The organism is Nitrospirillum iridis, from assembly GCF_014205765.1.
Lineage (GTDB): Bacteria > Pseudomonadota > Alphaproteobacteria > Azospirillales > Azospirillaceae > Nitrospirillum > Nitrospirillum iridis.
Genome location: NZ_JACIIZ010000017.1, coordinates 1 through 190,127, shown reverse-complemented (window position 1 = coordinate 190,127; position 190,127 = coordinate 1). Strand labels below are relative to the sequence as shown.

At 66.3% G+C, this 190,127-nt stretch carries 169 protein-coding genes and 3 pseudogenes; 106 read left to right on the top strand and 66 right to left on the bottom strand.

Annotation, left to right across the window (positions count from 1 at the left end; genetic code table 11):
• Positions 1-93: 93 nt before the first annotated feature.
• Together FHS74_RS30635 and FHS74_RS25375 are read left to right on the top strand one after the other, a co-directional pair.
• Positions 94-373, top strand: a pseudogene (locus FHS74_RS30635) (integrase core domain-containing protein); the annotation flags it as partial.
• A gap of 45 nt (positions 374-418) precedes the next feature.
• Positions 419-625: pseudogene (locus FHS74_RS25375) on the top strand (transposase); the annotation flags it as partial.
• Between the two features lie 43 nt (positions 626-668).
• On the opposite strand, the gene FHS74_RS25370 reads toward FHS74_RS25375, so the two are convergent.
• The 6 genes from FHS74_RS25370 to FHS74_RS25345 form a co-directional block, all read right to left on the bottom strand.
• On the bottom strand, positions 669-2,501 hold the full coding sequence (locus tag FHS74_RS25370) for a hypothetical protein (protein ID WP_184807001.1): 1,833 nt from the start codon (positions 2,499-2,501) through the stop codon (positions 669-671).
• Positions 2,502-2,551: 50 nt separating this feature from the next.
• Positions 2,552-4,006 (bottom strand): M20/M25/M40 family metallo-hydrolase, encoded by a 1,455-nt coding sequence (locus FHS74_RS25365; protein WP_184806999.1) that lies wholly within the window; start codon positions 4,004-4,006, stop codon positions 2,552-2,554.
• Positions 4,007-4,085: 79 nt separating this feature from the next.
• On the bottom strand, positions 4,086-5,204 hold the full coding sequence (locus FHS74_RS25360) for a phosphatidylinositol-specific phospholipase C1-like protein (protein WP_184806997.1): 1,119 nt from the start codon (positions 5,202-5,204) through the stop codon (positions 4,086-4,088).
• An 88-nt stretch (positions 5,205-5,292) separates the two neighbouring features.
• A complete protein-coding gene (locus tag FHS74_RS25355; RefSeq protein WP_211106539.1) occupies positions 5,293-7,560 on the bottom strand; it encodes a GH92 family glycosyl hydrolase in 2,268 nt (755 codons plus the stop codon).
• 41 nt (positions 7,561-7,601) lie between these two features.
• Positions 7,602-9,770 carry a TonB-dependent receptor gene (locus FHS74_RS25350; RefSeq protein ID WP_184806993.1) on the bottom strand — a complete coding sequence of 723 codons (2,169 nt, stop codon included), beginning with the start codon at positions 9,768-9,770 and terminating at the stop codon, positions 7,602-7,604.
• A 631-nt stretch (positions 9,771-10,401) separates the two neighbouring features.
• Complete coding sequence (locus FHS74_RS25345) at positions 10,402-11,091, bottom strand: TetR/AcrR family transcriptional regulator (RefSeq protein ID WP_184806991.1); 690 nt, start codon at positions 11,089-11,091, stop codon at positions 10,402-10,404.
• A 325-nt stretch (positions 11,092-11,416) separates the two neighbouring features.
• Between FHS74_RS25345 and FHS74_RS25340 the strand changes: the two genes are divergently transcribed.
• Complete coding sequence (locus FHS74_RS25340; protein WP_184806989.1) at positions 11,417-13,243, top strand: DUF885 domain-containing protein; 1,827 nt, start codon at positions 11,417-11,419, stop codon at positions 13,241-13,243.
• A 58-nt stretch (positions 13,244-13,301) separates the two neighbouring features.
• Here FHS74_RS25340 and FHS74_RS25335 read toward each other — a convergent pair whose 3' ends face one another.
• Positions 13,302-13,742, bottom strand: a complete 441-nt coding sequence (locus tag FHS74_RS25335) for a TM2 domain-containing protein (protein ID WP_184806987.1) — start codon at positions 13,740-13,742, stop codon at positions 13,302-13,304.
• 138 nt (positions 13,743-13,880) lie between these two features.
• Between FHS74_RS25335 and FHS74_RS25330 the strand changes: the two genes are divergently transcribed.
• Positions 13,881-14,579, top strand: coding sequence for a phosphotransferase (locus FHS74_RS25330; protein ID WP_184806985.1), 699 nt, complete (start codon positions 13,881-13,883; stop codon positions 14,577-14,579).
• Between the two features lie 16 nt (positions 14,580-14,595).
• On the opposite strand, the gene FHS74_RS25325 is transcribed toward FHS74_RS25330, so the two are convergent.
• Genes FHS74_RS25325 through FHS74_RS25310 form a run of 4 tightly spaced genes read right to left on the bottom strand, consistent with a single transcriptional unit; the run spans position 14,596 to position 20,863 of the window.
• Positions 14,596-15,015 (bottom strand): VOC family protein, encoded by a 420-nt coding sequence (locus FHS74_RS25325; RefSeq protein ID WP_184806983.1) that lies wholly within the window; start codon positions 15,013-15,015, stop codon positions 14,596-14,598.
• A gap of 58 nt (positions 15,016-15,073) precedes the next feature.
• Positions 15,074-16,519, bottom strand: coding sequence for an efflux transporter outer membrane subunit (locus tag FHS74_RS25320; protein WP_184806981.1), 1,446 nt, complete (start codon positions 16,517-16,519; stop codon positions 15,074-15,076).
• On the bottom strand, positions 16,519-19,665 hold the full coding sequence (locus FHS74_RS25315) for an efflux RND transporter permease subunit (protein ID WP_184806979.1): 3,147 nt from the start codon (positions 19,663-19,665) through the stop codon (positions 16,519-16,521). The genes FHS74_RS25320 and FHS74_RS25315 overlap by 1 nt, the downstream gene beginning before the upstream one ends.
• A gap of 13 nt (positions 19,666-19,678) precedes the next feature.
• Positions 19,679-20,863, bottom strand: coding sequence for an efflux RND transporter periplasmic adaptor subunit (locus FHS74_RS25310; RefSeq protein WP_184806977.1), 1,185 nt, complete (start codon positions 20,861-20,863; stop codon positions 19,679-19,681).
• Between the two features lie 221 nt (positions 20,864-21,084).
• Here FHS74_RS25310 and FHS74_RS25305 point away from each other — a divergent pair, with 221 nt between their 5' ends.
• Positions 21,085-21,771, top strand: coding sequence for a TetR/AcrR family transcriptional regulator (locus FHS74_RS25305; protein WP_184806976.1), 687 nt, complete (start codon positions 21,085-21,087; stop codon positions 21,769-21,771).
• Positions 21,772-21,808: 37 nt separating this feature from the next.
• Here the strand turns inward: FHS74_RS25305 and FHS74_RS25300 are convergent, their stop codons facing one another.
• Positions 21,809-22,090 (bottom strand): hypothetical protein, encoded by a 282-nt coding sequence (locus tag FHS74_RS25300; protein ID WP_184806974.1) that lies wholly within the window; start codon positions 22,088-22,090, stop codon positions 21,809-21,811.
• A gap of 209 nt (positions 22,091-22,299) precedes the next feature.
• Between FHS74_RS25300 and FHS74_RS25295 the strand changes: the two genes are divergently transcribed.
• The 3 genes from FHS74_RS25295 to dcp all read left to right on the top strand — a co-directional run bounded on the left by FHS74_RS25295 (position 22,300) and on the right by dcp (position 25,912).
• On the top strand, positions 22,300-22,980 hold the full coding sequence (locus tag FHS74_RS25295; protein ID WP_184806972.1) for a TetR/AcrR family transcriptional regulator: 681 nt from the start codon (positions 22,300-22,302) through the stop codon (positions 22,978-22,980).
• The gene (locus FHS74_RS25290) at positions 22,970-23,566 is read left to right on the top strand and encodes a 3'-5' exonuclease (RefSeq protein ID WP_184806970.1); all 597 of its coding nucleotides are present in this window, start codon (positions 22,970-22,972) and stop codon (positions 23,564-23,566) included. Before FHS74_RS25295 ends, FHS74_RS25290 begins: the two co-directional genes overlap by 11 nt.
• A gap of 204 nt (positions 23,567-23,770) precedes the next feature.
• On the top strand, positions 23,771-25,912 hold the full coding sequence (gene dcp / locus FHS74_RS25285; RefSeq protein ID WP_211106538.1) for a peptidyl-dipeptidase Dcp: 2,142 nt from the start codon (positions 23,771-23,773) through the stop codon (positions 25,910-25,912).
• An 88-nt stretch (positions 25,913-26,000) separates the two neighbouring features.
• On the opposite strand, the gene FHS74_RS25280 is transcribed toward dcp, so the two are convergent.
• Genes FHS74_RS25280 through FHS74_RS25270 form a run of 3 tightly spaced genes read right to left on the bottom strand, consistent with a single transcriptional unit; the run spans position 26,001 to position 27,822 of the window.
• Positions 26,001-26,864: a xanthine dehydrogenase gene (locus FHS74_RS25280; protein WP_184806968.1), complete on the bottom strand. Its 864-nt coding sequence runs from the start codon at positions 26,862-26,864 to the stop codon at positions 26,001-26,003.
• The gene (locus FHS74_RS25275; RefSeq protein WP_184806966.1) at positions 26,861-27,292 is read right to left on the bottom strand and encodes an ArsC/Spx/MgsR family protein; all 432 of its coding nucleotides are present in this window, start codon (positions 27,290-27,292) and stop codon (positions 26,861-26,863) included. Before FHS74_RS25275 ends, FHS74_RS25280 begins: the two co-directional genes overlap by 4 nt.
• Complete coding sequence (locus FHS74_RS25270) at positions 27,289-27,822, bottom strand: response regulator (protein WP_343067033.1); 534 nt, start codon at positions 27,820-27,822, stop codon at positions 27,289-27,291. The genes FHS74_RS25275 and FHS74_RS25270 overlap by 4 nt, the downstream gene beginning before the upstream one ends.
• A 413-nt stretch (positions 27,823-28,235) precedes the next feature.
• Between FHS74_RS25270 and nifH the strand changes: the two genes are divergently transcribed.
• The 10 genes from nifH (at position 28,236) to FHS74_RS25220 (ending at position 37,631) form a co-directional block, all read left to right on the top strand.
• A complete protein-coding gene (gene nifH / locus FHS74_RS25265) occupies positions 28,236-29,120 on the top strand; it encodes a nitrogenase iron protein (protein ID WP_184806964.1) in 885 nt (294 codons plus the stop codon).
• An 88-nt stretch (positions 29,121-29,208) separates the two neighbouring features.
• Complete coding sequence (gene nifD / locus FHS74_RS25260) at positions 29,209-30,711, top strand: nitrogenase molybdenum-iron protein alpha chain (protein ID WP_184806962.1); 1,503 nt, start codon at positions 29,209-29,211, stop codon at positions 30,709-30,711.
• Between the two features lie 113 nt (positions 30,712-30,824).
• Positions 30,825-32,384 (top strand): nitrogenase molybdenum-iron protein subunit beta, encoded by a 1,560-nt coding sequence (gene nifK, locus FHS74_RS25255; protein ID WP_184806960.1) that lies wholly within the window; start codon positions 30,825-30,827, stop codon positions 32,382-32,384.
• Positions 32,385-32,515: 131 nt separating this feature from the next.
• Entirely contained in the window at positions 32,516-34,177 is a 1,662-nt protein-coding gene (gene nifE, locus FHS74_RS25250; RefSeq protein ID WP_184806958.1) for a nitrogenase iron-molybdenum cofactor biosynthesis protein NifE, read from the top strand.
• A 5-nt stretch (positions 34,178-34,182) separates the two neighbouring features.
• Complete coding sequence (gene nifN, locus FHS74_RS25245) at positions 34,183-35,577, top strand: nitrogenase iron-molybdenum cofactor biosynthesis protein NifN (protein ID WP_184806956.1); 1,395 nt, start codon at positions 34,183-34,185, stop codon at positions 35,575-35,577.
• Entirely contained in the window at positions 35,574-35,969 is a 396-nt protein-coding gene (gene nifX / locus FHS74_RS25240; RefSeq protein ID WP_184806954.1) for a nitrogen fixation protein NifX, read from the top strand. Before nifN ends, nifX begins: the two co-directional genes overlap by 4 nt.
• A gap of 8 nt (positions 35,970-35,977) precedes the next feature.
• Entirely contained in the window at positions 35,978-36,448 is a 471-nt protein-coding gene (locus tag FHS74_RS25235; protein WP_184806952.1) for a NifX-associated nitrogen fixation protein, read from the top strand.
• Positions 36,449-36,461: 13 nt separating this feature from the next.
• Positions 36,462-36,662 (top strand): CCE_0567 family metalloprotein, encoded by a 201-nt coding sequence (locus FHS74_RS25230; RefSeq protein ID WP_184806950.1) that lies wholly within the window; start codon positions 36,462-36,464, stop codon positions 36,660-36,662.
• Positions 36,663-36,708: 46 nt separating this feature from the next.
• Complete coding sequence (fdxB, locus tag FHS74_RS25225; RefSeq protein ID WP_184806948.1) at positions 36,709-37,011, top strand: ferredoxin III, nif-specific; 303 nt, start codon at positions 36,709-36,711, stop codon at positions 37,009-37,011.
• 5 nt (positions 37,012-37,016) lie between these two features.
• Positions 37,017-37,631 (top strand): nitrogen fixation protein NifQ, encoded by a 615-nt coding sequence (locus FHS74_RS25220; RefSeq protein ID WP_184807034.1) that lies wholly within the window; start codon positions 37,017-37,019, stop codon positions 37,629-37,631.
• A 23-nt stretch (positions 37,632-37,654) separates the two neighbouring features.
• Here FHS74_RS25220 and FHS74_RS25215 read toward each other — a convergent pair whose 3' ends face one another.
• Together FHS74_RS25215 and FHS74_RS25210 are read right to left on the bottom strand one after the other, a co-directional pair.
• Complete coding sequence (locus FHS74_RS25215; RefSeq protein ID WP_184806946.1) at positions 37,655-37,969, bottom strand: hypothetical protein; 315 nt, start codon at positions 37,967-37,969, stop codon at positions 37,655-37,657.
• Positions 37,970-38,043: 74 nt separating this feature from the next.
• Entirely contained in the window at positions 38,044-38,502 is a 459-nt protein-coding gene (locus FHS74_RS25210) for a hypothetical protein (protein WP_184806944.1), read from the bottom strand.
• Between the two features lie 135 nt (positions 38,503-38,637).
• On the opposite strand from FHS74_RS25210, the gene FHS74_RS25205 reads away from it, so the two are divergent.
• Positions 38,638-39,078, top strand: a complete 441-nt coding sequence (locus FHS74_RS25205) for a Rieske (2Fe-2S) protein (RefSeq protein WP_184806942.1) — start codon at positions 38,638-38,640, stop codon at positions 39,076-39,078.
• Between the two features lie 6 nt (positions 39,079-39,084).
• Here FHS74_RS25205 and FHS74_RS25200 read toward each other — a convergent pair whose 3' ends face one another.
• Entirely contained in the window at positions 39,085-39,675 is a 591-nt protein-coding gene (locus FHS74_RS25200) for a hypothetical protein (protein WP_184806935.1), read from the bottom strand.
• A gap of 281 nt (positions 39,676-39,956) precedes the next feature.
• Here FHS74_RS25200 and FHS74_RS25195 point away from each other — a divergent pair, with 281 nt between their 5' ends.
• The 13 genes from FHS74_RS25195 to FHS74_RS25135 all read left to right on the top strand — a co-directional run bounded on the left by FHS74_RS25195 (position 39,957) and on the right by FHS74_RS25135 (position 51,144).
• Complete coding sequence (locus FHS74_RS25195; protein ID WP_184806933.1) at positions 39,957-40,277, top strand: iron-sulfur cluster assembly accessory protein; 321 nt, start codon at positions 39,957-39,959, stop codon at positions 40,275-40,277.
• A 41-nt stretch (positions 40,278-40,318) separates the two neighbouring features.
• Positions 40,319-40,618, top strand: coding sequence for a NifU family protein (locus FHS74_RS25190; protein ID WP_184806931.1), 300 nt, complete (start codon positions 40,319-40,321; stop codon positions 40,616-40,618).
• 48 nt (positions 40,619-40,666) lie between these two features.
• A complete protein-coding gene (gene nifS, locus FHS74_RS25185; RefSeq protein WP_184806929.1) occupies positions 40,667-41,875 on the top strand; it encodes a cysteine desulfurase NifS in 1,209 nt (402 codons plus the stop codon).
• A gap of 41 nt (positions 41,876-41,916) precedes the next feature.
• Positions 41,917-43,047, top strand: coding sequence for a homocitrate synthase (gene nifV / locus FHS74_RS25180; protein WP_246463354.1), 1,131 nt, complete (start codon positions 41,917-41,919; stop codon positions 43,045-43,047).
• 12 nt (positions 43,048-43,059) lie between these two features.
• The gene (cysE, locus tag FHS74_RS25175; RefSeq protein WP_184806927.1) at positions 43,060-43,812 is read left to right on the top strand and encodes a serine O-acetyltransferase; all 753 of its coding nucleotides are present in this window, start codon (positions 43,060-43,062) and stop codon (positions 43,810-43,812) included.
• Positions 43,813-43,834: 22 nt separating this feature from the next.
• Positions 43,835-44,191, top strand: coding sequence for a nitrogenase stabilizing/protective protein NifW (gene nifW / locus FHS74_RS25170; RefSeq protein ID WP_184806925.1), 357 nt, complete (start codon positions 43,835-43,837; stop codon positions 44,189-44,191).
• A 165-nt stretch (positions 44,192-44,356) separates the two neighbouring features.
• The gene (locus FHS74_RS25165) at positions 44,357-45,211 is read left to right on the top strand and encodes an electron transfer flavoprotein subunit beta/FixA family protein (RefSeq protein ID WP_184806923.1); all 855 of its coding nucleotides are present in this window, start codon (positions 44,357-44,359) and stop codon (positions 45,209-45,211) included.
• Between the two features lie 46 nt (positions 45,212-45,257).
• Positions 45,258-46,349, top strand: a complete 1,092-nt coding sequence (locus tag FHS74_RS25160; protein WP_184806921.1) for an electron transfer flavoprotein subunit alpha/FixB family protein — start codon at positions 45,258-45,260, stop codon at positions 46,347-46,349.
• A gap of 25 nt (positions 46,350-46,374) precedes the next feature.
• A complete protein-coding gene (locus FHS74_RS25155; protein WP_184806919.1) occupies positions 46,375-47,679 on the top strand; it encodes an FAD-dependent oxidoreductase in 1,305 nt (434 codons plus the stop codon).
• Positions 47,676-47,990, top strand: a complete 315-nt coding sequence (locus FHS74_RS25150) for a ferredoxin family protein (RefSeq protein WP_184806917.1) — start codon at positions 47,676-47,678, stop codon at positions 47,988-47,990. The genes FHS74_RS25155 and FHS74_RS25150 overlap by 4 nt, the downstream gene beginning before the upstream one ends.
• Entirely contained in the window at positions 47,990-48,889 is a 900-nt protein-coding gene (gene modD / locus FHS74_RS25145; protein WP_343067031.1) for a ModD protein, read from the top strand. Before FHS74_RS25150 ends, modD begins: the two co-directional genes overlap by 1 nt.
• Positions 48,890-49,068: 179 nt before the next feature.
• Positions 49,069-50,847: a nif-specific transcriptional activator NifA gene (gene nifA / locus FHS74_RS25140; RefSeq protein WP_184806915.1), complete on the top strand. Its 1,779-nt coding sequence runs from the start codon at positions 49,069-49,071 to the stop codon at positions 50,845-50,847.
• Between the two features lie 90 nt (positions 50,848-50,937).
• A complete protein-coding gene (locus FHS74_RS25135) occupies positions 50,938-51,144 on the top strand; it encodes a TOBE domain-containing protein (RefSeq protein ID WP_184806914.1) in 207 nt (68 codons plus the stop codon).
• A gap of 46 nt (positions 51,145-51,190) precedes the next feature.
• On the opposite strand, the gene FHS74_RS25130 is transcribed toward FHS74_RS25135, so the two are convergent.
• A complete protein-coding gene (locus FHS74_RS25130; RefSeq protein ID WP_184806912.1) occupies positions 51,191-51,742 on the bottom strand; it encodes a DUF2478 domain-containing protein in 552 nt (183 codons plus the stop codon).
• A 285-nt stretch (positions 51,743-52,027) separates the two neighbouring features.
• Here FHS74_RS25130 and nifT point away from each other — a divergent pair, with 285 nt between their 5' ends.
• The 14 genes from nifT (at position 52,028) to FHS74_RS25060 (ending at position 59,934) form a co-directional block, all read left to right on the top strand.
• The gene (gene nifT, locus FHS74_RS25125; protein WP_184806910.1) at positions 52,028-52,246 is read left to right on the top strand and encodes a putative nitrogen fixation protein NifT; all 219 of its coding nucleotides are present in this window, start codon (positions 52,028-52,030) and stop codon (positions 52,244-52,246) included.
• Between the two features lie 2 nt (positions 52,247-52,248).
• Positions 52,249-53,130 carry an SIR2 family NAD-dependent protein deacylase gene (locus FHS74_RS25120; protein ID WP_184806908.1) on the top strand — a complete coding sequence of 294 codons (882 nt, stop codon included), beginning with the start codon at positions 52,249-52,251 and terminating at the stop codon, positions 53,128-53,130.
• 209 nt (positions 53,131-53,339) lie between these two features.
• Entirely contained in the window at positions 53,340-54,902 is a 1,563-nt protein-coding gene (gene nifB / locus FHS74_RS25115) for a nitrogenase cofactor biosynthesis protein NifB (RefSeq protein WP_184806906.1), read from the top strand.
• An 87-nt stretch (positions 54,903-54,989) separates the two neighbouring features.
• A complete protein-coding gene (locus FHS74_RS25110; protein WP_184806904.1) occupies positions 54,990-55,214 on the top strand; it encodes a 4Fe-4S binding protein in 225 nt (74 codons plus the stop codon).
• Between the two features lie 14 nt (positions 55,215-55,228).
• Positions 55,229-55,561 (top strand): HesB/IscA family protein, encoded by a 333-nt coding sequence (locus tag FHS74_RS25105; protein ID WP_184806902.1) that lies wholly within the window; start codon positions 55,229-55,231, stop codon positions 55,559-55,561.
• A 26-nt stretch (positions 55,562-55,587) separates the two neighbouring features.
• Positions 55,588-56,130: a tetratricopeptide repeat protein gene (locus FHS74_RS25100; protein ID WP_184806900.1), complete on the top strand. Its 543-nt coding sequence runs from the start codon at positions 55,588-55,590 to the stop codon at positions 56,128-56,130.
• Positions 56,123-56,896 (top strand): 4Fe4S-binding leucine-rich repeat protein, encoded by a 774-nt coding sequence (locus FHS74_RS25095; RefSeq protein WP_211106535.1) that lies wholly within the window; start codon positions 56,123-56,125, stop codon positions 56,894-56,896. The genes FHS74_RS25100 and FHS74_RS25095 overlap by 8 nt, the downstream gene beginning before the upstream one ends.
• Positions 56,893-57,219: a nitrogen fixation protein NifZ gene (locus FHS74_RS25090; RefSeq protein WP_184806898.1), complete on the top strand. Its 327-nt coding sequence runs from the start codon at positions 56,893-56,895 to the stop codon at positions 57,217-57,219. Before FHS74_RS25095 ends, FHS74_RS25090 begins: the two co-directional genes overlap by 4 nt.
• Positions 57,216-57,455 carry a nitrogen fixation protein NifZ gene (locus FHS74_RS25085; protein ID WP_184806896.1) on the top strand — a complete coding sequence of 80 codons (240 nt, stop codon included), beginning with the start codon at positions 57,216-57,218 and terminating at the stop codon, positions 57,453-57,455. The genes FHS74_RS25090 and FHS74_RS25085 overlap by 4 nt, the downstream gene beginning before the upstream one ends.
• A gap of 27 nt (positions 57,456-57,482) precedes the next feature.
• Positions 57,483-57,839, top strand: coding sequence for a DUF3024 domain-containing protein (locus FHS74_RS25080; protein ID WP_184806894.1), 357 nt, complete (start codon positions 57,483-57,485; stop codon positions 57,837-57,839).
• A 16-nt stretch (positions 57,840-57,855) separates the two neighbouring features.
• Entirely contained in the window at positions 57,856-58,125 is a 270-nt protein-coding gene (locus tag FHS74_RS25075) for a hypothetical protein (RefSeq protein ID WP_184806892.1), read from the top strand.
• Complete coding sequence (locus FHS74_RS25070) at positions 58,122-59,351, top strand: DegT/DnrJ/EryC1/StrS family aminotransferase (protein WP_184806890.1); 1,230 nt, start codon at positions 58,122-58,124, stop codon at positions 59,349-59,351. The genes FHS74_RS25075 and FHS74_RS25070 overlap by 4 nt, the downstream gene beginning before the upstream one ends.
• 46 nt (positions 59,352-59,397) lie before the next feature.
• Positions 59,398-59,706 carry a 2Fe-2S iron-sulfur cluster-binding protein gene (locus FHS74_RS25065; RefSeq protein ID WP_184806888.1) on the top strand — a complete coding sequence of 103 codons (309 nt, stop codon included), beginning with the start codon at positions 59,398-59,400 and terminating at the stop codon, positions 59,704-59,706.
• Positions 59,707-59,718: 12 nt separating this feature from the next.
• Complete coding sequence (locus tag FHS74_RS25060; RefSeq protein ID WP_184806886.1) at positions 59,719-59,934, top strand: hypothetical protein; 216 nt, start codon at positions 59,719-59,721, stop codon at positions 59,932-59,934.
• Between the two features lie 74 nt (positions 59,935-60,008).
• Here the strand turns inward: FHS74_RS25060 and FHS74_RS25055 are convergent, their stop codons facing one another.
• Complete coding sequence (locus FHS74_RS25055) at positions 60,009-60,419, bottom strand: group II truncated hemoglobin (protein ID WP_184806884.1); 411 nt, start codon at positions 60,417-60,419, stop codon at positions 60,009-60,011.
• A gap of 294 nt (positions 60,420-60,713) precedes the next feature.
• Here FHS74_RS25055 and sufB point away from each other — a divergent pair, with 294 nt between their 5' ends.
• Genes sufB through FHS74_RS25025 form a run of 6 tightly spaced genes read left to right on the top strand, consistent with a single transcriptional unit; the run spans position 60,714 to position 66,489 of the window.
• Entirely contained in the window at positions 60,714-62,180 is a 1,467-nt protein-coding gene (gene sufB, locus FHS74_RS25050; protein WP_184807026.1) for a Fe-S cluster assembly protein SufB, read from the top strand.
• Positions 62,181-62,235: 55 nt separating this feature from the next.
• Positions 62,236-62,994 (top strand): Fe-S cluster assembly ATPase SufC, encoded by a 759-nt coding sequence (gene sufC / locus FHS74_RS25045; protein WP_184806882.1) that lies wholly within the window; start codon positions 62,236-62,238, stop codon positions 62,992-62,994.
• 10 nt (positions 62,995-63,004) lie between these two features.
• Complete coding sequence (gene sufD, locus FHS74_RS25040) at positions 63,005-64,297, top strand: Fe-S cluster assembly protein SufD (RefSeq protein ID WP_184806880.1); 1,293 nt, start codon at positions 63,005-63,007, stop codon at positions 64,295-64,297.
• The gene (locus tag FHS74_RS25035; protein WP_184806878.1) at positions 64,294-65,568 is read left to right on the top strand and encodes an aminotransferase class V-fold PLP-dependent enzyme; all 1,275 of its coding nucleotides are present in this window, start codon (positions 64,294-64,296) and stop codon (positions 65,566-65,568) included. Before sufD ends, FHS74_RS25035 begins: the two co-directional genes overlap by 4 nt.
• A gap of 11 nt (positions 65,569-65,579) precedes the next feature.
• Entirely contained in the window at positions 65,580-66,062 is a 483-nt protein-coding gene (sufU, locus tag FHS74_RS25030) for a Fe-S cluster assembly sulfur transfer protein SufU (protein WP_184806876.1), read from the top strand.
• Between the two features lie 22 nt (positions 66,063-66,084).
• Entirely contained in the window at positions 66,085-66,489 is a 405-nt protein-coding gene (locus tag FHS74_RS25025) for an iron-sulfur cluster assembly protein (RefSeq protein ID WP_184807024.1), read from the top strand.
• 313 nt (positions 66,490-66,802) lie between these two features.
• Here the strand turns inward: FHS74_RS25025 and FHS74_RS25020 are convergent, their stop codons facing one another.
• Entirely contained in the window at positions 66,803-67,540 is a 738-nt protein-coding gene (locus FHS74_RS25020; RefSeq protein WP_184806875.1) for a class I SAM-dependent methyltransferase, read from the bottom strand.
• Positions 67,541-68,353: 813 nt separating this feature from the next.
• Here FHS74_RS25020 and FHS74_RS25015 point away from each other — a divergent pair.
• The 7 genes from FHS74_RS25015 to FHS74_RS24985 all read left to right on the top strand — a co-directional run bounded on the left by FHS74_RS25015 (position 68,354) and on the right by FHS74_RS24985 (position 77,649).
• On the top strand, positions 68,354-68,716 hold the full coding sequence (locus FHS74_RS25015) for a c-type cytochrome (RefSeq protein ID WP_211106534.1): 363 nt from the start codon (positions 68,354-68,356) through the stop codon (positions 68,714-68,716).
• 31 nt (positions 68,717-68,747) lie between these two features.
• Positions 68,748-70,148 carry a D-arabinono-1,4-lactone oxidase gene (locus tag FHS74_RS25010; RefSeq protein WP_184806871.1) on the top strand — a complete coding sequence of 467 codons (1,401 nt, stop codon included), beginning with the start codon at positions 68,748-68,750 and terminating at the stop codon, positions 70,146-70,148.
• On the top strand, positions 70,141-71,439 hold the full coding sequence (locus tag FHS74_RS25005; RefSeq protein WP_184806869.1) for an alanine racemase: 1,299 nt from the start codon (positions 70,141-70,143) through the stop codon (positions 71,437-71,439). Before FHS74_RS25010 ends, FHS74_RS25005 begins: the two co-directional genes overlap by 8 nt.
• A 99-nt stretch (positions 71,440-71,538) precedes the next feature.
• Positions 71,539-73,833, top strand: a complete 2,295-nt coding sequence (locus FHS74_RS25000) for a TonB-dependent receptor (protein WP_211106533.1) — start codon at positions 71,539-71,541, stop codon at positions 73,831-73,833.
• 72 nt (positions 73,834-73,905) lie between these two features.
• The gene (locus FHS74_RS24995) at positions 73,906-75,327 is read left to right on the top strand and encodes a coniferyl aldehyde dehydrogenase (RefSeq protein ID WP_184806867.1); all 1,422 of its coding nucleotides are present in this window, start codon (positions 73,906-73,908) and stop codon (positions 75,325-75,327) included.
• 179 nt (positions 75,328-75,506) lie between these two features.
• The gene (locus tag FHS74_RS24990; RefSeq protein ID WP_184806865.1) at positions 75,507-76,520 is read left to right on the top strand and encodes an NAD-dependent epimerase/dehydratase family protein; all 1,014 of its coding nucleotides are present in this window, start codon (positions 75,507-75,509) and stop codon (positions 76,518-76,520) included.
• A 25-nt stretch (positions 76,521-76,545) separates the two neighbouring features.
• On the top strand, positions 76,546-77,649 hold the full coding sequence (locus FHS74_RS24985) for a DegT/DnrJ/EryC1/StrS family aminotransferase (protein WP_184806863.1): 1,104 nt from the start codon (positions 76,546-76,548) through the stop codon (positions 77,647-77,649).
• Here FHS74_RS24985 and FHS74_RS24980 read toward each other — a convergent pair.
• From FHS74_RS24980 to FHS74_RS31360, 6 genes are all read right to left on the bottom strand, one after another.
• Positions 77,646-79,223 carry a glycosyltransferase family 39 protein gene (locus FHS74_RS24980; protein ID WP_184806861.1) on the bottom strand — a complete coding sequence of 526 codons (1,578 nt, stop codon included), beginning with the start codon at positions 79,221-79,223 and terminating at the stop codon, positions 77,646-77,648. The genes FHS74_RS24985 and FHS74_RS24980 overlap by 4 nt on opposite strands.
• A 7-nt stretch (positions 79,224-79,230) precedes the next feature.
• On the bottom strand, positions 79,231-80,229 hold the full coding sequence (locus tag FHS74_RS24975) for a glycosyltransferase family 2 protein (protein ID WP_343067030.1): 999 nt from the start codon (positions 80,227-80,229) through the stop codon (positions 79,231-79,233).
• Positions 80,226-80,960, bottom strand: a complete 735-nt coding sequence (locus FHS74_RS24970) for a class I SAM-dependent methyltransferase (protein WP_184806857.1) — start codon at positions 80,958-80,960, stop codon at positions 80,226-80,228. Before FHS74_RS24970 ends, FHS74_RS24975 begins: the two co-directional genes overlap by 4 nt.
• Positions 80,961-81,188: 228 nt before the next feature.
• The gene (locus FHS74_RS24965; protein ID WP_184806855.1) at positions 81,189-82,757 is read right to left on the bottom strand and encodes a hypothetical protein; all 1,569 of its coding nucleotides are present in this window, start codon (positions 82,755-82,757) and stop codon (positions 81,189-81,191) included.
• A gap of 147 nt (positions 82,758-82,904) precedes the next feature.
• Positions 82,905-83,165, bottom strand: coding sequence for a glycosyltransferase family protein (locus tag FHS74_RS24960; RefSeq protein WP_184806854.1), 261 nt, complete (start codon positions 83,163-83,165; stop codon positions 82,905-82,907).
• Positions 83,162-83,329, bottom strand: coding sequence for a hypothetical protein (locus FHS74_RS31360; RefSeq protein WP_184806852.1), 168 nt, complete (start codon positions 83,327-83,329; stop codon positions 83,162-83,164). Before FHS74_RS31360 ends, FHS74_RS24960 begins: the two co-directional genes overlap by 4 nt.
• A gap of 287 nt (positions 83,330-83,616) precedes the next feature.
• Between FHS74_RS31360 and FHS74_RS24950 the strand changes: the two genes are divergently transcribed.
• Entirely contained in the window at positions 83,617-83,979 is a 363-nt protein-coding gene (locus FHS74_RS24950) for a hypothetical protein (protein WP_184806850.1), read from the top strand.
• 229 nt (positions 83,980-84,208) lie between these two features.
• Positions 84,209-84,904, top strand: coding sequence for a hypothetical protein (locus tag FHS74_RS24945; RefSeq protein ID WP_184806848.1), 696 nt, complete (start codon positions 84,209-84,211; stop codon positions 84,902-84,904).
• A gap of 160 nt (positions 84,905-85,064) precedes the next feature.
• Here FHS74_RS24945 and FHS74_RS24940 read toward each other — a convergent pair whose 3' ends face one another.
• The 4 genes from FHS74_RS24940 to pcaF all read right to left on the bottom strand — a co-directional run bounded on the left by FHS74_RS24940 (position 85,065) and on the right by pcaF (position 89,169).
• Complete coding sequence (locus FHS74_RS24940) at positions 85,065-86,273, bottom strand: diguanylate cyclase (protein WP_184806846.1); 1,209 nt, start codon at positions 86,271-86,273, stop codon at positions 85,065-85,067.
• A 310-nt stretch (positions 86,274-86,583) separates the two neighbouring features.
• Positions 86,584-87,243, bottom strand: a complete 660-nt coding sequence (locus tag FHS74_RS24935; RefSeq protein WP_184806844.1) for a 3-oxoacid CoA-transferase subunit B — start codon at positions 87,241-87,243, stop codon at positions 86,584-86,586.
• Positions 87,244-87,259: 16 nt separating this feature from the next.
• Positions 87,260-87,946 carry a 3-oxoacid CoA-transferase subunit A gene (locus tag FHS74_RS24930; RefSeq protein ID WP_184806842.1) on the bottom strand — a complete coding sequence of 229 codons (687 nt, stop codon included), beginning with the start codon at positions 87,944-87,946 and terminating at the stop codon, positions 87,260-87,262.
• A gap of 17 nt (positions 87,947-87,963) precedes the next feature.
• A complete protein-coding gene (pcaF, locus tag FHS74_RS24925; RefSeq protein WP_184806841.1) occupies positions 87,964-89,169 on the bottom strand; it encodes a 3-oxoadipyl-CoA thiolase in 1,206 nt (401 codons plus the stop codon).
• 241 nt (positions 89,170-89,410) lie between these two features.
• Here pcaF and FHS74_RS24920 point away from each other — a divergent pair, with 241 nt between their 5' ends.
• A complete protein-coding gene (locus FHS74_RS24920) occupies positions 89,411-90,178 on the top strand; it encodes an IclR family transcriptional regulator domain-containing protein (RefSeq protein WP_246463352.1) in 768 nt (255 codons plus the stop codon).
• Positions 90,179-90,185: 7 nt separating this feature from the next.
• On the opposite strand, the gene FHS74_RS24915 is transcribed toward FHS74_RS24920, so the two are convergent.
• Together FHS74_RS24915 and FHS74_RS24910 are read right to left on the bottom strand one after the other, a co-directional pair.
• Positions 90,186-92,429: a helicase-related protein gene (locus FHS74_RS24915; RefSeq protein ID WP_184806839.1), complete on the bottom strand. Its 2,244-nt coding sequence runs from the start codon at positions 92,427-92,429 to the stop codon at positions 90,186-90,188.
• A gap of 100 nt (positions 92,430-92,529) precedes the next feature.
• On the bottom strand, positions 92,530-93,297 hold the full coding sequence (locus FHS74_RS24910) for a transporter substrate-binding domain-containing protein (protein WP_184806837.1): 768 nt from the start codon (positions 93,295-93,297) through the stop codon (positions 92,530-92,532).
• Between the two features lie 280 nt (positions 93,298-93,577).
• Between FHS74_RS24910 and FHS74_RS31030 the strand changes: the two genes are divergently transcribed.
• Entirely contained in the window at positions 93,578-93,712 is a 135-nt protein-coding gene (locus FHS74_RS31030) for a hypothetical protein (RefSeq protein ID WP_281384695.1), read from the top strand.
• Between the two features lie 222 nt (positions 93,713-93,934).
• Here the strand turns inward: FHS74_RS31030 and FHS74_RS24905 are convergent, their stop codons facing one another.
• The 3 genes from FHS74_RS24905 to FHS74_RS24895 all read right to left on the bottom strand — a co-directional run bounded on the left by FHS74_RS24905 (position 93,935) and on the right by FHS74_RS24895 (position 99,744).
• On the bottom strand, positions 93,935-95,068 hold the full coding sequence (locus FHS74_RS24905; protein ID WP_184806835.1) for an efflux RND transporter periplasmic adaptor subunit: 1,134 nt from the start codon (positions 95,066-95,068) through the stop codon (positions 93,935-93,937).
• Positions 95,069-95,086: 18 nt separating this feature from the next.
• Positions 95,087-98,302: an efflux RND transporter permease subunit gene (locus FHS74_RS24900; protein WP_184806833.1), complete on the bottom strand. Its 3,216-nt coding sequence runs from the start codon at positions 98,300-98,302 to the stop codon at positions 95,087-95,089.
• A gap of 230 nt (positions 98,303-98,532) precedes the next feature.
• On the bottom strand, positions 98,533-99,744 hold the full coding sequence (locus tag FHS74_RS24895) for a glycosyltransferase 87 family protein (RefSeq protein ID WP_184806831.1): 1,212 nt from the start codon (positions 99,742-99,744) through the stop codon (positions 98,533-98,535).
• Between the two features lie 259 nt (positions 99,745-100,003).
• On the opposite strand from FHS74_RS24895, the gene cobU reads away from it, so the two are divergent.
• From cobU to bluB, 4 genes are read left to right on the top strand one after another with little or no spacing between them, the layout of a single operon-like run.
• The gene (gene cobU / locus FHS74_RS24890) at positions 100,004-100,528 is read left to right on the top strand and encodes a bifunctional adenosylcobinamide kinase/adenosylcobinamide-phosphate guanylyltransferase (RefSeq protein WP_184807013.1); all 525 of its coding nucleotides are present in this window, start codon (positions 100,004-100,006) and stop codon (positions 100,526-100,528) included.
• A gap of 39 nt (positions 100,529-100,567) precedes the next feature.
• A complete protein-coding gene (gene cobO / locus FHS74_RS24885) occupies positions 100,568-101,194 on the top strand; it encodes a cob(I)yrinic acid a,c-diamide adenosyltransferase (protein ID WP_184806829.1) in 627 nt (208 codons plus the stop codon).
• Positions 101,194-102,681, top strand: coding sequence for a cobyric acid synthase (locus FHS74_RS24880; protein WP_184806827.1), 1,488 nt, complete (start codon positions 101,194-101,196; stop codon positions 102,679-102,681). The genes cobO and FHS74_RS24880 overlap by 1 nt, the downstream gene beginning before the upstream one ends.
• Positions 102,678-103,328 (top strand): 5,6-dimethylbenzimidazole synthase, encoded by a 651-nt coding sequence (gene bluB / locus FHS74_RS24875; RefSeq protein WP_184806825.1) that lies wholly within the window; start codon positions 102,678-102,680, stop codon positions 103,326-103,328. The genes FHS74_RS24880 and bluB overlap by 4 nt, the downstream gene beginning before the upstream one ends.
• 5 nt (positions 103,329-103,333) lie before the next feature.
• On the opposite strand, the gene cbiB is transcribed toward bluB, so the two are convergent.
• Complete coding sequence (gene cbiB, locus FHS74_RS24870) at positions 103,334-104,323, bottom strand: adenosylcobinamide-phosphate synthase CbiB (RefSeq protein WP_184806817.1); 990 nt, start codon at positions 104,321-104,323, stop codon at positions 103,334-103,336.
• Between the two features lie 16 nt (positions 104,324-104,339).
• Between cbiB and cobD the strand changes: the two genes are divergently transcribed.
• On the top strand, positions 104,340-105,389 hold the full coding sequence (gene cobD / locus FHS74_RS24865; protein WP_184806815.1) for a threonine-phosphate decarboxylase CobD: 1,050 nt from the start codon (positions 104,340-104,342) through the stop codon (positions 105,387-105,389).
• Here cobD and FHS74_RS24860 read toward each other — a convergent pair.
• The 5 genes from FHS74_RS24860 to FHS74_RS24840 form a co-directional block, all read right to left on the bottom strand.
• Complete coding sequence (locus FHS74_RS24860) at positions 105,362-106,294, bottom strand: substrate-binding periplasmic protein (RefSeq protein ID WP_184806812.1); 933 nt, start codon at positions 106,292-106,294, stop codon at positions 105,362-105,364. The genes cobD and FHS74_RS24860 overlap by 28 nt on opposite strands.
• Before the next feature lie 165 nt (positions 106,295-106,459).
• Positions 106,460-107,566: an alpha/beta hydrolase fold domain-containing protein gene (locus tag FHS74_RS24855; RefSeq protein ID WP_184806810.1), complete on the bottom strand. Its 1,107-nt coding sequence runs from the start codon at positions 107,564-107,566 to the stop codon at positions 106,460-106,462.
• Positions 107,567-107,696: 130 nt separating this feature from the next.
• Positions 107,697-108,182, bottom strand: coding sequence for a Cys-tRNA(Pro) deacylase (gene ybaK / locus FHS74_RS24850; RefSeq protein ID WP_184806808.1), 486 nt, complete (start codon positions 108,180-108,182; stop codon positions 107,697-107,699).
• 40 nt (positions 108,183-108,222) lie between these two features.
• Positions 108,223-109,233 carry an alpha/beta hydrolase gene (locus tag FHS74_RS24845; RefSeq protein WP_184806800.1) on the bottom strand — a complete coding sequence of 337 codons (1,011 nt, stop codon included), beginning with the start codon at positions 109,231-109,233 and terminating at the stop codon, positions 108,223-108,225.
• A 105-nt stretch (positions 109,234-109,338) separates the two neighbouring features.
• Complete coding sequence (locus FHS74_RS24840) at positions 109,339-110,607, bottom strand: MFS transporter (RefSeq protein ID WP_184806798.1); 1,269 nt, start codon at positions 110,605-110,607, stop codon at positions 109,339-109,341.
• 395 nt (positions 110,608-111,002) lie between these two features.
• On the opposite strand from FHS74_RS24840, the gene FHS74_RS24835 reads away from it, so the two are divergent.
• From FHS74_RS24835 to FHS74_RS24805, 7 genes are all read left to right on the top strand, one after another.
• Positions 111,003-113,048, top strand: coding sequence for a TonB-dependent receptor plug domain-containing protein (locus tag FHS74_RS24835; protein ID WP_184806796.1), 2,046 nt, complete (start codon positions 111,003-111,005; stop codon positions 113,046-113,048).
• 11 nt (positions 113,049-113,059) lie between these two features.
• The gene (locus FHS74_RS24830) at positions 113,060-113,515 is read left to right on the top strand and encodes a hypothetical protein (protein WP_184806794.1); all 456 of its coding nucleotides are present in this window, start codon (positions 113,060-113,062) and stop codon (positions 113,513-113,515) included.
• A gap of 140 nt (positions 113,516-113,655) precedes the next feature.
• Positions 113,656-115,350 (top strand): methyl-accepting chemotaxis protein, encoded by a 1,695-nt coding sequence (locus FHS74_RS24825; protein WP_184806792.1) that lies wholly within the window; start codon positions 113,656-113,658, stop codon positions 115,348-115,350.
• A gap of 100 nt (positions 115,351-115,450) precedes the next feature.
• On the top strand, positions 115,451-117,361 hold the full coding sequence (gene asnB, locus FHS74_RS24820) for an asparagine synthase (glutamine-hydrolyzing) (protein ID WP_184806790.1): 1,911 nt from the start codon (positions 115,451-115,453) through the stop codon (positions 117,359-117,361).
• 308 nt (positions 117,362-117,669) lie between these two features.
• Complete coding sequence (locus FHS74_RS24815; RefSeq protein WP_184806788.1) at positions 117,670-117,894, top strand: hypothetical protein; 225 nt, start codon at positions 117,670-117,672, stop codon at positions 117,892-117,894.
• 9 nt (positions 117,895-117,903) lie between these two features.
• Positions 117,904-118,887 (top strand): DUF6976 family protein, encoded by a 984-nt coding sequence (locus FHS74_RS24810; protein ID WP_184806786.1) that lies wholly within the window; start codon positions 117,904-117,906, stop codon positions 118,885-118,887.
• Positions 118,888-119,189: 302 nt separating this feature from the next.
• Positions 119,190-121,298 carry a methyl-accepting chemotaxis protein gene (locus FHS74_RS24805; protein WP_246463350.1) on the top strand — a complete coding sequence of 703 codons (2,109 nt, stop codon included), beginning with the start codon at positions 119,190-119,192 and terminating at the stop codon, positions 121,296-121,298.
• Between the two features lie 31 nt (positions 121,299-121,329).
• Here FHS74_RS24805 and FHS74_RS24800 read toward each other — a convergent pair whose 3' ends face one another.
• Positions 121,330-122,355, bottom strand: a complete 1,026-nt coding sequence (locus tag FHS74_RS24800) for an NAD-dependent epimerase (RefSeq protein WP_184806782.1) — start codon at positions 122,353-122,355, stop codon at positions 121,330-121,332.
• A 172-nt stretch (positions 122,356-122,527) separates the two neighbouring features.
• On the opposite strand from FHS74_RS24800, the gene FHS74_RS24795 reads away from it, so the two are divergent.
• Positions 122,528-122,764, top strand: coding sequence for a hypothetical protein (locus FHS74_RS24795; RefSeq protein WP_184806780.1), 237 nt, complete (start codon positions 122,528-122,530; stop codon positions 122,762-122,764).
• A 69-nt stretch (positions 122,765-122,833) separates the two neighbouring features.
• Here FHS74_RS24795 and FHS74_RS24790 read toward each other — a convergent pair whose 3' ends face one another.
• Positions 122,834-123,709: an alpha/beta fold hydrolase gene (locus FHS74_RS24790; protein WP_184806778.1), complete on the bottom strand. Its 876-nt coding sequence runs from the start codon at positions 123,707-123,709 to the stop codon at positions 122,834-122,836.
• A gap of 346 nt (positions 123,710-124,055) precedes the next feature.
• Between FHS74_RS24790 and FHS74_RS24785 the strand changes: the two genes are divergently transcribed.
• Together FHS74_RS24785 and FHS74_RS24780 are read left to right on the top strand one after the other, a co-directional pair.
• Positions 124,056-124,238, top strand: a complete 183-nt coding sequence (locus FHS74_RS24785; RefSeq protein ID WP_184806776.1) for a hypothetical protein — start codon at positions 124,056-124,058, stop codon at positions 124,236-124,238.
• 78 nt (positions 124,239-124,316) lie between these two features.
• Positions 124,317-125,303 carry an alpha/beta fold hydrolase gene (locus tag FHS74_RS24780; protein ID WP_184806774.1) on the top strand — a complete coding sequence of 329 codons (987 nt, stop codon included), beginning with the start codon at positions 124,317-124,319 and terminating at the stop codon, positions 125,301-125,303.
• A gap of 129 nt (positions 125,304-125,432) precedes the next feature.
• Here the strand turns inward: FHS74_RS24780 and FHS74_RS30625 are convergent.
• Both FHS74_RS30625 and FHS74_RS24775 read right to left on the bottom strand, forming a co-directional pair.
• Positions 125,433-125,637 (bottom strand): annotated as a pseudogene (locus tag FHS74_RS30625) (transposase); the annotation flags it as partial.
• Positions 125,638-125,703: 66 nt separating this feature from the next.
• Positions 125,704-126,297, bottom strand: a complete 594-nt coding sequence (locus FHS74_RS24775; RefSeq protein ID WP_184806772.1) for a winged helix-turn-helix domain-containing protein — start codon at positions 126,295-126,297, stop codon at positions 125,704-125,706.
• 610 nt (positions 126,298-126,907) lie between these two features.
• On the opposite strand from FHS74_RS24775, the gene FHS74_RS24770 reads away from it, so the two are divergent.
• Together FHS74_RS24770 and FHS74_RS24765 are read left to right on the top strand one after the other, a co-directional pair.
• Entirely contained in the window at positions 126,908-128,404 is a 1,497-nt protein-coding gene (locus tag FHS74_RS24770; protein WP_184806770.1) for a PAS domain-containing sensor histidine kinase, read from the top strand.
• The gene (locus FHS74_RS24765) at positions 128,379-129,032 is read left to right on the top strand and encodes a response regulator transcription factor (RefSeq protein WP_246463349.1); all 654 of its coding nucleotides are present in this window, start codon (positions 128,379-128,381) and stop codon (positions 129,030-129,032) included. The genes FHS74_RS24770 and FHS74_RS24765 overlap by 26 nt, the downstream gene beginning before the upstream one ends.
• A gap of 161 nt (positions 129,033-129,193) precedes the next feature.
• On the opposite strand, the gene FHS74_RS24760 is transcribed toward FHS74_RS24765, so the two are convergent.
• From FHS74_RS24760 to FHS74_RS24740, 5 genes are all read right to left on the bottom strand, one after another.
• Positions 129,194-132,268: a multidrug efflux RND transporter permease subunit gene (locus FHS74_RS24760; RefSeq protein ID WP_184806760.1), complete on the bottom strand. Its 3,075-nt coding sequence runs from the start codon at positions 132,266-132,268 to the stop codon at positions 129,194-129,196.
• A 23-nt stretch (positions 132,269-132,291) separates the two neighbouring features.
• Positions 132,292-133,506: an efflux RND transporter periplasmic adaptor subunit gene (locus tag FHS74_RS24755; protein ID WP_343067028.1), complete on the bottom strand. Its 1,215-nt coding sequence runs from the start codon at positions 133,504-133,506 to the stop codon at positions 132,292-132,294.
• 458 nt (positions 133,507-133,964) lie between these two features.
• The gene (locus tag FHS74_RS24750) at positions 133,965-134,534 is read right to left on the bottom strand and encodes an arsenate reductase/protein-tyrosine-phosphatase family protein (protein WP_184806756.1); all 570 of its coding nucleotides are present in this window, start codon (positions 134,532-134,534) and stop codon (positions 133,965-133,967) included.
• A gap of 85 nt (positions 134,535-134,619) precedes the next feature.
• A complete protein-coding gene (locus tag FHS74_RS24745; RefSeq protein ID WP_184806754.1) occupies positions 134,620-135,135 on the bottom strand; it encodes an arsenate reductase ArsC in 516 nt (171 codons plus the stop codon).
• Between the two features lie 197 nt (positions 135,136-135,332).
• Positions 135,333-136,745, bottom strand: coding sequence for a methyl-accepting chemotaxis protein (locus tag FHS74_RS24740; protein WP_184806752.1), 1,413 nt, complete (start codon positions 136,743-136,745; stop codon positions 135,333-135,335).
• Between the two features lie 327 nt (positions 136,746-137,072).
• On the opposite strand from FHS74_RS24740, the gene FHS74_RS24735 reads away from it, so the two are divergent.
• A complete protein-coding gene (locus FHS74_RS24735) occupies positions 137,073-137,846 on the top strand; it encodes a ferredoxin--NADP reductase (RefSeq protein WP_184806750.1) in 774 nt (257 codons plus the stop codon).
• A gap of 81 nt (positions 137,847-137,927) precedes the next feature.
• On the opposite strand, the gene FHS74_RS24730 is transcribed toward FHS74_RS24735, so the two are convergent.
• The 4 genes from FHS74_RS24730 to FHS74_RS24715 form a co-directional block, all read right to left on the bottom strand.
• Positions 137,928-139,322: a serine hydrolase domain-containing protein gene (locus FHS74_RS24730; protein WP_184806748.1), complete on the bottom strand. Its 1,395-nt coding sequence runs from the start codon at positions 139,320-139,322 to the stop codon at positions 137,928-137,930.
• 61 nt (positions 139,323-139,383) lie between these two features.
• Positions 139,384-140,526 (bottom strand): AraC family transcriptional regulator, encoded by a 1,143-nt coding sequence (locus FHS74_RS24725; protein WP_184806746.1) that lies wholly within the window; start codon positions 140,524-140,526, stop codon positions 139,384-139,386.
• 15 nt (positions 140,527-140,541) lie between these two features.
• Positions 140,542-141,717: a formate-dependent phosphoribosylglycinamide formyltransferase gene (gene purT / locus FHS74_RS24720; protein WP_184806744.1), complete on the bottom strand. Its 1,176-nt coding sequence runs from the start codon at positions 141,715-141,717 to the stop codon at positions 140,542-140,544.
• A 15-nt stretch (positions 141,718-141,732) separates the two neighbouring features.
• Positions 141,733-142,704: a phosphoribosylaminoimidazolesuccinocarboxamide synthase gene (locus FHS74_RS24715; RefSeq protein WP_184806741.1), complete on the bottom strand. Its 972-nt coding sequence runs from the start codon at positions 142,702-142,704 to the stop codon at positions 141,733-141,735.
• Positions 142,705-142,944: 240 nt separating this feature from the next.
• On the opposite strand from FHS74_RS24715, the gene FHS74_RS24710 reads away from it, so the two are divergent.
• From FHS74_RS24710 to FHS74_RS24695, 4 genes are all read left to right on the top strand, one after another.
• A complete protein-coding gene (locus FHS74_RS24710) occupies positions 142,945-145,863 on the top strand; it encodes a hybrid sensor histidine kinase/response regulator (protein WP_184806740.1) in 2,919 nt (972 codons plus the stop codon).
• 395 nt (positions 145,864-146,258) lie between these two features.
• A complete protein-coding gene (locus FHS74_RS24705; RefSeq protein ID WP_246463348.1) occupies positions 146,259-148,403 on the top strand; it encodes a TonB-dependent receptor in 2,145 nt (714 codons plus the stop codon).
• 89 nt (positions 148,404-148,492) lie between these two features.
• Positions 148,493-149,173: a cysteine hydrolase family protein gene (locus FHS74_RS24700; protein ID WP_184806738.1), complete on the top strand. Its 681-nt coding sequence runs from the start codon at positions 148,493-148,495 to the stop codon at positions 149,171-149,173.
• Between the two features lie 137 nt (positions 149,174-149,310).
• Positions 149,311-150,702, top strand: coding sequence for an L-serine ammonia-lyase (locus FHS74_RS24695; protein ID WP_184806736.1), 1,392 nt, complete (start codon positions 149,311-149,313; stop codon positions 150,700-150,702).
• Between the two features lie 56 nt (positions 150,703-150,758).
• Here FHS74_RS24695 and FHS74_RS24690 read toward each other — a convergent pair whose 3' ends face one another.
• Positions 150,759-151,916 (bottom strand): alginate O-acetyltransferase AlgX-related protein, encoded by a 1,158-nt coding sequence (locus FHS74_RS24690; protein ID WP_184806734.1) that lies wholly within the window; start codon positions 151,914-151,916, stop codon positions 150,759-150,761.
• Positions 151,917-151,927: 11 nt separating this feature from the next.
• Positions 151,928-153,496, bottom strand: coding sequence for an MBOAT family O-acyltransferase (locus tag FHS74_RS24685; protein ID WP_184806732.1), 1,569 nt, complete (start codon positions 153,494-153,496; stop codon positions 151,928-151,930).
• 444 nt (positions 153,497-153,940) lie between these two features.
• Here FHS74_RS24685 and FHS74_RS24680 point away from each other — a divergent pair, with 444 nt between their 5' ends.
• The 3 genes from FHS74_RS24680 to FHS74_RS24670 all read left to right on the top strand — a co-directional run bounded on the left by FHS74_RS24680 (position 153,941) and on the right by FHS74_RS24670 (position 157,014).
• Positions 153,941-154,858, top strand: a complete 918-nt coding sequence (locus FHS74_RS24680) for a SphA family protein (RefSeq protein WP_184806730.1) — start codon at positions 153,941-153,943, stop codon at positions 154,856-154,858.
• A gap of 122 nt (positions 154,859-154,980) precedes the next feature.
• The gene (locus FHS74_RS24675) at positions 154,981-156,120 is read left to right on the top strand and encodes an MFS transporter (RefSeq protein WP_184806728.1); all 1,140 of its coding nucleotides are present in this window, start codon (positions 154,981-154,983) and stop codon (positions 156,118-156,120) included.
• A gap of 135 nt (positions 156,121-156,255) precedes the next feature.
• Positions 156,256-157,014: a helix-turn-helix domain-containing protein gene (locus tag FHS74_RS24670; protein WP_184806726.1), complete on the top strand. Its 759-nt coding sequence runs from the start codon at positions 156,256-156,258 to the stop codon at positions 157,012-157,014.
• A gap of 62 nt (positions 157,015-157,076) precedes the next feature.
• Here FHS74_RS24670 and FHS74_RS24665 read toward each other — a convergent pair whose 3' ends face one another.
• Both FHS74_RS24665 and FHS74_RS24660 read right to left on the bottom strand, forming a co-directional pair.
• Positions 157,077-158,552, bottom strand: a complete 1,476-nt coding sequence (locus FHS74_RS24665) for an aldehyde dehydrogenase family protein (protein WP_184806724.1) — start codon at positions 158,550-158,552, stop codon at positions 157,077-157,079.
• 58 nt (positions 158,553-158,610) lie between these two features.
• Positions 158,611-160,068 (bottom strand): carotenoid oxygenase family protein, encoded by a 1,458-nt coding sequence (locus tag FHS74_RS24660; RefSeq protein ID WP_184806722.1) that lies wholly within the window; start codon positions 160,066-160,068, stop codon positions 158,611-158,613.
• A gap of 167 nt (positions 160,069-160,235) precedes the next feature.
• On the opposite strand from FHS74_RS24660, the gene FHS74_RS24655 reads away from it, so the two are divergent.
• Genes FHS74_RS24655 through FHS74_RS24645 form a run of 3 tightly spaced genes read left to right on the top strand, consistent with a single transcriptional unit; the run spans position 160,236 to position 163,713 of the window.
• Positions 160,236-161,132, top strand: a complete 897-nt coding sequence (locus tag FHS74_RS24655) for a VOC family protein (RefSeq protein ID WP_184806720.1) — start codon at positions 160,236-160,238, stop codon at positions 161,130-161,132.
• A gap of 29 nt (positions 161,133-161,161) precedes the next feature.
• Positions 161,162-162,016, top strand: a complete 855-nt coding sequence (locus FHS74_RS24650; RefSeq protein ID WP_184806718.1) for a fumarylacetoacetate hydrolase family protein — start codon at positions 161,162-161,164, stop codon at positions 162,014-162,016.
• On the top strand, positions 162,013-163,713 hold the full coding sequence (locus FHS74_RS24645; protein ID WP_184806716.1) for a bifunctional 3-(3-hydroxy-phenyl)propionate/3-hydroxycinnamic acid hydroxylase: 1,701 nt from the start codon (positions 162,013-162,015) through the stop codon (positions 163,711-163,713). Before FHS74_RS24650 ends, FHS74_RS24645 begins: the two co-directional genes overlap by 4 nt.
• 62 nt (positions 163,714-163,775) lie before the next feature.
• On the opposite strand, the gene FHS74_RS24640 is transcribed toward FHS74_RS24645, so the two are convergent.
• Both FHS74_RS24640 and FHS74_RS24635 read right to left on the bottom strand, forming a co-directional pair.
• Positions 163,776-164,849, bottom strand: coding sequence for a DMT family transporter (locus FHS74_RS24640; RefSeq protein WP_184806714.1), 1,074 nt, complete (start codon positions 164,847-164,849; stop codon positions 163,776-163,778).
• Positions 164,850-165,273: 424 nt separating this feature from the next.
• Positions 165,274-166,872 carry a carboxylesterase/lipase family protein gene (locus FHS74_RS24635; protein ID WP_246463347.1) on the bottom strand — a complete coding sequence of 533 codons (1,599 nt, stop codon included), beginning with the start codon at positions 166,870-166,872 and terminating at the stop codon, positions 165,274-165,276.
• Between the two features lie 456 nt (positions 166,873-167,328).
• Here FHS74_RS24635 and FHS74_RS24630 point away from each other — a divergent pair, with 456 nt between their 5' ends.
• The 6 genes from FHS74_RS24630 (at position 167,329) to FHS74_RS24605 (ending at position 173,113) form a co-directional block, all read left to right on the top strand.
• Positions 167,329-167,682, top strand: a complete 354-nt coding sequence (locus tag FHS74_RS24630; RefSeq protein ID WP_184806712.1) for a nuclear transport factor 2 family protein — start codon at positions 167,329-167,331, stop codon at positions 167,680-167,682.
• Between the two features lie 29 nt (positions 167,683-167,711).
• The gene (locus tag FHS74_RS24625; protein ID WP_184806710.1) at positions 167,712-169,145 is read left to right on the top strand and encodes an MFS transporter; all 1,434 of its coding nucleotides are present in this window, start codon (positions 167,712-167,714) and stop codon (positions 169,143-169,145) included.
• A gap of 17 nt (positions 169,146-169,162) precedes the next feature.
• Positions 169,163-170,314 (top strand): Gfo/Idh/MocA family protein, encoded by a 1,152-nt coding sequence (locus FHS74_RS24620; RefSeq protein WP_184806708.1) that lies wholly within the window; start codon positions 169,163-169,165, stop codon positions 170,312-170,314.
• Positions 170,315-170,357: 43 nt separating this feature from the next.
• Positions 170,358-171,410 (top strand): sugar phosphate isomerase/epimerase family protein, encoded by a 1,053-nt coding sequence (locus FHS74_RS24615; protein ID WP_184806706.1) that lies wholly within the window; start codon positions 170,358-170,360, stop codon positions 171,408-171,410.
• Positions 171,411-171,695: 285 nt separating this feature from the next.
• Positions 171,696-172,706 carry a sugar phosphate isomerase/epimerase family protein gene (locus FHS74_RS24610; RefSeq protein ID WP_184806704.1) on the top strand — a complete coding sequence of 337 codons (1,011 nt, stop codon included), beginning with the start codon at positions 171,696-171,698 and terminating at the stop codon, positions 172,704-172,706.
• Positions 172,707-172,720: 14 nt separating this feature from the next.
• Positions 172,721-173,113 (top strand): C-glycoside deglycosidase beta subunit domain-containing protein, encoded by a 393-nt coding sequence (locus tag FHS74_RS24605; protein ID WP_184806702.1) that lies wholly within the window; start codon positions 172,721-172,723, stop codon positions 173,111-173,113.
• Positions 173,114-173,181: 68 nt separating this feature from the next.
• On the opposite strand, the gene FHS74_RS24600 is transcribed toward FHS74_RS24605, so the two are convergent.
• The 3 genes from FHS74_RS24600 to FHS74_RS24590 all read right to left on the bottom strand — a co-directional run bounded on the left by FHS74_RS24600 (position 173,182) and on the right by FHS74_RS24590 (position 176,710).
• Positions 173,182-174,585 carry an MFS transporter gene (locus FHS74_RS24600; RefSeq protein WP_184806700.1) on the bottom strand — a complete coding sequence of 468 codons (1,404 nt, stop codon included), beginning with the start codon at positions 174,583-174,585 and terminating at the stop codon, positions 173,182-173,184.
• Between the two features lie 22 nt (positions 174,586-174,607).
• Entirely contained in the window at positions 174,608-175,375 is a 768-nt protein-coding gene (locus tag FHS74_RS24595; protein ID WP_184806698.1) for a hydroxypyruvate isomerase family protein, read from the bottom strand.
• 84 nt (positions 175,376-175,459) lie between these two features.
• Positions 175,460-176,710, bottom strand: coding sequence for an MFS transporter (locus tag FHS74_RS24590; protein ID WP_211106530.1), 1,251 nt, complete (start codon positions 176,708-176,710; stop codon positions 175,460-175,462).
• A gap of 295 nt (positions 176,711-177,005) precedes the next feature.
• Here FHS74_RS24590 and FHS74_RS24585 point away from each other — a divergent pair, with 295 nt between their 5' ends.
• From FHS74_RS24585 to FHS74_RS24575, 3 genes are read left to right on the top strand one after another with little or no spacing between them, the layout of a single operon-like run.
• A complete protein-coding gene (locus FHS74_RS24585) occupies positions 177,006-178,115 on the top strand; it encodes an LLM class flavin-dependent oxidoreductase (protein WP_184806696.1) in 1,110 nt (369 codons plus the stop codon).
• Entirely contained in the window at positions 178,112-178,672 is a 561-nt protein-coding gene (locus tag FHS74_RS24580) for an NADPH-dependent FMN reductase (protein ID WP_184806694.1), read from the top strand. The genes FHS74_RS24585 and FHS74_RS24580 overlap by 4 nt, the downstream gene beginning before the upstream one ends.
• A 28-nt stretch (positions 178,673-178,700) precedes the next feature.
• Positions 178,701-181,106 carry a beta-glucosidase family protein gene (locus FHS74_RS24575; RefSeq protein WP_184806691.1) on the top strand — a complete coding sequence of 802 codons (2,406 nt, stop codon included), beginning with the start codon at positions 178,701-178,703 and terminating at the stop codon, positions 181,104-181,106.
• Here the strand turns inward: FHS74_RS24575 and FHS74_RS24570 are convergent.
• On the bottom strand, positions 181,103-181,960 hold the full coding sequence (locus FHS74_RS24570) for a TetR/AcrR family transcriptional regulator (RefSeq protein WP_184806690.1): 858 nt from the start codon (positions 181,958-181,960) through the stop codon (positions 181,103-181,105). The two genes, FHS74_RS24575 and FHS74_RS24570, sit on opposite strands and share 4 nt — an antisense overlap.
• Positions 181,961-182,614: 654 nt before the next feature.
• Between FHS74_RS24570 and FHS74_RS24565 the strand changes: the two genes are divergently transcribed.
• From FHS74_RS24565 to FHS74_RS24550, 4 genes are all read left to right on the top strand, one after another.
• Positions 182,615-184,915, top strand: coding sequence for a TonB-dependent receptor (locus FHS74_RS24565; protein WP_184806688.1), 2,301 nt, complete (start codon positions 182,615-182,617; stop codon positions 184,913-184,915).
• 86 nt (positions 184,916-185,001) lie between these two features.
• Positions 185,002-185,646, top strand: a complete 645-nt coding sequence (locus tag FHS74_RS24560) for a gluconate 2-dehydrogenase subunit 3 family protein (RefSeq protein ID WP_184806686.1) — start codon at positions 185,002-185,004, stop codon at positions 185,644-185,646.
• Positions 185,643-187,325, top strand: a complete 1,683-nt coding sequence (locus tag FHS74_RS24555; RefSeq protein ID WP_184806684.1) for an FAD-dependent oxidoreductase — start codon at positions 185,643-185,645, stop codon at positions 187,323-187,325. Before FHS74_RS24560 ends, FHS74_RS24555 begins: the two co-directional genes overlap by 4 nt.
• A gap of 16 nt (positions 187,326-187,341) precedes the next feature.
• A complete protein-coding gene (locus tag FHS74_RS24550) occupies positions 187,342-187,527 on the top strand; it encodes a hypothetical protein (protein ID WP_184806682.1) in 186 nt (61 codons plus the stop codon).
• A gap of 285 nt (positions 187,528-187,812) precedes the next feature.
• Here FHS74_RS24550 and FHS74_RS24545 read toward each other — a convergent pair whose 3' ends face one another.
• The gene (locus FHS74_RS24545) at positions 187,813-188,709 is read right to left on the bottom strand and encodes a LysR family transcriptional regulator (protein ID WP_184806680.1); all 897 of its coding nucleotides are present in this window, start codon (positions 188,707-188,709) and stop codon (positions 187,813-187,815) included.
• Between the two features lie 285 nt (positions 188,710-188,994).
• On the opposite strand from FHS74_RS24545, the gene FHS74_RS24540 reads away from it, so the two are divergent.
• Together FHS74_RS24540 and FHS74_RS24535 are read left to right on the top strand one after the other, a co-directional pair.
• Positions 188,995-189,729: an SDR family NAD(P)-dependent oxidoreductase gene (locus FHS74_RS24540; protein ID WP_184806678.1), complete on the top strand. Its 735-nt coding sequence runs from the start codon at positions 188,995-188,997 to the stop codon at positions 189,727-189,729.
• A gap of 51 nt (positions 189,730-189,780) precedes the next feature.
• Complete coding sequence (locus FHS74_RS24535; RefSeq protein WP_211106529.1) at positions 189,781-190,083, top strand: SDR family NAD(P)-dependent oxidoreductase; 303 nt, start codon at positions 189,781-189,783, stop codon at positions 190,081-190,083.
• Positions 190,084-190,127 lie beyond the last annotated feature (44 nt).

Below are 190,127 nucleotides of genomic sequence, written 5' to 3'. Positions count from 1 at the left end.
CCTCCTATGCGCTACCGGGACAACCCGATTGCCAGCACATCACTGGGGTCCCTATTGGGCGCCGATACGGGGTCCCGTTACGCTGCCGATTGACAATCCAACGGCATCGTCGAGCGCCTGCACCGCACACTGCTGGACGAGCACTTCCGCGTCGAAGGCCGACGCACCTGGTTCGATACCATCGAGGACCCGAAGGGCAGCGCGGAGCAGCAAGATGCAGATCGTGCTCGACCAGTACCTGGTCGTCTACAATACCAAGCGGCCCCATCAGGGACGTGGCATGAAGGGGCGCACGCCCCTCCAGGCCTTCCGCGACGGTATCCCCAAACCACAGAAGGAGGCACCCGAAACCAACCTCAAACCCGCCGCCTGATAACCTCACATGAGGGGGCGACTGTCAGGGGATAACCATCTCTGTACACTCATGCCTTTGCCGCCCCGTTGCCCGGAACTTAACCCCGTCGAAAACCTCTGGCAGTTCATGCGCGACAACTGGCTCTCAAATCGCATCTTCCAGAACTATGACGCCATCGTCGACCACTGCTGCCACGCATGGAACAAACTCGTCGAACAGCCTTACCGCATCATGTCCATTGGACTGCGGCAGTGGGCACATGGGTCATAGTCAGCGCTCTTTGGTATAACTACTTTCGCCAGCCCCCGAGAAATTACCTGTTGTCTCCGTCATTCATTTCGCGAACGTCAGTGATGATGACGGATAAATGTCGTCGATCGGATGATGATGAAGGATCGATTTCCGCCGGAATAATGTACCCATCGGGCTTTAAATCGAATGTCACGATTTGATCACGTGGGGCATTGACGACAAACGTAAATCGCTTCCCTTTAATAATGTCATAGTTGCCAAGAAGTGTGCCGTTACCAAGTATTTGAATACTGGTTGTTGCGGTTTGGGGCGGGGCGAATCCAGAAATCTTCACTAATCCTGAAACTGGTGTGCGCAATGCCAATCGGGCGTTGGTGCCAATCCACCCGTCATTGTACCATTGTCCTATTTTTTCGGCGGTACTCAGATCTGTCCCAATATTTTGAAACATACTTAATTTATATTTTCGCAAAGTCTGATACGCCAGGAGGGTATTTTTCGGACTTTCCTGAAACATATTTAGCGTATCTGGCGTAACGTAATCAATCTGGAGGCCAACTTGCTTGGCTTGATTATAATTCGCGTAACGATAAGGTGATATTTTCCATTCGATCATGGTTGTATAAAGATGGCTCCCGCAAAGGCCGATGAGAGATACCAACCCAACAGACCGTATGGCATTTGGTATTTTGCGACTTTGCACTTTATTAGCCGTTTCCTTTGAGAAGCCGGCGACAAGGAATGCTAAAATAATGCCAACGTGACCAACGCCGGTGAAGGTTGTGTAGCGGCTCGACATGGCGACATCATAGCCGGAATTGAGGCGGCCAATTGTAATCATTGCCGATATTGTCAGTGAGAATACCATTAGAAGCAGGGGCAAATACGTACTCTTATAGATGCCTCTGTAAAAGAAAATAAAGATCGCAACTGCATACAGGGCAAAAAAAGCAATGCCATATAGAAATAAAGGGGCGTTAATGGCATTCCCAGATGCATCGCAGCCCAGCGCGCTAGATGCTAACGTAATCAGAAAGAATCCAAATATATGGCCAAATGAATTCTGAGACAGCACATTGAAAATTCCGCCATTAACAGCGCCGCTTCCACTAACCGCGATAAGGGCACCAATAAACACGCTAAGAAAAATTGGACATTGAGTGTAAATTGTTTCCTTTGTGCTGCTTTGGCTGTTATTTTTTCTTGAAAATATTATAAATGTAACCATGCAGAAGCACACGGCTGCAACAAATCCTAGATAATATTGCAAGAGGGGGGCCTGAATAAAAATAGATATTATGGGGAACATTATGCTAAATGAGAGTTTACGGTTTTGAGATCTGATGTTTTTGTCAAAATAAACAAAGCTGGCATATAACGGCAATATGCCCAACATATGAAGACTTCCGCCATTAAAAACTATGTTTTCCCATTGCGTAAGGCTGGTTGCCACAATCAAGGGCGCCACCACACCGAACAAGAATAAATAATATTTATTTGTCGTGCTGCGGTATTTCCCCCACACATAACGCGTTATTATGTAACATCCGCTCACTTGACCGATAATGCCAAGAGCCATGAAAAAGTGGGTGTTGAGCCGGAACAATGAGAGATCGAGAATAAATAGAAGGCTGCCGAAACCATGCCAGCTTCCATTATAGATTTTTAGGAAATCACTAAGATGAATATTTCCATTCTCGTAATTTTCAATTAAATCAACGAAGTATTTATTCATATAGTCTTGGTAAAGAATATTAATTGTTGTTCTGCTAATGTAATGAACAAGATAAATCAGCGCGGCAACATGTAATGCAGCGGCAATCATCTCAATTTTAATGATTCCGCCGAGAAATTTATTCGACGTTCGCGAACGTATTTTTTTTGATTTTTCCATTATCGCAATTCTCTCTGCATTTACAATTACGTCAAATGCCTGCTTGGCATTTACTTATTGAGGTAAGTTTTTACCACGCTGTACAAAAACTCCCGCCCCTCGAACAGCGAGCGCACGCGGATGCGTTCGTTCAGGCCGTGGACGCCGCTGCCGTCGGGGTCGCGGAACATGCCGCTGAGGCCGTAGGTGGCGATGCCGGCGGCGTTCAGGAAGCGGCCGTCGGTGGCGCCGGTGGATTGGGTGGGCACCACCGGCACGCCCGGCCACATCTGGGCAGCGACCTCCTTCACCGGGTTCAGCACCAGGGGTGTCAGGGCCGGCGGCGGGGAGACGGGGCTGGGGGCGCCCACCGCCGTCACCGTGATGGCCGGGTCGCCCAGCACCTTGACCAGGGTCTGACGCACCTCTTCCAGGGGCTGGCCGGGCAGGATGCGGCAGTTGACGTTGGCCTGGGCATGCTGGGGCAGGGCGTTGGGCGCGTGGCCGGCGTTGGCCATGGTGGCGACGCAGGTGGTGCGCAGCGTGCTGTTCCAGCCCGGATCCTGGCTGATGCGCGCGATCGCCGCTGGGTCGGGATTATCCTTGGTGATGGCCAGCATATCGGCGCCGATGGCGCCACCGATCACCGGCGCCATGGCGGTGAAGTAGGCCTTGGTCACCGGGTTCAGCGCCAGGGGGAAATCGAAGGCTGCCAGCCGGTTGAGGCCCGCTGCCAGGTGATAGATGGCGTTGTCCTTGGAGGGGCGCGAGCTGTGGCCGCCGGGGTTGGTCGTCTCCAGCGTGAAGTCCTGGTAGACCTTCTCCCCCGCCTGGATTTCCAGCGCCAGGTACTTTCCGTCCTTGTCCAGACGGCCGCCGGCCCCCTCGTTCAGGGCGAATTCCGCCTCCACCGCGTCGCGGTCATGGGCCAGCAGGTACTGCACGCCGTCGAAGGTGTCCGACGTCTCCTCGCCGCAGGTCAGCGCCAGCTTGAGGTCGCGCTTGGGCCGGAAGCCCTCCTGGCGCAGGCGGATCAGCAGATCGGCGAAGACGGCGGCCATGGCCTTGTCGTCGCTGCTGCCGCGCCCATAGAAATAGCCGTTCTCCTCCACCAGGGTGAAGGGATCGCGCTGCCAGTCCTCGCGCTTGGCCTCCACCACGTCGATATGGGCCAGCAGCAGGATGGGCTTGGCCGACTTGTCCGTGCCGGGCAGCACGGCCGCCAGCGCGCCATCCTTGGGCCGCCCTTCCGGCACCAGCACGCGCACGTCGGTCTTCTTCAGGCCGATGGCCGTCAGCTTGGCCGCGATGTTCTGCGCCGCCGCCGTGCAGCTGCCCACCGACAGGGTGGTGTTTGTCTGCACCAGCTGTTGGTACAGGTTGCGGAAGGCGACCCAGTCGGGGCGGGTCAGGTCGACCTTGACGCCCTCGGTCTTGGCCCCCTCCGCCGCCCGGGCGGTCCCGCCCAGGGTGAGGCTGATCGCCGTGCCGAGGGCGAGCGCCGCCGCCAGTGTCGTCTTCTTCATCACCCTGCCGCTTCCATGCTTGTTGCGTGCGGCAAAGAATAGATATTGGTTCCAGGCGCTTGGCAAGCGCCGCCGTGGCCTACCGGTCCAAACCGGTCGCCGGGCAGGTGGCGGGGGCCGTCACCGGATTGCAGCGCGCGGCCACCGTGCCCGGCAGGCTGACGACAAAGCCGCTGGCCGCCGGCTCGGAGGCCGGATAGTCGGTGCTGATGATCTGGGCCCCGCTGGCCAGCGCCATTTCCCGCCGGCGGGTGTCATTGGTCCGCGCCTCCTTGGTGTCGGCATCCGAGCGGGTGCGCACCAGATAGCCTTGGCGCACCAGGGCGGTGATGGCGTCACCGGGACCGTCATTCATTTCGATGAAGGCGGCGTCGTCGGTTCCGGTCTCGGCATTGGTGAAGGCGACGCGGCCCTTCAGGCTGGGATGCCCCTCCAGGTAGCGGGCGCTGATCTTCTTCTGATCCAGCAGGAAGACGACCTTGCCGCGCGCCTCATCCAGGCTGGGCCAGCCCTGCGCCCGCACGGCGGCGTTCAGGGTGGTGGCCGTGCCCCGGACCTGGTCGGGGGTGATGACCTCATCCGCCTTGAACACCGACAGGATTTCGCGGTCCAGCGCGTCCAGGCTGGCGGGGGTCAGCGCTTCCGGCTGGACCGTGGGGAAGGGCAGCGACAGGATCTCCTCCTTCGTTTCCAGCAGGATGAAAACGGGAACGTGGCCGGGGTGGGCCTGCGACCAGGCGCGGATTTCGGCCAGGCAGGCGGTGAAGGGCTGGCAGGTGCTGCGATAGTCGACATCCTGGACATGCATGACCTTGAAGCCGGGCTTGTCCATGACATGGTTGGGGTCGAAGGGCGGGTCGGCCGGCAGGCCCGCCCGCGCCACCAGGCCGGGGCCGGCGGGATGGGCGTACAGGCCACCCCGGGTGTCGGCATAGATGTCCAGCTCCACCTGGCGCACACCGGCCGACAGCTGCGCCGTCAGGGGCTGATGGTGATACTCCAGGGCCGCGTACTGCTCCGGGTTGGTCTTCTTCCACAGCGTCGATTCATTGGCGGCGATGCCGGCGTGATAGCTGTTGTGGGTGCCGATGACCTGGATCTGGTTCATCGCCACGGTGCTCGCGGGCGGCTTGGCGGCACAGGCGGCGAGGCCGAGGGTGGCGGCGCCGGCCAGCAGCAGGGAACGGGGGAAAGGCATGGGGGGAGCGTCTTCCGGAAATGGGGATGGGCGAAGGCTTAGCCGGTAATGGTTTCAGGCCTGTGACGGTGTCAGGCCCGGGACGGTGTCAGGGCTGCGGCGGTGGGACGCAGAGCATGGGCCGCTCGCCGGCTGGATCGGACAGGGACGGCGGCGGCGTGCCGGTGCCCCAGCGGGTGGGCTCCGGCCCCATGACGAGGTCCAGCACGCCGCCGTCCTTGATCTGGCCATGGCGGAACCAGTTGGTCTCCAGCGGCTGGCCGTTCAGGGTGGCGGACTGGACATAACGATTGAACCGCTCCCCATCCAGATTGTGGGCGATGATCCTGAAGTGCTTGCCGTTGCCCAGATCCAGGTCGGCCTCGGGAAAGCTGGGCGTGCTGATCAGGTAGATGTCCTGGCCGGCGTTGGGGAAGAAGCCCAGCATCTGGAAGATCAGCCAGCTGGACATGGCGCCGCTATCGTCGTTGCCGGGAATGCCGCCGTGGCTGCTCAGGAACTCCCGCTCCAGGGCGTAGACATTCATGTCGGCGGTGCGGTCCGGCCGGCCAATCCAGTTGTAGTAGAGCGGCAGCAGGAAGCCCGGCTCGTTCGACATGTCGAAATGCCGCTTCAGGAACAGGGTGTCCAGCCGGCGCAGGAAGCCGGCCTTGCCGCCGGACAGCGCCACCAGGCGGGCCACGTCATGGGGCGCGTACAGGGAATAGGTCCACTCATCCGCCTCATAGAAGAAGTCGGGCCAGGTGCCGCGCTTCAGGGTGTTGGGCTCCGCCCAGCTGCCATCGGGGTTCTTGGGCCGCAGGAAGCCCTTCACCCCCTCCTTGGTCAGGGTCGGGTCCCACAGATTGGCCCAGTTGCCGGACCGCTGGGCGTATAGCGTGGCGTCCTCCGTCCGGCCCAGGCCGCAGGCGACCTCGGCGATGGCGAAGTCGTCATAGGCGTATTCCACGGTGCGGGAGCCGGAGCGTTCGTTGGCCAGGCTCAGATAGCCCTTGGCGTTGTACTCCATCAGGCCGCCGCGACCCCATTTGCGCGGGTCCTGCGGCGGCACCTCCGCGTCCTTGCGCATGCCGGCGTAGGCGGTCTTGTAGTCGATGCCGGTCAGGCCCTTCACATAGGCGTCGGCGATGACCACCTCGGCGTTGCTGCCACCTTGCGTGCGGCCGGTGTCGTTGCCGCTGCGCCCATCGGGCAGGTAGCCCTCATGCCGGTAGATGTCGACCAGCGACCGCACCAGGTCGCGTTGCCGCTGTGGTGCGATCAGCGTGAACAGGGGGCCGGAGGTGCGGAAGGTGTCCCACAGGGTGTAGTAGTCGTCGTAGTAGGGTTCCGCCGAGGTCCAGCCGGGATTCTCACCCGTGCGGTCCGACGGCATCAGCATGGTGTGGTAGAGGGCGGTGTACAGCTGGCGGCGCTGGTCATCGCTGGCGCCCGACACGGTGATGGGCGACAGCGCCCGGTCCCAGGTGGTGGTCGCCCGGGCGCGGACGGCGTCGAAGTCCCAGCCGGGGGCCTCCTTCTCCACAGTGCGGCGGGCCTGGGTGGTGCTGACGAAGGACAGCCCCACCTTCACCTGCACCACGTCGTCGGGCTGGGTGGTGAAGTCGAAGCTGGCGCCGATGGGTTGGTCGCCCTCCACCTTGGCCGCCTTGTCCTCCGATGGTGTTCCACCCGCCCAGGTGCGCACCCGGGCGGGGGTGTGGTCGACCACCATATGGAAATACACCTTGTACTCACCGCCCTCGTTCCAGCCGCCGGTGTAGCGGCCGACGCCCTCGACGACCGTGGGCGAAACCACCGTCAGGTCGGCGCCCAGGAACTTCTGGGATTCGGCGCCCGGCCCCTTGCCCAGGATGGCCGCCAGGTTGACGGTGACGTGCGCGTCGCCCCCGGCCAGGAAGGTATAGCGGTGCAGGCCCACACGGGGGGTGGCCGTCAGCTCCGCCCGCGTCTGATAGCGGGTCAGGGTGGCGGCGTAGTAGCCGACCTTGGCCACCTCATCCACCCGCACCGACTTGATGTCGGCGGGGTTCATGTCGCCAGTGACGGGGGCCACCAGGATGTTGCCGTACTTGCCGGCGGCGCCGCTCAGGTGCAGGTGGCTGAACCCCAGCACCCGCCCCGTGCCGGCATAGCCGGAGCCGATGTGGAAACCGTCGAAGGTCTCCATGTCCGGGCCGACCTTGACCATGCCGAACGGCAGGGCGGCACCCACGAAAACCTCTCCGCCCCAGTCGATGCCGAGATAGGGGTAGACGGACTGGCTGGGCCCGGCCGGGCCTCCATCAGCCGCCTGTGCGGGGGCGCTGGCGACGGCCAAAAGGACGGTGGAGGCCAGCAGGATCTTCTTCAACATCGGCATCGCTCCGGCGGATGGTGGATTGGGGGTGCGGCTTGTCAAAATCCGACGGTGACGGTGCCCATGTAATTGCGGCCCGGCAGGTAGTAGAAGGTTGGGTTGGTCAGGTTGCCGCTGCCCTCGGTGGCGGTGCGGTTATTGAACAGGTTGTTGACCATGAAGCTGACCTTCAGCCGGTCGCCCATCTTGTAGCCCACCACCACGTCGCTGAACTGATAGTCCGGCAGCTTGACGTTGGGGTTGCCGTCCGCGCGCTGGCCAGTGCCGGCGTAGCGGGTGCCGACATACTTGGTCAGGAAGGATCCGAACCATTCGTCCTTGTCGTACATCAGGCCATAGGCCAGCGTGCTGCTGGGGGCGTTGGCGATCTGCAGGCCGGTGGCCTTGACCGCGGCGCTGTTCAGGCTGCCGTTGGCGGTGACGGCCAGGCCGTCGATCAGGGTGTAGGTCACCTCCGCCTCGATGCCCTTATAGATGACGCCGCCCTGGTTGAAATAGACGGTGGTGTTGGCGATGCCGTTCACCGTTTCCAGGTCGCTGCCGATCTTGTTGCGGAAGTTGATGTAATAGCCGTCGAGGTCGGCCACCAACCGGTCGGTCTTGTAGACGATGCCGGTCTGGTAATTGATGGTCTGCTGCGGGCTGACGCGATTGGCGCTGGACCCGGTGCTTTCCAGCACGCTGACCTGCGGCGCCTGGAAGCCCATGGCCCACTGGCCATACACCGCGATCTGGTCGTTGACGCGGTAGTTGACCATGGTGGAGCCCAGGTCGGCGCTGTAGTCGCCCCGGTTGTTGTAGGGAAGGAAGTTCAGCGTGCCCTGGAAGGTGCGCGAGAAATCGATGTGCTTGAAACCGGGGATGATGGTCAGGTCGGGAAGCGGGTGCCATTCCAGCTCCACGAAGGGCTGGGTCGTGTCGCTTTCGGTGACGTAGTTGTTGATGACGCTGCCATATTTCTTATAGGGCGTCAGGGCGCTGATGACCCCGGTCGACAGATTGTATGACTGTTGGAATTGGGTGTCGCGGGCATGTTCCGCCCAGACACCGGCCCGGACCGTGGTGGTGAGGAAGCCTTCCCCCACGTCCTTTTCCAGCTTGGCGATGTCACCCCACGCCCGATAATACCCCTGGTTATGGACACCGGGCACGCCAGTGGACAGCAGGGCCGCGTTGGGGGTGGCGCCGGTCTGGTCGGCGCCGGCGATGGCCTTGTCATCCAGGGCGTAGGTGTAGGCCTTGTTGTCGACGCGCAGGAAGCCCAGGTCGCTCTGCACGCCGATGTACTCGAAGTCCGCCTTGCGGTGGTCGACGTTGTCGTCCTTGAACTGCTGCGAGTTTGGGTCATCGGTGAGGTTGGCGAAGGACTTGCCGTACTTGGCCGTGGCCGCCCGCGTCTGCTGGGTGAAGTTGTTCCAGGTCAGGTCGCTGTAATCGGCGAACAGGGTGACGGTGGTGGCGGCGCCCACCGGCTGCTGCACCTTGACCAGGGCGTTATCGCGGTTCAGGCCGGCATAGTTCAGCAACCCGTCCGACTGGGTGTGGTCATAGTCCAGCAGGACGCGGGTGCCCTGGGTGTCGGTGATGGCGCCACTGTTCACGGCGCCGTTGCCTTCAAAGCCGGCGCCGCTGCCGAAGCCCACCATGGCCTTGCCGCCGAAGCTGTCCGTCGGGGTGGCGGAGGACAGGGCCATGGTGCCGCCGAAGGTGGCGTTGCCCACCGTGCTGGCGGTGCCGGGGCCGCGGTCCACCACCACATGGTCCAGGGTGGGGGCCGGGAAGAACGAGGTGGTGGCGTGGCCGAAGGCGTTGGGGTCGCCGAACGGGATGCCGTCGAAGGTGACGTTGTACTCACCATCCTGGAAACCGCGCACGGTGGCGTTCTTGCTGGACAGGCCCATGCCATTGGGGCTGGAACTGCTGGCGCTGGGCGCGAACTGGGCGATGGCCAGATAATCGGATATGGGCGAGGCCACGTCCTGGATGAAATGGCTGTTCAGCAGGGACTGTGGTTGCACTGCCGACAGCGAGGCCTGGCCGATCGCCAGGTTGGCCGCTGTGCCGCGTTCCCGATCCGCATTCACCACCACCTCGGGAAGAGGGGTATCCGCATCGGCTGTGGCGGCGGGGGCGTCGGCCGCTCGGCTGGTGGCGAGGGGGATGCCCAGCGTCAGGAGGGAGGTGCTGAGAAGAAGGAGGCGGCGCATGAAAGGGGGCTCCATTGAGGCCATGCAAGGCCATTCACCCGTCCGCATGCGGGACGGGTGGGCCGGTTGTCGTGAGAACGGCGATCCGCGCCCGGGGGGTGGACCGGGGGGTGGATCGGCCGCCTAAAGAATAGGCAAATTGAAAAATTAAATCGGATGCGACGGTCGCGATTTCGCTGGCGAAATCGCGTGCCTTCATAAAACTTTGAATTCAAATACTGATTATATCGTGTAATACGGAATCAGATTGATGAAGAGAATTCGGATGTGTCCAGTATCATCCAATTCCACCTTAGGGTGTCGGCCAGATTTTCTGGTTGTTACTGCATTCGGTAGCGAAAGCTATCGAATAAGTTTTGCGGATTTATGTCAGAGCCGTTTATTTTTCTTGAGCCCTCGACCGGACGCGCTGAAGGTGTGACTTCGCCATCACGCGGCTCCGAAGCGTTCGCGACGTGCGTGGGGGAATTGGGAAAAAGGGGTTAAAGTCCTTAGGGTGCGGTCCGATCACCTGTGATCGCGGCCCGCTCTATAGCCGGCTGCGTTTAATCGGAACCACAGCCGGCTATAGCTGAGTCTGTCCGCGAGCAGCTTCACGCCCAAAGGCGATGCCGCCTTTGGGCGATCTGTTCTAATCGGCCGGAAGCAGCGCCGCTTCACGCTCAGCGAATTTCCCGAAATAGCGGACCACCATCTCCGCGATTTCCCGGTTGATCAGGTTGTCGTCAATTCCGGGTTCATCGAACACCATTTCGGTGGCGCCATACATGACCTCCACCGTCAGCCGGGTGGCGAGGCGCAGTTCGGCCTCGCTGGTGTGGGGGTAATGGCCGCGGACCTCCTGGAAGGACCGCTCGGCCACGAAATTGTGTGATTCCAGGCGCACCTGCTGCAACACCGGCACGGCGCGCAGCGCCCGCAGGACCCAGACGCCGCCGGGGAATTCCCGCGTGGTGGCGTTGATGATCTCCTGGATCTGGCGCAGGCGCTCGGCCTGTTGCTGCGGCGTGTGGTGCGTGGGCACGGGGTGGTTGGCCCGTACCCAGGTCAGATACGCCTCGTTCATCAGCTCCATCAGCCGCACGCCCAATTCCTTCAGCACGGCGTACTTGTTGGGAAAATAACGGTACAGTGCCGGCGGGGTCAGGCCGGCGCGGGCGCAGATCAGATTGGTGGACAGTCGCTCTATCCCCACCTCGCCCAACAAGGCGGCGGTGACCGCCAGAATGGTTTCCAGTGTATCGATGGACCGCTTTTGAACCGGTGTCTGCTTTTTGCTCAGATCTGGCACAGGCACCACATCGATATCGCGGGACGGCATTGCTTGTCCTAGCCTGCGGCCTTGAACGCCGGATTTTCATTGGGGAATGTCGCGGCCGCACTCTAGGCGGCGGCGGGGTCACATTCAAGCCCCGGCGCCAATCGGCGCGGCGGTTTCGTTTTCCGGCCTTCCCCGTCCGATTCGGCGCGCCGTGGCGGGGGACGCCGGCGCCACCGGCGGTGCGGGATTGGTGGCCGGACAATTTATGATGGATTGCGATCCCCCGACGCCCGGTGAATGGGCCGGCCGGATGTTTGATGACGGGCCACTCTTTCAAGCATCAAAATTTTGCGCATACTCTGCCCCAAACAGTTGGGAGAGCTTCATGTTCAATCGTCGCCATTTCCTGGCCGGCAGTTCCGCCGTGGCCATGACGGCCGCCATGCCCGCCTGGGCGCAGGGTCCGGCATCTCCGGGCGCCGGCGCCGCGCTGACGGCGCTGTTGGAGACCTTCTTTCAAGAGGATTTGCGCCGCCGGCCGGAGGCCGCCACCAACCTGGGCCTGGATACCGGCGATCTGGCGGTCTTGCGCGGCCGTCTGGGCGACCGTTCCGCCGCCGGTCAGGCGGCGGAACGGGAAGCAGCCGCCAGCCAGATGCGCCGCCTGGCGGGCATCGACCGCCGAAGCTTGAGCGGCATCGACGCCGTCAACTACGACTGCGTCGCCTACGTCCTGTCCAACCGGCTGGAAACCTACAAGCGCTTCGATTTCGGCCGGCCGGGGGAGCGCTCGCCCTACGCCATCAGCCAGCTCACCGGCTGCTATCAATCCACACCCACCTTCCTGGACACCAAGCATCCCATCAACACCCAGGACGACGCCGAGGCCTATCTGTCCCGGCTGGAGGCTTTCGCCACCGCCCTGGACCAGGATACCGACCGGCTGGACCATGACCGCGACGCCGGCGTGATCGCGCCGGACTTCCTTCTGGATACGACGCTGGCCCAATTGCGCGCCCTGCGCGTGGACGCCGACAAGTCCGACCTGGTGTCCTCCGTCGCCCGCCGGGCCAAGGCCAAGGGGATCGAGGGTGACTGGGCGGCGCGGGCCGCCGGCATCTATACCGCGACGGTGCTGCCGGCCCTGGACCGCCAGGTCGCGGCGGTGGAGACGGCGCGCAGGCGGGCGACCCATGATGCCGGCGTCTGGCATGTCAAGGACGGTGACGCCTGGTACGCCGATGGCCTGCGCGCCAACACCACCACCAACCTGTCGCCGAAAGAGGTGCACCAGATCGGCCTGGACCAAGGGCGCGAGATCAGCGCCCGCCTTGACGCCGTGCTGAAGGCGCAAGGGCTGACCAAGGGCACGGTGGGGCAGCGTATCAAGGCGCTGTATCAGGATCCCGCCTCCTTCTATCCGAAGACGGAGGAGGGCAAGGCCCAGCTGATCGCCGACTTGGGCACGCGCCTGGCCGACGTGGTCGGCCATCTGCCCCGGTATTTCTCCACCCTGCCCAAGGCCAAGGCCGAGGTGAAGCCGGTGCCGTCCCAGATCGACGCGGGCGCGCCGCTGGCCTATTACCAATCACCGTCGCTGGACGGCAGGCGGCCGGCCACCATTTACTTCAACCTGCATGACACGGGCGAATGGCCCAAATGGGCGCTGCCCTCCACCCTTTACCATGAGGGCATCCCCGGCCATCACTTGCAGGTGGCGCTTGCGCAGGAGACGCCGGGCATCCCCCGCTATCGCTCCAACATGTTCTTCTCGGGATATGGCGAGGGTTGGGCCCTCTATGCCGAGCAGCTGGCCGACGAGATGGGCCTCTATGACAAGGAGCCCATGGGCCGCATCGGCTATCTGAAGTTCCTGCTGTTCCGGGCCGGCCGCTGCGTCATCGACACCGGGATGCACCATGAGCGATGGACCCGCGAGCAGGCGGTCAAATACATGGTGGACCTGATCGGTGACACGGAAAGCGCCATGACGCGCGAGACCGACCGCTATTGCGCCTGGCCTGGCCAGGCCTGCAGCTACAAGATCGGCCACACCATGTGGGTCCGACTGCGTGACCAGGCGCGGAAGGAACTGGGGCCGAAGTTCGATATCCGCGAATTCCACCACGCCGGCCTGGCCTCGGGCAGCATGCCGCTGGACGTGCTGTCCCTGGTCATCCGTGATTACATCACGGCGCGCAAGGCGGTGTGATGCCGCTGATGGGCATCAGGAAATGGGGGCCCGGTTCCTACCGGGCCCCCATTTCATCTCAGAACCAGGCGCGCTTGCCGCGCACATACACGGCCTCGAACTCTTCGTCCGATTTCACAATGTAGAGGATGCCCTCGATCAGGGCGATCAGGCCGATAACGACCGAGGGGATACCCAGGGCGATGAAGCCGAACAGGAACACCAGCAGCATGATGAGGCCGGCGGCGTTGTAGCCCAGATAGAATTTGTGGATGCCGAAGGTGCCCAGGAAGAAGGCCAGCAGGCAGGCGACCAGCTTGTTCTTCTCCATGGGTGCCGCCGCCACGGCGTAGACCTGCTGGGCTATGCCGTCGGTGCCGATGAAATCGACTTTCCGGCCGCTCAGCGGCTCCACCTCCGACCGCCAGTCGGCGCTGCGGAAGGCATAGCGCTGACCATCGGCGCCACTGATGATACCGTCGCCGGTCTGGGCGGAATAGGAAAGTATGGTTCCTAGCATTGTTCTTCCAACCTATGCCTGCATGGCCGACGCCCCCCCGGTGCCGGCATCCGCAGGTAGAGTAAACGCACGGCGAGAGCCGGGGAAGGGTTGCGCTTCGTTACTGTGGGCTGAAGAGCGATGCGGGGTGGGGGAAGGATGGGCATGAAAGCGGCAACAGGCGAGGAGGTGGCGCTGCGCGGTGGCAGGACGACCCCTGGAATCGTTCGCGTCGGGGACACGGTACGTCGTCCCCGGCAAGCCAATCACCGATTCGTCCGCCACCTTCTGGAACATCTCGCGGCCTCGGGGTTCGATGGCGTGCCCAGGCATCTCGGCCAGGACGAAGCGGGGCGCGAAATCTTTTCCTTCATCGAGGGAGATGTTCCGGACGAATTGGGATTTATCAGCGACGACGCCCTTCACGACGCAGCGACCCTTATCCGGCGATTCCACGACCTGGGCGCCGATCTGGCGGCGGCCTCTCAAGTGGGAGCCGAGGTCATCTGTCACAACGATCTTTCACCCTGCAACTTCGTGTTCCGGGCGGAGATTCCGGTGGCCATGATCGATTTCGACGCCACGGCGCCGGGAACCAGGGCCTGGGATCTGGGCTATGCCGCCTGGCTATGGCTGGATCTTGGATCGACGGACGTGGCGCCGGCGGCGCAGCGGCGGCGCCTTGATCTGTTCGCGGATGCCTATGGTGACATCGCGACTCCGACGATCCTGGGCGCGACAATGGAACGGCAGGAGACGTTGGCCATGGAAGCGCGGCGGCAGGGCAAGCGCGATATGGCGGACTGGGCGATGCACTGCCTGCACTGGACGCGGCGCCACGCGGTCGACCTGGAGTGATCCCTCCCCGCCGGGCCTATCCCCTCAGGGCCCAAGGGTCGTAGCTGCCCACGTGCCACAGGTGCCCCTCCGGATCGCGGCAGCTGAAGCCACGACCGCCATAGGGCTTGTCCTCGATGTCGGAGACGATGGTGGCGCCGGCAGCCTTGGCACGCTCACAGGCGGCGTCGGGGTCGGCCACCACCAGGTTGACGCTCTGGGTGCAGTAGCCGCCCACCTCGTCCGGCATGCGGATCAGGTCACCATAGAAGGTGCCGCGTGGGGGCAGGGTGCCGATCATGATCATGCCGGTGCCCAGCGTCAGCTCGGCATGCAGGATGGTGTCGCCGGGGCCGGGATAGACGGCGTGCTCGGCGAAGCCGAAAACCGTCACCAGCCAGTCGAGGGCGGCGCGGGCGTGGCGGTAGCTGATGGAAACGGTGACGGTGGGGGACATCTTGTGCGCCTCCTCATGCGGCCGATGCGCCGGCCGCATGAGGATAGCATCACGGGGTTTACTCGGTAACCGGTGCGGTTTCCGACCCGCCCAGCACCTTGAACAGGGTGACCCGGTTTTCCAGCAGCGACAGCTGCACGGCGATACGGTTCTGCTGGGCGCTGTACAGGCTGCGCTGGGCGTCCAGCAGGGTCAGGAAGCTGTCGATGCCGCGGTCATAGCGCTTGGTCGACAGGTCGTAGGTCAGCTGCGTGGACTTGACCAGCGAGGTCTGGGCCGCCAGTTGCCGGTCCAGCGTGCCCCGTGCGGCCAGCGCGTCCGACACTTCCTTGAACGCGGTCTGCACGGCCTTCTCATAGTTGGCCACGTCGATGTCGCGCGTGGCCTTGGCCGAATCCAGGTTGGCCTGGTTCTTCCCGTTGTCGAAGATGGGCACGCTGACGCTGGGGCCGAAGCTCCATGAACTGCTGCCCGGTGCGAACAGGTCGGTCAGGCCGGTGCTGGCGGTGCCGGCGCTGCCCGTCAGGCTGATGGTGGGGAAGAAGGCGGCGCGGGCGGCGCCGATGTTGGCGTTGGCCGCCTTCAGCGTGTGCTCCGCCTCGCGGATGTCCGGCCGGCGGAGCATCAGGTCGGCCGGCAGGCCGGCGGGCAAATCGCCCAGCACGTCCTGATCGTCCAGGCTGGCACCTTCGATCTCGGCGTCGGTCAGGGGCGCCCCCACCAGCAGCTCCAGGGCGTTGCGATCCTGCGCCACCTGGCGGCTGTACTGCTCCAGATTGGCGCGGGCGGTATCCACCGCCGTTTGCGACTGCGCCAGGTCCAGGGCGGAACTGCTGCCCCGGTCGAACATGCGCTGGTTGCGTTCCAATGTCGCCAGCTGGGTCTTCAGCGTCTCCTGCGTCAGGGCCAGCAACTGCCGGTCCGACACCAGGGTCTGATAGGCGTTGGCCACCTCGGCGATCAGGGACAGGCGGGTGCTGGCCGTCGCCTCCGTCGTTGCCAGGTATTGCTCCAGCGCCTGTTGCGACAGGCTGTGAACCCGGCCGAACAGGTCCAGCTCATACGAGGTCACGCTGACATTCGCGGAGGAGCTGTTGCCGGTTATGGGCCGCCCCGTGCCGCTGACGGAGGCAGGGGTGCGCGACCGGGTGGTGGAGCCCCCCGCGTTCAGCGTGGGCAGGGTCGCCGCGTCCTGGACACGATAGGTCGCGCGCGCCACCTCGATGTTCAGCAGTGCCACGCGCAGGTCGCGGCTGTTTTCCAGGGTCTTGGTGATCAGGGCCTGCAGGCGGGGACCGCGGAACACCGCCTTCCAGCTGTCAGCGCCCTGCAAGGGCGAGGTGGCCGCCGGCGTGGCGGCCCCCTCATACGCCTGGCCGGTGGGCCAGGCGTTGGGCACGGGATTGGCGGGCCGGGTGTAGTCCGGCGCCAGGGAGCAGGCGGAGATCAACATCAGGGCGGTCAACGCCGTGATGCGATGGGATAGGGTCGTTTTCACGGGCATCACGGATGTCCTGCGGTGTCGGGGGCCGGGGAGGCTGCGGCGGGCCGCTTGCCAAAACGCCGGAGGACCGAGACGAAGAAGACGGGGACGAAGAAGACGGCCAGGACGGTGGCGGAGATCATGCCACCCATCACGCCCGTGCCGATGGCGTTCTGCCCGCCCGAACCGGCGCCGTTGGAAATGGCCAGCGGCAACACGCCCAGGATGAAGGCGAAGGACGTCATCAGGATGGGACGCAGGCGTTGTTTGCTGGCCGTCACGACCGAGGTGACCAGGTCGTGGCCGGCCTCATACTGTTCCTTGGCGAACTCCACGATCAGGATGGCGTTCTTGGCGGACAGGCCGATGGTGGTCAACAGGCCCACCTGGAAGTAGACGTCGTTGGACAAGCCGCGCAGCGTGGCCGCCGCCACCGCGCCGATGACGCCCAGGGGTACCACCAGGATCACGGAGACGGGAATGGCCCAGCTTTCATAAAGGGCCGCGAGGCAGAGGAAGACCACGATCAGGGAGATGGCGTACAGGGCGGGGGCCTGCGATCCGGCCAGGCGCTCCTCATACGACAGGCCCGTCCATTCAAAGCCAACACCCGGGGGCAGCTTGGACGCCAACTGCTCCATGGTGGTCATGGCCTCACCGGTGGTGTGGCCAGGCGCCGGCACACCCTGGATGTCGCGGGACGACACGCCGTTATACCGTTCCAACTGGGGCGAACCATATTCCCAGTACGCGCTGCTGAAGGACGAGAAGGGCACCATCTGGTTGTTGGATCCGCGTACGTACCAGCGGCTGATGTCGCTGGGCAGCATGCGGAACTGGGCGTCGGACTGGGCGTAGACCTTCTTCACGCGGCCGTTGTCGATGAAGTCGTTTACGTAGGCCGATCCCCAGGCGGTCGACAGCGTGGTGTTGATGTCGCTGATCGACAGGCCCAGGGCTTCCGCCTTGGTTTGATCCACTTTGATGCGGAGCTGGGGCACGTCTTCCAGCCCGTTGGGGTGGACCTGCATCAGCACGGGGCTCTGCGCCGCCATGCCCAGCAACTGATTGCGCGCGGCCATCAGCTTGTCATGGCCCAGGCCGACCCGGTCAACCAGTTCGAAGTCGAAGCCCGACGCGTTGCCCAGTTCGATCACGGCGGGGGGCAGGATGGTGTAGATGGACGCGTCGCGGAAGGCCATCAGCTTCATCATCGCCCGTTGGGCGATGGCCGCCGCCTTCTGATCCGGCCGCTTGCGTTCCGACCAGTCACGCAAGTTGACGAAACCCAGGGCGGAGTTCTGGCCGCGGCCGGCGAAGTTGAAGCCGACGACCGTGAACAGGCCCCTCACATTGTCCTTTTCGTCGACCAGGAAGTGCTTTTCCATGGCCTTGGCCGCTTCCAGCGTGCGCTCGGCGGTGGCGCCGGGCGGCGTGGCGGCCTGGACGAACAGGAACCCCTGGTCCTCGTCAGGGAGGAAGGCGGAAGGCAGGCGGGAGAACAGCAGTCCCATGCCGACGACGATGAGGCCGTAGACCAACAGATACCGAACCGTACGCCGGCTGACATGGCCAACGGCGCCGCCGTAGCCCTCGGACATGCGGTTGAAGCCGCGGTTGAACCAGCCGAACACGCCGGTCTGGATGCCGCCTTCGCCATGATGGGCCGCCGGCTTCAGCAAGGTGGCGCACAGGGCGGGGGTCAGCACCAGGGCCACCAGCACCGACAGGGCCATGGCCGAAACGATGGTCAGTGAGAACTGGCGGTAGATCGCGCCGGTGGACCCGGCGAAGAAGGCCATGGGCACGAACACGGCTGACAACACCATGGCGATGCCGACCAGGGCGCCGGTGATCTGGGTCATGGACTTGCGCGTGGCCTCGCGGGGGGACAATCCCTCCTCGCTCATCACGCGTTCGACGTTTTCAACCACCACGATGGCGTCATCGACCAGCAGGCCGATGGCCAACACCATGGCGAACATCGTCAAGGTGTTGATGCTGAACCCAAAAGCCGACAGCACACCGAAGGTGCCCAGCAGCACCACCGGGACGGCGATGGTCGGGATTATGGTGGCCCGCCAGCTTTGCAGGAAGACGTACATGACGATGAAGACCAGGACGACGGCTTCCGCCAGCGTCTCCACCACGTCATGGATGGACAGGCGCACGAAGGGGGTGGTGTCGTAGGGGTAGGCCACTTCCAGCCCTTCGGGGAAGAAGGGTTTCATCTCCTCAATCTTGGCGAGGATGGCCTTTTCCGCCTGCAGGGCGTTGGCGCCGGTGGTCAGCTTGATGGCCAGGCCAGCACCGGGGTGGCCGTTGTACCGCGCCATGGTTTCATAGTTGTTGCTGCCCAGTTCGACGCGCGCCACGTCCTTCAGGCGTACCCGCGACCCGTCGGCGTTCACGCGCAGCACGATCTCGGCGAACTGCTCAGGCTTTTCCATGCGCGTCTGCGCGATGATGGTGGCGTTCAGCTGCTGGCCCTTGGTCGCGGGCAAGCCACCCACCTGGCCGGCGGAAACGGCCTTGTTCTGCACGCTGATGGCGCTGGTGACATCGGCCGCGGTCATCTGCACGGCCGCCAGCTTGGTCGGGTCCAGCCAGATGCGCATAGCGTGCTGCGGTCCGAACAGGGTGATGTCGCCCACGCCGTCGATGCGGCTGATGGGGTCCTGCAGGTTGGACGCGACATAGTCGCCGACGTCCGTGTCCGTCAACTGCCCGGTGGGGGAGTAGAAGGCCAGGATCATCAGGAAGTTCTTGGCGGCCTTGCTGACCTGCACGCCCTGCTGCTGCACTTCGGTCGGCAGCAAGGGGGTGGCCAGGCTCAGCTTGTTCTGGACCTGGACCTGGGCGATGTCGGGGTCGGCCTCGGCGTTGAACGTCAGCGTGATGGTGACGTTGCCGGAGCTGTCGCTGGTGGAACTCATATAGCGAAGATGATCGATGCCGTTCATCTTCTGCTCGATCACCTGGGTGACCGTGTCTTCCAAGGTCTTGGCCGAGGCGCCGGGATAGCTGGTGGTGATCGCCACCGAAGGCGGGGCGATACGCGGGAACTGTTCGATGGGCAGGGTGTTGATTGCCAGGGCGCCGGCCAACATGATGACGATGGCGATAACCCAGGCGAACACCGGCCTGTCTATGAAGAATCTTGACATGATCGGCGGGGCCTCAGAGCGGCTGTTGCGCGGCGGGGGCCGCGGGCTTCGGCTCGGCGGCGGCGTCGGGCTTCACTTCCGCGCCTGGGCGCAGGCGCTGGACGCCGACCACGACGACGCGGTCGCCGGCGCTCAGGCCGCCGGTCACCACCCACTTGTCACCCTGGGCCTGGGTCGTGGTCACCGGGCGCACGGAAACCTTGTTGTCGGCGCCGACCACCCAAACGGTGGCGCTGCCGTCACCGCCACGGACCACGGCCTGCTGGGGTACCAGGAAGGCGTCGTTGCGCACGCCCTCTTCCACCCGGGCGCGCACGAACAGCCCCGGCAGCAGGTCGGCCTTGGGGTTGGGCACGATGGCGCGCAGGGTGACCATGCCAGTGGTCTGGTCCACCGTGACGTCGGCGAATTGCAGCCGGCCCGGCTGCTCATAAGGGGCGTCGCCCATGCCGTCGATGAACAGGCTGATGGGCGCCTCGCCGGCAGCGGCACCCTGGACGTGACCGGCGGTGATCTCACGACGCATCAGCATCAGGTCGATGCTGGATTGGGTGATGTCGACGTATAGTGGGTCCAGCTGCTGCACCGTGGCCAGCGCCGTGGTCTGGTCGGACGTGACCAGCGCCCCCTCCGTGACGGAGGAGCGGCCGATGCGGCCGGAGATGGGGGAGTAGACCTTGGTGTAGTCCAGGTTGATCTGGGCGGTCTTGACCGACGCCTTGGCGGAGTCCACGGCGGCCTGATCAGTGGCCAGCGAGGCGATGGCGTCGTCGTAGTCCTGCTTGGAAATCGCGTTGACCGTGACCAGATCGGCATAGCGCTCGGCCTTGGCCTTCACCGATTTCACCGTCGCTTCGGCCTGGGCCAGGGTGGCCTTGGCGCTCGCCAAGGTCGCCTCATAGGGGGCGGGGTCGATCTGGTACAGCTGCTGACCCGCCTTGACGTCGCCGCCTTCGGTGAACAGCCGCTTGAGGATCACGCCGCTGACCTGCGGGCGCACGTCCGCCACGCGGAAGGCGGACGTGCGGCCCGTCAACTCCGTGGACAGGGTGACCGGCTGTGGGTTGACGGTGACGACCCCGACGGACAGGGGGCCGGGTGGTGGTGGCGCTTGCTTCTTCTCGCCGCATCCGACAAGCGCAACCGCCGCCGCCGACAGCGTCGCCACCAGGGCCACCCTAGGAATATTGAGCGTCATCAATGCCTCATCGACCGAAAATGCACCACCGACCAGTGTCCGGCCCAATGCGTAAAGGCCAGGAAAACAACCTGGGGATGGAAAGGGGACAGGGAAGAAGATAGTGGAGGGTGCGACTTGCGGAAGCCCCCGCCGTGCTGTACATGGAATACGTACTGTATCATACAGTACAGTCCTGTGATGTTCGTCACCAGACGATTGATTAAGCTATGAAAAATTTAATGACCCCATCTGAGCAAGCCGATGAAGGCGATGCGGACCTAACCTCTTGCGTCGATCCGACCGTCGATGTGCCGCCTAAACTGGGGCGCCGGGCGGAGGCGCGCCGTACCGCCATGTTGGACGCAGCACAGAAGGTCTTCCTGGAAAAGGGCTTCGAGCGGGCGACCTTGGGCGACATCGTGGCGCTGTCCGGCGGCTCCCGCGCCACCTTGTATGAGCTGTTCGGGGGCAAGGAAGGCCTGTTCCTGGCGGTCCTGCAGGGGGTGACCGCCCATATCGGCCAGCTGATGACCGATCTCGCGGAAAGCTGCGGGCCGCCGGAGGAGGTGCTGCTGCGGTTCGGCACCTCGCTGCTGGAGGCCTTGATCCAGCCCCAGGTCATGGCCGTGCACCGCATCCTGTTGGCGGAGGGGCGGCTGTTCCCTGATCAACTGGAAGGCTTCTTCCGCACCGGTCCCGACCAATCGCGCCTCAAGGTGGCCAACTATCTGCGCCGCGCGGCCGACCAGGGGCTGATCGTGGTGGATGATCCGGTGGTCGCCGCCCGCGTCTTCTTCGGCATGGTGACGGCGGGATATTCCTTCGAGGGTCAGGTCAATCCGGCTCGGCTGGGTGACGCCGCCGACCGGGATGCCTATGTCCAGCAGGTGGTGCATGTGTTCCTGAACGGCCTGCGCCCGCGCTGACCGCCTGCCTGCCGGGGACCGGGGGCTAAAGCTGCCGTCAGCGCCGCCGGCCCTGTGTCTGCTGGTTGAGCTGGAAGAACAGGGTGACCAGGGCGGCGAGGGCGGCGGCGAAGGGCGCGCCGATGAACCACACCATCAGGAACGTGTACTGAGACACGCCCAGCAGCATCAGGACGATGGCCAGCAGGATGATGGCGCCCAGGGCCGCGATGGCCATGGACCAACTGACGATGGACAGGCAAGCGACCGTGGGGTCGCTGGCGTCGACGCTGACACCCTCCCCGTCTTCATGGCCCCGACTGTCACTGGCGCCGGTCATGGCTGCATCCAGCTGTTCATCTCCCATTTTTTAACAGTAACACTCCGCCGTCCGGATTCCACTGTCCACCCGGCTATCCCTGCGTATGGGGGGACCCGCGGCCCAATCCCAGGGCTTCTCCAGGGTGGCGTTCCGGGGCCGGACGCTGTAGTCATGGCGCAGTAGGCGCCGCGCCGCTTTCCGGCCCGTGGCCCCCCAGGTACAACCCCATGCCCCGTGCCATTCCCCCCGTGACCGCCGTCGACCCCGCCTCCACCGACCTTCCTGGGGCCTCCGCCCCCATCCCCACCACCGGCAGGGCCGCGGCCATGCGTCTCCGCCTGATGCAGGCGGGCGCCGAGTTGCTGGGTGAGGTCGGGATCGAGCGCATCTCCACCAATCAGGTGGCCAGCCGCGCCGGGGTGACGCCACCCGTGTTCTACCGCCATTTCAAGGACAAGTACGACCTGCTGGCGGCTTTGGGCGACGCCCTGATGTCATCCCAGAACGACATTCTCTATGAGTGGCTGGAGCGGAGCGCGCCCGTCGGCTTTGATGAGCTGATGCAGAACCACTATCAGTTCCTGCTGTCCACCATCCAGGCGACGGCCGCCGTGCCGGGGGCGGTGTGGATCATGCGGGCCCTGCGCGCCGTGCCGTCGCTGACCGCCATCCGTCTGTCCTCCCATGACGTGGTGACCGACCGCATCTGCCGCGCCATGGCCCCGCTGGTGCCCGAGATCGACGGGACGGAGTTGCGGCTGCGCACCCGCATCGCGGTGGAGGCGGGCTACGCCGCCGTGGAAATGGCGCTGGACGACCCCGATATATGTCCGGAGGATGTGTGCCGCGCCCTGACCCAGATGTGGATGGGCGGCCTGCGCCACGGGGGTGGGTCAGATGGTCGATAAGGCGCGGATCGCTTCCGCCCGCCGCTGGGTGGCCATGGATATCGAGATGACCGGCTTCCGCGCGGTGGAGGGGCGCAGCATCATTGAGGTGTCCTGCGTCGCCGTCTCGCCCTCCGCCACCGGAGCGCTGGTGCGTGAGGCGTGCAGTTGGCGGATCAATCCATCATGCCCGCTCAACCCCATCGCCATCGGCGTCCACGGCGTCCGGGCCGAGGATATCGCCGATAGCCCCAGCTTTGTCGAGGTGGTGGGCGAAATCCTCGACTTCATCGGCGACGACCCGCTGGTGTTCCACGGGGCCGCCGGCGACATCGCCGTGCTGAACCAGGAACTGGCGGCGGCCGGGCTGCCCCGCCTGTCCAATCCGGTGGTATGCACCGAAAAGCTCGCCCGCCAGCGCTGGCCGGAAGAGCGCTCCCGTCTCCCCCTGGTGGCGGAACGTCTGGGCGGCACGGTCTGGCAACGCCACAAGAGGCGGCGGCAACGGGACGGCAGTGTCATCGTGACCGGCGACTATCGGCACAAGTCCCGGGCCGATGCCGAAATGACGGCGGATGTCTGGCTGGCCCTGGGGGGGCCCGGCTGAACGGTGGCGGCCGGTGGACCGTCCATCACCCCCGTCACATGGCCCTGGAAACCATCGCCGCCGTCGGCGATGATCCCGCCATCACCGTCACGGCTCACGCATGCCGGCGACGGCCATGGCTGGGTGCCTGTCACAACGCGTTCAGGGGCATGATCCGTCCGTTGATGAACAGGAAATCGAAACAGAGACTCTCAGGGAATCCCGATGACACGTACCGCTCTGCTTGGAACTGTGGGCGCGTTGGCACTCGCGGCGCTCACCGCCGCGCCCGCGCTGGCGGCGAAGCCCGCCACGACCGGCGCCAACCCCTTCGCCAGTCCCAGCACCCTGCCGTTTGAGGCCCCCCGTTTCGACGTCATCAAGGACGCCGACTACCTGCCCGCTTTCCGGCAGGGCATGAAGATCCAGCTGGCCGAGATCAAGAAGATCGCCGACAACCCGGCGGCGCCCACCTTCGACAACACCCTGGTGGCGATGGAGAAGTCCGGCCGCATGTTGGACCGGGTGAGCCTGGCCTTCTTCGGTGTGGTCCAGGCCAACACCAACGACGCCCTGGACAAGGTGCAGACCGAGGTGTCGCCCCTGCTGTCCCAGCACCAGGATGCCATCTACCTCAATGCCAAGCTGTTCCAGCGGGTCAAGGCGCTGTACGACAAGCGCGACAGCCTGAAGCTGGCCCCCGAGCAGGCCCAGTTGCTGAAGGTCTATCACGAGCAGTTCATCCGCGCCGGCGCCCAGCTGAACGACGCCGACAAGGCCAAGCTGCGTGATCTCAACACCCAGCTGTCATCGCTGGAGACGGCCTTCCAGCAGAAGCTGGTGGCGGCGGCCAAGGCCGGCGGCCTGGTGGTGGACGACAAGGCCAAGCTGGCCGGTCTGGGTGATGGCGCCATCGCCGCCGCCGCCGAGGCCGCCAAGGAACGCAAGCTGGACGGCAAATACCTGGTGCCGCTGCAAAACACCACGCAGCAGCCGGCCCTGTCCTCCCTTGATGACCGGGCGACGCGTCAAGCCTTGTTCGAGCGCGGCTGGACCCGCGCCGAGATGGGCGACGCCAACGACACCCGCGCCACCATCTCCGACCTGGCCAGCCTGCGGGCGCAGAAGGCCAAGCTGCTGGGCTTCCCCAACTACGCGGCCTACGTGCTGGCCGACCAGATGGCGGTGACGCCGGAGGCGGCGCAGGGCTTCATGCAGCGGATGGTTCCGGCATTGGCGGCGGAGCAGAAGCGCGAGGCGGCTGAAATCCAGGCCCAGATCAAGAAGGACGGCCAGGATTTCGCCCTCCAGCCCTGGGACTGGGCCAAGTACGCCGAAGAGGTGCGCAAGGCCAAGTACGACCTGGATGACGGCGCGCTGAAGCCCTATTTCGAAGTGCGCACCGTGCTGGAGGAGGGCGTGTTCTACGCCGCCAACCAGCTGTACGGCCTGACCTTCAAGCGCCGCACCGACATCCCCGTCTACCAGCCCGACGTGCTGGTCTATGAGGTGATCGACAAGGACGGCTCCGCCCTGGGGCTGATGTACTTCGACTATTTCAAGCGCGACAACAAGTCGGGCGGGGCCTGGATGTCCAACTTCGTCCAGCAGTCCACGCTGCTGGGCACCAAGCCCGTGGTCTACAACGTCTGCAACTTCACCAAGCCCGCTCCGGGCCAGCCGGCGCTGATCAGCTTCAGCGACGTCACCACCATGTTCCACGAATTCGGCCACGCCCTGCACGGCCTGTTCGCCAAGCAGACCTATGAGACCCTGTCGGGCACCAACGTGGCGCGCGACTTCGTCGAGTTCCCGTCGCAGTTCAACGAGCACTGGGCCCTCGATCCCAAGGTCCTGGCCCATTACGCCAAGAACCACCAGACGGGCGAGACCATGCCGGCCGACCTGGTGGAGAAGATCAAGAAGGCCGCCACCTTCAACCAGGGCTACAGCCTGGGCGAGGTGGTCGCCGCCGCCATGCTGGATCTGGAATGGCACGCCCTGCCGGCCGACGCGCCCAAGCAGGACGTCGACGCCTTCGAAAAGGCGGCCCTGGCCAAGACCGGCCTGGATGTGGACGACGTGCCCCCCCGCTACCGCTCCAGCTATTTCCTGCACATCTGGGGTAACGGCTACGCCGCCGGCTACTACGCCTATCTGTGGACGGAGATGCTGGATGACGACAGCTATGCTTGGTTCAAGGCCCATGGCGGCCTGACGCGGGAGAACGGCGACCGCTTCCGGGAGATGATCCTGTCCAAGGGCCACACCGAGGAGTACGGCCCCATGTTCCGCGCCTTCTATGGCAAGGATCCGGACATCGGCCCCATGCTGGAAAACCGCGGCCTGGCGCCGGAAGGCAAGTAAGCCCTGATCCAGGCGCGCCTGGAGGCGATGGCGGACCGGCGGCGCATGCCGCCGGTCCCGTCGCTCCCCAGGGGGCTTGGGGACGTGATCATTTCACCAGGCGGAATTTGTGGGCGCCCGCAATGGGTGTCTCCCGCGCCCGGGCGGTCATGGCGGTGATCAGGGCGTCGGCGATTGTTTGCGCCCGATCGTCCAATCCCGCCCAAACGGCGTCGCGGACCCGGGGGTCGACCTCCAGCAGCTTCACGCCCGCCGGAACCTCCGTGCCATCCCGGACAACGCCGCGCAGCGTCCCGTCGAAGGGGGCGGCGATAGCCATTTCGCCCAGATGGCCGATGACGTAGTCCTTGAACACCCGTGACCCGATTTCCATCGCCGTGTGCCAACGCGCCGGCACGGTGGCGTAGACGAAGCGCTCGCGGCCCCGGCCACCCAGCGATCGGGAAATCCCGTCGGCGTCGTCGGTACGGCCGTCACGGACGATGCGGCCCGTCTTCGCGGGTTTGGTCTCGATGGCGATGTCACAGTTTTCGCCGATCTCAAATCCCGGGCCCAGGCCGATGGTGGTTCGGGCCAGCCGGCGCAGGTCCGGCGTGACCTGGTATTTCTGCATCCGCGCGTCGACCAGCAGGTCGATGTTGCGCACGACGATCAGGTCCAGCAAACCCAGCTCCGTGATGATCACGCTGTCCCGCCGGGTCAAAGCCGCCGGTATCGCGGCACCGGTGTCCACGCGCTCCGCCCGCACCCCCGCCAGCGTGACGGGGTCGTCGAACAGCGCGTCATGGAACGCCATTTTCCGGCGGATCACCGGCGGCAGGGGGTCGTGGGACAGGACGGTGCCGTATCCCCGGCGGTGAAGGCGCACCGCCACGGCCGACGCGATCTCATTGGTGCCCAGGATCACGGCGTAGCCGGGACGGGCCCCGGCGGGGGTGTGCGCGCGGCTCATGCTTGCTCTCTCGCGGTCGTCGGGTCCGGATCGGGGTGATGGGCGCAGCCCTTGAAGGCGGGATCGTCCGCCGTCGCGGTCGGCCCCAGCCAGGGGGCCAGCTCGGACGGGGTGAATCCCAGATGGCGACGCCCCTCGATCTCCAGCAGCGGCCGTCGGATCAGCAGGGGGTTGGCCAGCATCAGCGCCAGCGCCGCCCCCTGGTCCAGCGCCGCCGGAACCACGGCTCCGGATTTCACGGCGGGGGCCGCGGCGTTGAACCACTCGACCACCGGCGCGTCCCCGAAAAACGCCATCAGCCGCGGCGCCGTCCATTTCTCGGCCAGAAGGTCGCGGGGCACCACGGTGTGCCCGGCCTCCTCCAGCAGGCGTCGCTGGCGGGCGTTGGTTCGGCAGCCGGTCTTCTCGTAAAAGACGATCACGCTCACGCCGACCTCCCTGGTCCGGTCACCGCACCGCCCAGCTGGATCAGGGCGGCACCGCCGCCCCGGCCCAGCACCGTGTCGACCTTGCGGCGCACGCCCTCCAGGGTCAGCGGCTTGACCAGGGCGCCGTGGGCGCCGGCCTTCATCGCCTGGATCGCCAGCGCCTCCTCCGCCCGGGAGCAGACGACCAGGATGCGCACGCCCGGGAACGCCGTCAGGATGGCCGGTACCAGATCGGTCCCGCGCTCCGCCAGGAACGACACCCCCAGCAGCACCACGTCGGGCTTCAGCCAGCCCGTCCCCTTTTCATAGGCGGCTTCGGGAGTGGGCAGTTCATGGGTTTCGATCTCGTCATGCAGCATGAACTGCAAGGCCGCGCGCGTGATCTCGTCCTGGTCCACCACGAACACCCGCCGCTGGTCGACCGCCTTTGATGTCTCAACCCCGATCTGCATGTCACCCTCGCCGCCACCGTCCGCCCGCTCTTCGCCCCGTTCCAGGCGCGCCGCGAACCTCTCGCGGGATAGGTCCACGCAAGTTCCGTTCCGCGTGCGGCCAGGGACATTCAGGGGGCGCCCCGTCGGGCTCCTGGGCGCGGTTTCGCTGGGCTTTCGCCGCCGCTGGCGGATGGGCGGTCGGGCGGCGGCGTCCCCCGCCTTGTTCCTTTTGCGACAGCGGCCGTCGCGGGCTGTCGGGTTCAAAACATCTTTGTCGCGGCTGGGTGTCGGAAAAATATATCAAATAAAACAATAAGATAATGTGTCTTTCGCGATTGGCACGGCCGTTGCTCATAGACGCCACGGCTAGTGAGGGCTGAGTGCACGCCGACGCGCTGACGAGCGATGTACTCCTTCCCGAAATCCGCGAGCCCGCTTCTGAGATGAGGTACCGCCCCGGGGCGATCGGCACGGGGAAGGTCATTGGCAATCGGTTCAAGGAGATCCCAATGTCGGCTCTACGACAAATCGCGTTTTACGGTAAGGGTGGTATCGGCAAGTCCACCACCTCACAGAACACCCTGGCGGCCCTGGCCGAGATGGGGCACCGCATCCTGATCGTCGGCTGCGACCCCAAGGCGGACTCCACCCGCCTGATCCTGCACGCCAAGGCGCAGGACACCATCCTCAGCCTGGCCGCCGCCGCCGGCAGCGTCGAAGACCTCGAGCTGGAAGAGGTCATGAAGGTCGGCTACCGCGACATCCGCTGCGTTGAATCCGGCGGCCCGGAACCGGGGGTCGGCTGCGCCGGCCGCGGCGTCATCACCTCCATCAACTTCCTGGAGGAGAACGGGGCCTACGAGGACATCGACTATGTCTCGTACGACGTGCTGGGTGACGTGGTGTGCGGCGGTTTCGCCATGCCCATCCGCGAGAACAAGGCCCAGGAAATCTACATCGTCATGTCCGGCGAGATGATGGCCATGTACGCGGCCAACAACATCTCCAAGGGCATCTTGAAGTACGCCATGTCCGGCGGCGTCCGTCTGGGCGGCCTGGTCTGTAACGAGCGCCAGACCGACAAGGAACTGGAACTGGCGGAAGCCCTGGCCAAGAAGCTGGGCACCCAGCTCATCTACTTCGTGCCGCGCGACAACATCGTGCAGCACGCGGAACTGCGTCGCATGACCGTCCTGGAATACGCGCCGGACAGCGCGCAGGCCGACCATTACCGCAAGCTGGCCCACCGCGTTCACAACAACGCCGGCAAGGGCATCATCCCCACCCCCATCACCATGGACGAGCTGGAGGACATGCTGATGGAGCACGGGATCATGAAGAAGGTCGACGAAGCCATCGTCGGCAAGTCCGCGGCCGAACTGGCGATCGCCTGACCGGTCACCGCTCCAGTCCCTGTGCCCGGCCGCCGCATCCAGGCCGGGCACAGGGACTGGCCATCCCGGGTAAAACGAGGGCAGCGAAATGAGTGTTTCGGAAACCGAGAGCGTTGCGGAAATCAAGGCCCGCAACAAGGAACTGATCAACGAGGTCTTGCAGGTTTACCCGGAGAAGACCGCGAAGCGGCGCGCCAAGCACCTGAACGTGCATGAGGCCGGCAAGTCCGATTGCGGTGTGAAATCCAACCTGAAGTCCATTCCGGGCGTCATGACCATCCGTGGCTGCGCCTACGCCGGATCCAAGGGCGTGGTCTGGGGCCCGATCAAGGACATGATCCATATCAGCCACGGCCCTGTCGGCTGCGGCCAATATTCCTGGGCCGCCCGGCGCAACTATTACATCGGCACGACGGGCATCGACACCTTCGTGACCATGCAGTTCACGTCCGATTTCCAGGAAAAGGACATCGTCTTCGGCGGCGACAAGAAGCTGGCCAAGATCATGGACGAAATCCAGGTGCTGTTTCCGCTGAACAACGGCATCAGCGTCCAGTCGGAATGCCCCATCGGCCTGATCGGCGACGACATCGAGGCCGTGTCCAAGGCCAAGTCCAAGGAATATGGCGGCAAGACGATCGTGCCGGTGCGCTGTGAGGGCTTCCGCGGCGTGTCCCAGTCGCTGGGCCACCACGTCGCCAACGACGCCATCCGCGACTGGGTCTTCGACAAGGTCGACCCCAACGCCGTCGCGAAGTTCCAGGACACGCCCTACGATGTCGCCATCATCGGCGATTACAACATCGGCGGCGACGCCTGGTCATCCCGCATCCTGCTGGAAGAGATGGGCCTGCGGGTCATCGCCCAGTGGTCGGGTGACGGCACGCTGGCGGAACTTGAGGCGACGCCCAAGGCCAAGCTGAACGTCCTGCACTGCTACCGCTCGATGAACTACATCTCGCGCCACATGGAAGAGAAGTACGGCATTCCGTGGTGCGAATACAATTTCTTCGGACCCAGCAAGATCGCGGAATCCCTGCGCCGCATCGCCAGCTACTTCGATGACAAGATCAAGGAAGGGGCGGAGCGGGTCATCGCCAAGTACCAGGCGCTGATGGATGCCGTCATCGCCAAGTACCGGCCGCGCCTGGAAGGCAAGACGGTGATGCTGTTCGTGGGCGGCCTGCGCCCCCGCCACGTCATCGGCGCCTATGAGGATCTGGGCATGGAGGTTGTCGGCACGGGCTACGAGTTCGGCCACAACGACGACTACCAGCGCACGGCCCAGCACTACGTCAAGGACGGCACGCTGATCTACGACGACGTCACCGGCTATGAGTTCGAGAAGTTCGTGGAACGCATCCAGCCGGACCTTGTCGGCTCCGGCATCAAGGAAAAGTACGTGTTCCAGAAGATGGGCGTGCCGTTCCGCCAGATGCACTCCTGGGATTATTCCGGGCCCTATCATGGCTATGACGGGTTCGCCATCTTCGCCCGCGACATGGACATGGCCATCAACGCGCCGGTCTGGAAAATGGCCCACACGCCTTGGAAAACAGCGTCCAAGCCCACCTTGCTGGCCGCTGAATAAAGCCGCCGGGCGGGCCTTTCCTAAAGAGGGAAGGGCCCGCGTCCGGGATCGAACACGCGCTCATCGAGACGCACCGAGGGCCCTGAGAGGCCCTATTTGGAAGGGCTTCCATCATGACACAGAATGCCGAAAACGTGCTTGACCACCTTGAGCTTTTCCGCGGCCCTGAATACCAGCAGATGCTGGCGAACAAGCGCGCGCTGTTCGAGGATCCGCGCGACCCGGCGGAGGTGGAGCGGGTGCGCGAATGGGCCAAGACCCCCGAATATCGCGAGAAGAACTTCGCCCGTGAGGCGCTGACCGTCAATCCGGCCAAGGCCTGCCAGCCGCTGGGCGCCGTGTTCGCCGCCGTGGGTTTTGAGGGCACCATCCCCTTCGTCCACGGCAGCCAGGGCTGCGTCGCCTACTACCGCAGCCATTTCTCGCGCCATTTCAAGGAACCCAGTTCCTGCGTCTCGTCCTCCATGACCGAGGACGCGGCGGTGTTCGGCGGCCTCAACAACATGATAGACGGCTTGGCCAACACCTACAGCATGTACAAGCCGAAAATGATCGCCGTTTCCACCACCTGCATGGCGGAAGTGATCGGCGACGACCTGAACGCCTTCATCAAGACGGCCAAGGAAAAGGGCTCGGTGCCCGCCGACTACGACGTGCCCTTCGCCCACACGCCCGCCTTCGTCGGCAGCCATGTGACCGGCTATGACAACGTGATGAAGGGCATCCTGGAGCATTTCTGGGACGGCAAGGCCGGCACGGCGCCCAAGCTGGAACGCCAGCCCAACGGCAAGATCAACTTCATCGGCGGCTTCGACGGCTACACCGTCGGCAACCTGCGGGAGATCAAGCGCCTGTTCGGCCTGATGGGGATCGACTACACCATCCTGGGCGACAACAGCGATGTCTGGGACACGCCGACGGACGGTGAGTTCCGCATGTACGACGGCGGCACCACCCTGACGGACGCGGCCGAGGCCGTGCATGCCAAGGCCACCATCTCCATGCAGGAATACTGCACGGAAAAGACGCTGCCCCTGATCGCGGCGCACGGGCAGGAGGTCGCGGCCTTCAACCACCCCATCGGCGTGGCGGGCACCGACAAGTTCCTGATGACGCTGGCCCGTATCGCCGGGGTGGAAATCCCGGAAGCCCTGGCGCTGGAGCGTGGCCGGCTGGTCGACGCCATCGCTGACAGCAGCGCCCATATCCATGGCAAGAAGTTCGCCATCTACGGCGACCCGGACCTGTGCCTGGGCCTGGCGGCCTTCCTGCTGGAACTGGGGGCCGAGCCCACCCACGTGCTGGCCACCAACGGCAACAAGGCCTGGGCGGAAAAGGTGCAGGCCCTGTTCGACAGCTCGCCGTTTGGCAAGAACTGCCACGTCTATCCGGGCAAGGATCTGTGGCACATGCGCTCCCTGCTGTTCACGGAGCCGGTGGATTTCCTGATCGGCAACACCTACGGCAAGTACCTGGAGCGTGACACGGGCACGCCGCTGATCCGCATCGGCTTTCCCATCTTCGACCGCCACCATCACCATCGCTATCCCGTGTGGGGCTATCAGGGCGGACTGAACGTGCTGGTCTGGATCCTCGACAAGATCTTCGACGAGATCGACAAGAGCACCAACGTCCCGTCCAAGACGGACTACAGCTTTGACATCATCCGCTGACCCCTCCCCGTGAGCGCTTCCCCCAAAAGCGCTGCCTCCTGGCCGCGCCGTCCGGCTTCCCCGGAAGCCCCGGCGGCGCGGCACTTCTTGGGCCCATCCAGGTGAGGCCGTCCAGGTGAAGGAGAGACGCCATGAGTTCGCTGTCGGCCACCATACAAGCGGTTTTTGACGAGCCCGGTTGCGGCAAGAACGCCAACAAGTCGGCGGCCGAGCGCAAGAAGGGTTGCACCAAGCAGCTGCAGCCCGGCGGGGCGGCGGGGGGCTGCGCCTTCGACGGCGCCAAGATCGCCTTGCAGCCGCTGACCGATGTCGCCCATCTGGTGCATGGCCCCATCGCCTGCGAAGGCAATTCCTGGGACAACCGGGGCGCCAAATCCTCCGGCTCCGCCCTGTGGCGCACCGGCTTCACCACCGACATCAATGAGACCGACATCGTCTTCGGTGGCGAAAAGCGCCTGTACAAGGCCATCCGCGAAATCATCGAGAAGTATGACCCGCCGGCGGTCTTCGTCTATCAGACCTGCCTGCCGGCCATGACCGGCGACGACATCAACGCCGTCTGCAAGGCGGCCGCCGCGAAGTTCGGCAAGCCCGTCATCCCCATCAACTCCCCGGGCTTCGTCGGGCCGAAGAACCTGGGCAACAAGCTGGCGGGCGAGGCCCTGCTGGACCACGTCATCGGGACGGAGGAGCCGGCGTACACCACCCCCTACGACATCAACATCATCGGCGAATACAACCTGTCGGGCGAACTGTGGCAGGTGAAGCCGCTGCTGGATGAACTGGGCATCCGCATCCTGTCCTGCATTTCCGGCGACGGGAAATACCACGAGGTGGCGTCGTCCCACCGGGCGCGGGCCGCCATGATGGTGTGCTCCAAAGCCATGATCAACGTCGCCCGCAAGATGGAGGAGCGCTACGGCATCCCCTTCTTCGAAGGGTCGTTCTACGGCATCGGCGACACCAGCGACAGCCTGCGCGAGATCGCGCGCCTGCTGGTGGAACGCGGCGCGCCCGATGATCTTCTGGCCCGCACGGAAACCGTGATCGCGCGGGAAGAGGCGCGGGCCTGGGCCGCCATCGCCCCCTACAAGCCCCGTTTCCAGGGCAAGAAGGTGCTGCTGATCACCGGTGGGGTGAAGTCCTGGTCGGTGGTGGCGGCCTTGCAGGAGGCGGGCCTGGAACTGGTCGGGACCAGCGTCAAGAAGTCCACCAAGGAGGACAAGGAACGCATCAAGGAACTGATGGGCCAGGACGCCCACATGATCGAGGATATGACCCCGCGCGAGATGTACAAGATGCTGAAGGACGCGCGGGCCGACATCATGCTGTCGGGCGGCCGGTCGCAGTTCATCGCGCTGAAGGCGGCGATGCCCTGGCTGGACATCAACCAGGAACGCCACCACGCCTACATGGGCTATGTCGGCATGGTCCGGCTGGTGGAGGAGATATCCAAGACCCTGTTCAACCCGGTGTGGGAACAGGTGCGCCGCCCGGCCCCCTGGAACGTGCCGGGCGACAGCTGGCAGGACAAGGCCATCGCCCAGATGGATGCGGAGGCCGCGGCGCTGGCCGCCGATCCGGTACGGGCGGAGGTGGCCCGGCGGTCGCGCCCGGTCTGTGTCTGCAAGAACGTGAACCTGGGCACCATCGAGGATGCCGTCCGGTCGCATGCCCTGGCGACGGTGGCGGAGGTGAAGAGCCATACCAACGCCACGGGCGGCTGCGGCGCCTGCGCCGTGCGGGTGGAGGAAATCCTGGCGGCCGGCCCGGCCCTGGTCGCGGCGGAGTGACGGCCATGGCGACGATCACCCACCTGAAGAAGGCCTGCACGGTCAACCCGCTGAAGATGAGCCAGCCGATCGGTGGCGCGCTCGCCTTCATGGGCTTGCGCGGATCCATGCCGCTGCTTCACGGGTCGCAGGGTTGCACCTCCTTCGGGCTGGTGCTGTTCGTGCGCCATTTCAAGGAGGCCATCCCCCTGCAGACCACCGCCATGAGCGAGGTGGCGACGGTGCTGGGTGGCTACGACAATGTCGAACAGGCCATCCTGAACATCCATAAGCGCACCAAGCCCGAGATCATCGGCATCTGCTCCACCGGGGTGACGGAAACCAAGGGCGACGATGTCGAGGGCTATATCCGCATGGTGCGGGAGCGCAATCCCGAGGTGGCCGACCTGCCCATCGTCTATGTCTCGACCCCCGATTTCAAGGATGCCTTCCAGGATGGCTGGGCCAAGGCGGTCACGCGGATGGTGGAGGCGCTGGTGCACCGCCCGCCGCCTGGGGCCGTTCGCGACCGCGCCCGCGTCAACGTGCTGCCGGGATGCCACCTGACCCCCGGCGACCTGGACGAATTGCGCACCATCATTGAGGATTTCGGCCTGCGCCCCAGTTTCCTGCCAGATCTGGCGGGGTCGCTGGACGGCCACATCCCCGATGAATTCACGCCCACCACCATCGGCGGCATCGGCGTGGACGAGGTGGCGGCCATGGGCACGGCGGCCTGGACCCTGGCGCTGGGTGAACAGATGCGCCCGGCGGCCCAGGCGTTGCACGACAAGGCGGGCGTGCCCTTCCATCTGTTCCAACGCCTATGCGGCCTGGGGCCCACCGACGACCTGATGATGTTCCTGGCGGAGATCAGCGGCCGGCCGGTGCCGACCAAGTACCGCCGGCAACGGGGGCAGCTGGTGGATGCCATGCTGGATGGCCACTTCCACATTGGTGGCCGCACCCTGGCCATCGGTGCCGAACCCGACCTGCTGGCCGATGTCGGCGGCATGCTGCATGGCATGGGCGCCCGGATCGCGGTCGCCGTCACCACCACCCATTCCCCCGTGCTGGCCGACGTCGATACGGGTGAGGTGCTGATCGGCGACCTGGAGGATTTGGAACGGCTGGCGGCGGAGCGCGGCTGCGACCTTCTGATCACCCATTCCCATGGGCGCCAGGCCGCGGCGCGGCTGGGCATTCCCTTCTTTCGCATGGGCATCCCCATGTTCGACCGCCTCGGCGCCGGCCACCTGACCATGGTGGGCTATCGCGGCGCCCGCGACCTGATCTTCGCCATCAGCAACCTGGTGATGGCCGATCATGAGGCCAATCACGAACCGACGCCGGACACCTGGCGGACACCGCATGAGCCCGGCGCCGTCGCCGGCGCCTGGACCGAAGGGGAAATCGCATGAAAATCGCGTTCGCGACGCAGGATCTGAAGCGTGTCGATGCCCATTTCGGCTGGGCGCGGAACATCGCGATCTATGAACTGAGCCCCGAGGGCCACCACTTCCTGAAGGCGGTCGAGTTCGCCGGCGACCTGCAGGAGGACGGTAACGAGGACAAGCTGGCGCCCAAGATCGAGGCCATCAAGGACTGTGCCATCCTCTATGTCGCCGCCATTGGCGGGTCGGGGGCCGCCCGGGTGGTGGCCAACAACATCCATCCCATGAAGGTCAACCAGCCCGAGGCCATCGAGGATCTGTTGGGCCGGCTGAAGGATGTCCTGAACGGCACGCCGCCGCCCTGGCTGCGCAAGGCGCTGGCCAAGGACGCGAACCGCACCCTTGATTTTGAGGATTGAGACCCAGCATGTCCAACATCGCGGAAATCGTGCCGCCCGAGGCGGCGGCCCAGTCCCCCTTCATCAAGGAACTGGTCAAGGTGTGGCGGGCCCAGGACACCCACGGCACCTGGGATTCCAAGTCAGACCTGGATCTGCTGGAACCCTATATCCTGGATAAGGAAAAGCGCCGGGCGCTGCCGATCATGGGCGATCCCGATCCCGAGACGATCTGGCGGCTTGAGCTGTTCTTCAACGCCATCGCCTTGTCGATTGAACGGGCCACCGGCGTCATGGTCACGCCCATGCTGAAGATGAGCCATGAGGGCTTCGGCCGCATGGTCCTGCTGGGCGGGCGCCTGGTGGTGGTGAACAAGCAACTGCGCGACGTCCACCGCTTCGGCTTCGACAGCCTGTCCAAGCTGGCGGAGGAGGGGGCGAAGTATGTCCAGGCGGGCGTCGAGATGATCGAGCGCTTCCCCGACGTGGCGCGCTACTGACGGGGGGCGGGTGATGAGCGAATTGGAAACCCTGAAGGCCGAGATCAAGAAGCTGTCGGCCAAGGCCATGCAGGCCAAGATGGACCTGCATGATTTGTCGGAGGAGTTGCCGGTGAACTGGCCCTCCATCCTTGAGGTCGCGCAACGGGCCCACGACGCCTTCGCCATCCTGGAAAGCAAGCGCGCCGCCCTGAAGACGCTGGAAAACGCCTGATACCCCATCGCCGGTCCTTTGTCCTTTGCTAGGGAGTGTCCATCCCATGTCCGCCTCCACCCGTGACGGTCGCGCCTGGCAGCCCGATTTCCTGATCGCCATCGATGCCAGGCGCTGCATCGGCTGCGGCCGCTGTTTCAAGGTGTGTGGCCGCAACGTGATGATCTTGAAAGGCCTCAATGAGGACGGGGATCTGATCGACCTCGACAACGACGATGATGATGACGAGATCGAGAAGAAGGTCATGGTCATGGCCGACCAGGGGGCATGCATCGGTTGCGGCGCCTGCGCCCGGGTGTGCCCGGCCAACTGCCAGACCCACGGGCCCCAGACGATGGAGGCCGCGTGACGCGGATGGGCGCGCCAGACATCTATGCCCGGCTGATGGCGGGAGCGGACGGTGGCCACGACGCCTTTGATCGGCATGTGGTGGCGTCCATCCTGTCGCTCGCCTGGGTGGAGGCCGCGCGGGATGGAAGCCCGCTGCCCGCCTGGGTTGGCCTGGCACCTAGCGCTTTGGAAGGGATGGTCGCGGGTCTGTTTCCGGCGGCATCGGCGATCCTCGAGCCCGCTTCCGTCCCGCTGGCTGTCCTGGGCGACGATGAGGCCGCCGTGCGGGACCTGCTGTGGATGTACGCCAGCGAGGGCAGCCCCCTGCAGCGCGACCTGTCGGCGATGATCGCCCGGCGCTGCACCCGCCCCAACCATTTGTGGCAGGACCTGGGCTTGCGCGACCGGGGTGAACTGTCGCGCCTGATGCGCCGGCACTTCAAACCGCTGGCGGAGCGCAACAGCCAGGACATGAAGTGGAAGAAGTTCCTGTATCGCATGATCTGCCGGTCCGAAGGGTTCTCCCTCTGCTCGGCCCCGGTCTGTTCCGATTGCGATGACTTCGACATCTGCTTCGGCGCGGAGGATGGCGAGGCCATCCTGGCCCATATCCGCTCCGGCCGGTCGCTCGCGGTCTGATCCCCTGACGCTATTTGACCACGCTATTCGATCCCCTGTTCGCGTGCCTTCCATAGGGCCGCGATGCGAAAACGCTCATGGATGGCCTGGGGGCTGGCCAGCAGGTCCGCCTCGGCCTCCTGCAGCGCGGCCAGGGCGGCTGCCGCCTCCGCCGCCGTCAGGGCGACGCGGCCCGCCATGTGGGTGGCGTCGGGTACGGCGCGCAGGATGGCCAGGCGGTGGGGGTGGCGCGCCACCTCCACCAGCTCCACCGCTTCCAGCGCGCCATCCAGGCGCAGCGCCAGCCCCACGACCTCCAGCCGCCGGCCATCCTGGGTGACCTTCACCAATGTCGCCATTCTTCCAATCCTTTGGTTCCACGCGCCAGCAGGCGCCCCTGTCGCAAACCTGACACCCGTCGACAAGCCGACAATCAGGGCGTCGCGGGCAGCGGGAAGCCGGGGCGGGGTTTGGTGTTGTAATAGTCCGGCCGTTCCGGCCAGCCGCCTTCCGCGATCACCTTGAAGGCGGTCAGGCGAACCGGCGCCTTCTCCGAACAGGACACTTCGGCGAACTTGATCTCCCGGTCACCCGGTCCTGCCGAGAAGTCGGCGACGACGGTGCCGTCCGCCGTGCGCGCCCGGGCGAAGCCGGGAACGCCGCCGTCCAGTGCCGGCACGGGATTGGCCAGGAACAGCGGCTTTTCCAGGCCGTCCTCCGCCGGGGCGAAGGCGGGATTGGCGAAGGTGAACACGGCGAGCACGCCGCTGCGGTCCACCGGCTGATCGGCGGAGGGGGGCCGGGCGACGGAATGCACGGTCAAGGTGCCACCCGCGAGCAGGGCCTTGATCTCATCCAGGGTAAGGTCGGCGTAGGCCGTGGCGATGTTCATGTCGTGTTTCCTCGGGTTGACGGGGCTTCCGATCGCTTAAATCCAAATTCCGTGCCAAGGCGCCGGTGTGAGGGGCCGGGGCCTCGCGCGCTTCTTGCATGGGTGGGATGGTTCCCCTTTCCAGAGAGGCCAGAGATGGACAGCACTTCCACCCCCAGCGTTCCCGACGGCGCCGTCGCCTACGCCATTTGCGCCCTGGACGACATCCCCAGCCGCAAGGCCCGTGGTTTCCATCTGCTGCGCCAGGGTGAGGACGGCGCGCCCCGGCCCTGGTCCATCATCGTCGTGCGCTGGGGGCGCCAGGTGTTCGGCTACGTCAACACCTGCCCCCACGACGGCGTGCACCTGGATTGGGAACGCAATCAGTTCCTGGATCCCAACGGCACCCGGCTGATGTGCGGCAAGCACGGTGCCCTGTTCGATCTCGGCACCGGCCGCTGCGTCGAGGGGCCCTGCCAAGGGGCGGGGCTGCAGCCGGTGGCGCTGGCCGTCCTGGATGGCGACATCTGCGTCACCGGCGTGTCCCTGGTCGAGGACGCCGACGATATGCCGTGCGAGGCGGAAGGGGTTGGATGAGGGCGGTTACACCGGGCGGTTCTCATTGCGGTTCTTGACGGGATACATGCCGGCGACCCCCTGCTCGAAGCTGACCGTCTCGTACCGGCCATCAAATTTCAGGGCGATATCCAGCAGCACGTCCAACTTGCCGGCGGTGTCCAGCTTCTTGATGTCGTTCTTGTCGATGCCCATCAGGTCCATCATCTCCTTCCACACCGTGGATTCATCCAGAGGCAGGACGATGAAGGGGATGCCGTCCAGCACGACCTGATAGCTGGCCAGCAGGTCGATGTTGTTACAGAAGACGAAGTACTTGCCGGTAGGCCGCAGCAGGCCGGACAGCACCTCCGACACGTCCTTCAGATAGGCGAAGGAGTGCAGGTAACCCGCCAGCACCGGCAGCGTCGCTTCCCCCTCCACGGCATAGGTCAGCACCTGTTCCATGCAATAGTCGGGCGGGCGTTTCTCATCGGCGATCTGCGGCTGGAACTTCAGCGCGACATCGCCGCGAAAGCCGAAGCGTCCAGGCTTGGTGGTCGGTCCCTTCAGCACCGCGTTGAAAAGACGGCCCTCGTGGTCCAGGCGGCCCAGGGCCGTTTTCTCTATCGTCGTCATCGCAATCCCCATGGCTGGTGTTTGAAAACCGTCCCCTCCCTGGGGCGGCGGTCCCCCTATGCAAGGCGTCTGCCGGACAGGCCGGGCATGGTCCCGCCCCAGCGATGGCGCGGCGCGCGGGCTTCATCAGCCCCGGCGGCACCCTGTCGCAAACCCGACACAGGGTAGCAAACGCAACAGGGCTTGTTCGAAATATTGGCTCTTTTCAACGAATTATCGGGTGGCACGTCTTTTGCGGCTGGGGAGGGTGACCCATCCCCAAACCCATGAAGGGTGTCGCCATGATCACACTCACCCCCAGCGCCTTGAACGCCGTCCGCAGCGCCATCGCCGGCGCGGCCGACCCCGCCGGTGGCCTGCGCATCACCGTCGATGCCGGTGGATGCGCGGGATACAAATACATGATGGGCCTGGCGGGCGAGGCGGGGCCTGAAGACACCATCATCGACCAGGATGGCGTGAAGGTGTTCATCGACAGCAAGAGCCAGGACCTGCTGACGGGCACCACCATCGACTTCGTCGTGGCGCTGGAAGGGTCGGGTTTCACCTTCGACAACCCGAACGCCAAGTCGAGCTGCGGCTGCGGCAAATCCTTCGGCTGACCGGCCATCCAGCCATCCCCTTGCTTGAGGACCGCCCCGCCATGCTTGTCCCCGTTTCCGTTTCCGAACCGTCCGAGGTCATCGCCCCCGCCGAGGACCCGCGCGTGCGCATTATCCAGGACGCCATCGCCGAAATCCGCCCGGCCTTGCGGCGCGATGGCGGCGACTGCGAATTCCTGGGCATCGAGGGCGACACGGTCAGGGTTCGCCTGGCCGGCGCCTGCGTCATGTGCCGGTTGAGCAGCGCCACGCTGGAGGGCATCCAGGCCCGCGTGGTGGAAAAGCTGGGGGCTTTCGTGCGGCTGGTGCCGGTGATCGGACCGCCGGGCCCCAGCCACTGACGCCGGGCCGCCGTCCACCACTTCATGGCGACAAGGGAGGCTTTGGTCGTGCAACCGGTCTACCTGGACAACAACGCGACGACGCGCACCCACCCCGCCGTGGTCGCGGCCATGCTGCCCTATTTCACGGAGCGGTTCGGCAACGCCTCGTCGGGCCATGCCTTCGGGATGGCCGCCGCCGACGGGGTGCGGGCCGCGCGGCGGCAGCTGCAGGCCTTACTGGGGGCGGCCCATGACCATGAGATCGTCTTCACGTCGGGCGGGACGGAGGCCAATTCCACCGCCTTGCTGTCGGCCCTGGAAACCCAGGCCGGGCGGGATGAGATCGTGACCACGGCGGTCGAACATCCGGCCATCCTGTCGCTGGCGACACACCTGGAAAAGACCGGCAGGGCGAAGATCCACATCATCGGCGTGGATGCCGCCGGCCGGCTGGACATGGCCGACTTCGACCGCGCCCTGGGCCCGCGCACGGCCCTGGTCAGCGTCATGTGGGCCAACAATGAGACCGGGGTGGTCTTCCCCGTGGCGAAGCTGGCCCAACGGGCCCATCAGGCGGGCGCCCTGTTCCATACCGACGCCGTTCAGGCCGTGGGCAAGCATCCCATCGACCTCGGGACCACCGATATCGACATGCTGTCGCTGTCCGGACACAAGCTGCACGGGCCCAAGGGCATCGGGGCGCTGTACCTGCGCAAGGGCACGCCTTTCCGGCCGCTGATCCGTGGCGGCCGCCAGGAACGCGGCCGGCGGGGCGGTACCGAGAACGTGCCCGCCATTGTCGGGCTGGGGGTCGCCGCCGAACGGGCGGCCGGGGCGCTGGCCGACGGCCATCATCTCCGGATGCGCGCCCTGCGCGACCGTCTGGAGCAGGGGCTGCTGCGGCGCGTGGGCCACTGCGCCGTCCTGGGCGGGGAGGGCGAACGGCTGCCCAACACCGCCAACATCGTCTTCGAGTATGTCGATGGTGAGGCCCTGTTGCTGCTGCTGGACCGGGCCGGCATCGCCGCGTCGTCAGGGTCGGCTTGCGCCACGGGCGGCATGGAACCGTCTCACGTCCTGCGCGCCATGCGGGTGCCGTCCAATGCCGTGCGTGGCGCCATCCGCTTTTCCCTGTCGGTCGAGACCAGTGCGGCGGATGTGGACCACGTCCTGACGGTTCTGCCGGATTTGGTCGCCCGCCTGCGGACGACGTCGCCGCCGTGGCGTGACCGCGCGGCCGTCGCCCAGCTCAGTCAATCCGCCGTCTGCCCTTGAGTCGATCGCCCTTGAGCCGTCTGCCCCTGAGGAGTTCCATCATGATGTTGAACGCCCCGCCCATCATCATCAATGACACCACGCTGCGCGACGGTGAACAGGCGCCCGGCGTCGCCTTCACCACGGAGGAGAAGGTGACCATCGCCCGCCGGCTGGAGGCCGCTGGCGTGGATGAGATCGAGGCCGGCGTGCCCGCCATGGGGCCGGCGGAGGTGGAGGCCATCGCCGCCGTGGGGCAGGCGATCAGCACCTCCGCAGTCATCGCCTGGTGCCGGATGACGGAGGCGGACGTCGACGCGGCGGTGCGCACCGGCCTGACGCGCGTGAACCTGTCGGTGCCGGTGTCCGACCGCCAGATCCGGGTGAAATTCCAGACGGGCCGGCAAGAGATCATTCCCCGCATCCGGCGGGTGGTGTCCTACGCCCGGGATCGTGGCCTGGCTGTGGCCGTGGGCGGCGAGGATTCCAGCCGCGCCGATCTGGATTTTCTGATGCGGGTGGTGACGGCGGCGGAGGATGCCGGCGCCCACCGCTTCCGCTTCGCCGATACAGTTGGCGTGCTGGATCCCTTCCGCACGCATGAAATCTTCCGGCAACTCTGCGCGGAAACCGATCTGGAGCTTGAGTTCCACGGCCATGACGATCTGGGCCTGGCCACCGCCAACACCCTGGCCGCCGTCCGGGGGGGCGCCACCCATGCCAGCGTCTGTGTTCTGGGTCTCGGGGAACGGGCCGGCAACGCCGCCCTGGAGGAGGTGGTGGCGGCCCTGGGCCCCATCGCCGGCCGCCGCACGGGCGTGGATATGACCCAGCTTCCCGCTCTGGCCGACCTGGTGGCGGCGGCCGCCGGCCGGCCCATCGGTGCGGCCAAGTCCATCGTCGGGTCGGCGGTCTTCACCCATGAATCCGGCATCCACGTATCCGGCCTGCTGCGTGACCCGGAAACGTACGAGGCGCTCAACCCCGCCTGGTTCGGCCGCGTGCGGTCCATCGTTCTGGGAAAGCACTCGGGCATGGCGGCCATCAACAACGCCTTGGCGGCGCTGGGCCTGTCACCGGATGAGGGCCGCGCCCGCCGGGTGTTAGAGGAGGTGCGGAACTGCGCCATCGCCTGGAAGCGGCCGATCAACGAGGGCGAGCTGCTGAAGTTCTATGAGGCCACCGGGGATTGAAGGGAAACCGCCATGCCGACGCCGGATCGTGAGGCCAGCTTGTGGACCCTGGTGCGTGAGGATATCGCTTGTGTGAAGGGCCGTGACCCGGCGGCGCGCTACGCGTTGGAAATTGCGCTGACCTATCCCGGCGTGCACGCGGTCCTGCATCACCGGATGGCCCATCGGCTCTGGCGGCGGGGTTGGCGCTTTCCGGCGCGGCTGCTCGCCTGGTTCGCGCGGCTGGTGACCAACGTCGATATCCATCCCGGCGCCCGCATCGGCCGTCGCTTTTTCATCGACCACGGCGCCGGCGTGGTGATCGGCGAGACGGCGGAGATCGGCGACGATGTCACCCTCTATCACGGTGTCACCCTGGGCGGGACCAGTTGGTCCCCCGGCAAGCGCCATCCCACCATCGGTGACGGCGTGCTGATCGGCGCCGGCGCCAAGGTGCTGGGCCCCATCACCGTCGCGGCGGGGGCCCGTGTGGGCGCCAATTCCGTGGTGGTGGAGGATGTGCCGCCGGCCATGACGGTGGTGGGTATTCCCGGCCGCGTCGTGCGTGACCCGCGCGACCGGCGGGCCGCTGGCGATCAGACCTACGGGCGCATCAATCTGGAACACCACCTGATCCCCGATCCGGTGGGCGATGCCCTGGCCCTGATGATCGACCGGATCGCTTTCCTGGAGGCGCGGGTCGGCCACCTGCAAGGCCGTGTGGCGTCGTTGCAGGCGCAGGTGGCGGCGCTGGACCCGGCGGCGGCCGATTCGGTTTGCGCGTAATCCAACGACAAGAGGTGACGTGATGGGTGTGTTGGCGGACCTGGGACGGCTATCGGCGGCGGAGGAGTTCTTCGACTTCCTGGCGGTGCCCTATGAGGCGTCGGTGGTCCGGGTGGCCCGGCTGCACATCCTGCGTCGCATGGGCCAGTACCTGCGGGGCAGTGAGGCTGAGGGGGCGTTCGACGGGCTGGACGACGCGGCGATCCGTGACCTCTGCCGTGCCCACCTGGAACAGGCCTACCAGGATTTCGTCGCCTCCTCCCCTATCGCCGAGCGGCTGTTCAAGGTTCACCAGGACGCGGTGGCCCCCAAGGCGCCGCCGGCCAAACCTTTCGTGCCGTTGGCGTCCCTCGGCCCGGCGAAGCCGTCGGTGGGATAGAGGCGACATCGCTGTCGCCTATCCGACAAACCGGTCGGTTTCCGGGCCATCCTGCGGATGTGTACTTCAAGCGTTTCCAAGGGGTTGCCACATGGCATGGCACTTGCGTTAAGCCACCATGTGACCCGCTTCCAACAGGCTCCGCGCGGGCGAGAGAGAGGACCGATGCACATCGTCGTTTGCATGAAACAGGTTCCCGACAGCGCGCAGATCCGGGTGCATCCGGTGACCAACACCATCATGCGCCAGGGGGTGCCGACCATCATCAACCCCTACGACCTGTTCGCGCTGGAGGAGGCGTTGCGCCTGCGCGACCGATTGGGCGGGGAGGTGACCGTCCTGACCATGGGGCCGCCCATGGCCGAAGAATCCTTGCGCAAGGCGCTGACCTTCGGGGCGGATCGCGCCGTGTTGCTGACTGACCGGTTCTTCGCCGGGTCCGATACCTTGGCCACCAGCTTCGCTCTGGCGGCGGCGCTGGCCAAGATCGGCCAGGAATTCGGCGTGCCGCCCATCGTTTTCACCGGCAAACAGACCATCGACGGCGACACGGCCCAGGTTGGGCCCGGCATCGCCAAGCGCCTGGGCCTGAACCAGTTGACCTATGTGGCGAAGATCGCCGACCTGGATCCCACCGCCGGCACCATCACCGTGGAACGGCGGGCCGAGGGCGGGGTGCAGGTGCTGTCGACCCGCCTGCCGGTGCTGGTCACCATGCTGGAAGGCGTGAATGAAATCCGCCGGGGCAGCCTGGATGACGCCTACCGCGCGGCCCGGGCCACCATCGTGAAATGGACGGCCGCCGACGCCGGCATCACCGACCTGGGCAAATGCGGCCTGCGCGGCTCACCCACCATCGTCAAGAAGGTCTTCGCCCCCCAGGCGCGGGCGGAGAAGGTGCGCCAGGTGCCGACCGCCGATGTGTCGACCGAGGCCTTGGCGGCCTCGGTGATGGCCGAAATCTTCAAGTGCCAGCCGGCGCTTGAGGGGGAGTTGATGCGCTTTTCCGCCGGGCCGTGAGCCGGCGCCATTTTCACAGCCGATCAGACAGACAGGGGGCTGCACCATGACCGACGCACCGAAACCGGCGCCGGCCGGCCGGGCCGGCACGAAGCGGGAATTGCCGGAGCACTTCAAGGCTTACAAGCACGTCTGGGTGGTCGTGGAGTGTGAGCATGGCGTGGTCCACCCCGTGGCCCTGGAGTTGCTGGGCGAAGGGCGCAAGCTGGCGGACAAGCGCGGGGTGGAACTGGCCGGGGTCGTCCTTTGCGGCGATGACCTGACCGCGGCGTTGGTGGCCGCGGCCTGTTTCGAGCATGGGGCCGACCTGGTCTATACCGTCACCGATCCGGTCCTGGCCCACTATCGCAATGAGCCCTACACCCGGGCCATGACCGATCTGGTCAACACCCACAAGCCGGAGATCCTGCTGCTGGGGGCGACCAACCTGGGGCGGGATCTGGCGGGGTCGGTCGCCACCACCCTGCTGACCGGCCTGACGGCGGACTGCACGGAACTGGCCATCGATGACGAAGGGTCGTTGGCGGCCACGCGGCCCACCTTCGGCGGATCGCTGTTGTGCACCATCATGACCCTGAACTACCGGCCGCAGATGGCGACGGTACGGCCCCGGGTGCTGGCCATGCCCGCCCGCCAGATCGGCCGCTGGGGCCGCGTCGTGGTCCATCCCCTGAACCTGGCGGAAGACGACATCATCACCAAGGTGCTGCGCTTTGTCGCCGACCGGGAATCCGACAAGGCGCAGCTGGCCTACGCCGACATCGTCGTCGCCGGCGGCCTGGGCCTGCGGTCGGCAGAGAACTTCCAGCTGGTGCGGGCCCTGGCCGAGGTGCTGGGCGGTGACTATGGGGGTTCGCGCCCCCTGGTGCAGAAGGGCTGGATCAGCGCCGACCGGCAGATCGGCCAGACCGGCAAGACCATACGGCCCAAGCTGTACATCGCCGCCGGCATTTCCGGCGCCATCCAGCATCGGGTGGGGGTCGAGGGCGCGGACACCATCGTCGCCATCAACACCGACCCCAACGCCCAGATATTCGACTTCGCCCATCTGGGCGTGGTGGCCGACGCCATCGAACTGCTGCCGGCCCTGACCGAGGCCTTTCGCGCCCACCTGTCGGTCAATCGTCTCGCTGGCTGAGGAACGCCGGCAGAAGGAGGAAGGCATGATCGGAGAACGCTTTGACGCCATCGTCGTCGGCGCCGGCCCCTCCGGCAACGCGGCGGCCTACACCATGGCCAAGGAGGGGCTGAAGGTCCTTCAACTGGAACGGGGCGAGTATCCGGGATCGAAGAACGTGCAGGGCGCCATCCTGTACGCCGACGCCCTGGAGAAGATCATCCCTGATTTCCGCGAGGACGCGCCGCTGGAACGCCATGTGATCGAGCAGCGCCTGTGGACCATGGACGACACGTCCTATGTCGGCATGCACTACCGGTCCGAGGACTTCAATGAGGAAAAGCCCAACCGCTACACCATCATCCGCGCCCAGTTCGACAAGTGGTTCAGCGGCAAGGTGAGGGAAGCCGGGGCCGTCCTGCTGTGCGAGACCACGGTGACCGAATTGCTGCGCGACACGCAGGGCCGGGTCATCGGGGTGCGCACCGACCGTGACGGCGGCACGGCCTTCGCCGACGTGGTCATCCTGGGCGAGGGGGTGAATGGCCTGGTGGGCCAACGCTCGGGCCTGCGGCCGGAGCTGAAGCCGGACAGCGTGGCGCTGGCGGTCAAGGAGATGCACTTCCTGCCCCGCGAGGTCATCGAAAGCCGCTTCAATCTGAAGGGCAACGAGGGCGTGGTGATCGAGGCCATGGGCACCATCACCGACGGCATGACCGGCACCGCCTTCCTCTACACCAACCAGGAATCCATCTCCGTCGGCATCGGCTGTATCGTTTCCGATCTGGTGGACAGCGACCGCACCCCCTATGGCCTGCTGGAGGCGTTCAAGCGCCATCCCAGCGTGCGGCCCTTGCTGGAAAACTCCGAATGCAAGGAGTACGCGGCCCACCTGATCCCCGAGGGTGGCTTCAACGCCATGCCGGACTTGTACGGCGACGGATGGATCGTGGTGGGCGACGCCGGACAGTTCGTCAACGCCGTGCACCGCGAAGGCTCCAACCTGGCCATGACGACCGGGCGCATCGCGGGGGAAACGGTGGTCTGGCTGAAGCGCCGCCGCGAGGAATTGTCCAAGGCCAACCTGGCCGAGTACCAACGGCGGCTGGAAGACACCTTCGTCATGAAGGACCTGAAGAAGTACCGGAAAATCCCGGCCTTCCTGCACAACAACAAGCACGTGTTCGGCCTGTATCCCAAGCTGATCAGTGCCGCGGCGCAAACCTGGTTCCGGGTGGATGGCGTTGATAAACGCACCAAGGAAAAGCAGATCTTCAAGGCGCTTCGCCAGGGCCGGACGCTGCCCGGCCTGATCGGCGACGCCGTCAAACTGGCGAGGTCGTGGCGATGAACACGGTGGACGTAAGCGCGGCCGGGCCGGCCGTCAAGGTGGAGGAACGGCTGTTCCAGAACCGTTATCTGGTGGATGCCGGGCGACCGCACATCAAGATCAGGCCGCACGAGGCGCCGTCCAAGGCGCTGCTGGCGCTGACCCATCTCTGCCCCGCCGGCTGCTACAGCCGGAACGACAAGGGGCAGGTGGAGGCGGTGGTGGACGGCTGCGTCGAATGCGGCACCTGCCGTGTCGTCACCGCCAAGACGGGCGAGGTGGAATGGAACTACCCGCGCGGTGGCTTTGGCGTCCTGTTCAAGTTCGGCTGATGCCCATGGACATAGGGGGCGGCATCCCGGCCTGGCGGCTGGCGGACGCCGAGATCGAACGCCTGGTGGACGAGGATTTGCGCTTTGGCGACCTGACCACCCGCGCCCTCGGCATCGGGGGGCGGCCAGGCCGCATGAGCTTCGCCGCCCGCCCGGCCGGCCAGTCGACTGTCGCCCCGCCGACCATGGTGCTGTCGGGCGTGGACGAGGCGGCGCGCCTGCTGGCCCGGATGGGGGCGACCGTGACATTCGCGGCGCCATCCGGCGGTCGCTACCCGGTCGGCGCGCCGCTGCTGACGGCGGAGGGACCGGCCGCCGCGCTGCACGGCGGCTGGAAGGTGGCGCAGACGGTGATGGAATGGGCGTCCGGCGTGGCCACGGCGACCTGCGAGATCGTCCAGGCCGCCCGCGCGGTCAGGTCCGACATCGCCGTGCTGTGCACCCGCAAATCGATACCCTTCACGCGCCAATTGTCCTTGAAGGCGGTGATCGATGGCGGCGGCGAGGTCCACCGCCTGGGGCTGTCGGATACCCTGCTGGTCTTTCCCGAACATCGGGTCTTCCTGGGCGGCGACCTGGGGGCGGCGATCGCCGCCCTGAAACGGCGGGTGCCGGAACGGGCCGTCATGGTTGAGGTGACGTCGGAGGCGGAGGCCCTGGCCGCGCTCGATGCCCAGGCCGACGTCATCCAACTGGAAAAGTTCTCGCCGAACGCGGTGGCCGACTTGGCGCGTCGTATCACCAGGCGCGGAGATGGCCGCCCGATCATCGCGGCCGCCGGTGGCATCAACGCCGGCAATTCGGCGGCCTACGCGGCGGCGGGCGCCGATACGTTGGTCACCTCCGCCCCCTTTTATGCGAAACCTGTCGACATCCAGGTTCACATCGTCGCCACGTGAATACTGGGTTAGTATTTATGTTTTCCGGCAAAACCAATAATCGGGCGAGCGAATCGGAACATGAATTCTCTTGCGCCTGCGTTTCGCACCTGCGAGACTAACTATAGACAGTTGGTTCTTCGGTCCGTGACCGATGCCGGATGTCGGATAAGTTGCCCTCATGCAAGAGGAGACGTCCGATGCCTGTGACTGGTGCCGCCTCATCGCTGTTCGTCCCGCCGTTGGCGACCCCGGGCCCTTCCGCCCGCGCTGCGGAATTCTCCACCCGGGCGGAAATCGCGCTGCACGGCGTCTATGAGATTTCCAAGATCCTCGCCGTGCCGGCGCGGCTTGAGACCACGCTTTCCAACGTCCTGGCCCTGCTATCCAGTTTCCTGGAGATGCACCACGGCATCATCGCCTTGCTGGGCGATGACGGCGCGCCGGAGGTTGTGGTGGGCCTGGGTTGGACGGAAAGGAACGCCAAGAGCTATTTTGACCGCCTACCCGAACGGGCGATCGGCCAGATCGTCACCACCCAGATGCCGGTGGTCGTGGAAAGCGTGGCGGACAGCCCGCTGTTCGCCGACTGGTCACCGGTGGAATGGTCCACGGATGCCCGCGTCTCCTTCGTCGGTGTGCCGATCAAGGAACGGGACCGTGTCATCGGCACCTTGACCCTGGACCGGACCTGGGATGGAAAGACCATGGTCCGCCTGGATGAGGACGTCCGTTTCCTGGTGATGATCGCCAACCTGGTGGGTCAGACCGTCCGCCTGCACGACGTCATCGGCCGCGACCGCGAACGGCTGATGAGTGCGCAGCGCCGGCTGGAAAAGGAACTGTCGGAAACCGTCCGTCCTGACCGCGACGCCGGGGTGCCGGCGGGTGGGGCGCCGGGCGGCGGGGTGCAGGGCATCGTCGGCACCAGTCCGGCCATCCGCGCCGTGATCGATAAGATCAAGATCGTCGCCCGCAGCAATTCCACCGTGTTGTTGCGGGGGGAATCCGGTACGGGCAAGGAGCTGTTCGCCCGTGCCACCCATGATCTGTCGCCGCGCAAAAAGGGCCCCTTCGTCAAGCTGAACTGCGCCGCCCTGCCGGAATCCATGCTGGAGTCCGAACTGTTCGGCCATGAGAAGGGGGCGTTCACCGGCGCGCTGGCGCAACGCAAGGGGCGCTTCGAACTGGCCCATGGCGGCACGCTGTTCCTGGATGAGATCGGGGAAATCTCCCCCTCCTTCCAGGCCAAACTGCTACGCGTCCTGCAGGAAGGGGAGTTCGAGCGGGTGGGCGGCACACGCACGCTTCAGGTCGATGTCCGGCTGGTGACGGCGACGAACAAGAACCTGGAGGACGCGGTGGCGAAGGGGGAGTTCCGCGCCGATCTCTACTACCGCATCAATGTGGTGTCGATCTCCCTGCCGGCGCTCCGTGAGCGGCGGGAAGACGTGAAGCTGCTGGCGGGGGAATTCCTGCGCCGCTTCAATCAGGAACACGGCACCCAGATGGCCTTGACCCCCTCGGCCAAGGACGTGCTGGAAGGGTGCTACTTCCCCGGCAATGTCCGTGAGCTTGAGAACTGCGTCCGGCGGACGGCCACCCTGGCCAAAGATCCCCGGATCATGGCCGACGATTTCGCCTGCCATCATGACGAATGCCTGTCCTCCACCCTGTGGAAGGGCGCGATCGGCACGGGGGCATCGTTCAAGATCATTCCCCGCGTGGCGCCCGCGCCGCGTCCGGTGCCGGAAGCCCCGGCGGGCGGCGACACTGCCGTGGCACCGCCCGCCGGCTGCCCGCAATCCGGAACCTGCAGCGTGGCGCAGGGCGAGGGCCCGTCGGAACGTGAGCGTCTGCTGCAGGCCATGGAAACGGCGGGGTGGGTGCAGGCCAAGGCCGCGCGCCTGCTGAACCTGACGCCGCGTCAGGTCGGCTACGCCCTGACCAAGCATAACATTTCGGTGAAGAAATTCTGATTCCCGCAACCGTCGCGATCTATCTCCGGACGGTGCGGGTCATCCCGGGCCCCTGAGGCCCCTACACCAGGAAAAGATGGGTAACTGACTATGAAACTCAGCGCGCGGAATGTTATCGAGGGCAAAGTCGTCGCGGTCACCAAGGGCGTCACCACCGCCCACGTGAAGATCGAGATCGCCAACGGCTGCCTGATCACCTCCTCCATCACCAATGAATCCGTGGACGATCTGGGCCTCGCGATCGGGGATACCGTGTCCGCCATCATCAAATCGTCCGACGTGATCATCGGCAAATAACGTCCCGTCCGGATGGGAAGGGGGCCGCCTGTTGGCGGCCCCTTTTTTATCGGGCCGCCACCCACCGGGACGTCTCGTTCCACCAGTCATTGATGATGGCGCGGTCGCAGGCCAAGGTCGTGCCGTAGCCGCCGGTGAAGGCCCGCCAGGCGTCCTGGAAACGCCTCGGCACGGCGGTCAGCACGGGCAGGCCCGCGGCCACCGCCGCCGCGATTTCGCTGCGCAGGCCGCCGCCCTCCACTTCGGTCTTGCCGAATTTGTTGACGATGACCAGTTCAACCCCGTCATCGATGGCCCGGGTGACGGCCTGGGCCGCGTCGGCCAAGCCGGCCTGGTTCAGCCGGCAGGCCGTCGATCCTGGCCCCAGGTTCTGGCAGATGGGGATGGCGTGGCCCGTCCGCAGATCCACCACCTCCATCAGCTTCCCCAGCCCGCCCTCATCATGCTGGTTGCGTTGGACGATCCCCCCGATCCGCCGGCCCTGGGCACGTAGCTGGCCGGCGAAGGCCGCCAGCAGCTGATCGACGTCGTCCGCCGGGTGATAAATCACGGCGGCCAAATTCAACAGGTTCTGGGTGAAGGTGGCGCTGTCAGGCATGGGGCCTCCTGTCGGCTGGATCTGCTCCCGGCGATCACGATCCGGATTATCCGATGGTTGCAGCCGGCGTGCCAGCCCCAGTGTGGCCTGAGCGGGCCGGTTGACGCCGATCCGGCCCAATCCGGTCGGGGATGCGACAGGGGCTGTCGGGTTCCCGACGTGGGCGAATGGCGCGAAATGGCAGGCATTCCGCCGTTCGCGGGGGCGGGGTCGTCTGGCACGCCCCTTGCTGAATTCCATGGGGGTGGGGCGTCCCATCCCCCGAAGTCGCAAGGAAGCCCGTCAATGAAGGTGATGATCCGCCGCTCGCCCGAGAGCGGGCTGTCGATTTACGTGCCCAAGAAAGACCTGGAGGAACCCGTGGTCGAGGCGGAGCACGAGACGCTGTGGGGCGGGTGGGTCCGCATCGCCAATGGCTGGGTGCTGGACTTGCCTGAAATGGCGGCGGACACCCGCCTGCCCATCACGGTCAATGCGCGCAAGCGCGGCGGGGAGGAGGACTGACGATGACGGCGGCATGCGCGATCTTGGACGCCGGGGTGGAGCCCGAGGCGCTGTTGGCCGATCTGGCCAGCGGCCTGCGGCAGGGCAGCGTCGTCCCCTATCTGGGGCCCGGACTGGCGCAACAGATGGATGCCGATGCCGCGCCGTCCCCGGTTCCGGCCACGCCGGAAGCGCTGGCGGAATTCTTCGCCGGCAAGGTGGCCCTGCCGCGCCGCGCCAAAGGCAACGCCTGGGCGTCGGCGCAGCACATCGAGAGCTATAAGCACCGCGCCACGCTGTCGGCGTGGATGGCGGAGGCGTTCCAGCCGCCGGTGGCGCCCACGGCCCTGCATGCCCATCTGGCCGCCCTGGATCTGCCGTTGATCGTGGACAGCTGGTACGACGGGGCCATGCGGACGGCATTGGCGGCCCATGGCGACACGTGGGGGGAGGTGCAGGGCATCACCCGTGCCGGTATCGGCGAGGATCGCTGGTACCGCTTCTATGATGCCGGCGGGGCGGAGGTCCACCGGGCGCAAGCGGCCGACTGGACCACCCTGTTGTACAAGCCCCACGGCGGCGCGCTGCCGGCGCGGAATTTCCTGATCTCGGATGCGGACTATGTCGAGGTTCTGACGGAGATCGACATCCAGACCCCCATCCCCGAGGTGGTGAAGGACAGGCGCCGGGATCGCGCCTTCCTGTTCATCGGCTGTCGTTTCCACGACCAGTTGCTGCGCACCTACGCCCGCCAGGTGACCAAGCGGTCAGGGGCCCGGCACTACGCCATCGTGGATCCGGCTGCCCTGACCCGCAATGAGGTGAAGTTCCTGTCGGCCCAGGGGCTGACGCCCATCGCGCTGCCCTTGGCGCGGGCGGTTGAAATTCTGCGCGACGCGGCGTGAGCCCTGTCGCGTTTCCGCCAGACGTACCAGCGCCTGTCGGTAAGCCGACATCGGCGTTTCTCAACAAGTAACTGATATAAAACAGAATATTGCGATCCTGATAGTGGCATGCCGGTTGCTGAACCGGTGGGTGACCAGTCCCGGCCTTGACGTCCGACCGCCGGCCTTTTGCCCCGAGAGCGAGGGCGGCTCAAAAGCGAGGAACGAATATGCACGCATCGACGCAGCAAGACGGGGCCTCCGCAGGCGCCCTTCCCACCATCGACGCCGTGATGCAGCAGGTGGCGGAGCACAAGGGCTGCGGCACCCAGGGCGGCAGCGGCAAGGCCAGTTGCGGATCGGCCGCAGGCCAGGGCGACCTGCCCACCGAGATTTGGGAGAAGGTGAAGAACCATCCCTGTTACAGTGAGGAGGCGCACCACCACTATGCCCGCATGCATGTGGCGGTGGCGCCAGCCTGCAACATCCAATGCAATTACTGTAATCGCAAATACGACTGCGCCAATGAATCCCGCCCCGGGGTGGTCAGCGAACGGCTGACCCCGGAGCAGGCCGCCAAGAAGGTGTTGGCCGTCGCCTCCACCATTCCGCAGATGACCGTGCTGGGCATCGCCGGGCCGGGCGATCCCCTGGCCAACCCGGCCAAGACCTTCAAGACGTTCGAGCTGATTTCCCAGACAGCACCCGACATCAAGCTGTGCCTGTCGACCAACGGCCTGGCGTTGCCCGACCATGTCGACACCATCGCCCGCTACAACGTCGACCATGTGACCATCACCATCAACATGGTCGACCCCGAAATCGGCGCCATGATCTATCCGTGGATCTTCTGGAAGCACAAGCGCTACACCGGCGTCGAGGCCGCCAAGATCCTGACGGACCGCCAGCTTCAGGGCCTGGAGATGCTGACCGAGCGGGGCATCCTGTGCAAGGTCAACTCGGTCATGATCCCGGGCGTCAACGACCGGCACTTGGTGGAGGTCAACCGGGCGGTGAAGTCCCGCGGCGCCTTCCTGCACAACATCATGCCCCTGATTTCCGCCCCCGAGCACGGCACCGTGTTCGGCCTGACGGGTCAGCGCGGTCCCACCGCGCAGGAGTTGAAGGCTCTGCAGGACAGCTGCGAGGGCGAGATGAACATGATGCGCCATTGCCGCCAGTGCCGGGCCGATGCCGTCGGCTTGCTGGGCGAGGACCGCAGCGCGGAGTTCACCACCGACAAGATCATGGAGATGGAGGTCGCCTACGACCTGGACGGCCGTAAGGCCTACCAGGCCAAGGTGGAGGAGGAGCGGGTGGCCAAGGTGGCGGCCAAGCAGGAGGAGTTGGCGACGCTGGCGGGCGAAAGCAGCGACATCACCCTGCTGGTGGCCGTGGCGACCAAGGGGTCGGGCCTGATCAACGAACATTTCGGCCATGCCAAGGAATTCCAGGTCTATGAGTTGTCGACCGCCGGCGCCAAGTTCGTCGGCCACCGCCGGGTGGACCTGTACTGCCAGGGCGGCTATGGCGATGAGGGCAGCCTGGAAACGGTCATCCGCGCCATCAACGACTGCCATGCCGTCTTTGTCGCCAAGATCGGCGGCTGCCCCAAGGATGACCTGACCAAGGCCGGCATCGAGCCCGTGGACGGTTACGCCCACGAGTTCATTGAGAAATCAGCCATCGCCTGGTTCAAGGGCTATCTGGAAAAGGTGACCAGCGGTGCGCTGGAACACCACCCGCGCGGCGACGCCGCCATCCGCCAGGGCGCGCTGATCGTCGCCGCCTGAGGCGCGCCGATCCTTGTCGCCCGAGGCGCCTGGCGGGGTGGGCCGCATCCCCCCCGCCAGGACATCCCCCACGAGGAGCATACCGTCATGGCCTTGAAGATCATCGCGTCCCAGTGCACCAGTTGTTCGGCTTGCGAGGCCGAATGCCCCAACGTGGCAATCTCCGAAAAGAACGGCACCTTCGTCATCAACCCGAAGAAGTGCACGGAATGCCTGGGGCATTTCGATGCGCCGCAGTGCGCCGCCGTCTGTCCGGTCGACAACACCTGCGTCATCGACACCTCATATCCGCGCTACCAGATTCCGGCGTAAAGGAGCCTTTCCTCATGAGCTTCACCATCACCCCCGCCGCCGAGCGGTTCATTCGCTTCATGCTGCGCGCCGACGGCGGCCCGGACAGCGGCTTTCGCCTGGTGCTCAGCCCCGGCGGCTGTTCCGGCCTGTCGGCGGACATCAGCGTCAAGGACGCGGCCCAACCGGGCGACGCCGTCATTGAACGCGACGGCCTGCGCCTGTTCCTGCCGGCGGAAAGCCGCATTCTCCTGGAAGGCGTGACCATCGACTTCACCGACGGCGCGTCGCAGACCGGCCTGGTCTTCCGCGATCCCAAGGCGACGTCGTGCGGGTCGGCCGTCAGCGCGCCGGTTCGGCTTCAGTAGGCGGCGGTCGGGGAGGGGCCAGGGGCATGATGGGACCGCTGGGACATGGTGATCGACGGTCGGCCATCGCGGAGGACGCCTTGCTGGCGGATGCCCTGCTGGGCGGCGGCCTGCCGGCGGCGGCCGAGTACCATCTGGGCGCCGCCGGCCAGGCCTATCACCTGGACGAGGTGGCCTTGCGCCATCTGCGGCATGCCCGGACGGCGGCGCCCGGCCATGCCGCCGTCCTGATCGCCTTCTACCGGTTCTATTTCTACAAGGGGCGGCTGGCCGACGCCTTGGACGTCGCCCGGTTGTGCCTGGCCAAGGCGGCGCAGGACAATCACCTGTCCCCCGACTGGCGGCAGGTCACCGCCGTCGACGCCGATTTCGGCAGCTATGACAGCCAGTTGCCCCGCTTCTTCCTGTTCACGCTCAAGGGCTACGCCTATCTGCAGATGCGCCTGGGCAACCTGGATGAGGGGTTGGCCGCCGTGCTGAAGCTTCTGGAACTGGACCCCACCGACAAGGTCGGCGCCGAGGTCCTGCTGAATGTCATACAGCGCATGGGGCAGGACGATCATGACTGACATCGATGAGGCGGTGGATTGGCTGGGGGCGCCGGTGTCCTGCGACACCTGTGGGCACGGCGCCCTGCGGGATGTGGGTCGCTGTCGGCTGAGGCAGGCGTGCGTCAATGACCGTTACGCCCGGCGGATCGACCGGTTCTTCACCTGGAATCCGGATCTCGCCAACGACTACCTGCGGCATCCGTATTTCGAGGTGCGGGCCATCGCCGCCAAGCATGCGGACATCTTTCTGCTGCCGCCGCTGCTGAATGACGAGGAAGAGACGGTGCGATGGAACGCCGTCCGTCGCCTGCCCAGGCGCTATGCCCTGCGGTTGCGCGCCGATCCCCATCGCGAGGTGCGCATCCGCGTCGCCACCTTGCTGGCGGATGCGGAGCTGATCCCCATGATGGCCGACCCCGATTACTACGTGCGCCTGGTCGTGGCGCGCCGGGTGGCGCCCCCCCTGTTGGCGCGCATGATGGCGGACAAGGAGCCGGAGGTGCGCCGCGTGGTCGCCTGCCGCCTGCCCGCCGATTGGGTCCTGCCCATGGCGGCCGACGCCGACGCCACCGTCCGGCTTGAGGTGGCGAAACGCCTGCCGGCCGACTTGCTGGCCCGGCTGGGCCGGGACCCCGACTGGCGGGTGCGGTTCGAGGTGGCGGGGCGCGTGCCGCTGCCCCAGGTGGTCACGCTGGCCAAGGATGAGGACATCCTGGTGCGCGAGATGGTGTTGTCCCGCCTATCCAGCACCGGGACCGATGGTTGGAAGGATATCGCGCCATGAGCAATATCGTCCGCGACAGTGACGTGGTGGAAATCGTGGAGCCGCCGGCCTTCACCTTTGGCGACAAGGTGCGGTCCCGGCGGACCATCCGCAACGACGGCACCTACGCCGGCAAGGAGATCGGCGACATCCTGGCCCGCAAGGGGGAGGAGGGCTATGTGGTCAGCATCGGCACCTTCCTGCAGCAGTTCTACATCTACGGTGTGGAATTCGTCGGCAGTGGCCATCGCGTCGGCATGAAGCGCAAGGAGCTGGAGCCGGTGGCCGTGGCCGACGACGATGCCGATCTGCCGCTGCCCACCGTCGCCGGGGGACGGCCATGATCGAACCCAGGACGCCCAAGTACCAATGGGGCCAGCGTGTGCAGGTGCTCACCGACCTGCACAACGACGGTTCCTACCCGGAGGCGGTGGCCGACGCCCTGCTGGTCACCGCCGGCACCGCCGGCGAGATCGTGCAGGTGGGAACCCACACTGAAACCAACACCCCGATCTACCTCATCGAATTCGCCGATCTTCGGGTCATCGGATGCCTGGAGGAGGAGATCGCGCCGCTTTGATCTGAATGGGTTTGGACCAGGATGTGCATGATGGCAGCACCCCAGCAGGATACCGCGACGTTGGGACGGGGTCCCCATCCCAACGATGTCGACCGCAAGCGCATCGAACGCGCCCTGGCGGCGCGGCAGCGCTATCTCTACGTCCAGCCCAGCGTGCTGCCGGCGGCCCATGGCTATCGCATCGAAAGCCCCTGCTGCTCCCGCAACATCGACGCCACCGGCGGGGTCATCGACGTCGCCTTGATCGAATACCGCCAGGACGGCTGGCGCCTGTATCGCCGGGACCATGGCCGTGCCGCCTGGGAACTGCATGGCAGTTACGGCCGGCTGCGCGACCTGCTGGACCTGTTGAACACCGATGCCGACCGGCTGTTCTGGCAATGAGGGAGGAGAGGGCGACATGGTCGTAAGCACGGAGGATTTGGGGCTGATCGATGGCCTCCTGGCGCGGCCGGTTGCGGATGAGGGCGTGTTCGCCGATCTGCGCGTCCTGCTGCCGCACCTGTCGTGGACGCGCTGTGACGCCTCCGACGTGGTGGAGGCGCCGTTCCGCAGTTATCCAAGCTTCGACCTGCATCTGCTGGATGGCCGCGACCACTGCGTTCATCTGACGCCGGATCCGGCCTGCGCCACGGGCGTGGTGCTGGCGCGCCGCGCGGTGCCGTCATGATCGCCGCCCAGGGGGAGGCCCAGCGGGAGGCCCAGACGGAGGTGGCCCAGACGGAAGTGGTGGATGATGGCGATGTCCTGGACGTGGGCACCATTCCGCTCAGCGATCCGGACATCACCACCGCCGAACTGGCCGCGGTGGAGGCGGTGCTGCGCTCCCCCCGGGTATCCGGCGGTGCCGTGGTTGAGGCGTTTGAGGCGGCGTTCGCCCATTACCTCGGGCGCGACTACGCGATCGCGGTGCCCAGCGGCACGCTGGGCCTGCTGATGGCGCTGGAGGCGCACGGCATCGGCCCGGGGGATGAGGTTGTCGCCGCGCCCTATTCCTTTCGCGAGACGGCCCATGCCATCAGCCTGGCGGGCGCGCGGCCGGTGTTCGCCGACATCGACTATTGGGCGGGCACGCTGTCCCCGGAAAAGGCGGCAGCGCGCATCACGCCCAAGACCCGCGCCCTCATTGGCGGCAACAGCAACGGCCACCCCGCCGATTGGGCCGCGCTGCGCGCGCTGGCGACCCAACATGGTTTGATCCTGATCGAGGATTCCACCGAGGCCATCGGCTCGCGCTACCAGGGTGCCCTGGTCGGCACCTTCGGGGATACGGCCGTGTTTGATTTCTCCCAACCCCTGCCGCTCACCTGCGGCGAAGGCGGCATGGTGGTGACCAACGACGTTGACATCGCCATGGCCCTGCGACGCCGCCGGACGCACCGCCCCCATGAGCGCACGTCGGTGGTGGTCAGCGGCACGCCGCCCTATCAGGCGGGAATGAGTGACCTGGCGGCGGCCCTGGGTCTGGCCCAGTTGCGGCGCCTGGATGAGATCCTGGAGCGGCGGCGGCTGGTCCAGCACCTGTATTTCAAGCACGTCCAATCCTTCGAGGGCATCAAGGACCCCTATGTCGGGCCGGATGCCACTGAGGTGAACTGGCTGTTCTATCTGGTTCAACTGGGGACCCGGTTCTCTCGATCCAGCCGCGACGCCATCATCGAGGATCTGCGGGTGGAGCAGGTGGAGGCGGTGGCCTACAGCCACCCCTTGCATCTGCAACGCCACTATTTCGACCTGGGTTACCGCCGGGGCGACTTCTTCGTGACGGAGAAGGTGGCCGACCGGGCCGTGGCGCTGCCCTTCCATACCCATCTCAGCGAAGACCAGATCGCTTTCATTGTCGGCACCATGAAGGATGCCTCGATCAACGTCGGGGCGGGTGCCGCGATTTACTGATGACACACGAGAACAATCGCCATTTTAAAATAAAGGAGCTTCCGTTATGTCCCTGCTGACCATCATGCCGTCCGGCAAGACCATCACCGCCGGTGAAGGCATGACGCTGCTGGCGGCCATCCTGGCCGCGGATGAGGCGCTGACCCACAAGTGCAACGGCAACGCCGCCTGCGGCACCTGCCACGTTTACGTCCAGGAGGGGCGCAAGGGCCTGTCGCGGATCGCCAAGGAAGAGAACGAGAAACTGGATGCCATCGTCGGCGTCGGCTCCAAGTCACGGCTGGCCTGCCAGGCCAAGATCCTGGGCACCGAGGATATCAAGGTCGAACTGCTGGGCTTCGGCTCCGGCTTTTGAAGGAGGGAAGGGATGCAAACCGAAACCGTCATGATCCACGTGCGCTTCGCCCCCAATGGCACGGTGGTGGAAATCGGGGAACGCCCGCCGGCCCTGGCCCCGCAGGACTGGTTCAACCATCTGAGCCTGCGGGCCGGCATGCATTATCAGACCTTCGTCGGCGGCCGGGGTCTGTTCCGGTTGCCGCGACCCGAGGTCGAGAGCTTGAAGGCGGACGTCGCCGCCTAGGCGTCCGCTTTCCGGAAGGCGCCGCGCTGTCACGACGGGCGCGGCGCCGTTCGGCTTGGGCTCAGTCCTGGGGATCAGTCCTGGCCTTCCGGCTGGTTGCGCATCCAGTCGGCCAGGGGGGCGAGCGCCGCCAGGATGGCGTGGCGCGCGTCGGCTTGGGGCACCGTCTCGTCCAACGCCCGCTTCATGCACAGCAACCAGGCGTCACGCTCCGCCGTGCCGACTTTGAAGCCCATGTGCCGCGCCCGCAGGCGGGGGTGGCCGCGCTCCGCCGAATAATCGCCGGGTCCGCCCATCCACTGCGCCAGATACAGCTTCAGCACGCGCTTGGTCTCGGTCAGGTCCGGGGCGTGGATGGCGCGCAATTCCCGCGCCTCCGGCAGCGTGTCCATATTTCGGTAGAACGCCTCAACCAGACGGCCAATGGGTTCCGCCCCGCCGATCCGCTCATAGATCGTGACCGTCCCGGCCTCTTGCGTCGTCATTCGCCCCAACTCCCTTCCTGAAAACACCCCGCCCCGGCGGTGCAGGAAACATGCCGCGCCCGCGGCGCCCGCGCCAATGCCGGCCGCAGGCCCCACCAGCGCGTTGAATGAGGGTTGCGCGGATACCCTTGGTGCCGAACCCCCCTGTCGCAATCGTGACAAACGTCGTGATCCGAACGCGGCCGTTCCAGCTAATCCCTTACGAAACAGGGGTTTCCGGTCTGGCACGACAGTTGCTGAACCCAGGGGCACGCAAGCTGAAACGGGATGCCGCACGCCATGTCCGATCTCGCGATGACCGAAAGGGCCGACGCACCGCCCGACACTCTGGATGGCCTGATCAAGGGCACCGGCGATGGCTACAAATATGGTTTCGTCACCGATATCGAGGCTGACGAGGCGCCCCCCGGCCTGGACGAGGGCACGGTGCGCTTCATCTCCGCCAAGAAGGGGGAGCCGGCGTGGCTGTTGGAATGGCGGCTGAAGGCCTTCCACCGCTGGCAGCGGATGGCGCCGCCGGATTGGGCCAAGCTGAACATCGCGCCCATCGACTACCAGGCCTCCACCTACTATTCCGCGCCCAAGGCGAACAGCGGGCCCAAGTCCCTGGACGAGGTCGATCCCGAACTGCTGAAGACCTATGAGAAGTTGGGGATCCCGCTGGGCGAGCGCGCGGCCCTGGCCGGCGTCGCCGTCGACGCCGTGTTCGACAGCGTGTCGGTCGCCACCACCTACAAGGACAAGCTGGCCGACCTGGGCATCATCTTCTGTTCCTTCGGTGAGGCGGTGCGCGAACATCCCGACCTGGTGCGCCGCTACCTGGGATCGGTCGTGCCCCAGGGGGACAATTTCTTCGCCGCCCTGAACTCCGCCGTGTTCAGCGACGGGTCCTTCGTCTATGTGCCGCCCGGCGTGCGCTGCCCGATGGAGCTGTCCACCTATTTCCGCATCAACGCCGCCAAGAGCGGGCAGTTCGAGCGCACCCTGCTGATCGCCGACAAGGGCGCCTATGTCAGCTATCTGGAAGGCTGCACCGCGCCCCAGCGCGACGAGAACCAACTGCACGCCGCCGTGGTGGAACTGGTGGCGCTGGAGGATGCGGAGATCAAATACGCCACGGTGCAGAACTGGTACCCGGGCGACGAGAACGGCAAGGGCGGCATCTATAACTTCGTCACCAAACGCGGCGCCTGCCGGGGCGACCGGGCCAAAATCTCCTGGGCGCAGGTGGAGACGGGCTCCGCCATCACCTGGAAGTATCCCAGCTGCCTGCTGGAGGGCGACGGCTCGGTGGGGGCGTTCTATTCGGTCGCCATCACCAACAACCTGCAGCAGGCCGATACCGGCACCAAGATGATCCACATCGGGCGCGATACCAGCTCGACCATCATTTCCAAGGGCATTTCGGCCGGCCGGGGCCAGAACACCTATCGCGGCCAGGTGAAGGTGATGCCCAGGGCGGAGGGGGCCCGCAACTACACCCAGTGCGACAGCCTGCTGATCGGCAAGAAATGCGGCGCCCATACCGTGCCCTACATCGAGGTGCGCCACCCCAGCGCCAAGGTGGAGCATGAGGCCACGACCTCGAAGATCAGCGAGGACCAGATGTTCTATTGCCAGCAGCGCGGCCTGACGCAGGAGGACGCGCTGTCCCTGATCGTCAACGGCTTCTGCAAGGAAGTGCTGAAGGAACTGCCCATGGAATTCGCGGTCGAGGCCCAGAAGCTGCTGGCCGTCAGCCTGGAGGGCAGCGTGGGTTAGCAGGGCCGGGCAGCGTCACGACACATCCGCAAGCGACCGACAAAGGGACCCCACCATGACCAATCTCCTGGAAATCCGCGATCTGCGGGCCCGCATCGTCGGCGGCCGCGACATCCTGAAGGGCATCGACCTGGACGTGGCGCCGGGGGAGGTGCACGCCATCATGGGCCCCAACGGCGCGGGCAAGAGCACACTGTCCAGCGTGCTGGCGGGCAAGCCGGGGTATGAGGTCACCGGCGGTTCCATCCTGTACCAGGGGCGCGACCTGCTGGCCCTGCCGGCGGACGAGCGGGCGCGGGAGGGCGTCTTCCTGGCGTTCCAGTACCCGGTCGAAATTCCGGGCGTGAACAACATGTACTTCCTGCGCGCCGCGCTGAACGCCGGGCGGCGTCAGCGCGGCGTCCCGGAACTGGATGCCGCGCAGTTCCTGAAGGCGGTGCGCGACAAGCTGAAGCTGCTGGACATCAGCGACGACCTGTTGCGCCGTGCGGTGAACGTCGGCTTTTCCGGCGGCGAGAAGAAGCGCAACGAGATCTTCCAGATGGCGATGCTGGAACCCAAGCTGGCCATCCTGGATGAGACGGACAGCGGCCTGGACATCGACGCCCTGCGGGTGGTGTCGGACGGCGTCAACCGCCTGCGCGATCCCAACCGGGCCATCGTCCTGATCACCCACTACCAACGCCTGCTGGACTACATCGTCCCGGACCACGTGCATGTGCTGAGCGACGGCCGCATCGTGGCGTCGGGCGACAAGACCTTCGCGGCGGAGCTGGAACGTACCGGCTACGCCCATCTCGGCAGCGCGGCTTGAGGGGGATGGAATGCTGATCACCCAAGAGAGCGCTTCCTACCAGGATGCCGTGCCCCCAGGGGGCCAGCCACCTTGGCTGGCCCGGCACCGGGCCGCCGGCATGGCTCGTTTCGCCGCCGAAGGCTACCCCAAGCGCAGCCAGGAGGCATGGCGGTTCACCGACCTGCGGCCCCTGACCGCGTCCGTGTTTCCCCCGGCGCCGCCCGACCCGGTCGCGGTCGACGCGGCGACCGTGGCGCCCCACCGGCTGCCGTGCCCCAGCCATCGCCTGGTGCTGGTCAACGGCCGTTTCGCGCCGGCCCTGTCCGATATCGGTGTGCTGCCGGAGGGCGTCTGGCTGGGATCGGTGACGGACGCGCTCCGCGAGCGCCCCGATCTGGTGGCCGCGTCCCTGGCGGAGGGCGAAGCGTCCCTTGCCGCCCTGAACGCCGCCTTGTTCGCCGACGGCTTCGTGCTGGCGGTGGAGGCGGGCGTGACCTTGGAAGCCCCGGTTGAGGTCATCCACTATGCCGACATGGGCGCCCCGGCGGCGGCCCATGTGCGCAACCGGATGGTCGTCGGGGCGGGCGGCCGGGCGACGGTGATCGAGACATCGACGGGCGTGGGTGCTGGCTGGCTCAACACGGTGACGGTGGTGACGGTGGCGACGGGCGGTGCCTTGCGCCATGTGCAGCTTCAGCGCGATGCCGCCGAGGCGATCCATACCAGCGTCGTGCGGGGCGACCTGGCGGGCGACGCCCGCTACGAGAGCTTCAGCCTGATGGCCGGCGGGCGTCTGTCGCGCCGGGACATCCAGGTCAATCTGGGCGGCCCCGGCGCCAGCGTGGCGCTGAATGGCGCCTATCTGCTGCGGGGCAGCCAGGAGGCCACCTTCGCCCCGGTGGTGACGCACGCGGCCCCCCATTGCCGGACGGATGAGGTGGTGAAGGGAGTGATGCAGGACCGCGCCCACGGCGTTTTCCTGGGCACGGTGCGGGTTCATCCCGGCGCCGACGGCACCGATGCCCGGCAGTTGAACCGCAATCTGCTGCTGAGCCCGACGGCCTGGGTCGACACCAAGCCCGAGTTGGAAATCCTGGCCGACGACGTGAAGTGCAGCCACGGCGCCACGGTCGGCAGCCTGGACGAGGCGTCGCTGTTCTACCTGCAGGCCCGGGGCATCGACCCCGCCACCGCCCGCCTGATGCTGGTGGAGGCGTTCGCCGCCGACGTCATCGACGGCGCCGGGCTGGATGAGCCCATTCGCGACCATGTGCACGGCCATCTGCGGTCATGGCTGGATGGTTTGGAGGGCGGGCGATGAGCGTGTTGATCCAGGAGCGGCCCATGGTCGCCCGCGCCGATGGCGGGGCCTTCGACCCCGTCGTGATCCGGCGCCAATTTCCCGTTTTCGAGCGCAATCCCGGGCTGGTGTTCCTGGATACGGCGGCCAGCGCGCAGAAGCCGGCGGCGGTGATCGACGGCCTGGCCGAATACTACCGCACCGACTACGCCAACGTGCATCGCGGCGTCTATGGCCTCAGCGCCCGCTCCACCGCCCGGTTCGAGGCGGCGCGGGAACGGGTGGCGCGGTTCCTCAACGCCGCCGATGCCAGCGAGATCGTCTTCGTGCGCGGTGCGACGGAGGGCATCAACCTGGTGGCCCAGGCCTGGGGATTGGCCTTCCTGAAGCCGGGGGACCAGGTCCTGGTCTCGGAACTGGAGCACCATTCCAACATCGTGCCCTGGCAGATGCTGCGCGACCGCCTGGGTATCGAGCTGGTGGTGGCGCCTATCGACGCCGGTGGCGGCCTGGACCTTGAGGCGTTCGCCCACTTGCTGACGCCCCGCACCAAACTGGTGGCCATGACCCATGTCGCCAACGTCACCGGCGGCCTCGTCCCGGTGGAGAGGGTGGTCGACCTCGCCCATGCCTGTGGGGCCAAGGTCCTGCTGGACGGTTGCCAGGCGGTGCCGCGGCTGCCGGTCGACGTGCGGGCCCTGGATTGCGACTTCTACGTCTTCTCCGGCCACAAATGTTATGGGCCCACGGGCATAGGCGTGCTGTACGCCAAGCGGGCCGTGCTGGATGCCATGCCGCCCTGGCAGGGCGGCGGCGACATGATCCGCACGGTGACCTTCGCCAAGACCACCTATCAGGACGCCCCCCAGCGGTTCGAGGCGGGCACGCCCGACATCGCCGGCGCCATCGGCCTGGGCCTGGCGTTGGACTTCATGGACGGTCTGGGGATGGCGGCCATCCGTGACCATGAGGCGGCCCTGACCGACCACGCCCGGGACGCCCTGTTGGCCGTGCCCGGCGTCACTCTCATCGGCGCCGACGGCCCCGGGCTGGGCGTGGTGTCGTTCCAGGTCGACGGCATTCATCCCCATGACCTGGCCACCATCTTCGACCGGCATGACGTGGCCATCCGCGCCGGCCACCACTGCGCCCAGCCGCTGATGGACCGCCTGGGCGTGGTGGCGACGGCGCGGGCTTCCTTCGGGGTCTATAGCGACGAAGACGACGTCGCGGCCCTGGTCGCCGCCGTGCGCGCGGCTCAGCGCCTGTTCGGCCTGACGTCGGCGCGATAGGAGAAACCGCCATGATGGATTTGCGTGACCTTTACCAGGACATCATCCTGGACCATGGGCGTCATCCCCGGAATTTTGGTCCGTTGCCGGATCCCAGCCATCTGGCCCATGGCCATAACCCGCTGTGTGGCGACACGGTGACCATCTTCGTGCGCCTGCGGGACGACCGCATCGCCGAGGTGAGTTTCGAGGGCAAGGGCTGCGCCATCTCCACCGCCTCCGCCTCGCTGATGACCGAGGTGATGCTGAACAAGACCCTGGCCGAGGCCCAGGCCCTGTTCGCGCATTTCCACACCCTGGCCACCGGCGGGGCCACCGGCGGGCTCACCGGGGGCGCCCCCGGATTGCCGCCGGGCCTGGAGGAGGAGGGCGATCGGCTGGAGCCGCTGGCCGGCGTCAAAGCCTACCCCGCCCGGGTCAAATGCGCAACGTTGGCCTGGCATACGCTGGAAGCGGCGGTGCGAGGTGGCGGCACGGTCGTGAAGACGGAGTAGAGGCGATGAAGGCCGCACCGTGATGAGGACCCCACAGACGGACACCGGGCTGGCGGACGTGACGTCCGACCCGCCGGCGGCGGCCCCCCGGGCCGCAGTGCGCCCCCAGCCCGATGGCGGCAACCCCGCGCTGGAGCGGGAGGTGGTGGAGGCGTTGAAGACCGTCCGCGACCCTGAAATTCCCGTCAACCTGGTCGATCTTGGCCTGATCTATGAGGTCATGGTGCGACAGGACGGCCTGGTCTATGTCGAGATGACGCTGACGACGCCGGCGTGTCCCGTCGCCACCTCCCTGCCGGGACAGGTTCAACATCTCATCTCCCTGGTCCCCGGGGTGAGTGTCGTCCTGGTGGAACTGGTGTGGGACCCGCCCTGGACCCGGGATCGCATGAGCGAGGAGGCCCGGCTGGAACTGGGCCTCCTTTGATGCCTGTCCCGCTGCGCCGCGGGCCCCGTCCCACCGCTTTGCCCCGCTAAACTATGCCGTCCCTGACACAATGTGTCACGACACTCATAGTTTGCGTCACATGCTTTCTTAACTAACTGATAATGTGGATAGGTTTTCAGATCTCAATCACAACTTTTTCAGAAAACGAACCAAAGAATGCCGCCTATCGATTGGCCTTTTGGGGGCGGGTACCGATTCCCACTTAATCCTTTCCGATCCAAATCCTATCGATGGACGCCGAAAGCGCCCGACGCGGGGGAACAACGAGGGGTCGGTTTCCGATGTGGCTGCGTCATCCCGGTCCTTTACGTCCTAGCACCAGCCCCGGAGCCAGAAAGCCGAAGCTGCCGAAGCGCCAGATCTGATCCCCGATGCCGCGCGAAATGACGGTTGTGATACCGGCTTCGCGCGCGCATAGCGCATAGTCGGACAAATGGCGGATATCGCTAATCACCAGGCGACCGTCCGGCGCGAGGACGCGGGCGATTTCGCGGATCGCGCGGGCGCGATCCGCAGGATCATAGAGATTGTGGATCGCTGCTGACGAGATAACGACATCGAAGCTGTCGTCCGGGAAGGGGATGTTCCGCATGTCGGCGCTGCGGCACTCGACGCGGCCGCTGACTCCTTCGCGCGCGGCATTCGCAATGACGGCGCCGGGGCCATTGCCGGAAAGGTCCTCCGTCTGCCAGATATCGATACCAATAACATGGCCGCGCGGCACGCGGCGCGCCGCCGCGATGGTAAAAAGGCCGCGCCCGCAGCCTATATCGATCACCCGCTCGTCACCGCGCCAGTCGATGCGGTCGAGGATGATCTCGCGAGCTCTGATCTTGCCGCGGGCGCTCGACCAGATCATGGCGACCGCGCCAGCGCCCATCGACAGGGCCGGCCAGATGAGGCCATTGAAGTGGATCGGCAGAATGTCGACGAGATCCAGCGCGAAAAGCGCTCCACAAATAAACGAGCCTAGCAATAGATTGCGGACAACGGGCGGCGCGTCGAGACCATAGGGAAAAAGGCGATCCATGCTTTTCTCTGCCGTTGTCTGGCGGGTATCTCGAATTGACAATTCCCGCGCAATATAGCGTAAGTTGGATGTCCGTGCAGCACCCACCGCTGTCACATCTGAGCTGATGGTGTGGACATCTCTTTTCCCGGCATTGGCGGATGACAGATTATGATGTCTGATGGACATCGTTATGGAAGGCACCATGACCACGGCGTACTTGGTGGCGATAGACCTGACCAAGCGGCATTTCAAGGTCTGCGCGATGGACTTCTATTGATCATTGGCGCCATGAGCCGCCTCCGGTGGATACGCCAACCCTGATGAGTTCTTCAGGCTAGCCGACCGGACCAATGACCACCTCTCGCCCCACGCCGGACGATCATCGATTTTCCACCACGCTCTCAGACGATAACATGGGCAGTCTTCCACAACTGCCAAGAACACTACCGCAATGACGGCGAGCCGACGACGCTCGCGCTGGTCGACCTGGAGGGGATTCCTCCTACAGTTCTGATGGGTATTTTGCGTTCCATCGCCTTGCGGAGAGCACCGGGCGACTTCGGGGAATCTCGCGAATTTGTAGCCACTTATGAAGCGACAACGGATGGCCTGCCGCTGAGCAAACCATGGTGTCATTTGGGGCAAGCTATACCCCCAATTGGCCAAACTATGGGTGCCGTGACAAAAGCCCGCAGAAGCCCCTTGCCGGCCGGCGCTGATTTAGCTATCACTAACGAAGTTAGCGATGACTAACGGCGTGCCTGCGACAGACGGGTGCCGACGGGGAACTTCATGGGCTTGGGACGCGGATATTTTCCGAAACGGGCACGCTTGCCCGCGCTGATCCTGCTGGCGGCCCTGGCGGGGCCGACAGCCTGCGACAAGGCGCCCGAGGCGCCGCCATCGGCCGAGGCGCTGGCCGCGCGCCGCCCGGCGGACGGGCGGCTGGCCGGTCTGTATGAAACCAGCTGCAAGGCCTGCCACGCCAATCCGGATTCCGGCGCCCCGCTGGTGGGATTCAATGCGGCTTGGGGCCCCCGCTGGGCCAAGGGCCAGCCGCTTTTGCTGAAACACACGCTGGAAGGCTTCAACGGCATGCCGGCGGGCGGGCAGTGCTTCTCCTGCACCGCCGATGATTACCAGGCGCTGATCCGCTTCATGGCCGGTCAGGCGCCGGGCGCCAAACCGCAATGACGCGATCACCAAGGGGGAACCGGACCAAACCATGCTGACACGGCGCACCCTGTTTCTGTTGATGGGCGGCACGGCGCTGGCCGCCGGCGGTGTCGCCGCCACGCGCGTGGGCGTGCAGCCGGAACCGCCGGCCCCGCCCGCCACCGATGCCGCCAACCATCTGCTGTGGCGCAACTGGTCCGGCATCCAGCATGCCTATCCGGCCAATCGCGCGGCGCCGGCCGATGAGGGCGAACTGGCGGATCTGGTGCGCACGGCGCCCGGGCCCATCCGCGCCGTGGGCTCGGGGCATTCCTTCATGCCCCTGGTGCCCACGCCCGGCACCCTGGTGACCCTGGACCGCATCGCCGGTCTGGACGGCCATGATATGGGCGCGCTCACCGCCAACGTCCGCGCCGGCACCCGTCTGGCCGACCTGGGGCCGGCCCTGGCGGCCGTCGGCCAGGAAATGCCCAACCTGCCCGACATCAACAAGCAGTCGCTGGCCGGCGCCCTGTCCACCGCCACCCACGGCACGGGCGTCACCCTGATGGCGCTGCACGGCAACGTCCAGGCCTTCCGCCTGGCGACGGCGGACGGCCAGATTCTGGACTGCGACGCCACGCGCAACGCCGATTTGTTCGCCGCCGCCAAGGTGGGGCTGGGCGCCTTCGGCGTCCTGACCCGTGTCACGCTCAAGAACACGCCCCTGCGCCGGGTGGAACGGCGGGTGTGGCTGCAGCCGGTGGAACAGACGCTGGCCGAATGGCCCGTCCTGCAGGCCCAGCATCGCAATGTGGAGTTCTACTACCTGCCCTTCACCGGCATGACGGCCGTCATCACCCATGATGAGACGGACGCCCCCGCCACCCCCCGGCCGCCCACCCAGGACAATGACGCGGTCATGAGCCTGAAGGGCTTGCGCGACTGGCTGGGCTGGTCGCCCGCCCTGCGCCGCCGTGTCGCCAAGCATGTGCTGTCATCGCTGGAGCCCGAGCGGGTGGTGGCCGAAAGCTGGCAGCTGCTGTCAAACGAGCGCCCCATCCGCTTCAACGAGATGGAATTCCATCTGCCGCGCGATGCCCAGATCCCGGCGTTACAGGAAGTCATCGAGGCGATCGAGACGCGGCGGCACGACGTCTTCTTCCCCATCGAGGCGCGGGTGATCGCGCCGGACGACGCCTGGCTGTCGCCCTTCCACGACCGGCCCTCCGGCTCCATCGCCGTCCACGCCTATTACAAGGATGACTACCAGTTCCTGTTCGAGGTGGTGGAACCCATCCTGCGCCGCCATGGCGGCCGGCCGCACTGGGGCAAGCTGAACAGCCTGAAGGCCGCCGATTTCACCGCCCTCTATCCCCGCTTCCGCGACGCGATGGACATCCACCGCCAGGTCGATCCGGAGGGGCGCTTCCTCAACGACTATCTGCGCGGGGTGTTGGCCGATGCCTAGACATGACGGGCGGCCGACGCGCCGCCGGGTGCTGACAGGGGGCATCGCCGCCGGTGCTGTGGCGGGGGTGGGGGCGCTGGCCTGGCCGGAACCGGACCGGGGCGGCGGGCACGACGCCTATTTCACCGGCCTGTCGGCGGCGCTGACCCTGGCGGGCGTGGCCCAGCCGGTGATGGTGGTCGACACCGGGCGCCTGTCCGCCAACATCAAGGCCGTGGGCGACACGCTGGGCAAGGCCGGCGACCGGGCCAAGGCCCTGCGCATCGTCGTCAAGTCGCTGCCCAGCCATGAACTGATGCACCGCGCGGCCACCGGACTGAAAACCAACCGCTTCATGGTCTTCAACCAGGCCATGCTGGTGGAGATGGGAACCCGCGTGCCGGACGCCGATTTCCTGATGGGCAAGCCGCTGCCGGTGGCCGCCGCCGCCGCCTACTATGACCGGTTGGGCGCCCAGGCCCCGGGGCCGCAATGGCTGATCGACACGCCTGAGCGCTTGGGCCAGTACACGGCCATGGCCAAGGCGCGGGGTGTGGCGCTGAAGGTGAATTTCGAGATCGACGTGGGCCTGCACCGGGGCGGCCTGACCGACCCGGCGGCGCTGGCCGCCATGCTGGCGGGCCTGGACCCGGCCGTCACCGCCTGCGGCCTCATGGGCTATGACCCGCACGTGGCGAAGATGCCGGGCGTCTTCGACATGCGGGGCAAGGCACTGGCGCGCGCCAAGGACATCTATGCGCGGATGGCCGGCGTGCTGAAGGAAAAGGCGCCGCTGAAGGACGGGCAGTCGCCCTACACCTTCAACACGGCGGGCAGTCCCACCTATGCCCTGCACACCGATGACCCGGTGGCGACGGAGGTGGCGGTGGGCTCCGCCTTCGTGAAGCCCACGGATTTCGACATCGACACGCTGGCCCATCACCAGCCCGCCTGCTTCATCGCGACACCGGTGCTGAAGGTGGCGGAGCCGGGGCTGATTCCCGGGCTGGAGAGCCTGGCCGGCATCGCCGCCTTCTTCGATCCCAACACGGCCCGCGCCTTCTTCGTCCAGGGCGGCCACTGGCTGGCCAACCCGGTGTCGCCGCCGGGCCTGCAACTGAGCGGGCTGTACGGCCGGTCCAGCAACCAGGAACGCTGGTCCGGGTCGCGCCGGGTGCCGCTGAGGCCCGATGACTGGGTGTTCCTGCGGCCGACGCAAAGCGAGGCGGTGCTGCTGCAATTCGGGCCGCTGCTGGCCTATGACGGCGGCGCCATCACGGGCACCTGGCCGGTGTTCGAGATGTCGGCCTGAGCGGCCGGGCGTACCCTCTGGCGGGCACTAGAGGTTAATAAAAACAGGGCGTTATCAGGGCGGTTGCGCAACGACGGAACCAAACACAGGGAGCCAACCATGACGCGAACGGGCATGAAGGGTATGGGCCGCAGGGGCGTTGGACTGCTGCTGCTGTCGGGGGTGGCGCTGTGCGCGCTGCACGGGATCGCCACGGCGCAACAGGCGCCGACAGTCGACGGGCCGTTGCAGGAAATCCTGGTCACGGCGCAGAAGCGGTCGGAAAACCTGCAGGACGTGCCGGTGGCCATCACCGCGCTGACCGCCGAGACGCTGGAGAAGATGGACGTGCGCGACGTCCAGGATCTGCCCAGCCTGACGCCGGGCTTGCAGATCAAGACGTCCGACGCCAGCGCCAATCCGAAGATCTTCATCCGCGGCGTGGGCCTGAACGACTTCAACGCCAACGCCGCTGGCGCCGTTGGCATCTACATGGACGGCGTCTTCGTCGCCTCCCCCCTGGCGCAACTGGGCCAGTTCTTCGATCTGGAACGGGTGGAGGTGCTGAAGGGTCCCCAGGGCACGCTCTACGGCCGCAACACCACTGGCGGCGCCATCAACATCACCGCCCGCCAGCCGACGTTCGAGACCACCAGCGACGGCAGCCTGGAATATGGCCGCTACAACGCGGTGAAGGCGGAGGCGGGCGCGGGCGGCGCCATCGTCCCGGACAAGCTGGCGATGCGCATCGCCGGTGTCTATGAGCGCGACGATGGCGATACCTTCAACCGCGTGACCAACAGCACCGTCAACGCCGTCAACCGCTGGGGCGGCCGCGCCAGCCTGCTGTTTACGCCCAATGAAGACCTCAGCGTCACGGTGCAATTGCATGGTGGTCAGAACCGGGGCGATAGCCGCTATACCCAGGCCCGCGCCCTGATCCCCCAGGATCCATCGGTCGCGGGCGCCAATGGCCTCTGCGCCGCCGGGCAATACGCCTCGGGCCTGTGCACCGACGCCTTGGGCTATGCCGACACCGACAACAACCCCTATGCCGGCGACTACAACCTCAAGGGCAAGGACAAGGTCGACACCTGGGGCGCCTCGGTCAATGTGCGCTGGGATTTGGGCAAGGCCACGCTCTATTCCATCACCGGCTTTGACAGTGCCGAGCGTGACGATGTCGAGGACACCGACGCCAGCCCCAACAGCCTGATCCAAAGCGCCTACAAGGCGACGCAGCACGACATCTCGCAGGAACTGCGGGTGGAGGCGCCGTTGACCGACAAGCTGCGCGGCGTGGCCGGCGCCTACTTCCTGCACGACTACCTGAACACCTCCAGCCAGTACGACATCCTGCGCGACCTGCGCCCGCTGTTCGTCACCGACGACAATCCCACCGGCTTCTCGCTGGAAAACAACGTGGCCACGGTGGGCTATCCCTACACCCAGACCGGCAACAGCTATGCCGTCTTCGGCCAGGTGGATTACCAGTTGACCGACAGGGTCACCCTGACCGGTGGGCTGCGCTATTCCCAGGACGACAAGGACTTCCGCTACCGCAGCACGGTGGAGGACGTGGTCGAGGTGTTCAGCTACGCCAATTCCAAATCCTTCGACAGTGTCTCCGGCCGCGCGTCCATCCAGGTCAGGCCCGCCGACGACGTCATGGTCTACGCCAGCTATAACCGCGGCTACAAAAGCGGGGGCTTCTTCGGTGGCTACACCCGCGACCCCGCCGACCTGAAGCCCTATGCCGACGAGACGCTGGACGCCTATGAGGTGGGCGCCAAGACCGAGCTGTGGGACAAGCATCTGCGTCTCAACGCCGCGAGCTTCTATTATGACTACAGCAATCTGCAGGTCTTCCAGATCGTCACGCGCGATGGCATCCCGACGCAGACCTTCAACAACGCGGCCAACGCCCGCCTCTATGGCGTCGACGCCGACATCACGCTGGCCCCCATGAAGGGGCTGGAGATCAGCCTGGGCGGCGAATACCTCAACAGCGAATATCTGAACTATGTGTCAGAGGGGGAGAGCTTGAGCGGCAACCGCCTGCCGTCCGCCCCCCGGTGGACCCTGACCGGCCTGGTCAGCTACGATCAGCCGCTGGACGGGATCGGCGGCAAGGACATGGGCACGCTGAACGCCAGCCTGAACGTCTCCTATCGCTCGCTGGTCTACTTCGACAGCCACAACCTCGCCCGCCTCAGCCAGGGGGGATATTGGCTGACCGATGCCCGCCTGGGCTGGACGGCACCCAACGGCACCATCAGCCTCGGGCTGTGGGTGCGCAACCTGTTCGACCGGACCTACATCATGGACATCAACAATCTGGACAGCTTCGGCCTCGACGCGCTCAGCATGGGATCGCCCCGTCGCTTCGGCGGCTATCTGAATTGGCATTTCTAGGGTTCCTCGGGCGCCGGTGGTCGCTGGCCCGGTTCAGGGCGGCGCGTTTGATGGTTGAAGGAGGCGGTGGTGATGGCGGTGGAGCAGGGAACGGACGGTGACTTGGCGGCGGTGTCCCAGGCCTTCGACCGTCTGGCGGCGGCCGCGCGACGGGATCCCTATCCGTCGGCTGGCCAGCGTCAGGAACAGCTGGCGGCGCTGGAACGGGCGCTGGTCCACCGCCGGGACACCTTGGTCCAGGCGGTGGATGCCGATTTCGGCGGGCGGCTGGCGCATGAGACGCTGTTCGCCGAGATCTTCGTGTCGCTGGAGGGCCTGCGCCATGCCCGCCGGCGCCTGGCCGGCTGGATGCGGCCCCGCCGCCGGTCGGTGCCCTTGACGCTGGGCCCCGGCCGCGCCTGGGTGCAGCCCCAGCCGCTGGGCGTGGTGGGCATCATCGCCCCCTGGAATTACCCGCTGTTCCTGGCGCTGGGTCCGCTGGCGGGGGCCCTGGCCGCCGGCAACCGGGTGCTGCTCAAGCCATCGGAACTGACCCCCCGCACCACCGCGCTGATCAGCGACATGGTGGCGGAGGCGGTGGGCGGCGACACCGCTATCGTCGTTTCCGGCGGGGCGGAGGTGGGTGCCCAGTTCGGCCGCCTGCCCTTCGACCACATCCTGTTCACCGGCTCCACGCGGGTGGGGCGCCTGGTGATGAAGGCGGCGGCGGAGAACCTGACCCCCGTCACCCTGGAACTGGGTGGCAAGTCGCCGGCCCTGGTCCTGCCCGACGCCGATCTCAAATCCGCCGCCACCGACATCGCCTACGGCAAATTCACCAATGCCGGCCAAACGTGTGTCGCGCCGGACTATGCCCTGGTGCCCCGCGCGCGGGGGGAGGATTTCGTGGCCGCCCTGGCCGCCGCCGTGCCCACCTATTTCCCGCCGGAGGGGGGCGCCAGCGCCATGTCCGCCGTCTTTGGCGAGGCCGGCCGCCGCCGCATCGCCACCATGGTGGCGGAGGCCAAATCCCGCGGGGCCGTGGTGCGCGAACTGGGCCCGCCGGCGCCGGGCCTGGACATCGGTCCCGCCGTGGTGCTGGATCCGCCGGAGGACACCGCCCTGCAGCGGGAGGAGATCTTCGGCCCCATCCTGCCCGTCGTGCCGTATGACGATGTCGACCAGGCGCTGGACTATGTGCGCGACCGTCCCCGGCCCTTGGCCCTCTACCTGTTCGGCCGCGACCGCGCGGTCATCGACCGGGCGCTGAAAACCACGGCCGCCGGCGGGGTGGTGATCAACGACACCCTGATCCATGTGGCGGTGGAGGATCTGCCCTTTGGCGGCGTCGGCCCCAGCGGCATGGGGCGCTATCACGGTCGCGACGGTTTCGACACCTTCAGCCATCTCAAGGCGGTATTCGATCGCGCGGGGCCGCGCCTGGACCGCTTGGTGCGGCCACCGATGAAGCCTTTGCACCGCTGGGTCCTCCGGCTGCTGGTGGGGGGCGGTTGACGCCGCCGCCGGCCTTCACCCACCCTCTCGAATTCTTATAAAATCTGTTCCCTGACAGCCTCCGGCGTTCTTTGCTTCCTCCAGAAACGCGTTCTGCGCTATCTATGCGAAGGTGTTGGGTTGGGTTTGCACCTTTGGGCAGGGGTGCGTGGGTTGGGATTACACAGGTGCCGGGATCGATGATCAGGGCCGCCGACGAGGCGGCGACCGCTATTTCCTGGGCGGGCGCCAGGGTGCTGGTGGCGGGGGGCCTGGGGTTCATCGGCGCCCGTCTGGCCTGCCGGCTGGTCACGCTGGGCGCTGTGGTCACGGTGGTGGACGCCCTTGAGCCGCAGGCCGGGGGCAACATTGCCAACGTCGCGGACATCCGCGACCAGGCCACCATCCGCATCGCCGATTTGGGTGATCCGGCGCTGTTGCGCGACCTGCTGCCCGGCTGTGACGTCGTCTTCAACCTCGCCGGCCAGACGGGGCATCTGGCGTCCATGGTGGCGCCCCTTCAGGACCTGGACGCCAATTGCCGGGCCCCCCTGGCCTTGCTGGAGGCCTGCCGCACCCTGGCCCCCCAGGTCACCGTGGTCTATGCCAGCACGCGCCAGGTTTATGGCCGTCCCATCGTCCTGCCGGTGGATGAGCGGCACCCTTTGGCGCCCGTCGATATCAATGGTGTGCACAAGGCGGCGGCGGAGGCTTATCACGGCCTTTATTGGCGGGTGCATGGGCTGGATACGCGGGTGCTGCGCCTGACCAACACCTACGGTCCGGGCATGCGGGTCAAGGATGCCAAGCAGAATTTCCTGGGCTTGTGGCTGCGCCAGGTGCTGGAAGGCCGCCCTATTGAACTTTGGGGCGGGCACCAGCGCCGGGATTTCAGCTATGTCGACGACACCGTGCGGGCGCTGTTGGAGGCGGCGCGCGTGCCGATGGGGCAGGGGCGCATCCTCAACGTGGGTGGCTGTCCGCCCGTCAGCCTGCGGGAACTGGCCGAACAACTGCTGGCCCAAGGGGGCGGGGACGGCGGACTTGTCGTCAGCCCCTTTCCAAGCGATCGGGAGCGTATCGACATCGGTGATTACTACACCGATGATAGCCTCTTCCGGGGGTTGACGGGCTGGGCGCCCGAGACCTCTTTGGCCGAGGGGTTGAGGGCGACATTGGACTATTACCGGGCGGCCCTGCCCCTGTATCTGTGATGATCCCGCAAACGCAGGGCGCGACATGCGTGTGCCACTGAATGACCTGCAGCGGGCCTGTCACCGGGACGGCGATGCCATCGCCGCCGCCATGGCCCGCGTCGTGGCGCGGGGACGCGTGCTGTTCGGGCCGGAGACGGCGGCCTTCGAGGCCGCCTTCGCCGCCTATTGCGGAACCAGCCATTGCCTTGGGGTGGGCAACGGCACCGACGCGCTGGAACTGGCCCTTCGGGCCCTGGGCGTGGGGCCGGGTGACGAGGTCGTCACTGTGGCCAACGGCGGCTTCTATGCCACGACCGCCATCCTGGCGGTCGGTGCCCGGCCCCGGTTCGCTGACATCGATCCCGGAACGCTGACCTTATCGCCGGTGGCGCTGGCCGGCGCGCTGACGCCCCGGACCCGGGCGATCATCGTCACCCATCTCTATGGCCGTCTGGCCGACATGGATGGCGTCCTAGACGCGGCGGGCACCATCCCGGTGATCGAGGATTGCGCCCAGGCTCACGGCGCGCAGCGGCGGGGGCGGCGGGCGGGCGCGTTCGGCGCCATCGGTTGTTTCAGCTTCTATCCGACCAAGAACCTGGGCGCGTTGGGGGATGCCGGCGCCGTGGTGACCAGCGACGCGGCCCTGGCCGACCGGCTGGGGGCGCTGCGCCAGTACGGCTGGGGCGACAAGTACGTGGTGGCGCGGGCCGGAGGCCGCAACAGCCGTATGGATGAGATCCAGGCGGCCGTGCTGACCCTGCGCTTGCCGGCCTTGGACGACGCCAACGCGCGGCGGCGCGCCATTATCGCCCGCTATCACGCCGCCGTCCCGGCGCCCGTTCCCGACTGGGCATCCCCGGTGGGACTGGATGATGTGGCGCATTTGGCCGTGGTCCGCAGCCCCGATCGCGCGCGCCTGGCCGCGGCGCTGGCCCGTGCCGGGGTCGATACCGCCATACACTATCCCGTGCCGGACCATCACCAGCCGGCCTTGCGCCCCTTGCTGGCCGGCCCCGTCAGCCTGCCGGTGACCGAGCAAGCGACAGCCCAGATCCTGACGCTGCCCTGCTTTCCGGAGATGACGGAGGATGAGGTCGTCCACGTGGCGGCGGCGCTGGCCGACGTCTGGGTCCACCCCGCCTAAGGTTCGTCCCGTTCCGGGCCACAGGTCCACACATCCAGGTTCGGGTTGTGCGCCGCCCTATGGTACAGAGCCAGGAAAGCGGCCGAGACCGTGGGTGGGGTATGCTTGCCGGCAATAAAGGGCGCTTTGTCCATGGCCAGCCAGTATCGTCCGTCGCACCGGGTGAGGTAGCGGTCGATGAACTGCTGGATGGCCATTGGGGTACCCAGGTCGAGCCAGCCATTGCGGGTCAGGATCAGCGGCTGCCCCTGGCCCACCAGCCAGGCCACCTGACGGTGCAACTGGGTGTCGGGGGGCAGGGGGTCCTGTGTATTGGTGGGGGCGATGGCGACCTGGGCGCCCGGATGCTCGGTCAGGAAGTCGGTGATGGCCCGACGCACAGCCTCGGCCTTTGGGGCGGCCGCCAGGGTGTCGGCGGCCTCTTGCAAAGCGTAGCGCGCGCCGCTGGCCATGACCAACAGGATCACGGCCGTCTGCCCCAGGGCGTACGGGCTCCATCCCGCTTGCGCGTTCGCGGCGCGAGCGAGCAACAGGGCGGCATAGGGAATGAACGGCACCAGATGCCAGACCCCGGCACCATCCACGGCACCCAGCACGCAGCCAATGGGTAGACACAGCGCCAGCCCCGTCAGGAGTTGCGCGCGCGCCCGCCATTCGGCCAGCGGCAGCAGCCATAGCGGCGGGAGCACGAGCAACAGCGCCATCAGGCCATTGCCCAGCAGTCGGGGGCCATGCAGACCCATGGGCCTCAGCGCCGCCAGGTAGCGCAGATAGCCCGCGGGTGTGGTTCCGGTACCGATGAAGGGCAGCAGGGCGCCGGCAAGGCCGGTCACACTCACCAGCAGAATGACACGGGCCGCCGCCCGGGAATCGCGCAGCGGCAGCGCCGCGAGGAGCGCCGGGCCCACATACAGGGCGCCTGACGGTTTCAGGGCGGTGGCAAGCCCGGCGTACAATCCCAACGCCAGGGTTTGGCCCATGCCGGCTGGTCCAGTGGTGGCCCAGAGCGCCAGGGCGGCCAGCAACAAGAGGAACGGGTCGGTTCGGAACCCGACGTCGGGATAGGTGTGCAGCACGAAGCCGGCCATGGTGGCCGTTGCGAACAAGGCCGCACCTCCGCCGACGCCCGCGCGTCGCGCGGCATGCCAGGTGACGGCCAGGGCCGCCGCCTCCGCCACCATTCCCGGCAGGGCCGCCAGCGGTGTCCCAATGCCGAACAGGTCCTGCATCATGGCCAGGACGCGATAGATCAGCGGGCCATACAGCAGGCCGTAGTAGAAGCCGTCGGTGGGCAGGGGATAGAGCGGCTGTCCCTGAAGCCAGGCGGCGGCGATGGCCGCCAGGCCCTGGTTCCAGGGGTCCAAGGGACCATGGCGCAACACCACCGCGTGCTCGACCAGGCGGCTGGCGACGACGATCGCCGTGGCGCTGGCGAACAGCAGGGTCGCCACCTTCGCCAGGCGCGGCTCCAGGGGCCGCCGGGACAGGCGGCCGGCGAGCGCCAGCCCCAGCAGGGCCACCAGCGCCACTTTGCCCAGGAAGGTGGAACTGTTGATCAGGTGATCGATGGACAATGGCGCCTCAACCTGTTTGGCCGGGGTCCGGGGACCCCGCCCCGGGCTGCGCGGTGCGGCCCCTGACCAGGGTGTGTATGGCGTACTGGGGTCGGCCGCTGACGGTTTGGAAGGTGCGGCCGACATATTCGCCCACCACGCCGACCATCACCAGCATGATGCCGGACAGCAGCAGTAGCGCCACCAACAGCCCGGCACCCGTTCCCACCGGCGCGTCCAGCAGTATCCAACGCGACAGCAAGGCCACGCCCAGGATCGTCCCCGCCGCCGCCGTGCCCAAGCCGAGCAGCGCGCTGAGGCGCAGGGGCAGGGTGGAGAAATTGAGGGCGATGTTCAGCCAAAGGCGCACCAGCCGCCGCAGGGTGTAGTTGCTGCGGCCTTCCGCGCGGGGCAGGTGCTCCACCTGCAGCCGTCCGATGGAGCGCGTGACCTGCAGGATCAGGCCGTCGACGAAGGGGAAGGGACCAGTGTAGCGGCACACCTCCCGCGCCACGAAGGCCGATACGCAGCGGAAGCTTGACAGGTAAAGCCCCGGTGGCAGGCCCAGCAGCAGGGAGGCGGTGCGATTGGCGAAGGCGCTGCCCAGGTTGCGGAACACGTTGTGCCGCTTTTCGGCGTAATAGGTGTAGGTGACGTCGTGGCCGCCGTCGCGCGCCCGCTCGAACAGGCGGACAACTTCCGCCGGCGGGTTCTGCAGATCGTCGTCCATGGTGATGATGAGCGCGCCCCGTGCCAGGCTCAAGCCGGCCATGACCGCGTTGTGTTCGCCGAAATTGCGGGCCAGGCGGACGAACGTGACCGGCACGCGGGCTTCCGCCCGCGCCAGCGCCTCGCACACCGCCCGGCTGTCGTCCGCGCTGCCGTCATCCACCAGGATGATTTCATGACCACCCGGGATGGCGAGGTCGGAGAGCGCCACCACCAAGGCGCCCACCGTTCGGGCCCCGTTGTAAACCGGCACGACCACGCTGAGTGCGTAAGCGGCGTTTTCCCGCGCCGCCGTCACGGCTTCACCGCCAACGCTAGGGCGGACCCGCCGAAAGGCAACGCGATCCCACGGCGCAGGAACACGCGTTCCAGGCCGCATAGGACGGTGAAGGCCTGGTTCACCGGGCCGCGGAAGGCGCCGACGTCGGAGGTCGCGCGCCCGCTGGACAGCAGCTTGCGACGAAGCACCATCAGTGGGAATAGAATGGTGTTCCAGTAGGTGGTGAATAGGGGCCTCAGGCCCGCGGTCTCCATCTGGCGACGCAGCCGCCCGGTGGTGGTCCGCCGCACGGTGTGAACCCGCCGGTCATGATCGGCCATCAGCCAGTCATACGCGGGCAGGTTCACCAGGCACACCCCTCCCGGCTTCAGGCAGCGGAAGACTTCCGCCAAGGCCTGGGCCTCGATCACCCCGGCATGGCACAGGATGTCGGTTGAAATGATGACATCCAGACTGTTGTCGGCGAAGGGCAGGTGGTTGACGCTCGCGACGGCGACCGAGTCCGCCCCCTTGCGTCGCGTCCGTTCGCAGGCCTGAAACGACAGATCAACGCCGTATAGGGTCGCCTGGGGCCAGGCCTGACGCAGCCGAACCATCAGGCCGCCCGTGCCGCAGCCGGCGTCAAGGAGGACCGGCGCGGCGGTTGTCAGATGGCGGCCCAGGAACAAGGTCACCCACTCATGCAGGCAACGATACCACCACATCGTACCGTCCGCCCCGTCCATCAAGGCGTACTCGATCGCATCCATACGGGCCCCATCCCCATGTCGATCCCCGCACCAGCGCGGACGGCATGGCAAGCGCTTGCGTAGACGTTCACCCCGGGGACGGGGCGCATGCTAGCGGGGATTGTCGCAGGTTGCTATCTTTTGGGGTATGCGCATGGCGACCACCTTTCCCCATCCCTTGTGCTAGCACCCTCCCGGGCGGGTCTCATTGTCTTGTCCCCTGACATGACCGAGGATGAGATCGCGCCGTCACGTCGGCGGTTCGTCCGGCGCCGGCACGCAGGACCAGACTTCCAGCCCTTCACCCCAGGACTGGGGCTGATACATCGCCATGAAGGCGGCCGAAACGGTGGCCGGTGTTTCCCGGCCTGGAAAGAACGGCGGGTTGCCCATCCCCAGCCAGTACAGGCCATTGCACCGGGAAAGATAGCGGTCGATGAACAACTGGATGGCCTCAGGTTTGCCCAGGTCGATCCAGCTGCCGCGGGTCAGGATCAGGGGTTTGCCCTGGCCGACCAGCCAGGCCACCTCCCGGTTCAATTGCCCGCTGCGGGGCGCGATCGCGACGGCCGCATCCGGGTGGTGCGACAGAAAGTCCACGACGGCCTGGTGCAGCCTTTCAGCCTGCGGCGCCCTGGCCACGCTCTCGGCCGCCTCCCGCGCGGCATGGCGCGCGCCATCGGCCATGATCAGCAGGATGACCATGGTCTGCCCCAGGGTCCGGGGGCTCCAGCCCGCCTGGGCGGTCGCGGCGATGGCCACCAACAGGGATGTGTAAGGAATGAAGGGCAACAGGTGCCAGACGCCGGCTCCATCCAAGGCCCCCAAAACGCAAGCCACGGGCACGCACAGGCACAGACCCGCCATCATCGCCCCGCGCGCGCGCCTTTCCGCCGGTGGGATGAACAAGGCGGGGGCCGACATGAGCAGGGTCATGAGGCCGTTTTCCATCAACTCTTTGCCATGCATACCCTTGGGCTTCAGGGCCGCCAGATAGGCCAAGTAGCCTGCGGGCGAGGTGTCGGTGCCGACAAAGGGAAGCAGGGCGCCCGCCAAGCAGGCGATACCGGTCAACAACAAGTAGCGGCCGGCCGCTACGGGGGGGCGCGCCGGCAGGGCCGCCAGCAGCGCTGGTCCCAGGTACAGGCCGCCCGATGGCTTCAACGCGGTGGCGAGGCCGGCGCACAGGCCCAGGGCCATGGCCTGGCCCATGCTGGGTGCCCAGGTCGTGGCCAGCAGCCCCAGGGAAGACAGCAGCAGCAGAAAGGGATCGGTGCGGAAGCCCACACTGGGATACATCCGCAGCAACAGCCCGGCCGTGGCCACCGTGGCGAACAGGGCGGCACCTGGACTGGCGCCGCCGCGTCTCGTCGCATGCCAGGTGATGACCAAGCTGGCCGCCTCGGCCACCATGCCCGGCACCGCCGCCAGCGGCGTGCCGATGCCGAACAAGTCCTGCATCGCGGCCAGGATGCGATAGATCAGCGGCCCGTACAGCAGGCCGTAGTAAAGGCCGTCCACCGGCAGGGGATACAGGGGCTGTCCGTGGAGCCAGGCTGCGGCGACTGCGGCGATGTTGTGGTTCCATGGGGTCAAAGGCCCGTCGCGCAGGATGATGGCGTATTCGACTAGGCGGCTGACGATGATAATGATGGCGGCCGCCCCGACCACCAGGGTGGCCGCCCTGCCCCAGCGCGGGGCCAGGGGGTGCCCGGACAGGCGGGTTGCGAGGGCCAAGCCCAGCAGGGCCGCACCCAGCAAGGCCAGCAGCGCAGCCTTTCTCATGAGCGGGTTGTTGATCAGATCGGTCAGGACCATGGGGCGTCGCTTCAGGGGGCGGGATCGGCCGGTTCATCCCGGCTGCTCACCAGGACGCGGACGGCGCATTGTAGATGGGTGCTGACGGTCTGGAAGGTCCGGCCCGCATACTTCCCCACCACGCCCAGCATAGCCAGCAACAGCCCGTCAACAAAGGGGAAGGGGCCGGTATGGCGGCAAACCTCCCGCGCGGCGAAAGCGGACAGGCAACGAAAGCTGGACAGGTGGAGGGTTGGCGGAATGCCCAGCATTGGGGGCGGGGCGGCTGGCGAAGGCGCTGCCCACATTGCCGAACGCGCTATGCCGCTTGCGTTCGTAATACGCGTGGACCACGTCGTGGCCGCCGTCACGCGCGTGCCGGAACAGGTGGACGACCTCCTCCGGCGGGTTTTGCAGGTCGTCGTTCATGGCGATGATGTAGGCGCCCGCGCCAGCCGCTCGCATACCGCCCGACTGTCCTCCCCGCTGCCGTCATCCATCGGAATGATCTCATGGCCGCCCGGGATGGCGAGGTCCGACAGCGCGGCCACAAGGGCCCCCACCGTTCGCGCACCATTGTAGCCCGGGATCACGGCGCTGAGCGTTCATGCCGGGGTATCCGCCGCGAGGGTAGAGATACCACCACATCGTACCGTCCGCCCTGTCCATCAAGGCGTACTCGATCGCATCCATCTGGGCCCCATTCCCCATGTCGATCCCCGCAACCGCGCACGGCACGGCAAGCCCTTGCGCAGGCGTTCACCCCCGGGGAGGCGGCGCATGCTAGCGGGGATTGTCGCCGGTTGCTATCTTTTGGGGTATGCGCATGGCGACCGCCTTTCACCGTCCCTTGTCCCGGTACCCTTCCGGGCGCCTCCCCTTGCCCTGGGCGGTCGGGCTGGCCTTGGCGGTGGTGATGGCGGCCGGACCGATGCGGGCGGACGTCTGGGACTATGCCCGATCCGCTGGCCCCATCGTCGGCCAGGCCAAGGCCTGTGGCGCGGCGGCGGCGCGCACGGACAAGGCATCGGACCAGGTGCGGGACCTGATGCGTCTGACGGCCCACGACGCGGATGAACTTCACAAGGTGGGCGACATGTTCGACTTTCTGGTCAACACCGCCTTCACCATGCAGAACCAGGCGCCCAACCGGGACGACTGTCCAGAGGCGTTGGTGACCTTCGCCGATCTGGAACGTCGCCTGCCGCTGTGGCGGGACATGGTGTCGCCGCGCAAGCCCTAGCAGTATCGGCTGGCGGAATATCGATCGCATGGATGCTTTGCAATTATGCGATCAATGGGCGCGAAATCATTCTAAACGGGTTAGACGGCGATCTTCAGGCAAGTAGGCGCATTTTTTTCGAAAAAAATGCGACGGACTCCGCAATCGATCGCGTGCAACGGGGACCGGGGGGTCTGAACGGGGCCGATCCTCCGGATTTTCCCGCAACACCCCGGCGACGGAGGATCTCATGTCGATCTCTTCTTTGTCGTCGTCTACCGCCACGGCGTATACGACGAGTACCGCCACCGCGCAGTCCGCGAAATCGTCCATCAAGAACGACTTCAAGGCGTTGAATGACGCGCTGTCTTCGGGTGACCTGGATACGGCCAAGTCGGCCTATTCCACGTTGACCAAGGATTTGCAGGCCAACGCGCCCACCAGTTCCTCGTCGTCCAGCAGCGGTTCCAATCCGCTGAAGGATGCGCTGGACAAGGTGGGAACGGCGCTGGACAACGGCGACGTGTCCGGGGCGCAGAGCGCGCTCGCCGATATCCAGTCCCATGGGGGCGACCGCAACGGTCCGCCGCCGGGCCCGCCGCCCGGGGGTGACGCCGGGGGTTCCGGTGGCGGCAACGGCCAAGCCTCTTCCGTGCGTTCCGCCTTCTCCAGCCTGTCGGACGCCTTGTCCTCCGGCGATCTGTCCAGCGCCACGTCGGCCTACAGCAGCCTGTCCCAGCTTCTGGGCGGCAGCACGTCCGACAGCACGGACACCGGCACCTCGTCCACCAGCACCACGTCCAGCGACACCAGCAACCCGCTGAAGAGCCTGCTTAGCCAGATCGGCAGCTCTCTCAACAACGGTGATGTGTCATCGGCCGCCAGCCTGCTGTCTTCGTTCACCCAGCAGACGGGGGCGGGGCAGTCGGTGAATGTGACGGCCTGATCAAGACGTTTGGGGACCCATAAGGGCGGAAAATCGCCCCTTGGTCACACCTCGGTTTCACGGCCCTCCGCCGGGTGACTTCGGTATCGTGACAGTTCGAACCGGTGGGCGCCGGGGTCGCTTGCAGGCGGCCTCGACCTCCCGCTTCGGTTCACCCGTTTCAGGCACCGTATTGGCCCCAGCCATTTTGCGCCAGGGGTTGGCTGGCGCCCACGCTCACGCTCTCCGTGCGATTGCGGCCCGTGTCCTTGGCGCGATAGAGCGCCTGGTCCGCCGCCGTCACCAGATCCTCCCACACATGACCATCGGCACCCAGCGTGGCGATGCCAATGCTGACGGTGCAGCGCACGGCGCCCTGCGGCCGCTCCAGGCTGACGGTCGCCACCCGCTTGCGGACCCGTTCGGCCACCGCCCAGCCAGCCTCCAGCCCGGTTTCGGGCAACAAGGCCATGAACTCCTCCCCACCCACGCGGGCCAGGATGTCACTGCGCCGCAGTTCGCCGGTCAGGGTTTCGGCCACGGCGACCAGCAGGGCGTCACCCGTGCCGTGGCCCCATCGGTCGTTGACCGCTTTGAAATTGTCGATGTCGATCATCAGCAGCGACAGGGACCGGTGGTGGCGCAAGGCGCGGGCCACCTCCATCTCGCCCGCCGCCCATATCACCCGGCGGTTGGATACGCCGGTCAGCGGGTCCTCACGGGCCTGCTGCATCAGTTCGGAATCCAGGCGTCGGCTGATCATCCACAGATAGCCGTTGGTGACGGTGGTGGTGACGCAGATGACAACCAGACGGGTCAGCGCCTGCATCGCCTGCGGTTCCGTCGCGGTGCCTTCCCAGTCGATGACCAGGGCCCAACCGGCACGCACCAGGGCCAATATCGCCCACGCCATATAAATGCCGGCGGTCACGGTGGCGGCCGGGCACAGGTCGCGCTCCGCATGGCGCAGCAGATGCCAGGCCATGGCCAGCGACAGGACGGCGAAGAACAGGCTGCTGACCAGGATGCGGCCCCGGCTTTCCGGCGCCCCGACGGTGAACCACAGGAACAGCGCCGCCAGCAGCGCCCCCACCGCCAGGGCGGCCCAGGTCTCGTGCACCGGACGCCCCAGGAAGCGGACGACGCCGACATAGGCCAGGCCATAGCCGGCGAAGATCAGCGCGTGGCTGGACAGCAGGGCCAGCCATTCCGGCAGCCATCCGCTCTGGTTGGTCACCACCAGGCCCGCGGCCTGGGAGAAGCCGGACGCCGCCCAATAGGCCAGTCCCGCCTGACGGGGCAGGGAGAGGGCCGCCAGCAGCAGGCACAGGCCGCCCACCGCCTGCAGCAGCGTGTTGACGACCAACAGGCTCGGGATATCCAGGTCCACCAACCGCGCTCCCATCACCACGATCGCACCGGCCAGCCGCAACGTGAGGGCGGCTGAACCCGTGGATCAGGATAGGGGACGGGCTGTCAACCTACAATGGTACGAAGGTTCCGGGATGGGCAATCTTCCGGTCAGGTCAAGTGCTTAAGGGTAGGTTTATTGACAGGCGGTTCATCTCTGACGTGTGCCACGACGCTGCGGCGATATGAAGTCCGGGTGGTGTCCGAGGAAGAACAACAAAATGAGGGTGGCACCTTTACGGCACCGGCGGCGCGCCTGTCGGTCGCGTCGCCGGTGCCGTGCCCGCCCCTCACGCGGCTTTCAGCGTCAGGCCGGACAGGTCTTGCAGCGTCGCCAGATCCAATCCTTCGCACAGCTCGCGTACCGCGAAGCCGTCCCCGGTCACGTCCAGGACGGCCAGGTCGGTATAAACGCGGGTGACGCAACCCAGCCCGGTCAGGGGATAGCTGCAGCGATGCACCAGCTTGGACTGGCCGTCCTTGGTCAGGTGTTCCATCATGACGAACACTTGGCGGGCGCCGACGGCCAGATCCATGGCGCCGCCCACGGCCGGGATGGCGCCGGGCTTGCCGGTGGACCAGTTGGCGATATCGCCGTTCTCCGCCACCTGGAAGGCGCCCAGGATGGCGATGTCCAGATGCCCGCCCCGCATCATGGCGAAGGACAGGCTGTGATCGAAGAAGGCGCCCCCGTCCAGCAGGGTCACCGGCTGCTTGCCGGCGTTGATCAGGTCCGGATCCACGGCGTCGGCGGCGGGCTTGGGGCCCATGCCCAGGATGCCGTTCTCGCTGTGCAGCAGGATTTCCTTGTTGGGTGACAGGTGGTTGGCCACCAATTCGGGCATGCCGATGCCGATATTGACGACGGCGCCGTCCTCGATGTCGTTGGCGATGCGGGCGGCCATCTGGTCGCGGGTCCACGCAACGTACTTGGGGGGGGTGTGGGTCATTGGTCCAACTCCTGGCTCAGGCGGCGGAACGGGCGGCGGGCTTGCCCACGGCCACCACGCGACTGACGAAAATGCCCGGCAGGGCGATGCTTTCCGGGTCCAAGGCGCCCAGTTCCACGACCTCCTCCACCTGCGCCACCGACACCTTGGCGGCGGACGCCATGATGGGGCCGAAGTTGCGGGCGGTCTTGCGGAAGACCATGTTGCCCCAGCGGTCGGCCAGGCGGCCCTTGATCAGGGCGACATCGGCATGGATGGGATATTCCAGGACATAGCCGCGCCCGTCGATCACCCGGCTCTCCTTGCCTTCCGCCAGCGGCGTGCCGTAGCCGGTCGGGGTGAAGAAGCCGCCGATGCCCGCACCGGCGGCGCGGATGCGCTCCACCAAATTGCCCTGGGGCACCAGTTCCAGTTCCACCTTGCCGGCGCGGTACAGCTCATCGAAGACGAAGCTGTCGGTCTGGCGGGGGAAGGAGCAGATGACCTTGCGTACCCGTCCCGCCGCCAACAGGGCCGCCAGGCCCGTGGTGCCGTTGCCGGCGTTGTTGCTGACGACGGTCAGGTCCCGGGCCCCCTGTTCGATCAGGGCGTCCACCAGTTCCATGGGCATGCCGGCATTGCCGAAGCCGCCCACCATGACGGTGGCGCCGTCCGTGACGTCGCTGAGGGCCTCCAGGGCCGAGGCTTTGATCTTGGAAAGCATGGTGTGAGGTCCCCTTATCAAACCCGTTCGATGACGCTGGCGATGCCCTGGCCCACGCCGATGCACATGGTGCACAGGGCGCGGCGGGCGTCCCCGGCCGCCAGTTCATGGGCGGCGGTGGCCACCAGGCGGGCGCCGGACATGCCCAGGGGATGGCCCAGCGCGATGGCGCCGCCGTTGGGGTTCACCCGCGCGTCGTCGTCGGCGATGCCCAACTGGCGCAGCACGGCCAGGCCCTGGCTGGCGAAGGCCTCGTTCAGTTCGATGACGTCCAGGTCGCCGACGGTCAGACCCAGGCGGGCCAGCAGCTTTTGCGTGGCCGGCGCCGGGCCGATGCCCATGACGCGCGGCGGCACGCCGGCGGTGGCGGCACCGACGAAGCGGGCCAGCGGCGTCAGCCCGTATTTGCGCACGCCCTCGGCCGATGCCAGCAGCAGGGCGGCGGCGCCATCGTTCACGCCGGACGCGTTGCCGGCGGTGACGGTGCCCTCCGGCTTCACCACGCCTTTCAGCTTGGCCAGCGCCTCCAGCGTCGTCTCGGGCCGGGGGTGTTCGTCGGCCGACACCACCTTGGGGTCACCCTTGCGCTGGGGGATGGTGACGGGGACGATCTCCCGCGCGAAGCGCCCCCGCGACTGGGCGGCGGCGGCCTTCCGCTGGCTGGCGATGGCGAAGGCGTCCTGGTCGGCGCGGGAGATGCCGAAATCCTCCGCCACGTTCTCCCCCGTCTCCGGCATGCTGTCGACGCCGTAGGCCGCCTTCATCGCCTTGTTGACGAAGCGCCAGCCGATGGTGGTGTCGAAAATCTCCGCCTTGCGGGAGAAGGCCTCCTCCGCCTTGCCCATGACGAAGGGGGCGCGGGACATGCTTTCGACGCCACCGGCGATCATCAGGTCCGCTTCGCCCAATGCCACCACGCGGGCGGCCATGGCCACCGCGTCCATGCCGGAGCCGCACAGGCGGTTGACGGTGGTGCCACCCAGGCCCACCGGCAGGCCGGCCAGCAGCAGCGCCATGCGGGCCACGTTGCGATTATCCTCACCCGCCTGGTTGGCGCAGCCGAAGACGACATCGCCCACCGCGTCCCAGTCCACGCCGGTATTGCGCGCCATCAGCGCCCTTAGCGGCACCGCGCCCAGGTCGTCGGCCCGCACCGGGGACAGACCGCCGCCGTAGCGTCCGATGGGTGTGCGGATGGCATCGCAAATGAAGACTTCAGTCATGGATACGCACTCCTTCGTCGTCACGAAGGAAGGGGGCCTCAAGGCGCGGGCGTACGGGCGTCTTCGGCGGTCCCCTCCCCGGGGAAATCGCGCGGCCGGCTATTTTTCCTCGGCCGCATCTTTTTTGTTCGTCTAGCGTACAAATGTCCGTATAATGAACATCACAATGACTCCGACCCCGCCGCCTGTCAACGGCGGCCGGGAGGAATGGGTATGCGGGATTGAGGGGAGTGACCGGGCGATGATGGCGGACATGGAGGGCGAGGGCGGGGAAGACAGCGGTGAGTTCGTGCGCGCGCTGGCCCGCGGCCTGTCGGTGATCGAGGCTTTCGGGGCCACCCACACGCCCATGACCCTGTCCCAGGTCGCCAAGCGCGCCGAGGTGACGCGGGCCACCGCCCGCCGCTTGCTGCACACCCTGTGCGCGCTGGGCTACGTCGCCTTCGATGGCAAGCTGTTCAGCCTCCGGCCCAAGGTGCTGAACCTGGGCCTGGCCTACCTGTCGTCCCTCACGCTGACGGGCGTGGCTCAGCCCTTCATGCAGGAACTGGTGGGACGGGTGCAGGAATCCTGCTCCATCTCCGTCCTGGATGGAACGGACATCGTCTATGTCGTGCGCGTGCCAATGAAGCGCATCATGTCCATCGAGATCAGTGTCGGCACGCGCTTGCCGGCGGCCCGCACGTCCATGGGCCGGGTGCTGCTCTCGGCCCTGGCCGATGCGGAGCTGGACGCCGTGTTGGCCGCCACGCCCGACGTCAAGGCCGATTCCGTCAAGGCGGCCGTGCGCCAGGCGGGCCAGCAGGGTTGGGCCGTGGTGAACCAGGAACTGGAGGAGGGCTTGCGCTCCATCGCCGTGCCCATCCGCGGCCGGGGCGGCGCCGTGATCGCCGCCATGAACCTCAGCACCCACGCTTCCCGGGTGAGCGAGGCGCAGTTGCGGGACGAATTCCTGCCGGCGCTGCAAAGCACCGCCAGCCAGATTTCGCACGCGCTAAGCTTCGCGTGAGCGGCGTTTACTTCCGCTTGGGCCCATAGCGCTTGCGCGCCGCCCCTCTGAAGCCGGGCTTGGGCTTGTTGGGGTTCTCGCCGGCGGCCCGCGCCCGGCTGCGCAGGGCCAGCACCTGGGCCAGGCGCTCGGCCACGGCGGCGCGGCGCTCGGTGACGGCCTCGCGGTCGGGGAACATGGCGGAGAACTTGCGGGTCGCCCAGTAATACAGGTCGCAGATGCGCGACTGCGCCTCCAGCCCCAGATCGTCCAGGCTATCGATGCGCTTGCCCGCCACATTGTCCAGCAGCAGGGGCTGGTCCCGTTCCAGGGCGCGGCAGATGCCATAGACCAGGTCGGCATCGGTCTCACGGTCCAGGTCGGCCGGCATGAACAGCAGGGTCAGGCGGCGCGCGAAATCCAGGCGGCGGGCGTCCAGCGCCACCGCCATCTTGCGCACCGGCGTCAGGTTCGCCAGCGCGTAGGGGGAGCCCCGGGTGTCGGCGGCGGCGAAGCAGTCAACCAGGGGTACCAGGCGGTCAGTGTCAATATAGGTCGCCAGCCGCTCCAGCATCGTGCGGGTGGGGCGCAGGGTCAGGGCCATGCCGGCGTGCACCGCCTCGTCCGCGGCCTTGTACATATGGCGCAGGGCGTTGGGGCTGCCGCGCCCGACCACGCCGTACTCCCCCACCTCGAATTTGCCGTAGCGACCGGCGCGGCCGGCGATCTGCCGCACTTCGGACCCCTTCAGGGGGCGCACCTCGTGTCCGTCGAACTTCTCCAGGTTGGTGAACAGCACGCGGCGCACCGGCAGGTTCAGGCCCATGCCGATAGCGTCCGTCGCCACCACCACGTCGGCCTCGCCGGTGGTGAAGCGCTCCGCCTCCCGCCGGCGCACTTCGGGCGCCAGGGCGCCATAGATGACGGCCGCGCTCAGGCCCTTGGCGCGGATCGTTTCGCGGACGGAATGAACTTCGCGCCGGGAAAAGGCGATCAGGGCGTCGCCCGCCTGCACGTCGCTCCACTCCAGCCGGCGGTCGATCAGCTTCAGCGGCGTCTTGCGTTCCAGCTCCACCACCTCCAGCGGCTCGCCCAAATACTCCGCCATGCGCTCGATGACGGGCCGGATGTCGGGGGACCCCAGCAGGTACACGGTCTCGGCCGGCACCCCGACCAGGGCGGCGGACCAGGCCCAGCCGCGCTCCGGATCGGCCAGCATCTGGACCTCGTCGATGACGGCGACCTCCAAGCGGTTTTCCGGGTCCAGCATCTCCACGGTCGACGCGGTGATGCGGGCGCCGGGCACGCGGATCTCCTCTTCGCCCGTCACCAGGCTGGCGGCCACGCCCTCCTTGTTCAGGCGGTCCATGATCTCCAGCGCCAGCAGGCGCAGGGGGGCGAGATAGGCGCCGGAGCGCGCGTCCTTCAGCGCCTGCATGGCGCGATGGGTCTTGCCCGAATTGGTCGGCCCCACCACCAGCACCAGGCGGCGCGGCATGCTGCGCGCCTGGGGGAACAGATCCTCATACCGCTTCAGGTCGAAATGGCTGTCGACGAAGCTACGGCCGCGGGCGTGGATGCGGTCCTGCGCCCAGGCCGCCACCTCCCGTTCCCAGCGCCGCAGGACGGAAGGGGCGTCGGTCAGATGATGGGTCCCGCGCCACAGCCGGTCACGGATTTCGGCCTGGGCTTCCGCATCGCTGGCCACCTCCGCCTCGATCTCGGCCAGGCGTCGCGCCAGGCTGCTTTCCGCGTCGCGCCGCCGCCCCTGCAGTTTGCCGTCGGTGCCGACCAGGTTCACCAGGGCGTCGCCGTCCAGTCCCGACAGCTCCCCGACTGAGAAGGTGCGGTCGACATTCAGGCGGTAGGGGTGGGGGAAACTGGGCAGCCGCACCTCCAGCCGCTGGCTGACGCGCACGCGGTCCGGCACCACGGCGGGGGTGATCTCATATCCGCCTTCGCGCAGAAGCGGGCGGGCGGACGTCAACAGCGCGGGGCGCGCCACCGCTTCCGCCGCGCGGCGTTGGACGATGGCCAGCAATTCCTCTTGCCGCGCCGCCTCCACCCAAACTTGTTCCTTGTCGGGAAGGACCAGGGGAAGGGGCACCAGGCCCATGGCCGCGGCTTGCCGGGGGCGCACCAGGCCCAACTGGGCCAGCGTGGCGCAGCCCTCCTCCGTCGTGGCGACAGCCAGCAGCAGGTCGGGGTCCCAGCCGTGGGTCCCGGTATCGGAAGCGGGCGTGTCAGAAACGGGGGGGGTATCGGGCGTCATGGCGCAGGAAAGACCGGAAACAGCAGGAGATGCGGTCCTTTATGGGCCGCCCGGCCGCCCGCGTCCACCCTCCCGGCGGGGCAGGGCGTGCGGCGGGGCGCTACTTCCCGTCGGCGAGCGCGCGGTCGAAGGCCGCGATCAGGTCGTCGCTCACCGTGCGGGCGCACATGATGTGCCCGGCGCCCACGGCGGTCAGTTCAGGAAAATGGACGGCGGTGATGTCCTGCGGGTCGATACCGGCCGAAATCGCCGCCGCCTTGGCATCCTCCGATCCGGAGACGATGGTGTAATCCACGTGCCCGGCGGTGATCATCTTCACCAGGTCCGACGGTGTGCCGCGAATTGGGCGCACATGGCTCGATTCCTCGGCCGCCAGGGCGTCAATCACCGGCCCCTTGGAGGCGCCCAGCATGCTCCCGTAAACGCGGGTTTTGTCCCGCAGAAGCGCCTCGACGGAGGAATAGGCGTTGATCCAGTCCGCCCCGCGCCGGGTCAGCACCACCCAGTCGATGCGCGGGAAGATGGGGGCCGTGAACTTGAAGCGCGCCTCACGATCGGGCGTCTTGATGACATTGGGGGTACAGGCCACCCGGCCGTCCTGCAGGTCGGCCAGGATGCGGTTGCGGGGAATGGGCCCCAACCAGCTGATCTCATACCCCGCCTTGGCGGCCAGCGCCTCCACCCGGGTGGCGATGGGCCCCCGGACGGCCTCCCCATCCGCGACGCCCTGCAGGAAAGGGCCGACATCGGGATACAGAAATTGAATGACTGGTCTACCGCTAGGCGCATCGGTTGCGCTGGACAGTCCGGTGCCGGTCGCTATAACGCTAAGGAGCAAACTGGCAATGAAACCGGTGGTGGCACCCACGGGTCAGGCCCCCAAATAACGGAAATCAGCGATAGGATGGGTCATTTCTGCCTACCCGCCAAGAGACGTTATTGCCTATGGGCAATAATATTATTACCGGCGACCGCCGCGCCACTTTCCTAATAGCTTAAATCTTAATGAATTAACAATGGCTTGCCATTCCAGGACCTGAAAACTGTCCTGATGGGGGATGCCGTAAAAATTGGCCCGCTCTTTGCTTTCATCCCGTTCCGCATGCCGACGGGGTTGGCCCGATCGGCGCTGGATGGGGGAAAAACACATGTCTTTCAAGAAGATCGCTATGGCTTGCCTGGTTCTCGCCGGTGTTGGCGTCTATGCCAGCGGCCACTTCACCGCCGAACGCAAGGTGGCCATGGCTAGCCCGATCGAGTGCCAGGGTTGCGAGCCCTGGTAAGCATGGACCATCGATCCACCCGTGGCTTTGGTCTTGGGGACGGCCATGGGTGGACCGATGCCGGGGGCGGTTCGCCCCCGCGGGGCAAAAGGCCCCATGCCCGAAGGCCCGGCTCCGCCGGCCTAGAGGAAAACGGCCGCCCCCAGGCGGCCGTTTCTATTTGGGGCGGAACCAAACGCCGCCCTTATATCAGCGGCACGAGTCAAAACCTCAGCCGCTGTATTACTCCGCCACCGTCACGGCATCGCCATCGTTCAGCATGGTGTTGGGGTTCAGCACCACGCGGTCCTTGTCGCTGACACCGGCCACCACCTCGATGGTGGTGTTGAATTCCCGGCCCAGGGTGACGGGATGGAAGCGGATTTTGCCCTCGCCATCGATGACGGCGACGCGCTTGCCCTCCGGCCGGGTGACGATGGTGTTGACCGGCAAGGACAGCACCTGGGCGCCCGCCTCGGGGAAGTGGGCGTTGCCCCTCATGCCGGCCGGCAGCGTCAGGTCGGGATTGGGCAGGTCGGCTTCCACCCGCATGGTGCCGCTGGTGCTGTCCACCGCGTGGGAGATGCGGACCACCTTGGCCGGGAAGCTGCGTCCCGGGTATTCCACGAAGGTCGCGTCCACCGGGGTACCCACGGCCACCGCCGGCACCTGGCCCTGCGGCACGTCGATGACCAGGCGCAGATGGTCCTGGCGCGACACTTGGTACAGGGCCTTGCCGCTGGAGGCGTCGGCGACCACCAGGTCGCCGCGTTCCACCAGGCGCTGGGTGATGATGCCGTCGATGGCCGTCGTCACCGTCTTGTAGGCGGTCAGCTGCTCCAGCCGCTTCACGTTGGCGACGGCGGATTCCAGGTCGGCCTTCGCGGCGTTCAGCGTGGATTCCCGCGTGTCGTAGGTTTCGCGCGTCACCCAGCCGTCACCCAGCAGGGCCTTGGACCGGCCGTAGTTGGACTTGGCCAGGGCCAGGTTGGCCTCCGCCTGGTGCTGCGAGGCGCGGGCCTGCATCAGCTGCTGGTCCTGGTCGGGCGCCTCGATGACGGCCAGGGTCTGGCCCGCCTTCACCACGTCGCCGATGTCGACCAGGCGCTGGCCGATGTAGCCGGAGACGCGGGCGTAGACGGTATATTCGGTCAACGCCTGGGTCTGTGCCGGCAGCAGCAGGCCATCGGACGATTTCACCGGCTTGGGATTGGTGGTCTTGACCTGCAGCGGGGCCTGCGGCCGCGTTTCCGGCGGGGCCTTGGTGCCGCTGGCCAGGTGGGGGGCCGACACCAGGCCGATGCCGGCCAGGGCCGCGACGGCGGTGCCCAGCATCCAGGACCGGCGGCGGTGGGTGGTCTTAGGGGCGGCGCTCATATCATCAGACTCCTAAAATCACTCGGCGGCCGAGCCGGCGGGAACGGTGGTGGCGGCGACCACGGCGTGGCGCCGGCGATGGATCAGGACATAGAGGGCGGGGACCGCCAGCAGGGTCATGGGCGTGGAGAACAGCAGGCCACCCATCACGGCGCGGGCCAGGGGGGCGTTCTGTTCGCCACCCTCGCTCAGCGCGAGGGCCATCGGGATCATGCCCAGCACCATGGCCAGCGCCGTCATCATGACCGGGCGCAGGCGGGCGCCGCCGGCTTCCGCCATGGCGTCCAGCGGCGTCAGGCCCTGCTCGCGCCGCTGGTTGGCGAAGGACACCATCAGCACGCTGTTGGCCGTGGCCACGCCGATCACCATGATCATGCCCATCAAGGCGGGTTCGCTGAAGGTGGTGCCGGTCAGCAGCAGCATGACGGCGCCCCCCAGGATGGCGGCGGGCGTGGCGCCCAGCACGATCAGTGGATCCAGCCACGACTGGAAGTTCACCACCATCAGCATGTAGACGAAGACCACGGCCAGGGCCATCCCGGCGGCGATGTCGCCGTAGGCCTGGGTCATGGTCTTGATCTGGCCGCCGACCTCGATGCGGTTGCCGGGCTTCAACTGCGGCCGCACCTCGGCCACGGCCGCGTTGATGTCGCGGGCGACCGAGCCCAGGTCGCGGCCCGAGACGTTGGCGATGACGTCGTAGCGGGGGGAGAAGGAGGTGCGGCTGATGTCCGCCGCCACCTTGGTCGGCACCAGCTTGGCCACGTTGCGCAGCAGCACCGGCGTCGTCACCCGGGTGGAATGGATGGGCGTGTTCAGCAGCTCCTCGGGCGAGGAGATCAGCCGCTGCGGCGACTGCACCACCACCGGGTAGATGACCAGCGAGTTGGTGTCCATCCAGTAGCTGGGGTTTACCACGCCGCTGGACGCCAGCGACACCAGCACCTCCTGCGCCACGTCGTTCTGGGTCAGGCCCAGTTCGGCGGCCCGCGCCCGGTCGACCTCGATGCGATAGCCGGGCGTGGAGGTGACCTGGCGCAGCGTCACGTCCACCAGGCCGGGGATGTTCTTGAAGCGCTGCCGCAGATCGTCGGCGATGATGGCGTTGGGCCCGCGGGCCGTGCCGATGATGCGGACGTCGATGGGCGTGGGGACGGCGCCGTTCAGGATCTGGCTGGTGATATCGCCGGGCTTCTGGAAGATCTCCACCCCGGGATAGTCCTTGGCCACCATCTCACGGATGGCGTTGACATACTCCTGGGTGGGCCGCGACCGCTTCTCCGTCAGGGCGCCCAGGATCTCACCGTCGGCGGAACTGACGGTGACGCTGTCGGTCAGGCCCAGGTTCACCGGGTCGGGCAGGCCGATATTGTCGATGATCAGGCCCAGTTCCTCCGCCGGGATGATCTTGCGGATGGACCGCTCGATGGCGCCGAACTGCCGTGACGCCTCCTCCAGCCGGGTGCCGGCGGGGGTGCGGACGTGCAGGCGGAACTGGCCGGCGTCCACTTCGGGGAAGAAGTTCATGCCGACGAAGGGGATGGTCAGGCCGGCGGCGACCAACAGCATCAGGGCGACACCGGTTACCCGCCACGGCCGGGACAGGCCGCCGCCCAGGACGCGCAGATAACGCTGGCGCAATCCCTCGAAGCCGCGCTCGAACCCGCCGTGGAAGCGGGACCAGGCGCCGGCGAGGCCGGTTTGGGGGACGGGGTGGCCGTGGCCGCCGTCCTCGTCATGGCCGTGGCCCTTGAGTTCGGCCGGCAGCATCCAGGCGGCCATGGCCGGGACCAGGGTCCGCGACAGCACGTAGCTCATCAGCATGGAGGAGATGACGGCCAGCGCCAGGGGCGAGAACAGGTACTTGGCGATGCCGTGGAGGAAGAAGATGGGCACGAACACGATGCAGATGCACAGCGTGGAGACCAGGGCCGGGAAGGCGACCTCGTCGGAACCTTCCAGGATGGCCTGGCGCAGCGGCTTGCCCATGCCGATGTGGCGATGGATGTTCTCGATGGCCACGGTGCCGTCGTCCACCAGGATGCCGATGGCCAGCGCCAGGCCGCCCAGGGTCATCACGTTCAGCGTGTGCCCGGCTGAGGACAGCACGGTGACGGCGGTCAGGATGGAGAGCGGGATGGAGGTCAGCACGATGGCCGTGCTGCGCCAGCCGCCCAGGAACAGCAGGATGAGGATGGCGACCAGGGCGCCGACGATCAGGCCCTCATGCTGGATGCCTTCCATGGCGTGCTTGATGAAGGTGGTCTGGTCGAACAATGGCTCGATGCGCATGCCGGCCGGGGCCGCCTTGCGGATGTCCGGCAGGCGGCGCATGACCTCGTCCACCACCGCCAGGGTGGAGGCGCCCCCCAGCTTCATGATGGTCAGCAGCACGGCCGGCTGGCCGTCGGCGTGCACCACGTTGGTCTGCACGGCGGCACCGTCGCGGACATGGGCGACGTCGCGCATGAAGATGGTGCGGCCGTTGACGTCGCGCAGGGGAATGTCGTTGAAGGTGTCGACGGCGATGGGGGAGCTGTTCAGGCCCACCTGATATTCCGTGTCGCCGATCTTGGCCGTGCCCGAGGGCAGGTTCAGGTTCTGCGCCGACAGGGCCTTGTTCACGTCATTGGGGGTCAGGCCATAGCTGCGCAGCTTGTCCGGGTCGATGTCGACCATGATCTGGCGGGCGTTGCCGCCATAGGGCAGGGGCAGGCGCATGCCCGGGATGTCGCTGATCTGCGAGCGGATGGTGATGCGGCCGTAATCGTACAGCTGCGCCTCGCTCATCGTGTCCGACGACAGCGCCAGCTGCAGGATGGGCACGCTGGACCGGCTGTATTGCACGATCAGCGGCGGCTGCGTGCCGGTGGGCATGCGCTTCAGGATGGTCTGGCTGATGGCGGAAATCTGCGAGATGGCCAGGTCGATGTTCACGCCCGGCTGGAACGTGGTGCGGATGATGCCCACGCCGTTGGACGTCTCCGACTCCACTTCCGCCACGTTGTCGGCGGTGTTGATGATGGCCAGCTCACCGAAGGCGGTGATCTTGCCCGTCATCTCCTGGGCATCCAGGCCGGAATAGCTCCACACCACGGTGACCGTGGGGATCTCCACCTCGGGGAAGATGTCGGTGGGCATCCTGAACAGGCTGAGCACGCCCAGCAGGGTGATCAGGCCCGCCAGCACGGCGAAACTATAGGGGCGCCTCAGGGCGTAGGCGACAATCCACATGGGGGCGGGGCTCCGGCAATGCGATGCGCGACAGTGCAACGCTACGCCCATGGACCGGGGTCGCCCCCCGCCCGGCACAGCACCGAATAATTAACGCGCTTACGGATGCAGGGGAACCTACTTCGATACGCAGCGGTTCGAATTTAGGCATGCCGCGACCAATCGCCACCATGTTGCCCATCAGTGGCGGGCGTCACTGCATCCGATGATGGAGGGAGGAAGTACGGTCGTCAGCCCTGGATTGCCAAGCTCTCCTCAGGCGTGTCCATCAGGCGGTTGCGCACGTCGGGCGTCCGGTTGGCCCGCAGCGACGGGACCCAGCGGAGCACCACGTACAGGCCGAACGCGCAGGCCAGCAGCGGTTTGAACCAGGTGGCGGTGGCCTGGTGCAGGGCGCGCGTCCACACGTGGGTGGTCAACGCGAAACACAGCAGCACCAGCACCCAGCCCAGCACGCGGTTGCGCCGGACATGGAATTCCCAGCCCGCCAACGCACCGGCCACCAGCGCCATGTCACCGAAATGGCCCAGGACGGTGCGTGGGTTGAACAGCAGCAGATAGGTCACCATCAGGGCTGCCACGGTGGCCGCGGCCTTGGCCGTCGGCAATTGGCTGACCGTCCCCCGGGCCAGGATCAGCACGCACACGCCGGCCAACGCCCGGATGAGGGTCTGCACCGCCAGGTCCAGCGGCAGGCCCAAGGTGGCCAAGCCATTGGCGAAATCGTGCCAGACACCGCCGCCGGGGTTGGCGCTGCTCATGGTCTTGCGGACCAGCGCGCCATATTCCCCCAGGGCGTACGCGGGATCGCCGTGCAGCAGGGGCAGGGCCAGCGCCGCCGCCAGCCACACCGCCAGATGGAGGCGCAGCCGGGGCCACAGGGCGAAGGCCAGCAGCACCAGCGCCAGGGCCTGGGGCTTGAAGGCGCCGGCCAGGACCAGCAGGAAGGCGGCGCGGCGGAAGCGGCCTTCCGCCACATCCGCCAGGCCCGCCAGCATCAGGCCCAGCATCAGGAATTCCGTCTGGGCGCCGCGCAGATCCACCACGCCGATGGGCAGGGCCGCCAGCAGGGCGACGCCGAACAGGCGCTGCCAGTCCTTGGGCGCCAGCATGCGGCAGAGCCGGGCCACGCCCCACCAGCTCACCGCCAGCACGCTCAGGCGCCACAGCGCGTCGCCCATCAGGGGCGGCAGATAGGCCCAGGGGGTGAAAAGCACGGCGCTGGACGGCAGGTAGAGGAAGCCGTTGATCCCGTCCTCGTAAATCTCCGCACCCTGCCACCAGGCCCAGGTGGCCTCGGCATAGATGTGGAATTCCGAAACGAACCGTCCACTAATAACCTGGGCTTCGATCGCCACCAGAGCGAATGCCCAAAGGGCCACGCCAACCACCAGGGGGCGGGCGAGCGATCGGTCGGGCGGCGGAAGGGGCAGGCGCACCATGTCTCGGGCAGACCTATCTCATAGGTAATAGGCTATGCGGCCTATTCCTACCATCGGTGCGCCAACTTTCAAGCCGAAAGAACTGTCTGCGTCCAATGGGCGCGCGCTACCCCGTGCCCCACTCTCTCCTGTCGCCTTTGACCTTTCTTCGATGGCACACAGGAAATGAGGCTGTAAGCGTCTGATGATGGCGCTATGACCGCCCTGGCACCGCCCTGGTGGTGGGTTTGCGCGAGTCCAAGGGGGATGGGGGTGGATGATGACAGGTGACCACGTGGCCGTGCCGGGGGTGACCCTGGTCCTGGGCGGCGCCCGGTCCGGCAAGAGCCGGTTCGCCGAGGGGCTGGTGACGGCCCTGCCGGGCCCCTGGACCTATATCGCCACCGCCCAGGCCTGGGATGATGAGATGCGCGATCGCATCCGCCAGCACCAGGCGGACCGCGTGCCCGGCTGGTCGACCGTGGAGGCGCCGCTTGATCTGGCCGCCGCGCTGGTCCGCCACGGCCAGGGCCCGGTGCTGGTCGACTGCCTGACCCTATGGCTGACCAACATCATGCTGGCCGACCAGGATGTGCCGACGGCGCTGGCGGGGCTGGAGGCGGCATTGGCGGCCCGCGCCGGCCCCATCGTGCTGGTGGGCAATGAGGTGGGCATGGGCATCGTGCCGGAGAACGCGCTGGCCCGGCGCTTCCGTGACCATGCCGGCCGCCTGCACCAGCGGCTGGCGGTCCTGGCGGCCCAGGTGTTCCTGACGGTGGCGGGTCTGCCGTTGAAAGTGAAATAGGCCGCCAAAAGTGAAATAAGAAGGGCGAGGAGGATCCCCATGACCGACACTGACAGCCCGCCACCGGATGACGAGGCCGCCCGCCACCGCGAGAAGATGCGGAAGCGCAAGGCGGTGCAGGATGCCCGCGTGGCCCAGGCGACACAGGAAAAGGGCCTGCTGATGGTCCATACCGGTCCTGGCAAGGGCAAGACCACGGCGGCCCTGGGCGTGATGCTGCGCACCGCGGGCTACGGCCTGCGGGTCGGCTTTGTCCAGTTCGTGAAGGGCAACTGGGCGACGGGGGAGCAGGAGGCGCTGAAGCGCTTCGCCGACCTGATCGACCACCGGGTGATGGGTGAAGGCTTCACCTGGGACACCCAGGACCGCGACCGCGACGTGGCGGCGGCCACCCGCGCCTGGATCGTGGCGCAAGAAATGATGGCCGACCCCCGCTATCACCTCGTGGTGCTGGATGAGATCAACATCGTGCTGCGCTATGGCTATCTGGATGTCGCGGACGTGCTGGCGGGCCTGGACGCCCGGCGGCCCAACCTGCACGTGCTGGTCACCGGCCGCAACGCCAAGGCGGAAATCATCGAGGCCGCCGACCTGGTGACGGAGTTCCAGGCGGTGAAGCACCCCTTCCAGGCCGGCATCAAGGCGCAGCGCGGGATCGATTTCTGATGGCGGACAAGACGGGCGCCCGCGCCCTGATGATACAAGGCACGGGCTCGGACGTGGGCAAGTCGCTGATCGTGGCGGCGCTGGCCCGGGCCTATACCCGCCGGGGCCTGCGCGTCCGGCCGTTCAAGCCGCAGAACATGTCCAATAACGCCGCCGTGACGCCCGATGGGGGGGAGATCGGGCGGGCCCAGGCGCTGCAGGCCCGCGCCTGCGGCGTGGCGCCGTCGGTGGACATGAACCCCGTGCTGCTGAAGCCGCAGACCGACATCGGCGCCCAACTGGTGCTGCGCGGCCGGGTGGTTGGCACCGCGGAGGCCGCCGGCTATCAGCGCCGCAAGGGGGAGCTGCTGCCGGCCGTGCTGGAAAGCTTCCACCGTCTGCGGGCGGCGTGCGACCTGGTGGTGGTGGAGGGGGCGGGCAGCCCGGCGGAGACCAATCTGAGGGCAGGTGACATCGCCAACATGGGCTTCGCCCGGGCCGCCGGCGTGCCGGTGGTGCTGGCCGGCGACATCGACCGGGGGGGGGTCATCGCCAGCCTGGTGGGCACCCACCGTGTGCTGGATGCCGAAGACCGCGCCCAGATCCGGGGCTTCCTCATCAACAAGTTCCGGGGCGACCTCCGCCTGTTCGACCGGGGCGTGACGGAGATCGAGGCCCGCACCCGCTGGCCCTGCTTCGGCGTGCTGCCGTACCAGAAGGCGGCGGCCCGCCTGCCGGCGGAGGACGGCATGGATTTGGCGCACTGGGCGCGCCGCATGCAAGGCGGCGCCGTGCGCATCGCCGTGCCCATGCTGTCGCGCATCGCCAATTTCGATGACCTCGACCCGCTGCGGCTGGAGCCGGGCGTGACGGTGGAGATGGTGCCCCCTGGCCGTCCCCTGCCGGGTGACGCCCAGGGCGTCATCCTGCCTGGATCCAAGGCCACCCTGGCCGACCTGGCGTTCTTTCGCGCCCAGGGCTGGGATATCGATCTGGCAGGCCATGTCCGCCGGGGGGGCTGGGTCCTGGGTCTGTGCGGCGGTTATCAGATGCTGGGCCGCGCCGTCGCCGACCCCGATGGCATCGAGGGGCCGCCCGGCACCGCCCCCGGCCTGGACTATCTGGACGTGGAGACGGTGCTGGCCCCGGCCAAGACCCTGCGGGCGGTGACGGGCCGGGACGTGGCCACAGGTGCCGCGCTCACCGGCTATGAGATGCATCTGGGTGTTACGCACGGCGCCGACCGCGCCCGGCCGCTGTTGCACCTCGACGACGGCGCCGGTGGCCAGGTGCCCGAAGGCGCGGTCAGCCTGGACGGGCGCATCGCCGGCACCTACGTCCACGGCCTGTTCGGCTATGACGCCCAGCGGGCGGCCTGGCTGGCGCGCTGGAACGTCGCGCCGGGGCTGGCCAGTTACGATGGCACGGTGGAGGCGGCGTTGGACGAATTGGCCGAGGCCGCCGAACGCCACCTGGACCTGGACGCGCTATGGGCCATCAGCCGATGAACCGTTTGGAGTCCGGCCCCGACTTCGATGCCGACTTCCGGGCTCATTTCCGCGACCTGCTGGCGTGGCGGCGCGACGTGCGGCGCTTCCGCACCGATCCCCTGCCGCACGGCTTGCTGGAACGCCTGCTGGATTTGGCCTGCCTGGCGCCGTCCGTGGGCCTCAGCCAGCCCTGGCGCTTCGTCCGAGTGGACGACCCGCACCGGCGTGAGGCCGTGCGGGTGGAGTTCGAGCGCTGCAACGCCGAGGCGCTGGCGGCGCAAGCGGCTGACCGTGCCGGCCTCTACGCCAGCCTGAAACTGGCGGGCCTGCGGGAGGCACCCTGCCACCTGGCAGTGTTTGTCGATCCCGACCCGGCCCAGGGCGCGGGCCTGGGCCGCCGCACCATGCCGGAGACCCTGGCCTATTCCGCCGTGGCCGCCATCCAGACCCTGTGGCTGGCCGCGCGGACGGAGGGTGTCGGCCTGGGCTGGGTCTCCATCCTGCGGCCCGAAATGCTGAACGGCCTGCTGGACATCCCTGCCCACTGGCGGCTGGTGGGTTACCTCTGCATCGGCTATCCCGCCGAGATGGACGACGTGCCGGAACTGGAACGCGCCCACTGGGAACACCGCCGCCCCTTGTCGGACGTGCTGTTTGAGAGATGACGGGCTTAAATCGTCCACGCCAGGATCAGCGCCAGGCCCCACAGCAGGGCCAGGCTGCGGCGGTAAAGGCTGAGGCCGGCCTCGATGTCGGCGGCGGTGGCCTCGGCCCGGCCGTCGCCCATCCAGTGATCCTCCACCCGCGTCTCGCCATAGGTGCGGGGGCCCGCCAGACGCAGGCCCAGGGCGCCCGCCATCGCGGCCTCCGGCCAGCCGGCGTTGGGGCTGCGGTGGCGGCCCGCGTCGCGGCGCACGGCGGCCAGTGCCGCCTTGGCCTGACGGCCGTCGCGCGTCCAGGCCGCCAGGACCAGCAGCCCGGCTGTGAGGCGGGAGGCCGGCAGGTTCACCACGTCGTCCAGCCGCGCCGCCGCCCAGCCATAGGCCTCATGCCGGGGCGTGCGATGGCCCACCATGCTGTCGGCGGTGTTGATGGCCTTGTAGGCCAACAGGCCGGGCAATCCCCCCACCGCCAGCCAGAAGGCCGGCGCCACGATCCCGTCGGAGAAGTTCTCCGCCAGGCTTTCCAGGGCGGCGCGGGCCACGCCGGCCTCATCCAGGCTGGCGGGGTTGCGGCCGACGATGTGGGATACCGCCTCCCGCCCACCTTCCAGCCCACGCTGGCGCAGGCCCCGGGGCACGGCGCTGACGAAGCGGTGCAGGCTACGCTGCGCCAGCAGGCTGCTGGCCAACAGGCCGGTGGCCAGCGTTCCCCAGAAGCCGCCCAGCCGGGCCAGCAGGTCCTGGATAAGGATGCCGGCGGCCAGCGCCGCGACCACCAGCACGCATTCCGCCGCCACGCCGGCGGCCTTGCGCGCCGCCGCCGGCCGTTCCGCCCGGTTCCAGGCGCGGTCCAGCCGGCCGATCAGGGCGCCGATCCACACCACCGGATGGCGGATGCGGGCATACACGGCGTCGGGGTAGCCCAGCAGGGCCTCCAGCGCCAGGGCCACCAGGGCCAGCCAGGGCAATGCGGGATAAAGAGCGGGAAAGAGCGTCATGGGCCAGGGGTTTAGCATGAACGACGGCGACGCGCCGCAGGACCGTGAGGGGATTCGCCATGGCGGTGACCTGACCCAGGCGGCCGGCCTGTTCCCGGACGCGCCAGCACCCTGGATCGACCTCAGCACCGGCATCAACCCCTGGCCCTATCCCCTGCCGCCCATCCCGGACGCCGCCTGGACGGCCTTGCCCACGCGCGGTGCCCTGGACGCCCTGCTGACGGCGGCGGCCGGCGCCTATGGCGCGCCGGGGCCGGACGGCCTGATGGCGGCGCCCGGCTCCGAGCTGCTGATCCAGACGTTGCCGCGCCTGCGTGCGGTGGGTGATGTGGCCATTGTCAGCCCCACCTATGGCGACCATGCGCGCGCCTGGGCGGCGGCGGGTCACCGGGTGCGGCATGTGGCGAGTCCGGAACAGGTGGAAGGGGCCGCCGTGGTGGTGGTGTGCAACCCCAACAACCCCGACGGCCGGGCCTGGGAGCCCATGGTTCTTCTGGATTTGGCGGCCGACCTGGCCGCGCGCGGCGGTTGGCTGGTGGTGGATGAGGCCTACGCCGACCTCGACCCCGCGCGCAGTGTGTGTCCCCATGCGGGGACGCCGGGGGTGGTCATCCTGCGCTCCTTCGGCAAGTTCTTCGGCCTGGGCGGCCTGCGCCTCGGCTTCTTGTTGGCGCCGGCGCCACTGCTGGATGCCGTGCGTGCCGACCTCGGCTCCTGGGCCGTCAGCGGCCCGGCGCTGGCGGTTGGGGCGGTCGCCCTGGCGGACCAGGGCTGGCAGGCGGCCACCCGGCGGCGGCTGGCGGCGGCGGCGGACGCGCTGGACGGGGTGTTGCGGGCGGGCGGCTTGCGCGTCCTGGGCGGCACGGCGCTCTATCGCCTGGCGGACGCCGGTGATGCGGCCGCCCTGTGGCGGCATCTGGCCGGGGCGGGCCTGTGGACACGGCCCTTCCCGGAACATCTTGGCCGTCAAGGCTGGTTGCGCCTGGGGCTGCCGGCGGATGCGCCGGCGTTGGACCGGTTGGCCGCCGCGCTGCAATCTTACGGGGGCAGTCCCGCCAGCCAATAGCGGTCGGGCAGCGCCGCCGTTTCCATCGATTGCAGGGGATTGGGGATGGTGATGTGGCGCCGCCCCTCCAAATCCATGGTGGTCATCAAGTCGCGGATGTAGGGGGCTTTGTTGAAGTAGTCGAGGAAGGACCCGTCCTGAAGCGCCAAGCTCAGCCCCTGTTCCACCAGTCTCGCCAGTTCCAGGTCGTCCTGGCGCGTGAAGAAATACATGTCGAAGGGATAGACCAGGACCAAGGTCTTCTCCACCGTCAGGTCGGGAAAGATGGCCTGCCTGGTTTCCAGCTCACCATAAATCTCAAAGGCGCTGCGGGGCAGGTAGTCGATGCGGCCATGCTGAACCAGGGCATACAGCAGGTCATACCGGAAGGCTTCCACTTGCAGGCCGGCGGCCCGCATGATCTCCACGTCCGGCCACCCCACGCCCTGGGCGGCGGTCAACTGGCGTAAATCCTCCAGCGTTCGCACGGCGGAAAAGCGGGCCTGATCCTCCTTGCGGATGATGAACAGCCGATGGCCCAGCAATCCCCGGGTCAGCGGGATGCGGATGGGGCGCAATTCCCGCTCCAATTCCGCCGTCGTTCCCGCCCAGATAAGGTTCACCTCGGCCCCGGCGCGAAGGGCGGCGATGGCGCGGGAATGCCCCATGACCTTGTCGCTGGGTCGCAACACGTAACGCGCGCCGACCTTGTCCAGGGCCAGGCGCAGCAGGCCCAAGGGATAACGGCTGCGGCTGTCCTCGCCGTTCTCGCTATAGCGGGGATACACGATGGTCAGGGGCGCCCCCGCCGCCGCCGGCGCGTCCAAGGCCAGGGCGCGCCCGGCGAAAAGAAGGGTGGCCAGGCAAAGCATGCAGCCCATCAAGAGCGGGCGCAGCACCTGGGTGACGCGGCGGGGTGTGGGCATAACTCCCTCTCCGACGGCGATTTCATCCCGCGCCGTCCGGATGGCTTCATTTTCAGACCCAGCATGGCACCCGTACCATGACTGATTATTCTGAATGGGGACGTACTATGCCCTGAAATGGTTACTAAACCGTAATGGCCGCCTGGGGCGGATGAGTGAGGGCCCCTACTTGGCCAGATGCCGGTCGAAGAAGCGCCAAATGACATCATAGGCCTGGGCCGCTTCCGCGCTGCCGACCAGGGTGGCGAACTCCCCATGGCCCAGGCCTTCCTGCACGAACAGTTGCGTCTCGGCGCCAACCGCCAGCAGGCGGGCGTTCGTGACGATGGCGTTGCTCATGGCGCTGTCGCGTGTGCCGGTGATGATCAGGGTGGGCGGGAACTTGGCCAAGACCTCAGGAAACAGGCCGGGCGTGACCAACGGGTCGTTGCCGTCCACCCCGGCCAGGTACAGGGTGCCCGCGCCGTCCCGCATCTGTTCCGGTGTCGCCTGCAGGCGCGCGTTCATCATCTGCGTGACGGCGAAGGAATCGCCGCCGTACCAGAAGGTCGGCATGGCGCCGGAGCAGAAGATGCCAATGGCCCCGGGTGGGGGCAGGCGGCGCTTCTGAAACCATGCGACGGACTGCGCTACCAAGGTGCCGCCGGCCGAGCAGCCGTAGATGCCGATCTGCTCCGGCCTATGGTGGGCCAGCAGGGCGCGGTAGACCTGTTCCACGTCCTCGCTGGCCGCCGGGAAGCGGTTTTCCGGCGCCAGGCGATAGTCAACCGCCACCACCTTGATGCGGCCCCGCCCGGCGACAGGCAGGGATTCCGCGCGCCCACCGGCCCCGCCGCCGCCCGCGAAAAAGCCCCCGCCGTGCAGGTTGATCAGTACGCGGTTCTGGTTTTCCGGGGCGATGCCGGCCTCGGGGGTTATCACCTCCGTCTTCACGCCGTTCATCATCGTCGGCTCGATCCGGGCGGGATAAACGGCCCGCCAGCGGTCGGCGACCGACTGTTGAAAGGCGTCGGTGCCGGCACGGGCGTCCTTCACCCCCGCCTCCGTCACCACCGGGGCCGGCGGCCGGATCAGCCGGGCGCTCTGCTGCGCGCGGGCGGGTGCGCTCAGGAAATCGGATACGGGCACGGCCAAGCCGTCGACGTGGATGGTGCCGTCGGCATCCACATGAATGGCCTCCGCGCCGGCTCCATCGGTGGCGGCGCTTGCGGCCGTCAGTGACACCATCGCCGCCAGGGCCACGGCCCAGACCAATCCCCTGATGCCGCCCATTCCCGTTTCCCCGCGCCTGACATGAAGGGGGGATTCAATCATGGCCCGATCGGCAGCATGGGTCACGGTGGTGCGGGTGACCACCTGGTGGATCGCGTGGCGGGCGAGGGCGATGGACCCGCGCGGAGGTTCAGGCGGTGATGGCGGCCCAGCGGGCGCCGGACGCCCTCACCAGGTCGGCCGGCGCCAGGGCCAGTTGCAGGCCCCGCCGGCCGCCGTTAACGATGATCTCCGCCAGCGCTTCCGCCGACTGGTCCAGGAAGGTGGGCAGGGCGCGCCGCTGGCCCAGGGGGCTGATGCCACCCACGACATAGCCGCTGCTGCGCTCCGCCACCGGCTGGGGGGCCAGATCCGCCTTCTTCGCCTTGGCGGCGGCGGCGAAGGCCTTCAGGTCCAGCCGCGCCCCGGCGGGAATGATGGCGCAGGCAAGTCCCCCCGTGCCGCCTTCCAGCTGGCAGACCAGGGTCTTGTAGACCAGCGCCGGATCCAGGCCCAGGGCCTCCGCCGCGGCCAGGCCGATGGCGTGGGCGTTGGGGTCATAGTCGTATTCCAGCAGGCGATAGGCCACGCCCGCCGCCTCCACCGCGCGCACCGCCGGCGTTCCCTTGGTCGCCATCGTCGTTCAACGCTCCCCCTCTATGGCGGGGGCAAGCCTATCAGATGCCGGCGCCGTCGCTGAAATTGTAAATGTCGAAGGATGCCAGGCCTTTGGCGATGTCGCCGACCGCCTTCTGCGCCTGGGGCAAGCGGCCGCCCAGGGTGATGAAGCCGTGCACCATGTCTGGGTAGACGGTGTGCAACACCGGCACGCCGGCCCCTGCCAGGCGGGCGGCATAGTCCCGGCCCTCATCCTGCAGAACGTCAAGGCCGGCGGTCAGGATGACGGCGGGCGGCAGGCCGGCCAGGCTGTCGGCCAACAGCGGCGACAGGCGCCAGTCGCCGCGGTCGGCGGCGCCGGTGTAGTTGTCCACGTACCACAGATATTGCTCCCGGCTCATGAGATAGCCCTGGGCGCGGCGGTGGTGGGAGGGGCGGTCGGCGTTCAGGTCGGTGCAGGGGTAGATCAGCACCTGGGTCTTCAGGTGCGGCCCGCCCTCGTCCCTGGCCTTCAGGGCCAGCACGGCGGCCAGGTTGCCACCGGCGCTGTCACCGGCCACGCCGATGGCCAGGGGGTCGATGGCCAGCCGTTCCGCGCTGTCGGCCAGCCAGTTGAGGGCCGCCCAGGCGTCGTCCAGGGCGGCGGGGAAGGGGTGTTCCGGCGCCAGGCGGTAGTCCACCGCCACCACCGTGTGGCCGGACGCCGCCGCCAGTTGGCGGCACAGGGTGTCGTGGCTTTCCAGGTTGCCGATGGTCCAGCCGCCGCCATGCAGGAATAACAGCGCCGGCACGGGCCGCCAGCCGAAATTGGCGCGATAGACCCGCACCCGCAGGGGGCCGGCCGGGCCGCCGATGATCTGGTCCATGACCGAGGCCACGGCCGGCGCCTCCGGCGCCAGGTGCCGGCGGCTTTCGACATAGCCGGCGCGCAGGCTGTCCAGCGCCACGTCGCGGAATCGGGGTGGCCCCATTTCCCGCAGCAGGGCCGCCAGCGCCGGCATCACGTCGGCCGGCACGAAGAAGGTTTCGTCGGCTGTCGGATCGGGCGTCGGGTCAGGGCTGGCGGCCATGGCATCCTCTCAGGGCACAGAAATTCCGTATTGGGTGCCAGTATGGGGCGGCCATATACGTGCGTCAATGTGTAATATGCCATATACAACATATAATGATGTGTATTATTTGACTCGACGAGCCGCCAGGCCCAGGGCGTTGAGGATCAGCGCGACCAACAGCCCGCCGACGAACAGGGTGACGCCGGTCCAGGCTCCTTCGTGCCAGAAAAAGCCGCCGGCGGTGCCGGCCAGGGTGGAGCCCATATAATAAGCGAACAGGTATAGCGACGATGCCTGACCCCGGTGTTGGCGCGCCCGCAGGCCGATCCAGCCGGACGCCACCGAATGCACGCCGAAAAAGGCGAAGGTGAACAGGCCCAGGCCCATGGCCAGCGTATCCAAGCGGGGGAACCCCATGACACCCAGGCCCAGCGCCATCAGCAGGCTGGACGCCACCAGCACGCGGCCGGGGCCGAAGCGGCTGGACAATCCGCCGAACAGGGGCGAACTGATGATGCCGAACACATAGACCAGGAACAGAGCGGCCACCGTGGCCGGTGCCAGGTTGAAGGGCGGCGCCTGCAGGCGGAATCCCACATAGTTGAAGACGGCAACGAAGGCGCCCATGGCCAGGAAGCCGGTGGCGAACAGGGCCACCAGGCCGCCGTCGGAAAGATGCAGGCGCCAGGCGGCGATCAGGCCGCCCAATAGTCCTACACCCTGCTGGCCGCCGTCGCGCGGGCGGAAATGGCGCGATGGCGGCAGGGCCAACGCCACGATGATGGCGGCCGCGATGCCCATCGCCCCGACCAGGCCCACCGCCACCCGCCAGTTGGAAACATCGGTGATCAGCACGGTCAGCACCCGGCCGCCCATGCCGCCCATGGCGGTGCCGCCGATATACAGGCCCATGGTCAGGCCGGCGGACTTGGGGTTCACCTCCTCCGCCACATAGGCCATGGCCACCGCCGGCAAGCCCCCCAGCGCCAAGCCCGCCAGCGTCCGCAGCACCAGGAACAGGGTCCAGCTGGGCGCCAGCGCGCTGGCCAGGCCCAGGCCGCCTGACAGTGCCAGCGAGGCCACCATGATGCCCTTGCGCCCGGACCGGTCGGAAATGGCACCCGCAACCAACAGGGCGAAGGCGAGGGCCGCCGTGGTCACCGACAGCGACAGGCTGGCCCCCGGCGGGCTGATGCCATAGGCGCGCACGAAGTCCGGCAGCAGCGGCTGCACGCAATAGAGTGTGGCGAAGGTGGAAAAGCCCGCCACGAACAAAATGGCGGTCACCCGGCGATAGGCGGGGGTGCCGACCTCCAGGTAAGGCGCGTCTTTACCAATCGGGGGCGCCGGCGGGGCCGCCACCGGGGGGGCCGAGGAGGGGGCGTTGGGCATACCGGATCCTTTTGGGGACTGGTTCGGACTGGCCCCTTCGTCATTGCCGGGAAATCGTGTTGCAGGGCAGCGCGCCTGCCGGGCCCGTCCAAGCCCCTGCTTTTTCGCAAGAAGCCGCATCGGCCGGAAGCTTCAATGCTGCATGGCACCATTCTGGTCATGGCCAGGGCCGACAAGGAATGGAACACAGCGTCGGATCAAGAGCATAGGATTTTATATGTTAAGTATCGTTAAGGAAATAGTAAGTAAGTATGGTTAACCATGCTTTAACAGGCGCTGATCGATTTGACTTTAGCCATGAATATATACGAAAGCGCATGTTGCTCAACTTTTGTACTGGACCAGTTAACACATGCAAATCCGTTTCTGTCTGAAAGTTTGAGTTGGGGTGCAAAATGAAAAACACGGGAACCTTTAAGTCCGTTCTGTCGCGCACGCCGTCCCGCCTGGTGCTGGGGCTGGCGGGCGCGCTGGCCGCCGCGTCGGGCGCTCAGGCGCAATCGATGAACTACGGGTCGCTGGAGGATCTGTTTGGCGAGGCGGTGACGACCTCGGCCACGGGCAAGCCGCAGCGGGCCAGTGAGGCGCCGGCACCCATGACCATCATCAGCGCCGATGAGATCGCCCATTCCGGCGCCCGCACCATCCCCGACGTCCTGAACCGGGTGGCCGGTGTGGATGTGGAATCGTGGGGCGTCAGCGGCGCCGACGTCGGCGTCGATGGCTACAACCAGGGCAACAATCCTCGCCTGCTGGTGCTGGTGAACGGCCGTCAGGTGTACCTGGACCATTACGGTGTCACGATCTGGTCGGCGATTCCGGTGCAACTGGCGGAAATCCGCCAGATCGAGGTGGTGAAGGGCCCGCAAGCCGCGCTGTTCGGTTTCAACGCCGTTTCCGGCGTGGTCAACATCATTACCTTCAACCCGCTCTACGACAGCGTCGGCAGCGCCCAGGTGACGGTTGGCACCCAGGGCCAGAAGGAAATCAGCGTCGTCAAAAGCGTGAAGCTGGCGGACAATCTGGGCGTGCGGCTATCGGCCGGTGGCTGGAACATGGATGAGTACGGTACCAACTCCGGCAATTCCATTGTCGCCGGCCAGCGGAGCAACGGCTCGCTGCGCCGAACCGCGTCGTTGGACAGCCTGGCCCAGATCAGCCCGACGATTCAGGCGGGGTTTGAAGGTACCTGGAGCCGAGCCGACCAATTCGAGGTGGGCGCCATTCAGGAACCCCACCAGGGCATCTACCAGACCCATTCCTTCAAGGGGACGGTCAAGGCGGACACCGACTGGGGCCTGATCGACGCCACCGCCTACAGCAACCATCTGGATTTCAGGCTGCGGTTTCTGAACGCTGGCACGACGGGTGAGGTTGGCACGTCAACCGATACCACGGTTGTGCAATTACAAGACCTCTTGAAGCTGACGCCGTCGCTGACCACCCGGGTTGGCCTGGAATACCGCAACAACAGCATCGACAGCTATCCGCTATCCGGTTCGACCACCGGCTATCAGGATTTCGGCTTGTCCAACATGTACGATTGGGCCATCGCCGACACCGTCAGCCTGACGGTGGCCGGCCGCTGGGATCACACATGGCTCAATCACGGCGGCTTCACGCCGGTACCCTTCACCCAGGCCGACTACGACAACCGCGCCTTCGACAGCTTTTCCTACAATGTCGGCGTGGTCTGGCGGGCGACCGCCGATGACACCGTAACGGTCACCGCCGGTCGCGGTATCCAGTCGCCCACGCTACTGGAACTTAACAATAATACGGTTAGCCAGCCGGCGCCCAATTCTCTCATCATCACCGGCAACCCCAATGTCAATCCAACGGTGGTCACGAACTACGAACTGGGATATCAGCGGGCGTTGGCGTTCCTGAACGGTTCGGCCAAGGTTTCGGTCTTCTATCAGAAGACACAGGACTTCAAGACCATCAGCCTGTCCACCATCCATGTCGTGGCGGGCTACCCCTCCCTATTCGTGGGCGACAACTTTGGCGAGAGCACCGAATGGGGAGCCGAAACGGAGCTGCGTGGCAAGGTTGGTGGCGTGCGATGGAGCGCTTCCTGGACGTGGCTGAACCCATCCGACCATTTCACCTTCCCCGCTGGGGCCGCGCCGGTCGACTATCAGAAGTCCACGCCCAAGAACACGGTCAAAGGCAATGTCGGCTATGATTTCGGCCGCTGGTCCACCGACTTGTTCTTGGTGTGGAAGTCGGACTATCAGGCCTATTACCAGACCATGGCAGGCGTGTCCCTGCTGTCGGTCAGCCCCGGCCTGACGGCGCAGGCCGCCATCTCCTACAAGGTCAGCGATGATTTTTCCCTGACGCTCGCGGGTAGCAACCTGCTGCGAGACCAGACCCAGTTGTCCGTCGCGCCCAAGGCGGAACGGCGCGTCTGGGGCACGGCCACCTATCAGTTCTAAGGGGAAAGACCATGAACAAGAACAAGATCGTCCTGGTCTTCACGACCCTTGGCCTGTGGGCCGGCGCCGCCTCGGCGGCGGAGATGGACGCCAAGCAGGTGACCATCGCCGCCAAGGCGTTGGGCTTCCTGACCGTCAAGGCCCCGGCGGGCGCCAAGGTGGTGGTGACCGCCGGCGCCGCCCCGGTGGCGGCGGTGCAGGCGGCCTTGCCCGCCGCGGCCGTCGCCGCCGGTGACGCCGCCCCCGGCGCCTACGCCGTGTTCGTGTCGTCGGCGGCGGAGGGCAAGAAGGCCCTGGCCAAGGGCACGGTGACGGTGGGCAACGAGGTCGCCTGCGTCGATGCCGGCGCCTGCGTCATCGCCGTGGAGACCACGCCTAAGGTGACCATCTACGTCAGCAAGGCGGCGGCGGCCGCCGCCGGCGTCGAGTTCGACCCGAACTTCAAGATGATGGTCACGGAAAAGTAGGCGTCGTGGCGATCCCCGGGGGATGGGGTGGGCGGAAGGGTTGGGCCGTCCATCCCACCCGTCCCCCGGGGACCTCCCGACCCGACGTGCAGAACGATGGGCGGCCAAGCCTGATGGATACTGGTGGAAGGATAATGGTGATGCGGTTCGATGATCTGCCCATGGCGCTGAAGCTGTTCGCGGCCCCCGCCCTGGGGCTGGTGGCCCTGGTGGTGATGGCCGTCGCGTCCCATCAGGTGGTGGGTGGCATCACCGCCACGGCCCGCGAGGTGGGCGAGGTGCGGTTCGTGGCCACGGCCGAACTGTTGAGCGCGTCCAGTGAGCTGAACGGCGCCACCAAGGACCTGTACTACGCCCTGGCGGCCGCCACGGCCGGGGGCGACGCCAAGACGTCCGTCGCCATGCTGGACGGCGTGGTCAAGCGCATGGGCAGCGCCAAGGAGGCGGTGGACCGTGCGCGGGAGCGCCTGTCCGATGGCAAGACCAAGGCGGAATTGGCGTCCGTCGGCCAAGACATCGACAAGCTGGGCCAGCCGGTGGGCTTCGTTAAGGACATGCTGGGCATCGACGCCCAATCCGCCGTCTCATTCCTGGAACCGTTGCGCGCCAGCCTGCAGGGCGTGCAGGATCGCTTGAGCGCGGCCGCCGCGCGTGAACGCGCCACCGCCGCCACGGCCATCAAGGACATGGACGCCAGCGCCACCGCCACCCAGACCATGACCACCATCATCGTCTTGCTGGTGGTGTTGGGCGTGGCCGCCGTCACCTTCGTCATCGTCCGGGCGCTGAAGGGATCCATCGATCGCATCTCCGCCGCCACGGAGGCGCTGGCCGGTGGCAACACCACCGTGAATATCGAGGCCCTGGCGCGCAAGGATGAACTGGGCGCCATCGTCGGCGCCTTGGCGGTGTTTCGTTCCAACCTCGCCGACCGCGACCGCCTGGCCGTCGAGCAGGCCGAGGCCGAGAGGCGGGCCGAAGCGGATAAGCGCGCGGCCTCTCGCCGCATCGCCGACAGCCTTGAGACCTCCGTCCACAGCCTGGTGGAACGCCTGAACGCCGCCGTGCAGCAGTTGGCCGGCAACGCCCGGGGGCTCAGCGACCAGGCCCAGGTGGGCCAGGAGCGCACCAGCGTGGTCGACCGCGCCGTGACGGAGGCCAATGTCAACGTCCAGGCGGTGGCCAGCGCCGCCGAGGAACTGTCGGTCTCCTTTGGTGAGATCAGTGGCCAGGTCACCCGCGCGGCGACGATGGCCAGCGATGCCCGTGCCCGGGTGGAGGAAAGCACCCAGCAGATGGAACGGCTGCAGAGCCAGGGTGACCGCATCGGTTCCGTGGTCCGGCTGATCAGCGAGATCGCCAGCCAGACCAACCTGCTGGCGCTGAACGCCACCATCGAGGCGGCGCGGGCGGGTGAGGCCGGCAAGGGCTTCGCCGTGGTCGCGTCGGAGGTGAAGACCCTGGCGACCCAGACCGCCAAGGCGACCGAGGAGATCAGCGGCCAGATCGCCGGGATGCAGGGCGCCACCCGTGAGGCGGTGGCCGCGATCAGCGCCATCCAGCGCACGGTCCAGGAGATCTCGACCATCTCCGCCGCGATCGCCTCGGCGGTGGAGGAGCAGGACGCCGCCACGCGTGAAATCGCCCGGAACGTCCAGATGGCGTCCCAGGGCACCGCCGTGGTGGCGGAGAACGTGGCCGGACTGCAGGCCATCGCCGACGGCACCCACCGTTCCAGCGATGAGGTCCTGGCCTCGTCACAGATCCTGGGCAATGAGACGACGGCGCTCAATGAAAGCGTGTCGCGCGCCATCGCCTCCCTGCGCGCCGCGTGAAGCGACCCCGCCCGCGCTCAAAATCGCTGGCGGTTGACGGGTACCGCCCTGTATTCCTGGGTCTCCTCCTCACGGAGGCCTGGGATTGCAGGGCGGAGCCATGTGCGGTATTGCGGGTCTTTGGGTTTTCGGCGGTGCCGATGGCATGCGCCTGGCGCGGCAAGCCGGGGGGATGATCGACCGGCTGGCCCACCGGGGGCCGGATGATCGCGGCGTCTGGCAGGATGACGCCGCCGGCATCGCCTTGGCCAACCGGCGTCTGGCCATCATCGACCTGTCGCCGCTGGGCCATCAGCCCATGATCTCGGCCGATGGCCGGGTCACCGTCGCCTTCAACGGCGAAATCTACAATTACCAGGATCTGCGCCGGCAATTGACGGGCGAGGGGGTGGCCTTCCGCGGCCATTCCGATACCGAGGTGCTGGTCGAGGCGATCGCCCGGTGGGGGGCGGACCGGGCGCTGGCGGCCTGCAACGGCATGTTCGGCCTGGCGGTGTGGCTGGCCGACGAACGCCGCCTGCTGCTGGTGCGCGACCGGTTGGGGGAAAAGCCGCTCTACTGGTCCATCAGCAACGGCGTGCTTTACTTCGCCTCCGAACTGAAAGCCATCCGCGCGGAACTGGGCTATCACGCCGTGCCGGACGAGGCGGCGTTGGCCGACTATTTCCGCCACGGCTTCATCCCGGCGCCCCGTACGGCGTTCACCGGCGTGCATCAGCTGCCGCCCGGCACCTGCCTGTCGGTGTCGGCGCAGGGGGGCGTGGAGACGCGGGCCTACTGGTCCGTGACCGACGCCGCCCGCCGGGCGTTGGCGGAACCGCTGATCCACGATGATGATGAAATCCTTCGCCTGACGCGCGACCTGCTGACCGACGCCGTGCGCCGGCGCATGGTGTCGGACGTGCCGCTGGGCGTGTTCCTCTCCGGCGGCATCGACAGCGCCCTGGTGGCGGCCCTGATGCAGGGGCAGAGCGCCACGGCCATCCGCAGCTTCACCATCGGCTTCGACCAGGCGGAATTCGACGAGTCCGCGGCGGCCGAGGCCACGGCCCGGGCTCTGGGCACCGACCATCACACCCTGCGCGTGGGCGCGGCCGACACGCGTGATCTCGTGCCCCATCTGGCGGGGATGTATGACGAGCCCTTCGCCGACGCGTCCTCCATCCCCACCGCCCTGCTCTGCCATCTGGCGCGGCGCCAGGGCCGGGTGACGGTGGCTTTGTCCGGCGACGGCGGGGACGAGGCTTTCGCGGGTTACTCCCGCCATGTGTGGGCGGATTCCGTCCACCGCTGGCGGCAGCGGCCGCGCTGGGTGCGCCAGGGCCTGGCGGCGCTGGACGCCACCCTGCCGGATTCCTGGATTGATGGCGCCGCCCACCTGCTGAAGCCGGGCTTGCGCCAGCCCGCGGACAAGGTGGGCAAGTTTCTCGGCGCCGTGGCCGCGGCGGATGAGGACCAGGCCTACGTCGCCATGCTGGGTATGAGGGCCGACACCATCCTGCGGCCGGACCTGGCGTTGGCAGCGGCGGCCCCGGTGGCCTTGCCTGAAGGGGGCGATCCCGCCTTGCGCCTGCAGGTGCGTGACCTCGCCCGCTACCTGCCGGACGGCGTGCTGGTGAAGGTGGATCGCGCCAGCATGGCGGCGGGGCTGGAGGCGCGGGCGCCGCTGCTGGACCCGCGCGTGGTGGAATGGGGCCTGCGCCTGCCCCCGCGCCAGCGCGTGCGCGATGGCCGGGGAAAATGGTTGCTGCGTCGCCTGCTGGCCGACCATGTGCCCGCCGGTGTGGTGGTGGCCCCCAAGACAGGCTTCGGCGCGCCCCTGGGAACCTGGCTGCGCGGTCCCCTGCGCGATTGGGCGGCGACCCTGCTGGACACGGCGGCGGACGACGGGTTGATCCAGGCGCCGGTGGCGACGGCCCTGTGGCGCGATCACCTGTCCGGGCGCCATGACCATGCCGGCCGGCTATGGACGGTGCTCTCCTACCTGTCATGGAAGGCGACGGTGGCGTGATGGGGCCCGCAACCCAACCGGCGGCCCCTCACGAAATCTAATCGTGGTGAAGATGGGGGCAATGGTTCCTGAGCCCGATAAAGACCGTGCGACGATCCCGATTTCTAGAGAATTCATCAAAGGCTGGGCGATTCCATATCGTTATGAGAAGATACATTCATTGTGCAGCGCACAAATTTTAAATTTGAAGTCTGAAAGTTTTGGTGAATTTAATAATAATTGGCGCGATCCATTAATCAGATCTTAAGCTCGATCTCTTAAAAACCGCTCTACCTTCTGGATGCAAACCCATCGGATGGAGCAAAAAAATGGTACCGGATAGGACCAACCCTCGCTGGAAGAGCCTTGTTTCCGGCGAGCTCAGTATTCCCTACACCTTGCTGGCGACAAAATTCCTGATGGCGCGGTTGACGCGTGCCGCGAAAGCGGACCCGTCCGCCGGCAATCTTTCCAAGCTGGTCGACGAAGCTTACACCTTCTTCCAAACAAACGAGAAAATTGCCGCAAAGGACCTGCAGGCGATCTTCGGCTAGGAGGCCATCATGCCATCGATTTTGACCGTCGCGCATACGGCCGACCTGATCCGCCAAGACCGCAAGTTGCTGCTGGCGGGTGACGAGGCCCTACTCAAGCAATTGCCGCAGGGAAAATGGATAGGCGGCACCATTCCTTATTTCATGGCCGACACAGGCGGCCTGATGACCCAGGACAAGGTGTTCGTCACCGTTCTGCCGGATGACGTCACCGAAATCACCACCCGGTTTTATGACGCCGAGAGCTTGCCCGGAATCGCCGCGGATGAGCCGGAGAACGGGTTTTCCTTCATAATCATTCCGGCGTTTTCGACGCTGCACCTGTCCTTCGCCGAGAATGTCTATGATTACGAAAACATCTTCAACCGCCCCTTGATGGGGTGGGTGTCCGGGGTGGCCCTGGGCGATTTGGGCAAGGTGAAACCAAAGGTCGTCGATGGTCAAACCGGGCGGTGGTCGGAAGGCGAGGCCGTCGTCCTGCACGCCCATTTGCGGGCCGGGGTTAGCGCTGAAGTCGGCATCGTCAACCTGTTCACCCAAGGCGATGGTGACGTCATCACGTTCGACACCGCCGGGTTCGCGGCGGGCGAGGCCAAGGTTAACGGCGCGCCAGTGAATTTCGCCCGCTATGTGGAAACCAAGGGCATCTCCACCCAGCTACCGCTGGTTGCCGATTATGCGGGCGCCATGGTCAATGTCTCCATTCAAGGGGTCGACGTGAACGCCGGCTCGGTCACCTTCTACGCGCCGGTATTTCCCAATGTCGAATACAAGTTCGCCACACCGGTGGCCGATTACGCCGCGGACTTTGGCGACAAGATCGCCCATATTGGAACCCACCCCACCGTCGCCGTGAACTGCATTTTGAACTATCTGTACGGCGAACTGGAAGGGAAGCGTACGGGGGACGTCCATGGCCCCATGACGTTTGGTGAGATCGCATATGGCTTGTTGAATCAAACCCTCGTTCACTTGGATCTGAAGCACCTGTAATTACAATGGCGGCGACAGTTATGGTCTGTCGCCGCCTTTTTTGAAAAATTAACAAATGATTATCCATAAAAAATTTGGTGTGATAGTGATCAGAAATTCTATTCTATCCTTAAGAGTTCCAAGATAAGGCTATGGGTATTGATCTATGTCAGCAGTAATTTGAATGCTGGCGTTAGGGTCCTTCAGATTTTGCCGGAATCACTGGCATTGATGTGAACCTGGAGGACGTCGTGCGTTTTAAATCTTTGCAGACGAAAATCGCTTTATTATCTGCCCTTTGTGTCCTCGGGGCCACCGGCGCCTTGGTCGGCTATGGTCTGATCGCGTCGGGCAACACCAAAGACTTCGTGAGTGAACATGTCGGGCAACTAACCGATACCAAGACGCGGGAAAGCCTGCAGACGCTCGCGGCGACGCAGGCGGGGATCATCCGCTCCACGCTGGATAGCGCGTTCGATAGCGCCCGCAACATGGCCCGGTCCTTTGAGGTGCTGGCGGGCGCGCAGGACAAGACGGGCACGGCCGCGGCCCAGCGGCGGGCCCAGTTCAACGCCCTCCTGCTCGGCGTGTTGAAGGACAATCCCCGCTTCAATGGAACCTACAGCGCGTGGGAGCCCGACGCCCTGGATGGACAGGACGCCGTCTTCAAGGATCGCCACGACATGGGGTCGGATGCCACCGGCCGTTTCCTGCCCTATTGGACGCGCGACGCCGCGGGCCATATCGCCCTTCAGCCCCTGGTGGAGTACGATAGCCATGCCCTGCATCCCAACGGGGTGATGAAAGGCGGCTGGTACATAGGTCCCCAGGGCGGTGGCGGCGAAAGCATTCTTGACCCGCTGCCCTATGTCGTACAGGGCAAGAGCGTCTACCTGGCCACCCTGTCGGTGCCCATCATGATCGACGGCAAGTTCCGGGGGGTCGCCGGCGCCGACTTCGACCTTTCGTTCGTCCAGCAGCTGGCTGAACAGGTGAAGAAATCGGTGTTCGAAGGTAGGGCCTCGGTCACCATCATCAGCAATATGGGCCTGATCGTCGCGTCCAGCGAGCATCCTGACGCCATCGGCGGTTCATTTGAACGTTTCGACAGCAATTGGAAGGCGGATTTGGCGGTGATCCAGGCCGGCCAACAGCAAGTGACGATGGACACGGCCTCCAACTCGATCAAAGCGTTCGCCCCCATCGTCCTGGGCCGGACCAAGACGCCGTGGTCCGTGCTGATCGATGTGCCCCAAACGGTCGCGATGGAGGCGGCCACGACGCTCGATAGCGCCCTGCGGCAGCGTAACAACCGTGACGCGCTGTTGCAGGTGATTGTGGCGCTGGTGATCGCGGGCAGCGGTGTCGCCGGCATGTGGGTCGTCGCCCGCGGCATCGCCCGCCCCATACGGGCAAGCGCCCACTTCGCCGAGGATGTGGCGGCGGGCAAGGTTGACCAGGAATTGGTCGTGGGGCAGATCGATGAAACCGGAACCTTGGCGGAAGCCCTGAACAAGATGGCCGCTGATCTGAAGCGTGCCGAGCGGGAGCGCGTCGCCTTGCAGGCCGCCAGTGAGGCTGAACGTCGGGCGACGCTGGGCCGGATGGCCAGCGACTTGGAGGCCAGCGTCAAGGCGGTCGTGGCCAGTCTCAGCAGCGCTGCGGCGCTCATGGGCAACGCCGCGACGGGCATGACGGTGACCGCCGACCAGACCAGCACCCAGGCGGCGACCGTCGCCGAAGGGGCCCGCGAGGCCAGCGCCAATGTCCAGACGGTCGCCGCGGCCACCGAAGAACTGTCCATCTCGATCACGGAAATCGCCAGCCAGGTCGCCAAGTCGACCACCATCGCCACCGACGCGGTCCGCACCGCGGATGAGGCCAACGCGCAGATCCTGGGCCTCACCACGGCGGCGGAGAAGATTGGCACGGTGGTTGAGCTGATCTCGTCCATCGCCGGGCAAACCAACCTGTTGGCGCTCAACGCCACGATCGAGGCGGCACGGGCCGGTGACGCCGGCAAGGGCTTCGCCGTTGTGGCGTCCGAGGTGAAAAGCCTGGCAACCCAGACGGCGAAAGCGACCGATGAAATCGCGCAGCGGATCGCCAACATGCAGCAGGCGGCCCGCGAGTCCGCGACGAGCATCCAGGGCGTCAGCCGGGTGATCGAGCAGATGCGCAGCATCACCACCGGCATCGCGTCGGCGGTGGAGGAACAGAACGCGGCGACGGGTGAGATCGCCCGCAACGTCCAGCAGGCGGCTGATGGCACCCAGGATGTGACCACCACCATTCAAGGCGTGACCCAGGCGGCGTCCGAAACCCGGGAGGCGGCCACCCAGGTCCTGCAGGTTTCCGGCGAAATCACGCAGGAGACGGATCGTCTCGGGCAGGCTGTGGACGATTTCCTCGCCAAGGTCCGGGCGGCCTGATCAGCGGGCGACAGCGGCCAGACCAGCCGGCTCACGCCGGCTGGCGGCCCGCCTGATAGGTCCGGAACCAGTCCACGAACCGTTCCACCCCGACCTCCACCGGCGTCGCCGGGGCATAACCGACGTCGCGGGCCAAATCGTCGATGTCGGCCCACGTGGCGGGCACGTCGCCAGGCTGGATCGGCAGCAGGCGGATGTCCGCCGTGAGACCCAGCTTTTCCTCCAGCAGGCGGACATAGCGCATCAGGTCCACCGGCCGGTCGCTGCCCACATTGTACAGGCGGTAGGGGGCCACGCCGCTGCTGGCGGGATCAGGCCGGTCGCCGCTCCAGGCGGCATCGGGGACCGGCGGGCGGTCCAGCAGTCCCAGGATGGCCGTCACCACATCATCGACATAGGTGAAGTCGCGTTGCATGCGCCCCTCGCCATAGACGTCGATGGGCCGGCCCTGCACGATGGCCTCGGCGAACTTGAACAGCGCCATGTCCGGCCGGCCCCAGGGGCCGTAGACCGTGAACAGCCGCACGCCCGTCACCGGAATGCGGAACAGATGGCTATAGGAATGGGCCATCAGCTCGTTGGCGCGCTTGGTGGCGGCATACAGGGTCAGGGGATGGTCGGCCCCGGCATGCGGGCTGAAGGGCATGTTGGTATTGGCGCCGTAGACCGAACTGGTGGAGGCGTAGACCAGGTGCCCGGTGGCCGCCGCCCGGCATCCCTCCAGCAGGTTGGCGAAGCCCACCAGATTGCTGTCGATGTAGGCGGCCGGATGCTCCAGGCTATAGCGAACGCCGGCCTGGGCCGCCAGGTGCACCACCCGGGTGAAGCGGTGCGCCCCGAACAGGGCCGCCACCGCCTCGCGGTTGGCAAGGTCGATGCGCGCCTCGGTGAAGCCGGGGAAGGCCCGCAGCCGCGCCAGCCGCGCCTCCTTCAGGGCGACATCGTAATAGGGGGTCAGGTTGTCCAGTCCCACCACGGGCACGCCCTGGCGCAACAGGGCCAGGGCCACATGGTTGCCGATGAACCCGGCGCTGCCGGTGACCAGGACAGGGGACATCGTGAGGGAATTCCTGTGGGCGGGATCTTGGAAGCCTTGGCGCGGACGGGACCTTGCCTACCACGTCCGGCGACGCGGCGCGACTGTGGCTTGAGGCCCCACCCTTGGTATAGGCGGCACGCGGCACGGCGTTTGCGTTAACGGCATGTGTACAGGACCTGCAGGTGCCGCCATGGAAGTGATTAGTTACTACGATGCCGAGGAAATCCGCCGCAAACTTGAGCGCGCCGCCGCCGAGTTGGATGCCGCCGGTGATCCCATTTTGGCTCGCAGATTGCGAGAAATCGTCGATTTGGATCGCGCGGGCGACGGGATCCCGGCGGTGCGCTTGCGCGAAGGTGCGGCCGCCAACCGCGCCCGGGGCTGGACGCCCACGGTGGTGATGGGCGGCGGTGGCAACCGCGGGTAGGGTGACGCGCATGCCCTCCGGCACCTGGCGCGGCCGGGCTTCATCTCAGATATCGCCGTGTCGCGATGGTCAGGTTGACGTTTGCCCCAGGAAATCCCGGATGTGGTCGGCGACTTCGCGCCCGTGGGTTTCAAGGGCGAAGTGTCCCGTTGCAAGGAAATGCACCTCAGCCTTCGGCAAGTCCCGACGGAACGCCTCGGCCCCAGCCGGCACGAAGAAGGGATCGTTGGCACCCCAGACCGCCAGAAGCGGCGGCTGTCGGTCGCGGAAGTACTGGTGGAAACGCGGATAGAGCGCGACGTTGCTGACGTAGTCGGCGATCAGTCCCAGCTGGATGTCGACGTTGCCCGGCCGCGACATGAGGGTGTAGTCCAGCCAATAGGCCTCCGGCGCCACCTGGGTCTCGTCGGGCACGCCGTGCGTGTACTGCCAGCGCGTGGTCTCCAGTGTGAACATGCCCCGCATCGCCTCGCGATTGGCCGGCGACGGATCGGCCCAGAACGCCTTCGTTTGCGCCCAGCCATCGCTGAGGCCCTCTTCGTAGGCATTGCCGTTCTGCGAGATAATCGCCGTGATCGCGCCGGGCCGGGCAAGCGCCAGGCGCAAGCCCACCGGCGCGCCGTAGTCGAAGATGTAGACCGCGTAGCGCTTGAGGCCGATGGCGTCCGTGAAGGATTCCATGACCTTGGCCAAGCGCGCGAAACTGTAATCGAACCCCTCGGGCGCGATGGTGAAGCCAAAGCCGGGTAAATCCGGCGCCACCAGATGGTAACGGTTGGCCAGGCGCGGGATCAGGTCCCGGAACTGATGCGACGAGCTTGGAAAGCCGTGCAGCAGCAGGATGGTTGGACGTTCGGGATCTCCAGCCTCGCGATAGAAGATCGAGACATCCCCGACTTCGGCGCGATGCAGGGCGATCACGGGTCGGACGGGTTCTAGCGACATGGGAGCCTCATGCTCTGGAAGTGCAGACGATGACCGGCCCGCGAGGTCACTGGCGGCGGGGCGCTATCGACTGTGTTGAGTGTCGTCGTAAATCGACACTCCATCCCAAACGCGCACGTGAACCAGTAAAGTTCTGTAAAATTTGGCGTTGATCCCAATTTCCAAAAAGCAACTCGAGAGATGCTTCCTTCAAACTCACTGAAAAAAGAACTCATTCCACCATCTACACATCAACAAACCTGACATTGACCGCGATTTACAACGCCTAACACCACATCTGTCCGATTGGGGACTAATCCTATCGACCAACGCCCATCCCGGGCTCGGTCACCCCACGGAGAACACGATGAAGCGCGCCCTAGTCGGAATGATCGCGGCCTTGGCCGCCGTTTCCCCCGCCAACGCGACCTTCGCCATCGATGTCGGGCCGGCCGGGAAGCCCAAGCCCAGCGACCACCTTCTGGCGACGCAGGACCGGATGATCCCGCCTGCGGCCCAGCGCGTGATGGCGGCCGACAGGACCAAGTAGTCGGCCCGCCAGACGATCTCGCCATGCATTGAGGCGTGGCGAGGCCCTTCCTCCCCCCAGAAAACCAAGGAGATACCTATGACTCGACTGCTCACATCCATGGTGTTCGCGGCCGTCACCCTGGCCACCGTGCCCCACGCCTTGGCTGCTCCGGCTCCCGTCCTGGCCTCGACGGCCGCGATAGCACGCCCCGCGCCCCCGGTCATCCACTACCAAACCGCCACCGTCGACGGCGTGAAGGTGTTCTATCGCGAGGCCGGTCCGGCGGACGGTCCGGTGCTGTTGCTGCTGCACGGCTTCCCAACCTCGTCGCACATGTTTCGCAACCTGATCCCGCTGCTGGCCGACAAGTACCGGGTCATCGCGCCGGACTATCCGGGCTATGGTCAGAGCGACGCGCCGGACCACACCCAGTTCTCCTACACCTTCGCCAATCAGGCTGACATCGTCGACAAGCTGGTGAGCCAGTTGGGCCTCAAGCGCTACACCATGTACGTCATGGATTACGGCGCCCCGATCGGCTACCGACTGGCGCTGAAGCATCCTGAGCGCGTCAGCGGCCTGATCGTCCAGAACGGCAACGCCTACACGGAAGGCCTGCAGTCGCCGTTCTGGGACCCGATCAAGGTCTACTGGGCCGATCGTGCGCAGAAGAACCGCGATGCGCTGAACGGCCTGGTCACGCTGGACATCACCAAATTCCAGTACACTGACGGCATGGGTGATGTGGGCCGCATCAGCCCGGACAATTGGGTCCACGACCAGGCTCTGCTCGACCGTCCGGGCAACCGCGACATTCAACTGGACATGCTCGGTGACTATGGCTCCAACGTACCGTTCTACCCGGCATTCCAGAAGTTCTTCCGTGACTACCAGCCCCCGATGCTGATCGTCTGGGGCAAGAACGACAAGATCTTCCCCGAAGCCGGCGCCCATCCCTATCTGCGGGACCTGCCCAAGGCCGAAATCCACATCCTCGACAGCGGCCACTTCGCGCTGGAAGACCGTCTCGACGTCATGGCGCCGATGATCCACGACTTCCTCGACCGCAAGGTCACGAAGTAGGCCTTTAAGCTGACGATGTCCGTGACGCTTACCGCGTCGCGGACATCTCAGGTTACCGACAACCCCGTCGACTTCCGGCGGGGTTTTGTTTTGGGCCGTTTTCAGGCGGGGCTTGGTGTCTTGTGCTTGGCCATTGAACGGTGTTTTGAACAGAACCACGGCGTCCAGTCGCCGTACGGCCGTTATCGGCACAGTAAAGGTACGATACCCGGTCTTAGATGAACGTGATGGCCGACGCCGCGTCGATCTTCCGCAGCAGGTGATCTGATGGAACCAGCGACGTGATCGTCGCCATCTCAAGTCCCATCTGGGGCGGCATCGAGGGCTTCAACATAGCCCCATTGAAAAAGCCCCCGCCAAAGGCGAGGGCTTCGTCAGCAATCTGCGATGTCCGTGACGCTTACCGTGTCATGGACATCGCGCGTTGAGGCTGGGCGAACACGCCCTCGATCCAGGCCTCGTCACACGCGGTCAGTTCAATGCACAGAACCCGGCGTGAAACCGTCGGCGCCATGCCCGCGCCGGACTCGCCGGGCAGGTCGATGACCACCGAACGCATCGCCTGCGTCAATAAGGCGATCATATCTTGAAAACGTCCGTCCAAAGCCCTCGCGGGTGCCGGTTGCACCTCGCCGACGAGCGGCCAAGGCGACGCAGAGGCGGTCGGCGCCTCGCTGCACGAGACCGGGGCGACGAACCGATAGCCCCGACCATTCACGGTGGCGATGTACTGGGCCAGTTCCGCATCGTCGTCGAACACCCGGCGCAGGGCGGCGACGTGGACCTTGAGGTTGCCCTCAATCACTGTCGTGCAGGGCCATGCCTCCTCCATCAACTCGCGCTTGCTGAGCACCTCGCCAGGACGTCGAACGAAGGCGGCCAGAAGATCCAAGGCGCGGCATCCGACGCGAACGGCCACGCCGTTCTTTAGAAGGAGCTGGCGCCGCGGAATGAACAGATAGTCGCCGAAGGCGAAGGTGGCAGCGTGGGTCATGGGTGAGCGTCCCCGTTCGGCAGAGCCAGCCCAATGGCGTGGCGATGGCGGCGGGTGGATGTCCAAAGCTTCGACAAGCCAGCCCCCCTGATTGCGTTTGGAGGCTAGATCGTCGTGCCGGAGGGGTTCAATTCTTCCATGGTCGCGCTCCCATCCCCACAAGGCATGCCGCACTCGACCTTCGTCTAGGAGCGGGTCGCTTAAAGGTGGAATCGCCTTAGCGTGGATCCGCCCGCGGACAGGCTCAGCTGGAGCCGGCTCCAATCGGACCTCGCGTCTGTTTCGGCATCGTTCGGCTTCCGGGATAGGGCGCCCTGGCCTGGCCACGCGGCTCACGCCCGTCGCAACCGCACCGGTCGCGATCGATCCCGTCGCTGCGACAGTTCACGATCGTCCTCATCCAAGGTCGAGCCGGGCTAGACCATGGTGAGGTGGAAGCGCTGGTTCGATCGCGTTAGCTTGAAGCCAGAGCTGAGAGGCGTGAGGGAAGGTTCGTCGAGCCCCTTCATCTCCGGTTCAAGGACAGTCGAAAGATCAGAGTGTGGAACAGCTCCATCGGAACCAGGATCGTTTCAGCGTTCCGCCTGAGCCCGGCGGGAAAGAAGGCCAATTGGCGCATCTCATCAACGCTTTGCCCGGACTTGTCTGGTCGGCGGACGCGTCCGGCGACATGACGTTTCTGAGCCAGCCCTATCTAGACTATATCGGCCAAAGCGCCGATGCGGCCTTGGCGGGCGGCTGGTTGGACGCGGTCCACCCCGAAGATGTCGACGGGCTTCTGCGCGCCCGGGCGACGGCCCTGACGCAAGGCCTGGCGACCGAGCACGAAGCGCGTCTTCGACGCGCCGACGGCAGCTATCGCTGGATGCTCTTTCTCGCGAATCCTTGCCACGACGCCGCCGGAGACCTCACCGGTTCGGCCGGTGTCATTATCGACGTTGAGAACCGCAAAGGCGTGCGCGACGCCCTGCGCAGCAGCGAGGTGGCGCTGCGCGAAAGCGAGCGGCAACTTCAACAGATCATCGACTCCATCCCCGGCTTGACCTGGCGGGCCGACGCGCAAGGCAGCATCACCTACTGGAGTCAAAGTTTCATCGACTACGCGGATGCCACGCTCGAGGATATTATCGGCTATGGCTTCCTGGACTATATTCATCCGGAGGATCGCGACCTGGTGATGAAGACCTGGGTCAGCATCCTGCAGTCGGGGAAGCCCGGAGAATCCGAGACGCGCCTGCGTCGGGCGGATGGGCAGTATCGGTGGTTTCTGTGGCGGGTCAGTCCATTCTTCGACAGCGCCGGCAAGCTCACCCAATGGTTCGGCATCAATGTCGACATCGAAAACCGCAAGCGGGCCGAGGAGGGCCTGCGCCAAAGCCAGAATGAACTGGCTCACGTGACGCGCATGACCACCATGGGCGAACTAGCGGCGTCGATCGCGCACGAGGTCAATCAGCCGCTGATGGCGGTTGTCACCAACGCTGGGACCTGCCTGCGCTGGCTCAATGCGGCCGAGCCCAACCTCGACATGGCCCGCCAGGCGGTCGAACGCATCGTGCGGGATGGCCACCGGGCTGGTGATATTATCACCAGCCTTCGCAAGCTCGTACGGAAGTCCGCGCCGCAATTGGATCGGCTATGCCTGGATCAAGTGGTCCCGGTGGTGCTTGACCTGCTGCAGAGCGAACTTCGACGCCGCGAAGTTGTCGCCAAGGCTCAATTTGACGACACCGTCACCATCCGGGGCGACAGCACCCAACTGCAGCAGGTGATCCTGAACCTGATCATGAACGCGGTCGAGGCGATGGCCGGCACGGACGCCGGTTCGCGACGCCTGACGGTGCGCGCCCAGGCGCGCGGTGGTGAGGCGATCGTCAGCGTGACCGACACGGGACCGGGCCTGGGAACTGGCGATCCCGATCGCCTGTTCGATGCTTTTTTCAGCACCAAGCCCGAGGGCCTCGGCATGGGCTTGTCCATCTGCCGCTCGATCATCGAGGCCCATGGGGGCCGGATCTGGGCGGCCAACAACGGTGCGCGCGGCAGTGTCTTCAGCTTCGCGCTGCCCCTGGCGGAAGGGAATGGGACCGATGTCGCCAATCGTTAAAAACGGTGAGGCCATCGTCGCCGTTGTCGATGATGACGAAAGCGTTCGGGAGGCCCTGCAGGGGCTTTTCCAGTCGGTGGGCCTGGTCACCGAGATCTATGGATCGGTGCAGGAATTCCTCGATGCCGGATCCCTCGCCCGTGCGGGTTGTATCGTTCTGGATATCCGCCTGCCGGGACGCAGCGGCCTGGAGTTCCAGGAAGCGTTGGCCAGAAGCGGGGTGTCTCAATCGGTCGTGCTGATCAGCGGCCATGTTGACGTCCAGATGGCGGTCCGGGCGATGAAGGCCGGCGCCATCGACGTGCTGCCCAAGCCGGTGCGCGAGCAGGATCTTCTGGAGGCGGTCAACAGGGCCCTGGCCAAGGATCGGCAGCGACGCGCGGAGGCCACGCGCGATCATGCGCTGCGTCTGCGCTACAACATGCTTTCGGAACGTGAGCGGCAGGTCTTCGCCCTTGTGGCGACGGGATTGCTGAACAAGCAAATCGCCGATCGCATCGCCATCACCGAGGCGACCGTCAAGCTTCATCGCAGTCAGGTTATGAAGAAGATGGAGGCCGACTCCCTGCCGGAGCTGGTGCGCATGGCCGACCAGTTGGCCAAGGCGGAGACGAGCCCGGGGATCTGAGCGGGGCGTGGCTATTTTCCCCGCCCCCATGGACTGTAATGCCACACGCATGAGTCGGAATCTCATGCCCCGGATCCCTGACGCGATATTTCGGCCAAAGAAAAACGGCCGGGGAACTGGTCCCCGGCCGCTTCCTTGAAACGTCATTGGTTAACCGTGACCTACGCGATCTCGGCGATCTCCTTCAGGCGGCGGGAACCGGCTGCCGCCTTGTGGTCCTTGGCGATCAGCGTATAGACCGCCGGCAACACGAACAGGGTGAACAGCGTGCCGATGGACATGCCGGTCACCACCACCAAGCCGATCGAGAAGCGGCTGGCGGCACCGGCGCCGGAGGCGATCAGCAGCGGCAGCAAGCCCACCACCATGGCGGCGGTGGTCATCAGGATGGGGCGCAGGCGCACGCGGGCGGCGTGCAGGATGGCCTCCCGCCGGTCCAGCCCTTCCTTCACCTGCATCTCGTTGGCGAACTCCACCAGCAGGATGCCATGCTTGGATATCAGGCCGATCAGCGTCACCAGACCCACCTGGGTGTAGATGTTGACGCTGGTGATGCCGATGAACAGGGGGATCAGCGCGCCGCAGATCGACATGGGCACGCTGACCATGATGACCAGCGGGTCGCGCAGGCTTTCAAACTGCGCCGCCAGCACGAGGAAGATGACGATCAGGGCGAAGCCGAAGGTCGCCGCCAGCTGGTTCCCCTCCTCCACGAACTGCCGGGTCTGGCTGAGGTAGGAATGGCTGTAGCCGGTGGGCAGCTGCTTCACCTGGTCTTCCAGGAAGGCCACCGCCTCGCCCATGGACACGCCCGGCATGGGCACGGCCTGGAAGGTGGCGGAGTTCATCTGGTTGTAGTGGGTCAGGGCGTTGGGGTCGGTGCCGTTCTCCAGCCGCAGGAAGGTGGACAGGGGCACCTGGTCGCCGGTGACGGAGGTGACATAGAACCGCGTCAGCTTGTCCGGCGTCAGGCGGTCAATGCGCGGCACCTGGGGGATGACCTCATAGGACCGGCCCTGCAGGTTGAAGCGATTGACGTAGTTCTCACCCACCATCAGGGCCAGCGTGTCGCCGATGGCCGCCATGGTGACACCCATCTCGTTGGCCTTGGACCGGTCGATGTGCACGCGCACCACCGGGGTGTTGTAGTCCAGGTCGCTGTCCACCATCAGGAACTTGTGGCTGGCGGTGGCGGCGGCCTTGATCTTCTCCATCGCCTCATAGATGGCGGGGAAGCCCTGGGTGGAATTCAGCACCATCTGAACCGGCAGGCCGCCGGTGGTGCCGGGCAGGGGGGGCAGGTTGAACACCAGGGCCTTTACGCCCGGCACCTTGCTGAATTCGCCCTGCAATGCCGCCAGCGACTCCTGGATGGGCCGGTCGCGCTCGCCCCACGGTTTCAGCAGGACGCCCGCGATGCCCTGGTTGGTGCCGCTGGTGCCGCTGATCAGGAAGCGTTCCCGTCCCTCGGGCAGCGTGCCGCCGGCGGCGTCCAGTTGCTCGGCATAGTGCCGGGTGTAGTCGATGTTGGCGTATTGCGGGCCCTTGAACATGCTGAACAGGATGCCCTGGTCCTCTTCCGGGGCAAGTTCCGTCCGGCTGTGGGTATAGAGGTAAGGGATGCTGATCAGCACCACCGTCGCGAACAGCAGGATCACCGGGCGGTAGTCCAGCGACCGGGTCAGCCGCCGCTCGTAGAAGTCGGCCAGGCCGGTGAAGACCCGGTCGACAAAGCGGGAGAAACGGGTGTGGTCACCCCCCTTGGGCAGCAGCATGGACGCCATCATCGGCGACAGGGTCAAGGCCACCACACCGGAGATGACGACCGAGCCGGCCAGGGTGAAGGCGAATTCCCGGAACAGGGCGCCGGTGACGCCACCCAGCAGGCCGATGGGGGCGTAGACCGCCGCCAGGGTGATGGTCATGGCGATGACGGGCCCGGCGATCTCGCGGGCGCCCACCAGGGCCGCCTGCACCGGCGTCTTGCCCTCTTCCAAATGTCGGTAGACGTTCTCCACCACCACGATGGCGTCGTCCACCACCAGGCCGATGGCCAGCACCATGGCCAGCAGGGTCAGCAGGTTCAGGCTGAACCCCGCCGCCAGCATGAGGCTGAAGGCGCCGATCAGGGATAGCGGGATGGTGATCACGGGGATCAGCACCGACCGCAGGGACCCCAGGAACAGGAAGATGACGACGATGACGATGCCGATGGCTTCGATCAGCGTGTGTTCCACCTCGCTGATCGAGGCGTTGATGAAGTTGGTGGCGTCATAGGCCACCTTCATCTCGATGGCCGGCGGCAGGTTGCGCTGGATTTCCGGCAGAATCTTGGTGCGGACGTCTTGCACCATCTGTAGCGGGTTGCCGGTGGGTGTCACCTGGATGCCGATGAACACGGCGTTCAGGCCGCTGAACATGACCGCGCTGTTGGTGTTCTGGGCGCCCAGCGACACCGACGCGATGTCCTCCAGCCGCACCACGGCCCCGCCCGAGGCCTTCACCACCATGCGCCGGAAGTCCTGCACGTTGGTCAGGTCGGTGTCGGCCGTGACGTTGAACACGGTGAACAGGCCCTTCACCTGGCCCGGCGCCGACTGCACGTTGTTGTTGCGCAGGGCGGTGGCCACATCGTCGGCGGAGACGCCACGGGCGGCCATGCGGGCGGGATCCAGCCACAGGCGCATGGCGAAGGTCTGCCCGCCCAGGATGTCGGCCGAGGCCACACCGTCCACGGTGGCGATCTGCGGCTGCACCACGCGGGTGATGTAGTCGGAGATGGCGGAGCCTTCCAGCTCCTTGGACGCGAAGCTCAGGTACATCACCGCCGTGGTGTCGCCGGTGGACTTGGTGATGACCGGGTCGTTGGCCTCTTTCGGGATCAGGTATTTGACCTGCTGCACCTTGGCCATGACGTCGGTCATGGCCTGGCTGGGGTCGTAGTTCAGCTTGACATAGACCGTGACCGTGCTCTGCCCCTGGGTGGAGGAGGAGGTCATGTAGTCGATGCCGTCGGCGCTGGCCACCGCCTGCTCGATGGGGGTGGTGATGAACCCCTGCATCAGGTCGGCGGTGGCGCCGGGATAGACCGTGCTGATGGAGATGGTGGTGGACGACAGCTTGGGATACTGGCGGATGGGCAGGCTGGACAGCGACTTCAGGCCGACCAGGAGGATCAGCAGGCTGATCACCAGGGCCAGCACCGGCCGTTTGATGAAAAGATCGGTGAATTTCATGACGGGCGTCCCTTACGGCCGGATCACGGGCGCGGCGTCTGGGCCGGGGCCGGCGGGGCGCCCTGGTCCGACAGCGTGACCGGCGCACCGTTCTGCAATTTGTTCTGGCCCACGGCCACCACCCGCTCGCCCGGCTTGATGCCCGACAACACCACCACCTTGCCATCGGCGCGGTTGCCGGTCTTCACGAAGGCGCGCTCCGCGTGCAGCATGGGCTTGCCATCGGGGCCGGCCCCGTCGCGCACGATGTAGACGCTGTCGCCGTACAGCGAATAGTCCACCGCCGTTTCCGGCAGGGTCACCTGGTTGGGCATCACCGGCAGCACCACGGTGACGTTGCTGAACATCCCCGGCTGCAGGATGTGGTCCTTGTTGGGGATGGTGGCCTGCAGCTTCACCGTGCGGGTGTCGCTGCTGACCTGCGGGTCGATGGCGGTGATGGTGCCCTGGAAGACACGGTCGGGGTAGGCGTCGACGGTGACCCGCACCGCTTGGCCCACGGCCACGCGGCCGCGCTCTCCCTCCGCCAGGGTGAAGTTGGCGTACAGCTCATCCAGGTCGGTCAGGGTGACCACGGCGTCGCCGGCCTTGACGAACTGGCCCACATCCACCTGGCGGACGCCCAGCACGCCGTCGAACGGGGCCCGGACCAGCAGCTGCGCGATCAGCGCGCCGGTCTTGGCGATGTTGGCGTTCGCCTGGTCCAGCGCGGCCTGCTGCTGGTCGACCGTCTGCTGCGAGGTCGCCTGCTTGGCCACCAGGGCGCGGTAGCGGGCCAGGTCCAGCTCCGCCACCCGGGCCTGGGCCTTGTAGTTGGCCAGGTCACCCTGCTGCGGCTTGTCGTTCAGCTGCACCAAGGGCGTGCCGGCCTTCACCGTCGCGCCCGACTGGAACAGGATCTTGGTGACAGAACCGCCCACCTCGGGCGTCACCGTCACCTGGTGCACCGCCTGCAGGCTGCCCACGGCGGGCAGCAGCTGGGGCACGTCCTCGGCCTGGGCCACCACGGTGGCGACGGCGGTGGACGGCGGCATCATCTTTTTCAGGAATTCGCCGATCATGGCCGGGCGGACGATCTTGTCGAAAGCCACGAAGAGCCCGCCGATGATCGCCAGCACGATGATGGTCAGGATCATGAACAGGACGACGCGCGGCGGCCGCTGGCGGGCGCCTTGGCCCCGCTGTTCGGTCCGCGATAGTCCCGTCAGCGGCGCACCCGGTGTTGGCACGGTGGTCACTGTCGATTGGGATTCCATGGTCTCGGTCTCGCTCGGCGAAAAAGGCCCGGTATCGGCGGGGCGGTCCCGCCGGTTGGGCATTGGTGTCGGTCTCGAAGCCGCACGCGCATGGCGCCACCGCGTCGCGCGCCTGATGGCGGGACGATGTGTAACCACCGGGCGTAGAAGGGACAATTCCCTCCCCGCCATCTCACCTGGGCGGCAAGACGGCTGCGACCGGCAGCGGTGCGATTTCCTAAACGATGGCCTTAGATGTCCCCGGCGATCCGATGCCCCCGCACCCGACCTTCCCGATCCCATGGGCCGTCATTATTGCACCGGACTATGGTCAGCCCGGCACTCAATGCCAGTGAGCGGGGTCACATCCGGGCGCCCGCTTTTCGCAAAAACCGGAAAAAATGCAAGAATTGCTTCGGATCGGCGAATGATCGGCGCCCCGGGGAGGGGATTGGGTGGTGTCAGCCGGCGGTGCGCAGGCCGGCGTCCTCATCATCCCCCCACTGGCTGAGCGCCAGCAGGCAGTGGGCGGGCAGCACCGCCAGCACGTCGACGCGCCGTCGCAGATCCTGGAAGATGGTATCCACCAGCCGCCGCCGGTCCACGGGCGTCGCCGGATAGCGGGCGGGATCCGGGTCGGGCAGGGCCCAGTGGGCGGTCACCGGCTGGCCCGGCCAGGCCCCGGCCATGCCGGTGGCGGCCAGCTCGCTGACGGTGATGACGATGTCCACCGGTGGCGCCTCTGGCCGCATGAAATGATCCAGGGCCTTGGGGGCCAGGCCGTCCGTGGCGATGCCCTCCGCCCGCAGACGCTCCAGCACCAGCGGGTTGAGGTCCCGGGCCGGTGTCAGGCCGGCGCTATGGGCATCGAACCGGTGGCTGGCCTGGTGGCGCAGCAGCGCTTCCGCCATCAGGCTGCGCCCGGCGTTGACGCGACCCACGAACAAGACGCCCAGGCGCCGGTCCATGACCGCGCGTGGGGGCTGGGACAGGGGCGCGTCTCTCAGGGGATGGCTGTCAGGCGGCATCATCAGATCCGTCCAGTTCCTTGGTGGCCCGTTCCTTTGGGCCCCGTTCCTTTGGGGCAGGGCCGCGGCCGGGAAAGGCGCCGACGGCTCAGCCGGCTTCGGCCCAGCGCTCTCCGCTGTGGCTGTGCAGTGCCGCCAGGCCCTCGGTGGTCATGCGCTCCAGCCGGTGTTCGGGCAGTGAGCAGAAGATGCGCACCCGTCGTTCGATCATGCCGAACAGCAGGTTGAACAGGGCGCGCCGCTCCACTTCCGACCCGACGAAACCCTGCGGGTCGGGGAAGCCCCAATGGGCGATGACCGGGTTGCCGGGCCAGGTCGGCGCATCGGTGCGGGCGCTCATGTCGCAGGCGTGGAAGATGAAGTCCATGGGCATGGTGTCCGGCCCCGCGAACTCGTGCCATGATTTGGGGTGCAGGCCGTCTGTGGGGATGCGGGCCTTGGTCAACAGATCCAGGGCGATGGGATTGCATTCGGGCAGAGGCTCGGGCCCGGCGCTGAACACCTCGAACCGGGTGCCGCCCCAGTGGCGCATCACGGCCTCGGCCATGATGCTGCGGGCGGAATTGAACTGACACAGAAACAGGACCCTGTAGGTTTTCGCCATGTTGCCTTCCCCCATTGCCGGGCCCCCTGCGTCGGGGCATCCGCGCCAGGGCGCCCCCATGCCCCGGATCAGGAACCACGACCCAGGCCCCCGCCCCCCGGGGCGCCCGTGTTTAACCGCATGCTAATTCCACCCTATGCCAGTCTTGTGACGGTGGTGTTGCAGGCCGGCGAAAAGGCTGCGGCACTGGTGTCGCTTCAGGCGCGATAGCAGACGCGCAGGCCGCCCCACAGCCGGCCCCGCACCCAGATGGGGGCGGAGGCGTCCTTCATCAGGGCGAAAACGCCGCCGCCCATGTCGCGGCGGTAGGTCTGCAACAGGAATGGGCCGGTGCCCCGGCTGACGGCCGCGGCGGTCTTGTCGGGATAGACACGACGGTTCCGGCCGTTGGCGGCGTTCCATACCGGATCCTGTCCGTGGGGTTTGCGGAACTGTGGATTATGGCAGGGGATCATGCGGTTGTGGTCGGTGGGCGCGCAGAAGACAACGCGGGCGTCCATCGCCAGCACCGGGTCGTGCAGCGGGGTGATCGCGGCGTCCAGGAAGGGGATGTAGCGTGTCATATATTGTTGCGGGTTGGTGCCGGGGATCGGCTTCAGGTCCTGGTCGAACAGATCGTCCATGGTCAGCTCACCCGCGGCCACCGCCTGCTCCAGGCGCGCGGAAATTTGCGCCGCCACGTCGCGCGCCCTGTCGATGAAGGGCGTATCTTCCGTGGTGTAACCCGAGGTGGCGGTCAGCATCATGATGGCTTCCGCCCGTTCCAGCGTGCGGTCCAGGTGGGTGGTGGCGGTCTTCAAGGCCGTGCCGGAGCGGGCCGCCTCCTGGTGCAGCGCGTCCACGGTCTCTTGGAACCCGTCGCAGCGGCGGGCGATATCGCCGGTGGCGCCGGCGATGGCGGTGGCGTTCTCTTCCACCTGGGCCACGGCCGTGCCCACCGTCTCCACCGCCTGGCCGATGGTGGCGGTGCTGCGCCCCACCCGTTCCGCCTGCTCCGACCCCGCCGCCATGCGGGCGGCCAGGCGGCGCACCTGGTCGGTCAGCGCCTTCAGCGTGGCGTCGATTTCGGCCGTGGCGTCGGACGTCTGGCGGGCCAGGGCCTTGACCTCGGTGGCGACGACGGCGAAGCCCCTGCCGGCCTCCCCCGCCCGGGCAGCCTCGATGGTGGCGTTCAGGGCCAGCAGATTGGTCTGGCGGGCGATGCGGTCGATGTCGCCCGACACTCGGGCGACGCGGCCCATGGCGCTCTCCAGCCCTGCCAGCTCCTGGGTGCTGGCGTTCACGGCGGACACCAGGTCACCGATGGCGGCCAGGGACTGGCGGATTTCACCGGCGGAGGTGTCCACGTCCCGCCGCGCGCCCGCCGCCACCCCCTGGGTCGCCTGGGCCATGCCGGCGATGGCGCGGTTGCTGGCGACGATGTCGCGGGTGGCCGCCTGAACGGCGACCAGCTGCGTCGCCTGTCTGTCGATGGCGGAATCAACTTGGTGGACGCCACCGACGACGTCGGCGATATCGACGCCAAGTTTGCCCATCTCCGCCGCGATGTCGGCGATCAGGGTGCCCGCATCGTTGCGCGGCGCGCTGGATTGATGGGTATCCACAGACATTTCCTCTCCCTAAGGTGTTCGCGGACAGTGTTGGTCCCGCGTTGGTAAAGAAACCGCCAACATTCCCGACCCTGTACCGAGGGGGTGGCCTGTTAGGATAGGGGCTGGCCGCCACCGCCGCCCTCATTCTTTGGTTGATCACGCAGTGAACTGGGAAAGGGATTTTTTTTCCAAGAATGGCTTGTAATATCCGGGCATTCGACCAGATATGCAGTCGCAGCGATCCTGGGCAGTGTATTTTCGCATTTGCGGAAAGGCGCCGAACCGCCATTCTGCCGGGCTTAAAGGCATGTTTTCCAGTGCGTCAGGCGAGAGGGTGTAGCGAGGATGAGCGCGTTTCTGTCCGGCAAGGTCATCAAGGTCCACCATTGGACCGACAACCTCTTCAGCTTCCGGCTGACCCGCGATCCGACTTTCCGCTTCCGCAACGGTGAATTCACCATGGTGGGGCTGCAGGTCGACGGCCGCCCGCTGATGCGGGCCTATTCCATGGCCAGCACCAACTATGAAGAATATCTAGAATTCTTCAGCATCAAGGTGCAAAATGGCCCGCTGACGTCGCGTTTGCAGCATATCCAGGAAGGCGATGAGGTGCTGTATGGCCGCAAGGCCACTGGTACCCTGCTGCTGGACAACCTGCTGCCCGGGCGCACGCTGTACATGCTGGGCTCCGGCACCGGTCTGGCGCCGTTCATGAGCCTGATGAAGGACCCGGACGTTTACGAACGGTTCGAGAAGGTGGTGGTCACCCACACGGTGCGCCGTGTCGCGGAACTGGCCTATTACGACGATATCACCAAGCACCTGCCGAATGACGAGTATGTCGGTGAGATGCTGCGCGACAAGCTGGTCTATTACCCGACCGTGACGCGGGAGCCGTTCCGCACCGAAGGCCGCCTGACCGACCTGATCCGCAACGGCAAGTTCTTCGCCGACATCGGTGAGAAGCCGTTCGATCCGGCCCAGGATCGCGTCATGATCTGCGGCGGCCCGGCCGTGCTGAAGGAACTGCAGGATTTGTGCGAAGAGGCCGGCATGAAGGAAGGCAGCTCCAACGAGCCCGGCCACTATGTCATCGAAAAGGCCTTCGTCGAGCGCTGATCCGCCGCTCTCATCTGTTTGCCACGGTTCACGGCCGCGTCCCTTCCCGGGGCGCGGCCGTTGTCTTATGGGCCACCCGCGTCAGCGCGTTGCCGCCATGGTGTCGGCCACCAGCCGCTCCAGGGCCAGGATGTCGCCTTCGGGGGTGTAGGCCATGCCTAGGCGCACCACCACCAGGCGGGCGCTGGGGATGATGACGATGGCCTGGCCCTGGTTGCCCCGGGCCATGAAGCTGTCGGCCGGCATGCCGGCGTGCACCCGGTGGGCGGCGGCGCCCACGGACCCGCGATTGGTCCAGAAGCCGGCGCCATAGCCGTAATCCTCCGACCCTGGCGTCAAGCGGGCGGAATAATCGACCCAGCCTTCCGGCAGCAGGCGCTGGCCGCCCACCATCCCGTCATCCGCGAACAACTGGCCAAAGCGGGCCCAGTCGCGGGCGGTGGCCCACATGTGGCTGGACCCGATGGGCGTGCCGGTGGCGTCCAGTTCCAGGGTGGCGTGGGCCATGCCCAGGGGATCGAACAGCTGCTGGTGGGCGAAGGCCAGGACGTCGGCGCCGCCGTGCCCAACCGTATCGCGGATCAGGCGGGACAGCAGCAGGGTGTTGCCGTTGCTGTAGGTCCAGACCCGACCCGGTGGCGCCTTGGGCGCGGCCGCTTCCACCATCGCCGCCATGTCGGCCCGGGCGTAGACCATCTGCGTGGTGGGATCGGCCATGCTGGTCCAGTCGGCGGTCAGCGACTGGCCGAAATCCAGCCCGCTGGTCATGCGCAGCAGGCTGTCCACGGTGATGGCCTGGCGCGGGTCGCCGGCGCTGGACCAAGCCGGCACGTCCAGCCGCTGATCCACCGCCAGCTTGCCTTGCCGCACCAGGATGCCGATCAGGGCGTTGGTGACCGATTTGGTCATGGACCAGCCGATGAGGGGCGTGTCCACCCCGTATCCGGGGGCGTAGCGCTCCGCCACCACCCGGCCGTCCTTGAGGATGACCACCGCCTTGGTCCAGCGGTGCGGCGCCGTGTCCGGTTCCGCGAAAGCCCGGTCCAGGGCCGCCACCAGGGCCGGGTCGGTTGGCGCCACCACTTCAGGTCCGGCGATGGGCGGCAGCAAGGGTGGGGCCGGTGGGGGCAGGACGATGCGGGGCCCCGGCGGCGGATCATCCGCCGTCAGCACGCGGCAGCCGGCCGGCCCCTCATACACGGCACGGCTTTCCACCAGGCCGGCGAAGCGGGCCGTGACCAATCCGGACGCGTGATCGATGGTATAGCGCATGAAGGCGCCGCCCGGCCGCATCTGCGGGGCGATGCCTTCCGTGAAAAAGGCGTTGGCGTCCAGGCCGCCGATGAAAACGGCCGAGCATAGCTGGTGGCTGGTGAAGTGGGCCGGCACGGCCACGGCGTGGCGGGCGCCATCGCAGCCTGTCAGGGTCAGGGCGGCCAGCAGGGCGGGGAACAGACGGTGGGTGATGGGCGGCATGGGGAAGCGGGTCCAAGGCTGGGAGCGAGGCCGCCAGCCTTGAACTTGAGCCCGTCACCGGTCATGCCGGATTTGAAATCCGGCTAGCCGAAACCGCGCCCACCGCCGATTTGGACGGTTCGACCAAGGCGGGAGCGGGCAGCATCTGGCGGCGGAAGTCGCCCGGGGTTTGGCCGGTATCGGCCTTGAAGGCGCGGTTGAACGGGCCCAGGGAGCCGAAGCCCGCATCCAGCGCGATGGTCAGGATGGGCACCTCCGCCTGCGCCGGGTCGGCCAGGGCGGCCTTGGCCTCGGCCAGGCGGTAATGGTTGAGGAAGGCGTTGAAATTGCGATGGCCCAGGCCCTGGTTGATCAGCCGGCGCAGGCGGTATTCCGGCAAGCCCAGGTCCACCGCCAACTGGCCGATGGTCAGGCCGTCGCGGCGATAGGCGCGGTCCAGACGCATGGCCCGCTCCAGGGCCGTGACCCAGGCGGGATCGACGGGCGCCGGCTCCGGTGCCGGCGGTGTCGTGGGTACCGGCGCGCAGTCGGCCGCGAACAGGGCATGGCCGCCGCCGACACGCAGCAACGCCAGGGTGATGACGCCGGATATGGCCAGCAGCCCGGCGGCATCCCATAGGCCGCCGCCGTCGCCGGTTGTGGCTGAGCCCGCCCCCGCCCGGGTGGCCAGGGCCGTCAGGACGGAATGCAGGGCGGCGGCGGCGACGATGAATAGGCGCAGCCGCCGGCGCGGCTCCACCAGATCCGCCGCCGCTGTGGCCATGGCCTGCCAGGCGGCCAGGCCGGCCCAGACCAGGGGCTGCAGGTCCAGCACCAGGCCCAAGAGTGCGGCTTCCGGCCGGTGCCCCGGCACCAGCACCAGGCCCTGGACCACGCCCAGGGCCGCCAGGGCCAACCATCCCAGCCCATGCCAGGCGCGCGGGCGGAACGCGTCGTCGAACAGGCTGCAGGCGAGCAGCCAGAAAACGTAGCTGTTGGCGGTGGCCAGCGCCATCAGCGGCCCGGCCCAAACCCCCGCCTGGGCATGCAGGCCGGGAAGGCTGCACAGGGCATAGGCGGCGCTGCCCACGGCGAACAGGGCGCCCAGCCGGGCGGCCGTCACCCGGCCATGCTCCGCTAGCAGCCGGCCGGCCAGCAGGACCAGCAGGCTGACGACGCCACCCCGCAGGAACAGGTCAAGTGCTGCGGTGGTGCTGGCGGTCATGCGGGCGTATCCGGTTCAGTCGCGGTAGCTCAGCCACACCTTGTCGGCCGCCCGCTTGGCCAGCGCGCGCGCCTCATCGGCGGTGGCACCCTCGGCCAGGGCCACGCCCATGCGCCGATAGGGCCGGGTGGTGGGCTTATTGAAGATGCGCACCTCCACATCATGGTCCGCCGTGCCCAGGGCCAGCGCGTCGGCCAGGCCTTCCACCCCGAAATGCGTGGAGTCCTGGCTGGCCAGGATGACGGCCGACGCCGTCGGTCCCCGCAGGGTGATGCGCGGAATGGGCAGGCCCAGGATGGCGCGGGCGTGCAGGTCGAATTCCGACAGGTTCTGCGACATCAGGGTCACCATGCCGGTGTCATGCGGACGGGGCGACAACTCGCTGAACACCACATCGTCGCCGGCCACGAAGAACTCCACCCCGAACAGGCCATAGCCGCCCAGATTGTCCACCACCTTGGCCGCCATGTCCCGGGCGGCGGCCAGCGCGGCGGCATCCATGGGCACGGGCTGCCAGGATTCCTGATAGTCGCCACGCTCCTGCCGGTGGCCGATGGGCTCGCAGAACACGACGCCGTCCCGGGTACGGATGGTCAGCAGCGTGATCTCATAGTCGAAGGCGATGAACTCCTCGACGATGACCTTGCGCCGATCGCCGCGCATGTTGGCGACGGCGTAGGTCCACGCGGCCTCCAGTTCCTCCGCCGTGCGCACGGTGCTCTGGCCCTTGCCGGAGGACGACATCACCGGCTTGATCACGCAAGGCAGGCCCGTATGTTCCGCCGCCGCCTTGACTGCGTCCAGATCCTCGGCATAGCGGTAACGCGAGGTGCGAAGGCCCAGTTCCGTGGCCGCGACCTCGCGGATGCGGTCACGGTTCATGGTCATGTAGGTGGCCCGCGCGCTGGGGACGACGGTATGGCCCGCCGCCTCCATCTCCTGCAGCACCTCGGTGCGGATGGCCTCCACCTCCGGCACGATATAGTCCGGCTTGTGGCGCAGGATGGCGGCCTTCAGGGCGTCGCCGTCCAGCATGGAGAAGACCTCGAACTCATCGGCCACTTGCATGGCCGGCGCCCCGGCATAGGCGTCGCAGGCGACGACATGGGCACCGTAGCGCTTGGCGGAGATGACGAATTCCCGGCCCAGCTCACCCGAGCCCAGCAGCAGGATTTTGGCGGTCGCGGTCATGGCGGGGTATCCGTCTCAGAAATATTTCGAGAGATTGCGGCGGATGCGGGCCAGCACCCCGTCCTCGTCCCGGGCGGGCACATAGGTCTCGCCGGTGATCATCTCATAGGCCTGGATGTAGATGCCGGCCGCCTGCAACACCACGTCGCCCGGGATCTCCGGCACATCGTCGGTGTAGGGGTCGCAGCGTGCCACCACCCAGCTGCGCACGAAGTCCTTGTCGAAGCTCTCCGGCCGTTCGCCCGCCTCGAACTTGGCCGGATAGCTTGCCGCGAACCAATAGCGGCTGCTGTCCGGCGTATGGATCTCGTCGGCCAGGATGATGTTGCCCGCTTCGTCCAGGCCGAACTCATACTTGGTGTCCACCAGGATCAGGCCGCGCTGGGCGGCCAGTTCGCGTCCGCGGGCGAACAGGGCCAGCGCCTTCTGCGACAACTCCTCCCACTGGGCGGCGGTCAACAGCTTGCGCTCCACGATCTCGGCCGGCGACAGCGGCTCGTCATGGCCGCCGTCGAAGGCCTTGGTGGTGGGGGTGATGATGGTTTCGGGCAGCTTCTGGTTGGGGCGCAGACCGTCCGGCAGGGTCACGCCATACATCGTTCGCTCCCCCTTCCGGTACATGGGCAGGATGGAGGTGCCGGTGGTGCCGGCCAGATAGTCGCGCACCACGATCTCGACCGGCAGGATGTCCAGGCGCTTGGCCACCACCACGTTGGGATCGGGATAGTCGATCACGTGGTTGGGGCACAGGTCGCGGGTGACCTCGAACCAATAGCGGGCGGTCTGGGTCAGCACCGCACCCTTGTGCGGCACCGCCGTCAGGATGCGGTCGAAGGCGCTCAGCCGGTCGGACGCGATGATGATGCGCCGCCCGTCGGCCAGGTCGTAATTGTCGCGCACCTTGCCCCGGTAATGCTTGGGCAGTTCCGGGATGGTGGCGTCGCTGAGGACGTTGGCGGGGGCGAGATCGGAAGGGGTGAGGTCCACCGGGCACCTGAAGGGTTGCGGCGCGCCATCCAGGGATCGGTGGCGCGGGGTTGGAATCGCGCGCGATCCTAGTGCGGCCGGGTTCATTTGACCACTGCGCGGTGGGCGGGGTGCCTACCCGCCGCAGGCGGCCTGAAAATGCGACCGGATGATCCGGCGCGCCTTCCCCCGACTCTATATATCAGGAGGGCGGGCCGGGTTATCGTGATGGCCCTGTCCGTCTCCGCAAGTGCTGGTTGGATGTCGCTTCGCCTTCGCCTCGCATTGACGTTCGGTGTCCTGGTCGCCATCGCTATGCTGGCGGCCACATTGATCATTGGCGAGCTGGCGGTTGGGCGGGTGCGCACGGACATCGCCCGCCAGATGGCCGACATTGCCTTTCAGACGGGAGACAAGCTGGATCGCGGCATGTTTGAACGCTGGCGCGATGTGCAGGTGGCGGCGTCGCTCAACAGCATCTTCAAGGTCGGGGCGGAAGAGACGCGGCAGCGTCGCTGGCTGGACCGCTTGAAGCAGACCTTCCCCTCCTACGCCTGGATCGGGTTTGCGGACCCCGCCGGCCGGGTCGCCGTCTCGGCCGATGGTCTGCTGGAAGGCGCCGACGTCTCACAGCGGCCGTGGTTCGCCGCCACGCGCGACCGGGGCGCCTACGCCGGCGACGTGCATGAAGCCAAGCTGCTGCAGAGGGAGCTGGGCTCCCCGGGGGGCGAGCCGCTGCGCTTCGTCGACGTGGCGGCGGCCGTGTATGATGAAACCGGCGCGGTGCAGGGCGTGCTGGGCGCCCATCTCAGCTGGACCTGGGCGGAGGAGGTGACGCGCTCCGTCCTGGGTGCCGCCGGTGAACGGTCCGGCGTGCAGGTGCTGGTGCTGTCGCAGGGCGGCACGGTGCTGCTGGGGCCGGAGGGCTTCGTCGGGCAGGACTTGGCGTTGACCCCGGGTGCGGATGGGGTGCCCGGCGTCGATTGGCCCGATGGCAAAGCCGGGGATTTCCTGATTGGCGTCAGCAAGAGCCAAGGCTACCGCGACTACCCGGGCGTGGGCTGGTGGATCGTGGCGCGCCAGCCGGCGGCCGTGGCGCTGGCGCCGGTGTACCACTTGCAACGCCTTGTGGCCTATGCCGGCGGCGCCATCACCCTGCTGGCGGTGCTGATGGCCTGGTACGCCGCCGCCCGCCTGGCCGCGCCCATTGAGCGGCTGACGGATGCGGCCGAGCGCCTGCGGCTGCAACCCGTCCCGGGCGCGCCCGGGACGGACACCGCCGACAGCCGCGACCCGCTGGTGACATTGCCGGCGGTGACGGGGGATCGTGAGATCGTGTCGCTGGCCGACAGCCTGCGCACGGCCTTTGCCACCGTGCGCGACCAGGCCCGCGATCTTGCCCAAGCCAACGCCACCCTGGAAAAGCGGGTGGAGGACCGCACCGCCGCCTTGGCCGCCGCCAACATCCGCCTGATGGACGACCAGATCCGGCTGGAAGGTCAGGCGACCGCCTTGACGGCCCTGGCGGAGGAGCGCGACCGCGCGCGGGCGGTGGCCCAGGCGGCCAACCAAGCCAAGTCGAACTTCCTGGCGGTCATGAGCCATGAGGTGCGCACGCCCCTGAACGGTATCCTGGGTGTTGCCCAGCTGCTGCTGGCGGGCCCCTTGCCGGACGACGTGCGGCCCCAGGTCCGCACCCTGCAGCAAAGCGGCCAGGCGCTGCTGACCATCGTCAACGATATCCTGGATGTCTCCAAGATCGAGGCGGGCAAGCTGGTGCTGGAGGATCTGGCCTTCAGTCTGGAGGATTTACTGGACGGGGTGCGCCGTCTGATGCTGCCCGGCGCGTCGCAGAAGGGGCTGGCGCTGACGGTGGCGCTGGACCCGGCGCTGGGCCCGGCCTATCGCGGCGATCCGGCGCGCCTGCGCCAGGTGCTGCTGAACCTGGTCGGCAACGCCCTGCGTTTCACCGACCATGGTGGCGTCACCATCAGCGTGGCGCCCGCCGAGGCGGCGGGGGCGGGTGAGGTGCTGTCGCTGCGCTTCTGCGTGACCGACACCGGTGTGGGGCTGTCGCCCGCCCAGGCCGGGCGGTTGTTCGAACGCTATGTCCAGGCGGATGAGACCATTTCCCGCCGCTACGGTGGTACTGGCCTGGGGCTTGCCATCTGTCGCGACCTGGTGGACCTCATGGGCGGCCGGATCGGGGTGGACAGCCGGGAAGGGGCGGGTAGCCGCTTCTGGTTCACCATTCCCCTGATTCCTGCCAGCGCCGAGCCCGTGGCGCTGCCCGTGGCGCTGGACGCGGCCGCGGCGCCCGCGTTGACGGTGGACGCCCCCACCTTCGGCGACGGCCCGGCGACGCCGGTCGGGACCGAGGGCGGGTCGGGGGCCCGCCTGCTGCTGGTGGAGGACAACGTGGTGAACCAGCAGGTGGCCTTGGCCCTGCTGCGCCGCGCCGGCCACACCGTCCGCCTGGCCCGCGACGGGCAGGAGGCGCTGGAGATCCTGGCGGCGGAACCGTTCGACCTGGTGCTGATGGACATGCAGATGCCGGTGATGAACGGGTTGGAAACCACGCGCCGGCTGCGCGCGGCGGAGGCCGGCACCGGCCGCCGGATGCCGATCATCGCGCTTACGGCGCACAGTCTATCTGACCGGGCCGACGACCATCTGGCGGCCGGCATGGATGACCATCTGGTCAAACCCTTCGACCACGGCCAACTGCTGAACCGCGTGGCCTTTTGGTTGGCCCGCGATATGGCCGCGCCACGTGAAATGGCTCCGCCGCCTCCGCCCCCCGCCCCCTCCGGTCAACCAGCGGATGGTCCGGTGTTCGATCCCGCGGTGTTGGGCAGGTTGGCCGCCCTGGTGCCGACGGCCCAGTTCCACATCCTGCTGCGGGAAATGCTCGGCAACGGGCTGGCGCGGGTGGATCGCATCGCCGCCTTGGCCCAGGCGGGCGACCTGGCGGGCCTTGCGCGTGAGGCGCACGACCTTGTCGCCACGGCCGGCAGCGCCGGGCTCTGCCGCTTGCAGGCCCTGGGCCGCGCGCTCGATGGCGCCTGCGCCCAGGGTGATCTGGATGGCGCACGTCTGCTGGCCGGCACCGTCGCCGCCGTGGGTGCTGGCGATTGGCGCCGGCTGATGGAATTGGCGCCGGACGCGCTGGTCCCATAGGAGGCGGCATGTCCGACCTGGCCACGGCACCGACACGCCGGATGAACGCAAGTCGCGCCGCCACCGGATGCGGGACGATTTTTCCTGACATCCCACTCCTGCGACCTTCTGTCGTTTGCAGTGCAGCGCTTTCCCGTTGACGGTCGGGATGAAGCGGGTTAGAACCGAGTTACGTTACACTATAACATAACAAAACTCGGCAGTTCGGGGCCTGTCTCCCCGCCCACCCAGTCGCTGTGGCCGGCCGCGCTCCCCTAAAGGGGGGGGGCGCGGCGTCGGTGGCGGCTGGCCTGGGCGCTGGGGCGGCGTGAAGGGATCAGGGGTCGGCCATGCATGCGGGCGATCCTCACGAAAGGTGGGAAGGTATGGTTTTCAAGTTCGGGCGCGCCGGGGTCATGGGCGCATTTTTGCTGGGGTCGGTCAGCACGGTCGCGCTTGCCGCCGATGGTCCTGCCGCCAGCCCTGCGGACGACGCGGCCGGCGCCACTGGTTCTATCGGCAACAATTCCGCCAGCGGCCCGGTGCCGGAGGTGGTGGTGACGGCCAAGCGCCTGTTGGACGCCCGCAACAGCATCCAGCCGGATTTGGGCGCCTCCACCTACAAGTTGGACGAGAGCGCGCTGGAGGCCCAGCCGGGTGGTGTCAACAATGGCCTGAACCAGGTGATGCTGCAGGCGCCTGGTGTGGCGCAGGACAGCTTTGGCCAGCTGCACATCCGCGGTGAGCACGCCAACGTCCAGTACCGCATCAACGGCGTCATCCTGCCGGAAGGCATCAGCGGCTTCGGCCAGACGCTCAGCCCCCGCTTCGCCCACAGCGTCAGCCTGGTGACCGGTGCCCTGCCGGCGCAATACGGCCTGCGCACCGCCGGCATCATCGACATCCAGACCAAGTCCGGCGCCTTCGACAACGGCGGCGACGTCAGCGTCTATGGTGGCAGCTACAACACGCTGCAGACCAGTTTCGACATATCGGGATCTTCCGGAAACCTGAACTACTTCGCCTCGGGGGACTTCAAGACCAGCGGCGTGGGCATCGAGTCCCCCGATGGTAGCGGCAAGCCCAACCATGACCGCACGGAAAACGGCCGCGGCTTCGTCTTCGTGCAGGACATTCTCGACCCCGACACCCAGGTCAGCCTGATGGCGGGGACGGAACGGGGGCAGTTCCAGATTCCCACCCGTTCCGGCCAGTCGCCGGGGCTGGGCTACAACCTGAACGGCGTCACCGACTATCCCAGCGACAAGATCGACGAGAACCAGCGCGAGATCACCCACTACGCCGCGGCCACATATCTGAAGGCGCTGGATACGGTGACGGTGCAGTCGTCCATCTATGGCCGCTATTCCAGCCTGTGGTTCAAGCCCGACCCCACGCCTGACCTGCTGTACAACGGCATCTCGCAGGAAGCCTACCGCCGCTCCGTCGCGGGCGGCTGGCAAACGGACGGCAGCTGGGTGGTCAACGACCACCACACGCTGCGGGCCGGCCTGTTGCTGCAGGTGGAACGCTCCTCGGGCAAGACCACGTCCCAAGTGTTCCCGGTGGATGACGACGGCAACCAGATCGGCAGCACGCCCACCACGGTGCGCGATGATTTCGGCAAGACCGGTTACAGCGAGAGCGTCTACATCCAGGACGAATGGAAGTTCGCGCCCGACTGGACGCTGAACTTCGGCGGACGGTTCGACAGTTTCCAGCAGTTTGACAGCGAAAGCCAGTTCAGCCCGCGCGTGAATCTGGTGTGGCAGGCGACGTCGAAGACGACGGTGCACGCCGGGTATTCCCGCTACTTCACCCCGCCGCCGTTCGAGCTGGTGTCCAACACCGCCGTCTCGAAATATGCGGGCACCAGCGCGGCCGCCGCCAGCAGCACCAACGACGCGCCCAAGGCCGAACGCGCCCATTATTTCGACATCGGCGTGGAACAGAAGCTGTTCGACGGTCTGACGGTGGGCCTGGATGGCTATTACAAGAAGTCCAAGAACATGCTGGATGAGGGGCAGTTCGGTGCCCCCATCATCCTGACACCCTTCAACTATGACGAAGGCACCCAAAAGGGTGTCGAGGTCTCGCTGACCTATGCCGTGGGCGACTTCCAGTCCTACGCCAATTTCGCGGTGTCGAAGGCGGAGGGCAAGAAGATCGTCTCCAGCCAGTTCAGCTTTAGCCAGGACGATCTGGATTACATCGCCACCCACTACATCCCGGTGGACCATGACCAGCGCTTCACCGCATCGGCCGGTGCCAGCTACCGCATCGACCGCACCTTGCTGACCACCGACCTGATCTATGGGTCGGGCCTGCGCGCCGATGGCGCCACGCCCAATGGCGCCGCCCTGCCGGGCTATGTCCAGGTCAATTTCGGGGCGGTGCAGACCCTGGACTTGCCGACCGTGGGCGTGATGGATGTGCGCTTCGACGTCATCAACGTCTTTGATGAGAAGTATGAGATCCGGGACGGCACGGGCGTGGGCGTCGGCGCCCCGCAATATGGCCCGCGCCGCGGCTTCTACGTCGGCCTGACCAAGGAGTTCTGAGGGCAAGACTCCGGACGCGCCGGCCCAAGACATGTTTTGCCCTCCCGCCCTAGGTTCCAACAGGGACGTAGGGTGGAGGGCAAGGCACCATGGCGCACATCATCGCGCTGCCGGCATGGGCGCATGAACGGGGCCGGGGGCTCAACGATGTCCGCACGCTGGACCCGGTCCGCACCGCCCTGGTGGTGATCGACATGCAGTGCGTGTTCATGGCGCCGGGGGAGGTGTTCGGCAATCCTCACGCCTTGGACATCATGCCGGCGGTCAACCGGCTGGCGATGGTGGTGCGCGCCGCTGGTGGGCGCGTGATCTGGACCCGCCAGACGGTCAGCGCTGACCCCGCCCTGGCCATGCCACCGTGGCAGTACGACCTGTCCATCCCCTTCGTGCAAGAGGCGGTGCGGGTGATGACGGCGGGTAATCCCAGCCACGCGCTGCACCCCGCCATGGATGCGCGCGATGGCGACGGTGTGATCGACAAATACCGATACAGCGCCTTCCTCTGCCCGGCCGGTGCCTTGCGAGCGGACCTTCAGGCCCACGGCATCGACACCCTGCTGATCGCCGGAACCCTCACCAACTGCTGCTGCGACAGCACGGCGCGGGACGGCAACATGCTGGGCTATCGCGTGGTGGTGCTGGCGGACGCCTGCGCCGCCCCCACGGACGCGGAGCACAACGCCGCCCTGTTGCTGCTGCGGCTGAATTTCGCCGACGTGAAGACGGTGGCGGAGGTCGAGGGGCTGCTCGCGGCCAGCAGAACATTTTAGAGATGGTCAAATTATATGACGCAGGGAAGGCGGTGGCGGCCGGCCGGCGAACCTAGTATCAAGGCGCGGTCGGCGCCTTGACCATTCTGCGGTCAGACCGTCCAGCGGGTGATGGGCGCCAGGATGGGGCATCGGGCATGAGCATCAGCGTCTTCGAACTGTTCAAGGTGGGGGTCGGCCCCTCCAGCTCCCACACCATGGGGCCGATGACGGCCGCTTGCCGCTTCGTCAGGCGTGTGGCGCAGGATGGCGATCTCGCCGCCGTGGCCCGGGTTGAGGTGTGGCTGTACGGTTCCCTGGCGCTGACCGGCCGGGGCCATGCCACGGACACCGCCGCCATCATCGGCCTGACGGGCCAGATGCCGGCCGATGCCGATCCTGACGCCTGCGCGGCGCTGGTGGCCCGGGTGCTGGACAGCCGTCGCCTGCCGCTGAACGGCGGCGGCCAAGGGTATGTCCATGAGATCGACTTCGACGCCGGGCGCGACATCCATTGGGAAGGCGGCAGCCAGCTGCCCTTCCACCCCAATGCCATCACCTTCGTGGCGGTCGACGCGGGCGGGGTGGAGCTGACGCGCGGCACCTATTATTCCGTCGGCGGCGGCTTCGTGCTGGATGAGGATGAGGCGCGGGCCAACGCCCCCGCCAATCCCGGCCCGCCCGTGCCCTATGATTTCGCCAACGCCGACCAGTTGCTGGCGATGGCGGGCCAGGCCGGTCTGACCATCGCCGAACTGATGCGCGAGAATGAGCGCGCGGCCCGGGGGGACGCGGACATCGACCAGGGACTGGACCGCATCCTGGCCACCATGGACGCCTGCATCGACCGCGGCATGCGCGAAACCGGCATCCTGCCCGGCGGCCTGGACGTGCCGCGCCGTGCCGCCAAGATCCATGCCCAACTGATGCAGCGGCAGGAGCGCATGCTGCGCGATCCGCTGTCGGTCATGGACTGGGTGAACCTCTGGGCCCTGGCGGTGAATGAGGAGAACGCGGCCGGCGGCAAGGTGGTGACTTCACCCACCAACGGGGCGGCCGGCATCATCCCGGCGGTCCTGCGCTATTATGAGCGCTTCCACGATCCCGATCGCCGCCGCCTGCACATCTTCCTGCTGACGGCGGCGGCCATTGGCGGGCTTTACAAACGCAACGCCAGCATCTCCGCGGCCGAGGTCGGCTGCCAGGGCGAGGTGGGGGTGGCCTGCTCCATGGCCGCCGCCGGCCTCACCGCCGCCATGGGCGGTACCAACGCCCAGATCGAGAACGCGGCCGAGATCGGCATGGAGCATAATCTGGGCCTGACCTGCGACCCCATCAAAGGCCTGGTGCAGATCCCTTGCATCGAGCGCAACGCCATGGGCGCCATCAAGGCCATCGACGCCGCGCGCCTGGCCTTGATGGGCGACGGCACGCACAAGGTCAGCCTGGACCGGGTGATTGAGACCATGCGGCGCACCGGTGCCGACATGAAGGACCTCTACAAAGAAACCTCGCTGGGGGGCCTGGCGGTCAACCTGCCGGAGTGCTGAATGCTATAACCAGGGGCGATTGTGCTCCAATAGCGAGGGGCCCGGCCTGCGCCGACTCACGGCGCGGTAACGTCGCTCCATTTGATGCGCCCGGCATCAACCATTTCGGCCTCGTGGAACTCTATAATGAAATATTTCGTACCGGGAGCGATACGGCGCAGCACCGAAGCGAAAAAGGTGCCGTCACCCCACGGCTTCGATCGGAACGCCTGCAAATGTTGGAAGTGCAAATTCATGCCGGCGCGCCAGAAGGACTCGCCGTATGAGTTGCTGACAATGACTGTAGCCGGTAGACCACTGCGGCCCGGTGCTAGTTGCCAATTGAAGTCGTGGCCCAGCGGAAAATCCGGATTGAAATTTGCGTCTACGCCAAGCCAATCAAACGTTCCTTGGGCTGGGTCACGCCATGGTTCGTTGGTGCGGATGGAGTCCTCGGTTACGTAACGGAAGAGCGGAAGCTGCTGGGATTCGCCGCCCGCCCAATGGATCTGTTCAATGGTCAGGGGGGCTATCCACCGCAGGCTGGGGGCGCCTTCCAGGTCTGCGAGACGGTTGACGATGGCACGCGCCACCTCGCCTCCCGCAACATCCGTCCAGTGAAAATCGGTTCGATGGAACGCCTGTATATTCTGCGCCCGGAGATTGCGCAGTATGGGCTCTGCAGCTATGTGATTGGCACCGAACCGCTCAGTCAGGATGTCCTGCATGCGGGTAAAGGCGGTAGGTTTTGGATAATGGGGAGCATCTCGCCCCAACGATTCCGGATAGATGACGTCCTTTTGCGGGACGGTGACCACCAGCAGATCAATATCGCGCTTCGCCAAATAGTCGTGCAACGCTACGAAACGGTCTGCGAATTCCGTGAGCTGAGGATCGGACAGAAGCGCATTCCGGCCTTTCTGCGTGTCGATGACGTCCCGATAGTTCAGCCATCCGTCAGGACCGAGATGAAGGCGCTCGGAATAACCCAAGCGATAATTCGTTTCGGTCCGTAGCCGGATTAAGGTGTTACGAAAGCCGAAATTGTCATTGAACCACATGCTGACGTTGCGCATTAGCGTTATTGGAGTCGCCATGGCCGCACGGTTCAGGTCAGGGAGCTGATGCAGGGTGCGGTTTTCAAGTACCGGTGGCTCGAGGGCCATCGGTTTGATCATTTGCACTATCGGCAGAGATAAAAGCGTGACCCAGAGAATGACGAAAGTCAGTCGCATGCGTTGGGTCCTCAGAACTGAAAGTATATGAAAGGGCTGAAGCCACCAACTGCGATGGCGGAGGCGGATAGCACCAAAAGCGCTAAAGACGCGGCTCCCTGAAGCGCGACACTCCAGCCACCTAGGCGTTGGGTTGGCCAAAGTTGGCTCATGCGAATCATTGAAAATGCGGTGGCCACGACCAGAACAGCGACTTTGTCTCCGGTCAGATAGAACCATTCCGTTCGGAAAGGGACCCCCTCTGGCGCCAATCCGCTCATGAGCGAGAGGATGTGCATGGCCTGCCCCAACGTTTCTGCCCGAAAGAAGACCCAGCCGATGACAACCAGGAGGAAGGTTGAGAGCGTACGCAGCACGACCACCGCAAAGGAGTTGGATGATTTGTCCCATCCTGTGACGCGTTCGATGCAAAGGAGCGCGCCATGATACAGTCCCCAGACCAGGAACTGCACGGCAGCACCATGCCACAGGCCACAGAGCGCGAATACCACCACTAAATTCATGAGTGTGCGCAAGCGGCCAGCTCGGTTCCCGCCCAGAGGAATATATATGTAGTCCCGAAACCAGCGGGATAACGTCATATGCCATCGCCGCCAGAACTCCGTAATGCTACGGGAGGAGTATGGTCGGTCGAAGTTTTCCGGGAAGTGGAAACCCGTTATCCGTGCGATGCCGATCGCCATACTGGAGTAGCCGGCGAAGTCAAAATAGATTTGGAAGGAATAGGACAACATAGCGATCCAGGCTAGACTTGTCGTCAGGTGCGCCTGATCGGTTTGCAGGATTTGCGTCGCGACACTTGAGAGGGGATCCGCGATCATTGTCTTCATCGCCAAACCCGTCGAGAATCGAAAAAGCCCTTCAAAAATATTATCAATCGTGAAGCGCCGGGCGCTCAACTCCGTTTTTATTTCCACATACCGAACGATGGGGCCGGCTATCAGCTGCGGAAAGAATGCCTTAAAAGTCGCGAACTCGATCAACGACCGTGAGGCAGGAACGGCACCGCGATAAACGTCGATCACATACGAGATGGCCTGGAATGAAAAGAAAGAAATTCCCAACGGAATAAAACCAATTTCTAGACTGTGTGGGTGTGTATCCGTATGGTGTCCAGATAATTCAAGAAATGAATAAATTATAAAATCCATATATTTGTAATAGATCAATCCGCAAACATTTACAAATATTGCCGTAAACGCATATATGAACGCGATGCGTCCTCTTGTCTTTGCAATTATTAGACCGACCGCCCAGTTAAACAATATATAAAAAGCCAAGATATCTATCCTGGCTCCTGGGCCCAGCGCATAAAAAAATAAGCTGCAAAACAGTATCGCCGCATTTTTGCAATACTTTGGCACTATTGAATAGATCAGGAGAAACAACGGCAGAAAAAGAAATATGAATGCCGGGCTGCTAAAAACCATTGCTTCCAAATTCTTCCAAAAGAAAATATTGGCAATGCTATTGCCGATAATGCAACTAAAGTCAATTAATTTTTTGCAGAGATGGCTATCCCACTTTAGAGCTTCGCGTAACGGATTAGGGTGATGACCGAAGCGCGTGACAGGCGACATCAGCCTTGTTCAACCAGACACCGCAGCTTGCAGGTTGATGAGTCCCCGCGCCCAAGCAGGGGCTTTCCCGGGGCAGGAATATGGCCAGTCCGCCGTGGGGTGAAGCTGTCGCCCCGTGCCGGCCCTATGTCGTTCCATGTCCATTCAAAGGCGGCCCTCGTTCCGCCTCGCGGGGGGATGCTGGGTCTAAGAAAAAAGCATAATTACGGCATTACCGTAATTTTGCCGATTGACAGTTTTCCGAAATAACAGGAAAAACGTCATATCGATGCGGCGCGCATCGACGCCAATCGATGCGGCGCGCATCGACGCCAAGAGGGTGGCAGCACCCTGGCCTCAGGGAGGTTCACAAACAAGATGCCAAACGCTCGTCGCGTTACGCTGCCCGTTGCCATGACGGCGGCGACCTTATCGCTCGTCTCACCAATGCAGGCGGGGGCGGCATTGCCCGCGTCGCAAATCCCGGACCTGGTGCAGCCATCCAACGGCATCAATCTCGGAAGCACCAGCTTCTATGACGGCTTCAGCACCCTGCAGCCGGGGGTCACGCTTCTGGGCTATCTGCGTGAGAACGTCCTGAATTCCATCATCGGTTCCGACGGCCAGGACTCCCCGGCGTTCAAGGACCCGAGCGTCAAGGTTACCACGGCCATCACGCAGATTTCGGCGGTCGCGCCGCTCAGCCTGGATGGCAACGCCCTTGGCTTCGATGTGCTGCTGCCGGTGACCCGCATCCAATCCCATTTCGGTTCCGGCGGGCGTCGGCTGGCGGCCAACAGCACCTCGTTCGCGGATCTGACCTTCGGGCCCTTCATCCAGTTCAAGCCCATCATCGCCGATGGTCATCCCGTCGCCTCGTTCCGCGTGGCGTTCGACCTGATCGCCCCCACCGGTGGCTTCGACCGTACCAAGGATCTGAACCAGAGCAGCGGCTATTGGTCGTTGAACCCCTATGTCGCGTGGACCGTCCTGCCCGCCGAAGGGTGGGAGGTCTCGGGGCGGACGCAATACCTATACAATTTCAAGACGAACAACATTTCCAACGCCCCCACCATCCCCTCCTTCACCTTCAACGATGGCCAGGCGGGGCAGGTGCTGTACAGCAGCTTTACCGTGTCGCGGGAACTTGAAAAAGGCTTCTCGGCGGGTCTGAACGGTTTTGTGATCGAGCAGCTGAATAACGACCGCATCAACGGGATCAGCCTGCCCAATACGCGGCACCGCGCCCTCTATCTGGGGCCGGGCCTGCATTTCGACCGGCTGCCGGACTGGGGGCTCAACCTCAACGTCTATATGCCGATATCCACCCGGAATTACACAACAGGACCGCAATTCAACGTGCAGTTCATCCGGCCCTTGTGACGGCTGCTGGCGAACCTACACACCAAAGGGAGGGATGGAGCATGCATGTGGCACATGAGCCGGTCACGCACGGACCGGCGGCCCAGGCGGCGGGAAGGACGGCGGGAAGGGCGCCAGGCATCATGCTGGCGCTTCTGGCCTGCTTGCCCGTCGCGGGCACGTTGTTGGTGGCCCAGGTCCTGCCCCAGATAGGGGCGGCCTTCCCGGGAACGCCAGGCCTGGATCTGAAAGTGGCCCTGGCGTTGACCATTCCGGCGCTGGCCATCGCCCTCTGTTCCTGGGGGACCGGCTGGCTGGCGGATCGGGTGGGGAAGCGCCGCCTGCTCCTGGGTGCGCTGGTCGTTTACGCGGTGCTGGGGGTGTCCCCCATGGTGCTGCAGGATCTGGGCGCCATCATCATCGGCCGTGCCGGCACGGGGATCGCCGAAGGGGTCATCATGACCTGCTCCACGGCTCTCATCGGTGACCTTTACCCGACCGGGAAGCGTGAAGGATTGCTGTCGCTCCAGACGGCGTGCGCGTCCGTCGCGGCGGTGCTGTTCGCGCTGATCGGGGGTGCCCTGGGCGACCTGGGGTGGCGGATGCCGTTTGCCGTCTATGCGTTTTCGGTGCTGTTTGTGCCGGCCGTGCTGGTTCTGATCCCCCGGAGCGAGGACGCCGCGCGGCCGGCCGCCGCCAGCGGCCGCACGCCCGCCGCCTTGCCCAAGGTTCCCCTCCTCGCCGTCTGTGGCGTCACCGCCGTCCTGTCCATCTGCTTCTACGTGGCGCAGGTGCAGTTGCCCTACCTGCTGAACGCCATCGGGGCGGTGGCGCCCTCCACCGTTGGGTTGGTTTCCGCCATGGCGAACGCGGCGGTGGTGGCCGGCACCCTGTGCTTCGCCTTCCTGCTGCGCGGCCGCGCTCCCCTTATCGGCGGTGGCATCAGCTTCCTGCTGACCGCCATCGGCCTCGCCGTGGTGGGGATGTCCAGCCACTACGCACCCCTGTGCCTGGGCCTGGTCATCGCCAGCTTCGCCGGTGGCGTCGCGCTGCCCACCTTCCTCAACGCCGCCATGGCTCTCCTCAATCCCGAGCAGCGCGGGCTCGGCGCGGGAATGTGGCAGTCGAGCTTCTGGGCCGGCCAGTTCTTGAGCCCCATCCTGGTCATCGCCGTCACCGGGGCCACAGGCGGCTTGGCCCGGGCCGTCCTGGTCTTCGCGGGCCTGGCCCTGGCCGCCCTGTTGACGGTGCCCTGGCTGTTGCGTTCCCCGTCCCGTCGCTGACATCGATGACTGGAAGCCGCCCGGGAGCCTCCCCGGGCGGTCTTTCCGTGCCTGACGGGGACAGACAAGGCTTGCGCCCCGCCACCGTCACCCCCTATGCGTTGGACGTCGACGCGAAACGGAAGGGGCTGCGGAGTGTCCACGGCGGATCGGGTGTTATCGGTATTGGGGCTGTTCACGATAGAGACGCCCGAATGGACCGTGGAGGAGGCCGCCCGCGCGTTGGGCCTGTCCAACAGCACGGCCTATGAATATTTCCGAAGCCTGGTCGAGGCGGGCTTGTTGGTGGCCAGCAAGGCCGGCCGGTATTCCGTCGGCCCGGCCATCATCGAATTGGACCGGGTGACACGGCGTTTCGACCCGCTGACCAATGCCGCCTCCGGCACCTTGCGGGACCTGGTCGCCGGTCTTGAGGGGGAAGCCATCGGCCTGCTGTGCCGGATCTACCGCCTGAAGGTCATGTGCGTGGACCAGTATGTCCGCCGCCCCCCAACCTTCGCCATCAGTTATGAGCGTGGCCGCCCCATGCCCCTGGGCCGCGGTGCCGCGTCCAAGATCATCCTGGCGAACCTGGCCCCACGCCCCCTCCGCCGCTTCTACGACGGCGACCCGGCGGCCGTGGCGGCGGCGGGCCTGGGGGATAGCTGGGACGCCTTCAAGCGGACGGTCCGGCAGATCCGCAAACCCGGTGTCCTGGCCACGGTGGGGGAGCTTGACGCCGGCCTCATGGGCATATCGGCGCCGGTGTTCGGTGCGGGGGGGGAGGTGCTGGGCAGCATCGGTCTGGTCGTCTCCGCCGCCGACTTCCTGGATCATCCGGCACGGTTGGAGGGCACGATGGTGGCGGTGCGCCTGGCGGGCGAGGATGTGACGCGACGCTTGCAGGCGGAATGAACAAGGCCGTCGACAGGGCGCCCCTTGGGGCTTCCCGTCGACGGCGTTGGGCGCGCACCCGATCAGAAGGGATATTGGCGCGGGGCTTCCTGCACGGTGATCCAATGGTCCGTGGTCAGTTCCGACACGATCCAATCGCCGTTGAATCGGCCGATGCCGCTGTTCTTCTCCCCGCCGAACATGTTGAACGGGCTGTCCTGGATCGAGATGTCGTTCACATGGGTCATGCCCGCCTCCACCTGCCGGGCGAAGCGCACTCCCCGGGCCAGGTCACGGGTGAAGACGGCGCTGGACAGCCCGTACTCCGTCGCGTTGGCCAGGCGCAGGGCCTCAGCCTCGTCCCTGGCCTTGATGATGGGGGCCACGGGCGCGAACTGCTCCGCCTGGGCGAAGGCACTGTCATTGGGTACGCCGGCGAAGATGTGGGGCGGCACCAGCAGGCCCTGGACGTCGCCGCCCAAACGCTGGTCGAACCCCGCCTCCCGCGCGGCCGCGATGTTGGCGAGCGCCGCGTCGCGCTGGCGGGCGTTCATCAGGGGGCCGATGACCGTGGCGGGGTCCGCCGGGTCGCCCACCTTGAAGCCCCGCACATGCGCCACGAAGCGGTCGACGAAGGCGTCATACAGGCCGGCGTCGACGATGATGCGGTTGCCGCTCATGCAAATCTGGCCACTGTGCAGGAAGCGCGCGAACGCCGCCGCCCGCACCGCCAGATCCAGGTCCGCGTCGTCCAGCACCACGATGGGGGCGTTGCCGCCCAGCTCCAGGCCGATGTGCTTCAGGTTCTTGCCGGTGGCGGCCAACTCCGCGATGCGCTTGCCCACGCGCGTGGAGCCGGTGAAGGAGATCAGCTTGGGGATGGGGTGCAGAGTGAAGGCGTCGCCGATATCGGAAACGGCGCCGATGACGATGTTCAGCAAGCCGGGCGGCAGGCCGGCCTCCTCGTATATCTTGGCCAGCAGCAGGCCGCCGGTGACGGGCGTGTCCTCCGCCGGCTTCACCACCACGGCATTGCCCAAGGCCAGGGCCGGGGCGATGGACCGGTGCGACAAATGGAAGGGGAAGTTCCAGGGGCTGATGACGCCGATCACCCCCCGCGGCTCGCGGTAGACGAAGCTCTGCTTGCCCGGGACATCGATGGGCATGATCCTGCCCTCGACCCGTGACGGCAAGGTCGCCGCCTCCAGCACGCCGCCGCGGACGGCGCCCCATTCGATGGTGGCCTTCAACAGCGTGCTGCCGCTTTCCCGCACCAGCCACCCGATGATCTCGTCCTTGCGGGCGTCCAGGATGGACAAGACCCGCAGGAACAGGGCGCTGCGCTCGCTGTGCGGGGTTCGGGCCCACGCCTTCTGCGCGGTCTGGGCGGCGCGGTAGGCGTCGTCCAGATCCTCGGCGCTGGCCAGGCTGATCTCGTTGAGAACGCTGCCGTCATAGGGATTGTGATTGGGCCGCGTCTTGCCGGATCGGCCGGCCCGCCACGCGCCATTGATGAATTGCCCGGTATAGCCGTCATAGGCCGTCGGTGCTGCGCTCATCACTTTTTCCTTGCTTGGCCCGGCCGCACCGCCGGGCGTGTTCTGTTGCCCGCAACGCTCAGGCGGCCGGCGCTTCCGGAACCCAGTTGCCGTGCAGGCTCATGCGCAGACGCACCGGCAGCTTGACCCGGGCGATGGGACCGGCCGCCAGCCTCAACGCTTCCAGGATGACCAGTTCCGTCGTCTGGCTCTCCAGATGGTTCAGCAGGGCCAGCACGAAGCCGTCACCTTCCGCCGCGTCCGGTGCCCGGGGAGCGAAGGTCGGTTCCTGGAAGCATTCCGCGTCACCGGCCCACCAAGTCTGGCTGTGGCCGGTCTCCACATCCAAGTGGACCAGCTGGTTGAAGAATTGCCAGGGCGGCGGGCCCAGCCGATCCATGGCGTAGCGCCGCATGTCGCTGCCCAGCATGATGGCGTGGCGGTGGCGGCGGCCGGCATAGCGGTCGTCGCACCGGGAAAATTCGCAGGGCGCGTCATAAAGGGTGGTCCGCCGCGCTTCGCTGGTGTTGGCCGTCAGGTCGAAGGTCCAGCGGGCCAGCTGGAAGCGCAGCGTTTCCGGGCTGGGCGCGTTGCCGTCGGCGTCGGGGAAGAAGGCGAAGACATTGCCGTCGGCGGTCGGCATGTCCAGGTGGAGGCGACCCTCTTCCTCAAAGGCGTTCAGCACATGGGCCTGGAAGCAGTTGGGGCCGGTGAACCAGCGGATGTCGCTGCCGTCGCCCCCCCGGCGCATCACGCCGAACTGGTAGGCCAGATGCGGTTGCCATTCGAAATGGCGCCCCCCCGCCTGGATCCGGTCGCGGTCGGCCGTGGCCGGCAGCACGGGGAAGATGACATGGTTGGGCGTGACGGCGAAATCGTGGATCATGCCGGCATATGGGGCCTTCACCCAGATCTCGCGCACCAGCCGGCCGCCGGGGGTGAATTCGTAATAGACGACATCCGTTGTGGCGGTGCCCCGCGCCTCATAGCCGAAGGCCAGCAGGTTGCCCGTCTCCGGGTCGATTTTTGGGTGGGCGGTGAAGGGCGTATTGCCGATCTGGCCCTTGAAATCCCACTCGCCTTTCGTCTCCAGCGTTTCCGGATCCAAGGCATAGGGCAGGCTGTCCTCCTTCAAGGCCAGCAGCATGCCGTTGAAGGGGATGACGTTGGTGTTGGCGGTGCTGGGGCTGAGGCCGGCGACGCTGGGATCGTCCGTATGGGCGTTGCGGTACAGGCCGTGCAGGGACCGGCGGGCCGCCCGCTGGGCCTTCAGCCTGTCCGTGGCGACGTAGCGCCGTGTCAGGTCGACATGGCCATCGGTGAAATGGAACGCGGTGACCACGCCATCGCCATTGAAGAAGATGTCGTCACCCAACATGGGCGGGTACTGCGGATCTGGCGCCACCTGCACGAACCGGCCGCGCAGCGCCGGTGGAATGCCCCCCTCCACCTCCAGATCACGGATCTGACCCTCAAAACGGGATGGGGTGTAAAGCGCACCAACGAAGTCCGGCGTGTCGGGAAAACGCATCGACATCGGACGCTCCTCCATTTTGTTACCGCCGGCGGGACGGTTCCCCCGCAAGCGCCTTATGAGCCTGTTATAGCCGGCCATAACGATTGTTGACAACAAAATTCCGGCAATATAGGAATTCTGGCGGAAATTAGTGCCGGCTTCAAAGCCGCCAGCTAAGGAGCTCTGCCATGGAACCTGACCAGCAAGCCGCCGCCCTCCGATGGGGGCGGCCGCCAGATGCCCTTGCGGCCAGCCTGCATTTCCTGGAACTGGGGTGCCCTGATCCCGCCGCCACCGCCGACTTCTACCGGCGAACCATGGGCTACCGGTTGGAAGCCCACGGCGACCGCATCGTCGCGGCGGCGCGGGACCGCCGGCTGATCTTCACGCCCGGCCCGGCCAAGACCCTGGTTTCGGCCGGCTATGCCTTGCCGGACGGGGCGGAATTGGCGCGTCTGCGGGCCCGGCTCTCGGCTGCGGGCTGGGGGGCGGTGGACGGTCCGACCCCAATGTTCACCGATGCCGTGACGGTCACCGACCCGGACGGCAACCGGTTCACCTTTGGACTGGCCCAGCCATCGCCTGTTGCCGGGCAGGCGGGTGCCGGAGGGGCGGAGGCGGGGAATTGGCCGGCACGGCTGCAGCATGTCGTGATCGCCAGCCGCGATCCGGCCCGCATCGTCCAGTTCTTCATCGACGTCCTGGGCTTCACCCTGTCCGACGACGTGGTGGATGGGGAGGGCGGCATCCGCACCTCTTTCCTGCGGTGCAGCCATGAGCACCACAGTTTCGCGGTGTTCAAGGCGCCCGAGAACAGGTTGGACCACCACTGCTACGAGACGACGGACTGGAACATGATCCGCGACTGGTGTGACCGCATGGCCACCCAGCATGTCCGTGTCCAGTGGGGACCGGGTCGCCACGGCCCCGGGAACAACCTGTTCATGTTTGTCCACGACCCGGACGGCAATTGGGTCGAAATCTCCGCCGAGTTGGAAATCGTGACGCCCGACCGGCCGGTGGGCCAGTGGCCGCACGAACAGCGCACGCTCAACAGCTGGGGCCACGGTCTGCTGCGCAGCTGACGCCCAACCCTTTGATGATGGAGTAGGAAATGAAGTTTGCCAGTTACACCGTGGCGGGCCGCGCCAGCTATGGCCTGGTCGAGGGCGAATGGATCGCGGATGTGGGCGCCGTCCTTGCCGCCGACTATCCGGACTTGCGGGCCGTGGTGGCGGCCGGCGCCTATGGGGCCGCCCAGGACGCCGCCGCCCAGGCGGAACGGCTCTCCCTATCGGAGATCGTCTTCGCGCCGGTGATCCCGAACCCGGCGAAGATCTTTTGCGTGGGGCACAACTATGAAACCCACCGCCAGGAAACCGGCCGCGCCAAGACGGACTACCCCTCCATCTTCACCCGCTTCGCCGACAGCCAGATCGGACATCGACAGGCGATCACCTTGCCCAAGGTGTCCACCATGCTGGATTTCGAGGGGGAACTGGCGGTCGTCATCGGCACGGGCGGCCGGTCGATCCCTGTCGCGGACGCGCTGTCCCATGTCGCCGGCTATGGCTGCTACAACGACGCCTCGGTCCGGGACTGGCAGTGGCACACCCAGCAATTCACCCCGGGCAAGAACTTCCCCGGAACCGGCGCCTTCGGTCCCTGGCTGGTGACGGCGGATGAGGTGGGCGATCCCGCCGCCCTTTCGGTGACCACCCGCGTCAACGGCCAGGTGGTCCAATCGCAGCCGACGGCGGACATGATCTTCCCTGTGGCGACGCTCATCGCCTACATCTCCACCTTCACGCCCCTGTCCCCGGGCGATGTCATCGTCAGCGGCACGCCCGGTGGCGTTGGCGCCAAGCGCCAGCCGCCGCTGTGGCTCAAGGACGGCGACGTTGTGGAAGTCGATATCCCCGGCGTCGGCCTGCTGATGAACAAGGTGCGCATGGAAGCGGAAGGATGAGCATGGACACCGCCATCGCCACACCGTTCCGCTCCAGCAACGGTCGCCCCATCGCCGACCACTACCCCGTGGTGGTGGTCGGCGCGGGGCCGACGGGTCTCACCCTCGCCAACCTGCTGGCGCGATATGGAACCCGGGCCCTGCTGGTTGAACGCAACCCGACCACGGTGCAGGAGCCCCGCGCCGTCTCGATCGATGACGAATCCCTGAGGACCATGCAGGCCGCCGGCGTGATCACGACGGTCATGAGTCATGTGGTCGCGGGATATGGGTCGGAATATTACACACCTTCGGGCCGGCTGTTCCTGAAGGTGGAACCGAGCGAGCAGCCCTATGGCTATCCCCGCCGCAACGCCTTTCGCCAACCCACGTTCGAGGCGCAATTGCGGGATGCGCTGGAGACCGTCCCCACGGTGGACACGCTGTTCGGCTGGGCGCAGGACGGCTTTGTCCAGGACGACCGCCAAGTGACCGTGGAACTGAGGAACGCGGATGGCGAGCGCCGCTGGATCCGCGCGGACTATCTGGTGGCGGCGGATGGGGCCCGCAGTTCCATCCGCACCGCCCTGGGTCTTGGCCTGGACGGTGAAACCTTCCAGGAGAAATGGCTGATCGTCGACCTGGAGAATTCACCGACGCCCAGCCGGGAAACCCTGGTCTTTTGCGACACCCGCCGGCCGTGCATCGCCCTGCCGGGACCGAACGGCACCCGCCGGTTCGAATTCAAGCTTTTGCCGGGCGAAAGCCCGGAGGCGATGGTGGCCCAGGACACCGTCGACGCCCTGCTGGCCAGCCATGGCGCCCATCCGGACAGCCGAATCTGCCGCAAGACGGTCTACACCTTCCACGCCCGCCTGGCGCCACGCTGGTCCGCCGGCCGGGTGTACTTGGCCGGCGACGCCTGCCATCTGACGCCGCCGTTTGCCGGGCAGGGGATGAACAGCGGCATCCGCGACGCCCATAACCTGGCCTGGAAGCTGGCCTGGGTGACAGGTGGGTCCATGCCGCGCCACCTGCTGGACAGTTATGAGCCGGAGCGGCGCGAGCATGTGCGCGACATGATTGATTTGGCCTTGCGGATGGGGCGCATCATGGGGCCGCGCAACCGCGCCATCGGCGTCCTGACACAGACGGCGTTCCGGATTCTGGGCCTCTGGCCGCGGGCGCGCGACTATTTCGCCCAGATGAAGTACAAGCCCAAGCCCCGCTTTGAAAACGGCTTCGTCATCGCGGATGGCCGTGGCGCGCGCGCCACGATGGTGGGCCGGCTATTGCCCCAGCCTGCCGTCCGGACGGCGCTGCGGGATGGCGTCCTGCTGGATCATGTGCTGGGCGATGGCTTCGCCCTGATCGGCCTGACCGACGATATGGAGGCCCTGGCCCGCGCCGCCCGCCTGCCGGCCATCGCCCGCCTGCGTCCCAAGGTGGTGGCGGTGTCGAGAGCTGCCGCCGAGGCCCCGCAGCCGCCTGAGGGCGTGGAAAGGATCATTGACTCCGCTGGCATCCTGGAGGCCGCGATGGGGGGCGAGCGCGACCATATCCTGATCGTTCGGCCCGACCGGTACGTCTTTTCAACCGTCAAGGTGGGTGAGGAGCATGTCGTCGACCGGCAACTTGCGGCACTCTTGGGGACGGTGATGTTCGATACGACTACCGCTCCGGTGCCGTCCGCCGCCGTGATCGGCGCGCCCGCCTGACGCCGCCATGCCCTGGGCGGTCCGTCGGAAAGTTGGCCAGCGGTGGAAAAGTGGTTCCCGCTTCAGGACTGCTCATGCCTGTGCCGATGGTGCAGATCCGGATAGTGCGGATGCCGGTGCACCAGGGGCGCATGGCGATGGACGTGGGCGTGGGGCTCTTCCACGGGAACCCCTGGCTCATGGTCGTGCAGGTGATGGGCGTCGTGCACGTGGACGTGTTCATTCTCCATCTCCTCATGCGCATGCTCATGCTCATGTTGTTCGGCCAAATGCGGGTAGAGCCCGACGCCCATCAGCACCGCCGCCGCCAGCAGGCGATAGGTCAACGGCTCGCTGAACAGGATGATGGCCAGGATTGCGCCGATGAAGGGTGCCATGGAGAAATAGGCGCCCGTCCGCGCCGTGCCCAGGTGGCGCAAGCCCAAGACGAACAGGACCAGGCTGAGGCCGTAGCCGAAGAAGCCCACCACGGACGCCCCCGCCGCGATGGCCAGGGACGGCGGGGCGGCCCCCTGGGACAAGGCCAGGGCCAGGTTGACGGAACCGGCCACCAGCCCCTTGGTCATGGCGATCTGCACGGGATCGGCGGCGCTGAGCTTGCGGGTCAGGTTATTGTCGATGCCCCAGGCCAGGCAGGCCCCCGCAATGGCCAAGGCGCCCCAGCCGATGCCTTCGGGGCCACCCCGCCAGGACAATAGCAAGGCCCCCGCCAGGATGGCGAAGGCGCCCAGCATCAGGCGGCGGTCGACATTCTCACGGAACGCCAGCCAGGCGATGCCCAGGGTGGCCAGGCCTTCCAGGTTCAGCAGCAAGGCGGCGCTGGAGGCGGGGGTGAGCGTCAGGCCGACCATCAGCAAAACCGGGCCGACCACGCCGCCCACCAGGACGACGGCGGCCAGCCAGGGCAGGTCGCTCCGGCGCAAGGGGGCCTCCGGCGCCTCGATGCGCAGGAAGCGCCGCCCCAGGTGCACGATGCCCAGCCCCAGGCCGGAGCCCAGATACAGCAGGCCCGCCAGCAGCCAAGGGTCGGCATGTCCCAGCAGCAGCTTGGCCAGCGGCGTGCTGGCGCCGAAAAGCGCGGCCGAGGCAAGCGCCAGCGGCGCTCCCGGCCAGGCGATGGATCGATGAAGGGCCATGGGTCCCGTACTCCCGGGCGGATCACGCGGACAACTGGCGTTCCGCCAATGCCACATGCAACCTTACCCCGGTCGCCATGATGTCATCGTTGAAATCATAATGCGGATGGCGCAGGGGCGCGAAACCGCACTCGCGGCCCTGGCCCAGGTCAGCCCGCTGGCAGATGTCCACGGCCAGCGCTTCCGCCGCCGCCTTTCCGTGCGCTACCGTTCCCGCCGCCCTGACGATGGGGCGGTGCGGGAACGATTGGGTTCGCAAGCGCGGCCGCAGGGGCCGAACCAGCGCGGGTCGCTGGACGTCGTGAATGCACGCTGGGTGATGGGTGTCGCTTCCGGATCCTGGCGGTGGTGATGCTATTCACGGTTCAGAAGCGTCCATCTGAACGGATCGCACCCTAACGATTCCAATTGAGTCAGAACGACTCTAGAAAAGCGAAAGCTTGCCTCCGGAGGAAACGTAGTCTTTGAACGCCTCGAACCGCGCCTCGCTGGAGACACCCAGGCGCGGGCCGGTGGTATCGCCCAGGCCCATCACCAGGGGGGCGCCGGCGACCGCCCGGGACCAGGCGTTACCGGGTAGGGTGGGATCACCCTTCTTCATGAAGGCCAGCCAATGGGCTTGGAGCGTGCCCGAAACGGCGCGGTCCCGATCGGTGAAAATACGGCCGCCCTTGTCCAGGGCGCCCATCACATAAGGCACCTCGGCGGTATGGAAAGCGCCGAAATTCTGCCCATCGCTGCTGGCTGGATACGGATGATCATAAAGGTAGACGTAGACGCTCTGCCCGCTGGCGGCGGCCCGCGTCTGGGCCCACAAGACCAGGCCGGCCATATAACGGTCTTGCGCCAATATCTTGTATGAGGCGCGCGCCTCGGCATCGGTGGCATGGGGGTACACCGCCAACAAGCGGTCGGCGGACTGGCCATAGCGCTCGTGAACCAGGGCGGCGAAGTCGGCAGCCGTCAGGTCGCTGTTGCCGAACAGGGTGCCCTCGTCGGCATTGAAGCCGGTCAGGAGTGGCACCTTGCTCGCCACGGGCGCCGTCGGATCTTCAGGGTCCCCGGCGACGATGATGGCGTCCAGGTTCGGGGTGAACACGATGGTCGGCCTCGCCGGCTTGGCGCCAGGTGTCGGTGGCGGAACGTTGGCGGCCTGCTGCAGCGCGTCGGCCGGTACGGCGCGCAACTCGGCCAGCGACTTGGCGCCCATCTTCTCCGCGAACTTGACGCCCGTCGCTTCCGCTTCGGCCAGTGACGGCATGTGGATGCCCATGCCTGAGCCACTCTGCGCCACCGCGCGTTGAAACAGGCCTTCGGCAAGCGGCGACATGATCAGGTCATTGACCGCGGCCGAACCCGCGGACTGGCCGGCGATGGTCACGTTGGCAGGGTCGCCACCGAATTGGGCGATGTTGGCGCGGACCCATTTAAGCGCCTCGATCATATCGAGCAGGCTGTAGTTGCCTGAACTACGCAGGGCTGATTCCTTGGTCAGATCGGGGTGGGCCAGGAAGCCGAACACCCCAAGCCGATAGTTTATGGTGACGACCACCGCACCCCTGGACGCCAGGCCGCCGCCTTCATAAATCGGGATGGTGCCGGACCCACTGCCGAACCCGCCGCCGTGAATGTAGACGAGCACCGGCAGTTTGCCGTCGGCCCGGTGAGGCTTCCAGACGTTCAGGTAGAGGCAATCCTCCGACACCGGGCCTTGGATCAGGAACTCCGACGTGAAAGGGCCAAACTTGCCCGGCGGGCCTTGGTAGCAGGCCGGCGGCGCGTTGGTGGCGTCGCGGACACCCTGCCAAGCTTTGGCCGGCAGGGGATCGTGCCAACGCAAGGCACCCACCGGAGCCTGGGCGTAGGGAATGCCCAGGAATTCGTCGACCATGCCTTTTTCCGCCCCGCGGATTCCACCGGAGTTGAGCTGGACGGTCGGCTGGGCCGGCGCGGCCGCCGGCAGCAGCAGTGCGATGACGGCGCCCGCCAACATCTTGCCCGCCATTATCTTGAAAGCCTGCATGAATAGCGCCTCCCTATTTTTATAGGATGATGGTCTACAAGACGGCGATCCTTGTTGCAATATATAAGAATAAATATTCATATTCTTAATATGGCACAGGCTCCGTCACCGCGGGTTTCTGACGGAAGCCATTGAGGCTGGCAGTCCCGTCCCTCCTGAATCATGTGGCAGTTGGCGAAAAGTCCGCCGATCACCCATGAAGAGCGGTGGGGGTGCTGGCTTGGAGAGAATTGCGCCAGCCGGTGCATCATGTGAATACCATATAGAATAAGAATATAAATTCATGTTATGGCTAACCGGAAACGGCCGCGCGTCATCGCAGCAAAAAGCGTGATCGTGGCAAGAAGCGGGAGGGGCGATATGCGTGGGTACTGGGCTGCCGCGTTCTGTGTGGCGGGAACTTTAAGCGCAGCGGTCGGGCATGCGGCGGAGGGGAATGAGTGTCCCCGTGGCGAAGTGTCAAAGCCGCAGGAATCGGCCACGCTGTTCCGGGCCTTCGCGGATCGGTTGCTGGTTCACAAGGATGCCCGCGGCGCCTATGAGACCTTTGCCGCCGCCGACATGGTCCAGCGCAATCCGCCTTTTGGCGCCACCCGCGACAGCACCATCGCCCAATGGGAAAAGATGACCGGCCTGCCGGGCTCCCGCTTCGTTATCGAGACGGTGGCCATGGACGGTGATGTCGGGGTGGTCCATTTCCGTGGCCAGCTCAAGGCCGGGGAGGCGGGCGCCGTCATCACTCAGCATGATCGGCTGCGCTGCGGCAAGATCGTGGAGGAATGGGCGGAGTTCAGCGTGGGGGCCAAATGATCGGCGAGGCTCCAGCGGGCTCTCGGCCCGTGGCGATATCCGCTGTCGATCAGGCCGCCGCGATGTCCTCCGGGCACCGGAAATCGGCCCTGGTCATCGTCGCCGGCGCGTTCATGATGGATCTGATCGACCTCACCATCGTCAATGTCGCCTTGCCCTCCATCCAGCGTGATCTGGGGGCCGGCGCAGCGGCGATGCAATGGATGGTGGCTGGCTACGCCGTCGCGTTCGCCGTGCTGCTGATAACGGGCGGCCGGCTGGGGGATACCCACGGCTACCGCCGCCTGTTCATGGTGGGCGTCGCGGGCTTCACGGCGACGTCGCTGCTGTGTGGCGCGGCGGTCAGTCCGGCCATGCTGGTGCTGTCGCGGCTGGCGCAGGGGGCTGCGGCCGCCTTGATGCTGCCCCAGGTGATGTCGCTGATCCAGGTGATGTACCCTCCGGCGGAGCGCATCGGCGCCCTGGCCATTTTCGGCGTGCTGGGTGGGCTGGCGGCCGTTCTCGGGCCCATCCTGGGCGGCCTGCTGATCGAGGCTGACCTGTTCGGGCTGGGCTGGCGGCCCATCTTCCTGATCAATGGCCCGTTGGGCGTGGCCGGCCTGGTCGGCGCCTGGCGCGTCCTGCCCTCTGGCCGGTCATCCCGGGCCAGCGGCGTGGATGTGCCGGGCACCGTGCTGGTCGCGGCGACCTTGCTGGCCGTCATCCTGCCGTTGATGCAGGGGAGGGAGGCCGGCTGGCCCTGGTGGTGCCTGGCGTCGTTGGCCGCGGCCCCCATTCTGGGTTTACTGTTCCTGCGCCATGTTCGACGGCGGTCGTTGACCGGCACCGCCCTGGTGGACCCCCAGCTTTTTGCCAACCGAGGCTTCACCATTGGGGTCTGCATCTCCCTCTGTTTCCAGGCGGTGACGGCGGGGCTGTTGTTCATCCTCACCTTGACATTGCAATACGGCCTGGGTTGTTCAGCCCTTGAGACGGCCCTGGTGCATGTGCCCTACGCTGTGGGCGCCTCGGTGGCGATCGGCGTCGTTGCCCGGCGGGCGCTGCCGCGTATCGGCTTGCGCCTCATCGGCATTGGTGTTGTGACCATGCTTGCCGGCCTGGTGGCGTTGTTCGCCTTGATCGCCGCGCAGGCGTCCTTGGTCGCGGTGGGGGCCGCCCTGTTGATTACTGGGACGGGCATGGGCCTGACGGGTGGCCCCCTGGGCCCCGTGACCTTGTCGGATGTCGACGTGGGGCACGCCGGTGCGGCATCAGGCACCATGAAGGCCGTTCAGCAGCTGGGTGCCGCGATCGGTGCCGCGCTGATCGGCAGCCTCTACTTCGCCTTGGCCCCCGATCTTGAGTCCGTTCACGCGCGCCAAAGCTTCCTGACGACCCTGCCCGTGGTGGCGGGCTTGCTGCTGGTTGTGGGGGCGCTGGTCACGCGCCTGCCCAAGGACCTGCGGATTTTCCACAAAACATGACCTTCAGGGAGGAAGGGATGCCAAGTCCCGTTCTGCGCCTGGGCCTCATCGGTGGTGGCCCTGGCAGTTTCATCGGGCCCGTTCATCGCATGGCGGCGGAGTTGGATGGCCGGTTCCGCCTGGTCGCCGGCGCGTTCAGCAGCGACCCCGAGCGATCGCGCCAGGGGGGTGCCAGCTATGGTGTCGATCCCGCCCGGGCCTATCCCAGCTACCCGGCCATGATCGCCGCCGAGCGGGAGCGGGCCGACGGTATCGACGCGGTGGCCATTGTCACCCCCAACCATGTCCATGTGCCGGCCAGCACCCACGCCCTGCGGGCGGGCCTGCATGTCATGTGCGACAAGCCCGCCGCCCTCTCCCTGGCGGAGATGCGCGATCTGGCGGACGTTGCCGCCATCGCCCCTGGCCTCTATACCTTGACCCACACCTATACCGGCTATCCGCTGGTTCGGGAGGCCAGGGCGCTGGTGGCGGCGGGGCGCATTGGCCGTCTACGCAAGGTGGTGGTGGAATACAGCCAGGGCTGGCTATCCACCCCGCTGGAGACCACGGGCCTGAAGCAGGCCGGCTGGCGTACCGATCCCGCCCGCTCCGGCGCCGGTGGCTGTATCGGCGACATCGGGGTCCACGCGTTCAACCTGGCGGAATTCGTCACCGGCACGCCGGTTACCCGCTTGTGCGCCGACCTTTCCACCCTGGTCCCGGGCCGGCGGCTGGACGATGACTGCAACATCCTGCTGCGCTTCGATGACGGCACGCCCGCTGGTGTGCCGGGGGTGCTTCATGCCTCCCAGATCGCCGCGGGCGACCGGAACGGCTTGCGGCTGCGGGTCTTCGGCACCGAAGCCGGGCTCGATTGGTCGCAGGAAACACCCAACACCCTGACCATCAATGGTCTGGATGGCAGGACCGAGGTGCTGCACGCCGGCGGCGGGGCCGTGGGGGCGGAGGCGCGTGCCGCCACCCGCCTGCCCATTGGCCATCCCGAGGGCTATATCGAGGCCTTCGCCACCCTGTATCGCGACTTCGCCGCCGCCATCCATGCGGGCCGATTGCCCCCCGACGGCGCGTTGCCGGGCGTGGACGCCGGCTTGCGGGGCATGGCCTTCATCGAAACGGCCGTGGCGAACAGCGCCGCCGGTGGCGGCTGGGTGCAACTGGCCGTGTGACGGCCCAATCTGACGGGGCCAATTTGAAAGGGAAGGAAAACCCATGCGCACGATCAAGGGGCCGGGCATCTTCCTGGCGCAATTCGCCGGTGACGCGGCCCCCTTCAACAGCCTGGGCGGCATTGCCGCCTGGGCCGCGGACCTGGGCTTCAAGGGCGTGCAGATACCCAGCTGGGACGCCCGCCTTTTCAATCTGCGCCTGGCGGCGGAAAGCCGCGACTACGCGCAGGAGGTCACCGGCACGCTTGCCGCCCACGGCTTGGCCGTGACCGAACTGTCCACGCACCTGCAGGGGCAACTGGTCGCCGTCCATCCCGCCTATGACGCGCAGTTCGACGGGTTCGCCGACCCATCCGTGCGGGGCGATCCGGCGGCGCGGCAGGCCTGGGCGGTGGAGCAGATGCGGCTGGCCGCCCGCGCCAGCGCCAACCTGGGGCTCACGGGGCACGCCACCTTCTCCGGCGCGCTCGCCTGGCCATACATCTATCCCTGGCCGCAGCGGCCGTCGGGCCTGGTGGAGGAGGCATTCGCCGAGCTGGCCCGGCGCTGGCGGCCCATTCTGGACGCGTTCGACGACGCTGGCGTCGATGTCTGCTTCGAACTGCATCCGGGTGAGGATCTGCACGATGGCGCCACCTTCGAACGTTTTCTGGAGGCCGTTGGCCAACACCGCCGCGCCAACATCCTGTTCGACCCCAGCCACTTCGTGCTGCAGCAGCTGGATTATCTGGCCTTCATCGACATCTATCATGAGCGCATCCGCGCCTTCCATGTGAAGGATGCGGAGTTCCGGCCCAATGGCCGGTCAGGCGTTTATGGCGGTTACCAAGGCTGGATCGACCGGCCTGGACGGTTCCGCTCCCTGGGGGATGGCCAGGTGGATTTCAAAGCCGTCTTCTCCAAGATGGCGGCCTACGACTATCCCAACTGGGCCGTGCTGGAATGGGAATGCGCCCTGAAGCATCCTGAGGATGGCGCCCGCGAGGGGGCCCGATTCATTCAGGACCATATCATCCGTGTGACCGATCGGGCGTTTGACGATTTCGCCGATGCCGGGAGCGACACGGCGCTGAACCGTCGGCTGCTTGGGCTGTGACCGGTGATGACCGGCCGGCCGCCATCAGGGTTGGGGGCAGGGTTGGCGGAAGCATCGTGTTCTGGGTGATTGTTTTTTGGAAATAAGAATAATAATATTGGTACTGAAATATCGCCATCATAGCGCCGGCTCGGCGCACCGGCTTGGCGAGGCCGCCATCATGGGAAAGCCCGCGCGGGGGAGGTGCGGGTTCGCCATCCGGATATCCAAGAGATCGGGCTCTAGCCTGAGACCGCCGTCCAAACCGGCTCCCGGCGGGGCCGCATCTGACCAAGGACAGCTTCCATGTCGACGTACGACATCAAGCGGGGCGTCAGCCTCTATAGTTACCAGGAAGAATATTTCCTGCGGCAGAAGTCGCTGGAGGACCTGATCAAGGTCTCCGCCGAGATGGGCGCCAAGGGCATCGAACTCATCAGCGAGCAGACGTTTCCCGGCTATCCCAACCCCCTGGCTCCTTCCGTCTACGACAATTGGCACGCGCTGATGGCCAAGTACGGCACGACGCCGGTCTGCCACGACTTCATGCTGGACTATAAGAAGTACAAGGACAGGCCGATGCCGTTCGAGGAGCAGGTGGCCTCCTGCAAGGTCGACATCGACCATGCGGCCCGGCTGGGCTGCCCCTACACCCGCGCCCTGGTATCCATCGAACCCAATGTGTTGGTGGCCTGCGCCGATTACGCGGAAAGCCGCAACGTCCGCCTCCTGATCGAGGTGCACGCGCCCCTGCATTTTGATCATCCGTGGATCATCCGCCATGCCGAGGCGTTCGAGAAGTCGGGCTCCGACTATCTGGGCTTCCTGCCGGACATGGGCATGTTCCTGTTCGCCTTCCCGCCCGTGTGGAAGGAAAAGTTCATGCGCGACGGCGTGCCCCAACACATCGCCGACTATATCTGCAAGGCCTACGAGGATCGGGTCTTGAGCGAGTATGTGATCCTGGAGGTGGAGAAGATGGGCGGCGTCGGCCCCGCCATCGGCATGGCCACCGCCCTGCGCCACAACGCCGCGTTCGAGCCCAAGCGCATGCTGGACCATATGGACCGCATCTGGAACGTCCATGCCAAGTTCTATGAAATGACGGAAGATTTGGTGGAACCGTCCATCCCGTATGACGAGATCATCCGCGTGCTGAAGCAGGGCGGTTACAAGGGCTACATCTGCTCGGAATACGAAGGCAACCGCTGGATCCAGGACGCCTTCCCGGTTGATTCCATCGAGCAGGTCCGCCGCCAGCAGGAAATGTTCAAGAAGCTGATCGGTGAGCCGCAGGCCGCCGTCAGCGCCGCGTGAGGGGAGAGGCCGCAATGTTTGATAAATACATGATCTGCGAGGAAGGCTTCGGCAATGTGGTCGAGGACGACCAGGTGGTGGGGTTCACTTTCCTGGCACGCCTTCCCTATTACCGCGGCATCGGCCTTTCCATGGTGGAGGACATCGGCGTCGTCATCGATGGCGAACCGGTTTCCCGCCAGGACGTCCGCTTCACCGTCCGCGGGCGCACCTGGACGCTCGACGAGATGGAGACGGAATACACCGAACGCTGGAACTTCGGTGAGAAGGCGGCGGTGACCGTGCGGCGCCCCAACGGCCTGGCGCCCGGCCGGCATCGTCTGCAGCTGTCGGAGCGTATCCGCGTCTCCTACCTGCCCTTCGTGCCGACCACGCGGGACGCGAAGGAACTCGACATCCCGGCATGACTCTTCCTTTCCATGCCGGTACTGGGGGCGCGGCGGCCTGATCGCCGCGCCCTTTTCTTATGCCGGCCTCAGGCCTGGGGGCGCCTGGGTATGGCGGGATAGAAGCTGATGCAGATGGTTTGTAGGACCAGCACCACGACCGCGGGCACATAGTAAAGCGCATGCACCATGTGAACGGCGCCATCGCTGACGGCAGCCGGACTGTAGTCGACCCATGCCAGTCCATAGGCGACGACGGCGCCGCCCAGGGCCATGCCGATTTTGGTCGACAGGCTGATGCCCGCCGACAGCAAGCCCTCATGCCGGACGCCGAAGCGGGCCTGGTGATAGTCCACGGTCTCGGCCGCCATGGCGAAGATCGCCGTCATGGTCACGCTGATAAGGACCGAGGCCAGGATGTAAATCGCCAGGAACAGCCAGGGCTGGCCCTCCGCCAGGGGTAGGACCAGGTACAGCCCGGTTGCCAGGATCAGCACCAGGCGGTTGCCCTGGCGCATGCCGAAGCGGCGCAGATAGGGCGGCGCGATCGCCGATCCGATCAGCAGCGTGCCGGAGATCGCCGGCAGCAGGATGGAGATCATCCACGGCTGATGCAGGACGTTCAGGGCGAAATAGGCCGTCACCGCCAGCACGGCACCGAAGCGGATGAAGTTCAAGGTGGTGAACGCGAACACCACCAGCCAGGCTCGGTTGCGAACCATATTCGAGATGGCCGACAAGGTGGCGGGCGGCTCCTCGCCCCCGTCGTGGATGATTTCGCGGCAGTTGGCGAATAGGTTCAGGATCAGCGCCACCGAAACGCTGGCCGCCAGCAGGGCGGTCAGCAGGAAGCCCTGGGCCTTGTCCCCGCCGCCCAGCGCCGTCACCAGGGGCATGGTGCCGGCGGTGGCGAAGATGACGGACAGGGCTGTGCCGGCGGAGCGCAGGCTGCCGACCTGCACCCGTTCCTCCTGGCGGCCGGTCATCATGGGCAGCAGGGCGCTATAGGGGATGTTCACGACGGAAAACAGCAGGCCCAGGATGATGAAGGTGGCGCCGGCCCAGACCAGCTTGCCCGTGTCCCCGAAGGGCGGCACGTAGAAGACGGCCACCGACAGGAGGCCGAACGGCACCGCGCCGTAGAGGAAGTAGGGGCGGGTCCGTCCCCAACGGCTGCGTGTGCGGTCCACCAGCATCCCGACCACGGGGTCGATGCCGGCATCCAGCAGCCGTGACAACAGGAACAGGGTGCCGACCACGCCCACGGGCAGCAGCGCGACATCGGTATAGAAATAGAGCAGGAAGGCCCCGACCATGTTCCAGCAGAGGCCGAAGGCGAAATCGCCGGCGCCGTAGCTGATCTTGGCTTTCCAGGGAAGACCGCCGCCGGGCGGAGACGCGGTGGCGTTCCCCCCGGTGGCGGTGGCGGTGGCGGTGGCGGATGGATGGGGAGGGGTGGGGAGGGCGATGCCACCCCCATTTCGCGTGGACATCGCCGGAGACTCCGCTGTGGGGTTACAGGCTCAGCGCGGCGCGGGCCGTCGCCAGCGTTTCCAAGGTCGGGCCCTGGGGCTTGTATTCCAGGCCCACGGCGCCGGTGTACCCCAGTTCCCGCAGGATGCCGATGTAGCGCGCCCAATCCACCGTGCCGCTGCCCGGCTGATGCCGGCCAGGCACATCGGCCACCTGGACATGCCCCACCAGGTGGAAACGTCCGGCCAAAACCTGGGCCGGATCTTCCCCCATGACGGTGGAATGGTACATGTCGTAGAGCAGGCGCAGATTGGGGCTGCCAACCTCCTCCACCATGTCCAGTCCTTCGGCCGTGCTGTCGAGGAACATGCCTGGATGTTCGACGCGGGTGTTGAGCGGTTCCAGCACCAGCGGGATGCCGGCTTGTTCGGCCAACGCGGCTGCCCGTTTAAGGACACCGACGGCGATCGCGTGCTGTTCCTGGCGCGACACCTCCGGCCGGGTGAAGCCGGATGCCACCACCAGGGCCTGCGCCCCGGCCTCCTTCGCGGCCTGCAGGCTGTCGCGCACTGCCGCCAGAAATTCATCATGCTGGGCGGGGTCGACCAGGCTGCGCCGTGGTTCGACCACCATGCTGGTCAACCGAACCCCGGTCTCATCCAGGGCGCGGCGCACGTCGTCCAGCGGCTTGTCCCGCCACAGGTGGAATTCCACCGCCTTCAGCCCGGCGGCTTTGGCGGCGTGGATGCGATCAGGGAAGGACTGATGCTCGGCGGCGAACAGCCACTCGATGCACGCTGCGAGATACATGGGGTAACTCCTGGGCTGGAAAGGGGGCGCCGCCGCTTCGGCGGGACGCGGGCCTCATGGTGGAATGGTTCCGTCGCCTGCGGCTCAGGGAGTGGCGTCCACGGGGGACGGTTTGGCCTTAAGCAGGGCCGCCAGCGCCACGGTGCCGGCCGCCAGGGCCACGAGGCCCATGGTGACGAAGGCCGCCTGCACCGTTCCGTCCGTCAGCGCCCTGGCGCCGGCGACGAAGAAGGGGCTGGTGAATTGGCCGAGAAAGAAGCAGGACGCCCAGATGCCCATGCCGCGCCCGCGGTGGGCGAACGGCAGCACGCCCTGTGCCCAGGCGATCAGGGACGGCACCGTCATGCCGGCGCCCATCTGCTGCAACAGCAGAAGCGCCACCATGACTTTGTAGTCACTGGCCAGCCCCACGCCCGTGAGGCCAACGCCCAGCAAGGCGAAAATGCCCGCCAACTGCAGCGCCGTGGCCCGTTTGCCGAGGTAGCCGAACAAGAGCGTGCCGATGGGAACGCCGATGCTGGCGATCGAGATCAAGGTGCCCACCCTGCTGGGGCTGTCGACCCCGACTTCGCGGAACACCAGGCCGCCTTGGATGATGAAGACGTAATAGATCGTGGAGGCCAGCAGGGTGACCGCGCCATACAGCGCCACGGCCTGCAGCGGGAAGGCGGGGGCGCGGACGCCACCATTGGCGGAGACTGAGTCCGCCGCGGTGGATTTTTCAGGCTCGAAGATCAGGGCGTACATGCCCACGAAAATGGGCAGGGCGATAAGGTAGATGAGGAAAACGCCGTTCCAGCGCAGTTCGGTCAGCAGGCCGGAGGCCGCGATCACGGCAGGGGCCATCGCTGAGCCGGTCACCCCTTGGATGACCAGCCATTTGCGCCGGCCCGCCGGGTCGTAATAGTCGGCGATGAGGGTGTTGACGATGGTCAGGATCGCCGCCTCCGTCACCCCCAGCAACAGCCGCGATGCGATGACGGAATACAGGCTGTCCAGGAAATAGGGCAAGGCGCCCGCGATACCGTAGAGCAGTGTCGACCAGACCAGCAGCGGCCGGCGGCCGAACCGGTCGACAGCCAGCCCGGCGAAGGGCGCCAACACGGCGATGGCCAAGCCAGGTGCTGAGACCAGTACCGGCACCAGCAGCGATGCGTTAGCGACATCATGGAAATGGTCCAGGATGGTCGGTACCGCCGGGGCCAGCGAGATGATCGCCAGGATGGGCAGGAAACCGCTGATCACCAGGATGATCCCCTGTCCCAAACCGGCCTTGCCCAAACCGGCCTTGCGTTGGGCGCCCTGAGTCGGAGCGACGATCGCCCGATCCGCCATGAATATCCTCCCTCCGGCGTCGTGCGCCGTAACAGAATAATTATTTTGAAAATAATGATGATGGGGGAACTGTTTTGTCAACGCGGGAGTCGGCGGCCAGGCCAAGAACCTAATTTTTTCCCCAAAAAAAGCGACTTTTGGCGCTGCTCGCGGGTTTCGGTTGACGCCCATCGGTTCGGCTGGTTACAAATTAAGAATACCAATTCTAATTTATATACCGAGTCCGGCGTGACGGCCGACTGGACCGCCACAGAACGGGCCGGGGCCGGAACAGGGCGACCTAACGGAGGAAACAGTGCGCTTCTCAACCTTTCTGAACGCTCGCTCCATGGGGCCGGAGCAAGACCGCGCCGTGATGATGGGCATGATCGACCATGCCGAACGGGCGGAAGCGGCTGGTTTCGACGCCGTTTTCCTGCCAGACCACCATTTCACGGGCTACATGCCCATGGCGTCCGATCCGTTCATGTTCGCGGCTTACCTGGCGGCGCGTCTGAAGCGGGTGCATTTCGGCTTCTCCGTCACCACGGTGCCACTGCACCATCCCGTGCGGTTCGTCGAACGCATCAACATCCTGGATCAACTGACCCAGGGCCGGGTCCTGGTCGGTGTGGGCAGCGGCACGACGCCGGAAGAGATGATCGGCTTCGGCGTGAATTACAAAGAGGCCTCGCGCCTGGCGGAGGAGAACCTGGCCATCGCTGAAAAGCTATGGGCCAAGGCCCCGCACGACGCGCCGGTTGCCTTTGACAACGGCCACTACAAGGGCGAGGTGGTTCAGCGCATCGCGCCGGTGGCCTACAGCGCGGGCCACGCCAAGTTGATGCCGGTGGCCATGAAGGAAAGCAGCGCGCGGCGCGCGGCGGATCATGGCTGGCCCGCCTTCATTCCGGCCTTCACCCCGCCCCGGATCGGCGGGACGGAGCCCATGGTCCATGTCCGGAAATTTTTCACCGCGTATCGCGACATGCTGATGGCGGCCGGCCATGCGCCCGAGGTGGTCGCCGACGCCCTGTCCTGGACGACGCACACCTATCAGTGTGTGCATGTGGCGGAAACCGAGGCGCAAGCCCGCCGGGAACTGGAGGAAATCCTGACCGTCTACCAGGAGGCCGTTGACCGCGAGGCGGCCTTCAACGCCAAGGCCGAGGCGACGGAGGCCAACAAGAAGACGGACCGGACCCCCAACGCCCTGACGGACGACTGGATCGGCACTTGGTGCCTTTACGGCAGCCCCGAGACGGTGATCGAGCACCTGCGGCCCTACCAGGAACTGGGCATCGGCAACATCCTCTGCGGCATGCTGACCGGCCCCCTGACGGAACGGCGTATGGCCTATGCCAATCAGACGCTGGACCTCATGGCCCGGAAGGTCATCCCGGCCCTCAGGGAGGGAGGGCGATGAGCCGGCCGCTGATCGTCGGCTTCGGCGGCACCACCCGTCCGGGTTCATCGGGGGAGCGCATGGTGGCGGCCGTACTGTCGGCCGCCAGGGCACTCGGCGCCGAAACCCGGCTGTTCGGCGGCGCCGACCTGGCGGCCCTGCCGCATTTCGCGCCCGAAAACCGCCAGCGTACGGTGGAGCAGCGCGAATTCGTGGACGCGGTGCGCGCCGCGAACGGCTTGGTCATCGGGTCGCCCGGCTATCATGGCGGTGTCTCCGGCTTGGTGAAGAACGCCATCGACCTGCTGGAGGATTTGCGCGACGACGACCGCGTCTATTTCGATGGGTTGCCGGTCGGTTTGGCGGTCACGGCGGCGGGCTGGCAGGCGGGTGGCGTGACGCTCACCGCCTTGCGCGGCATCGTCCACGCGATGCGGGGATGGCCCACCCCGCTGGGCATCGCCGTGAACACCGTGGCGCAGAAGCCCTTCGATGCCGAGGGTCACCTGGTCGACGCGGGCATCCTGGAACAGGTCCAGGTTCAGGCCCAACAAATCATGCTGCTGGCCGACCTCTGACCGCCAGCGCCGTAAGGGGAATTTCCGAATGTCTGTCGATTTGCCCGACGATCCCTTTGCCATCGCCCCGTTGACGAGTGGTCGTGACATGTGGTCGACGGCCGAGCTGCCCGGCATCCGCTCCATCAAGATGGCGGATGGCCCCATGGGTATCGCGTCGGGCCGGGTGGACGAGCGGGACGTCGCCGTTCTCACCCCATGCGGCACCGCCCTTGGTGCCAGTTTCGATGCCGACCTGGTGGCCCGCGTTGGCGCCATTGTCGGCGGCGAGGCGCGGCGCCTGGGCGTCGACGCCGTCCTGGCGCCCAACCTGAACCTGCAACGCAGTCCCCTCTGTGGCCGCGCGTTCGAGCTGTTCGGCGAGGATCCCTATCTCGCCGGCGTCCTGGGGTCCGCCTGGATCGGCGGCCTGCAAAGCCAAGGGGTGGGGTCCGTCGCCAAGCACCTGGTGTGCAACGACAGCGAGACCGATCGGGACAGCATGAACGCCGTGGTCGATGATCGCGCGCTGCGCGAGGTCTACCTGTTGCCGTTCGAGATGGCGGCGACGGCGGGCTGCGTCGGCATCCTGGCGGCCTACAACCGCCTGAACGGCCATTATTGCGTGGAACATCGCCAACTGCTGACCGAGATCGTCAAGGGCGACTGGCGTTACCCCGGCTTCATCGTATCCGACTGGTTCGGGGGTCGCGACACATTGCGCTCCGCCCTGGCGGGCTTGGATCTGGACATGCCGGGCCCGGATCGGGTGCTGGGGACGAAGTTCGCCGCCGCCGTGGCGGCGGGCACGGTGTCGGCAGAGCGGCTGGCCGATGCGGCGGGACGCGTGGCCGGGGCCGTGCGGACCATCGACGGGCTGCCGATCGGCACGGCCGTGGCCGACCCGGACGCTGTGCTGATCGAGGCCGCCGCCGCTGGCTTCGTGCTGCTGAAGAACGAGGGCGGCCTGCTGCCGCTGGCACCGGCCACCGTGCGCCGGGTGGCGATCATTGGTCCCAACGCGGCCAGCCCTTGTCTGCAGGGAGGTACGTTCGCCAAGATCGCGGTGCGTCCGGACTTCATCGCGCCGCTGCAAGCCATCCGCGAGCGCTTCGGTGACACCATCCAGGTGGTGTATGAGCAGGGCGTGGCGCCGGAATATCGCCTGCCACCCCTGAGTGTCACGCCCGCCCGTGACCTGGGCGATGGGGCGTCCCGTGGCATGACCGTGGAGTTCTTTGTCGGCGACGGCGAGGGCGAGCCCGTGTTCGCGGAAACCCGCGACACCAATTCGCTGACATGGTTCGTTGGCCTGCCGGGGACGGACCACCTGAAACAGGCCGGGCGCATCCGGGCCAGCGGTTGGTATGTGCCGGAGCGGGGGGGCGCGCACCGCGTCCACATCGGTGGCACGGGCACGCTGCGCCTGACGGTGGGGGGCCATGAGGTGTACAGCGGCGGGGGCCCGGTGGCCCCGTCCGACCTCATGGGCATGCTCAAGGGCGGCGACAGCCAGTCGGTGGTGCTGGACCTGGCCGCCGGCATACCCGTGCTGCTGTCCTTCGAATTGGCCTACACCCCGGCCCGCGCTCAAGGCCTCTGGTATGGCATGGCGGGTCCGGACTTGCCGGCGGAGATGCTGGAACGCGCCCTGGCCGCCGCGGCGGAGGCCGATGTTGTTCTGCTGATGGTGGGGGAGACGGCGGACGCAGGTGTGGAAAGCAAGGACCGTCCCGGTACGTCCCTGCCGGCCGCGCAGGTTGATCTGCTCCATCGCCTGCATGGGGTGAACCCCAATATCGTGGCCATCTGCAATGTGGCCCACGCCTTCGACCTGTCATGGCAGGAAAAGGTGAAGGGCTTGATGATCACCTGGTATTCCGGTGAACAGTATGGACCCGCCTTGGCCCAGGTGTTGGCTGGGGACCGGGAGCCGGGCGGCCGCTTGCCCTTGAGCATCGCCCGCCAGGACGGTGATTACCCCGCCTTCAGCCTGAAGCCGATGGCCTCGGGCGATGTACCCTATCGGGAGAGGCATCTCATTGGCTACAAGGGCATGCAGGCCGCCGGCGCCGCACCCCTGCATGCCTTCGGCGCCGGTTTCGGCTATACCCGGTTCACTGTATCCGACCCATCGCTGTTCCCGGCGGCGGACGGCGCCGTCCTGGTGTCGGCCCAGGTGCGCAATATCGGCCCGCGTCCGGGCAAGGCGGTTCTCCAGGCCTACGTCGCGGGGCCGGACGGCATCCGCCACTTGCGCGGCTTCGTCAGCATCGTCGTGCCGGCGGGTGAGGAGGCGCCCGTCCTCCTTACGTTGCCGTCGCGCGCTTTCGCCCATTGGGACACATCGGCCGGCGGTTGGCGGACGACACCGGGCCGGCACGACGTGCTGCTGGGGTGGAACAGCCTGGATCTGCCGTTACGGCTGGTCGTCGAGCGGGCGGCTGGTTGTTAACCCGCCTTCGCCTTGGTGCTGGGCCTGCCCCGCGGCCGTCGTTGGGGCGGGGGCGTGGCGGTGTTCGCATCGGCTTGCTTGGCCTGGTCGGCGCCATCCTCAAGCCCGGCGGCTTCGGTTCCGCGCGGGAGGCCGCCCTGCGGTTCGGAAGGGGCCACGGAGTCGGGCCGACCGCTCTCGCGAGACCCGACCGTGGCGACATGAGGCTTGGTCATGAGATAGGCCGCGAAGGAATGCGTGAGATCGCGTTTCAGTTGTTCCCATTCCCACATGTCCCCCTCTTCCCGCACCGAGCCCAGCCCCAATACACGGGCCACGGCCGCGTACATGATGTTGAACCCCGCCTGCACGGCGCGCTCCGGATCAGGGTGCGCGATATCATCGCGGTATCTTAAAATCGCGAGCTTGATGTCGGCGATGGCCGCCTGATGGGACATCTTGCCCAACCGGGCCACCACCGGGTCATGGTTGGCGCGCAGCATCATGGCCCTGAGAATGTCCGCGTGATGACGCAGATGCTCCGCCATGCCCGCCGTCAGCGCCGCGACCAGGTCATGCAGATTGCCCGTCTCCAATGCCACGCGGGCGATCAGTTGCTGTTGCTCATGCTGGATGTTTGTTTGAACACGCTCCTGCACCGCGCGTATCAAATCGTCCTTGCTGTCGAAACGGCAATAGATGGAGCCGACCGAAACCTTGCCGACGCGGCTGACATCGGTGAGGGTGAACTCATCGTTGCCATGAATTTTCAACAGCTCTTGCGCGGCCACGAGCATCCGTTCGTACGAGGCCTTGCTGCGACTTTGCACAGGCTCCCGTTGCGGGCCGGGCTTAACCGCTTTTCGTTCACTCATAATCTCTGCTTTCCCAAATATATAGACGGCTCGTGGCGGCTCAAAATTATAGCACTGATACCATTTTTGGCTATCGGCGAGGGAACTGCAATCGCGCGGGCATGATACATGCCTAACTTTGGCATGCCCGACTTTGGCGGGTCGGCATACGGGACGGGCGCCGTGGCGTGATCCAGCCGTCTGATGGGGGCGCCGGGGGAGGGCATTTCCCTCCAGGGTTATCCAGCTGTCTTTTCGCCCATTCCCAAGGTTGGGACGCTCCCTCCGCAAGCCGCGCTGACGGGCTGAACCGGGCTGGCCAAATTCCCGCCAACGGTCATCTGATAATATAATGATGATTCTAATAGCCTATCGGGGCCGGAGGATTTTCGGCCTTGGTCCGGGTGGCGGGATATGGTGTCGCGCGGCGAAAAGCCTGCGGCGCTTTGAGCGGACGGCGAGGGACTAATCGCAAACTTTCCGGGGGCTTTTCCCCCCTTATGCCGACGGAGTGGCGCCGTGTCCGCCGGTGAGCGGCCCGGTGCCAGGCGTCGGTGGATTGGCCCTGGACAAGAACAATAATACGGGTTCTAATTATGCCCAACAAATGCGGGGAGGAATGGATGGGCCGGTAAACCGTCGGTCACCTTCCCGACGTCTCAGGGGAGGATGTCCATGAAACCATCGGTCAAATTGCTGCTGCGCGCCTCGACGGCGCTGTTCCTGACAACCGGGGCCGCGATGGCCCAGACCGCGCCGCAGACCGCGCCCACGTCGGCGGGCTCCAATGCCGCCGACCCTTCCCTCATGGAAATCGTGGTCACGGCCCAGAAGCGCAGCGAAAGTGTGCAGCAGGTGCCGATTTCCGTGACGGTGATCGGTGCCGACCAACTCGCCCGGCGGGGTGTGCAGTCGGTACAGGACCTGTCACAGGCCAGCGCTTCGCTGGAATTCACGGCGCCCACGGCCGCCCCTGGCGGCGGCGGCTTCGTCCGTGGCATCGGCACCAACCAGGTGGGCAACGCCACGGCCGCCAGCTCCGTCAGCATCGTGCTGGACGGCGTGGTGCTGGGCAACGTGCCGGTCTCGGATATTTTCGATACGGAGCGGGTGGAGGTCCTGAAGGGCCCGCAGGGCACACTGTTCGGCAGTTCGGTGTCGGCCGGCTTGGTCAACATCACCACCAAGGCTCCCGTCCTGGGCGAGACGTCGGGCTACGTGACCACGGAATTCGGCTTCACCGGCCTGGGCTCGGGATATTCACGCGATGTCGTGCGCGCCGCCCTGAACGTGCCGGTCACCAGCAATTCGGCGCTGCGCCTGGCCGCGCACTTCTATGACAATTCCGGCCTGACCAAAGACACGGTCACGGGCAAGGATGAGGACCAGAGCAACTACGGCCTCCGCGCCCGTTACCTGGCACAGTTGTCCGACAAGCTGACGTTCAACCTGATCGGTGACTACAACAAGACCGACGACAGGGATCCGGGCGGCCTGATCTATCGGGCGGCCACCGCCGGCTCGCCGCTCGCCCAGGCGCTGGGCGCGTGCGGTATCGTGCCGTCCGCCTCCAACACCAGCCAGTGCAACGGACAGGGGCTTTATGACCGGGCGCAGGTGGGCGGCTTGTCGGGGCAATTCGACCTCGACCTGAACGGCATGACGCTGACCTCCATCACCGCCGGGCGCCGCTTGCACGACACCACCGCTGTCGACCTCATCGGCATAACGCCGTCGGTCGCGCGCCAGTACATGCAGAACTGCAATTTCGTGGATTGCTTCCCAGTGGTGGCGCTTTACGCCGGCACCACCACCACCCCGCAGGTGAGCAACCATTCCCTCGTATCGCAGGAACTGCGCCTGACCTCGTCGGACAACCGCGACTTGGAATGGGTGGGTGGCCTCTATTACCAGCGCACATCCTTCGCCAATTCCAAGCCGTCGGTGCTGATCATCCACCCGGCGGCCGTGGGAATGGACCTGACGGCGGCCGACGGCTCGCAGATCATCCACGCTGATAGCGAGGACTATGCCGCCTTCGGCAACGCCACCTGGTATCTGGAACCGGAAACCCGGCTGATCGGCGGCTTGCGCTTCACGCATTCCCGCGTTCATGAGGAGGAGGCCGACCCCGTCAATTCCGGCGTGCCGGATACCTTCGCCGCGACCGGTTACGACAACGCGGTGACCTGGCGCGCGGGGATCCAGCACGATTTCGACCGGGATACCATGGTGTACGCCACGGTCTCCACCGGCTACAAGGCGCCGCAGATCAACGACCAGCTGACCACCACCGACCACACACTGGACCCCATCAAGGCGGAACGGCCCACCGGGTTCGAGGTGGGGGTGAAGAAGACCCTGTTCGATGGGCGGCTCTACGTTGACGCCGACCTGTTCTACACCGACGTGAAGGACTTCCAGACGCAGTCGTGCATTTCCAGCACCAATGGCCTTAACTGCTCCAACATCAACGTCTCAAAGGTCGTCACCAAGGGCTTTGAGTGGGAAATCTTCGGCCACCCCTTCGCCGACACGACCGTCAACGTTTCCGGTATCGTCAATATCGCTGAATATCCACAGGGTTTCATCGGCGCCGACGGGTCGGACATGTCCAATAAGCAGCTGAACTACGCGCCCAAATTCAAGATGACCATCTCGGCCGAACGGCAGTTCACCCTGTCCGACACCTACAGCCTGGTTCTGGGGGCGGATGCCACCATCCGGACCAAGCAGTCCATGTACCTGTCAGCCGACCCGGTCTACGTCGTGCCGGGTCAGACCATCTTCAACGCCCGGCTGACCCTGAAGTCCGAGGACGATTGGTCTGTCGGCTTGTTTGGCCGCAATCTGGGCGACAAGGTCTACCCGACCCAGCTCTACCCCACCACGGCGTTCGCCAAAGGCGGGCTGTGGCAGGTGATCGATCCCAACGCGCGCCGTATGGTGGGCATACAGGCGGAAGCCAAATTCTGAGCCCGGGCCGGCGGCGGTGCGGGGGTGTTCCCAACGCGCCGCCGCCGGACCCTTCGAGAGGACAGCCCCCTTGGAGAGGATAGCCCATGGATCACGGTAACAGGGATGGACGGGGCGCCGGCCGGCGCCAGTTCCTCATGGTCCTGGCGGCGGCGGGTGCCGCGTTGACGCCGGCCGCCCTTTGGGCCCAGGCCAGGTCCGGCGCGGGCGCTGCCCCCCCGGGATTGATGCCGTCGCAGCGGGCACTGCTGGACCGGGTTTGCGACCTGACGATACCGGACAGCGACACGCCGGGGGCTCTGGCGGCCGGCGTGCCGGCCTTCGTCGCCCTGGCGCTGGCCCATGGCCTTGATGGCGCCGGCGCGCCCGTTCCCGCCACCCGTTTCACCGGTGGCGCGGGTCCGGACGGCGCCACCGTGCTTGATTGGCTGAGGTTCGAGTTGGACCTGAAGACGGGCGGCGCCTTTCTGACGGCGGCGCCCGCCGCCCAGGTGCAGGCTCTGGCGGCCCTGGATGGTGCGGCTTATGCGCCGGGCGGCCCACCCGGTGGCGATCCATCGCCCTGGCGGGTGCTGAAAGGGCTGATCGTCACCGGCTATTACACCTCCGAGGCTGGCGCCTCGCGGGAGCTGCAATACGAACTCGTACCCGGACATTGGGACGCGGATGTGCCGGTCGGCCCCCATGCGCGGGCTTGGTCTAGCGATTGGACAGCGGTGGATTTCGGATGAGCGCTGAATTTGACGCGATCGTGGTCGGCTCCGGCATCAGCGGGGGCTGGGCCGCCAAGGAATTGAGCGAGAAGGGCCTGAAGGTCCTGATGATCGAACGCGGCCGCATGATCGAACACGGCAGCGGCTACGTGACCGAAACACTGGCACCCTGGGAAATGCCTTTCCGGGGGGAGGGTGACGCGGCACTTTACGCCCGTGATTTCGCGGTTCAGTCCAAGAACCGGCATTTCACCGAGTTCACGCAAAACCACTTCGTGAACGATAGGGACAACCCCTATTCGGTGGCGGAGGGCACGGAGTTCAATTGGTGGCGCGGTTACCAGGTGGGCGGGCGCTCCCTGACCTGGGGGCGGCAATCCTACCGCATGAGCGATTATGATTTCGGCGCCAACAAGAAGGATGGCCACGGCAGTGATTGGCCCATTCGCTATGCCGACCTGGCGCCCTGGTACGATCATGTGGAACGCTTCATCGGCGTGTCCGGCCAGGCGGAAGGCGTGGCCTCTCTGCCTGACGGCATCTACCAGCCGCCGATGGCCCTGAATGTCCTGGAGCGCTACGCCAAGGGGATCATCGAGCAGCGCTGGCCCGACCGGCGCCTGACCATTGGGCGCACCGCCAACCTGACGCAAGAGAAGGAGGGGCGGTCCGCTTGCCAATATCGCTCCATCTGCGCGCGCGGCTGCTCCTACGGCGCCTATTTCAGCACCCAGAGTTCCACCCTGCCGGCGGCGCGGAAGACGGGCAACCTGACCCTGATCACCGACACGGTGGTGGAGCGGGTGGACTACGACGCCGCAACGCGGCGGGCGACCGGCGTCTCGGTGCTGAATGTGAAGACGGGGGAACGGCGGCGGCACACCGCCCGCATCGTTTTCCTCAATGCCGGTGCCTTCAACACCAACCATCTGCTGTTACGCTCACGGTCCGACGCGTTCCCCACGGGGCTGGGCAATTCCAGTGGCCTGCTGGGCACCCACATCATGGACCACGCGACCACCGTGGGCGCCGTCGCGCTGTTCGACCGCTTCCAGGACCGCACGACGTTTGGCAACCGCCCCACGGGGATCGTCATCCCGCGTTTCCGCAACCTGGATCGCCAGGAGGGTGACTTCCTGCGGGGCTACAGTTTCCAAGGGGGGGCCTTGCGCAGCACCTGGACCCGGGCCAAGCGCGAGGCGGGCGTGGGCGCCGACTTCAAGGCCGCGATGCGCGGACCCGGCGGCTGGCGCATGGTCCTGGTTTCCTTCGCGGAAAGCCTGCCGCGACCCACCAACCGCCTGACGCTGGATCCGATCAAGACGGACGCTACGGGCGCGCCGCTGCTAAAGATCGATTTCAGCCATGGCGAGAACGAGCGGAAGGCACTGGCGGATGCGGGGCGGGAGGCCAGCGCCATGCTGTCGGCGGCGGGTGGCAAGGTTGTCCTGTCGCTGGACCGGCCCGGCGCCGGTGGCAGCGCCATTCACGAAATGGGCGGCGCCATGATGGGCGACAACCCTCGAACCTCCGTCACCAACCGTTGGAACCAACTGCACGACGTGCCCAACGTCTTCGTCAGCGACGGTGCCGCCATGGCCTCGTCAGCCTGCCAGAACCCGTCGCTCACCTATATGGCGCTGACGGCCCGGGCCTGTGACGCCGCCGCCCGCCTGTTACGGGAGGCCAAAATCTAGGGCGGACCAGCACAGTATGGAGCAGCGCTTCCGCGCGCGGTCGGCGATAGAGGGCGAAGGTGAGTTTCTTTCGCCGGGTCGGAAAAGCTGCGTGATTTCAAGAATTACGGCCATGAGCGGCATAGCTGGTGGTGCTTTTGTGTCGGGTAAATATTTCTATGGGCAAAATAAAGTATTGATGTCCCGGTTGATGATTGAGTGATAGTGATGGGAAGTACAGCGGCGGCAGTATAAATTCGGCGGCGATTTGCGCCATTGAGTAGTTTCTATTCTTATCTGTGCCTTAATTTTATTCGGTTGGTGGGGCAATGTGCAGTTATCTCAAACTGAGAGAGGGCTGCTGTGGCGTAGAATGGAGTGCACAAAGGCGGGGTTGCGCAGGACATCGGGGCGCTGGCATGAGCGTTCGTGTCCCCCCCGCGGCTTATGCTGAGGACGTCCGCTTGCGGGCACTCGTCCATTGCAAGCATCGACGCGCGCCCGGGCGTCAATCACGCGATATGGACAGCCCCGCGAGAAGCGGAGCGTGAGCGGCGAGCCTGCGGGATACGAACTCGGTGAAGAGCCGCACGCGCTTCGTTTTGCGTGTCTCTCCCTGCGTGAGAAGCCAGAGCGCCGCGTGTGTCTTCAGAGCGATGCCCGGAACCCTCGCCAGTAGGCGATCGGCATCTCCGACGAAACACGGCAGTCTGGTCATACCGATCCCTTGCCTTGCCGCGGCGATCTGCGCGTCGGCGTCCGGTGTCCTGAACGGAACCCCCGTCGCACGAACCTCGCCCTCGTCGGCCCAGTCCGGAATTCCATGACCGTCGATGACGATAGGCCGGATGGGATCCGGCGCGCCCGCACGCCACCCGGCCAGTCGATCGCGGGACATATAGACGCCTGAGAACAGCTCCGGACCCTTCAGCCCATGAAGATTGAGCGGCAGGGTCTTGCGATCGGAGACCATGCGGATCGCGACGTCCGCCTCTCGGTTGGTCAGATTCGCCACCTCGCCGGTCGACACGATCTCGATCTCGATGTCCGGATGCACGCGCGCGAAATCGGCGAGGTCTGGCATGAGCAGGTGTGTCGCTAGGAAGGGAGGCAGCGTCACCCGCAGAAGCCCGCGCACGCCCTGATCGCGCCCGAAGACACTCGTTTCCAGCCGATGGGACGAGGCCTCCATCTGGTTCGCGAACTCGAGGACCTCCCCGCCCGCAGCCGTCAGGCGATAGCCCGAAGGCAGCTTTTCGAAAACCTGCGTCCCGAGGTGGTCCTCGAGCTGGGCGATGCGTCGCAGCACGGTCGCGTGATTCACTCCGAGACTTTTGGCGGCGGCCCGCACCGAGCCGCCGCGCGCGGCGGCGAGAAAGTAGCGAACGTCATCCCAGTCGATCATGGTGCATTCCCGCGCCGCGCTTTGCCGCGTCCAAGGCCTGTATCCGACGCAACGTATAGCAGTTGACGATTGTTTTTGAGCATATTCCGAGGGTGGTGGCCATTCCGAATTCAGGCACTCTGGCTGAGGTGGCGATTGGCGTTGGTCGTCGAAGCGGATCGTTTCCGCACCACCGATGTGCAGGCTTCCGCACTCACCGCCTTATGTCGGCGGCCCCATGTTGAGGGTCTCGGAAGACATCCTGGTACAGCCAAAGACCCGAGACGGCGAAACAAGGAGAACGACATGACCAGATTGAATGGAAAGACCGCCATCATCACGGGCGGCGCCACCGGCATCGGCCGCGCGGCGGCAAAGCGCTTCGTGGAGGAGGGCGCCTTCGTCTTCATCTTCGGTCGCCGGCAGGACGCGCTCGACGCGGCTGTGGCCGACCTCGGGTCCAACGCCCGCGCGGTGAAGGGCTCGGTCTCGGATGAGGCCGACCTTGACCGACTCTACGCGGCGGTCAAGGCCGAGCGCGGAAGCCTCGACATCGTCTTCGCCAACGCCGGGACGGGAAGCCCGCTCGCCCTCGGCCAGATCACCGCCGCACACATCGACGAAACCTTCGACACCAACGTCAAGGGGACGATCTTCACGGTGCAGAAGGCGTTGCCGCTGATGGGCGCGGGTGGATCGATCATCCTGACCGGGTCGAGCGCCGGCACCACGGGTGCCCCGGGGTTCACGGCCTACAGCGCCAGCAAGGCGGCGGTGCGCAACCTCGCGCGGACCTGGGCGGATGAGCTGAAGGGCACCGGCATCCGGGTCAACGTGCTGTCGCCCGGAGCGACGGCGACCGAACTCGCGAAGGAGGCGCTGGGCGAGGAAGGCCAGAAGGCCTACGGCGCGATGACCCCGCTCGGGCGCATGGCCGATCCCGCGGAGATCGCGGCCGCGGCCGCTTTCCTCGCGTCGGACGACAGCAGCTTCATGACCGCCAGCGAAGTCGCCGTCGACGGCGGCCTGGCCCAACTCTGACCCACGGTGCCGTTCCGTGCCTAACTCATGCACAGTAAAGGACAAAAGATCATGAGAACACTCGAAGGTAAGATCGCAGTCATCACCGGCGGCAGCAGCGGGATCGGGTTGGCCACGGCCAAGCGCTTCGTGGCGGAAGGCGCGCACGTCGTGATCACCGGGCGGCGCGAGAAAGAGCTGAAGGAGGCCGCTGCCGTCATCAAGGACAACGTTACGACGGTTGTCGGCGACGTGGCGCGCCTGGACGATCTGGACCGGCTCTACGCGGTCGTGAAAGAGAAACATGGCCACATCGACATTCTCTGGACTTGCCCTGGAAAAGTGGAGAGCCATTTGCTCGCCGTCAGGCGGTAGCCTCGAACAGAACGGGGCTTTTGTAGCCCAGTGCCGAATGCCGC

Coding starts and splice junctions, on each gene's coding strand:
- FHS74_RS25370 (WP_184807001.1), bottom strand. CDS start 2,501: ATGGAAAAATCAAAAAAAATACGTTCGCGAACGTCGAATAAATTTCTC.
- FHS74_RS25365 (WP_184806999.1), bottom strand. CDS start 4,006: ATGAAGAAGACGACACTGGCGGCGGCGCTCGCCCTCGGCACGGCGATC.
- FHS74_RS25360 (WP_184806997.1), bottom strand. CDS start 5,204: ATGCCTTTCCCCCGTTCCCTGCTGCTGGCCGGCGCCGCCACCCTCGGC.
- FHS74_RS25355 (WP_211106539.1), bottom strand. CDS start 7,560: ATGTTGAAGAAGATCCTGCTGGCCTCCACCGTCCTTTTGGCCGTCGCC.
- FHS74_RS25350 (WP_184806993.1), bottom strand. CDS start 9,770: ATGCGCCGCCTCCTTCTTCTCAGCACCTCCCTCCTGACGCTGGGCATC.
- FHS74_RS25345 (WP_184806991.1), bottom strand. CDS start 11,091: ATGCCGTCCCGCGATATCGATGTGGTGCCTGTGCCAGATCTGAGCAAA.
- FHS74_RS25340 (WP_184806989.1), top strand. CDS start 11,417: ATGTTCAATCGTCGCCATTTCCTGGCCGGCAGTTCCGCCGTGGCCATG.
- FHS74_RS25335 (WP_184806987.1), bottom strand. CDS start 13,742: ATGCTAGGAACCATACTTTCCTATTCCGCCCAGACCGGCGACGGTATC.
- FHS74_RS25330 (WP_184806985.1), top strand. CDS start 13,881: ATGGGCATGAAAGCGGCAACAGGCGAGGAGGTGGCGCTGCGCGGTGGC.
- FHS74_RS25325 (WP_184806983.1), bottom strand. CDS start 15,015: ATGTCCCCCACCGTCACCGTTTCCATCAGCTACCGCCACGCCCGCGCC.
- FHS74_RS25320 (WP_184806981.1), bottom strand. CDS start 16,519: ATGCCCGTGAAAACGACCCTATCCCATCGCATCACGGCGTTGACCGCC.
- FHS74_RS25315 (WP_184806979.1), bottom strand. CDS start 19,665: ATGTCAAGATTCTTCATAGACAGGCCGGTGTTCGCCTGGGTTATCGCC.
- FHS74_RS25310 (WP_184806977.1), bottom strand. CDS start 20,863: ATGACGCTCAATATTCCTAGGGTGGCCCTGGTGGCGACGCTGTCGGCG.
- FHS74_RS25305 (WP_184806976.1), top strand. CDS start 21,085: ATGACCCCATCTGAGCAAGCCGATGAAGGCGATGCGGACCTAACCTCT.
- FHS74_RS25300 (WP_184806974.1), bottom strand. CDS start 22,090: ATGACCGGCGCCAGTGACAGTCGGGGCCATGAAGACGGGGAGGGTGTC.
- FHS74_RS25295 (WP_184806972.1), top strand. CDS start 22,300: ATGCCCCGTGCCATTCCCCCCGTGACCGCCGTCGACCCCGCCTCCACC.
- FHS74_RS25290 (WP_184806970.1), top strand. CDS start 22,970: ATGGTCGATAAGGCGCGGATCGCTTCCGCCCGCCGCTGGGTGGCCATG.
- dcp (WP_211106538.1), top strand. CDS start 23,771: ATGACACGTACCGCTCTGCTTGGAACTGTGGGCGCGTTGGCACTCGCG.
- FHS74_RS25280 (WP_184806968.1), bottom strand. CDS start 26,864: ATGAGCCGCGCGCACACCCCCGCCGGGGCCCGTCCCGGCTACGCCGTG.
- nifH (WP_184806964.1), top strand. CDS start 28,236: ATGTCGGCTCTACGACAAATCGCGTTTTACGGTAAGGGTGGTATCGGC.
- nifD (WP_184806962.1), top strand. CDS start 29,209: ATGAGTGTTTCGGAAACCGAGAGCGTTGCGGAAATCAAGGCCCGCAAC.
- nifK (WP_184806960.1), top strand. CDS start 30,825: ATGACACAGAATGCCGAAAACGTGCTTGACCACCTTGAGCTTTTCCGC.
- nifE (WP_184806958.1), top strand. CDS start 32,516: ATGAGTTCGCTGTCGGCCACCATACAAGCGGTTTTTGACGAGCCCGGT.
- nifN (WP_184806956.1), top strand. CDS start 34,183: ATGGCGACGATCACCCACCTGAAGAAGGCCTGCACGGTCAACCCGCTG.
- nifX (WP_184806954.1), top strand. CDS start 35,574: ATGAAAATCGCGTTCGCGACGCAGGATCTGAAGCGTGTCGATGCCCAT.
- FHS74_RS25235 (WP_184806952.1), top strand. CDS start 35,978: ATGTCCAACATCGCGGAAATCGTGCCGCCCGAGGCGGCGGCCCAGTCC.
- FHS74_RS25230 (WP_184806950.1), top strand. CDS start 36,462: ATGAGCGAATTGGAAACCCTGAAGGCCGAGATCAAGAAGCTGTCGGCC.
- fdxB (WP_184806948.1), top strand. CDS start 36,709: ATGTCCGCCTCCACCCGTGACGGTCGCGCCTGGCAGCCCGATTTCCTG.
- FHS74_RS25220 (WP_184807034.1), top strand. CDS start 37,017: ATGGGCGCGCCAGACATCTATGCCCGGCTGATGGCGGGAGCGGACGGT.
- FHS74_RS25215 (WP_184806946.1), bottom strand. CDS start 37,969: ATGGCGACATTGGTGAAGGTCACCCAGGATGGCCGGCGGCTGGAGGTC.
- FHS74_RS25210 (WP_184806944.1), bottom strand. CDS start 38,502: ATGAACATCGCCACGGCCTACGCCGACCTTACCCTGGATGAGATCAAG.
- FHS74_RS25205 (WP_184806942.1), top strand. CDS start 38,638: ATGGACAGCACTTCCACCCCCAGCGTTCCCGACGGCGCCGTCGCCTAC.
- FHS74_RS25200 (WP_184806935.1), bottom strand. CDS start 39,675: ATGACGACGATAGAGAAAACGGCCCTGGGCCGCCTGGACCACGAGGGC.
- FHS74_RS25195 (WP_184806933.1), top strand. CDS start 39,957: ATGATCACACTCACCCCCAGCGCCTTGAACGCCGTCCGCAGCGCCATC.
- FHS74_RS25190 (WP_184806931.1), top strand. CDS start 40,319: ATGCTTGTCCCCGTTTCCGTTTCCGAACCGTCCGAGGTCATCGCCCCC.
- nifV (WP_246463354.1), top strand. CDS start 41,917: ATGATGTTGAACGCCCCGCCCATCATCATCAATGACACCACGCTGCGC.
- cysE (WP_184806927.1), top strand. CDS start 43,060: ATGCCGACGCCGGATCGTGAGGCCAGCTTGTGGACCCTGGTGCGTGAG.
- nifW (WP_184806925.1), top strand. CDS start 43,835: ATGGGTGTGTTGGCGGACCTGGGACGGCTATCGGCGGCGGAGGAGTTC.
- FHS74_RS25165 (WP_184806923.1), top strand. CDS start 44,357: ATGCACATCGTCGTTTGCATGAAACAGGTTCCCGACAGCGCGCAGATC.
- FHS74_RS25160 (WP_184806921.1), top strand. CDS start 45,258: ATGACCGACGCACCGAAACCGGCGCCGGCCGGCCGGGCCGGCACGAAG.
- FHS74_RS25155 (WP_184806919.1), top strand. CDS start 46,375: ATGATCGGAGAACGCTTTGACGCCATCGTCGTCGGCGCCGGCCCCTCC.
- FHS74_RS25150 (WP_184806917.1), top strand. CDS start 47,676: ATGAACACGGTGGACGTAAGCGCGGCCGGGCCGGCCGTCAAGGTGGAG.
- modD (WP_343067031.1), top strand. CDS start 47,990: ATGCCCATGGACATAGGGGGCGGCATCCCGGCCTGGCGGCTGGCGGAC.
- nifA (WP_184806915.1), top strand. CDS start 49,069: ATGCCTGTGACTGGTGCCGCCTCATCGCTGTTCGTCCCGCCGTTGGCG.
- FHS74_RS25135 (WP_184806914.1), top strand. CDS start 50,938: ATGAAACTCAGCGCGCGGAATGTTATCGAGGGCAAAGTCGTCGCGGTC.
- FHS74_RS25130 (WP_184806912.1), bottom strand. CDS start 51,742: ATGCCTGACAGCGCCACCTTCACCCAGAACCTGTTGAATTTGGCCGCC.
- nifT (WP_184806910.1), top strand. CDS start 52,028: ATGAAGGTGATGATCCGCCGCTCGCCCGAGAGCGGGCTGTCGATTTAC.
- FHS74_RS25120 (WP_184806908.1), top strand. CDS start 52,249: ATGACGGCGGCATGCGCGATCTTGGACGCCGGGGTGGAGCCCGAGGCG.
- nifB (WP_184806906.1), top strand. CDS start 53,340: ATGCACGCATCGACGCAGCAAGACGGGGCCTCCGCAGGCGCCCTTCCC.
- FHS74_RS25110 (WP_184806904.1), top strand. CDS start 54,990: ATGGCCTTGAAGATCATCGCGTCCCAGTGCACCAGTTGTTCGGCTTGC.
- FHS74_RS25105 (WP_184806902.1), top strand. CDS start 55,229: ATGAGCTTCACCATCACCCCCGCCGCCGAGCGGTTCATTCGCTTCATG.
- FHS74_RS25100 (WP_184806900.1), top strand. CDS start 55,588: ATGATGGGACCGCTGGGACATGGTGATCGACGGTCGGCCATCGCGGAG.
- FHS74_RS25095 (WP_211106535.1), top strand. CDS start 56,123: ATGACTGACATCGATGAGGCGGTGGATTGGCTGGGGGCGCCGGTGTCC.
- FHS74_RS25090 (WP_184806898.1), top strand. CDS start 56,893: ATGAGCAATATCGTCCGCGACAGTGACGTGGTGGAAATCGTGGAGCCG.
- FHS74_RS25085 (WP_184806896.1), top strand. CDS start 57,216: ATGATCGAACCCAGGACGCCCAAGTACCAATGGGGCCAGCGTGTGCAG.
- FHS74_RS25080 (WP_184806894.1), top strand. CDS start 57,483: ATGATGGCAGCACCCCAGCAGGATACCGCGACGTTGGGACGGGGTCCC.
- FHS74_RS25075 (WP_184806892.1), top strand. CDS start 57,856: ATGGTCGTAAGCACGGAGGATTTGGGGCTGATCGATGGCCTCCTGGCG.
- FHS74_RS25070 (WP_184806890.1), top strand. CDS start 58,122: ATGATCGCCGCCCAGGGGGAGGCCCAGCGGGAGGCCCAGACGGAGGTG.
- FHS74_RS25065 (WP_184806888.1), top strand. CDS start 59,398: ATGTCCCTGCTGACCATCATGCCGTCCGGCAAGACCATCACCGCCGGT.
- FHS74_RS25060 (WP_184806886.1), top strand. CDS start 59,719: ATGCAAACCGAAACCGTCATGATCCACGTGCGCTTCGCCCCCAATGGC.
- FHS74_RS25055 (WP_184806884.1), bottom strand. CDS start 60,419: ATGACGACGCAAGAGGCCGGGACGGTCACGATCTATGAGCGGATCGGC.
- sufB (WP_184807026.1), top strand. CDS start 60,714: ATGACCGAAAGGGCCGACGCACCGCCCGACACTCTGGATGGCCTGATC.
- sufC (WP_184806882.1), top strand. CDS start 62,236: ATGACCAATCTCCTGGAAATCCGCGATCTGCGGGCCCGCATCGTCGGC.
- sufD (WP_184806880.1), top strand. CDS start 63,005: ATGCTGATCACCCAAGAGAGCGCTTCCTACCAGGATGCCGTGCCCCCA.
- FHS74_RS25035 (WP_184806878.1), top strand. CDS start 64,294: ATGAGCGTGTTGATCCAGGAGCGGCCCATGGTCGCCCGCGCCGATGGC.
- sufU (WP_184806876.1), top strand. CDS start 65,580: ATGATGGATTTGCGTGACCTTTACCAGGACATCATCCTGGACCATGGG.
- FHS74_RS25025 (WP_184807024.1), top strand. CDS start 66,085: ATGAGGACCCCACAGACGGACACCGGGCTGGCGGACGTGACGTCCGAC.
- FHS74_RS25020 (WP_184806875.1), bottom strand. CDS start 67,540: ATGGATCGCCTTTTTCCCTATGGTCTCGACGCGCCGCCCGTTGTCCGC.
- FHS74_RS25010 (WP_184806871.1), top strand. CDS start 68,748: ATGCTGACACGGCGCACCCTGTTTCTGTTGATGGGCGGCACGGCGCTG.
- FHS74_RS25005 (WP_184806869.1), top strand. CDS start 70,141: ATGCCTAGACATGACGGGCGGCCGACGCGCCGCCGGGTGCTGACAGGG.
- FHS74_RS25000 (WP_211106533.1), top strand. CDS start 71,539: ATGACGCGAACGGGCATGAAGGGTATGGGCCGCAGGGGCGTTGGACTG.
- FHS74_RS24995 (WP_184806867.1), top strand. CDS start 73,906: ATGGCGGTGGAGCAGGGAACGGACGGTGACTTGGCGGCGGTGTCCCAG.
- FHS74_RS24990 (WP_184806865.1), top strand. CDS start 75,507: ATGATCAGGGCCGCCGACGAGGCGGCGACCGCTATTTCCTGGGCGGGC.
- FHS74_RS24985 (WP_184806863.1), top strand. CDS start 76,546: ATGCGTGTGCCACTGAATGACCTGCAGCGGGCCTGTCACCGGGACGGC.
- FHS74_RS24970 (WP_184806857.1), bottom strand. CDS start 80,960: ATGGATGCGATCGAGTACGCCTTGATGGACGGGGCGGACGGTACGATG.
- FHS74_RS24965 (WP_184806855.1), bottom strand. CDS start 82,757: ATGGTCCTGACCGATCTGATCAACAACCCGCTCATGAGAAAGGCTGCG.
- FHS74_RS24960 (WP_184806854.1), bottom strand. CDS start 83,165: ATGAACGACGACCTGCAAAACCCGCCGGAGGAGGTCGTCCACCTGTTC.
- FHS74_RS24945 (WP_184806848.1), top strand. CDS start 84,209: ATGTCGATCTCTTCTTTGTCGTCGTCTACCGCCACGGCGTATACGACG.
- FHS74_RS24935 (WP_184806844.1), bottom strand. CDS start 87,243: ATGACCCACACCCCCCCCAAGTACGTTGCGTGGACCCGCGACCAGATG.
- FHS74_RS24930 (WP_184806842.1), bottom strand. CDS start 87,946: ATGCTTTCCAAGATCAAAGCCTCGGCCCTGGAGGCCCTCAGCGACGTC.
- pcaF (WP_184806841.1), bottom strand. CDS start 89,169: ATGACTGAAGTCTTCATTTGCGATGCCATCCGCACACCCATCGGACGC.
- FHS74_RS24920 (WP_246463352.1), top strand. CDS start 89,411: ATGATGGCGGACATGGAGGGCGAGGGCGGGGAAGACAGCGGTGAGTTC.
- FHS74_RS24915 (WP_184806839.1), bottom strand. CDS start 92,429: ATGACGCCCGATACCCCCCCCGTTTCTGACACGCCCGCTTCCGATACC.
- FHS74_RS31030 (WP_281384695.1), top strand. CDS start 93,578: ATGTCTTTCAAGAAGATCGCTATGGCTTGCCTGGTTCTCGCCGGTGTT.
- FHS74_RS24905 (WP_184806835.1), bottom strand. CDS start 95,068: ATGAGCGCCGCCCCTAAGACCACCCACCGCCGCCGGTCCTGGATGCTG.
- FHS74_RS24900 (WP_184806833.1), bottom strand. CDS start 98,302: ATGTGGATTGTCGCCTACGCCCTGAGGCGCCCCTATAGTTTCGCCGTG.
- FHS74_RS24895 (WP_184806831.1), bottom strand. CDS start 99,744: ATGGTGCGCCTGCCCCTTCCGCCGCCCGACCGATCGCTCGCCCGCCCC.
- cobU (WP_184807013.1), top strand. CDS start 100,004: ATGACAGGTGACCACGTGGCCGTGCCGGGGGTGACCCTGGTCCTGGGC.
- cobO (WP_184806829.1), top strand. CDS start 100,568: ATGACCGACACTGACAGCCCGCCACCGGATGACGAGGCCGCCCGCCAC.
- FHS74_RS24880 (WP_184806827.1), top strand. CDS start 101,194: ATGGCGGACAAGACGGGCGCCCGCGCCCTGATGATACAAGGCACGGGC.
- bluB (WP_184806825.1), top strand. CDS start 102,678: ATGAACCGTTTGGAGTCCGGCCCCGACTTCGATGCCGACTTCCGGGCT.
- cbiB (WP_184806817.1), bottom strand. CDS start 104,323: ATGACGCTCTTTCCCGCTCTTTATCCCGCATTGCCCTGGCTGGCCCTG.
- cobD (WP_184806815.1), top strand. CDS start 104,340: ATGAACGACGGCGACGCGCCGCAGGACCGTGAGGGGATTCGCCATGGC.
- FHS74_RS24860 (WP_184806812.1), bottom strand. CDS start 106,294: ATGCCCACACCCCGCCGCGTCACCCAGGTGCTGCGCCCGCTCTTGATG.
- FHS74_RS24855 (WP_184806810.1), bottom strand. CDS start 107,566: ATGGGCGGCATCAGGGGATTGGTCTGGGCCGTGGCCCTGGCGGCGATG.
- ybaK (WP_184806808.1), bottom strand. CDS start 108,182: ATGGCGACCAAGGGAACGCCGGCGGTGCGCGCGGTGGAGGCGGCGGGC.
- FHS74_RS24845 (WP_184806800.1), bottom strand. CDS start 109,233: ATGGCCGCCAGCCCTGACCCGACGCCCGATCCGACAGCCGACGAAACC.
- FHS74_RS24840 (WP_184806798.1), bottom strand. CDS start 110,607: ATGCCCAACGCCCCCTCCTCGGCCCCCCCGGTGGCGGCCCCGCCGGCG.
- FHS74_RS24835 (WP_184806796.1), top strand. CDS start 111,003: ATGAAAAACACGGGAACCTTTAAGTCCGTTCTGTCGCGCACGCCGTCC.
- FHS74_RS24830 (WP_184806794.1), top strand. CDS start 113,060: ATGAACAAGAACAAGATCGTCCTGGTCTTCACGACCCTTGGCCTGTGG.
- FHS74_RS24825 (WP_184806792.1), top strand. CDS start 113,656: ATGCGGTTCGATGATCTGCCCATGGCGCTGAAGCTGTTCGCGGCCCCC.
- asnB (WP_184806790.1), top strand. CDS start 115,451: ATGTGCGGTATTGCGGGTCTTTGGGTTTTCGGCGGTGCCGATGGCATG.
- FHS74_RS24815 (WP_184806788.1), top strand. CDS start 117,670: ATGGTACCGGATAGGACCAACCCTCGCTGGAAGAGCCTTGTTTCCGGC.
- FHS74_RS24810 (WP_184806786.1), top strand. CDS start 117,904: ATGCCATCGATTTTGACCGTCGCGCATACGGCCGACCTGATCCGCCAA.
- FHS74_RS24800 (WP_184806782.1), bottom strand. CDS start 122,355: ATGTCCCCTGTCCTGGTCACCGGCAGCGCCGGGTTCATCGGCAACCAT.
- FHS74_RS24795 (WP_184806780.1), top strand. CDS start 122,528: ATGGAAGTGATTAGTTACTACGATGCCGAGGAAATCCGCCGCAAACTT.
- FHS74_RS24790 (WP_184806778.1), bottom strand. CDS start 123,709: ATGTCGCTAGAACCCGTCCGACCCGTGATCGCCCTGCATCGCGCCGAA.
- FHS74_RS24785 (WP_184806776.1), top strand. CDS start 124,056: ATGAAGCGCGCCCTAGTCGGAATGATCGCGGCCTTGGCCGCCGTTTCC.
- FHS74_RS24780 (WP_184806774.1), top strand. CDS start 124,317: ATGACTCGACTGCTCACATCCATGGTGTTCGCGGCCGTCACCCTGGCC.
- FHS74_RS24775 (WP_184806772.1), bottom strand. CDS start 126,297: ATGACCCACGCTGCCACCTTCGCCTTCGGCGACTATCTGTTCATTCCG.
- FHS74_RS24765 (WP_246463349.1), top strand. CDS start 128,379: ATGGGACCGATGTCGCCAATCGTTAAAAACGGTGAGGCCATCGTCGCC.
- FHS74_RS24760 (WP_184806760.1), bottom strand. CDS start 132,268: ATGAAATTCACCGATCTTTTCATCAAACGGCCGGTGCTGGCCCTGGTG.
- FHS74_RS24750 (WP_184806756.1), bottom strand. CDS start 134,534: ATGATGCCGCCTGACAGCCATCCCCTGAGAGACGCGCCCCTGTCCCAG.
- FHS74_RS24745 (WP_184806754.1), bottom strand. CDS start 135,135: ATGGCGAAAACCTACAGGGTCCTGTTTCTGTGTCAGTTCAATTCCGCC.
- FHS74_RS24740 (WP_184806752.1), bottom strand. CDS start 136,745: ATGTCTGTGGATACCCATCAATCCAGCGCGCCGCGCAACGATGCGGGC.
- FHS74_RS24735 (WP_184806750.1), top strand. CDS start 137,073: ATGAGCGCGTTTCTGTCCGGCAAGGTCATCAAGGTCCACCATTGGACC.
- FHS74_RS24730 (WP_184806748.1), bottom strand. CDS start 139,322: ATGCCGCCCATCACCCACCGTCTGTTCCCCGCCCTGCTGGCCGCCCTG.
- FHS74_RS24725 (WP_184806746.1), bottom strand. CDS start 140,526: ATGACCGCCAGCACCACCGCAGCACTTGACCTGTTCCTGCGGGGTGGC.
- purT (WP_184806744.1), bottom strand. CDS start 141,717: ATGACCGCGACCGCCAAAATCCTGCTGCTGGGCTCGGGTGAGCTGGGC.
- FHS74_RS24710 (WP_184806740.1), top strand. CDS start 142,945: ATGTCGCTTCGCCTTCGCCTCGCATTGACGTTCGGTGTCCTGGTCGCC.
- FHS74_RS24705 (WP_246463348.1), top strand. CDS start 146,259: ATGGGCGCATTTTTGCTGGGGTCGGTCAGCACGGTCGCGCTTGCCGCC.
- FHS74_RS24700 (WP_184806738.1), top strand. CDS start 148,493: ATGGCGCACATCATCGCGCTGCCGGCATGGGCGCATGAACGGGGCCGG.
- FHS74_RS24695 (WP_184806736.1), top strand. CDS start 149,311: ATGAGCATCAGCGTCTTCGAACTGTTCAAGGTGGGGGTCGGCCCCTCC.
- FHS74_RS24690 (WP_184806734.1), bottom strand. CDS start 151,916: ATGCGACTGACTTTCGTCATTCTCTGGGTCACGCTTTTATCTCTGCCG.
- FHS74_RS24685 (WP_184806732.1), bottom strand. CDS start 153,496: ATGTCGCCTGTCACGCGCTTCGGTCATCACCCTAATCCGTTACGCGAA.
- FHS74_RS24675 (WP_184806728.1), top strand. CDS start 154,981: ATGCTGGCGCTTCTGGCCTGCTTGCCCGTCGCGGGCACGTTGTTGGTG.
- FHS74_RS24665 (WP_184806724.1), bottom strand. CDS start 158,552: ATGAGCGCAGCACCGACGGCCTATGACGGCTATACCGGGCAATTCATC.
- FHS74_RS24660 (WP_184806722.1), bottom strand. CDS start 160,068: ATGTCGATGCGTTTTCCCGACACGCCGGACTTCGTTGGTGCGCTTTAC.
- FHS74_RS24655 (WP_184806720.1), top strand. CDS start 160,236: ATGGAACCTGACCAGCAAGCCGCCGCCCTCCGATGGGGGCGGCCGCCA.
- FHS74_RS24650 (WP_184806718.1), top strand. CDS start 161,162: ATGAAGTTTGCCAGTTACACCGTGGCGGGCCGCGCCAGCTATGGCCTG.
- FHS74_RS24645 (WP_184806716.1), top strand. CDS start 162,013: ATGAGCATGGACACCGCCATCGCCACACCGTTCCGCTCCAGCAACGGT.
- FHS74_RS24640 (WP_184806714.1), bottom strand. CDS start 164,849: ATGGCCCTTCATCGATCCATCGCCTGGCCGGGAGCGCCGCTGGCGCTT.
- FHS74_RS24635 (WP_246463347.1), bottom strand. CDS start 166,872: ATGCAGGCTTTCAAGATAATGGCGGGCAAGATGTTGGCGGGCGCCGTC.
- FHS74_RS24620 (WP_184806708.1), top strand. CDS start 169,163: ATGCCAAGTCCCGTTCTGCGCCTGGGCCTCATCGGTGGTGGCCCTGGC.
- FHS74_RS24615 (WP_184806706.1), top strand. CDS start 170,358: ATGCGCACGATCAAGGGGCCGGGCATCTTCCTGGCGCAATTCGCCGGT.
- FHS74_RS24610 (WP_184806704.1), top strand. CDS start 171,696: ATGTCGACGTACGACATCAAGCGGGGCGTCAGCCTCTATAGTTACCAG.
- FHS74_RS24605 (WP_184806702.1), top strand. CDS start 172,721: ATGTTTGATAAATACATGATCTGCGAGGAAGGCTTCGGCAATGTGGTC.
- FHS74_RS24600 (WP_184806700.1), bottom strand. CDS start 174,585: ATGTCCACGCGAAATGGGGGTGGCATCGCCCTCCCCACCCCTCCCCAT.
- FHS74_RS24595 (WP_184806698.1), bottom strand. CDS start 175,375: ATGTATCTCGCAGCGTGCATCGAGTGGCTGTTCGCCGCCGAGCATCAG.
- FHS74_RS24590 (WP_211106530.1), bottom strand. CDS start 176,710: ATGGCGGATCGGGCGATCGTCGCTCCGACTCAGGGCGCCCAACGCAAG.
- FHS74_RS24580 (WP_184806694.1), top strand. CDS start 178,112: ATGAGCCGGCCGCTGATCGTCGGCTTCGGCGGCACCACCCGTCCGGGT.
- FHS74_RS24575 (WP_184806691.1), top strand. CDS start 178,701: ATGTCTGTCGATTTGCCCGACGATCCCTTTGCCATCGCCCCGTTGACG.
- FHS74_RS24570 (WP_184806690.1), bottom strand. CDS start 181,960: ATGAGTGAACGAAAAGCGGTTAAGCCCGGCCCGCAACGGGAGCCTGTG.
- FHS74_RS24565 (WP_184806688.1), top strand. CDS start 182,615: ATGAAACCATCGGTCAAATTGCTGCTGCGCGCCTCGACGGCGCTGTTC.
- FHS74_RS24560 (WP_184806686.1), top strand. CDS start 185,002: ATGGATCACGGTAACAGGGATGGACGGGGCGCCGGCCGGCGCCAGTTC.
- FHS74_RS24555 (WP_184806684.1), top strand. CDS start 185,643: ATGAGCGCTGAATTTGACGCGATCGTGGTCGGCTCCGGCATCAGCGGG.
- FHS74_RS24550 (WP_184806682.1), top strand. CDS start 187,342: ATGGAGCAGCGCTTCCGCGCGCGGTCGGCGATAGAGGGCGAAGGTGAG.
- FHS74_RS24545 (WP_184806680.1), bottom strand. CDS start 188,709: ATGATCGACTGGGATGACGTTCGCTACTTTCTCGCCGCCGCGCGCGGC.
- FHS74_RS24540 (WP_184806678.1), top strand. CDS start 188,995: ATGACCAGATTGAATGGAAAGACCGCCATCATCACGGGCGGCGCCACC.
- FHS74_RS24535 (WP_211106529.1), top strand. CDS start 189,781: ATGAGAACACTCGAAGGTAAGATCGCAGTCATCACCGGCGGCAGCAGC.